A 185,481-nucleotide genomic window follows, 5' to 3' on the forward strand; every position below is an offset into this window, starting at 1 on the left:
ATCTGGAAGAGGCCCTGGACCGCATCCTGGCCGAGGAGCAGAGCGCCGGCTGAAGCGTTACGGCATGGGGCGCCGAATGCTCCGCCGTGCCGCGTGGAATCGTGCAGGAACGCTTCTGCACGGGGAGCCGAGATGCGGCAGGCTGACCTCGCTCGCTGCCGCTCGCTGCCGCTCGCTCGTCCTACCGCTTCCGGCGTCGCCCCCGGCCGCCGCGTGCCGGGAGGGGTTGTGCCCCGGCCGGTGCCGGGGTGCCCGGGCCTGTTCGGTCGGCCGAGACCACCAGGGCGGCGAGCGCGGTGGTGACCGGGACGGAGGCGACCAGGCCGATCGAGCCGACCAGGGTGCGCACGATCTCCTCGGCGACCAACTCGCTGTTGGCGACCGTGCCCACGCTGCTCTGGGCGATGGAGAAGAGCAGCAGCAGGGGCAGCGCGGCGCCGGCGTAGGCCAGGACGAGGGTGTTGACCACGGAGGCGATGTGGTCCCGGCCGATGCGGATGCCTGCTCGGTACAGTCCACGCCAGCCCATCGAGGGGTTGGCGTCGTGCAGTTCCCAGACGGCGGATGTCTGGGTCACGGTGACGTCGTCGAGGACGCCGAGGGAGCCGATGATGACGCCGGCGAGCAGGAGTCCGCTCATGTCGATCTTCGGATACAGGCCGTGGATCAGGCCGGTGCTGTCGTCGGTGTTGCCGGTGAGGGCGGCCCAGCCGATGAACTTCGAGCCGAGTATGCCGATCAGCAGCAGCGAGGCAAGGGTGCCGAGCACCGCCACCGAGGTGCGGGCCGACAGGCCGTGGCACATGTACAGGGCGATCAGCATGATGGCGCTCGATCCGACCACGGCCACGAGCAGCGGGTTCGAACCCTGCAGGATCGCCGGCAGGATGAACAGGGTCAGCACCAGGAAGCTGACGGCCAGGGCGACCAGCGCCATCACGCCGCGCAGCCTGCCGACCACCACGACGGCGAGCGCGAAGATCCCTGCCAGCAGTCCGACGGGGAGCTTCCGATTCACGTCGGTCACCGAGTACTGCAGGTCCTTCGGCGCCGAAGGTTCGTAGGCGACCACCACCTGCTCGCCCTGACGCAGTTGCCGGGTCTGGTCGGGCTGCACGATCTCGGTGAACGTACGGCCTGTGTCCTTACCGGTGCCGACCCGGACGGTCGCCTTCTTGCAGCTTCCCTTCACCTCCTGCCCTGCAGACGTGCCCTGGGCGGTGGAGGTGTCACCGGTCGGGGCGCCACCGGAGGCGTTCACCGACGTACAGCTCACCTCGACGACCCTGGTGACCGTGGCCTGCTGCGTCTGCCGGTCGAAGCCGACGCCGCTGCGCTTGTGGGACGGGGCTCCCCCGGGCCAGAGCACCACCAGGCCGACGACAACTGCCACGGTGAACGGGACCAGGATTGCGGCGATGACCTTGCGCAGGTGCTTGGAGACCGGGGCGGCGGGCCCATGGCTGTGTCCGTGTCCGTGGTCGTTCCCACGTCCGTGTCTATGGCCGTGACCATGTGCCTGACCGTGGCCATCACCGCGGCTGTCGTACCGGCCGCCTTCCCGCTCGGAGGCGTGGTCGTCGCCCGGCCCCGAGCTCGGTCGTTGGTGAGGCTCGGGAGGCCGATACGGGTACTGCTGCATCCGGGTCACCGCCTGATCATTGCAACAGCGGCAGGAGGCCCACTGTTCACCGCGCCACAAATGACGCTAGCGTGGAGGCACCTTTGCACACGCGGGAGCTCGGAGCACCGGGCTGAGAGGGCGCTGACCTCCGTACGTGCGATGTTTCACGTGGAACAAGCGACGTTCCGCGCGGAATGCCGCCAAACGGAAACCGCTGCGTCGACCGCCGAACCTGTTACCGGGTAATGCCGGCGTAGGGAGTAGGTCTCATGACCAACAAGGACGCACGCACGCCTGCCTCCGCTCAGGACGAGAAGTCCCAGGAGGCCGGGAAGTCCAGCGGCTGGCACAAGGCGTACGTCGAGGGTTCGCGCCCCGACCTGCGCGTGCCGGTCCGTCAGGTGCACCTCACCAACGGGCAGTCGGTCACGCTGTACGACACGTCGGGCCCGTACACCGATCCACTCGTCGACACCGATGTCCGTAGGGGCCTGCCGCCGTTGCGGGAGAACTGGATCATCGCCCGCGGTGACACCGAGGAGTACGCGGGCCGTCCCGTCCGTCCCGAGGACGACGGGATCAAGCACACCTCACCTCGCGGTGGACTGCGCAACCTGGACGCGGTCTTCCCCGGACGGCCGCGCCAGCCGCGGCGGGGCCGGAGCGGCGAGGCGGTGACGCAGCTCGCGTACGCCCGCCGGGGCGAGATCACCCCGGAGATGGAGTACGTGGCCATCCGGGAGAACGTTTCTCCGGAGGTGGTCCGCGAGGAGATCGCGGCAGGCCGGGCGGTGCTGCCCGCCAACGTCAACCACCCGGAGATCGAGCCGATGATCATCGGCAAGCGGTTCCTGGTGAAGGTCAACGCCAACATCGGCAACTCCGCGGTGACCTCCTCCATCGAAGAAGAGGTGGAGAAGATGACCTGGGCGACCCGTTGGGGAGCCGACACGGTCATGGACCTGTCCACCGGCCGCAACATCCACACCACCCGCGAGTGGGTGCTGCGCAACTCCCCCGTCCCCATCGGCACGGTGCCGCTCTACCAGGCCCTGGAGAAGGTCGACGGCAAGGCCGAGGAACTGACCTGGGAGATCTACAAGGACACGGTCATCGAGCAGGCCGAGCAGGGCGTGGACTACATGACCGTCCACGCGGGCGTCCGGCTGCCGTACGTGCCGCTCACCGCCAACCGCAAGACCGGCATCGTCTCGCGCGGTGGCTCGATCATGGCTGCGTGGTGCCTGGCGCACCACAAGGAGTCGTTCCTGTACGAGAACTTCGAGGAGCTGTGCGAGATCCTCGCCGCCTACGACGTCACGTACTCGCTGGGCGACGGGCTCCGGCCGGGTTCGATCGCGGACGCCAACGACGAGGCGCAATTCGCGGAGTTGAGGACGCTCGGGGAACTCAACCGGATCGCCAGGCGTTTCAACGTACAGACGATGATCGAGGGCCCGGGACACGTCCCGATGCACAAGATCAAGGAGAACATCGACCTTCAGCAGGAGATCTGTGATGAAGCTCCGTTCTATACGCTCGGCCCGCTGACCACGGACATCGCGCCGGCGTACGACCACATCACCTCCGGCATCGGCGCCGCGATGATTGCCTGGTGGGGCACGGCGATGCTCTGCTACGTCACACCCAAGGAGCACCTGGGCCTGCCCAACCGTGACGACGTCAAGACCGGCGTCATCACCTACAAGATCGCCGCGCATGCGGCCGACCTCGCCAAGGGGCACCCGGGCGCCCAGGAATGGGACGACGCACTGTCCGACGCCCGCTTCGAGTTCCGGTGGGAGGACCAGTTCAACCTCGCCCTGGACCCGGACACGGCACGGGAGTTCCACGACGAGACCCTGCCGGCCGAGCCGGCCAAGACCGCTCACTTCTGCTCCATGTGCGGGCCGAAGTTCTGCTCCATGAAGATCTCGCAGGACATCCGCCGCGAACACGGTGGCAGCCGGGCCGAGATCGAGGAGGGCATGGCCCAGAAGTCGCAGGAGTTCGCGGCGAGCGGGAACAGGGTGTACCTGCCGATCGCCGACTGACGGCTCCCCCCTGGCGGTGCTCGCCCAGGGTGCACCATGAGCACCGCCCAGGGCCGCGCCCACAGGTGTCCCGGTGCCGCCGGGCACGGCCCGCCTCGGCCGACCGGGGCGGCGGCGCACCGGTCGGCCCGGGCGGGCCCGCGTCGGCCGGGGCGAGAGCCGTGTCCGGGCTGCCGCGGGGCTACTCGGGCTGGTGCTCCGGGCCGCCGAAGTCCGGGCTCGTGTAGTCAGGGCTGGTGAAGCTCGGCCGACCGGACTGGGTGCCGTCGTCAGGGCTGCTGAAACCGGGGCGGTCGTATCCCAGACGGGGCATGCGGCCGCGCGGGGCCGGCGAGGTCGTACGGTGCACGGGGGCCGGTCCGGGCTCGGCGAGCGCCTCCCTGAGGAACGGCAGGATGCCGCGCTCCAGCAGGGCGTCCCGCCAGGCCTCTCTGGCGCTGTCCAGTTCCCGGTGTGCCGCGTCCAGTGCCTGGGCCTGCGGCGAGGTGCTGTTGCGCAGGGCAGTGAGGAGCAGTCCGACGGCGGCGACGAGGATCGTGGCCGCGGTCACCGCGCCGAACACCCACCCGGCCGTGAGCATGGTCTGGGCGAAGGTCTGTCCGGGGCTCAGCGTCTTCAGGATGTAGCCGACGAGCAGGAAGATCGCCGCGGCGGTTCCGGAAAGGACGGGAGCGAGTACGGCGATGACCGCGACGGCGCCTGCGCCGGTGCTCTCGGCCGCCTCACCGAAGGCGGGGACGAGCCCGGTCGTGGCCGAACCGGGGTCCGCGGGAGCGGAGTCACCGGAGGCCGAGGGGGTCATGACCGGCTGGCGCAGTTCCTGGCGGACCTTCACATAGTGCTGGTATTCGGCCGCGGCGGCGGCCGTTATCAGTGCGGTGGCGTTGAGCGCCATGGTGCGCAGTTGTTCGGGATTGAGCCGCTGTCCGACAGCGGCCAGTTCCGGCCGCTGTGGTGCGGAGCGCAGCGCCTCATCGAGGAGCCGCTCGAATTCCTGGCGGTCCTCGCTCTGCAGGTGCTGCGGAACGCTGTTCATGTGCATCCCCCGATGCTCCGTAGGGCTTGGGGCTCGCACGCCGGCGAGCCGTCGGGCAGAAACGGAGGGGAGCCTGCTACGGATAAGCCGATGGTAGAGCCGTTACGGCACCCGGTGACAGGGGGTTGCCGGAAATTGCCCTCCGGCCCGCGGGCACTTTGCCGGGGGAAGCCCGCCCGCAAAACGTTCAGGTGGTCAGGGGAAGTTGCCGGACCAGGAGCTTTCCGGCCATGGTCACGCCGCCGTCCATCGCGATGGCGAGCCCGTCGGCGTAGACGTGCGGTCCCTCCACGACCGGGCCGGTGCCCTCCTCGCCGTCCTCGGAGCCGACTTCGCCGAGGAGGTAGGGAATCGGGCTGTGACCGTGAACGACGCGGGTGCCGCCGTACGTATCGAGGAGGGAGCGCACGGCGTCGGCGCCGCCCTCGTCGCGGAAGGAGAAGCGCTTGGTGAACTTGCGGAACAGATCCCAGCACTCGTCCGCGTCGTTGCGGGTGAGGGTCTCGCGGACGGTGTCGTTGACCGCCTCGATGGAGTCGCCGTAGTCGAGGTAGGCGGTGGTGTCCGAGTGCACGAGCAGATAGCCGTCGACCTCCTCGACGGCGTCGAGGCGGGCCATCCACTGCAGATGGTGGTCCTGGAGACGGTCCATGTCGGTCTTCTGACCGCCGTTGAGCAGCCAGGCCGCCTGGAAGGTGGCGGTGCCCGCGCCGGAGTTGACGGGGGTGTCGCCGAACCGCTTGGCGCCGAGCAGCAGCAGTTCGTGGTTGCCCATGAGGGCCTTGCAGTAGCCGCCGGCCGCCGCGGCCTCGGCGGACAGCCGCATCACGAGGTCGATGACGCCGATGCCGTCGGGGCCGCGGTCGGTGAAGTCGCCGAGGAACCACAGCCGGGCAGTGCCTGCGCACCACTGGCCGGAGGCGTCGATCAGCCCCTGCTCGTGCAGTGCGGCCACCAGTTCGTCGAGGTACCCGTGGACGTCTCCGACGACGAACAGCGGTCCGGGCCCGGTCGCGGGCTGCGGGGCCGGGGCCGCGGGTGCCGTCTCGACGGGGACCTGGAGCGTCTCCGTCCGGTTGATGACGGGCAGGTCGCGCTGGGTGGGGGTGTAGCTCTCCGGGTACGCCTCGTCGGCGGGCGGCGCGGTGTCGCCCGGGTGGGCGGTGCGGACGTACGGACCGGTCTCGTGGACGTACGCGGGTACCCGGAAGTCGCGCAGCGTCGCCGTCCGCTCCACTTCGGGTCCCTGACCGGCCCCCTGAGTCATCAGACCCCTCCACCATCGCGCCGCATCTGCACCCCTTCGGACTGCCTGGTCGCAGCGGTCCGCGGTGTCGTGGGCCCATCATAGGAATGCGCGTCGCGCCGTGTGATGACCCAGGGGTGGTGAATCGGAACAAGACTCCAGTTCACCGCGGCTTTCGCCCCGTTTGGGCAGGTGTTCGGCCGACTGTGCGCCGACCGAACACCTGGCCCGCCGGTCGCCGGCCCGCCGAGCCCCCTCTCTCGGCCGGCGCGCGCACGGGGCGAGCGCCCCGCTTTCCGGCGCTATTTCTCGTCCGGCGTCCGCGGCGGGCTGACCGTCGTGCGCGGCGAGCGCCGCTGCGAGGAGGTGCGCACGATCAGCTCGGTCGGTATCACCTGCTCGACCGGCTGGTCCGACTCCACGCTCTCGATGGCGTCGATGAGGAGCTGGACCACCGCCGTGCCGATGCGGCGGGGCTTGAGGGAGAGCGTGGTGATGGGCGGCTCGGTGCTGGCGTACACCATGGACTCGCTGCAGCACACGAGCAGCAGGTCGTCGGGGACGCGGAGCCCGTAGCGCCGGGCGGCGGCCAGCAGGTCGGTGCCGTTGGGGTCGAACAGGCCGTAGACCGCGTCGGGCCGGTCGGGGCGGGCGAGCAGCCGGTCGGCGGCGACGGCGCCCGCGCACGGGTCGTGCGCCGGGTAGGCCTCGTAGACCGGGTCCTGGCCGACCCGCTTGCACCAGCGCAGATAGGCGGTCGTGGACAGGTGGGTGTACGTGTCCGTCGTCGTGCCCGTGAGCAGGCCGATGCGGCGGGCGCCGGCGTCGGCGAGGTGGTCGAGGATGCCGAGGACGGCGGCCTCGTGGTCGTTGTCGACCCAGGCGGTGACCGGCAGCGAGCCGGCCGGGCGGCCGTCGGAGACGACCGGCAGTCCCTGCCGGACGAGCTCGCTGACCACCGGGTCCTGGTCGGAGGGATCGATGACGACCGTGCCGTCCAGGGCGACGTTGGACCACACGTCGTGGCGGGAGGTCGCGGGCAGGATCACGAGGGCGTAGCCGCGGGCGAGCGCGGCCGAGGTGGCAGCCCGTGCCATCTCGGCGAAGTACGCGAACTCCGTGAAGGTGAAAGGTTCATCCCCGTACGTCGTCACGGTCAGGCCGATCAGACCCGACTTGCCGGTACGGAGGGTGCGGGCGGCGGCGGAGGGGCGGTATCCGAGCCGGTCGGCGACCTCGCGGACGTGGCGCCGGGTGGCATCCGGGAGCCGGCCCTTGCCGTTGAGGGCGTCGGAGACGGTCGTGATGGATACTCCGGCGGCGGCGGCCACGTCTCTGATGCCCGCCCGGCCCGGCCGGCTGCCTCGACGTGAGGTTTCCGCGCGGCTCACCTGGTGCTTCCCTGCTGCTGTCATGGCGAGCCGATAGTAGGGCTCATGTGGTGGGGTAGTGCGGACGCATATGCACACGTTGACAGGCACGTTTCTGCATGGTCGCACAGGGTCAACTGCCTTAGAAAAACAGCCAGTTGAACGATTCTTCTGTAAGACGTGACGCAGTGACGCGTATGGACCTGCCAAGTACCCGATGTCTCGAAGAGGTCTCAACTCACCTGCACGGGTGATGCGCGCCACGGCGCAAGCCACCGGCGCATAGATATATGTACGGCGCGCCCCCTGAAACGTACGCCTTCGTACGGTGATGCACCGGGATGACGCCGGAGCGGATGCGGTTCACGTTTTGCAGGGCCGCCACCTGTACGCACCGGGGCCGAATCCTCATAAGGTGAGGAGTATTGGAAGCCGGCGGCGTCGACGGTCCGCCGGTGGTCGCGAGGAGGACTGCGGTGAGTGAGACGAGCCCCAAGCTGCGTGCCGAGCTGGAGGGTATCCCCACCTACAAGCCGGGCAAGCCCGCCGCGGCCGGCGGGCCGGTCGCCTACAAGCTGTCCTCCAACGAGAACCCGTACCCGCCGCTGCCCGGCGTGATGGAGAGCGTGACGGCGGCCGCCTGCAACTTCAACCGCTACCCGGACATGGCATGCACCGGGCTGATGGCCGAGCTGTCGGAGCGCTTCGGCGTGCCGATGTCCCACCTGGCCACCGGCACCGGCTCGGTGGGCGTCGCCCAGCAGCTCATCCAGGCCACCAGCGGTCCCGGCGACGAGGTGATCTACGCCTGGAGGTCCTTCGAGGCGTACCCGATCATCACGCAGATCAGCGGCGCCCGGTCGGTGCAGGTGCCGCTCACGCCCGGCGACGTGCACGACCTGGACGCGATGGCGGACGCGATCACCGACCGGACGCGTCTGATCTTCGTCTGCAACCCCAACAACCCGACCGGCACGGTGGTGCGGCGGGCCGAGCTGGAGCGGTTCCTCGACCGGGTGCCCGGCGATGTCCTGGTGGTGCTGGACGAGGCCTACCGCGAGTTCATCCGCGACCCCGAGGTGCCCGACGGCGTCGAGCTGTACCGGAACCGGCCCAACGTCTGCGTCCTGCGTACCTTCTCCAAGGCCTACGGGCTCGCCGGGCTGCGCGTCGGTTTCGCGATCGCCCACGAGCCCGTTGCGGCGGCGCTGCGCAAGACAGCGGTGCCCTTCGGTGTCACCCAGCTCGCGCAGGAAGCGGCGATCGCCTCACTTCGGGCGGAGGACGAACTGCTCGGGCGGGTCGGCTCGCTGGTGTGCGAGCGCACGCGCGTGGTCGACGCGCTGCGCGCCCAGGGCTGGACGGTGCCGGAGACGCAGGCGAACTTCGTGTGGCTGCGGCTGGGGGAGCGTACGGTCGCGTTCGCTCAGGCCTGCGAGCAGCACGGTGTGGTGGTCCGGCCGTTCCCGGGCGAGGGTGTGCGGGTGACGGTCGGAGAGACCGAGGCGAACGACATCTTCCTGAAGGTGACGGAGGCGTTCCGCAAGGAGCTGTAGCGCCGCGAAGGCTTTACTCGTCGATCAGTTCCACACGGATGGGATCGCCGCCTCGTACGCTCGCCAGCACACCGGCGTCCCCGTCCAGGCTTCCCAGGATGTTGCACGGGCTCGCGAGGCGGCACTCGTCGCCTCGCGAGATCGGGGTGGGGCCGTAGGGGAGGGCGAGCGCGTCACCGTCCGTCCAGAAGGCCACCGTGCCCGGCTCCACGACCTGCCGGGCGTCCGTTTCACGTGAAACGGAGACACCTGTGTCGAAATAGACCTCCTCGCCCCATGTGCAGGCGCTGGAGGTGAGCGGCAGTGCCTTGGCGAGGGCCTGTGCGGTGGGGGTGTCGGTGTCGAGGGTCGCGGTGATGTTGCCCGCGGGCCAGGAAATACGTATCTGCATGGCGCGCAATTCAACAAGATGTTGAAGTCGCTGCCAAGGCCTTGACTCCGCGGCAGGAGGGCCACCCCGCCCTACCGGGCCGAAAATCGGTACGTCATAATGGCTTGTGAATGTGAACGCGTTCACAAGCGCATCCCGTTTGCCCTGTATGTATGCGACAGACGGGGCGAATCGCCGCTGTACCACGGCGTAGTAAGGAGAGTGACGACGTGGACCTGGCTCTGGCGCCGGAGACACTGGCGCGCTGGCAGTTCGGCATCACCACCGTCTACCACTTCCTGTTCGTCCCGCTGACCATCTCCCTGGCCGCTCTCACGGCCGGGCTGCAGACGGCCTGGGTGCGCACGGAGAAGGAGAAGTACCTCAGGGCGACGAAGTTCTGGGGCAAGCTCTTCCTGATCAACATCGCGATGGGCGTGGTCACGGGCATCGTGCAGGAGTTCCAGTTCGGCATGAACTGGTCGGACTACTCCCGCTTCGTCGGTGACATCTTCGGCGCCCCGCTCGCCTTCGAGGCGCTGATCGCGTTCTTCTTCGAGTCCACCTTCATCGGCCTGTGGATCTTCGGCTGGGACAAGCTCCCCAAGAAGATCCACCTGGCCTGCATCTGGATGGTCTCGATCGGCACGATCCTGTCGGCGTATTTCATCCTCTCGGCCAACTCCTGGATGCAGCACCCGGTCGGCTACAGGATCAACAAGGCGAAGGGGCGCGCCGAGCTGACCGACTTCTGGGCGGTGCTGACCCAGAACACCGCGCTCAGTCAGGCCTTCCACACGCTGTCCGCGGCCTTCCTGACCGGTGGCGCCTTCATGGTGGGCATCGCCGCCTATCACCTGGCCCGCAAGAAGCACATCCGCGAGATGAAGACCTCGCTGCGACTGGGCCTGGTGACCGTGGTCATCGCCGGTCTGCTCACCGCGATCAGCGGCGACACGCTCGGCAAGGTCATGTTCAAGCAGCAGCCGATGAAGATGGCCGCGGCCGAGGCGCTGTGGGACGGCCGGAAGCCGGCACCGTTCTCGATCTTCGCCTACGGCGATGTGGAGAAGGGCCACAACACGGTGGCCATCGAGATCCCAGGGCTGCTGTCCTTCCTCGCCGACGACTCCTTCAGCTCGTACGTCCCCGGCATCAACGATGTCAACAAGGCCGAGCAGCAGAAGTACGGACCCGGCGACTACCGGCCCAACATCCCGGTCGCCTTCTGGGGCTTCCGCTGGATGATCGGCTTCGGTATGACCTCCTTCGCCATCGGCCTGGCCGGGCTGTGGCTGACCCGCAAGAAGTTCATGCTGCCGCAGCATCTGCGGGTCGGCGAGGACGAGGTGCCGCATCTGGTGCTGTTCAAGAACAAGGCGCTCAGCCCGAAGCTCACGCACTGGTACTGGCGCATCGCGACCTGGACCCTGGCCTTCCCGCTGATCGCCAACTCCTGGGGCTGGATCTTCACTGAGATGGGCCGCCAGCCATGGGTCGTGTACGGCGTCCTGCAGACCCGGCACGCGGTCTCCCCCGGCGTCTCCCAGGGCGAGGTCCTCACCTCGATGATCGTCTTCACCTCGCTGTACGCGATCCTCGCCGTCGTCGAGGTCAAGCTGCTCGCGAAGTACGTCAAGGCCGGCCCGCCCGAGCTGACCGAGGCCGACCTCAACCCGCCCACGAAGATCGGCGGCGAAACCCGTGACGCCGACAAGCCGATGGCCTTCTCGTACTAGGCCGGGGGAACAGTCATGCAACTTCACGACGTCTGGTTCGTCCTGATCGCCGTCCTGTGGACCGGCTACTTCTTCCTGGAGGGCTTCGACTTCGGGGTCGGCATCCTCACCAAGCTGCTGGCCCGCAATCGGCCGGAGCGACGGGTGCTGATCAACACCATCGGGCCCGTCTGGGACGGCAACGAGGTGTGGCTGCTCACGGCCGGCGGCGCGACCTTCGCCGCGTTCCCCGAGTGGTACGCGACCCTCTTCTCCGGCTTCTACCTGCCGCTGCTGATCATCCTGGTCTGCCTGATCGTCCGGGGCGTTGCTTTCGAGTACCGGGCCAAGCGGCCCGAGGAGAACTGGCAGCGCAACTGGGAGACGGCGATCTTCTGGACCTCGCTGATCCCGGCGTTCCTGTGGGGCGTGGCCTTCGGGAACATCGTTCGAGGTGTGAAGATCGACCAGCACTTCGAGTACGTCGGCAGCTTCGGGGATCTGCTCAACCCTTATGCCCTGCTCGGCGGTCTGGTCACACTCACCCTGTTCACCTTCCACGGAGCGGTCTTCACCGCGCTGAAGACCGTGGGGGACATCCGGGTGCGGGCGCGGAAGCTGGCTCTGTGGGTCGGTCTCGTCGCGGCCGTCGTGGCCGTCGGCTTCCTGTTGTGGACGCAGGCCGACAGCGGTGACGGCAAGAGCCTGGTGGCGCTCGTCGTGGCGGTCGCCGCCCTGATGGCCGCGCTGGTGGCCAACCAGTTGGGGCGTGAGGGATGGGCGTTCGCGCTCTCCGGCGTCACCATCGTGGCCGCCGTGGCGATGCTCTTCCTGTCGCTCTTCCCGAACGTCATGCCGTCCACGCTCAACGGGGACTGGAGCCTGACGGTCAGTAATGCCTCGTCGAGCCCCTACACCCTGAAGATCATGACGTGGCTGGCGGCCATCGCCACGCCTCTCGTGGTGCTCTACCAGGGCTGGACCTACTGGGTCTTCCGCAAGCGGATCGGCACGCAGCACATCGCTCCCGATGCTGCGGCCGGCGCCGCGCACTGAGTCCGTCGAGGGTGTGTTTCACGTGAAACACACCCTCTGGGCCGAAGGGCATGTTTCACGTGAAACCAATCGATCCACGTCTGCTGCGCTACGCTCGAGCCACGCGTCTCTTCCTCGTGGCGGTCGTTGCTCTGGGAGCCGTCGGAGCGGGGCTGGTCATCGCCCAGGCGATGCTCATCGCCGAGGTCGTCGTCGGCGCGTTCCAGCACGGGCAGTCCGTTGCTGAACTGCGCACTCCCCTGCTGCTGTTGGCCGCCGTGGCCGTGGGCCGGTCGGTTGTCGCGTGGTTCACCGAACTCGCCGCCCATCGGGCGAGTGCGGCGGTGAAGTCCGAACTGCGTGGACGGCTTCTGGCCCGGGCGGCTGCGCTCGGTCCGGGCTGGCTGGCCGGGCAGCGCACCGGTTCGCTGGTGACTCTGGCCACGCGGGGGGTCGACGCCCTCGACGACTACTTCTCGCGCTATCTGCCGCAGCTCGGGCTCGCGGTGGTCGTGCCGGTGGCTGTGCTGGCGCGGATCGTCACCGAGGACTGGGTGTCGGCGGCCATCATCGTCGGTACCCTGCCCCTCATTCCGCTGTTCATGATGTTGATCGGCTGGGCCACGCAGGCACGGATGGACCGTCAGTGGCGGCTGTTGTCCCGGTTGTCGGGGCACTTCCTGGACGTGGTCGCCGGACTGCCCACGCTGAAGGTGTTCGGCCGGGCCAAGGCGCAGGCCGAGTCCATCCGCCGAATCACCGGCGAATACCGGCAGGCCACCCTGCGCACCCTGCGGATCGCCTTCCTCTCCTCCTTCGCGCTGGAGTTGCTCGCCACGCTGTCGGTCGCCCTCGTCGCGGTGACGATCGGCATGCGGCTCGTGCACGGTGACATGGATCTGTACGTCGGCCTGGTGATCCTCGTGCTGGCGCCCGAGGCGTACCTTCCGTTGCGGCAGGTCGGCGCGCAGTACCACGCGGCGGCGGAGGGGCTGGCTGCCGCGGAGGAGATCTTCAGCGTGCTGCAGACGCCGGTTCCGGCGTCCGGTACCGGTGCGGTGCCGCCGGGTGCCATGGTCTTCGAAGGGGTCACTGTTCGCTATCCCGGTCGGTCGTCGGATGCGGTGACGAACGTGTCGTTCAGCGTCGAGCCCGGTGAGACGGTCGCGCTGGTGGGGCCGAGCGGGGTGGGCAAGTCGACGCTGCTCAACGTGCTGCTCGGGTTCGTCTCGCCCAGCGAGGGGCGGGTCCGGGTCGGGGGAGCCGATCTTGCGGTACTCGACCTGGAGGAGTGGCGGTCGAGGATCGCCTGGCTGCCGCAGCGGCCGCATCTGTACGCCGGGACCGTCGCGGAGAACGTGCGGCTGGCGCGGCCCGGGGCGGACGACGGTGCCGTACGTCGGGCGCTGCGGGACGCGGGTGCGCTGGAGTTCGTGGACGCGTTGCCCAAGGGGGCGGAGACCGTGCTCGGGGAGGACGGGGCCGGGCTGTCGGCGGGGCAGCGGCAGCGGTTGGCTCTTGCCAGGGCCTTTCTCGCCGACCGGCCCGTGCTGTTGTTGGACGAGCCGACGGCCTCGCTGGACGGGGGGACGGAGGCGGAGGTCGTGGCGGCGGTACGCAAGCTTTCGGTGGGCCGTACGGTGCTGTTGGTGGTGCACCGGCCGGCCTTGCTGGAGGTGGCGGATCGGGTGGTGCGGCTGGAGAGCGGTGGGTTGTCGAGCGCCGACCTGTCGAGCGCCCGGACCTGCGCCCGGCCTGCCACGGGGCTCCGCCTCCTGGACCCCCGTCCTCGCCCACTCGCCACCCGACTCGGTGGGCCGGAGAGTGGTCCGTCGGTGTCTGGGCTCGGTGGTGTGGGAAGTGGACCCTCGGTGCCCGGACTCGTCGGGCTGGATGATGGTCCGCGGGCCGGTCGCCTTAGGGGGCTGGAAGGTGACCCGCACGGCTCCGGGCCCGGTCGGCTGGACGGTGGTTCGCAGGCCTCGGGGATCGGTGGGCTGGAAGGTGGGCCGGAGTGGCCTGGGCTGGGGCCGGTGGGGAGCGGCTCGCCGGCGTCTCTGCGCGGACAGTCGGAAAGTCGCTCGGTCGTGCGGGCTTCGGCGCGGTCACGGCGTGTGCTTGCGCGGGTTCGTGCGCTTGCCGGGCCGCGGCGGGGGCGGCTGGTGTTGGCGTTGGTGCTCGGGAGCCTCGCGCTCGGCAGTGCCGTTGGGCTGATGGCGACCTCGGGATGGCTCATCTCGCGGGCATCGCAGCAGCCTCCGGTGCTGTATCTGATGGTGGCCGTGACGGCCACGCGGGCCTTCGGTATCGGGCGGGCCGTGTTCCGGTACGCCGAGCGGCTGGTGTCGCACGACGCGGTACTGCGGATGCTGGCCGACACCCGGGTCGCGGTCTACCGGCGTCTGGAGCGACTGGCGCCGGCAGGGCTGCGGACCGCCCGGCGCGGCGATCTGTTGACCCGGCTGGTGGCGGACGTGGACGAACTCCAGGACTACTGGCTGCGCTGGCTGCTGCCCGCGTCGGTCGCCGTCGCCGTCTCCGTCGCGACCGTCGGCTTCACGGCATGGCTGCTCCCCGAAGCGGGTGCCGTCCTCGCCGCGGGTCTCGTGGCGGCCGGCGTCGGCGTCCCGTTCGTCACCGCGACCGCGGCCCGGCGGACCGAGCGACGGCTGGCCCCGGCCCGGGGCGCCCTCGCCACCCGTGTAACCGACCTGCTCACCGGCACCGCAGAGCTGAGCGTCGCCGGTGCGCTGCCCGCCCGTACGGACGCGGCCCGGCGAGCCGACGGCGCCCTCACCCGGATCGCCTCGCGCGCCGCCGCAGTGACCGCGCTCGGCGACGGTCTCACTGCGCTGGTCTCCGGCCTGACCGTCACGGCGGCCGCACTGTGCGGCGCCCAGGCGGTGGCCGCGGGCCGGCTCGGCGGCGTGGCGATGGCCGTGGTGGTCCTCACTCCCCTGGCGGCCTTCGAGGCCGTACTGGGGCTGCCGCTCGCCGTACGCCACCGGCAGCGAGTGCGGCGGAGCGCCGAGCGCGTCTACGAGGTGCTGGACGCTCCGGAGCCCGTCCGAGAGCCAGAACGGCCCCGGCAGGCGCCCGCCTCGCCGTTCCCCGTGGTGGTCAAGGGGCTGGCCGCGCGGTACGAGGGGCAGCGGCGGGAGGCGCTGGCCGGCTTCGATCTCACCCTGGAGGAGGGACGGCGGATCGCGGTGGTCGGGGCGTCCGGCGCCGGCAAGTCGACCCTCGCCCAGGTACTGCTGCGCTTCCTCGACCCGCAGGAGGGCTCGTACACACTCGCCGGCGTGGACGCGTACGCGCTGGCCGGTGACGACGTACGGCGGCTCGTCGGACTGTGCGCGCAGGACGCGCACCTCTTCGACAGCTCGGTGCGCGAGAACCTGTTGCTGGCCAGGAAGGACGCCACCGAGGCCGATCTGCGCAAGGCGCTGGACCGGGCCCGGCTGCTGGGCTGGGTGGACGGGTTGCCCGACGGCCTGGACACGCTGGTCGGCGAGCACGGGGCCCGGCTGTCCGGTGGTCAGCGGCAGCGGCTGGCGCTGGCCCGCGCCCTGCTGGCCGACTTCCCCGTCCTGGTGCTCGACGAGCCCGCCGAGCATCTGGACCTGCCGACGGCCGACGCGCTGACCGCCGATCTGCTGGCCGCCACTCAGGACCGTACGACGCTGCTGATCACGCACCGGCTGGCGGGACTGGAGGCGGTGGACGAGGTGGTCGTGCTCGACGCGGGCCGGGTGGTGCAGCGGGGAAGCTACGCGGACCTTCTCGCGGTGGACGGGCCGCTGCGGGCACTCGCGCGGCGGGAGGCTGAGGCGGAGTCGCTGGTCGGAGCGCGGTGACCGTCACTTCGGTCACCGGCTCTGCCGGCACAGGGGGTGTTTCAGAAGCGGTCGGCGAGCAGTTGCTCGATCACGATCGCGACGCCGTCCTCGTTGTTGGCGACCGTACGGCCCGACGCGGCGGCGATGACGTCCGGGTGGGCGTTGCCCATCGCGTACGACTGGCCGGCCCAGGTCAGCATCTCGACGTCGTTGGGCATGTCGCCGAACGCGACGACCTCCTCGTGCGAGATACCGCGCTCGGCGCAGCACAGGGCGAGTGTGCTGGCCTTGGAGACGTCGGGGCCGCTCAGTTCCAGCAGGGCGCTGGGGCTGGAGCGGGTGACGTTGGCGCGGTCGTCGATCGCGAGCCGGGCGAGGGTGAGGAAGGCGTCCGGGTCGAGGTCCGGGTGGTAGGCCAGGATCTTGAGCACGGGCTGGTCGGCGTCCGGGCCGTCGGGGGCGAGGAGGTGCTCGGCGGGCAGGAGGTTGTCCGGTATCTCCATGTGCAGCTTGGGATAGTCCGGCTCCTGGTGGAAGCCGTAGGTCTGCTCCACCGCGAACACCGTGCCGGGCGCCGCCTTGCGCAGCAGCCGTACGGCGTCCAGGGCGTTCTCGCGCGCCAACTCGCGCACCTTCACGAAGCGGTGGGCGCCGGGGCCGCCGTGCAGGTCGACCACGGCGGCACCGTTGCCGCAGATTGCCAGGCCGTGGCCGTGGACGTGGTCGCTGACGACGTCCATCCAGCGGGCCGGACGTCCGGTGACGAAGAAGACCTCGATACCCGCGTCCTCGGCGGCGGCCAGCGCGGCCACGGTCCGCGGGGAGACCGACTTGTCGTCGCGCAGCAGGGTGCCGTCGAGGTCGGTGGCGATCAACCGTGGCCGTACGGCGGCGGACGGGGTCCTGGGCTGTCTGGTCGCTGAGGTCACCCGGTCATTCTCGCGCATATGCCCGCACGACCGTGCGGAACTCCGCACAGATGAGACACAGATGACGTCCGGCCCCGCTGCGGCGCCGGTCAGTCCAGCTGGGCGGCGGCTTCCATGGCGATCTGCTCGAAGACCTTCTCGTCCGCGGCGAAGTCGGAGTCCGGGATGGGCCAGTGGATCACGATCTCGGTGAAGCCCAGCTCCCGGTGCCGACCGGCGAAGTCCACGAAGGCGTCCAGGGACTGAAGCGGCCGGGCGCGGTCCGGGGTGAAGCCCGTGAGCAGGATCTTCTCCAGGCCGGCCATGTCCCGCCCGGCGTCCGCGCAGGCTTCGGACAGCTTGGCGAGCTGTCCGCGCAGGGCCTCGACGGACTGCTCCGGGGTGCCGTTCTCGTACAGCTTCGGGTCGCCGGTGGTCACCCACGCCTGGCCGTGCCGCGCGGCGAGCCTGAGGCCGCGCGGTCCGGTGGCCGCCACCGCGAACGGCAGCCGGGGCCGCTGGACGCAGCCCGGGATGTTCCGGGCCTCGTGCGCCGCGTAGAAGCGGCCCTCGTGCGTCACCGCGTCCTCGGTGAGGAGCCGGTCCAGCAGCGGTACGAACTCGGCGAACCGGTCGGCGCGCTCGCGCGGGCTCCACGGCTCCTGGCCGAGGGCGGTGGCGTCGAAGCCGGTGCCGCCGGCGCCGATGCCGAGGGTGATCCGGCCGCCGGAGATGTCGTCGAGGGAGATCAGTTCCTTGGCGAGGGTCACCGGGTGCCGGAAGTTCGGCGAGGTCACCAGCGTGCCGAGGCGCAGCCGCTCGGTGGCGGCAGCGGCGGCGGTCAGCGTGGGGACGGCGCCGAACCACGGGCCGTCACGGAAGCTGCGCCAGGACAGATGGTCGTAGGTGTACGCGGTGTGGAAGCCGAGCTGCTCGGCCCGCACCCAGGCCGAACGGCCGCCCTCGCTCCAGCGGCGGTACGGCAGGATCACAGTGCTCAGACGCAGACTCATGCGTCCGAGGGTAAGCGGACCGACTGACAGGGGACCAAACGGTCACCTGACGCGGTTGCTCGGCCACGGGCTGAGCAGGACGATCCCGGTGTACGCCAGCACTTTCAGCGAGGGCCCGGAAACCGCAAGTAGCGCGGAGGGACGGCCTTGGTCAGCCAGACGCCGTTGGCGCTGACGTGGAAGACGTGGCCGTCGCGGTGCATGGCTCCGGCGTCGACCGTGAGTACCACGGGGCGGCCGCGCCGAGCGCCGACCCGGGTGGCGGTCTCGCGGTCGGCGGAGAGGTGGACGTCGTGCCGGCTCATGGGCCTGAGGCCGTCCGCCCGGATCGCATCGAGGTTGCGGGCCACGGTGCCGTGGTAGAGGTACGGCGGCGGGGTCGCCGGGGGCAGGCCGAGCTCGACCTCGATGCTGTGGCCCTGGCTGGCGCGGATGCGGCTGCCTTCGATCGCGAAGCGACGTTTGTCGTTGGCGGCCACCACGTGGTCCAGTTCCTCGCGTGTGAACGGGAAGCCGTGGGCGGCGGCCGCGGCGATCAGCGTGTCGATCTCGACCCAGCCGCCCTGATCCAGGGTGAGCCCGATGCGCTCCGGCTGGTGCCGCAGGTGTTTCGAGAGGTACTTCGACACCTTCACGGTGCGTCTATCGTCCATGTGTCCAGGGTGCGGGAGAGACATGGATCACGCAGGTTCTTTTCGTCCGTAGGTTTGGTCCACAAGCAAGTGGTGTTATCCACAGGGGAATTGACGAGTCTGTGGACAAGTGGTCTGTGAATTAGGGAGATCCGTGAAGTTCCTTGTAGTGAACGGTGCCTGTGACAATGCGGTCCAAGGTGCGTGATTTCACCTCGTGTTCGGCTGAAAGCGTGGTGCACTCAAGAACGCGTTTCCGGCCAACGGGCCCTTCTGTGACGCGGATCGTCCCGGTGTGGCGGGTGCCCGAGAACTCTCCTACGGGCTTCTCCGCATCCAGGTGTGTGCGCAGATGTCTGGTGGCCAACGCCGCCATGGAGGGCGCCGGTTCGGCGCCCATCGTCTGCCCGGCCGAAGGGCGCAGCCGGTGCACCGGTGAGGCAGCTTCCGACGCGTGAGCGTCAGCACGGTGACCCGAGGCGTCCAGATGGCGGGCGAAGACACACTCGGTGGTGAACTCCCGTAAACACGACATATCGTGCTTTACCCGGCCTCTCAACTCTCCCAGTTGGTGCGTGAGCACGGACAGCGGGCACCCGTGACGTGCAACTCAAAGGCCGCGGACAGCGCTTGAGGGCAAGGGAAGGGGAACACCTCACACCTTCGGCTCCACCCGAGCCAGTCCCCGCAACGCCCCCGGCAGAAAACGCGACAGCAGATGCGCGCCACGCGCCTCCGGTGTCACCGGCACCACCGCCCTGTTGCGGGTCACGGCCTCCAGGATCGCCTCGGCGACCTTCTCCGGTGGGTAGTTGCGCAGGCCGTACAGGCGGGCCGAGTTCTTCTGACGGCGGCGCTCCTCCGCCTCGTCCACACCGGCGAAGCGGGCCGTGGAGGTGATGTTCGTGTTGACGATGCCGGGGCAGATCGCGCTCACCCCGATGCCCTGACCGGCGAGTTCGGCGCGCAGGCACTCGGAGAGCATCAGCACCGCGGCCTTGGAGGTGCCGTAGGCGGGCAGGGCCCGGGAGGGCTGGAACGCCGCCGCCGAGGCGATGTTGACGATGTGGCCGCCCTGGCCGCGCTCGGTCATCCGCGCGCCGAAGAGCCGACAGCCGTGGATCACGCCCCAGAGGTTGACGTCCAGAACCCTGCGCCAGTCTTCGGTGGTGGTGGCGAAGAAGGAGCCCGACAGCCCGATGCCCGCGTTGTTGACCAGCACGTCCAGCACGCCGTACTCGCGGTGCACCTTCTCCGCGAGCTTCTCCATCGCCTGCTCGTCGGAGACGTCGGCCGTCTCCGCCCAGGCCTCGGGTGCGCCGGTGAGCCGGGACAGCTCGGCGGTGCGGGCGGCGGCCTCTGCGTCGCGGTCGACGGCCACCACGCGCGCGCCGGCCTCCGCGAACGCGAACGCCGTGGCCCGGCCGATGCCACTGCCGGCCCCGGTGACCAGGACCAACTGGCCGCCGAACCGGTCGGCGTGGCGGCCGTCGGCCTTCGGTTCGGGGCGGCCGCCGTCCACGGACATGATGAAGTCCTCGATCCAAGAGGCGAGTTGATCAGGACGGGTGCGCGGCACCCAGTGCTTGGCCGGGAGTGTGCGGCGGGTCAGTTGTGGCACCCACCGCTCCAGGTCGTCGTACAAGCGCTCCGAGAGGAACGCGTCCCCCTGGGGCGTGATGAGCTGCACGGGCGCGTGCGCGTACGCGTCCGGGCGCGGCCTGAGCAGCCGGGGGCGGACGTTGTCCCGGTACAGCCAGGCGCCGTGCGCCGCGTCGGAGGGCAGGGACGAGGTCGGGTAGTCGCCCCCCGGTACCTTCTCCACCCGCTGGAGGATCCTGGGCCAGCGCTTGCCGAGCGGGCCGCGCCAGGCCAGTTCCGGCAGGGCCGGAGTGTGCAGCAGGTACACGTACCAGGACTTGGCGCCCTGGCCGAGGAGCTGGCCCACCCTGCGGGGCGTGGGACGCCGCACGCGCGCGTTGATCCAGTGCCCGAAGTGGTCCAGGGACGGGCCGGAGATCGAGGTGAAGGAGGCGATACGGCCCTCGGTGCGGCCGACCGTGACGAACTCCCAGGACTGCACCGAACCCCAGTCGTGCCCCACCAGGTGGACCGGGCGGTCCGGGCTCACCGCGTCCACGACGGCCAGGAAGTCGTCGGTGAGCTTGGGCAGCGTGAAGCCGCCGCGCAGCGGCTGGGGCGCCGTCGAACGGCCGTGGCCCCGGACGTCGTACAGGACCACGTGGAAGCGGTCGGCCAGGCGGGCGGCCGCCTCGGACCAGACCTCCTTGCTGTCCGGGTAGCCGTGCACCAGCAGCACCGTGGGCTGCTCCGGATCGCCCAGCTCGGCCACGCACAGCTCGACCCCGCCGGTCGCCACCCGGCGCTCCCGCGCACCCTTCAGCGCCACGTTCGCCGTCGCTCCTCCCGACACGTCCGCCCTCACTTCTCCTCCGCCCAGCGCCGCACGTGCGGCAGATCGTCGTCCAGCCAGAACGCGCTCTGCTCGGGGTCCTTCGAGTCGGTGACCACGAGGATCTCCTCGAACTTCGCGCCCGTTCCCCGGAAGCCGAGGTGGGGTTCGACCGCCCACAGGCCCGGCTGCGGAGGATGGTCGGAGAAGCGGTACGGCGACCACAGCGGGGACCAGCCCTCGCGGTGGCCGTGCAGCGCGTCGGCGGCCAGGCCCTTCAGGGACTGCGTACCGAACCCGAAGAGGTGGGGAGAGAAGCGGCGCTGCTTCACGCGGTCCACCTTGTGGGCGATCACACCGAAGGGGTACGCGCGATGCCGGTTGGCATAGCCCTGGCGGACCATGAGCCGGTCCACGTCCTCGTAGATCCCGCGCAGCGGGCGCCGTTCGCGCACCTCGCGCAGGATCAGCTCGCGATGGGCTTCCAGGTCGGCCATCAGCCGGTCCTGTACCGGGTTGACGCCGAGCGAGCCCGAGTAGCCGATGTCCGCCGTGTATCCCTCGTACACCGGTGCCATGTCCAGGATGAACGGCATGCCCGGCTCCAGGGCGCGGTCGGTGGGGAAGAACTGCAGAGGTATGCGGAAGTTCACGAACGCCGTGCGGTCGCCGAACCAGGCGAAGGGCAGGTGGAACCAGTCCCGCACCCCGCGCTCGCGCAGCCACTCCCGCTGCATCCGCGCCGCCTCGCGCTCGGTCACGCCCGGCTCCAGCCGCGCCGCGACCGCCTCCGCGCACTCGTAGGCGAGGCGCTGCACCCGCCTGAACCCCCGTAGTTCCACGGAGAGTTCGCTGCTCACTGCCGTCGTCATGCCGCCCCGTCCCGTCGCGGCGTCGACTCGTCCCGTCGATGCGCCGACTCGTCTGTGGACCGCCGTACTCGTCCGTAACTTGACACTGGTGAATGTGGCAGTTGTTAGAGGCGGCGTCAATAGGAGGGGTGGCAGGCTGTGGAGAACCCGGGGTAGCCCTTAGGCGTGGCGTCCCCTAGGGCCCCGTAATACTTGGGTCTGACGCGAAGACGGCTCTGAGGTCTGACGACCGGCGTGGCCCGCATCACTACCGTCGTAGGCGTGACTGTGATCGCGACCGAAAGCCTGAGCAAGCGGTTCCCGCGGGTGACCGCGCTCGACCGGCTGTCCGTGGACATCGGGCCCGGTGTGACCGGACTCGTCGGAGCCAACGGCGCCGGCAAGTCCACCATGATCAAGATCCTGCTGGGTCTGTCCCCCGCCACGGAGGGCCGCGCCGAGGTGCTCGGCCTCGACGTCGCCACCAAGGGCGGCGCCATCCGCGAGCGCGTCGGCTACATGCCGGAGCACGACTGCCTGCCACCGGACGTCTCGGCCACCGAGTTTGTCGTCCACATGGCGCGCATGTCCGGCCTGCCGCCCACCGCCGCGCGCGAGCGCACCGCGGACACCCTGCGCCACGTGGGTCTGTACGAGGAGCGCTACCGCCCCATCGGCGGCTACTCGACGGGCATGAAACAGCGCGTCAAGCTCGCCCAGGCGCTGGTGCACGACCCGAAGTTGGTGTTCCTGGACGAGCCGACCAACGGCCTCGACCCGGTCGGCCGGGACGAGATGCTCGGCCTGATCCGCCGCATCCACACCGAGTTCGGCATCTCGGTCCTGGTCACCTCCCACCTCCTCGGTGAACTGGAGCGCACCTGCGACCACGTCGTCGTCATCGACGGTGGCAAGCTGCTGCGCTCCAGCTCCACCACCGACTTCACCCAGACCACGACCACCCTCGCGATCGAGGTCACCGACAGCGACGCCCACCCCGACGGCACCCGCGCGGTCCGCGACGCGCTCCACGCGCGCGGTGTGGAGACCGAGAACGAGGGCGCCGGACTGCCGGGCGCCGGACACATCCTGCTGCTGACCGCCCAGGGCGAGGAGACCTACGACCTGGTCCGGGACGTCGTCGCCGACCTCGGCCTCGGCCTGGTGCGCATGGAGCAGCGCCGTCACCACATCTCCGAGGTGTTCACCAGCAGCGCCGAGCACAGCGGCGACGAGCAGCGGAAGGAGGCCGTCCGCCATGGCGGTTGAGCGCCCTTTGCAGCCCCTGACCTCCGCGGGCGACCAGACCCGCATCCACGACATCGGCTATCGCGGCTACGACGGCCCCCGCCTCGGCCGCGCCTACGCCCGCCGCTCGCTGTACTCGCAGTCCCTGCGCGGCGCCTACGGCCTCGGCCGCTCGGCCAAGTCCAAGGTGCTGCCGATGCTGCTGTTCGCCGTGATGTGCGTGCCCGCGGCCATCATGGTGGCTGTCGCGGTCGCCACCAAGGCGCACGAACTGCCGGTGGCCTACACCCGCTACGCGATCATGCTGCAGGCCGTGATCAGCCTGTACGTCGCCGCGCAGGCACCCCAGGCCGTCTCCCGCGACCTGCGCTTCAAGACCGTACCGCTGTACTTCTCGCGGCCCATCGAGACCGCCGACTACGTACGCGCCAAGTTCGCCTCGCTCGCCTCGGCGATCTTCATCCTGACCGCCGCTCCCCTGCTCGTGATGTACGTGGGCGCGCTGCTGTCCAAACTGGGCTTCGCCCACCAGACGAAGGAATTCGCCGAGGGACTGGTCTCCGTGGCCCTGCTCTCCCTGCTCTTCGCCGGCATCGGCCTGGTCATCGCCGCCGTCACCCCGCGCCGCGGCTTCGGCATCGCCGCCGTGATCGCGGTGATGGTCATCTCCTACGGAGCGGTCAGCACGCTCCAGGCCATCGCCAATGTGCAGAACCACACCTCCGCCATCCCCTGGATCGGCCTGTTCTCGCCCATCACGCTCATCGACGGAGTCCAGTCGGCCTTCCTGGGCGCGACCGCCCGCAACCCGGGCGCGGTCGACCCGTCGGCCGGGCAGGGCGTGGTCTACGTCCTGGTCGTGCTCGCCCTGATCGCCGGCAGCTACGGCCTGCTGATGCGCCGCTACAAGAAGGTGGGACTGTGACCACGCTCAGCATCGACCACGTCTCGCGTTGGTTCGGCAACGTGGTCGCCGTCAACGACATCACCATGACCATCGGCCCCGGCGTCACCGGTCTGCTCGGCCCCAACGGCGCTGGAAAGTCCACCCTGATCAACATGATGGGCGGCTTCCTCGCCCCTTCCACCGGCACGGTCACCCTCGACGGACAGCCGGTGTGGCGCAACGAGCAGATCTACCGGCACATCGGCATCGTCCCCGAGAGGGAGGCGATGTACGACTTCCTCACCGGCCGCGAGTTCGTCGTCGCCAACGCCGAGCTGCACGGCCTCGGCGAGAAGGCGGCCCAACGGGCGCTCGCCACGGTGGAGATGGAGTACGCACAGGACCGGAAGATCTCCACGTACTCCAAGGGCATGCGGCAGCGCGTGAAGATGGCCAGTGCCCTGGTCCACGACCCGTCGCTGCTGCTGCTGGACGAGCCGTTCAACGGCATGGACCCGCGCCAGCGCATGCAACTGATGGACCTGTTGCGGAAGATGGGCGACGAGGGCCGCACGGTGCTGTTCTCCTCGCACATCCTCGAAGAGGTCGAGCAACTCGCCCGGCACATCGAGGTCGTCGTCGCGGGCAGGCACGCCGCCAGCGGCGACTTCCGCAAGATCCGCCGGCTGATGACCGACCGCCCGCACCGCTATCTGGTGCGCTCCAGCGACGACCGCGCCCTCGCGGCCGCGCTGATCGCCGACCCGTCGACGGCCGGCATCGAGGTCGACCTGACCGAGGGCGCGCTGCGTATCCAGGCCGTCGACTTCGGCCGCTTCACCGCCCTGCTGCCGAGGGTCGCCCGGGACCACGGCATCCGGCTCCTCACGGTCTCGCCGTCCGACGAGTCCCTGGAGTCCGTCTTCTCGTATCTGGTCGCGGCGTAGGAGGCCGAAGATGTACGACCCCACCGTCGCCCGGCTCACCTACCGAGCCCTGCTCGGCCGCCGCCGGGCCCTCATCCTCGGCGCACTGCCGCTGCTGCTGATCATCATCTCCGTGGCCGTGCGCGGCCTGACCGGAGCCGACGACCAGACCGCCTCCGACGTGCTCGGCGGCTTCGCGATCGCCACGATGGTGCCGATCATCGGAGTCATCGCGGGCACGGGCGCGATCGGACCGGAGATCGACGACGGCTCCGTCGTCTATCTGCTGTCCAAGCCGCTGAAGCGGCCGACGATCATCTGCACCAAGCTGATCGTCGCCATCGCCGTGACCATGGTCTTCTCGGCGGTGCCCACCCTGATCGCGGGCCTGATCCTCAACGGCAACGGCCAGCAGGTCGCCGTCGCCTACATGATCGCCGCGCTGGTGTCCTCCATCGCCTACTCGGCGCTGTTCCTGCTGCTCGGCACGGTCTCCCGGCACGCCGTGGTCTTCGGGCTCGTCTACGCGCTGGTCTGGGAGGCGCTGTTCGGCTCGCTGGTGCCCGGCGCGCGCACCCTCAGCGTCCAGCAGTGGTCGCTGGCCGTCGCGCACAAGGTCGTCGGCGGTGACCTGGTGACCTCGGACGTGAGCCTGCCGACGGCCACCGTGCTGCTGGTGGCGGTGACCGTGCTGGCCACCTGGTACGCCGGGCAGAAGCTGCGGACGCTGAAGCTGGCGGGCGAGGAGTAGGCACAGCGGGGCCCGGCCCGGCTCCGGCGGCCTTGACTGCGACTTCACCTCGGTCCGGGCAGACTGGACAAAACCGGATGTACGGCTAGGAGGCCGATGATGGCAGAGGAGACGCCGAGCGACGACGGGCGGGGGCGGACCGAGGGCGCCGGGGCAGACGTCTGGGACGGCCTGGTCCTGGACGAGGACTTCATACGGGGTGCCGAGACCTCCGAGCCGTCCGCCCGGGCCCGCATGCTCGCCGCCCGCTGGCGCGCCGAGGCCCCCGAGCCGCAGCCCTGGCGCTCGGACGAGGCGCCGGCCGGCTGGTTCTTCAGCAAGGCGCGCAGACGCAGGTGGCGTCGGGGGTAGCCGCGCGTCCTTTATTCGGTGGCACCCAACTCGGCGGTGAGGCACAGTGGTTGTGCCCCATCCGCCGGGATCGTCCCGGCGTCGTGAACCGGGAGTGGAGGTGGACGATGTCCATGCACGGCAGTACGTCCAGCTCCCGACAGGGCAGTCCGAGGCCGGCTCCGGTGTAGTTACCCCGCCGTAGAGCCCGAGGGACTGCCCGGGGCGGCCGCTTCGAGCACGCGATGTCGCTCTCGCGTGGGCCGCCCACCCGGAGGATTGGCCGAGTGGTAAGGCACCGGTTTGCTAAACCGTGGTCGGGCCTGGAAAGCCCGCGCACGTTCGATCCGTGCATCCTCCGCGAGACGTTGTCACTGGGACTTGGCCGGGTTGTCAGCTGAGGTTAGGTGGAGGCGCTGCCCAATGCTGTGGCCGGATGCAGTCGGCCCGCGTCGGCGGGGTGCCGCTGCGCCCACCCGTGCTGCCCCAGCGGGACGACTGCCCGCAGTGGTGGCGGTGCCGCGGAAGCCGACGGCACCGCGGTTCCCGGCGGGATGCAGCCGCTAAGCCAGCAGTCGCTCCAGCACCACCGCGATGCCGTCCTCCTCGTTGGAGGAGGTCACCTCGTCGGCCACCGCGCGGAGTTCCTCGTGGGCGTTGGCCATGGCCACGCCCCGGGACGCCCAGGCGAACATGGGGATGTCGTTGGGCATGTCGCCGAAGGCGATCGTGTCCGTCGCCTTCAGGCCAAGACGGCGGGCTGCCAGGGAGAGGCCCGTGGCCTTGGACAGGCCCAGCGGCAACAGCTCCACGATGCCCTCGCCCGCCATGGCCACGGTGACGAAGCCTCCGGCGGCCTGCCGGGCGGCGTCCGCCAGTTCGTCGTCGCCCATCGTCGGATGCTGTATGTAGATCTTGTTGAGCGGAGCCGTCCAGAGGTCGGACGCGTCAGTGAAGGGGGTCGCCGGGAGCCTGCCGGTGACCGCGTAGCCCGGACCGACCAGCACCTCGCCGTCGAGGCCGTCCCGGCTGGCCGCCAGGTACAGCGGACCCACCTCGGCCTCGATCTTGGCCAGCGCCACACCCGCCAGCTGCCGGTCCAGGGTGACCGAGGTCAGCAGGCGGTGCGCCCCGGCGTCGTAGACCTGCGCGCCCTGGCCGCAGACGGCGAGGCCCTCGTAGCCGAGGTCGTCCAGGATGTGCCGGGTCCACGGGACCGCGCGGCCGGTGACGACGATGTGGGCCGCGCCCGCCGCGGTGGCCGCGGCGAGCGCGTCTCGGGTGCGCTGCGAGACCGACTCGTCGGAGCGCAGGAGCGTTCCGTCGAGGTCGGTCGCGATCAGCAGGTAGGGGAAGCCGGTCACCTGGCGACCGGCTCCAGGACCTCCCGGCCGCCCAGGTACGGGCGCAGCACCTCGGGGACCCGGACGGAGCCGTCGGCCTGCTGATGGTTCTCCAGGATCGCCACGATCGTGCGCGGTACGGCGCACAGCGTGCCGTTGAGGGTGGCGAGCGGCTTGACCTGCTTGCCGTCGCGGACGCGGATCGACAGGCGGCGGGACTGGAACTCGGTGCAGTCCGAGGTCGAGGTCAGCTCGCGGTACTTGCCCTGGGTCGGGATCCAGGCCTCGCAGTCGAACTTGCGGGCGGCCGATGCACCGAGGTCACCGGAGGCGACGTCGATGACGCGGAAGGGCAGCTCGAGCGAGGTCAGCCACTGCTTCTCCCACTCCAGCAGCCGCTGGTGCTCGGCCTGGGAGTCCTCGGGGGCGACGTACGAGAACATCTCGACCTTGTCGAACTGGTGCACACGGAAGATGCCCCGCGTGTCCTTGCCGTGCGAGCCGGCCTCGCGGCGGAAGCAGGGCGAGAAGCCCGCGTACCGCAGCGGCAGCTTGTCGGCGTCGATGATCTCGTCCATGTGGTACGCGGCCAGCGGAACCTCGGAGGTGCCGACCAGGTACAGGTCGTCATTGTCGAGGTGGTAGACGTCCTGGGCCGCCTGGCCGAGGAAGCCGGTGCCCGCCATGGACTGCGGGCGCACCAGCGCCGGGGTGAGCATCGGCGTGAAGCCGGCCGCGGTGGCCTGCGCCATCGCCGCGTTCACCAGGGCCAGCTCGAGCAGGGCGCCGACACCGGTGAGGAAGTAGAAGCGGGAGCCGGAGACCTTGGCGCCGCGCTCGACGTCGATGGCGCCGAGCAGCTGGCCGAGCTCCAGGTGGTCCTTGGGATCGAAGCCCTCGGCGCCGAAGTCACGGATCGTGCCGTGCGTCTCCAGCGTGACGAAGTCCTCCTCGCCGCCGACGGGCACGTCGGGGTGGACGAGGTTGCCGAGCCGGAGCAGCAGCTCCTGGGTCTCGGTGTCGGCCGCGTCGCGCTCGGCGTCGGCGGCCTTGACGTCCGCGGCGAGCTGGCTCGCACGCTTCAGCAGCTCGGCCTTCTCGTCGCCGGTGGCCTTGGGGATGAGCTTGCCGAGCTGCTTCTGCTCGGCGCGCAGCTCGTCGAAGCGGACGCCGGAGGACCTGCGCCGCTCGTCGGCAGACAGGAGGGAGTCGACGAGCGCGACGTCCTCTCCACGGGCACGCTGGGACGCGCGCGCACGGTCGGGGTCCTCACGGAGCAGGCGAAGGTCAATCACGAGGCCAAGGCTACCGGTGCGGGCTTGCCGCTCACGAATCCCTATTCCACGGAGTTCGGATTCGCCGTTCTTTGTCGCTTACGTTCCGTTATGCCCTAATTGCAGAACGTGTCGGAACATATCGAAACACGTCAGAAGGCGTCGGAATGCGTCGTGACGCGCCAGAACAAGCCGTCAAGGAGGAGTGTCTCACTCCCTGGGACGGGGCAGGTTCCGGCGCCGTGTTGACCGGATTCCCTTGTGGAGGGCGGGACTTCGTGAGGCCGCTGTCCACAGGAATCCACACCCTCCGAAGAGTTATCCACAGGCTGTGTGGAAGGTCTGTGGATTTCGGAATTGATCACTCCGGATCATCGCGACGGGCTCAGGAATTCCCAGGGTAAACGCATGTCACACCCACTTTTGAGTGGAAAGGGGTCGCTCCAAAAGATGAATCAACGGAAACGAGTGGACGAAGGGTGAGGTGCGGGCTGGTGGCCGCATCGGGGGCGTGAGGGGAGATTTGTCGACCGACTCACGCACCCTTGTCGACTTGTCCCCAGGTCGAGAAGCTGACCTGTGGATAACTTCTGTGGATAACGAAGATATGCAGGTAGTACTGGCCGGAAGCAGTCTACGGGCCGCCTCAGAACCGGCCGTCCTGGCAGTGCGCCACCCAGTCCGCCGCCGCCATGAACTCCTCGTCCGACGTCCCCGGCCGGGTCCCCGGGGCCTCGCCGGGCCCGATGTCCGCACGCGGATAGGAGCCGAGGAAACGCACCTGCAGACAGATCCGCTTCAGCCCCATCAGCGCCTCCGCCATCCGCCGGTCGGAGATATGGCCTTCGGCGTCGATGCAGAAGCAGTAGTTGCCGATGCCGGCGCCGGTCGGCCGGGACTGCAGCAGCATGAGGTTGATGCCGCGCGAGGCGAACTCGCCGAGCAGGTCCCGCAGCGCACCGGGGTGGTCGTCACGCTGCCACAGCACCACCGAGGTCTTGTCGGCGCCGGTCGGCGCGGCGGGCCGGGCCGGGCGGCCGACCAGCACGAACCGGGTCTGCGCGTTCTCCGCGTCGTGGATGCCGGTCTCCAGCGCCTCGAGGCCGTACCGGGCGGCGGCGAACTCGCCCGCGAAGGCGGCGTCGTAGCGGCCCTCCTGGACCAGCCGGGCGGCGTCCGCGTTGGAGGCGGCCGACTCCCAGTGCGCGTCCGGGAGGTGCTTGCGCATCCAGTTGCGCACCTGCGGCTGGGCCGCCGGATGGGCGGAGACCGTCTTGATGTCCGTGAGTTTCGTGCCGGGCCGGACCAGCAGCGCGAAGGTGATCGACAGCAGCACCTCGCGGTAGATCATCAGCGGTTCGCCAGCGACCAGCTCGTCCAGGGTGGTGGTGATGCCGCCCTCGACGGAGTTCTCGATCGGCACGAACGCGGCCTCGGCCTCGCCGGCCCGCACCGCGTCCAGCGCGGACTGCACCGACACATAGGGGACGAGCTCCCGGGTGGCAGCTTCCGGGAGCGTCCGCAGGGCGACTTCGGTGAAGGTGCCCTCGGGGCCGAGATACGCATAGCTCGCTGGCATGTCCTCACCCTAATGGCGCCACGGCGCGCCGTCCCCTCTGTCTCACGACAGCCACTCGACCGGGTGGTTTGACGCTGGAAAGCCCAGTAAAACCGGTAAACCCCGTTACCCGTAGCTCCGTAACCCGTAGCTCCGTAACCCTGTAACCCGTCGGGCTCCGGGCTAGCCCTCCAGCAGCCGCTGCCCCACGTACTCGCCCTGCGCTGCCCCGCCCGGGACCGCGAACAGTCCGCTCGCCTCGTGCCGGATGTACTGCGACAGCGCGTCGCCCCGGTCGAGCTTGCGCTGCACCGGGACGAAGCCGCGCAGCGGGTCGGCCTGCCAGCAGACGAAGAGCAGACCGGCGTCCGGCGTGCCGTCCGTATCGAAGCCGTCGTGGTAGGAGAAGGGGCGCCGCAGCAAGGCCGCGCCGCCGTTCTTGTCGGGCCGGGTGATCCGGGCGTGGGCGTTGAGTGGGACGACGTACTCGCCCTTGGCGTCGGTCTTCTCCAGGTCCATCGGGGTCGTCTCGTCGCCCCCGGACAGCGGCGCCCCGTTGGACTTCCGGCGCCCGATGACCGCCTCCTGGGCCGACACCGACAGCTTCTCCCAGTCGTCGAGGAGCATACGGATGCGGCGTACGACGGCGTACGAGCCGTTCGCCATCCAGGCCGGTTCGCCCGAGGCGGGCACGAAGATCCGCCGGTCGAAGTCGGAGTCGGCCGGCTTCGGATTGCGGGTGCCGTCCAGCTGGCCCATGAGGTTGCGGGCGGTCATGGGGTGCGCGGTGGCGCCCGGGGTGCGGTTGAAGCCGTTCATCTGCCAGCGCAGCCGGGCCGCGCCGCCCGCGTCCTTCTGGATCGCGCGCAGGGCGTGGAAGGCGACCAGGGCGTCGTTCGCACCGATCTGCACCCACAGGTCGCCGTCGCTGCGTGCCTTGTCGAGGTGGTCGGAGGAGAAGTCCGGCAGCGGGTCCAGCGCGGCCGGCCGCTGCTTGTCCAGGCCGGTCCTGCCGAAGAAGGAGTGCCCGAAGCCGAAGGTGATCGTCAGCGTGGAGGGCCCGGCGTCGCGGGCCACATCGGTGTCGCCGTGCGGCGCGGCCTCGCCCGCCAGCAGCCGCTCGGCCGTCGTGGACCAGCGGCGCAGCAGGGCCGCGGCCTCCTTGTGTCCGGCGCCCGCCGCCAGGTCGAAGGCGGCGAGGTGGCCGCGCGCCTGGAGGCTCTCGGTGATGCCGGGCTGATGTTTCCCGTGAAACATCGCCCGGTCGGAGCCCACCGATGTCAGCGGGGTGGCCGGGGCGGGCGCGGCGGCATAGCCGACGGCCCCGCCGGTCGCGCCGAGCACGAGCCCGGTGGCGCCCGCGGTGCCGAGCAGGGCGCGCCGGGAGAGGCCCGCGCCGTCGCCGGACGTGGCTTCGCGCGCGGAGGACTCGGGCGTACGGGCCTGAGGGACGGACTGGTCGGGCATGGTGTCGTTCAGCCGATCTGCGCGTTCTTGGAGACGGTCACCTGGTCGATGTCGGAGGTCCGCACGGTGACGGCGATCTTCCAGTCGCCCGCCATGGGGATCTGCACTCCGCTCGCCGACCAGTGGCCGGTGGTGATGTGGTCGGGGGTCACGGGGAGCGGGCCGATCTTCTTCGCCTCGAGGGTGAAGGCGACCTTCACCTCGGGGATGTCGAAGGCCCGGCCGTTGGGCCGCTGGACGTACACATGCATCTCGTTGCCGCCCACGCGCGCGGGGTCGAGGTCGATGCTGACGACACCCTTGCCGTCGGCGCCGCCGGTGTCGAAGGGCATGTCCAGGGTCAGCGCGCCGTTCGAAGGCGCTGTGGCCGCACCGGAGGACGACGAGGAGGCGGCCTTGGCATCGAGTTCGGTGCGGCCCGGCTCGGTCTGGGTCAGCCAGGTGGTGACGGCGAGCAGTACGACCGCGACACCGGCCTCGGCGAGCACCGTACGGCGCAGCCCGAAGCGGTTCGCGTCGCCGTCCCGCAGCCGCTTCTGCCGGGCGGCGTCCATCGCGGCCCGCTGCCGGGCGAGCTGGGCGGCGCGCTGGGAGTCACCGGAGCCGGTGTTCCTTCCGGCCGCCTTCGCCGCGGTGACGTGCTCCTTCTCGGCTTCCCCGTCGATGTCGACAACGGCGGTGTCATCGGCCTGGTCGGCGAGCCGCCCCGTCCACCGCCGCGAAATCGAGGCGATGCCGACCAGCAGCGCCACCAGCCCGATCTTGACGAGCAGCAGCTGCCCGTAGCGGGTGTCGGTGAACGCCGACCAGGCGCCCAGTTGCCGCCAGGACTGGTAGACACCGGTGGCGACGAGCACGACGACGGAGCCGAAGGCCAGCCGGGAGAAGCGGCGGACCGCGGCGGACTCCACCGGTGTCCCGGCGGGCGCCCGGTACAGGGCGACCAGCAGGGCGGTGAGCCCGCCCAGCCAGGTGGCGACGGCGAGCAGGTGGACGACGTCGACGGGCATGGCGATGCCGGGCTGGAGCCCCACCGAGGCATGCTCGGCCATGGCCCAGCTGCTCGCGAGGCCCGCCGCGACGACCACGCCGCCGATGGCGAGCCCGAAGGTCAGATCGCGCTTCTCCGGGCCCTCCTCGCGCTTGGTGAAGGCGCCGAAGAGGACGGCGATGAACAGTGCGGCGGCGGCGAGCAGCAGCAGCCGGGAGACCAGCGCCGCGCCGGTCTTGGTCTGCAGCACCTGGCCCAGCAGTCCGAGGTCGAAGACGTCGGCGAACTTCCCGGAGGTGGTGTACGAGCCGCGCAGGAGCAGCAGCCACAGGGTGGCCGCGGTGAGCGTGAGCCAGCCGCCGACCACCAGCCGCTGCAGGGCGCGTACGCCCGCGCCGCGCTGCCAGCAGGCGAGCACGAAGGCCGCGCCGCCGGCGAGGACGATGAACCCGGCGTACGACGCGTACCGCCCGAACGCGTAGAGGCCGCCCACGGCGCCGCCGCCCGCGACCGGCCCCGTGCCGGACACCACGGTCTGCGAGGGCGCCCCGATGGAGAAGGTGTAGGCGCCGGAGACGGGGTGGCTGTCGGCCGAGACGACCTGGTAGGTCACCGTGTAGGTGCCGTCACCCAGGCCGCTCTTGAGCTTCACGGCGTACGTCGTCCCGCTCAGGTTGGCCGGTGTGCCGGTCTGGACCGGCTTGCCCCTGGGGTCGAGGACGCGCAGGGAGTCGTCGTTCATCGCCACCTTCTCGGAGAAGGTGAGCGCCACCTGGGCGGGTGCCTGCTTGACCACCACCCCCTGTGCGGGGTCGCTGCCGGTCAGCGCCGCGTGCGCGGAGGCCGGTCCGGCACCCGCGAGCAGTGCGCCCATGACGGCGAGGAGCAGCAGCACCAGGGTGCGCAGGCTGCCCCGGTGTCCCGTGGGGGTGATGGTCCGCGTCACGGTGGTCGGTTCCTCCCTCAGTGGCCGGTCGACGGGTTGTACGTGGCGGACTTCACCGGCATCTCGACGGTGAGCGGCCCGGACTTGGCGAAGATGAGCTTCACGGTGACCGTCTGGCCCTGCTCCGGCTTGCGCTTCAGCTTCTCGAACATCAGATGGTTGCCACCGCTTTTGAACACGAGTTGACCGTGGGCGGGTACGGCGAAGGAGCTCTTCTCCTGCATGGCGCCGCCCATGGTGCTGTGCATGGTGATCTGGCCGGCGACGTCACTGGTCACCGAGGTCAGCTCGTCCTCGGCCCCGCCCTTGTTGGCGATCGTCAGAAAGCCGGCGGCCATGTCGGCGGAGACCGGCTGCGGTATGTACGGCCCGCTCACCGACAGTTCGGCCTTCGAGGACCCGGACCCGGGATCGGAGCCCGAGCCGGAGCCCGAGCAGCCTGCGAGGGTCAGGGCGCCGGCGAGCGCGGCGGCCGCGGTGACGAGGGCAGAACGGCGCCTCACGGATTCGCCCCCTTGACGAGCTTGGGCAGGTCCTTGGTGTAGTCGTCGACGGTGGTGTCCTCGCCGTAGAGGACGTAACCGCCGTTCGTCTTCGGGGAGAAGGCGATGACCTGGGTGCCGTGGACGGAGACGAGCTTGCCGTTCTTGTCCTTCGTCGTCGGTTCCACGGAGATGCCGACCGAGCGGGCACCGGCCTGGATGGTGGGGAAGTCCCCGGTCAGGCCGATGAACTGCGGGTCGATGCCCTTGAGCCACTTGCCCAGCTCGGCCGGGGTGTCGCGGCCGGGGTCGGTGGTGACGAACACGACCCGCAGGTCGTTCTGCTCGGCCCTGGGCAGCGCCTTCTTGGCGACGGCGATGTTGCTCATCGTCGTCGGGCAGATGTCGGGGCAGTGGGTGTAGCCGAAGTACAGCAGGGTCGGACGGCCCTTGGTCTCCTGGCGGAGGTCGTACTTCTTGCCGTGCGTGTCGGTGAGGACCAGGTCCGGCTTCTCGAAGGGCTGGTCGAGGACCGTGCCGGCCTTGCCCGAGCCGGACTCCTCCGAGACCACGGAGACCGGCGACTTGCCGTCGTTCCCGCTGCCGCAGGCGGAGAGGGTCAGGGTGGCGGCGGCGAGCAGCGCGGCCGCGGCGAACGTCTTCTTGCGCATAGAAAAATGTCCCAGATGTGAGTAATCCGGCGCGCACCGGGGGTCGTACGACAGCCAGGACAGCGTCGCACGCGCCGCACGCCCCCCGGTGCGCGGTCCGGAAGGCCTAGGCGGTCCGGCGGCGGCCGGCGAGGACGCCGTAGGCGACGCCCGCGACGCCGACGGCGATGCCGACCACGGCGAGCACGCGCGCGGTGGTGTCGGTGTCGTGGGAGCCGGATCCGGAATCGGCGGCGGTCGTGGTCGCGGCCTTGTCGGAGGCGTCCTCCGCCGTGCCGTGGCGGTCGTCGGTCGCGGCGGACAGCTGCAGCACCGGCGCCGGGTTCTCCGGCTCGTCCTGCCCGGCCTGCGGCACCTCGATCCAGCGCACGACCTCCTTGTCGGAGTACGTCTGGAGCGCCTTGAAGACGAGCTGGTCGGTGTTCTCGGGCAGGGCGCCGAGGGAGAGCGGGAACTTCTGGAAGTAACCCGGCTGGATGCCCTTGCCGTCGACGGCGCTCCAGATGACCCTGGTGACGGCCTCGTCGATCTTCTCGCCGTGCATGGTCAGCGGCTTGGCCGGCTTGGTCTTGGTGACCTGCACGTGCCAGCCGGCGACGGGCTGGGGCATGACCGAGGCGAGCGGGTGGTCGGCCGGGAAGTCGACCTCGACCTTGGTGGTCGAGGCGTTGTCGCGCTCGTTGGGGACCTTGAAGTCGACGACCGCGTAGCCGCCCTTGGCCGCGGCGCCCTCCGGCTGTACGGAGACGTGTGCGAAGGCGGGTACGGACAGCGCCAGTACGGCCGTGCCCGCGGTGCCGGCGGCGGCCAGGGCACGGGAAGCGATACGAGAAGCCTGCATGGCAGGAGCACTCCACTCTGAGAGTTCTGGTGAGGAAGAGAGGTACGCGCACGCGCGCGTGCCGCGCGACGGCGGCAGCTCTCTCCGGATCCGTGGAGTGGTGCGCGCGTCGCGTCAGGCGGCGAGACGGAAGCCGGCGGCGGGCGGGCCGCGGCGGATCACCGTGTGCTGGAGTGCGGTGGTGTGCGGGCCGGGTGCCTCGTCCCGGGCGGTACGACGGCCGCGCGGGAGGAGCCGCGGGGCGGGTAGCAGCCCGGCGCACAGGGCGCGCGTCAGCGCGAGCGCAGCGCGCAGGGACCGTACGAGCGCCCCCTCTGTGACTCCGTGCGCCGACAGTTCGATCAGACGCAGCAGCGCCAGGTCGCCGCGCCGCAGCAGCCAGCCCGCGGCGACGGCCGCGAGGACGTGGCCGAGCAGCATCGGCAGCGAGGGCAGCAGCGCGGGGGAGGAGCCGGTGGCGTCGTACGCGTGGTGCATGCCGCCCATGACCGCAACGGGCCGGCCCGAGCGGTCGACGAGGTGGGCGGCGAGCAGCAGGTGGAAGGCGCGCCCCGGGGTCAGGGCGGTCGGGCTCGCCCCGCACAGCAGTCGCGCGGCCTGCTCGACCAGCGCGGGGTCGCTGAGCGAGGAGCCCGCCGAGCCGGTGGAGTTCATCGACTCCATCGACCCCGTCGCCATCCCACCGGTGGCCATGGCGGTCCCGTGCTGGCCGAGCCCGAACAGCGTGTGCAGGGCGGTCTGGCCGAGCGCGAGGAGTGCGGCGATGCCCGGCAGCGAGCGGGTCCGCCCGGCGAGCGGCACCACGAGCAGCAGACAGCCGAGGAAGCCCGCGCCCAGCGTCCACAGGGGCACGCCCGCGCAGGAGGCGACGGTGTGCCCGCACGCGGCCAGCGCGACGCAGACCGCGGCGAACACCGCGGCCCGCAGGATCCGGAGCCCGGCTCCGGGTTGCGCCGTGCGCGCGTGGGGGGCAGTCATGGCGGCCTCATCATCGCACTGCGCTTGCCGGCGTCCTGTGGCAGGGCCGGGGGATCGTCCCTCATACACTGATTCCTCCCTAAGCGCATCGGCTGTATGGGCGGAGTCACGTCAACTGTGTGCTTACGGTCCCCTACGGGCGGCAATACGTATCGGTATGTCGTTCCGCGGCCAGGAGGCTGGAGCATGAGCATCTGGTGGTCACTCCATCTGCGCCGCGAGGCCGCGAGCGTGCCGCTCGCCCGGCGGCTGCTGATCGGCACCATGGAGACGGCGGGCGTCGACCCGGAGATCTCCTACGACCTGTCCGTCGCCCTGACCGAGGCCTGCGCGAACGCCGTCGAGCACGGCGGGAACACGCCGCACGGCGGCACCTCGGAGGCGTACCGGGTGACCGCGTATCTCGACGGCGAGAAGTGCCGTATCGAAGTGGCCGATTCCGGGCCGGGGTTCTTCCGCGCCCAGGAGCTGCGGCCCGCCCGCCCGGACGCCGAGCACGGCCGCGGGCTCTGTCTCATCCGGGAACTCGCCGACCACGTCCACATCGGCGCCAAGCCCGGCCGCGGCGGCACGGTGGTCAGCTTCGACAAGATCCTCAAGTGGACGAAGGACCCCTCGCTGCTGACGGCATAGCCGGGGGCGCTTGGCGGCGCCGCGGACGCACGACGGACCGGCGCACGGCGCCTCGTGAGCCCCGCTCAGGCGTCCAGCACCTTCGCCAGCACCTCCAGCGCCTCCGGATACGCCCGCTCGCGGGGCGTGCCGTAGCCGACGACCAGGCCCTGCGGGCGGTGCTCGCCAGGGGCGTGCCAGTGGTCGCCGAGGGCACCCAGGGCGAGGCCCTCCGCCTCCGCGCGGCCCAGCACCTCCGCCTCGTCGGGCACGTCGATCAGCGCGTGCAGCCCCGCCGCGATCCCGCGCACGCCCCGGCCCGCGCCCAGCCGGTGCAGCAACTCGTCCCGGCGGCGCCGGTAGCGCAGTCGGCACGCGCGCACGTGCCGGTCGTACGCGTGGCTGTCGATCAGCTCGGCGAGGGCCAGCTGTCCGATGGTCTCGGTGTGGTGGTCGCTGTGCAGCTTGGCGTCGGCGACGGCGTCGACCAGGTGCGGCGGCAGCACCATCCAGCCGAGCCGGAGTGCGGGGCCGAGCGTCTTGGAGGCGGTGCCGAGATACACCACCTGGCCGGGTGCCATGCCCTGCAACGCGCCCACGGGCTGGCGGTCGTAGCGGAACTCGCCGTCGTAGTCGTCCTCGATGATCAGCCCGCCACGCGCGCGTGCCCAGTCGGCGAGCGCCCGCCGACGCTCCGGGTGCAGGGTCACCCCGGTCGGGTACTGGTGCGCCGGCGTGACCACCACGGCGGCCGCCTCGCCGAGCTCCTCGGGGCGCACCCCGCGCGCGTCGACGGGCGCCGGCAGGATCGTTCCGCCATTGCGCCGCACGACCTCCCGGTGGAACGGCAGTCCCGGGTCCTCCATGGCGACGGCGGCGCCGTCCAGCACGCGCGTGAGCAGCGCGAGGCCCTGGACGTATCCGGACGTGACGACGATCCGCTCCGGCGGCGCGAGCACTCCGCGCGCCCGGCCCAGATAGCCGGAGAGCGCCGTGCGCAGCTCGATCCGGCCGCGCGGGTCGCCGTAGTCGTACGCCAGTGAGGGTGCCGTCGCTATGGCCCGGCGCAGCGCGCGTAGCCAGGCCGCCGCCGGGAACGCGCCGACGTCCGGGCTGCCGGGGCGCAGATCGAAACGCGGGGCATGCGTGCGTGCCGCCGTGCCGGGCTCCGCCGAGGCGACGGGCGGCAGCTCGGCGACCCGGGTGCCCGAGCCCTGGCGCGCCGTCAGGTATCCCTCGGCGACGAGCTGGTCGTAGGCGGCCTTGGCGGTGCCGCGCGAGATGCCGAGCTCGGTGGCGAGCCGCCGGGTGGCCGGCAGCCGGGTCCCGGGCACGAGCCGCCCGTCCCGTACGGCGTCCCTCAGGGCCCGCTCCAGGCCGATGCGGCGCCCGTCCGCCGAATCCGGCTCCAGATGCAGATCGACACCGACACCGGACCAGAAGTCGTTCACGAGAACCTTCCCCCCAGGCACGCGAAAATGGCCGGGCACCTTCCCGGTACCCGGCCATTGAAACCCAGATCAGCCCTTCAGCGCGGCCATCCACGCCTCGACCTCGTCGGAACGGCGCGGCAGGCCCGCCGAGAGGTTCCTGTTGCCGTCCTCGGTGACGAGGATGTCGTCCTCGATCCGGACGCCGATGCCCCGGTACTCCTCCGGCACGGTCAGGTCGTCGGCCTGGAAGTACAGCCCCGGCTCGACCGTCAGCACCATGCCGGGCTCCAGGACACCCTCCACGTACGTCTCGGTCCGCGCGGCGGCGCAGTCGTGGACGTCCATGCCGAGCATGTGGCCGGTGCCGTGCAGGGTCCAGCGGCGCTGCAGGCCCAGCTCCAGGACGCGCTCCACCGGGCCCTCGACCAGGCCCCACTCGACGAGCCTCTCGGCGAGCACGCGCTGGGCGGCGTCGTGGAAGTCGCGGTACTTGGCGCCCGGCTTCACTGCCGCGACACCGGCCTCCTGGGCCTCGTACACGGCGTCGTAGATCTTCCTCTGGATCTCGCTGTACGTGCCGTTGACCGGCAGCGTGCGCGTGACGTCGGCGGTGTAGAGGGTGTGGGTCTCCACGCCCGCGTCCAGCAGGAGCAGGTCGCCGGAGCGGACCGGGCCGTCGTTGCGGACCCAGTGCAGGGTGCAGGCGTGCGGACCGGACGCGCAGATGGAGCCGTAGCCGACGTCGTTGCCCTCCACGCGCGCGCGGAGGAAGAACGTGCCCTCGATGTAGCGCTCGGAGGTGGCCTCGGCCTTGTCGAGGACCTTCACGACGTCCTCGAAGCCGCGGACGGTGGAGTCGACGGCCTTCTGCAGCTCGCCGATCTCGAACTCGTCCTTGACCAGCCGGGCCTCGGAGAGGAAGACGCGCAGCTCCTCGTCGCGCTCGGCGGTGACCTTGTCGGTCAGCGCGGCCTCGATGCCCGCGTCGTAGCCGCGCACGACGCGTACCGGGCCGGTGGCCTCGCGCAGCTTGTCGGCCAGCTCGCGCACGTCGGCGGCCGGGATGCCGTACAGCGCCTCGGACTCGGCGAGGGAATGGCGGCGGCCGACCCACAGCTCGCCCTGGCCGGAGAGCCAGAACTCGCCGTTCTCGCGGTCGGAGCGGGGCAGGAGGTAGATCGTCGCCTCGTGGCCGTCGCCCTGCGGCTCCAGGACCAGGACGCCGTCTTCGGTCTGGTTGCCGGTGAGGTACGCGTACTCGACGGACGAGCGGAAGGAGTACTCGGTGTCGTTCGAGCGGGTCTTCAGGTTGCCCGCCGGGATCACCAGGCGCTCGCCCGGGAAACGTGCGGACAGCGCGGCGCGGCGGCGGGCGGTCTCGGCGGCCTGCGGGACCGCCTGCAGATCACGCAGCTCCGTGTCGGCCCAGCCGGACTTCATGTTCTCGGCCAGTTCGTCGGAGACGCCCGGGTACAGGCCGTTCTTCCGCTGCTTGATGGGCTCCTCGGATTCGGTCTCCGGGCCCTCTGCGGTAGCAGAGTCGGGCACAGCCGGGTTGAGCTCGTCGGACACGTGATCCTCCTCGATACGCCATGTGATCTCCCCCGGGACCCGCGCGCTCCTGCTTGTGGCCGAGCGGGGGCCTCCATCATCGTACGGTCGTACCGTGGGCGGACCGGGGTCGGATGACCTGTTATGCCCGCTCATGCCAGCCCCCGGGGCGCCGGCTCAGTCGAAGCGGGCCGCCAGCAGCACCACGTCCTCCTCGCTGTCGGCCTCGTCCAGACCCTCCGGCAGGACGGTGCGCAGGACGTGGTCGGCGACGGCGCCGGGGTCGTGGCGCAGCGCGCGCGGGATGCTCGCGGCGGCCGTGTGCAGGCGGGCGAAGGCGCGGTCCGTCGGGTCGCCGGTACGGTGCAGCAGCCCGTCGGTGTAGAGCAGGACCGTCTCCCCGGCCTCGGCCTGGAACTCGACGCTCGGCGCCTCCCAGCAGGCGAGCATGCCGAGCGGCGCGGAGACGGAGGTCTCGGCGAACTCGGTGCGCCGCTCGCCGATCAGCAGCGGCGGGCTGTGTCCGGCGCCGGCCAGGGTGATCTTGCGCAGGGCGGGCTCGCAGTAGGCGAACAGCGCGGTGGCCGAGCGGGCGGGTTCGGTCAGCCGCAGCAGCAGTTCCAGGTCGGACAGGACGGCGACCGGGTCCTCGCCCTCCATCACGGCGTACGCGCGCAAGCTGGCGCGCAGTCGGCCCATCGCGGCCACGGCGCTCGGACCGGAGCCGGTGACCGAGCCGACCGACAGGCCGAGCGCGGCGTCCGGCAGCGGCAGCGCGTCGTACCAGTCGCCGCCGCCGCGCGGGCCGGTGCGGTGCCGGGCGGCGAGCTGGACGCCGGGCACGCGGGGCAGCCGGGTGGGCAGCAGTTCCTCGGTGATGGTCGCCACGCGCGCGCGGGTGCGTTCCACCTCCAGCAGGCGGGCGAGGTGCTCGGTGGCGAACCGGACGTAGAGGCCGGCGAGGTGGCGCCGGCGCTCGTGGGGTTCGGCCGGCTCGTCGTAGAGCCAGACGGCGGCGCCGAGGCGGCCGGCGGAGTCGGTGGCGAGGGGCAGGGCGTAGCTGGCGGCGTAGCCGAGGCGGGCGGCCACCTCCCGGTGCCGGGGGTCGAGGCCCTCCTCGGCGAGCAGGTCGGGGTGGACGATCTCGGTGGCCGTGCCGGTGTCGTACGGCAGCGCGCCGGGCGGGACGGTCTCGATGTGGCCGAGGTCGGCCCGGCCGAATCCGAGGCCGAGGGTGGTGCGGGGGCCGAGTCCGTCGCCGGGTTCCAGGGCGACCAGGCCGCGGCGGGCGCCGACGAGGGCGGCTCCGGCGCGCAGGAGTTCGTGGAGGGCCGGTTCCAGTGCGTTCGTGCGGGACAGGCGCTCGGTGAGTTCGTGGAGGGTCGTGAGGTCCGAGACCCACCCGGCCAGCCGGTCCTGGAGGAGGGCGCCGGGCGCGGGGGTGTTCGGGGCGGGGACGGGAGCGGTGTCCGGGGAGGGGCCGGCGCCGACGACGGGGTGAGTGGGCGCAGTGTGTGCGGGCGCCGGAACCGCTGGATCGATTCCAGCCACTTTCGGAGGGTGCGGGGCGTTCATGGCGTCCGGCCCTCAGACCGGTGCGTATTGCTGAAAAGCATCGCAAACCCCCATGTCATTCTGCGCCGCTAGCAGTGTCTCCACATGTACACGCACTCGTGAGGGGATGTCCAGCATTGTCCTGCGGGGATTCCTGGTGTCCATGAGTCGGACGAGGTTTCCCTCGAACCCCTTGCCTTACTGCCAAGTTGGCTGAAAACTGCACCAGGTATCGGTCCATTGCGGTCGACTGGCCTTGCTCCACGCAGCGTCACAGCGGTCGTGATGGGTACGTACTCGGTGAAGGCCAGGGGTGGTTGGGGACCACCCGGAACCTGGCGACGGACCCGGGCGTCATAGCCACCGACGGCCGAGCCCCATCCTCCCTGGCGGAGGCGGAGAGAAACACGCGCGACGGCAAAACGCCATACTTCGCCACCCCCGCGCCGCGACCGTGCCTTTGAAAGACGCACTATGGACGCGGACGCGGCCCATGCTCGACCCCTTGGGGTTCCCCCTGCCGTACGCAGGGGTGTGATGCGCCAACAGGTACGCACAGTGAAGTGATCGACACATGGTGTGATGTGGACCACGGTGTTGCCAGCGGTGCAACGGAAAGGAACGAGCGCTCATGCGCGAGATCCTCGGAAGGCGACGCAGGCTCCTGTCCAGGCGGAACGACGGGAGGCCTGAGCTGATCAGCGCGGCCCTGACCTTCGCGACCGAATGGCAGTGGCCCGTACTCCCGGGCGTGGCCCCGGACCCGCACGGCCGGGCCCGCTGCGGCTGCCCCGACCAGGAGTGCACGGTGCCCGGTGCGCACCCCTTCGACCCCGGTCTGCTCGCCGCCACGACCGACGCCCGCATGGTGCGCTGGTGGTGGGCCAACCGGCCGAGCGCGCCGGTCATCCTGGCCACCGGGGGCAAGGCGCCCTGCGCGGTCAGCCTGCCGGCGCTCGCCGCCTCCCGCGCCCTCGCCCTGCTCGACCGGCGGGGCATGCGCCTCGGCCCGGTGATCGCCTCGCCGACCCGCTGGGCCCTGCTGGTGAAGCCGTACTCCATGGAGCAACTGGGCGAACTGCTCTACGCCAAGGACTTCGTCCCAGGCTCCCTGCGCTTCCACGGCGAGGGCGGCTACCTCGCCCTGCCCCCGACCGAGACCGGCCAGGGCACCGTCCGCTGGGAGCGCGCTCCGCTGCCCGGTTCGTCCTCGCCCTGGGTGCCCGACGTGGAGGCCGTGGTGGACGCCGTGGTCGACGCCCTCACTCGTACGGGTGTGAGCGCGCCCGAGTTGTAGTGGTGTCGGGCGTGGGCGGGGCCGCGAGCCGCGTCGGCTCGTTATCTTCCGCACATGCTGCGAATGTCTGGGGGACATGGCCGCCGGTTCTCCGGGGGGCCATCCGGGCGGCACGGCCGCCGATCGGTGCGGGGTGCGGTGCGGTCGCCGAGGGTGGGACCGACCGCGGCGAACCTGCCGGACTCCCGGAAGCTGCGGCTGCTCGCGCTCCTGGGTGCCGTGACGGCCGCGGTCGCGCTGCCGCTCGCCGTGGCGTCCGCCGGGCAGGTGGGCGGGGCGGGCGGGCACGCGGGGACCGGGAAGGCGCGGGACGCCGTACGGGCCGCTGGGCGTGAGGGCGCTTCGGGGCGCGCCTTCGAGAACACCTCGGGGCGCGCCTCCGAGAGCGACCAGGCCGCCGGGAGCGAGCCGGGCTCCGGGCGGGGCGACGGGGGCTCCGGGCCGGAGGACGCCAAGCTGCCCTCGCTCGACCGGTCCCCCCGGCTGCTCGAACTGGGCCTGGGCACCGCCATGCGGTGCGGCCCCCAGCTCACCTCCCCCGACGGCATCGAGGCGCAGACCTGTGTCCTGTCGCAGGACACCGACACCTGGGCCCGCACCTACTACCGCAACTCCACCGGCAAGTCGCTGGACGCCGTGCTCAGCCTCATGGGTCCGGGCGGCCACAGCCTGGAGATCCACTGTGTCACAGGCGGCGACGACGAGCCCGCCACCTGCGAGACGCCCCGTGAACGCAGCCGGGGCGGCATGGACGCCTACACGGCCGTCACCGAGTTCGCCACGCGCGGGGCCCACGGCAGGCTGCTGCTGCGCTCGGGCAGCGACTCTCCGCACACCGACGGCAACTCACGTATTGATAACAAGAGTTAACGGTGGTTGACGTTCCGCGACGTGCTGTCCACGTCGTACGCGGGCATGGAAAGACCCGGTTGCTGGCGACGGGGGATGCACCAGCAACCGGGCTACTGGAACGGTAACAAGAGATCGGCGGTTCGCAAATTCCGGCTGGGGCATTCGGCCACCGATTTCCCTGTCACCAGGGGGAGTTGTGACAGGAGTCACCTGTTTCGCCGGCCGTGCGCGCGCCTTACCGACCGTTCAGTAGTCAGACGCGCGCGGCGGCGTCAGCTGAGCGTGACCTGCCGGTTGGTCAGTCCGCCACGCGCCCGGCGCTCATCCACGGTCAGCGGCTCGGTGACGGCCAGGGCGGCGGCGAGGCGCTCGGCGAACTCGGTGGCCGGCTTCTCCACGTCGTCCGCCGTGACCCCGCTCGGCAGGTCCCAGACCGGCACGGTGAGGCCGTGAGCACGGAAGGAGCCCACGAGCCGGGTGCCCTCGCCCAGACGGGAACGGCCCGCCACGTGCAGCCGCGCGAGAGCGTCCAGAAGCTGCTCCTCCGGATGCGGCATCACCCAGCGCAGATGGTTCTTCTCCGGGGTCTCGCACCAGTACGCGGCGTCCACACCGCTCAGCCTCGCCGTCGGGATGGCGGCGGCGTTGGCCCGCTCCAGGGAGGCGGTCACCTCGGGCGTGGCGTTCTCCGCGTCCGGCACCCAGAACTCGAAGCCGCTCTGCACGACCGGCTCGAACGGCGCCTGGAGGTCGAGCACGTCCTGCAGCCGCGGACCGCCGGCCGGGGCGCGGCGGCCCTGCACCGGGGTGCCGGGCTCGGCCTGGAGGGCGCGCTGGAGGGTGTCGGCGAGGTCGCGGCTGAGGTCACCGGACGCCGTGTCGTTCTGCAGGCCGAGCAGGACCGAGCCGTCTTCGCGGCGCAGCGCGGGCCAGGCCATCGGCAGCACCGTGGCCAGCGTGACCGACGGGACGCCCTCGGGCAGGCCGTCCTTGAGGGTCAGCTCGACCGTCGCGGCCGGCACCAGTTCGCGCAGCGCCACCCAGTCGCACTCGCCGGGCAGCCCCTCGAACGGGCGGTGCACCAGCTCCGTCACGGCGTGTGCCGCGGCCCGGCCGTGACACGCCTTGTAGCGCCGGCCGCTGCCGCAGGGGCAGGGCTCGCGGGCGCCGACAACCGGGACCTCCGCATCGCTGAGCTGCGGCCGCTCGGCCTTCGTCTGGGGTCGCTTCTTGGCCATCGTGGGTGTCTCCCGGTTACGGCTCTTCTCGTACGGGCGCGAGCCTAGCCGTTCAGGCCATGACCGGCTGGGACCTGTGGACAACGCACGCCCGCACGACGCCAACGGTGTGAACCTGTGGACAACTTCGGGGTGCCCTGCGGCTCGGTCATGCTCCTGCCGACGGCGGTGCTCGACCGCCGGGGCGGCTCTTGACGGCGGTTCAGTCCACGACGTTCGGTGCAGTGCACGCCCGGCCGGTGCAGCCCTCGCGCGCCGGCGTCGGCCCTTGCTCGTCGGGTGTGGGGCTGGGTCTTGGTCTGCGGGTGTGGGTCTTCGGGTGCCGTCCGCCGGTGCGGTCCTCGGGTTCCGCGCGCCGGGCCGGCTGCTGACCGCGGTCCAGATGTCCCCGGCTTCGGTGCAGTGCACGACTGGCCGGTGCAGCCCTCGCGCGCCGGTCCTGGTCTTTGTCCGTCGGCTGAGTGGATGAGCCCTCGTCTGGCGGTGCGGCTCCCGGTCTCCGTCCGTCGGTGCGGGCCCTCGGGCTCCGCCCGCCGGGCCCGGCTCCCGGTCTCCGCCAGTCGATGGGGTCCTCGGGCTCCAGCCGCAGGCCGAGGACCTCGACCGCTTCCACCGACCCGGAGTTCTCCACGGCGTGGCTCAGGCCCTGGACTGCGTCCGGCGTCGGCCCAGCTCCTCGACCGTGTGCGTCGGTGTTGCCCCTCCTGCCCCGTCCGCCGGTTCAGGTCCTCGGGCTCCAGCCGCAGGTCCAGGTCCTCGACCGCGTCCGCCGAGCCGGGGGGTTCTGGCCGCGTGGCTCAGTTCCTCGGCTACGGCCCGCATCGTCGGTCCGGTTCTCTCGAGCGTGCCCCTCGGCCCAAGCCGTCGACGGTGTTCGTCGGTCCGGGCTCTCGACCGTGTCGGCCGGTCCGGTTCCTCGACCGTGCCCCTCAGTCCAGGTCGTCGAACGCGTCCGCGAAGTCCAGGCCGGGGAGGGGCGGGAGTGCGGGGGACGTGACGCGCGTAGCGAAACCGTCCGGGCCGCACCCGGCATCGGGATCGTGGACGTCCTCGTGGACCACCACCCAGACCGTCACCTCGCCGTGGACGTCGTCGCGGACGCCCCAGTCGTCGGCGAGCGCCGTGATGATGTTCAGCCCGCGGCCGCCGTGCGCGGTCACCGACGGGGTGGCCGGCACCGGGCGGGTCGGACCGCCGCCGTCCGTCACCTCGACGATGAGCCGGCCCCGCGCGTCGACCTGCCACGCGGCGCGCACGTCGCCGTCGCCCGCCAGCGCGTCGCCCAGGGGCCGCCCGTGTTTGCAGGCATTGCTCAACAGTTCGGAAAGGATCAGTACGGCATCGTCGACGACCGATTCGGACACGCCCCCGCTGCGCAACTGCGAACGCATCCGGTGCCTCGCCTTCCCCACGCCCGCAGGGCCATGGGGTACGGCCATGCTCGACGACGTGGGCACCTCCTGTGCCACCACCAACGCCACCCCCGAGACCTCCTTTGCCCCACGCCACGGTGTGGATGCCCCATTGGCCTGTACCGGAAACCGGCCAATCCTCTTCCGGTGACGCATTCGCAACGACCCTGCACGGAGCGAACGCGCCGGAGCACTCCCTGTGACGAAGACCTTTCCTCGGGTCATTCGTATGGCTGGACTTCAGCGGCTGGATTTCAGTGGTGTGGCCGAGAGTGGAGGATTCCGGCAGTCGCAGGCGGGGTCAAGGGGGCGGACAGGGCTCCTTACCGGCCTTTTGAAGTCACGCGCGCCCCAGCTGACGCAGGACCGCGTGCGGCCGGTTGGTGATGATGGCGTCGATGCCCAGCTCCACGCAGAGATCGACGTCCTCGGGCTCGTCCACGGTCCACACGTGCACCCGGTGACCGGCGCCTTGCAGCCGCTCCACATAGGCGGGATTGTTGCGCACGATGCGGATGGAGGGCCCCGCGATCCGCACGCCCGCGGGCAGCCGTCCGTCCCGCAGCCGAGGCGTGAGGAACTGCACGAGGTAGACCGTCGGCAGCGTCGGCGCGGCGGCACGCACGCGGTGCAGCGAACGCGCCGAGAAGCTCATGACCCGGACCTGGGACTCGGCCGCCGAGGCCGGCGCGTCCAGGCCGAACCGCTTCAGCAGCGTCAGCAACCGCTCCTCGACCTGGCCGGCCCAGCGCGTGGGGTGCTTGGTCTCGATGGCGAGCTCCACCCGCCGCCCGGCGTCCGAGACCAGCTCCAGCAGCCGCTCCAGAGTGAGCACGGAGGTCTCCTCGCGGTCCTCCGGCCGGTGCTCCCAGTCGGGCTCCTCGTCCCGTCCGCGCCAGCTGTCGCGCGTCTTCCAGGAGCCGAAGTCGAGCGCGGCGAGATCGGCCAGCTCCAGCGCGGAGACGGCACCGCGGCCGTTGGAGGTACGGTTCACGCGCCGGTCGTGGACGCAGACCAGATGGCCGTCGGCGGTCAGTCGTACGTCGCACTCGAGGGCGTCGGCGCCGTCCTCGATCGCCTTCTTGTAGGCGGCCAGGGTGTGCTCGGGCGCGTCTTCGGAGGCCCCTCGGTGGGCGACGACCTGGACGGAGCGCTGTAGTGCGTGGGTCACCGCGTCATGGTGCCACCGTCCGGGGGTGTGCGGGGCGGCCGGGGCGCACCCGGTGCCCATTTATGTAACTTTTGCCAGTAAGGCCCAATGTAAGGACTGGTCCTGGACCCACAGCCACCGCTTATGGTGCTCTGACGGCTCGTGGGAAAAGCTGACTGCATACAAACGGCACAGTGAAGACTGACCACAGCACATGCACAGCTGCCGAGCGTGACCGAGTGCGACCGAGAACAACAGCCGTGGACCGAGGAGAAGAGCTGTGAGCACCGAGAACGAGGGCAACGAGGTACCCCAGGCCCCGTCCGCACCTCCCGTGCCGGTGGCCTCTCCAGCCGCTTCCCCGCAGGGCACTTCCCCTGAGGGCAACGAGCCGACGGCCACCCTCCCGCCCGTCCCCCAGGACGCCCCGGCCGCGCCCGGAACCCAGCCGGGCCGGCCCGCCACCCCGTACGCCGCCGCCCCGCACGCGTCCGGCCCCTCCGCCCCGGGTCCGGCCCCCGACGGCTCCTGGCCGCCTCCGCCCCCGGCCAACCCGCCGTACGGCGAGGGCGCGCCCCTCGGTGACGGCGCGTTCCACGGCGACGGCGGTGCCGCCGGCGGCTTCGGTGCCGGTGGTGCGGCTGGTCCGGGCGGCCCCGGCGGCTGGGGAGCGTCTTACCAGCAGCCCGCCCCCAAGCCGCGCAACGGACGCGGCGGGCTCGTCGCCGCGGTCCTGGTGGCCGCGCTGGTCGCGGGTGGCCTGGGCGGCGGCCTCGGCTACACCCTGGCCAAGAACAACGACAACAGCGGTTCCACCACCGTCTCCGCGTCCGACAGCAGCGCCGCGCAGGTCAAGCGTGCGCCCGGCACGATCGCCAACGTGGCCGCCAGGGCGCTGCCCAGCACGGTCACCATCGAGGCCGAGAGCACCAACGGCGAGGGCGGCACGGGCACCGGGTTCGTCTTCGACAAGCAGGGTCACATCGTCACCAACAACCACGTGGTGGCGGACTCGCTGGACGGCGGCAAGCTGACCGCCACGTTCCCGAACGGCAGGAAGTACGACGCCGAGGTCGTCGGCCACGCCCAGGGCTACGACGTGGCGGTCATCAAGCTCAAGAACCCCCCGTCCGACCTCAACCCCCTCCCCCTCGGTGACTCCGACAGGGTGGCCGTCGGCGACGAGACGATCGCCATCGGCGCCCCCTTCGGCCTGTCCAACACGGTGACGACCGGCATCATCAGTGCCAAGAACCGCCCGGTGGCATCCAGCGACGGCAGCTCCACCAGCAAGGCGTCGTACATGAGCGCCCTGCAGACCGACGCCTCGATCAACCCGGGCAACTCCGGCGGCCCCCTGCTGGACGCCTCCGGCGCGGTCATCGGCATCAACTCGGCGATCCAGTCGAGCAGCAGCGGCGGCTTCGGCTCCGGCCAGTCCGGCTCGATCGGCCTGGGCTTCGCCATCCCGGTCAACCAGGCAAAGTACGTCGCCCAGCAGCTGATCAGGACCGGCAAGCCGGTGTACGCCAAGATCGGCGCCTCCGTCTCGTTGGAGGAATCCACTGCCGGCGCGAAGATCACCGACCAGGGCGCGGCCGGCTCCGCCGCGGTCGAGTCGGGCGGTCCGGCCGACAAGGCGGGTCTCAAGTCGGGTGACGTCATCATCAAGCTGGACGACATGGTGATCGACAGCGGCCCGACCCTGATCGGCGAGATCTGGACCCACAAGCCCGGCGACAAGGTCACGATCACCTACAAGCGCGGCGGCCAGGAGCACACGGTCGACCTGACTCTGGGCTCCAGGGCCGGCGACAACTGACCCTGAGGGGCACGCGCGCGTGGGCTGGCCCACCGAGGAGCTTCTGTGAGGCAGCTTCTGTCGCGCGGCACAACCGGCCCACCACGGTCTTGCCCGGGCCGGTAATGTGTACCCGCGCCGCCGGACTCCGGCAGCGCGGGGAGGCGTGCCCGAGCGGCCGAAGGGAACGGTCTTGAAAACCGTCGTGGCAGCGATGTCACCGTGGGTTCAAATCCCACCGCCTCCGCACAGGTCATAGCCGGTACGGTCATAGCCGGTGCAGTCGGAAGGGGTGCCTCTCGCAGAGAGGCACCCCTTCCGTATTCAGCCCGCCACCGTCGTCATGGAGCCCGCCACGGTCGTCACGGCCGGTGGCCCGTCATCCGTGCCGCCGAGGCGATCGTCGCGCGGGCCTCGCGTTCGGACAGGCCGGTGCCCAGGGCGGCCTCGGTCAGAGGATCGGCCAGGGCGGGGCCGATGCCGTTCTCGTAGGCGCGGCAGGCTGCCCAGAAGAGGCGGGTGTTGCGCTGGCCCTCGTGCGCGGAGAGGACGAACTGGACCAGGCCGCGGCCGTGGTCGCCGGGGTCCGGAGGGTTCGGGTGCGGATGCGGGGGGCGGGGTGGCGGCACCAGCAGGCGCAGCAGGGACGGCGGGCAGGGGGCGGGGGTCAGGTGCGCGGTGCCGGGAGCGGTCGTGTACAGGCCGTGGTCGGTGCGGGAGCCGGGGCCCACCAGGTAGCCACCGGCGCCTCGGATGTCGATGCCGGGGGCGAGGCGCCCGGCGGAGTTCGGTACGACGACGTCCGGCGGGCCGGTGAGCCACAAGTGGCGCCCGCCGCTCGGGGTGCGCACGACGATCGTCTCCGGAATGGTGAACAGATGGCGCAGGGCCAGTTCGCGCAGCGCGGTCGAGGAGTTCGTGCCGGACTTGGTGTCCAGGTCGACGCCGATCAGCTGGTACGGCGGCAGCCCGCAGGCGATGCCGTAGCCGGTGGCCCAGGGCGCCGCGGCGAACAGCTCGCGGATGCGGACGGGGTCGGTCGAGGCGTCGTACACGCCGTGGCCGAAGCGGCCGCACTCGCCGTGGCAGCGGGGTCCGGCCGGGTCTGGATCGTCGCGGTGGGGGGAGCGCAGGGCCGGGAGCTTCGTCCGGGACAGAGGGATGACGGACAGGCCGCGTTCGGCGGCTGACAGGGCGTGTGCGAGGGCCAGCGTCGTGGCCTGCCGGTCGGTGTAGGCCATGCCTCCATGTTCGTACGTACGTTCGAAAAAGGGAAGGGGGGGCGGTCGTGGCGCGCCGGGGACGGGGAGATTGGCCGGATGTGTGACGGAACGATTCATCCCTTGTGTCGCTTAGTGTGTGAAAACGCCGGCTGGTCCTGCCTTGCGGGTTACGTCACGAAGGATGGAGTCAGAGGGTTTATCCACTTGTCATCACGCTTGCGTGCGAATCGGGTCTTCTGGGGTGGTTCGCCGGGGATTCGGTGGGCAACTCTGATCTCGCGACGTCGTCCACCACCGTCAGAGCGGTAGGCCAACTGCCCTGACGCAAGCCGAACTTCACGCACTTCCGGCCCTAGGGCCGCCCAGTTCTCGGTTCTGGAGGAACAACATGGCAAGCATCCGTACCGCCCGCGTTCTCGCCGCCGTCGCCGCGCTCCCGCTCGCAGCCGCCCTCTTCGGTGGCGTCGCGGCCGCAGACAACGGTGCGCTCGCGGACAACGGATCGAGCGCCAACACCGGTGTGGCGGGCATCATCGGCAGCGGAGTCGGCCACGACAACAACGGCAACTCGTCGACCACGCAGCAGAGCGCGGTCGGCAACGGTGCCTCGACCCGGAGCAACACCGCCCAGGTCAACGGCTCTGCCTGGACGGCCGTCCAGCAGGGCAACGAGGACGTGGCCATCCACTTCACCGACCTGTGGTGACCCTCGGGCGAGGTCCCTCCCGGTGAGGGCCCTCGTGGGGTGTGCTCAGGGGTCGTAACACGTCTGCGCGGCGGTACTCCGGTGCCGCCGCGCAGGCGTTTTCCGGCGCCCTGTGCCGTTCGGTTCCGGGGGTGCGACGACCGCGACGACCTTGACACCCGACCGTATCTGACGGACAGTCAGGAACCGTCCCGTCAGGTACGCGAGGCCGGGAGGGCCAGCCGTGCACCTCGCCCCCACCGAGCGGCAGCAGCGTCTGCGCGCCGAACTCCGCGCCTATTTCCGCACCGTGCTCCCGGACCCCCGCGCACACCGCGAACCGGCCGACGACCGCGCCCTGTTGCGCCGCATCGGCGCCGACGGCCGGCTGGGCCTCGGCTGGCCGGTCGAGTACGGCGGCCAGGGCCGCGGCGCGGACGAGCAGTTCGTCTTCTTCGACGAGGCGTACCGGGCCGGCGCCCCGGTCTCCATGGTCACGCTCAACACCGTGGGCCCCACCCTCATGAAGTACGGCAGCGAGCGGCAGAAGGCCTACTTCCTGCCCCGCATCCTCAGCGGGGAGGCCGTCTTCGCGATCGGCTACACCGAGCCGTCCGCCGGCACCGACCTGGCCTCCCTGCGCACGCGTGCCGTGCGCGAGGGCGAGGGCTGGCGGATCGACGGGCAGAAGGTCTTCACCTCGGGCGCCCAGCACGCCGACTGGATCTGGCTCGCCTGCCGCACCGACCCGGAGGCGCCCAGGCACCGCGGCATCTCCGTCCTCATCGTCCCGACCGACGCGCCGGGGTTCTCCTGGACGCCGATCGAGACGGTGGGCGGGCAGACGACGACGGCCACGTACTACGACGGCGTCCGCGTCCCGGGCGACAGCCTGGTCGGCGCCGAGAACGAGGGCTGGTCGCTGATCACCGGCCAGCTCAACCACGAGCGGGTCGCGCTCGCCGCGCTCGGCATGCAGGCGGAGGACTTCCTGGCCGCCGCGCTCACCGCCGCCCGTACACCCGATCCGGTGACTGGCAGGCGCCGGATTGACGAGCCGTGGGTGCGTTTTCGGGCGGCCGAAGCGCATGCCCGGCTGGCGGCATCGCGCCTGCTCAACTGGCGTTTGGTGGCGGATGCGGGGGCGGGGCGAGTGGCCCCCGGGGACGCGAGCGGGGTGAAGTTCGCGGGAACTGAATCGACTGTCGCGACGTATCGCATGTGTCAGGAGATCGCCGGGGCGGCGGGCCTGGTCCGCTCCGGTTCGCCGGGTGCGTTCGGGGACGGCGAGCTGGAGCGGCTGAACAGGGCGGCGCAGATCAACACGTTCGGGGGCGGGGTGAGCGAGGTGCAGCGGGAGATCGTCGCGACGATGCGGCTCGGGATGACGAGGGGGCGCCGATGAGTACGGCCGAGGTGGTTCCCGACCCGCTCGGCGCGCGGCTCAAGGCGTACGAGGGACGACCGGCCGCCGTCGCCGGGGCGGGCAAGGACCCGGTGAACGCGCCGATGATCCGGCACTGGTGCGAGGCCATGGGCGACACCAGCCCGGCCTACTCCGGCCCGGACGCGATCGCCCCGCCCGCCATGCTCCAGGCCTGGACGATGGGCGGCCTGTCCGGACACCAGGGTCGCACGGGTGCCTACGACGAGCTGCTGTCCCTCCTCGACGCCTCGGGCTGTACGGCCGTGGTGGCCACCGACTGCGAGCAGGAGTATCTGCGGCCCCTGCGCCCGGGTGACCGGGTCACGTTCGACTCGGTGATCGAGTCGGTCTCCGGCCGCAAGACGACGAAACTGGGCACCGGGTACTTCGTCACGACCCGCACGGACGTCCGGGTCGACGGCGACCTCGTGGGCACGCACCGCTTCCGCATCCTCAAGTACGCCCCGGCCCGCCGGAAACCCCCGGCCCCGCGCCCCCGCCCCGTGGTGGGCCGGGACAACGCCGGGTTCTGGCAGGGCGTGACCGAGCACAGACTCCTCATCCAGCGCTGCACGGACTGCGGCACCCTGCGACACCCCTGGCTGCCGGGCTGCAACGCGTGCGGCTGCCTGGACTGGGACACGGTCGAGTCGAACGGCGAGGGGACGGTCTACTCGTACGTGGTGATGCACCACCCGCCCTTCCCGGCATTCGACCCTCCCTACGCGGTCGGCCTGATCGAACTCGCCGAGGGCGTACGGATGGTGGGCAACGTGACCGGGGTGCCGTACGACAAGGTGCGCATCGGGTTGCCAGTCCAGGTGGAGTTCCGCACCTACGAGGACGCGGAGGGCGCGCAGGTCCTCCCGGTCTTCCGGGTCGTCGACGGCCACGGCGAGGGTGGGGCCTGACATGGACTTCACGCCCACCGAGGCCCAGACCGAGGCCCGTGACCTGGCCGCGCGGATCTTCGGCGACCTCGCCACCCACGAGCGCCTCAAGGCCGCCGGCACCGGCAGCGACCCCGCGCTGTGGAAGTCGCTCTGCGCGGCCGGCCTGGTCGGTGCCGTGGCGGACCTGGGCCTGCTCGGCCTGGTCCTGCTCCTGGAGGAACAGGGGCGTACGACGGCCCAGGTGCCCTATGCGGCGAGCTGTGCGTACGGCGTCCTGGCGGTCGCGGCCCACGGCAGCCCGGAGCAACGGGACCGTCTCCTCCCCGCCCTGGAGGACGGGTCGGTGGTGGTGACGGGGGCGTTCCCGGTGCAGGACGCCGTACGGGCTTCGGCGCCGGGCGATTCCGTACGGGGTTCGGCGGCTTCGGCCGTGCAGGGCGCCGTACCCGCCGCCTCGGCGCCGGGAGAGCTGACCGGCACCGTCCCCGTCGTGCCCTGGCTCCGGGACGCCACCCATGCCCTGGTCGCCGACACCGACCGCCGCCTGTGGCTGGCCCCGCTCGGCCCGGGCGCGGACATCACCCCGGTCGAACTGACGGCTCCCTGGTCGGCGGCCCGGCTCACCCTCGACCGGGCACCGGCCGAACCGCTGGGCGGCCCGGACGCCTACGCCGACGTCCTCGCCACCGCTCGCACGGCCTTCGCCGGACTCCAGGCCGGGGTGTGCGCGGGCTCCCTGGCCCGGGCCGTGGCGCACGTCGCGGACAGGGAGCAGTTCGGGCGCCCGCTCGCCACCCGGCAGGCCGTTCAACTCCGCGCCGCCGACGCCCACATGGACACCGAGGCGATACGGGTGACCGCCTATGAGGCCGCCTGGCGGCGGGACGAGGGGCTGCCGTACGCCACCCACGCGCTGACCGCCGCCTGGTGGGCGTCCGAGGCGGGGCAGAGGGTGGTGCACACCGGGCAGCACCTGCACGGCGGAGCGGGAGCAGATCTCGACCATCCGGTGCACCGGCACTTCCTGTGGGGCCGGCAGCTGGACGCCTATCTGGGCTGCGGATCCGAAGTGCTCCAGGAACTGGGGGAGTTGATCGCGAGTGGGGAGTGAACCATGAACACGGCGCCGACGACGGCACTGACGGCGGGCGCCGAACTGCCCCCGCTGGAGATCCCGGTCACGCGGACGCTGATCGTGGCCGGGGCGATCGCGTCGCGGGACTACCAGGACGTGCACCACGACGCCGAGTCGGCCAGGCAGAAGGGCTCCCCGGACGTCTTCATGAACATCCTGACGACGAACGGCCTGGTCGGCAGATACATCACGGACCACTTCGGCCCGACGGCGATACTCCGCAAGGTCGCCATCAGGCTCGGGGCGCCCAACTATCCGGGAGACACGATGGTGTTGGCGGGCACGATCGAGGCGGTCGACGGCGACACCGCCACCGTACGGGTCGTCGGCGCCAACGCCCTCGGCAGACATGTGACGGGCACGGTGACGGTGACGGTGACGGTCCCGGACGCGGAGGGCCGCTCATGAGTCCCCGGGCGCGCGACACCCTGGCCGGACGCGCCGCGATCGCCGGGATCGGGGCCACCGAGTTCTCCAAGGACTCCGGGCGCAGCGAGCTGCGGCTGGCCGTGGAGGCGGTGCGGGCCGCGCTGGACGACGCGGGGCTGGCGCCGGCGGACGTGGACGGGATGGTGACGTTCACGATGGACACCAACCCGGAGATCACGGTGGCCCAGGCCTGCGGGATGGGCGAGCTGTCCTTCTTCTCGCGGGTGCACTACGGCGGCGGTGCGGCCTGCGCGACCGTGCTCCAGGCCGCGCTCGCGGTGGCGACGGGCGTGGCGGAGGTCGTGGTCTGCTACCGCGCCTTCAACGAACGCTCGGGACGGAGGTTCGGTGCCGGTGTGCAGCACCGGGAGCCGTCGGCGGAGGGCGTGGCGCTCGGCTGGGTGCTGCCGTTCGGGCTGCTCACGCCGGCCTCCTGGGTGGCGATGGCGGCCCAGCGGTATCTGCACGCGTACGGGCTGACGCCGGAGGTGTTCGGGCATGTGGCCGTGCTGGACCGCAAGTACGCGGCGACGAACCCGGCGGCGTACTTCCACGGCCGCCCGATCACGCTCGCCGAACACGCGGCGTCCCGCTGGATCGTGGAGCCGCTGCGGCTGCTGGACTGCTGCCAGGAGACCGACGGCGGGCAGGCGCTCGTCGTCACCTCGGTGGAGCGGGCCCGGGACCTGCCGCATCCGCCGGCCGTGATCGCGGCGGCCGCCCAGGGCGCCGGCCGGGCGCAGGAGCAGATGACCAGCTTCTACCGGGACGATCTGACCGGCCTGCCGGAGATGGGCGCGGTGGCCCGCCGGCTGTGGCGTTCGTCCGGACTCGGCCCGGCCGACATCGACGTGGGGATCGTCTACGACCACTTCACACCGTTCGTGCTGATGCAGCTGGAGGAGTTCGGATTCTGCGGGAAGGGGGAGGCGGCGGACTTCGTGGCCGAGGAGCGGCTGCCGCTCAACACCCACGGGGGCCAGCTCGGGGAGGCCTATCTGCACGGGATGAACGGCATGGCGGAGGCGGTGCGCCAACTGCGGGGCACGGCGGTGAACCAGATACCGGGCGCGGCCCGGACCCTGGTGACGGCAGGCACCGGGGTACCGACCTCGGGGTTGGTCCTGACGGCGGACGGCTGACCGCGGAAGGCTGACCGGCGGACGGCCGGAACCTTCGCCGGGGTCGCCGACCGGCGTACCGGGGTCGCCGCCGGCGTACCGGAGTCGCCGACGCGAGAGCCGGTCTGGTGCCCGCCCGGACAGTCACCGGACGCCCGCCCCGGCCCGGGTGTCAGGGGCGGCTGGGCGGGCGGTGCCCGGTGGGACCGGTGCCGAGTCAGGGTCGTACCCGCAGACGGGGTGCACCCGCCGTCCACCTTCAGGAGGTGGAGTAGACCCCGCCCCTACAACCTGAGGGGGACGCCGCTTCGGGACCTGGGGGCGATCCGCCGCCGGGGCGTCCGCTCCTAGCGTGGAGCCATGACCACACCCGTCTGCACCAGCGCCTCGGCCGCCGCCGCACCAAGGCGGCAGAGCCTCCCGCACCCCCGGCACCGGCCGAGCGGGGAGGCTCCCGCATATCCGACGTTCGCGTCGTACGTGCGGGCTCGTCAGCCGGTTCTGCTGCGCACCGCGCGCTCGCTCACCGCGAACCTCTGCGACGCCGAGGACCTGTTGCAGACGGCGCTCGCGAAGACCTACGTGGCCTGGGAGCGGATCGAGGACCAGCGGGCGCTCGACGGCTATGTGCGCCGCGCGCTGCTGAACACCCGGACCTCGCAGTGGCGCAAGCGCAGGGTGGACGAGTTCACCTGCGACGAGCTGCCCGAGCCGGAGCCCGTGCCGGGCGACGACGACCCGGCCGAGCGGCAGGCACTGCACGACGCCATGTGGCGGGCGATCACGAAGCTGCCGGCGCGGCAGCGGGCGATGGTCGTCCTGCGCTACTACGAGGACCTCAGCGAGGCCCAGACCGCCGAGGTGCTCGGGGTGTCGGTGGGCACGGTGAAGTCGGCGGTGTCGCGTGCGCTGGCCAAACTGCGCGAGGATCCCGAGCTGGGACTGGTGCGCTAGCCCGGGACGTTCCCCGAGTTTCCTGCCCGGTTTTCTCGCCGAGTGACACACCCCCTAGTGACATACCGCGCGGTATGTGCGCAGAATCAGCGCAACCTCTACCACCGCGTAGGCAATGCCGCCCCGGGAGGACTCCGTGCTGAGCACCATGCAGGACGTACCGCTGACCGTCACCCGAATCCTCACGCACGGGACACTGGTGCACGGGCGGTCCCAGATCATCACCTGGACCGGAGAGGCCGAGCCCCAGCGGCGCAGTTTCGCCGAGGCCGGAGTGCGCGCGGTACAGCTGGCGAACGCCCTGCGGGACGAACTCGGCGTCCGTGGCGACGACCGGGTCGCCACCCTGATGTGGAACAACGCCGAGCACGTGGAGGCGTACTTCGCGATCCCGTCCATGGGCGCGGTGCTGCACACGCTCAATCTGCGGCTGCCCGCCGAGCAGTTGGTGTGGATCGTCAACCACGCGGCCGACAAGGTCGTCATCGTCAACGGCTCGCTCATCCCGCTGCTCGCCCCGCTGCTGCCCAAGCTGCCGACGGTCGAGCACATCGTCGTCTCCGGCCCCGGCGACCGCTCCCCGCTCCAGGGCGCGCACGCCCGGATCCACGAGTACGAGGAGCTGATCGCGGACCGGCCGACCACGTTCGACTGGCCGGAGCTGGACGAACGCCAGGCCGCCGCCATGTGCTACACCTCCGGCACGACCGGCGACCCCAAGGGCGTGGTGTACAGCCACCGTTCGATCTACCTGCACTCCATGCAGGTCAACATGACCCAGTCGATGGGCCTGACCGATGAGGACACCTCGCTGGTCGTGGTGCCCCAGTTCCACGTCAACGCCTGGGGTCTGCCGCACGCCACCTTCATGACCGGCGTGAACCTGCTGATGCCGGACCGCTTCCTCCAGCCGGCGCCGCTCGCCGAGATGATCGAACGCGAGAGGCCGACCCACGCCGCGGCCGTCCCGACCATCTGGCAGGGCCTGCTCGCCGAGCTCACCGCCCGCCCCCGCGACGTCTCCTCCCTCACCCAGGTCACCATCGGGGGCTCCGCCTGTCCGCCCTCCCTCATGGAGGCCTTCGACAAGCTCGGCATGCGCGTCTGCCACGCCTGGGGCATGACGGAGACCTCGCCGCTGGGCACGGTGGCTCGTCCCCCGGCCCACGCCGCCGGGCCCGACGAGGAGTTCGCCTACCGCCTCACCCAGGGCCGCTTCCCGGCCGGCGTCGAGGCCCGCCTCACCGGCCCCGGCGGCGAACGCCTCCCCTGGGACGGCGAGTCGGCGGGCGAGCTGGAGGTGCGCGGCCCCTGGATCGCGGGCGCCTACTACAACGGCCCCGACGCCGAACCGCTGCGCCCCGCCGACAAGTTCAGCGCGGACGGCTGGCTGAAGACGGGTGACGTCGGCACCATCTCCCCCGACGGCTACCTCACCCTCACCGACCGCGCCAAGGACGTCATCAAGTCCGGCGGCGAGTGGATCTCCTCGGTGGAGCTGGAGAACGCGCTGATGTCCCACCCGGACGTCACCGAGGCCGCGGTGGTCGCCGTACCCGACGACAAGTGGGGCGAGCGCCCGCTGGCCACGGTCGTCCTGAAGGAGGGCGCAACCGCCGACTTCGAGACCCTGCGTACCTTCCTCGCCGAGGAGGGCCGCATCGCCAGGTGGCAGCTGCCCGAGCGCTGGACGATCGTCGAGTCGGTGCCGAAGACGAGCGTGGGCAAGTTCGACAAGAAGGTGCTGCGCAGGCGGTACGCGGAGGGGGAGCTGGACGTCACCCGCCTGTGACACCCCCGAACGCGCCGGGCAGCGGGGCTTGCTGCCCGGCGCGCGTGTGCCCGGCGTCAGCCGCCGAGCACCTGTCCGAAGGAGTGGCCGTCCCGGGCGCGCCAGGTCGTACGGCCCGCCGTCCAGCGGGTCCGACGGGCGCCGTTCCGCCGGGTGCGCCAGGGGTCGTACGAGGTACGAGAGGTCCGTGAGCTAGTTGGTGCCGATCCGCGCCAGCAGGTCCACGATCCGGCTCTGCACCTCGCCGCTCGTCGACCGCTCCGCGAGGAAGAGGACCGTCTCGCCCGAGGCCAGCCGGGGCAGGTCGGCCTGGTCGACCGCTGCGGTGTAGACGACCAACGGGGTGCGGTTGAGCTGAGCGTTCGCGCGGAGCCAGTCGATGATCCCGGTGACCCCGGCCTGCCGTCGCTGCACCTGCATCAGGTCCATCACCACGAGGTTCGGCCGGAACTGCCCCGCAAGCGTCACCGCGTCGTTGTCGCTCGCGGCCCGCGCCACCTGCATCCCGCGCCGCTCCAGCGTCGCCGTCAGCGCCAGCGCGATCTCCGCGTGCTCCTCGATGAGCAGCACTCGCGGCGGATGCTGCTCGCTGTCCCGTGGCGCCAGCGCCTTCAGCAGTACGGCGGGATCGGCGCCGTACGCCGCCTCGCGCGTCGCCTGCCCGAGCCCGGCCGTGACCAGCACCGGCACCTCGGCCGCGACGGCCGCCTGGCGCAGCGACTGCAGGGCCGTACGCGTGATGGGCCCCGTCAGCGGGTCCACGAACAGCGCGGCCGGGAACGCCGCGATCTGCGCGTCGACCTCCTCACGGGAGTGCACGATCACCGGCCGGTAGCCGCGGTCGCTCAGCGCCTGCTGGGTCGTCGCGTCCGGCGCGGGCCACACCAGCAGCCGGCGCGGGTTGTCCAGCGGCTCCGGCGGCAGCTCGTCGTCCAGCGGCTGCGGTCGCGGGCTGTCCGCGATCTCGATGGCACCCCCGGGGCCGTCCAGCGGCTCGGGGCCCTCGGCGGCGTCGGCGTCCGGCGCGCCTATGGCGTACGACCGTCCGGCGCCCTCGGTACCCGGGGCGAGCCGGGCCTGCCCGGCCTGGGAGGGATGCGCGGTGGTCGGCTGTTCGGCCGGCTGATGGGGCCGGCCCGCCTGCTCCGGCTGCCTGGCCGGGTCGGGAGGCGTGCCCAGCTTGCGCCGGCGGCCCGAACCGCCCGGCGCGTGCGGCGGCGGGGTAGCCGTCGGCTGCTGCACCTGAGCGGCCTGCCGCGAGAACGGCACACCCTGACCGAGCGTGCGGACGCTGATCGCCCGTCCCTGTGTCGAGTTCGGGTCGACCGCGGCGCCCTCGGCGGGCGACCGCTGCGCGGCGCGCGGCGCCTGGACCCCGGCGTGGTCCGTGGGAAGCGGGGTGCCGGGGGCGGGCGTGCCGGTCTGCGGTACGGGCGTGCCCGCGCCGGAGGTGTCGTCGGCGCCGGGCCACTGCTGGGGCACGGGCGCCTGAACGGCGGCCGGTACCGGTCCGGCAGCGGCCGGTGGGGGCAGCGGCTGGGCGCTCGGGCTACCACCGGGCGGAGTCGGGGTCGCCGGAACCGGCCGGTCGACGGTGTCGTGCGTCGGCGCGGCGGGGTGCGGTACGGCCGCCTGGGGTACGGCCGTCTGCTGGCCGGGGGCTGAGGCACCGGCCGGGGCGCCGGGTGCCGCACCGGGCGTCTGCGCGGGCGCCGCCGCGGGACCGGCCTGGACGGGCATGCCCTGCCCGGCCGTACCCTGCGCCGGAATGCCGTGAACCGGCGTGCCCTGACCGGGAGTCGGCGTCCCCGCCGGGTGCGGTACGGCCTGCCCGGGAGCGACCGGAATCCCCTGAGGGGGAGTCACCTGTCCCGGCACGCTCGCTACGCCCGGTACGGCCTGCGCCGGAGCGGCCTGAGCCGTGGGCGTCGGAGCCGGGGCCGTGGGCGTAGGCGCCGGCTGGGCGGCATCCGCCGACTGGGCCACGGCGCGGCGGCGCCGGCCGGTCGGTGCGCTGGTCGGATGCGGCTGCGGCGGGGTGTGGTCCGCGCTCTGGTCGAGCGGTACGGCGTCGTGCCGGCCGTCGGCACCCGGTACCCCCGCGGGGGACAGCGGCAGCTGAGTGGGCACCGGCACCGGACCGGAGGCCTGAGGGGGAACGGGAAGGGGACCGGCAACCTGCCCGGCGCCCGGCACGGCACCGGCGCCCGGCACGACACCGGCGCCCGGCACGACACCGGCACCCGGCCCGACACCGGCACCCGGCCCGACGGGCACAGCCGTACCCGGAACGCCATCGGCCGCCGGAACCGTGCCCACTCCGCTCGCCGAGTCCGCGGACTGCGGGGTGCGGTCGGCCTCGGCCGGCGGCAGGGCGAAGACCGTACGCGCACCGCCCGCCTCCTGGGCGGCGGCACGTTCCGCCGCGGCGGCCAGCGCGCGCCGACGCCGCCCGGTCGGCTGCCCGCCCTCGGCCGGAACACCCTCGCCACCCGGAAGAGCCTGCGCACCCGGCGCCGGCTCGTCGCCCGCCGCCGGCAGTGCGGGCGGCAGGGCGGCCTGCGGGGCGCCGGAGGCGGGGCGGGCGCGCCGGCCCGTGGGCGCGGGCACGCCCTGTGGCGGAACGGCGGGGCCGAGGCCCGTGTTGGAGGCGGCGGCCCCCGCGGCATGCTCGGCCGCGGTCACCACCGCGCCCTCGCTCACACCCTCGCTCACACCCTCGCTCACACCCGCGCCGTCACCGGCGCCGCCCTCGGCGGACCGGCCACGGCGTCGTCCGGTACCCCCGGACGCGGCCTCTGCGGCCTCGGCCGGGACCGCGCCGGTCTCCTCGGCGGGCGCGCCGGCCCGCCTGCGCCGACGCCCGGTCGGCGCGGCCGCGTCGGCCTCACCGGCCTGCCCGGCACCGGAGACGTCACTGTCCAGGAAGGCGTCGGTGGAGGACCGCCGGGCCCGCCGCCGACCGCCACCGGCAGCCTGCTCGGCGCCACCGGCCTCGACCACGGCCACCTCACCGGCGCCGGAGCCCTGCACGCCCGCGTCCGGCGCGGCGGCCGGAAGCGCGGCGGGCACCGGCCCCGCGCCCGCGCCGTCGACGGCCCCCGCGCCACCGCCGAGCGGCACCTCCAGCACGTACGCGCTGCCGCTCATGCCCGGCACCTCGTGCGTCTGCAGCACGCCGCCGTGGGCCCGTACGATCCCGCGCACGATCGGCTCGTGCACCGGGTCTCCCCCGACGTACGGCCCGCGCACCTCGATGCGCGCGACCTCGCCGCGCTGCGCGGCGGCGACCACGACGGTGTTGTCCAGGTAACCGCCGGCGGAGACGGGCGAGTTGCCGGTGGCGTCGACACCGGCGACGTCCGCCACCAGATGGGCCAGCGCGGTGGCGAGCCGCTGCGGGTCGACCTCGGCCTCGATGGGCGGCGCGTGCACGGCGAACTGCACCCGCCCCGGACCGATCAGCTCGACGGCCCCGTCCACACCGGCGGCGACGACGGCGTCCAGCAGCACCTTCGTACGGGTGATGTCCTCGGCGCCCGCGTCCAGCCGCTGGTACCCGAGGACGTTGTCGATGAGCGTCGTGATCCGCGAATATCCGGCCGAAAGGTGATGCAGGACCTGGTTGGCCTCGGGCCACAGCTGCCCCGCGTCGTCGGCGGCCAGTGCCGCCAGCTCGCGCCGCAGCTCCTCCAGCGGGCCGCGCAGCGACTGCCCGAGCAGGGTCAGCAACTGCTCGTGCCGCCCGGCGAGGGCCTCGTACCGGTCCTTCTCCCGCTCGGCGAGCGCGGCGTACCGCTCCTCGCCGGCCCCGACCTCCTCCGCGTGCTTCTCGCGCAGCTCCTCGAGCTCGGTGACGTGCTGCTGGCGCAGTGCGGTCAGGTCGGAGGCGTGCTCCTCGGCGAGCCGCTCGACCTCCTCCGCGTGCGCCTTCTCCAGCGCGCCCTTCTCCTCGGCGATGGCCTCGTACGCCCGCCGGTCGGTGAAGGTCATCACGGCGCCGACGAGCTGGTCCCCGTCCCGTACGGGCGCGGTGGTCAGGTCGACCGAGACCCTTGCGTCCCCCTTGGACCACAGCACCTGCCCGCGCACCCGGTGCTTGCGCCCGGAGCGCAGGGTGTCGGCGAGCGGCGAGTCCTCGTACGGGAACGGCGAACCGTCGGCGCGTGAGTGCAGCACCAGCGTGTGCAGCTCCTTGCCGCCGAGTTCCCCGGCCCGGTAACCCAGTATCTGGGCGGCGGCCGGATTGACGAGCACGATCCGCCCGTCGGTGTCGGTCCCCACGACACCCTCGGAGGCGGCCCGCAGAATCATCTCGGTCTGCCGCTGCGAGCGTGCCAGCTCCGCCTCGGTGTCGACGGTCCCGGAGAGATCCCGGACGACGAGCATGAGCAGCTCGTCACCCGTGTATCCGTAACCGTCGTACGCCTGCTGCCCGTTCTCCAGGTTCGCGCTCGTGACCTCGACGGGGAACTCGGTCCCGTCGGTGCGCCGCGCGACCATCCGCGTGGGCTTGGTCCGCCCCTGCGGGTCCATGTGATCGGGCCGCCGCATGGACCCGGGGATCAGCCGCGAGTCGAACTCGGGCAGCAGATCGAGCAGCCCACGCCCCACGAGAGCCGTACCCGGCGCCTCGAATGCCTCGAGCGCGATGGTGTTGGCGTTGACGACGGTTCCGTTGGCGTTGACCAGGACCAACGCGTCCGGCAGCGCGTCGAGTATGGCTGCGAGGCGAGCAGCGCCTCGGGATGGCCTGCTGCTCACGAGACGCTTCCTCCCTGTTACCGCATCTTGCCGACCGCTCGGGCCATCTTGCCAACCGGCCCGCGACGTGTCACGCGAGGGAGTCTAAGGGCACACGTTGCGCTCGCGACGCCGGATGAGAGGGAGGTCCCACGACAAAGTGACAACGAACCGGCCACCACCCGTCACCCCGGCGCACCCCGGCCGCCGACCCCGCCCTCCGACTCCGCGAGACCTTCGCCGGACCTTTACGGGACGGGTGATTTCCCGGGAGCAGCCGGTGAGCTGGTAGGGGTGGGCTGGGTTGGGCCGGTCGGTGGGAAAGGCGGGGCGGGGCGGGGCGCTGGGTGTGGGGCAGTGAGCCGGTGGGTCGCTGGGCTGTGGAGCTGTGGGCGGGTGCGGATCGCTGGATCGGGGGATCGCCGTGACGTGGATGGGTGGGGCGGTCGGGTCGGTCGGCTGGTGGATCCCTGGGCCGGAGGGGCGGCGGGAGGGCGAACTGGCGGATCCCGGGTCGGCGGATCCTCAGGTCGCCGGGTCGCCGGGTCGCCGGGTCGCCGGGTCGCCGGGTCGCCGGGTCGCCGGGTCGCCGGGTCGCCGGGGTGCGGGTCGGTGGCCCGCTGGTTCCTGGCCGACGGATCGCTGGGCCGACGGATCGCTGGGTCTGCGGGCCGGTGGGGCCGGTGGGGCCGGTGGCCTGATGGGCGAGCAGGCCGACGCGGACGGGCGAGCGGGGTGACGGGGACGGGCCGGCGGGCTGACGGACCCGCTGACGGACGGGCCTGTGCGTCGGCGGGGTGACGGACGGGCTACGGGGCCGATCAGCCGGTGGGCCCGCGGGCTCACATCGCCGCGCCCGACTTCGGCAGCAGCGGCACCATCCGGTCCCACCGCCCGACCTCGCATCCGTTGCTGCGGTCGTAGGCGGCATCGACGCTGCGTCCGGCCCAGGTGCCGGTCACCCGGGCGGTGGCCGGTCCGCCGTAGAACATGGTGCAGAGGGTGCCGGGTGCTACCGGGGCGAAGAGGTCCCGCCCCCACTGCGCGTGCTCGTCCAGCACCCGGCAGGCCTCCGCGGCGTCCGGGTGGCTCCCGCCGGCCGGATGACAGAACAGCTCGTACGTCCCGTCCCACTCGGACCCCGCATGCCGCACGACGACGGTGAGGTGATCACCGGCCTGGTCCTCGGGCCGCACGGGCGGCGGCACGACGGGAGCGGCGACCGCGGGAACGGCGCAGAGGGCGACCAGGGCGGATACGCCGGCGAGGACGGACGTGCCACCGCCATGTACACGCCCCTGCCGAGGGACCGCGACCCCCGGATCCCGCTGTGGGGCTCTGCGCCCCTGACCCCGCTGAAGAAGAATGACCATGCCCTGCCCAACGCCGCGGCCCCCCGGACGTTGCGTCTGCGCCGCGCCGGACCGAAGCCCTTTGCCCTGCGGCCCGACTGCCTAGTACCGTGGGGGGCGATTGGTGACAGGCCGCTCGGCTGTGTCATCATCTGCACGCACCACTCGCGCGCTCGCGTGAGCGGTTGTGCTGGAGGCGTCGCCTAGTCCGGTCTATGGCGCCGCACTGCTAATGCGGTTTGGGCCTTAAAGCCCATCGAGGGTTCAAATCCCTCCGCCTCCGCACCGATCCCGAAGCCCCGGTCCCCAGGACCGGGGCTTCGGCGTTCCCATCCTCCGTCGCTCCTCAGCCCGTCTGTGAACGTTTCCGCAGGTCACAAGGGGTGTGCCAATCGGATTTCACATGTCGGCGGCAGTCATGTAATGTTCTTCCTGTCGCCGGGACGGGGCCGAAAGGGCCGAAACGGGGACAAGAACAAAAGAACAAGCACTCGTAGCTTAACGGATAGAGCATCTGACTACGGATCAGAAGGTTGCAGGTTCGAATCCTGCCGAGTGCACAACAGTTCAGAGGCCCTGTGGAGTGATCCACAGGGCCTCTGGCTTTTGCCTTGACGGCAGTGTTTGACGGCAACCGCTGATACAGGAGAGTTGCTTACTCCTGGAAGCTACGGATGACGGTGTCCGGGCCTGGGCTCATCAGCGTCTCGTGCCCGTCCTCGAAGCGGACCCGATAGGGCGGCGTCCCGTTCTCCCCGAGCACCTCGATGATCTCTGCGGTGCGATCGTGTTGCCCCACGATCCGGCCGTGAACAAGAAGCCTGTCACCCACATTCGCTTGCATGCTGGCGCCTTTCTGTCGAGCTGACCTCGCCTGCCCTACCCCGCGAGCCGCTGTCTCGGAACGGCAGGCGGTGACAGTTCGGCCTAACCAGCGACAGCGCAGCGAGGGCGGATGCGGGGCGGATCAGACGGCTGCAAGGACGCCAGCCGCGCCGTCGTCATCGTCCGGCCCCGGGTCGTCACCCCTCAGCGCATCCCCGACGCGGTCGAAGGCCGAGCGCTGGGAGTCGAGCCGTACGAAGGTGTAGATGTCCATGGTCACGCGGATGGAGCTGTGGCCCAGGACTTCCATGATCATTCGGGCGTCGGCGCCCTGTTCGTGGAGCAGGGACGCGCAGGTATGGCGTAGGTCATGGAAGCGGACCTTTCGGACTCCGGCGCGGGCGCACAGCGCGTCGAAGGACCGGTTCAGATTGCGCGGCTCGATGGGGGTTCCGTTCTTCGTGGTGAAGACGAGGCCGTGGCCCGTCCCCTTCCAGTTCGCGCCAGCGGCCTTCCGGTCGGCGATCTGCTGAGCGCGCTGGGCACGGAGCGCCGTCACGCACTCGGCCGGCAGGGCCACGCGGCGGGCTGAGCGCTGAGTCTTGGGCGCGACGATCAGCAGTTCACCGCCGACCCGCTGTAGAGCTTGCCGGACGGTGAGGACCCCTTCGTGAAGATCTACGTCCGACCAGCGCAGCCCCAGCACCTCACCCCGCCGCAGGCCGATCCGGACGGCCAGCTCGTACGTGGCCCACAGTCGGTTGTCCCGAGCAGCCGCGAGGAGCTGACGCCCCTCCTTGGCCGCGAGAGGCTCAATCTCGCGGCTCGTCCCCATGCTCAGCTCCACGTTCCGGGCGACGTTGCGGGGCAGCTCGTCCTCACGCACGGCGTGCTGGAGGGCGGCCCGCAGGATCACGAGCAGGAAGCGCACGGTCCTGTCTGAGGGGAGCTTCTTGCAGCACTTGCCGAGGGCGCAGCAGCGCCGCTTGTGCTCGGGCCGCTTCTTGTCCTTCCCCTGCGCGCAGCACTGGCAGGTGGCCGCGGTCTTGGCCAGGAAGGCCCGGATGTCGCGGGCGGTGAGCCGGGTCAGCTTCTTCTTGCCGAACTCGGGCGTGACGTAGTTGCGGACGAGGGATTCGTAATTGACGTAGGTCGTCCTGCGGACCTTGCCGTTGGCGACGTTCGCGAGCCAGTAGGTCAGGTACTGGGCGATGGTCATCTTGCTGGTGGCGACCGGGAGACCGTTGAGGGAGTCGGCCGTGGCGGGTGCTCGTTCGGCACCCCGCCGTCGTGGCTGACTTTCTGTGGCTCAGGTCCGAACCTCTTTCAACTCGACATCAGTGGGACCGGGTTGCGGCAGCGCCCCGAGTCTGAGCACGCCAACAGCCCCGGTACCATCGGCACCGGGGTCCTGATCAGGGCTTCCACGACCGGACCACCCGGAATGCTGTCCAGGCTGAGGGTGGTCCGGTCTTTGCGTGGTCGGTCTTCGCTGCGCGTTGCGTCGCCGGAGAGCACCGGCGCTTCGGGTTCAGCTCATGGCCTTACCGACCTCGTAGATCGTGGGCCTGTCTTCGGGAGCAGGGCTGAGCATGGCGTCGATCAGTTCGCCGAGCTCGCCGTTCACCAACACGGCCCGCCGCTTGCCGCTCGCGACGGCTCGTCTCTGCTCGGGGCGCGGTGCGTCGTCCGGGTACTCGACGGCCCGCCAGCCCGTGGCAGAGATGAGCAGTGAGGCGCCGAGCGCGTAGATGTCGGCTTCCTGCGTCGGCTCAGCCTCTCCGGTCGCGAGCACGCTGCGCGCGATCTCCGGCGCCTCGTAGTGGACGAGGCAGCCGCGGAAGGGGAAGTCGTACCCCCCAGGCACATGCCCGCCGCGCGCCAAGGCCAGGTCGATGAGGTGCGTCCGTTCCGGCCCGATGATGAAGTGCGCGGGCTGCACGTCGCCGTGGGCCCAGCCCTTGGCGTGCAGTTCGGCCAGCGCTTCCACGCAGCCCAGGGCCACGCTGGTGTGCGGTTCGATGCGCGAGTCCGGCTCACGGCAGGGCGCCCACAGCTGGTAGAGGTCCGGTCCTTCGCGCCACGGCTGGAAGTTCCAGGTGCCCCGTTCCCATTCGCCGTACGCGAAGTCATGGAAGCCCAGGCGGTGCAGCACGGCGCCTTCCCGTGCCGGTGCGAGCGCCGTCCAGGGCTGGGCGGGCCAGTCGGCCGTAGCCGCGATGGGATAGCCGACCTTCACGGCGTACTGCCCCCGATGGCTCTCGACCTCCCAGACCATCGAGCCCCGGCGATTGACGACCAGGCGCTGAGCTGTGGGCATGAGCGCGTCGAGCACCACGATCGGCAGTTCAGGGGGTGTCCCGGACAACGTCAGTTCTCCTTCCGGGCAACGCGGCCGACCACGCGTCGAGGCCGGCCGCGCGCTGGTGTCGTGTGGCTACGCCTGACCGTACGGGCGGCCACAGTCCGAGTCGCACTGCGCGAGGTTCGTGCCGTCCACGGTCCAGAGGCCATCGAAGACCATGAACCCGGCCGCCTTCATCGCGTGCGCGGAGGCGGCGACCTTCTCGGGGTCACGAGCCCCGCCACCCGGCATCGGGTTGTGGTGCAGGAAGCGGCCCGCGTACCGCTCGCACAGAGCGGCGTACTCCTTCGTGTGCAGGATGAGCGCGTGCAGACCGAGGTCCACGTCGTCCGACGGGACCATAGGGACGGTGGCAGTTGCTGCGGTGACCACGAAGGCCACCGCCTGGTCCGCGATCTGCTCGGCCCGCTCGCGCGTCTGCCCGTTGTGGACGACCACGAAGTGCGTGAGGCTGTCGAACAGGTCCTCACCAGCCACCGCGCGACCGGTCCTCTGATCGTTGGCCGTTGCCGTCATGCGAATACTCCTTGAGTGTCGCTGTGCTCTGGCACTTACGCCCGCATCGGTCGCCCAGGCATGGCTCAGGACAACCGGGGGGATGGAAGGCCGGCCCCGAACGGGGAAGGGGAGCCAAGGAACTGGCACCCCGTTCGGGGCGGCCGGTCTACTGGCTGATACCGAGGGCCATGCCGATCACCAGGCCACACGAACCGCTGATCATGATGATGAACAGGACCCCCGCGTACTGGCCGATGGCGCGCATCACAGGCCGTCCCGGCTGTTGCCGTTCTTGATGGCCAGGCGGGCGGTCAGTTCCTCCCGCGCAGTCGGCGCCACCACGTTGTCCGGCTTGGCGTCCCACTCGAGGCCCCCGCCGATGGGCCTTATCTGCACCCGGGCGCCGACCTCACCCATGACGACGCCGATACGTCCACTGGCTGTGTCCTTCGCCAGTTCCCTGATGCCTGGTCTGGTCTGCTGGTTGCTCGCCATGGGCACGAGCATCCTGCCGCTCATCGGGACGTCGGAACCTCCGACAAACCCCACTTCGGGACGTCCCGCGTCGGGTAGAACGTCCCTAGTGCCGTCCCCGGGTGTTAGGAGAGATTGGGATGCCGAACGAGAGATTACGTGCTGCCATGGCGGCCGGCGGCTGGACGTACTCCGCCCTCGCGGACAAGGTCGAAGTCGATCCCAAGTCCGTCGAACGATGGGTCAATCTGGACCGTACGCCTCGCCGTGCCACGGCCATGCTGGCAGCGGAAACGCTAGGAGAAGACGTGCACGCTCTATGGCCAGCGCTCCGGCAGGCACGCCCCGCCCGCGCCGTCAGCCCGGAACTTGTGGCTCTCTACGACCAACGCGCGGACATCCCCGTATCCACCTTCGTGGACATGCTGACCCAGGCTCGCGAGCAGATCGACGTGCTCGTGTATGCGGCCGTCTTCTTGCACGAGGCGTACCCGAGACTCAACGAGCTCTTGAAGGAGCGAGCGGCCGAGGGCTGCGCAGTCCGCATTGCACTCGGCGACGCGGACAGCTCAAACGTCCAGCAGCGTGGCGAGGAAGAGAAGTTCGGCCACGGGATCCAGTCCCGCTGCCGCCTCGCGCTGATGCACTATCGCCCCCTTGTCGGGGTACCTGGCATCGAGGTGCGGACCCATGCCACCACGCTCTACAACTCGATCTACCGAGCCGATGATCAGGCACTGGTCAACGCTCATGTCTGGGGCGTGAACGCCTACGGTGCCCCTGTCTGGCACCTGCGCCGAAGTGGGGAAGGCGGCATGTTCGACACGTACGCTGACAGCTTCGCTGCGGTGTGGGCGACCGCGACGCCAGTTCGAGAAGGGTGAGCATGGCACGGACCGAGTACTACGACGACCCGGCGGCACCTGAGCCGAACAGCTTGGTGGTCGCCGCGTCCGCCGTGGTTACCGACGACGAAGGGCGCATTCTCCTTCAGCGTCGACGGGACAACGATCTCTGGGCGCTCCCTGGCGGCGGCATGGAGATGACCGACTCACTCCCGGGAACGGCTGTCCGCGAGACGAAGGAGGAAACGGGTCTGGATGTAGAAATCACCGGGCTCGTGGGCACGTATACCGACCCTCGCCACGTCATTGCCTACTCGGACGGTGAGGTGCGCAGACAGTTCAACATCTGCTTCACCGCCCGTGTGGTCGGCGGCCAACTCGCGATCTCGGACGAGTCCACGGAGCTGCGGTTCATCCAGCCAGAGGAGATTGGTCAACTGCCGATGCACCACACGCAGCAGCTCCGGATCCGTCACTTCCTGGAGCACCGTGATCGGCCCTATCTCGGCTAACTTCGTAGATCGCGGTGACGACAACCCTGCCGACAACGACGGCACACACAGGCCGTTGAACACGACCATCAGCCTGGAGGAGGGGCGAGCACCTGCACCGCGGACTGGGGGTCACCTACCTGTGGGCCACTGCGGTTCCCCATGGGGCTCCTTGGGGCCTACCTACGGCGGTGGTCCGCCGCTGTAGGTCCATCGGTTCGACCCTCGTACGGGCCCTGATCGGATCGACCGGAGGTGGCCAGTATCTGGGGTACCTGCCAACGGCTCAGCGGTACGCGGCGACAGCCGCGATAGCCAGGGCTAGACAGCCCCCAGCAGCCCCGCCCCCCGTGAGCAATGCCTGTGCCATGCCGACGCCAGTACGAACGGCGATGAAGCCTGCAACGAACCCCACGTTCAGAGCAATCGACAGGGAGAGCAGGGCACTGAGCGTGAGCGCGATGGGCATGGTCACTCCTGTTACCACGGTTGACGGTCCGGAACTGCCTCGACTCTTGCTGTCCAGCGGCGTGCAACGCACCCGTTCACTCCAAACTGGACGCTGACTGGTCTGTGACCTGTGTCCTCGACGTCAGCCACGTCGTACGCTCGGGTGTGTCCAGGCACTCATCTGGACATTGGACAGAGTCGAGGGGGCCCCTTGTCCGAGCAGGAAGCCACTGGCTCTGCTGAACAGGAATTCCTGGCCGACCTTAAAGCGCTGGGAGCCCTGCACAGGGACTTACTTAAGCGAAAGCCTTCATTGCGTACTCTCGCGCGAGCGGTTGGAGTCTCGCCAACGTCTATCAGTAAGTGGCTGGAGGGTGCACAGGTTCCACAGCAGCCGGACCGGCTCATATCCGTCGTCCGCATTTTGAAGTCTTCGGCTGAATGCCAAGTTCCACTGAACTCCGATTTGGCGCGCATACTCAACAGCGACACCTGGCTCGCCTCGCACAGGCGTGTAATGCAAGAAAGAGCCGCCATCACGGCCGGAAGGGTACAAGAAAGCAACGCTAAGTCAGAGATTCTGCGGCAAACTCGCCAAGAGCGCCTCGCTGATTTAGTGGATCCTCCACGGCCGATAGCAGACTGGACTCCTGCACAACTCGGCGTTCACCCAGCTATTGCTGGAGTAGAGGGTATCTCCTCGCTGTTTGTGCTACCGAAATACGTCACCAGAGGCTATGACGAGAGACTGCGCATGCAATTGCGTGCGATCGCCAGTAATGGCGGAGTCGAGTTAATTCTCATCCGCGGTGAATCGTGTACCGGGAAGACGCGCAGCGCATACGAGGCCATACGTGAATGCTTGCCTACTTGGAAGCTGACCTTTCCTAAGGATTCGGCAAGTCTTCTCTCCGTGTGCACTTCCGGAGTTATCGAGCCTAGAACAGTTATATGGCTCAATGAAGCTCAAAACTATCTGGCAAGCGACGATAAGGAGGCGTGTGCCGCTGCGCTACGTCGAACTCTGGAACGAACTGGTCCAGTAGTCATAATTATGACCCTGTGGCCCGAGTACTACCGACTACTGATCAACGAAGGTCAGGCTCCAGCAGGTGAGGTTACACAAGTGAAATCGCTGCTTGCTCAAGCCTCTCAGTACGTAGTCCCGAATCAGCTGACCGATCCTGAACTCGCGATACTGAGCCACGAAGCATACAGGGACCCTCCCTTGGCTGCTGCCCTTAAAGCTGCGGCAAATACCGGCAGAATGACTCAAATTCTCGCAGCGGGTCCAGATTTGGTTGATCATTACGAGCACCCTTCTGCCCCATATGGATATTACGGAAAAGCGCTAATCGCGGCCGCGATGGATGCGCGCCGTTTTGGAGTAAGCGAACCTCTGCGAATCGATTTCTTGACTGCGGCTGCACCGGGCTATTTGACTGATTCTCAGCGAGCGGAAGCACCAGAAGACTGGGCAGGTCGGGCTGTTGAGTACGCCCAGCGCAGAGTTAAACATGTAACCTCAGCATTCTCCCCGGTGCCCAAGAGTAAAGGGATCGGATGCCTTCCTGGAGTAGTCGAACTGGCGGACTATCTACATCACTACGGCCGTAAGAGCAGGGCGCTTTTGTGCCCTCCGGAAACCTTCTGGGAAGCTGCGGCTCTTTGGGAGGGTGATGCGGAAAGCGTGGAGTATCTGGCGCTGGCTGCAATGCAACGCATGAGGATCGGCAACGCCACCGAACTAGCCGAAAGAGCGGCTTCAATGGGGGCATCGGGGGCGCTATGGGAACTCTCTTTTCACTGCACGGAACGGCGGGATTACGATCAAGCCGATAGGATATTGCGTCAGCTCGGTGAATCCGGAGACCCCGAAGCGTGGGTAACCCTGGCTTCAATGAAGGAAGATGTAGGGCAGATTCAAGCTGCCCACGAGTTGTACATCAAAGCAGCTGGCATGGGGCATCATAAGGGGCTGCGGGAGTGGGCTGGTGTCGAATCAATCAACGACCGAGAGGAGTCGGCGCTTTGGATTTACCGCCTGCTACTTTCTAGGGGTGACACCGAATCTTACTTTGGTATGGCGTCTCTCCTTGAGCGCTTTGGAGAACTGGAAGAAGCGGAGGGGATGTATAGGAAGGCTGCCAACTTGGGAGATTTTCAGGCAATGCAGGCTTTGGAGCGCCTGTTGGAGTCGAGTGGACGGAAAGAAGAGGCGCAAAACTACGCTGTACCTGAGTCCTTGCAAGCAGATTCGGGCACTCTATTGGAGTTGATGCTTTCTTATGAAATCGGGGGCAAGCGCAGTGAGGCGGACCAGATTTTTTGGAAGCTCATTGACAGGGGTGAAGAGGATCATGCGGCGTTCCTTGCATGGGATCGTGCCGCGAAGGGTGGTATAGCCGGCGCGGAAAGAATCGCTCATGAAGCCGCCGAGCGAGGTTTCACAGCTACCCTTAGAACTGTCGTGGTTCAGCTCATGCGAGACGGTAACGAAAAAGACACCGAACGGCTCATTGAGCGACTCGCTGAGGTAGGTGAAACCCCACTTGAATCTGACTACTCCCTCTACCTTGAGCGCAGAGGTTACAGCGAGAAGGCGGAATACATTGCTGCGAGCGATGAGCGACTCGGCTCCCATAACCTGTTACAGATTGCCAGATATCGAGCAGGACATGGAGACGTTGATTCAGCACGAAAATTGACGCTCCGACTGATCGAGAATGGTGAACCGTGGGCACTGGCATACCTGGCCGAACTGGAAGAGATGAGGGGGGACCTTGCCGAATCAGAACGGCTGGCTCGCAAAGCGGTCGACGCTGGAGAGCTGGGAGCCCTGAAAAAGCTGTCGGAGAAATACCCGGAGAACGAGGCGCTAAAGAGCCTGCTCCGAGACGGGCTGTGACGTGGCGCTAAAGCCATGGAGCCGGCCGCCCCAGCCACGACGTACCTCTTCTCTGACGTCAGGCGGCTGATTGCTGTGCGCGCGGTAGGGGCCGGCTGGGCTGGAGCGGGGCGGAGACAGGAGCGCAGGCCCGGTCGGGGGACGGGCCGCGCACGCCGCGCTTGCTCGGCGCTTGAACCCGTAGAGAACTCACAGCCGGGCTGGGCCTGAAGTTCCGCGCACGCTGGGGGTGCTCCCGAGCACTTTGGCCAGCCCGCCATCCCGTACGGCAAGCAAGCCACAGCAGAGCTGACGGCAACCCTGACGGCAACGACGGCACACAGAGACCGTTGATCACGACCATCAGCGATCAGCCGGGAGGAAGGCGCAGCCCCCGCCCAACAGCCTGCCCGATCCTACGGATCAGAAGGTTGCAGGTTCGAATCCTGCCGAGTGCACACAGGTCAAAAGCCCTTCGGGATCATCCCGGAGGGCTTTTGACATCAACGGCTGACTGTGAGGATGGCGGTGGTGCCGCCCGAGGCGGTCTGACCCTCCGTCCGCAGGCGGCCCCTCGGTCGATCAGCGCACCCGCGCGGAACGCGACGACCGCGCCGCGCTGCTCCCAGAGGCGTATCCGGGTATCTCGGCGAAGGTTGTATGCAGTGGGCGAGCCGCCGTCGCAGCCGTTCGGTCTCCAGTCATGCCCCGTTCAAAAAAATGTTCTCATCTGTACAACCGTTTCCGGCGGGCGCGAGTCTTCGCGTGCGAGTCAACAGGCTCCTCAGAACCTTTGGGCCCACCAGCGCCCCCACTACTGGTGGGCTCTCGTCCACTTGGGGAACATATATGCGCATTCGTGCCAGTCTGGCCGCCGCGGCCTTCTCCGGTGCCGCGGCCCTGACCGCCCTGGCCGTCCCGGCCGCGCACGCCGGGGAGAACCCGGCTGCCGCCAAGGCCGAGCAGTTCAAGAGCGCTCATCAGGCGCCGAGCAAGCAGCGCTCATTCGCCGCTTCGTCCGCCGCCGCGGCGGATGGCGACATCCAGGTGACCAAGGTCACCGTCAACGCCAACAAGGACGTCGTCGTCGGTCTTTCGCCGAAGTCGTTCAACGTCTACGTGACCGTGACCGACCCGTCGGGCGTCAACCCCGAGCAGCACGGCGTGGACGTCGCCCTGTGGCATGGCACCGACCCGGACCCGGAGACCGGCGACCTCGACGGTTTCCTCTGGAACGAGAACGGCGCCGAGAGCTGCGACTACTGGAGCGCGACCGCCGCCACCTGCAAGTTCACCATCACAGCCAAGCCGGGCGAGGACGACGGGCTGTGGGACAGCTCGCTGAACGGCAAGTGGAACGTCACTGTCTTCGCGTCCGCCAACGACGGCGACACGTACACGAACGACTTCTACAAGAACCACTGGATCAAGCGCGCCAGCAGCTTCAGCGGCTTCAACGCCGGTCCGGAGCCCGTCGCCAAGGGCAAGACCATCACGATCTCCGGCACCCTGAAGCGCGCCAGCTGGAGCTACATGAAGTACTACGGCTACGGCAGCCAGTACGTCGAGCTGCAGTTCAAGAAGGCGGGCACCAGCACCTACAGCACCGTCAAGACCGTGAAGACCTCCTCCAGCGGTTACGCGCAGACCACCGTCACCGCCTCCGCGGACGGCACCTGGCGCTTCCACTACGCGGGCAACAGCACCTCGTCCGTCGCGGACGCGTACGACTACGTCGACGTCAGCTGATCGGCATCCGCTGAGACAGAGGCCCCGGAGAGATCCGGGGCCTCTGGCGTTCCCGGTGGGGGTATTCCAGGGTCGCCGGGCTCAGCACTCCTCCTCCGGGTCGTTCCGGTTCAGCTTCTCCAGATACTCGTGCGCCAGGGCCGTGGCCCGGGTGAACCAGTCGGTGATGACCGCCAGTTCCTCGGCGGAGTAGTCCGAGAACAGGGCCGTCAGGCGTTCGTAGTGGCCCGCGTACACCGCCTTCACGCGGGTGACGGCATCCGGTACGGCGGCCACGCGGACCCGGCGGCGGTCCGTGGGGTCGGGGCGGCGGGTGACGTAGCCGGCGCGTTCGAGGCGGTTGAGGATGCCGGTCACCGCGCCGGTGGTCACGTGGGCGCGGGCGGCGAGGTCGCCGGCCGTCAGCAGGTCGTCGCCGGCCTCCAGGACGAAGGCGAAACAGGTCAGGTCCGTGACGTTCAGGCCCAGCCGCCGGGCCAGCTCCTGCTGTCCGATCAGGTGGGCGGCGATGAGGTGGTCCATCGCCGACAGCGCCTGGGCCGGAGTGGCGGGCGGTCGCGGCGTGCCGTGCATCTTTCGGAATCCCTTAGCTCGTGAGATATTCGGTCGAGGAAACTTCTTAGCTCGTGAGGGAATCTGGGTCTCGTTCCCGGGGGTGCTGTATGAGTCTGTACGACGAGGGGCACACGGTCGCCGGCTGGACCGGCTTCGGCATCGCGACGGTGGGCAGCGGCGTGGTGGGGCTGGGGGTGTGTGCGGCCTCGCTGCCGCTGGTCATGAGCGGGCTCGCCGTCGTGGCCGTGAGTGTTGCGGTGACGTGGGTTCTGCATCTCGCCGGCTGGGGGAAGCCACCGGGGGTGCGGCCTCGGGGGGCGTGGGGGATGCGGGTCCGGGACGCGCAGGCTCGGGAGGGGCATTCAGGGTGCGTCAGCTGCCGACTGGCGGGGCGGGGGCGCCGGGCCGTGGTGGTGGCTGCGGGGGCGGGGCGGCCGACGTCCGCCGAATCGACACCTCTGTCGCCTGTCGAGTGAATGTTCCCTCGGTGGACGGGAGTTGGTGATCGACGTCTCTGGTTTCCGGGGCGGAGGTGATGCTCGATGTACGAGCAGAACGACACTCCGTCGGAGCAGCCGACGGGGCCGAAGCAGGACGCGATCGACGGCAACGACTTTGTCTTCGCTGCCACGGGGACACGGGTGCGGAGGCTGACCACGCCGGAGGGGGAGCACTGGTTTCCGGCGGTGGACGTCGCCGCCCTTCGCACACCCCACGGCATTCCGCCGCCCGGAACCCGTTGTCAGACCCAAGCCATACCCTGACCAGTGATGGCACAGGTATGGAAGTGCTCGGGACTCCGCTGGTCGCCGGCCGGTCCCGCGCTGGTGTGGGACGGCGGGCGGCGCAGCGCGCTGCCGTGGGGGAAGCGGGTCGGCTTCGCCGTGCCGGAGGGGAGCGCCAGGCGGTGTGTGGGAGCGCGCGGGCATGCCTGCCCCACCCGTGCTGCCGTGTCGGCGCGGAGCACGGGCGCCCGGTGCGAGGAGTGCGCACGGCTGGACCGGGCGCACTCGGTGGCCGCCGACACGATCGCCGACGACCCGCGGCCGTACCGGGTGTATCTGGCGTGGTTCGGGCCCGCCATGGTGAAGGTCGGGATCACCGCGGTCGAGCGGGGCTCCGCCCGGCTGCTGGAGCAGGGTGCCGTCTGTTTCAGCTGGCTGGGCACCGGCCCGCTGATGGCCGCCCGGCGCACCGAGGAGCTGCTGCGGGCCGCGCTCCAGGTGCCGGACCGGATTCCGTACGCCGAGAAGCGGGCGGTGCGGTCGGCGTTGCCGGGGGCCGGGGAGGAGCGTGCGGCGCAGGTGCGGGAGCTGCATGCGCGGGCCGTGGGGCTCAGCGGGTGGCCCGAGTCGTTGCGGCCCGAGCCCTGTGAAGTGGTCGATCACGCGGGGGTGTTCGGGCTCGGCGGTGTTTCCGCGGCCCTCGGGGAGGTGGTGGAGCTCGTCCCGGGGGGCCGTGTGAGCGGTGAGCTGGTCGCGGCGGCCGGGCCCGATCTGCATCTGGCGGTGGGCGGGCGCGCGGTGGTCGTGCTCGACACACGGTTGATGACCGGCTGGGAGCTGGTGTCCCCGGGCGATGCGGTGGCCGCCGGACTCACCTTTCCGCTGCGGGAGTTCGCGCGACCGCAGGAGGGGCTGTTCTGAGGGCTGCGGGCCGAAGGCGGCGCAGGCAAAGACTCGGATCCCGTACGGATCCCTTTCGGCAAGGGCCATGGACACCGAACGGGCCTGCGGCCGACCGTGGTTGACATGAGCTACGAAGCCAAGACTCCTGTACAGCCTGCCTCCCTCCCCGAACCCCCTTACTACGCCGTGGTCTTCACCTCCGCCCGTACCGACGACGACCCCGACGGATACCGGCGCACCGCCGAGCAGCTCTCCCGGCTCGTCCGCGAAGTCCCCGGCTTCCTCGGTGAGGACTTCGCCCACACCCCCGGCGGACTCGCCATCTCCGTCGCCTACTTCCGGGATCTCGCCGGGATCGAGCGGTGGCGGGATCACCCGGCGCACCTCGCGGCCAAGCGACGCGGCCGGGAGCGGTGGTACGAGCGGTACGCGATCCACATCGCCAGGGTCGAGCACGCGGGCGTCTTCGCGCGGGAGTGAGCGCTTCCCAGGCGCCGCCTGAGAGACGCCTGTGTGTTTCTCAGGCAAATCACAGATTGGGGAAAGCATCTTCTCAGAGGGCCCCGACAAGGTGTGCACCATGACCACGACCTCGCCCCAGGGGCGCACCGAACTGCTGAGGCCGGACGGGAGCCCCGTCCGAGTGCTTGTGGTGGACGACGAGTTGTCGATCACCGAACTGCTGAGCATGGCTCTTCGTTACGAGGGCTGGCAGATCAGGAGTGCGGGGGACGGACAGGGCGCCGTCCAGACCGCCCGTGAGTTCCGGCCCGACGCCGTCGTGCTGGACATGATGCTGCCCGACATGGACGGGCTGACCGTCCTCGGGCGGCTGCGGCGCGAGCTGCCGGACGTGCCCGTTCTCTTCCTGACCGCCAAGGACGCGGTGGAGGACCGTATCGCCGGGCTCACCGCCGGCGGCGACGACTACGTCACCAAGCCGTTCAGCCTGGAGGAGGTCGTGGCCCGGCTGCGGGGGCTCATCCGCCGCTCCGGGGCCGCCGACCGGCGGTCCGACTCCGTGCTCGTGGTCGGAGACCTGACGCTCGACGAGGACAGCCACGAGGTGTCGCGGGCCGGGGCGTCCATCCACCTCACCGCCACCGAGTTCGAGCTGCTGCGCTTCCTCATGCGCAACCCGCGGCGGGTGCTCAGCAAGGCACAGATCCTGGACCGGGTGTGGTCGTACGACTTCGGCGGGCAGGCCAACGTCGTCGAGCTGTACATCTCCTATCTGCGGCGGAAGATCGACGCGGGGCGCGAGCCGATGATCCACACGCGGCGGGGTGCCGGTTATCTGATCAAGCCCGCCGTGTCATGAGCAGGCGACGACGGCCGGGTCCGCAGCAACGGCAGAAGCGGCAGAAGCGACGGGCTGGACAGCCGCGCACCCTGCGGACCCGGCTCGTCGTCGCGTCGGTGGTGCTGATCGCCGTGGTGTGCGCGGTGATCGGCACCGTCACCACGGTGGCGCTGCGCTCGCATCTGTACGACCAGCTCAACGGGCAGCTCCGGGAGGCCTCCGCGCGCGCGGCGGGCGGGTTCGGGCCGGTGCCGGGCGGGCTGAAGAACGGTGTCACGCCGCCGGACCGGCAGGGCGACGAGCAGGACAAGCGCCTTCCCAAGGAGACGAAGCCGGCCGACTTCGTCGCGCGGGGCCCGCAGCCCAGCGGCACCGTCGCGGCGAAGGTCGAGGACGGTGTCATCACCGACGCCAAGGTCGGCAACAAGTCCAAGGACGACAACAACGTCCCGCAGATGAGCGCCAAGTCGCTGACCGCCCCTCAGCTCAAGGCGCTCGGCTCCGTCGCCAGGGACCAGGAGATCCACAGCGCGGAGATCCCCGGGCTCGGCGACTACCAGGTGCTGTACGTCGACGGCAACAACGGCACCTATTACGTCGCCCTGCCCACCGCGGAGGCCGACGGCACCATCAACACCCTGATCCTCGTCGAGATCAGCGTCACCGCCGCCGGTCTCATCGCCGCCACCCTCGCGGGGACCGTCATCGTCGGCGTCGCCACCCGCCCCCTGCGCAAGGTCGCCGCCACCGCCACCCGGGTCTCCGAACTCCCGCTGCACACGGGTGAGGTGAACCTGAGCGAGCGGGTTCCGGAGTCCGAGTGCGACCCGCACACCGAGGTCGGCCAGGTCGGTGCCGCGCTCAACCGGATGCTCGACCATGTGCACGGCGCCCTGCACGCCCGGCAGCAGAGCGAGATGCGGGTACGGCAGTTCGTCGCCGACGCCAGTCATGAGCTGCGCACCCCGCTCGCGTCCATCCGCGGGTACGCGGAACTCACGAGACGCGGGCGGGAGCAGGTCGGGCCCGACACCCGGCACGCCCTCGGCCGGATCGAGTCCGAGGCGGGCCGGATGACCCTCCTCGTCGAGGATCTCCTCCTGCTCGCCCGCCTCGACGCGGGACGGCCGCTGCAGTTCGAGCAGACCGATCTCGTCCCGCTCGTCGTGGACACGGTCAGCGACTCGCGCGCGGCCGGCATGGACCACAACTGGCGGCTCGACCTGCCCGACGAGCCCGCCCTCGTGTCGGCGGACGCGGCACGGATCCAGCAGGTGCTGGTCAACCTGCTCGGCAACGCCCGCAAGCACACCCCGCCCGGTACGACCGTCACCGCGCGCGTGCAGCGACGCGGGCCGTGGATGTGCGTCGACGTCGAGGACAACGGGCAGGGCATCCCGCCGGACCTGTTGCCGCACGTCTTCGAGCGGTTCGCGCGCGGCGACTCCGCACGGTCCAGGGCCACCGGGTCGACGGGCCTCGGGCTCGCCATCGTCCAGGCGGTCGCGTCCGCGCACGGGGGTGCCGTCACCGTCGACAGCGTTCCGGGGCGGACCGTGTTCACCGTGCATCTGCCCGCGCTCGTCCCTGCCGCCGTGCGGCCCGCGCCCGAAACCGACTGGCAATCGCACTCACAGGCACAGCACAGTGCCACCACATGGGTGCAACAGGGGGCCTGAGTTGAGTCGGTTCCATGCGAACCGACTCTTCTCCCGGCACCCTGCCGGCGCGGGAGCACCTCCCGGCCGGAGACGCCGGTACGCCTGTCCTGGACGTAGTGATCCCCGTCTACAACGAGGAGAAGGACCTCCAGCCGTGCGTCCGCAGACTGCACGAGCACCTCACCCGCACCTTCCCGTACGCCTTCCGCATCACGGTCGCGGACAACGCGTCCACGGACACCACCCCGATGGTGGCGGCTCGGCTGGAGGCGGAGCTCCCCGAGGTCACCAACTTCCGCCTGGAACAGAAGGGCCGCGGGCGGGCCCTCAGGACCGTCTGGTCCGCGTCCGAGGCGCCGATCCTCGCCTACATGGACGTCGACCTGTCCACCGACCTCAACGCCCTGCTGCCGCTGGTGGCGCCGCTGATCTCCGGCCACTCGGACCTCGCGATCGGCTCCCGGCTCGCCCGCACCTCCCGGGTCGTGCGCGGCCCCAAGCGGGAGCTCATCAGCCGGGCCTACAACCTGATCCTGCGCGGCTCGCTGCAGGCCCGCTTCTCCGACGCCCAGTGCGGGTTCAAGGCCATCCGGCGCGATGTGGCCCAGGTGCTGCTGCCGCTGGTGGAGGACACCGGCTGGTTCTTCGACACCGAGATGCTGGTGCTCGCCGAGCGCGCGGGGCTCCGCATCCACGAGGTGCCGGTCGACTGGGTCGACGACCCCGACTCCACCGTGCACATCGTGAAGACCGCCACCGACGACCTCAAGGGCGTCTGGCGGGTCGGCAAGGCGCTGGCCACCGGTTCGCTCCCGCTGGACCGGCTCACCCGGCCCTTCGGCGACGATCCGCGCGACCGTGAACTCACCAACGTTCCCAAGGGACTCGCCCGCCAACTCGTCGGCTTCTGCGTGGTCGGCGGCCTGTCCACCCTCTTCTACCTCCTCCTCTACAGCGTGTTCCGGCAGTTCTCCGGCTCCCAGATCGCCAACGCGCTCGCCCTGCTGGTCTCCGCGGTCGCCAACACGGCCGCCAACCGCCGGCTCACCTTCGGGGTGCGCGGCCGGGGCGGCGCCGTACGCCACCAGGCGCAGGGCCTGGTCGTCTTCGGTATCGGTCTCGCGCTGACCAGCGGCTCCCTGGCCGCCCTGAACGCGGCCAGCGACCATCCGGCGCACTCCACCGAGCTGGCGGTGCTCATCGCCGCCAACCTCGCCGCGACCGTGCTCCGGTTCCTGCTCTTCCGCGCCTGGGTGTTCCCGGACCGCGACGAGTCCGGCACCGGCCCGGCGGTCGCCGCCGCCCACCCCCTCTCCTCGCCGACCTACAGCACGAGCACGACCGCTCCGCACGGCACGACCGCTCCGTACGGCACGACCGCTCCGTACGGCACGACCGCTCCGTACGCACCGCTGCCCCAGCGCCCGGTGCCGTACCAGCAGCCGTATCCGACGGCCGCCCAGGTCCGCGCCGGTGAAGCCGCGGACGGCAGCTGGAGGGACGCCACCGTGCGACTGCAGCCGGTACGCCCTCACGACACCGATCCGGGGGATCCCCGATGACCACGCACTACGACCAGCAGGCCGCCCAGCAGAGCGGTACGTCCGTGTGGGGCCCGCCCCCGACCGCTCCCCCGCGGGCCCCCGAGTCCGGCGAGCCCGGGCAGCCGATCCTCCGCAGACTGTGGCGCGGCCGGCCCGAGGATCCCCGCTGGGTGCGTCCGGCCTTCCTCGGCCTGCTGGCCGCCACCCTCCTGCTCTACCTGTACGACCTCAGCGCCTCCGGCTACGCCAACTCCTTCTACTCGGCGGCCGTAGAGGCGGGCAGCAAGTCCTGGAAGGCGTTCTTCTTCGGCTCGCTGGACGCGGGCAACGCCATCACCGTCGACAAGCCGTCGGCCTTCCTGTGGCCGATGGAACTGTCCGTGAGGATCTTCGGCCTGAACTCCTGGGCGATCCTCACCCCCGAGGTCCTCATGGGCGTCGGCACGGTGGCCGTCGTCTACGCGGCGGTACGGCGCCGGTTCAGCCCTGCGGCGGGTCTGGTCGCGGGCGCGGTGCTCGCCCTCACCCCCGTGGCCGCGCTGATGTTCCGGTTCGACAACCCGGACGCGATGCTGGCCCTGCTGATGGCAGTGGCCTGCTACTTCGTCGTACGGGCGGTGGAGGACGGCCGGACCAGGTGGCTGGTGTGGGCCGGGGCGGCGATCGGCTTCGCCTTCCTCGCCAAGACGCTGCAGGCCTTCCTGATCCTGCCGCCGCTGGCGATCGTATACGCCGTCTGCGGTCCGGTGCGGCTGCGCAGGCGCCTGGTCCAGCTGGGCCTCGCCACCGTCGCGCTCGTGGTCTCCGGCGGCTGGTGGGTCGCGATCGTCGAGCTGTGGCCGGCCTCCTCCCGCCCCTACATCGGCGGTTCGCAGAACAACAGCTTCCTGGAGCTGACCTTCGGCTACAACGGCCTCGGCCGCATCAACGGCGACGAGACCGGAAGCGTCGTGCCCGGCGGCAACGGCAACAACGGCGGTGGCGGGATGTGGGGCGCCACCGGCTGGGACCGGATGTTCAACTCCGAGATCGGCGGCCAGATCTCCTGGCTGCTCCCGGCCGCGCTGATCCTGCTGGCCGCGGGCCTGTGGGCGACCCGTAAGGCGCGCCGTACGTCCGTCACGCGGGCCTCGTTCCTGGTGTGGGGCGGCTCGCTGCTGATCACCGTGGTGGTCTTCAGCTACATGGCGGGCATCTTCCACCAGTACTACACGGTGGCGCTCGCGCCCTACCTCGCGGCCGTCGTCGGCATGGGCGCCGGGCTGCTGTGGGAACGGCGCAAGGAGACCTGGGCGTCGATCACCCTGGCCGCGTCCGTGGTGGCCGCGGCCACCTGGGGATACGTCCTGCTCAACCGCACCTCGACCTATCTCCCCTGGCTGAAGTGGCTGGTCCTGATCGGCGGTATGGCGGCCGCGCTGGGCCTGATCTTCGCCGGCCGGATCTCCCGGCGGTTGGCCCTCGGCGCGGCGGCGGTGGGCCTGGTGGCCGCCCTCGCCGGACCGACGGCGTACACCCTCGGCACGGTGGACTCCGCGCACACCGGCTCGATCCCGACGGCCGGCCCGGCGGGCGCGAGCATGATGGGCTTCGGCGGCGGCCGGGGGCCCGGTGGCGGCATGCGAGCCGGCTTCGGCGGCGGTGGCCTGCCGGGGCAGCCGGGGCAGCAGAACGGCCAGGGCCGACCGGGACAGCAGCAAGGTCGGCAGAACGGCAACGGCTTCCCGGGCGGCGGCTTCGGCGGCGGTGTGCCCGGCCGGACGGGCGAGGGCGGCATGGGCGGCGGCGGTGGCGCCGGCGGCCTGGTGAACGGCGCGGACGTCTCCTCCGCCGCCAAGGAACTCCTGGCCGAGGACGCCTCGAAGTACACCTGGGTGGCCGCTTCCGTCGGTTCGCAGAACGCGGCCGGCTACCAGCTGGCCACCGGTGACCCGGTGATGGCGATCGGCGGCTTCAACGGCACCGACCCGTCCCCGACGACGGCGCAGTTCGAGAAGTACGTGGCGGAAGGAAAGATCCACTACTTCATCGCCGGCGGAGGTATGGGCGGTGGCATGGATGGTGGCATGGGCGGCAGCAGCAGCGGTACGTCGTCCCGGATCACCTCGTGGGTCGAGAGCAACTTCAAGAAGGTGACGGTCGGTTCGGCCACCTTCTACGACCTGACACAGAAGAGGAGCGGCTGACAGGCGGAATCCGGCCGCCCGGAAAACGTGTCGTACGCCGTATAGCGATTGCTGTGCGGCGTACGACTCCCTGGTGCAGTCCGGACTGCTGCTCACCACCACGCTCGCCGTGGCCATGCAGATCTTCACGCTCGAGGAACAGCCGAGGGCGATCGGCATCTGGAGCGCGATCTTCCTGATCAACATCCCGGTCGCGGTGGCGGCCCTGGTGCCGGAGTCGAAGAGCCCGCGCGGCGACCGTCCGGACCTGCTCGGCGCGCTGTCGTCCACCATCGGCATGGCCTCGCTCGTCTTCGCGATCATCTCCGGCCCGCACCACGTCGCGCTCGGCATGGTGCTGGGTGCCGTGCTCAGCTCTTCCACGGCCTCGGGGGAGTCGTTGTCGGCCGGCCTCGGGGCTGCTTCGGCGGGCGGAGCGGAAGGTCGCCCGAGAGCTCGGGTGATATGGGTATGTGAGCGGAATCGAGGAGGGTGTGCCGGTGGTGAAGGACACAGGTCGGTCGCCGGGAGCCAGTGTGTGGCTCGCGGCCAGAGCCCGCCGGAGCGGTCGTAGCGGTGGCGGGCAGCCCTCCGGGCTCGACCGTGAGCGGATCACGACCGTGTCCGTACGACTGCTGGATGCCGAGGGGCCGGCGAAGTTCTCCATGCGGCGGCTGGCCGCGGAACTGAACGTCACCGCGATGTCCCTGTACTGGTACGTCGACACCAAGGACGACCTGCTCGAACTCACCCTGGACGCGGCCTTCGGCGAGCTGCGGCTGCCGGATCCGGACGCCGCGGACGAGGACTGGCGCGAGCAGCTGCGCGAGCTGGCCACCGAGTACCGCGCGCTGCTGGTGCGTCACCCCTGGCTGTCGCCGCTGGCGGGCCGCTATCTCAACATCGGCCCGAACTCGCTGGCGTTCTCCCGCGCGGTCCAGCGGGTCGTCCGCCGGGCGGGGCTGCCCGCGCACGGGGTGACGGGGGCGATCTCGGCCGTCTTCCAGTTCGTGTACGGCTTCGGCACGATCGAGGGCCATTTCTTCGCCCGGATCGCGGACACCGGGCTGAGCCCGGACGAGTACTACGAGCAGGCGATGGCCCAGGCGACCGAGGCCCCGGGGACCGCCGAGGTCGTCGAGGAGTCGAAGGACCTCATGGCGGCCCGCGGCGGGGACACGGTCGACGAGATGCTGGACCGCGACTTCGGCTACGCCCTGGACCTGCTGATCGCCGGCATCGAGGCGATGGTGACCCGGGGCTGACTACTGTCCCTCCACCAGCCGCGCCGGAAACCCGCCGGTGGCCACCGGGCTCCAGCGCTCCGGTGTCACCCGGATGATCGACTTGCCCTGCTTCACCATGGCCGCGCGGTACTCGTCCCAGTCCGGGTGCTCGCCGGCGATGTTGCGGTAGTACTCGACCAGCGGCTCCACGGACTCGGGTGTGTCGATGACCTCGGCCGTGCCGTCGATCTGGACCCAGGGCCCGTTCCACTCGTCGCTCAGCACGAGCACGCTCACTCGCGGGTCGCGCTTGGCGTTACGGGTCTTGACCCGCTCGGGGTAGGTGGACACGACGATCCGGCCCGAGTCGTCGACCCCGCAGGTCAGCGGGGAGGCCTGCGGCCCGCCGTCGGCGCGGTGCGTGATGAGCAGCGCGCGATGGCGGGGCCTGACGAAATCCAGCAACTCGTCCAGCGATACGCGGGTGTTGGTAGCGATGTTCGGTGCCATGCCTGCACCTTAGACCGCGGGCAGGGAATCTCCCTGCACCGCCTGGATGTCCAGTTCCACCTTCAGGGTCGTACCGATCGCCGCGATGCCCGCCTGGAGGACCTGGTTGTAGTTCATCGCGAAGTCCTCCCGCCGCAGCTCGGCCGTCGCGCGGAACGCGGCCCGCGTGCCGCCCCACGGGTCGGCGCCGGTGCCGAGGTAGGCGAGGTCCAGGTCCACCGGTCGTACCACCCCGTGCATGGACAGCTCGCCGTGGACCGTCCAGCGGTCGGAGCCCGACCGGGTCAGGTCCGTCGAGCGGTAGGTGATCTCCGGGTGCCGCTCCACGTCGAGGAAGTCCGCCGACTTCAGGTGCCCGTCGCGCATGCCGTTGCCGGTGTCGATGGACGCGGCCCCGATCACCGCTTCCACACGGGACTTGGTGACGTCGTCCGGTGCGATCTCGATCGTGCCGCCGAACTCCGTGAACCGGCCGTGCACACTGGAGATCCCGAGGTGCTGGGCGACCGCGGCGACGGAGGAGTGCACCGGGTCGATGGTCCAGGGCCCGGGCGGCGGCAGTTCGGTGCCGCCCTGCCGGGCCAGCGTGACGGTGCCGACCTCGGACCGGCCGCTCGCGGTGACGATCGCGGAGGAGGCCACGGGCGCGTACCCGACGGCCGTCACGATCACGGTGTACGCCCCCGGCGCCAGCTCGGTGGCATCCCGTACGGCCCCCTCGGTGTCCGCCTCGGCGCGCAGCACCTGCGTACCGGTCATGTCGGTCACCGTGACGACCGCGTGCGACACGGCCCACCCGTCCCGCGTGCGGATCTTCGCGGTCAGTCCCATCCCGTTTTCTCCCTGCAAAGCCTTACAAATCGGTCGTATGAAACCGGCCCGTGGCGCACACACGACGGTATGTGTGCCACGGGCCGGGAGTGAACTACTCGCCGGGGTGGGCGAGTTCGAGGTCGTGGCCGTCGACCCCGGTGCCGGCCACGGTCAGGGCCGTCGCCACCGGCGGGTAACCCGTCGCGATGACCGTGTACTCACCACTGTCCAGGTCGGTGAAGGCGTACGCCCCGTCCGAGCCGGTGGTGGCGGTGCCGACCACGTTGCCCGCCTGGTCGACGAGCGTCACGCGGGCGTCGGCCAGCGGACCGTGCGGGGCCCTGACGACACCCAGGAGGCGGGCACCGGCGTCCAGGTCGATCTCGATCCGGGTGAGGCCGGTGGCGCCGATCTCGACGGGCACGGCGCGCGGCCGGAACCCGCTCCCGTTGACCGCCAGGGTCACCGTGCCGGGCACCAGGTCGGTGAAGGCGAAGTCGCCCTGCTCGCCGGTGCCGGCGGTGGCCAGCAGGTCGCCGCGCACGTCGGTGACGATCACCATGGCGTCCTTGACCGGCAGCGCGCTTCCGGCGGCCCGGACCACACCGGTCAGCCCGCTGGTGCCGCTGAGCAGGATGTCGTACGACACCGGCTCCTCGCCCACCACGACGGTGGAGGCCTGCGGCTGGTAGCCGTCGGCGGAGGCGATCAGGACGTACGAACCCGTGCCCGGGGCGTCGACGGAGTAGGAGCCGTCGGCCTGGGCGACCGCGCGGCCCAGCTGGCGGCCGGACAGCGAGATCAGGGTGATCGCGGCCTGCGGGACCGGGGCGCTCTCGGCGCCGCGCACGAAGCCGTGCACCGGGGTGCCGCCGCCCGCGCCCGGGCCGGGCTCGGCGATGGTCGCGACGGCGGTCGCCACCGGCTGGGCGGCGGTGGCCGCGGCCGGCGCCTCGGCGGAGGTGCCGGACACGACGGGCGTGGCCCAGCCGGGCACCTTCTGCGGGGCGGGTTCCTGCACGGTGTTCTCCACGAGGTTCTCGACGGGAGCGGCGGCTTCCGCGACCGCCCCGGCCTTCTCCTGCGCGGCCTGGGCCAGCGCGCCGGTCGTGCGCAGCGGGACCTCCTTGATGAACAGCACCGTGATGAGCGCGATCAGGGCGAAGGGGGCCGCGTAGAGGAAGACGTCCGCGATGCCGTGGCCGTAGGCGCCCTCCAGCCAGTTGCGCACCGGCGTGGGCAGCTTGCCCATGTCGGGCAGGTCGCCGCCGCCCACGGCCTTGGCGGCGGCCATCCGCGCCTTCGGGCTGAGGTCGGTGATGCTGTCCTTGGCGTAGTGCGTGATCCGCTCGGACATCACCGAGCCGAGCACGCCGACGCCGACCGCACCGCCGAGGGAGCGGAAGAAGCTCACCACGGAGGAGGCGGCGCCCAGGTCCGCCGGGGCGACCTGGTTCTGCGTGGACAGGACCAGGTTCTGCATCATCATGCCGACGCCGATGCCCAGGAGCGCCATGTAGATCGACAGCTCCCAGTAGGGGGTGTCGTAGCGCATCAGGCCGAGCAGGGCCAGGCCCGCCGTGAGGGAGACGCCGCCGGCGACCAGCCAGCCCTTCCAGCGGCCGGTGTTGGTGATGAACCGGCCGGAGACCATGGACGCGACGAACAGACCGCTGATCATCGGGATGGTCATGACGCCGGACATGGTCGGCGACTTGTCGCGGGCCAGCTGGAAGTACTGCGAGAAGAAGACGGTGCCCGAGTACATGCCGACACCGACGAACAGCGAGGCCAGCGAGGCCAGCGAGATGGTGCGGTTGCGGAACAGGCGCAGCGGGATGATCGGCTCGGAGGCCCGGGTCTCGGTGAACACGAACAGCAGCGCCAGCACGATCGTGCCGCCCACCATCGTGTACGTCTGCCAGGACAGCCAGTCGTACTTGTCGTTGGCGAAGGTGACCCAGATCAGCAGCAGCGAGGCGGCGGCGGTGATGAAGAAGGCGCCGGTCCAGTCGACCTTGACCTTCCGCTTGGAGACCGGCAGGTGCAGCGTCTTCTGCAGCACGACCAGCGCGATCAGCGCGAAGGGGATACCGACGTACAGGCAGTAGCGCCAGCCCAGCCAGGAGGTGTCGGTGATGACACCGCCGAGCAGCGGGCCGCCGACGGTGGCCACGGCGAAGGTGGCGCCGGTGTAGCCCGAGTACCGGCCGCGCTCCCGGGGGGAGATCATCGCGGCCATGATGACCTGCACCAGGGCGGACAGACCGCCGGCGCCGAGGCCCTGGATGACACGCGCGCTGATCAGCATCGCCGGGTTCTGCGCGAGACCGGCGACGACCGAGCCCGCGACATAGATGACCAGGGATATCTGGACGAGGGCCTTCTTGCTGACGAGGTCGGCGAGCTTGCCCCACAGCGGCACGGAGGCCGTCATGGACAGCAGCGCCGCGGTGACGACCCAGGTGTAGGCGGACTGGCCGCCGCCGAGGTCCTTGATGATCGTCGGCAGTGCGTTGGTGACGATCGTCGAGGAGAGGATGGCGGCGAACAGGCCCAGAAGCAGGCCGGACAGCGCCTCCATGATCTGCCGGTGTGTCATGGGGGCGTGCTCCGCGGAGCCTCCCCCGTGCTTGGCGTGAGCCCGCACACCGGCTGGTGTGGTCGTTGCCATGGGCTTCCTTCTCTTACGTGCTTGCGGGTGTACGGGTGGTCTCTTCGACTACGGGAGCGGGCACGGAGGCCGGGTGCCGGAACTGGGTGGCCCGGCAGTCGCCGAAGGACTCGCGCAGGCGGGTCATCAGCCGGATCAGCTGGGCCACCTCGTCGTCGGTCCAGTCGGCGAGCCGCTCGGCCAGCAGATGCGTGGTCCGCCGGGACAGCTCGTGCAGCTGCTCCAGGCCCGCGGGCGTCAGGCGCAGGATGCGCGAGCGCTTGTCCGCGGGGTCCGGGTGCCGTTCGATCCAGCCGCGCGCGGCGACGTGCGCGACATGCCGGCTGGTGACCGACATGTCGACGGCGAGCAGCTCCGCGAGCTTGCTCATGCGCATGTCTCCGTGGCGGCCGAGCAGGGTCAGCACGGCGGCCGAGCCGGCCGGGCAGTCGGGCGGCAGCATCCGCCCCAGGTCCCGTTTCACGGCTCCGACGGCGCTGAGCTGACGCGCCAGCTCTTCGAACTGCGCCTGCTCGGCCATCACACCTCCCGAATTCGTTGCTTGAGGCAACCGTAACACCTGTTTGGTTGCTGCAGGCAAATAAACGGGGGCATGGCAGCGTAAAAACTTGGCAAATGCAAGTATTGCGACCGTAAACGTGCAGGTCGGTGCGGGTGAGGTGCCCCCGTCTGTCCCGGTGGCCCCCCACTTGGGCGGCCCGGCCCGTCTTCGCTAAGGTCTCGGGCCATGGCTAACACCCAGGGCCCCCAGGGCAACTACGACCCCGCCGGCAACACCCAGATGTTCCGCGCGTTCGTCGACGAGGCCCCCCAGGGCCGCCAGCAGCAGGCCGCAACCTCCTCCGGCCCCCGCGTCGGCCTGATCATCGGTGTCATCGTGGCCCTGGCCGTGGTGGCCGGTGTCGCCTGGCTGGCGCTGAAGTAGGACCGGCCGAAGCGGGACCGGCTCCCGGCGATCACTTCCACCGGACGGACACGTCCCGCGTCTCGATGTGCATGCCGAGCGGCACGCGCCAGGCGTCGACGCACACCGTCCAGGTGCGGTCCTCGTGCGCGCCCGGCGCGATCGGCGCGGGGAGGTCCACCGTGGAGTCGACCGTGCCCCAGTCGATACCGAGCGCGCCGATGATGTGCGTCCCGAAGGTCACCGACCCCGAACGCACCGCCGTGCCCCCCGAGTTCCTGAAACCGACGGTCACCTTCTGGCACCAGCGCTGATCCACCGGCTCTGTCGTGGGGGCGCCCCAGGAGAGGTCGGCGGGGGTGGGGGGCTTTCCCCGGCTGGGGGTGGGGCTGGGGGTCGGGCCGGGCGAGGTGGCAGGCGGCGTCGTACGACTGTCCGTGCCGTCCGTGCCGTCCGTGCCGGGGGTGGTGGGGGAGCCGTCACCGCTGGGAGTGGCGGAGGTCTGCTGCACGGTGTCCGGGCTGCCTGACGCGCCGCTGCCGACGCCGCCCGAAGTCCCGGCCCCACCAGGGGAGTTGCGGCCGCTCCCGCCTGTGCTGCCGCCTCCGTCGAGCGGCACCAGCGTCACGGACCCCGTCGGCCCGACAGGGCCCGGCCCGCGCTGTCCCGGGCCGACCGCGACATACCCGCCGCCCGGGCCATGGTCCCCGCACGCGGCCAGCACCCCGCCCAGGACGACGACGGCCGCCGACGCTGCCGTAACGGCGCCTCGGCGGCCACGTGTCCATGTCGTCGTACGAAGCATCGGGCCATGGTGGCTGACGTACCGTCAGATAGGAACCCCCGGGCGGGGGCTCCGTCCGCACGGCCCGCGGAGCGCTAGTCCGAGATCAGGCCGTCCCGCAGCTGTGCCAGCGTCCGGGTGAGCAGGCGCGAGACGTGCATCTGGGAGATGCCGACCTCCTCGCCGATCTGTGACTGGGTCATGTTGGCGAAGAAGCGGAGCATGATGATCCGGCGCTCCCGGGGCGGGAGTTTGGCCAGCAGGGGCTTGAGGGACTCGCGGTACTCCACGCCCTCCAGCGCCGTGTCCTCGTAGCCGAGCCGGTCGGCGAGCGAGCCCTCGCCGCCGTCGTCCTCGGGGGCCGGGGAGTCCAGCGAGGAGGCGGTGTAGGCGTTGCCGACCGCGAGGCCGTCGACCACGTCCTCCTCGGAGACGCCGAGCACGGCGGCCAGCTCGGTCACCGTCGGGGAGCGGTCCAGCTTCTGGGACAGCTCGTCGCTGGCCTTGGTGAGGGCCAGGCGCAGCTCCTGCAGGCGGCGCGGGACGCGGACCGACCAGGACGTGTCCCGGAAGAACCGCTTGATCTCGCCGACCACCGTCGGCATCGCGAACGTGGGGAACTCCACGCCCCGTTCGCAGTCGAAGCGGTCGATCGCCTTGATCAGGCCGATGGTGCCGACCTGGACGATGTCCTCCATCGGCTCGTTGCGGGAGCGGAAGCGCGCGGCCGCGTAGCGGACCAGCGGCAGGTTCAGCTCGATCAGGGTGTCCCGGACGTAGGCGCGCTCGGGGCTGTTCTCGTCGAGTGCGGCGAGCCGCAGGAACAGGGAACGGGACAGGGTGCGGGTGTCGATGTCTCCCGAGGCCGGCGGGGCCGGGAGGCCGGCGGCCGCCGGGGCGGGCGGGGCCGGCACGGCGTCGAGGGCCGTGACGCCCTCGATGCCGGCAAGGACGTCGAGAGCGTCGAGCTCCTTGGGCGCTGCCTCGCTCGTCGCGGGCGTCAGCACCTTCGAGCTGCCCTGTTCTGCGGACATGCCACCCCCTTTGGGTCGCGGGACGGTCGTGGCGGCGCCGTTCTTGCGAGCAGCGCAGCCTTCACCTGAATACCGGCGCCGAGGGCCCGGCAAACGCGTCTCCCGCAGAATGTCACATGTCGGCAACACGCTGTAGTGACATGTCGACATGTAAGAAGTGAATCAGCCCTGGAAAGACGGGGTCTGACGCTATTTCGGAACCCAACTGTCGGCATCTGCGCTGGTGAGCGATTCGCTCTCGGTGGTGATGCATCGATCGGGTTTGCGATGCAGGCGGTGATCCCGGGTGTGCTTCCGTGCGCCCGCTGTGCTCCGCCTCGAGCGCTTCTATGCGTCGATGCGATTCGCCGAGCGCAGCCGCTGGAAGCTGCGGGCGAGCAGGCGGGAGACGTGCATCTGGGAGACGCCGAGTTCCGCGCTGATCTGCGACTGGGTGAGATTGCTGTAGTAGCGCAGCAGAAGGATTCTCTGTTCGCGCTCGGGGAGTTGGACGAGCAGATGCCGGACCAGGTCGCGGTGTTCGACGCCGTCCAGGGCCGGGTCCTCGTAGCCGATCCGGTCCAGCAGGCCGGGCAGCCCGTCGCCCTCCTGCGCGGCCTCCAGCGAGGTGGCGTGGTACGAGCGTCCCGCCTCGATGCAGCTCAGCACCTCCTCCTCGCTGATCCTGAGCCGCTCGGCGATCTCGGCGGTGGAGGGGGAGCGGCCGTAGAGCGTGGTGAGGTCCTCGGTGGCGCTGTTGACCTGCACCCACAGCTCGTGCAGCCGGCGCGGTACGTGGACCGTGCGGACGTTGTCCCGGAAGTACCGCTTGATCTCGCCGACCACGGTCGGCATGGCGAAGGTCGGGAACTGCACACCCCGGTCCGGGTCGAACCGGTCGATGGCGTTGATCAGGCCGATGGTGCCGACCTGGACGACGTCCTCCATCGGCTCGTTGCGGGAGCGGAAGCGGGCGGCCGCGTAGCGCACGAGCGGGAGGTTCGCCTCGATCAGCGCCCCGCGCACCCGGTGGTGCTCCGGCGTGCCCGGGCTGAGCTCCTTCAGTTCGGCGAACAGCACCTGGGTGAGGGCGCGGGTGTCGGCGCCGCGCCGCTTCTCGGGGGGCACGGGAGCGGGGGCGGGAGCGGGGGCGGGCGCGGGGGCGGGCGCGGCCGACTCCTCCTGGGGCGGCGCAGTACTGGCCGACACGGTCAACGCCACCTCTTCATCGCTCAATCATCGGTCAAAAGCGGTCATAGCATCACAAGACATGTGCACGCTGTGCAAGCACCCAATAACGCCGTGTTGTGTGCAAAAATCGACAAGTTGGGGTTTAAGACGCACGAAAGCCCCCCGCCGTTGCGGCGGGGGGCTCGGGGGCGGAAGCGGTCAGAATTCGTAGTCGGCGATCACCCACGTGGCGAACTCGCGCCACAGCGCGACGCCCGCCTGATGGGCCGGGTGCTCCAGATAGCGCTTGAGGGCGTCGGTGTCCTCGACCGCCGAGTTGATCGCGAAGTCGTAGGCGATCGGCCGGTCGCTGATGTTCCAGGCGCATTCCCAGAAGCGCAGCTCCTCGATCTGGCCGCCGAGGGCCTCGAAGGCCTCCACGCCCGCCACGACCCGCGGATCGTCGCGCTCGACGCCCTCGTTGAGCTTGAGCAGGACCAGGTGGCGGATCATGGGGTGTACCTCAGCTCTTTCCTCCGTTGGCGACCCACGTCATGAAGTCGCCCACGGCTTTGGCCGCGTCCGATATGCCCTCGAAGACTATCTGGACGTAGTGGGCCGCCTTGGGCGGGTCCGTGATGATCACGTACAGCGCGAAGACCACGAGCACGTATACGGCGATCTTCTTGGCATTCACCGCCACCGCGGCCTCCCCTGTCCGTGCGCCCCTGCTGCCGGCCGCGAGTGTAACCTTCATGCCTTTTTCCGGGACCAACGGCCCGTCGCGCGGGGTCTTTTGCCGGGTCCGTACCGACACGACACGAAGGGCCCCGTCTTTCGACGGGGCCCTTCCTCGCGCGGTAGCGGAGGGATTTGAACCCTCGGTGACTTGCGCCACACTCGCTTTCGAGGCGAGCTCCTTCGGCCGCTCGGACACGCTACCGAGGGAGACCTTACAGCACGGATGGGCGTGCCCTGAAATCGGTATTCACCGGTCCCGGAAGAACTCGGTGAGGACACGGGCGCACTCCGGCGCGAGAACGCCCTCGACGACCTCGGGACGGTGATTGAGCCGCCGGTCGCGGATCACGTCCCACAGCGAGCCCGCCGCGCCCGCCTTGTCGTCACGGGCGCCGTAGACGACCCGGTCGAGGCGGGACTGGACGATCGCGCCCGCGCACATGGTGCACGGTTCCAGGGTGACCACGAGCGTGCAGCCGGCCAGCCGCCACTCCCCGAGCAGGGCGGCGGCCCGCCGGATCGCGAGGACCTCCGCGTGGGCCGTGGGATCGCCGGTGGCCTCGCGCTCGTTGTGCCCGACGGCGAGCACCGTCGCACCGTCCGGGGACAGCACGACGGCGCCGACGGGCACGTCCCCGCCCCGGACAGCCCGTTCGGCCTCGGCCAGGGCGAGCCGCATCGCGGCCCGCCAGCGGTCGCGTACCGGATCCGGTGCGGCCGCCGGGTTCTCCGCGGTCAGCGGACGGTCTCCAGCACCTCCGAGGCGCCCAGGGCCTCGGCGATCGCGCCCAGCGCGTCCTCGGCGTCCAGCGAGCGCAGCTCCTTCTCGCTGATGCCCAGGTCGTCGAGGATCTGGCTGTCGCCCACCGGGCTGTGCGGAACGGCGTCGGCGGCGGTGCCCTCCTCCTCGTCCTCGTCGGACTCGGACTCGCCGTCCTCCGTGCCGTCGAGGTCGAGGGAGTCCAGGTCGGGGCCGTCGTCGGCACCCGGCTCCCGGCCGAGCAGTTCGTCGGTGAGCAGCAGCTCGCCGTAGGCGCTGCGCTGGGCGGCGGCCGCGTCCGAGACGTAGATCCGCGGGTCGTCCTCGCCGTCCACGCGGACGACGCCGAACCACGCGTCCTCCTGCTCGATCAGCACGAGCACCGTGTCCTCCTCGGGAGAGGCTTCCCGGGCCAGGTCGGCGAGATCCGACAGGGTCTCCACATCGTCGAGCTCTGTGTCGCTCGCTTCCCACCCGTCTTCGGTGCGCGCGAGCAGTGCGGCGAAGTACACCGTGACTCTCCCACTGGTCATAGGCGTGCCGGTTGGGGGTCCCCCCGGCGGAGGTACATGGGCGGAGAGAGCTGGGCTCCGAGCCCCACCCACTCGGAATCGTGGCAGAAACAAGGCCTTCAGGGGACGTCTTCGGCGCCCTGTGTCTTGTCAGCCACCTGCGGATCGTACGCGGCTTTTCCAGGCGCTCACGCACGCCCACCTCGCAAACGCCGGTGTGTGCGCGGATCTTCCTTGCCAAGAACTTCCATACCGGGTCTTGCCCATGAGGATTCCCAAGACGATTCCCAGGGGTGTCCTCCCCTCGGTCGGTCTACCAGCGGAACGTCCGCATGCGCATCTCGTGCCGCAGCCGGGCGGCCTTGGCGCGCCGCGGCTGGACCCGGGCGCGCAACGCACGGGCCTCGGCGAGGTCGCGCAGGAACCGGGCGCGGCGGCGCCGGCGCTCGGCGTCCGTCTCCGGTACGGCGGCACCGCGTATCGCGGGCTCTGCGGCGCCCCGGGTGCCCTCGGCGTCCCCGGACGTGTTGTCAGGAAGGTCAGGCAGGTCAGGCACGTCTCACCACCCCAGTTCCGTTCCTCCCACTTTCCCTCGTACGGCCGCTTCGACGCCAGGGCCGGAAGGGGGGCCCGGCCGCGGGTACGCCGGGACGGGCGCAGGTTCGGGCGCGGGTACCGTTAGGGGCATGCGTCTCCATGTCGTCGACCACCCCCTGGTCGCCCACAAGCTCACCACGCTGCGCGACCAGCGCACCGACTCCGCGACCTTCCGCCGCCTCGCCGACGAACTGGTCACCCTGCTCGCCTACGAGGCCACACGGGACGTGCGCACCGAGGCCGTCGACATCCGCACGCCGGTCGCGCAGACCACCGGCGTCAAGCTCGCCCGCCCGCGCCCGCTGGTCGTACCGATCCTGCGCGCCGGCCTCGGCATGCTGGACGGCATGGTGCGGCTGCTGCCGACCGCCGAGGTGGGCTTCCTGGGCATGATCCGCAACGAGGAGACGCTGCAGGCCTCCACCTACGCCTCGCGCATGCCGGAGGACCTCTCGGGCCGCCAGGTGTACGTCCTGGACCCGATGCTGGCCACGGGGGGCACACTGGTCGCGGCGATCCAGGAGCTGATCAAGCGCGGTGCGGACGACGTCACCGCCGTGGTCCTTCTCGCCGCTCCCGAGGGTGTCGAGCTGATGGAGCGGGAGCTGGCGGGGACGCCGGTGACGGTGGTGACGGCGGCCGTGGACGACCACCTCAACGAGCACGGGTACATCGTGCCGGGGCTGGGGGACGCCGGGGATCGTCTCTACGGGGCTGCTGAGTAGTTCGCGCGCCTGCCGGGGTGCCGATCGACCGCCCCTCGGATCAGCACCCCTTCTTGGCGGAGGGCGCCGACGTCGGTGCGGGCGCGGTCAGTTTGGTCAGCGCCTGGCCCGCCGCCGTCGGGTTCACCAGGCCCTTGAACGCGTCGCCGAGGATCAGGTCGACGTCGGTGCCCTTGCGGGTGTCGGCGCGTTGTTCGGTGCCGGTGAGCTGGGCGGCGAGCACCGGCAGTGAGGTGTTCTGGGCGGCGGCGGGACCGAGGAGCATCCCGGCGTTCTTCACCTTCTTGTCGTACGCCCCCGGCGCGTTGCCCACGGCACCGATCCGGAAGCCCCGCTTCTTCAGCTCGTCGGCGGTGGACTTGGCGAGCCCGGTGCGCTCGGTGGCGTTGTAGACGTTCACGGTGATCTGGGCCGGCTTGGGCAGGGACTTCACCTGGGCGGCCGTATCGGCCTTGGGGTGGCAGTCGGTCTTCGGGCCGGCCGCCGTGCTCTTCTTGGCGCCGCCGGTGAAGACGTCGATGAGCTGCAGGGTGCCCCAGCCGATCAGGCCGAGCGCGGCGACGGACGCCACCACGGCGGCCACGAGCCTGGCGCGTCGGCGCGGCGGGCGCATCCGAGGGTATTTGTCCCCCGTGATCCGGTACTGGCCGCCCATGCCAGGGGGAGTCAGCATGCTCATGAGCGCAGCGTAGTGCGCCCGAGCGGCGCTGCCTATCTGATGATCAGTCGATGCCGCTCAGCGGAACCCGAAAGGGTCAAGGGCCAATGGCCGTGTCGCGCCGGGTCAGTCGAGTTCGAGCACGCGCGCGTGCAGCACCTGGCGCTGCTGGAGGGCGGCGCGGACCGCGCGGTGCAGCCCGTCTTCCAGGTAGAGATCGCCCTGCCACTTCACGACGTGCGCGAAGAGGTCGCCGTAGAACGTCGAGTCCTCGGCCAGCAGGGTCTCCAGGTCGAGCTGCCCCTTGGTCGTCACGAGCTGATCGAGGCGGACCGGGCGCGGCGCGACGTCCGCCCACTGCCGGGTGCTTTCCCGGCCGTGGTCGGGGTACGGCCGGCCGTTTCCGATGCGCTTGAAGATCACACGGAAAGCCTACCGGTCAAGACCTTCCGGGCGCAGCCATGGCGGCCGAGTGGGGCGCCTGAAAAGATGCCGCAAATGGGGCATACGTGCCGCTATCGGGATTCCAGGCGCAGGGCGTGGCGGACTTCTTCGGGGGGTGTGAGTCCGACACGGCGGATTTCCTCCGAACGGCGGAGGGCCGGCATGCGGCCCGGCGGAGGCGGAGGCCCGCCTCCGCCGGGCCCGGTTCAGTGGTCGTCCCGGTCCTCGGGCGGCCGCTGCGGCTCTTCCTTCCGTTCCGGCTCGGGCGTCGTCGCCCGCCGGGCCTCCGCGCGCAGCAGGGCGCGCAGGACGGCGTAGGGATCCATGGGCATGGCTGTGCTGCTCCTTGCTTCCGACTGACCTGTGGCCGGCCTCTGACCGGCCTTTCGCGGGGACGCGGGTCTGGTCAGCAGCGCAGGACGACCGTGCGGAGCAGGGGCGGCGCGTACGGCTCCCGCGGCGTGCCGGGGCGGGGCCGTACCGCCGGCCGGGCGGGCGCCGGGTCGGGCAGGGGCGCGGGGCGCTCGGGCAGGTCGGCGCGGTGGACGGCGGGGGCGGGCGGCCGCAGGAGCGTGTCGAGTACGTCGTGCTCGAAGGTCTCGGCGGACGCGCCCAGCGCGGGGGCCGCGTGGGCCTGCACATGGGCGCCGGGCACCCACAGGGCGAGGAGCAGCGCGAGCACCCGCAGCCAGGTACGGCTGCGGGGAAGGCTCGCGGTCCTGCTCACGTCGGGTGTGTCCCCGGGGCGGGCGGGTCATGACGCACGCCGGGCCCGAGATCCGCCCGCACGGCGTACCGGCGAGCGCCGCGGTTGACGCCGCTCACACCGTGCGGGGGACCGCCTTGGCGCGGCTCCGGATGCCGAACGCGGTGACGATCTCCCCGATCCCCACCACGACCAGCCAGATGCCGGCGACCAGGGTCAGCACGGCGACCGACCGGAACGGCGAGTCGATGAGCACGACTCCGGCGATGAAGGTGACCACCCCGAGGAAGATCTGCCAGCCCCGGGCGGGCATCCGCGAGTCGTGCAGGGCGGCCAGGGTCTGGGTGATCCCCCGGATCAGCCAGCCGATGCCGATCCACAGGGCCAGCAGCAGGATCGACTGCATGGGCCCGCGGAAGCAGAACAGGCCCAGCAGGATCGACAGGGCGCCGCTGATGAACGCCAGCACGCGCAGCGAGGTCGCCCGGTGCGTGCCGAACGCGGCGACCAGCTGGAAGACGCCGCTGATCAGGAGGTAGATCCCGAACAGGACGCCGGCGGCGACCAGGGAGGCGCTGGGCCAGACGAGCACCAGGACGCCGAGGACCAGTGAGGCGATCCCGGTGACCAGGACCACCTGCCAGGCGGCCCGGGACAGGGCGTGCAGGGGGCCCTCGAACGGCGGCTCGGGCTCACGCCGTTCGCCCGGCGGCGTGTTGGCATGCACGTTCCGGTCGTCGTACTCACGGCCCCACTCCGGACCGGTGTTCGGTGCCTCGGTCATGGTTCATGCTGTGAACGGCGGGACCGGGGCGGCCACCAGGAAGAGGCCGGTCGGGTGAAGCGTTCTACCGGCTCGCCTTGCCGGAGGGCTTCGCCGCCTTCGCCTTCGCCGCCGCCTTCATCTCCTGCTTGTGCGCCCGGACCTTGGCCAGCGACTCGGGCCCGGTGATGTCGGCGACCGACCGGAAGGACTCGCGCTCTCCGTACGCCCCCGCCGCCTCCCGCCAGCCCCTCGGTGTGACGCCGAGCTGCTTGCCGAGCAGCGCGAGGAAGATCTGGGCCTTCTGCTTGCCGAACCCGGGCAGGTCCTCCAGCCGCTTCAGCAGTTCGGGGCCGGTCGGCACGTCCCGCCAGACCGCCTCCGGGTCCCCGTCGTAGTGCTCGACGAGGTACTGGCACAGCTGCTGGATGCGCTTGGCCATCGAGCCCGGGTAGCGGTGCACGGCCGGCTTCTCGGCGAGCAGCGCGGCGAAGGCCTCCGGGTCCATGGCGGCGATGTCGTGCGCGTCGAGATCCCCGGCCGTTGCGACGCCGAGCCGGTCGGCGATGGTCCGGGGCCCCTTGAACGCCCACTCCATCGGGACCTGCTGGTCGAGCAGCATGCCGGTGAGTGCGGCGAGCGGGGACCGCCCGAGCAGCGCGTCGGCGTCGGGATCCTGGGCGAGATGCAGCGTGACGTCCATGCCTCGATGATCGCCCGGCCGCGTGCACGGCGCAGCCGGGGTGCTCACATCTCCACGTGTGCGCTGGTCGTGGCCGCGCCGAAGTAGCCCTTCACGTTCTTGACGGTGATCCCGGCGCTCTTGCCGCAGACGTCGAACGAGCCGCTCGGGACGGGACCGGAGGCCGAGCCGCGGGCGACCCAGACGCAGCCGTCGCTGTTCTCGGTGGGCGCGCCGACGACCGTCTCGGCCTTGCCGTCCCGGTTCAGGTCGGCGAGGTGCACCGCGGCCCCGAACCGGTCGCCGGTCTCCACCGCGCCGGGCACACCGGCGGTGTCCTGGGTGTAGCCGGCGGCCTTGGCGGTCGTCAGGCCGGCGGCGGAGCCGCGCAGCAGTACGGCGGTGCCGGCCAGCCGGTGGGTGCCGACCGCCTCGCCGGGCGAGCCGACGAGGACGTCCGCGTAGCCGTCGCCGTTCACGTCGCCCACGCTCAGGGACTGGCCGAACTCGTCGCCGTTCTCGGCGACGCCGGGGACGCCCGCCGTGTCCTGGTGGAACACCTGGGGGTGCTGGCCGGCGGTGATGCCGTGGGGGCCGCCGTAGAGGACCTGGATCTCACCGCCGCGGTGGGCGGCGCCTGCGGCGTTCGCGAGGGAGTCGTCCTCCGCGATGCCGGTGACCAGATCGCCGTAACCGTCGCCGTTGACGTCGCCGATCCGGCCGGCGTGGCCGTCGGCGTAGGGAAGTTCGGTGGGGGCGTTCGCGGATCCGGTGTCGTCGGCGGGGGCGCCGTTGTCGAGGTACACGGTGCCGCGCAGGTCGTCGTCGGCGGGCCCGGACAGCCAGAAGCGCTCGGCCTTCCCGTCACCGTTCACATCGCCCATCACCACCCCCCGGCCGGACGCCCGCCATTCGAGGTACCGGGAGGCGGACCCGCCGGTGCGGGTGAACGGGCCGGTGTAGGCGGAGGCTTCGCAGCCGGAGCCGACGCCCAGTTCGGGCGCGCCGTCGCCGTTCATGTCGCCGGCGGCCAGGGACATCCCGAAGCGGCAGTACGTCATCCCGTCGCCGAGGCCGGCCGGCGGTGCGATGTTCGTGCCGCCGCTCAGCCCGTTCGGCCCGCCCCAGACGACGGTCACCGAGCCGCGCGACTCCTTGCCGCCCACGCCCTCGTACGGCGTGCCCACGATCAGGTCGGCGTATCCGTCCCGGTCGAGGTCGGCACTGGTCACGGCGGTGCCGAAGCGGTCGTACTCCTCGGGGTCCCCGGGGATGCCGGCCGTCGCCTGGGTGATCACCGTCCGGCGGGCGGCGCTCACGGTGGAGGACGAGCCGTACAGCACGACCACGGCACCGGCCGCCTCGACGCCGCCGTTGGCCGCGTCCGGCGCCCCGATGACCAGGTCCCGGTATCCGTCACCGTTGAAGTCGTCCTGTACCGCGGCGGTGTTGGCCCCCTTGTAGGGCGCGGCGGCGGAAGCGGCCGGGGTGAGCGGTCCGGCGGCTGCGGCGGTTACGGCGGCGAGCACGGCTCCCGCCGTGAGGACTGTGCGCATGCCTCGGTGGACACACGGACCTCTCGGAAGGTTGTACGCCCCTGGCGCAGGGCTTCTTCGTCGGTCGCGTACGATCCTGCACTGAGACTTAGGTAAGGCTAACCTATCTATGATCCATCTTGGAGTGAAGGGGATTCCCGGGTGACCACCGAGACCTGCCGCGACGCCTGGGGCATCCCCCATCTACGGGCCTCCAGCACCCTCGAACTGGCCCGTGCCCAGGGCCGGGTCACCGCGCTGGACCGCGCCTGGCAGCTGGAGGCCGAACGCCACCGCTCCCAGGGCACCTCGGCCGCCTTCCTCGGCGCCGGCGCCCTCTCCTGGGACGTCCTGGCCCGCCGGGCCCGCCTCGAGGACACCGCCCGCCGCTGCTTCGCCGCGCTGGAACGCCGGGACCCGGAAACGGCCGACTGGGTCCGGGCGTACGTCGACGGCGTCAACGAGGGCCTGCCGGCCGGTGCCCGCCGGGCACCCGAATTCGCCCGCGCCGGTCTCACCCCCGCCCCCTGGCAGCCCTGGACCCCGCTCGGCGTCTGGCTCGCCACGCACCTCCTCTTCGCGGGCTTTCCCGCCAAGCTCTGGCGCGAACAGGCGATACGGCACCTCGGTCCCGACGCCGCCGGCCTGTTCGCGACGGACGGCCCCGGCACCGCCGGCAGCAACGGCTGGCTGGTCTCCGGCGCCCGCACCGCCACCGGGCACGCCCTGATCGCCGGCGACCCGCACCGCTTCATCGAGGACCCCGGCGTCTACCAGCAGATCCACCTCTCCTGCCCCGAGTTCGACGTCGTCGGCCTGGCCGTGCCCGGCGTCCCCGGCATCGCCCACTTCGGCCACACCGGCACGGTCGCCTGGGCCATCACCAACGCCATGGCCGACTACCAGGACCTGTACCGCGAACGCCTGCGCCGCACCGGCGCGGGCGTCCAGGCCCTGGGCCCGGACGGCCACTGGCACCGGGCCGCCCGGCACACGGAGACGGTGGAGATCGCGGGGGAGCCACCGCTGGAGATCGAGGTGATCGAGACGGAGAGGGGGCCGGTGATCGCCGGGGGCCCGGAGGGCCTGGAGGCGCGGCTCACCCCGGCACCGCCCTGCGACCCGCAGACCGCCGACGCCGAGTACACCGGCACCGCTCTGGCTCTGCGCTACCCGCCCCGCGTCACGGCAGACCTCGGATTCAGCGCGCTCCTCCCCCTCCTGAGGGCCCGCACGGTCCTGGACGTCGACCGCGCCCTGGACGCCTGGGCCGAGCCGGTCAACGTCGTACAGGCCGCCGACACCCAGGGCGGCACCCTCCACCGCGTCGCCGGCCGCGTACCGGTCCGCGCGGAATCCAACCGCCTCCACCCGGTCCCCGCCTGGCAGCCCGGCCACGACTGGCACGGCTGGCACGAGATGCCGTACGCCGCCGCCGAGGACGGCATCGCGGTGATGGCCAACCAGCGCGGCCCCGCCACCCCCCTCGGCGTCGAGTTCGCCCCGCCGCACCGCGCCGACCGCATCCGCGCCCTCCTCGACGCGCGCCGCACCTGGACCGCCGAGGGCATGCCGGCGATCCACACCGACACCCACCTCGCCTCCGCCGCCCCTCTCCTCGACCACCTCGCCGCGCTCCCCGGCCTCACCCCCGCCGCGGCCCGACTGCGCGAGCGCCTGCTCGCCTGGAACCGCCGGATGGACGCCGACAGCACCGACGCGGCCGCCTACGCGGCGGTGCGCGGCGCGGTCGTACGCCGGCTCGCCGCCCACCCGGTGTTCGCCCCGTTCACCGAGCCCCCGGCCTACCCGGAGGTCCTGCTCCCCTGGCTGGCCCTGCTCCCGCGCATCGGCTACGCCCTCGAACACCTGCTGTGCGCCAGGGAGCTGTACGGCATCGACCGCCCGGCCACGGTCCGTGCCGCCCTGGAGGAGGTGTCCGCCGAACCCCCCGCCGGCACCTGGTCCACGACCCACCGCCTGGCCCCCTGGCGCGCACTGCCGTACCCGGGAACACAGGGGGACCCGGAGCCCGGACTCGCGGGTGACCACGACTGCGTGCTGTGCACCTCCGCCGTCCCCGGTCTCACCGACCGCGCGGCCCGCGGCCCGGCCGCCCGTTACGTCTGGGACCTGGCCGACCGCGCGGCCAGCCGCTGGGTGGTCCCCTTCGGCGCCGACGGCGTCCCCGGCGCACCCCACCACCACGACCAACTCCCCCTGTGGCTCAAGGGGGAACTGGTCCCGGTCGTCACCGACTGGACCCTGCTGACCCCGCCGGACCCCACCGAGGAAACCCGATGACCGACCACACCGCCCCGTACGAACAGCACGTCGACGGCTTCGGCACCGTCCGCGTCCGCCCCCTCGACCCGGCGTCCGACGCGGATGTCGTCCACGGCTGGGCGAGCGAGGAACGCGCGGTCTTCTGGGGCATGAACGGACTCACCCGCGCCCAGGTCGCCGAGATCTACGCCCATCTGGCCGGCCTCGACACCCACCACGCCCACCTCGTCACCAAGGACGGCCTACCGGCGGCCCTGCTCCAGACGTACGAGCCGGCCGCCGACCGGGTCGGCGAGTGCTACGCCGTCCGCGCCGGCGACCTGGGCGTCCACGTCCTCCTCGGCCCGGCCGGCCCCGACGGCCCGCGCCCCGGCTGGACTTCGGCGCTGCTGACCGTGATGACGACGTACTCGCTGCGGGCCCTGGACAGGCACCGGCTCGTGGTCGACCCGGACGTACGCAACACCGGGGCGATCGCCCGCTTCGAACGCCAGGGCTTCGTGCGCGGCCCGGCGGTCGTCCTGCCCGAGGTGGACCTCCCCGACGTGTACCTGCCGGAGAAGCACGCCCAACTCGCCTTCCTGGAGCGCCGAGTAGCCTTCCCCGGGTGACGATGACGCCGGACGATCTGATCGCCCACTACAGCCTCGAACCCATCCCCCGCGAGGGCGGACTGTTCCGGCGTACCTGGGCGGGGCCCGTGCGTCCGGACGGCCGGCCCGAGGGCTCCGCCATCGTCGCCCTGCTCACCGCCGACGACTTCTGCGCCCTGCACCGCCTGCCCGCCGACGAGATCTGGCACTTCTACCTCGGCGACCCGCTCGGCCTTCTCCTGCTCGCGCCCGACGGCAGCGCCCGCACCGCCGTCCTCGGCCCCGCCCCGCTGACCGGCCAGCACCTCCAGCTGACCGTGCCGGCCGGTACCTGGATGGGCGCGCGGGTGGCACCGGGCGGCGCGTGGACGTTCTTCGGCTGCACGATGGCGCCCGGATTCACCTACGCGGACTACGAACACGGCAACGCGGCCGACCTGACGGCGCGTTATCCGACCGAGGCCGCCCGCATCACGGAACTGTGCCGCCCATGACCCCGCTGAACCTGCTCGACGGACAGACCGCCCTGGTGACCGGCGCGGGCGGCGGCATCGGCCGCGCCATCGCGCTGCGCTTCGCCGAGGAGGGCGCGGCGGTGGCCGTCCACTGCCGTACGGCGGTGGACGCGGCCGGGGAAGTGGCGGCCAGGATCCGGGAGTCGGGCGGTGAGGCCGTCGTACTCCGGGCGGACCTGACGGACGAGGACGCCTGCCACCGCCTGGTCCGGGAGGTCACGCACTGGTCCGGCGGCCGGCTCACCGCCCTCGTCAACAACGCGGCCGTCCAGCCCGTCCAGCCCCTGCCCGGCATGACGGCGGCCGAGTGGCGCACGGTCGTCGACACCGACCTCACCAGCGTCTTCGCCTGCACCCAGGCCGCCGCCGCCCATATGCGCGCGCACGGCGGCGGCACCATCACCCACATCGCCTCCATCGAGGCCGCCCAGCCCGCTCCCGGCCACGCCCACTACAGCGCGGCCAAGGCGGCGGTGGTCATGCACGCCCGCGCGGCGGCCCTGGAGTACGGCCCCGACGGCATCCGCGTCAACGCCGTCTCGCCCGGCCTGATCGACCGGGAGGGCCTGGCGGAGGCCTGGCCGGACGGCGTACACCGCTGGCTGGCCGCCGTCCCCACCGGCCGGCTGGGCCGCCCCGAGGACGTGGCCGACGCCTGCGTGTTCCTGGCCTCACCCCTCGCGAGCTGGATCACCGGCCACGACCTGACCGTGGACGGCGGCATCTCGGCCCGGCCGACCTGGTGAGCACTGCGGCCGATCGCTCGCGCGGTGAGCGCTCCGGCCGGTCTGTGCGTACCCATACGGAAGACAGGCGGCGAGGGAGGGGACGAGTGCTGCTGCGCGACCGGCGCCGATGGCCACGACGGCTGGGGCTGCTCTGCGCGGGCCTCCTCGCGCTGCTGCTGGGCACGGCGGCCCCGGCGTCCGCCCACGCGGCCCTGCGCACGACCGATCCCGCCGACGGCGGCCTCCTGCGCACGGCCCCCAGCCGCGTCACCCTGACCTTCACCGAATCGGTCGGCCTGCTCACCGACTCCTTCCGCGTCTACGACCCTGCCAACCACCGGCTGCGCACGGGCCCCGCGGAGCACGCCCCCGGCCGCCCGGACACGGCCCGCGTCTCCCTCCCCGCCAGGCTCGCCACCGGCACCTACACGGTCGCCTGGCGGGTGGTGTCCGCGGACAGCCACCCGGTCTCCGGCGCGCTCACCTTCTCGGTCGGCACCCGCACGGCGACGACCGCGAGCCCGGCCCCCGAGGACACCGAGAACCCCGCCACGGCGGCCCTGTACAACATCGCCCGCTACCTCGCCTACCTCTCCCTGGCCGTCCTCCTCGGCACGGCGGCGTTCGTGGCGTACTGCCGCCCGCCGACGGCGGCCCCGCTGCGCACCCCGGTACTGGCCGCCGCCTGGACCCTCCTCGCCACGACGGCCGCCCTGTACCTCCTGCGCACCCCCTACGAGGAGGGCACCCCACCCACGCTCTCCGTGAGCTCCCTCACCCACCCGGCCACGACCCGCCCCGGCGCCCTCCTGCTCACCCGCCTGACGCTGCTGCTCCTGGCCGGCGCCGGCATGGCACTCCTGCGGGCCCGCCGCAGAAGGCTCCCGCGCCGTACGACGCTCGCCGTGGCCGGGGCCCTCTCCCTCCCCCTGGCCCTGACCTGGACGGCGGCCGAACACGCCTCGGCGGGCATCCAGGTCCCGCCGGCGATCACCGCCGCCACGCTCCACCTGCTGGCCATGGGGACCTGGCTGGGCGGCCTGGCGGCCCTTCTGCGCACGCTGCCCCGCACCTCCCTCACCACCCTGGCCCGCTTCTCCCGCCTGGCCTTCGCCTCGGTGACGGTCCTGGTCCTGACCGGCGTCTACCAGTCCTGGCGGGGCCTCGGCTCCTGGCAGGCCCTGACGGACACGACGTACGGCCGCACCCTGCTGGCGAAACTGGCTGCGGTCACCGCGCTCCTGCTCGCGGCGGCCTGCTCCCGCGCGTGGACGACCCGTGTGACCCGAGAACCCCGGGTCGCCGTCGCCCGTGTCCCCGAACCGGCCACGGGCCCTCCGCCGCCCCCGGAACCCGCGACGCCGCCCCCGCCCCCGCCCTTCCACATCCTGCGCCGCTCGGTACTGGCGGAGGCGGCCGTCGGCGCGGTGGTCCTGGCCCTGACGACCCTGCTGACGAACACGGTGCCCGGCCGCGCGGCCGAGGAGGCGGCGGCGACCGGAACCCCGGCGAGCGGCATCCCGACGGCCTCCGTCACCACGATCCCCTTCGACGTCGGCACCCCCGGCGGCCACGGCAGGGTCCAGATCACCCTGGACCCGGGCCGCGTCGGCCGCAGCTCCGTCCAGGCGGTGGTCTACGGCCCCGACGGCGGCCTGTCCACGGTTCCCGAACTCCGCGTCACTCTCACCCTCCCCGCCCAGCACCTGGGCCCCCTGGACACCCGCATCACCGACCGCGGCGGCTACTGGTCCACCGACTCCTTCGACCTCCCCCTGCCCGGCACCTGGACGATGAAGGCGACGATCCGGACCTCGGAACTGGACCAGGTGACGGTGTCGGCACCGGTGCGGGTGACGCGGTAGGCGGGCGGGACCCACCGGGCCGGCCGGCTCGCCGACGACCGAGTGCGACGACCGAGTGCAACGCCAGAGGGCCGGGCCACTTTCGTGACCCGGCCCTCTGGGCGGCGGCGGATACGAGATGCGAACTCGTGAGGCGTTGTCGTTCAGCTGCGTTCGTGGGTGGCCCGGCTACGGCCACGTATGCCCTGGGCGGGCTCTTGTGCGTCCTCGAGCGGCAAGGTCTCGTCCTCCCCGAAGTCAGGAGCCTGGAAGGGATTGGTCGCCGGGGGCGGCGATGCCCCGGCGGAGCAGCGGGGTTGCCCTTCCAGGGCGGAGAACAGCGACGTCAGATCGATGAGGGGACTCTCTTTCGGTACAGGTCCCTGAAGGGGCCTGGTGTGCCGTGACCGGGCACAGCGGTCCTACAGCTTGGTCATCTTGGAGTACGGGCTCAAGATCCGCATTTGCGTCGAGCCGAAGTCCACGAGTGCCGCGACTCCGGCCTCGATGCCGATCACCCGGCCGAGACCGTACATGTCGTGGGTGACCTGGTCGCCCACGGCGAAGTGCTTGGGAGCCGGTGTGACCGGGGCCTTGAAGGGGCTGGTAGGCAGATGACGCTTCGGCGCAGCAGGCTTTGTCATGGCTCAGTATGAGCCTACGCGCATCCCGTTTGCTGTGGCCGTCGGCACAGATCCAGACGGGTACAACCGCTCCGTGTCGCTGACCTGGGGTTCCGAGACCTGGTGCGGCAAAAATGGACCGCGGGTCTCCTTCGCCGACCGTGCTGACACCTGACCCCGGCCGTCACCCGGGCCCCTACGCCAGAGGGCCGGACCACTTTCATGGTCCGGCCCTCTGGGCTGGCGGAGGATACGAGATTCGAACTCGTGAGGGGTTGCCCCCAACACGCTTTCCAAGCGTGCGCCCTAGGCCTCTAGGCGAATCCTCCGCCGGAAACATTACATGACCGAGGGGAGTGCTCGCGAACCCGTTCTCGCAGGCCCCCGTCGGTTGCAGCCCGCAGGCCGCGATCGGGTACTGTTGGGCACAGCCCCTCACGCGGCGCTATCTGACTGAACTCCCCCAGGGCCGGAAGGCAGCAAGGGTAGGTCGGCTCTGGCGGGTGCGTGGGGGGCCCTTGCGTTCCCGGGGGGCCGGGGTCCGCGGCCGGGACCGGTTGTCAGCGGGCGCCTATAACCTCGTATGCGTGTCGTCTCTCGCGCTGTACCGCCGCTATCGCCCGGAGACCTTTGCCGAGGTCATCGGGCAGGAGCATGTCACCGACCCGCTGCAGCAGGCGCTGCGGAACAACCGGGTCAATCACGCGTACCTGTTCAGCGGTCCGCGCGGCTGTGGCAAGACGACCAGCGCGCGGATCCTCGCCCGCTGTCTGAACTGTGAGCAAGGTCCCACTCCGACACCGTGCGGCGAGTGCCAGTCGTGCCAGGACCTCGCCAGGAACGGCCCCGGCTCGATCGACGTCATCGAGATCGACGCGGCCTCTCACGGTGGTGTGGACGACGCCCGTGAACTGCGCGAGAAGGCGTTCTTCGGCCCCGCGAGCAGCCGGTACAAGATCTACATCATCGACGAGGCCCACATGGTCACGTCGGCCGGCTTCAACGCGCTGCTGAAGGTCGTCGAGGAGCCGCCGGAGCACCTCAAGTTCATCTTCGCGACCACCGAGCCCGAGAAGGTCATCGGCACGATCCGGTCGCGCACCCATCACTACCCCTTCCGGCTCGTCCCGCCCGGCACCCTGCGGGACTACCTCGGCGAGGTGTGCCAGAAGGAGAAGATCCCGGTCGAGGAGGGCGTGCTGCCCCTCGTCGTGCGCGCCGGCGCGGGTTCCGTGCGTGACTCCATGTCCGTCATGGACCAGCTCCTCGCCGGTGCCGGCGAGGAAGGTGTGACGTATGCCATGGCCACCTCCCTCCTCGGCTACACCGACGGCTCCCTTCTCGACTCCGTCGTCGAGGCCTTCGCCACCGGTGACGGTGCCGCCGCCTTCGAGGTCGTCGACCGCGTCATCGAGGGCGGCAACGACCCGCGCCGCTTCGTCGCCGACCTGCTGGAGCGGCTCCGGGACCTGGTGATCCTCGCCGCCGTGCCGGACGCCGCGGAGAAGGGGCTCTTCGACGCCCCGGCCGACGTCCTGGAACGCATGCAGGCCCAGGCCTCCACCTTCGGCGCGGCCGAGCTGAGCCGCGCCGCCGACCTCGTCAACACGGGCCTGACGGAGATGCGCGGCGCCACCTCGCCCCGCCTCCAGCTGGAACTGATCTGCGCGCGTGTGCTGCTCCCGGCCGCCTACGGAGACGAGCGGTCCGTGATGGCCCGCCTCGACCGTCTCGAGCGCGGCGTCCACTTCGCGGGCGGCGCCGGTGCGCCCGCCATGAGCTACGTCCCCGGGCCGGAGGCCCACGGCGGCGTCCCCATGCCGCCTGCCGCCGCCTCCGTACCGCCCGGCGGCGGCCCGGCAGCGGCCCGCGCGGCCGTACGAGCCCCCAACGGGCCGGGTGCCGGTGGTCCTGGCGCCGGCGGGGTTCCGGGCGTCGGTGGCCAGGGTTCCGGTGGTGGGGGCCTCGGTCGTCCTGGTGCCGGTGGCGGTCCGGGTTCCAGTGGTCCTGGTTCCGGCGGCCCTGGTGCCGGTGGCCCCGGTGCCGGTGGTCCGGCTCCGGCCGCCCCCGCGCCCACGGAGCCCGCGCCCACGGAGCCCGCCGCTCCGACGGCCCCCGCACCGACTCCGGCAGCTGCCGCCCCGGCCGCTCAGGCGGCCCCCGCCTCCGCCGCCCAGGCTCAGGTGCCGCCCTCCGGCGCCCCTGGCCCCTCCGCACCGGCCGGTCCTCCCACCGCGGCTCCTGCCCCTGGTGCGCCCGGCGCCTGGCCCACCGCCGCAGCCGCCGGAAGCGGCCGACGCCCCGGTGGCTGGCCCACGGCAGCGGCACCGGCGGGCGGCGCGCCCCAGGGGCAGGCCCCAGGCCCCGGCCGTGCCCCGGCCCAGCAGCAGCCCCCGGCGACCCCCGCGGCTCCGGCAGTGCCCGCGGCCTCCCCCGCCGGTGGCCTCGACCCCCGCATGCTCTGGCCGAACATCCTGGAGGCAGTCAAGAACCGGCGCCGCTTCACCTGGATCCTGCTCAGCCAGAACGCGCAGGTGGCCGGCTTCGACGGCACCACGCTCCAGCTCGGCTTCGTCAACGCCGGTGCCCGCGACAACTTCGCCGGCAGCGGCAGCGAGGACGTGCTGCGGGCGGCGCTGGCCGAGCAGTTCAACGTGCAGTGGAAGATCGAGGCGGTCGTCGACCCGTCCGGCGGCGGCTCCCCAATCCCGCCCGCGGGGGGCTCGGGCTCCGGCGGCGGTTACGGCGCTCCCGCCGGTGGCGGTGGCTACGGCGCCCCGGCCGCACCCCGCCCCGCTGCTCCCCAGCCCGCTCCGCAGGCGCCCGCGACCCCGCCGTCCGGCCCCGGACCCGGATCTGCCGCGCCCGCTCCCGCCCCCCAGCCCGCCGCCGCGCCCGAGCCGCCCCCGGTCGCTCCCGAGGACGACATCCCCGAGGACGACGACCCTGACCTGGACGAGTCGGCCCTCTCCGGCCACGAACTGATCGTGCGCGAACTGGGGGCGACCGTGGTGGAGGAGTTCTCCAACGAGTAGGGCGAGCAGCCGGCGCGCGGGGGCGAGAGGGTGAGCAGGGCGTTCTCAGGTGCCTGAGCGAGCTGTCTCGGAGCCCCTTTGGAGGAAACCCCAACAAACCCGCCCCCCGGTCTTCGGCAACCTTGCCATTAGGCTGACCCCCGTGAAGGTCCTCGTCATCGGCAACGGCGCCCGCGAACACGCCCTGTGCCGCTCCCTGTCCCTCGACCCCGACGTCACCGCGCTGCACTGCGCCCCCGGCAACGCCGGCATCGCCGAGGTCGCCGAGCTGCACGCGGTCGACGCGCTCGACGGCAAGGCGGTCGCCGAGCTGGCCGTCGGCCTCGGTGCCGACCTGGTCGTCGTCGGCCCGGAGGCCCCGCTGGTCGCCGGTGTGGCCGACGCCGTCCGCGCGGCGGGCATCCCGGTGTTCGGCCCGTCCAAGGAGGCCGCGCAGCTGGAGGGCTCCAAGGCCTTCGCCAAGGACGTCATGGCGGCGGCCGGGGTGCCGACCGCCCGCTCCTACGTGTGCACGACGGCCGAGGAGGTCGCCGAGGCACTCGACGCCTTCGGCGCCCCCTACGTCGTCAAGGACGACGGGCTCGCCGCCGGCAAGGGCGTGGTCGTCACCGACGACCTGGAGGCCGCCAAGGCCCACGCCGCCGCCTGTGAGCGCGTGGTCATCGAGGAGTTCCTCGACGGCCCCGAGGTGTCCCTCTTCGCGATCACCGACGGGGAGACGGTCGTACCGCTCCAGCCCGCCCAGGACTTCAAGCGCGCCCTGGACGGCGACGAGGGCCCGAACACCGGCGGCATGGGCGCGTACTCGCCGCTGCCGTGGGCCGAGCCGAAGCTGGTCGACGAGGTGCTGGAGTCGGTGCTGCAGCCGACCGTGGACGAGCTGCACCGCCGCGGCACCCCCTTCTCCGGCCTGCTCTACGCGGGCCTGGCGATCACCAGCCGCGGTGTCCGGGTGATCGAGTTCAACGCCCGCTTCGGCGACCCCGAGACCCAGGTCGTGCTGGGCAGGCTGAAGACCCCGCTGGCCGGCCTCCTGACGGCCGCCGCCACCGGCAACCTCGCCGACCTGCCGCCCCTGCGCTGGAGCGAGGACGCGGCCGTCACCGTCGTCGTCGCCTCGCACAACTACCCCGCCACCCCCCGCACCGGAGACCCGATCACCGGTCTGGACGAGGTGGCCGCCGAGGACGCCCCGCACGCGTACGTGCTGCACGCCGGGACCAAGCGGGACGGCGACGCCGTCGTCAGCGCGGGCGGGCGGGTGCTGTCCGTCACCGCCACCGGCAAGGACCTGGCCGAGGCGCGGGAGCGGGCGTACCGGGCGGTGGGCCGGATCCGTCTGGACGGCTCCCAGCACCGCACCGACATCGCCGCGAAGGCGGCCCGGGCCGAGCAGGCGGCCCCGGCGGATCAGGCGCCGACCGCCTGATCCGCACCCTCTCCTTACGCAGGCCCCGGATCCCCGATCCGGGGCCTGATCCTTGCTGTCTGTCGCCCACCTCTGACCAAAGCCATTCCATCGAGTGAGCAATCATCCATATGGCTGACGGGGGCCGGGGCCCCAACTATGGTGCCGCGCAAGCGTTCCGGCACTTGGCCCACCGGCATTGCGATGTCAGTGGCGGGTGCCACAGTGGGGGAGTGACCACAACCAGGACAGCACGGCATCGGCAGCGAGGGGGTGAGGGCAGGACGTGACCGGAATCGGTGCGGAGGCGGGCGCGCAGGCCGCGCGCTCCCGGGCCCTCGCGGTGCTGCGGGTCCGGGGCCGGGCGCTGGCCGTGGCCCTGCTGCCCGCGGCCGCCGCGGTGATCCTGCTGACCGGCGGCTCCACCGGCCACTTCGTCGGCCGGGGCTGGGACCTGGCCCGCTGGGTCGTAGGTGTGCTCGCCGTGCTGGTGCTGCTGGCCGCCACCGGCATCGCCCTGGTCGTGGCCCGGGCCCGCCCCGCCGTCAGCCCGACGGTGCCGGTCCCGGAGGAGTCCGCCCCTGACCTGTACCGGATGGTGCGGGACCTGGCCGACCGGCTGGACGTGCCGGCGCCCTCGGCCATAGCGCTCACCCCGGACTGCGACAGCTGGCTGGAGGACCGCACGCACTCGGCCCACGGCCCGCCCCAGCGCTTCGCGCCCGGCGAGGACGAGCTGGCCGGTCCGGGCCGCCGCCGCGCGCCCGTCGCGCCGGTGCTCGTCATCGGCTCCCCGTTCCTGTGGTGGATGCGTGTCGGCGAGCTGCGCGCGGTCCTCGCCCCGGTCATCGCCGGTACGGGCACCTCGGCGCACCCCGACATAGCCGCCGCCCGGCGCTTCGTGCGCGGCTTGGACGCAGCGGTCGCCGTCGCCTCGACACCCGGCCGCTGCCCGGTGGCGCGCGGTGTGTGCGCGGCCCTCGGCTGGGTGGCCCGGCTGCTGCTGCGCGGCTGTCGTGAGCACGCGGCGCAGATGGAGCGCGGGGTCGCCGCGGCGGCGGCCGAGCGGGCCCAGGCCGTCGACTACGGCCTGCGGATCGTCGCCCAGGAGCAGGTGGGCCTGGCCTACGCCGGCTGGGACCGGCTGCTGACCAGGGTCGCGCTGCCCGCCTGGCGCATGGGCCGCTGGCCCTCGCGGCTGGACGCGGGCGTGGTGGCGGCGCTCACCGAGCTGTCCCGGCGCGACCGTCTGGCCGAGGGTTTCACCTCCCGGCTCGGCGAGCGCCCAGCGTGCGACCTGCTGGAGGAGCCGGGCGCCGTGGACGAGGCGGCGTCCCTCCTCGCCGCCCGCCTCTTCCACGGCGGCCCGGCGGAGTCCGGCCCGGACTGGGCGCCGGTGGACTGGCAGGCGTATCCGGAGGAGGTCGTGGACCGTACCTGGCGCGCCGACGCGGCCCGCCTGCACCGCGTCCTGGACTCCCTCGGTGTCCGCCCCGCCCCCGGCCCCACGGCCCCCGACCCCGGCGGCCCCACCCTGGCCCGCGTCCTGGACCACCTCACCGAACCCGCCCCGGAGGCGGCGATACGGAAATCCCCCCAGGACACCCGTCCACCGGCCGACTACGAGCGCGGCCTCCCGTCCCCGCCCACCCCGACGCCGGCCCCCCAGGCCGCCGAGGCCGTTCACGACCCCGCAGGCCCACCCACCCCGCCGGCCGCCGACGGCGAGGACGCCCCTCAGGGGCCACCCGCACCCGACGACGAAAGCCGCACGGGTGGTGTGGATGGGAGCACAGACGCCGAAGGCGAGGCCGAGGCGGACGTACCCCAGGCCGCTGAGGCGCCGCAGGCAACCCGCGAAGCCGAGGTGGGCCCCCCGGCCGAAGACCCCGGCACGGAGCGCAGCGCCGCCCTCGCCGCCGGTCTGAGCGCCGAGCTGGCCCGTGAGGAAGCCGCCGCGCCGAGGTCCGGTGCGACCGCCACCGGCCGGACCCCGGAGAGCGCCCTGTGGGACGACGGCGGCCTGCCGCTCTTCCCGCTGCAGCCCCCGCGCACCGGCCGCGACCTGCTCACCGATCACGTCACGGCGATGGTGTGCTGCGCGGCCGTCGACACCGCCGGCGCGGTCCCCGCCCTGGACTGGCTGGACGGCCCCTCCCTGTTGCTGGGCGGTGAGCGCGCCGCCGACCTGACGCCGAAGGTTCTCAGCCTCATCGAGGAGGGAGACCCGGGCCCGCTGCGGGACTGGCTGGCCGCCTCCGGGATACGCCCGGAGAAGCCCGTACGGCTCGTCTAGGAGCCGAGCCGCACGGTTCGTCAAACGGTGGCTCTGTCTTCCACTTCAGGTCAATTCGCAACGACTAGTGACCGAGCCCGTGCGTTATGTGATGTGCTGGGAGCGACCACGCACCTGGCATGAGCGTGCGACATACGACAGCACGCCCGAGGACTGCGCGTACCACCGAGCACTGAGAGCACCGCGAGCACCACCGAGACAGGACGACACGGGGGGCATGAGGGAGGGGAGCGGTCATGGCCTCGGACCACATCCGCCGCTGGGAGTCCGGAGCGCTCGCGCACGCCGTCACGGACCCCTTCGGTCAGGGCCCGGTGCCCTGGCTGCGCGGCAGTGAGACCTACTTCGACGACACCGGTCACGTCGTGCCCTGGTACGTCGACCCGAACCCCCAGCCGCTCACCGGGGTCGGTCCCGCCCCGCGCGTGCCCGGGCCCCGCGCGGCCGACGACGTGCGCCGCCAGATCAAGGGCTTCACCGCGACCGGCACGGTCTCGCCCGGCGAGGCGATCGACTTCCACATCACGGTCGACCCGCCCCAGGAGTTCGGCGTCGACATCTACCGGATCGGCCACTACGGCGGCGACGGCGCCGCGAAGATCACCACCAGCCCGCGCCTGTCCGGCATCGTCCAGCCCCCGCCGCTGGCCGCCGACCGCACGGTCTCCTGCCACCACTGGTGGCTGTCCTGGCGCCTCCAGGTGCCCGCCCACTGGCCCATCGGCGCCTATGTGGCCGTCCTGACCACCGCCGACGGCTACCGCTCCCACGTGCCCTTCACGGTCCGCGACGGCCAACCCGCCGACCTGCTCCTGCTGCTGCCGGACATCACCTGGCAGGCGTACAACCTGTACCCGGAGGACGGCCGCACCGGCGCGAGCCTCTACCACGCCTGGGACGACAGGGGGCGGCTGCTCGGCGAGGCCGACGCGGCGACCATGGTCTCCTTCGACCGCCCCTACGCGGGCGCCGGCCTGCCCCTGCACGTCGGCCACGCCTACGACTTCATCCGCTGGGCCGAGCGGTACGGCTACGACCTCGCCTATGCCGACGCCCGTGACCTGCACGCCGGCCGCGTCGACCCCGGCCGCTACCGGGGCCTGGTCTTCCCCGGCCACGACGAGTACTGGTCGGTGCCGATGCGCCGGGCCGTGGAGGAGGCCCGCGACCGGGGCACCTCGCTGGTCTTCCTCTCCGCCAACACCATGTACTGGCAGGTGGAGCTGGGCCCGTCCCCGTCCGGTGTGCCGGACCGGCTGCTGACCTGCCGCAAACGCAAGGGGCCGGGGAAGCCGGTGCTGTGGCGGGAGATCGACCGGCCCGAGCAGCAGCTGGTCGGCATCCAGTACGCGGGCCGGGTGCCCGAACCGCACCCCCTGGTCGTCCGCAACGCCGGGCACTGGCTGTGGGAGGCGACCGGTGCGCACGACGGCGACGAGATCGAGGGCCTGGTCGCCGGCGAGGCCGACCGGTACTTCCCGCGCACCCCGCTGCCGGCGCACGAGGAGCGCATCCTGCTCGCCCACTCCCCGTACACCGACAGCGACGGCGTCCTGCGCCACCAGGAGACCTCCCTGTACCGCGCCCCCTCCGGCGCCTGGGTCTTCGCCTCCGGCACCTTCGCCTGGTCGCCGGCCCTGGACCGCCCCGGCCATGTGGACCCCCGCATCCAGCGCGCCACGGCGAACCTCCTGGACCGCATCTGCAAACGCGACTGAGCGCCGACGGGCCGAGCCCGACCCCCTGGCCGAAACCGATCCCCCCGATAAGGGAGAATCGAGGCACTTGGACAGAACCACGGGGAGGAACCGTGTCCGGATTCGTAGAAAAGCCCGAGCCGATCCAGGTTCCGGGCCTGGTGCACCTGCACACCGGAAAGGTGCGCGAGCTGTACCAGAACGAGGCGGGCGACCTCGTGATGGTCGCCAGCGACCGCATGTCCGCCTACGACTGGGTGCTGCCCACGGAGATCCCCGACAAGGGCCGTGTCCTCACCCAGCTCTCCCTGTGGTGGTTCGACCAGCTGCGCGACCTGGCCCCCAACCACGTGATCAGCACCGAGGTGCCCGAGAGCGCCCCCGCCGACTGGGCGGGCCGCACGCTGGTCTGCAAGTCCCTGAAGATGGTCCCGGTGGAGTGCGTGGCCCGCGGCTACCTCACCGGCTCCGGACTCGTCGAGTACAACGAGTCCCGGACCGTCTGCGGCCTCGCCCTGCCCGAAGGCCTCGTCGACGGCTCGGAACTCCCCGCCCCGATCTTCACCCCGGCCACCAAGGCCGAGGTCGGCGAGCACGACGAGAACGTCTCCTACGAGGAGGTCGCCCGCCAGGTCGGCGCCGACACCGCCGCCCAGCTGCGCCAGGCGACCCTCGCGGTGTACTCACGGGCCCGGGACGTCGCCCGCGACCGGGGGATCATCCTGGCGGACACCAAGTTCGAGTTCGGCTTCGACGGCGACAGCCTGGTCCTCGCGGACGAGGTCCTCACCCCGGACTCCTCCCGCTTCTGGCCGGCCGACCAGTGGCAGCCGGGCCGCGCCCAGCCGTCGTACGACAAGCAGTTCGTGCGGGACTGGCTGACCTCCGCGGAGTCCGGCTGGGACAGGAAGAGCGAGCAGCCCCCGCCGGCCCTGCCCGACGCGGTCGTCCAGCAGACCCGGCAGAAGTACGTGGAGGCCTACGAGCGCCTCACCGGCCTGAGCTGGAGCTAGCAGCACGAGAAGACCCCGGTCCAGTGGACCGGGGTCTTCTTCCCGAGCGGACGACGAGGCTCGAACTCGCGACCTCAACCTTGGCAAGGTTGCGCTCTACCAACTGAGCTACGTCCGCGTTGCGCCGTGGCGCGAGAGCAACTATACCCAACCTCGCTCCCGTGCGAGACGCACTGCCGCATGGCGGTTCTCGGCGCCGAGCTTCGTGACGGCCGAGGAGAGGTAGTTCCGTACGGTTCCCGGCGACAGCGCGGCTCGCTCGGCGATCTCCGTGACCGGCGCTCCGTCGGCCGCCAGCTCCAGCACCTCGGCCTCCCGCGCGGTCAGCGGGGAGTCCCCGGCGGAGATCGCGTCGGCGGCCAACTCCGGGTCGACGTAGCGGTTTCCCGTGTGCACGGCGCGGATGATCTCGGCGAGCCGCTGGGCGCTGACGGTCTTCGGGACGAACCCGCGCACACCGGCCGCGAGCGCCCGTTTCAGATGGCCGGGGCGGCCGTGTCCGGTGACGATGAGCACCTGGCAGGAGGGCAGTTCGGCGCGCAGGGATGTGGCGACCTTCACACCGTCGGCGCCGGGCATCTGAAGATCGAGCACGGCCACATCGGGCTCATGGGCCCGCGCCATCGCCAGCGCCTCGGGGCCGCTGGCCGCCTCCGCGACGACCAGCAGATCGTCCTCCAGCGACAGCAGCGCGGCCAGGGCGCCCCGGATCAGATGCTCGTCGTCGGCGAGCAACAGCCGTACCGGAGTGCTCATGACGTGACTTCACTCACTTCCTTGCTCAGGGGCACCTCGGCCACCAGCCGGAACCGGTCCTTCCCGACCGCGCCCGCCTCCAGCGTCCCGTCGAGCACGGACAGCCGCTCCCGCAGCCCGGCGAGCCCGGAACCCCCACCCCCGTCGGGGGTTCCGGCCAGCCCGTCGTTCTCCACCGTCAGCACCACACATCCCTCCAGCACCCGCAGTGACAGCGAGCAGCGTCCCGCGTTCCCGTGCCGGAGCACGTTCGTCGTCGCCTCGCGCACCACCCAGCCCAGCGCGGACTGCACGTCGGCGGGCAGCCCCGCCGTCTCCGCGCGGACCTCGCAGTCGATCCCGGCGGCCGCCAACACGCCCTGGGCGCCCCCGAGTTCGGCCCCGAGGTCGGCCTCCCGGTAGCCGCGTACGACGGCCCGTACCTCCCGCTGGGACTCCTGCGCGACGCGCTGCACCTCGATCATCTGCTCCACGGCCTCCGGCCGTCCCCGCCGGGCCAGTTGGACGGCCAGCTCGCTCTTGAGCGCGATCACGGACAGGTTCCGCCCCAGCACGTCGTGCAGATCCCGGCCGAACCGCAGCCGCTCCTCGGCGACGGCGAGCCGGGCCTCCACCTCGCGGGCGCGTTCCGCCTCCCACAGCACGGCCAGCGTCCAGGCGCCGCACCGGCCGGCGAGCAGCGCGAAGACCACCTGGGAGGCGGTCACGGCGGCGGTCGCCATCAGGCCGACGGCGTCGCGATCGGCGAACCCGACGGCTGCCGTGAGCAGGACCGTGAGCACCGCCGCCCGGCGCAGGAGCACCCGCACCGGGACCGTGAGGCTGTAGAGCAGCGCGAAGGGCAGCACGCAGCCACCGATGGCGAACCGGACGGCCGTCGGGGTCGCCGCGTCCAGTCCGGCCAGTGCCACGATCAGCGCCAGCGCCAGCCCCAACAGGACGGCCGGGGTGCGTTGGGCGCCGGCCGGCAGCGCGGCGCGCCCCAGATAGTGGTCGAGAGAGGCCCGGGTGTGCCGGTTCGAGAAAACGCACTGCAGGATCCCGACGAGCCCGAGGAGGCCACCGAGGACGAATGCCGCGGGCCGGTGGGCGAGGCCGCCGGGCAGTGGCAGCAGCAGCCAGCAGCACATGATGAACCAGACCGTGCAGCACCAGGTGAGGACGCTGAACAGCTCGACCCGCTCGGCCTTGCTGCGCCGCCCCCAGTGCCGCTGCTGCCAGCGCCGTATGCGTGCCGTCATCCGCGCGTCCCCCGTTCCTCAGCGCCCCTCAGCGCCGCGGCTCCCACCGGAACCGCCGTCGTACAGCAAACACCGCGAGGAAGAGCCAGGCCAACGCGGTCGCGAGGGCGCCGAGCACCTCTCCCGTGCTCAACTGGCCCGTCCAGCCGCCGCGGAAGAGCCGGATCGCCGGGGACAGCGGGAGCAGTTCGCAGACGGCGGCCAGCTTCTCGGGCATGACCTCGGTCGGGAACGTGATCCCGGAGCCGATCATCGACAGGAACATCAGCGGCAGCGCGGTGACCTGGCCGCTCTCCACGGTCCTGGTGAAGGAGGCGGTGAGCGCGGCGAGTGCGGCACTGACCAGGTAACCGGCCAGCAGCCCGGGCAGGATCAGATACGGCGCCCTGGGCGCGCCGGTGTGCAGCAGGGCCGCGCACCCGGCGCACAGCACCAGTGCCTGGGCGAGTCCGATGCCGAGGGCGGGCAGGGCGGTGCCGGTGAGGATCTCGGCGTCGGAGAGTTCGCCGGTGCGCAGCCGTTTCAGTACGAGTTCCTCGCGGCGGGCGACGTAGGCGTTGACCAGGGAGGTGTACACGGCGAAGAGGAAGGAGAAGCCGATCGCGGCAGTCAGCAGGGTGGTGGCGATGGTCAGCCCCTGCTTGTGCAGATCCATCTGGTCGATGGCCGGCCGCATGCTGAACGGCAGCAGCAGCGGTACGGCCAGTGCGCTGAACACGACCCCGCGGTTACGGCCGAGCAGCGCGAGCTCCGCCCGCGCCAGCGCCCCCAACCGCCGCCCGACCGCACCCCGGCCACCCCTTCCCCCACCTCGCCCGACCACCCGCACCCCACCCACAGCAGAGGCCTCCACCTCCACGCTCGCCTGGTGTTCCCTCGTTTCAGCTCCGGCCGTGCGCACACCTCCGGCTCCGGAGCCCGCCCCGTCCCCGCCCACACCAGGGCCCTTCGCCCCCACTCCGGCCCCGCTCACCCCGTGTTCCCCCGTCTCCGCTCCGGCCGCCAGCACCGCATGCCCCGTCGCCCCCGCACCGACCCCGTTCACGCCGCCACCTCCCGCTGCCGCTCCGAGCCCGTTCACGCCGCCACCTCCCGCTGCCGCTCCGAGCCCGTTCACGCCGCCACCTCCCGCTGCCGTTCCGAGCCCGTTCACGCCGCCACCTCCCGCTCCCGCGCGATCCCCAGGAACGCCTCCTCCAGCGAGGCCGAGCGCACGTCCAGTCCGCCCAGTTCGACGCCGGACCGCTCGGCCCAGGCCAGTACGCCGGTCGCGGTGCGCTGCAGTTGGGTCGTCCGCAGGCGTACGACCCTCCCCTCGGTCTCGTGGTCGCACACGCCGAGCTCGGCCAGCGGTGGCAGGTCGCCGAGGAAGTAGCCGTCGGGCAGGGCGAAGGACATCCGGGAGGGCCGGCCGGCGGTCACCTCGGCCGGGGTGCCGGAGACGGCGATGCGGCCCTCGTGCAGGATGGCGAGCCGGTCGGCGAGGCCCTCTGCCTCCTCCAGGTAGTGCGTGGTGAGCAGCACGGTCGTACCCGCGTCCCGCAGCCGACGCACCAACTCCCAGGTGTCCCGGCGGCCTTCCGCGTCGAGCCCGGTCGTCGGCTCGTCGAGGAAGAGCACCTCGGGGTCGCCGAGCAGGGCGAGCGCCAGGTCGAGCCGGCGCCGCTCGCCGCCGGAGAGCTGTTTGACCCGGACGTCGGCCCTGCGGCTCAGCCCCACCAGTTCCAGCGCCTCCGCCTCCGCCTCCGGCCGCGCCCCGCTCGTGCAGCCCGCCCACATCCGGGCGGTCTCGGCGACGGTCAGCTCGGCCGGGAAACCGCCTTCCTGGAGCATCACACCGGTACGCGGCCGTACGGCGGTGCGTTCGCGGTACGGATCGTGGCCGAGGACCCGGACCCGGCCCGCGGCGGGTGCGGTCAGTCCCTCCAGCAGTTCGACCGTCGAGGTCTTTCCCGCGCCGTTGGTCCCCAGCAGGGCGTAGATCTCCCCGCGCGCCACGGAGAAGGAGATTCCGCGTACGGCCTCGAACCCGCCCCCGTAGACGCGCTTGAGGTCGGCGACCTCAATCACGTGTTCGTGTTCGTCGTTGTCCATGTCGCCAGCGTCCCGGCGGCCGGAGCGGTGCGGCAGTGCGCGATGTCATCGCCCGGCATGACAAATGTCAGAGCGGATCGCGGACAACGAAAAGACCCCGGCCCAGAAGGACCGGGGTCTGATTCCCGAGCGGACGACGAGGCTCGAACTCGCGACCTCAACCTTGGCAAGGTTGCGCTCTACCAACTGAGCTACGTCCGCACTGCTCCCGACCGGCTCCCACCGATCGGTGCGAGCACCAGCCTACCTGATCCACAAGAGTGGTCGTGACAAGCGGTGCCGGAGCGGGTGACAGGAATCGCACACTGCGCCTTCCCCCTGGAAGGGGGATGTTCTGCTACTGAACTACACCCGCACGCTCCTCGGGGTTTCGGCCTTTCGGTCTCGCCCCTCGGCGTGTCCCAGACATTAGCTGATCAGCAGGGGGGTTGCGCAAGTCGGCCTCCCCTGCTGCCCGGTATGCCCAAGTGCGCGGCCCCCAGGGTCCGCTGACGGACCCTGGGAACTGCCCCTTCGCGGGCTCGTACGGCCGGGCCGCTCATACGGCTCCCGGCGCGCCTCACTGCGCGGCGCTGAACGCCTCGTAGACCTTCTTGGGGATGCGTCCGCGGGCGGGGACGTCCATCTTGTTGGCCTGGGCCCAGGCGCGGACGGCCGCCGGGTCGGGGGCGACCTCCGTCTGCTTGTACGCCTTGCCGGAGCGCGACCGCTTGCGGCCGGCCTCGACGTAGGGCGCGAGCGCCTTGCGCAGTTTCTTGGCGTTGGTTTCGTTCAGGTCGATCTCATACGACTTGCCGTCGAGTCCGAAGGCGATCGTTTCCGCCGCTTCCGAGCCGTCGATGTCGTCAAAGAGCGTGACCACGACCTTTTGCGCCACGAATATCGGTCCCTTCGTGCGGCACGTCGATACAGCTCACCGGCGATGACGTGCCGAGTATCGGCTATTGCCAATTCATTTGTACAGTGCTCGGCAATGCAAAGTGAAGCCCGACTAAATCCGTCCGCGTGTCCGAAGACAATAGGTGAACGGGGCGGACTGTGGAACTTTCCCAGAACTTTTCACGGCCGTACGGCTTCGACACCCGATCGTGATGCGCCTCACGTAGTTTCCTACAACTCTACTCGCGTAGAAATTTTGTGCGGGTAGTCTGAAGGAACCTGCTCAGCACCACACACCGGGAGTGCCAGTGGCACGCGTCGTAGTCGACGTCATGCTCAAGCCGGAGATCCTCGACCCCCAGGGCCAGGCGGTCCAGCGTGCGCTGCCGCGCCTGGGTTTCGAAGGGATCTCGGACGTCCGTCAGGGAAAGCGTTTCGAACTGGAAGTTGACGGGCCGGTCGACGCGGCCGCGCTCGCCCGCATCCACGATCTCGCGGAATCCTTCCTCGCCAACACCGTGATCGAGGACTTCACCGTCAAGGTGGAAGAGGCCGCGGAAGTCGCGGAGGCGGCCAAGTGACCGCTCGTATTGGCGTCGTCACTTTCCCGGGCAGTCTCGACGATCACGACGCCCAGCGCGCGATCCGCCTCGCGGGCGCCGAACCGGTCGCCCTCTGGCACAAGGACAAGGACCTCAAGCAGGTCGACGCCGTGGTCCTTCCCGGCGGTTTCTCCTACGGCGACTATCTGCGCGCCGGCGCCATCTCCCGGTTCTCGCCGGTGATGGAGTCCGTGATCGAGCAGGCGAAGGCCGGGCTGCCGGTCCTCGGTATCTGCAACGGCTTCCAGATCCTCACCGAGGCCCACCTCCTCCCGGGCGGGATGCTCGGCAACGACCACCTCCACTTCATCTGCCGCGACCAGAAGCTGCGGGTGGAGAACGCGCAGACCGCCTGGACCAGCGACTACCGCGCCGGCCAGGAGATCCACATCCCGCTGAAGAACATGGACGGCCGGTACGTCGCCGACCAGTACACGCTGGACAAGCTGGAGGCCGAGGGCCGGGTCGCGTTCCGGTACCTCGACTTCAACCCCAACGGCTCGCTCAACGACATCGCCGGCATCACCAACGAGGCCGGGAACGTCGTGGGCCTCATGCCGCACCCCGAGCACGCCGTGGAGCCGCTGGTCGGTACGGGCCGTACCGACGGGCTCCCGTTCTTCACCTCGATCCTCAAGAAGCTGGTCAACGCATGAGCCGGACGCCTCTGGACACGGTCGAGCACGCGGCCGCGACCCCCGACGTCGAGCTGCCCTGGGCCGAACTCGGCCTGAAGAAGGACGAGTACGAGCGGGTGGTGGAGATCCTCGGCCGCCGCCCGACCGGCGCCGAGCTCGCCATGTACTCGGTCATGTGGTCCGAGCACTGCTCGTACAAGTCCTCCAAGGTCCACCTGCGCCAGTTCGGCGAGAAGGCGCCCGAGAGCGACGCCCTCCTCGTCGGCATCGGCGAGAACGCGGGCGTGGTGGACGTCGGCCAGGGTTACGCCGTGACCTTCAAGGTCGAGTCGCACAACCACCCGTCGTACGTCGAGCCCTACCAGGGCGCGGCCACGGGTGTCGGCGGCATCGTCCGCGACATCATCGCCATGGGTGCGCGGCCGGTGGCGGTCGTCGACCCGCTGCGGTTCGGCGCCGCCGACCACCCCGACACCAAGCGGGTGCTCCCGGGCGTGGTCGCGGGCATCGGCGGCTACGGCAACTGCCTGGGCCTGCCCAACATCGGCGGCGAGGTCGTCTTCGACGCCTGCTACCAGGGCAACCCGCTGGTCAACGCCGGTGCCATCGGCGTGATGCGGCACGAGGACATCCACCTCGCCAAGGCCTCCGGCGCGGGCAACAAGGTCATCCTGTACGGGGCTCGTACGGGTGGTGACGGCATCGGCGGCGCGTCGATCCTCGCGTCCGAGACCTTCGACGACGCCAAGCCGTCGAAGCGCCCGGCCGTCCAGGTCGGCGACCCCTTCCAGGAGAAGCTCCTCATCGAGTGCACCCTGGAGGCCTTCAAGGAGAAGCTGGTCGTCGGCATCCAGGACCTCGGTGCCGCCGGTCTCTCCTGTGCCACCTCCGAGCTCGCCTCCAACGGCTCCGGCGGTATGCGCGTCACCCTGGACGACGTCCCCCTGCGCGACTCGACGCTCTCTCCCGAGGAAATCCTCATGAGCGAGTCGCAGGAACGCATGTGCGCGGTCGTGGAGCCGGAGAAGGTCGACCGTTTCCTGGAGATCTGCGCCAAGTGGGACGTCATCGCCACCGTCATCGGTGAGGTGACCGACGGCGACCGGCTGGAGATCTTCTGGCACGGCGAGAAGATCGTCGACGTCGACCCGCGCACGGTCGCCCACGAGGGCCCGACGTACGAGCGCCCGTACGCCCGTCCCCACTGGCAGGACGCCCTGCAGGCCGACGACGCGAACAAGCTGCCGCGGCCCGAGACCTCGCAGGAGCTGAAGGAGCAGGTCCTGAAGCTGGTCGGGTCCCCCAACCAGGCCTCCAAGAAGTGGATCACCCAGCAGTACGACCACCTCGTGCAGGGCAACACCGTCCTCGCGCAGCCGGAGGACTCCGGCATGATCCGCGTGGACGAGGAGACCGGCCTCGGTGTCGCCATCGCGACGGACGGCAACGGCCGGTACGCCAAGCTCGACCCGTACACGGGCGCGCAGCTGGCCCTGGCCGAGGCCTACCGGAACGTGGCCACCACCGGAGCCAAGCCCCTCGCGGTCTCCGACTGCCTGAACTTCGGCTCGCCCGAGGACCCGGCCGTGATGTGGCAGTTCGCGGAGGCCGTGCGCGGTCTGGCGGACGCCTGCCGGCAGCTGGGCACCCCGGTGACCGGCGGCAACGTCTCGCTCTACAACCAGACCGGCGAGGTGGCGATCCACCCGACGCCGGTGGTCGCGGTCCTGGGCGTGATCGACGACGTGGCCCGCCGCACGCCGGTCGCCTTCCAGGAGGAGGGCCAGCTGATCTACCTCCTCGGCGACACGCGTGAGGAGTTCGGCGGCTCGGCCTGGTCCCAGGTGGTCCACGACCACCTCGGCGGCCTGCCCCCGAAGGTCGACCTGGAGCGCGAGCGGCTGCTGGGCGAGATCCTGATCTCCGCCTCCCGCGACGGCATGATCGACGCCGCGCACGACCTGTCCGACGGCGGCCTGGTGCAGGCCGTGGTCGAGTCCGCGCTGCTCGGCGGCAAGGGCGCGCGGCTGGTCGTACCGGACGGCCTGGACGCGTTCACCTTCCTGTTCTCCGAGTCGGCCGGGCGCGCGATCGTCGCGGTGCCGCGCTCGGAGGAGGTCCGCTTCAACGACATGTGCGGTGCGCGGGGCCTGCCGGCCACCCGGATCGGTGTCGTGGACGGTGCTGCGTCTGATTCAAATGCAGTGGTCGAGGTCCAGGGCGAGTTCGCGCTCACCCTGGAGGAACTGCGGAAGGCTCACGAGGAGACCGTTCCGGCGTTGCTGGCGTAGGCACCGCTGAGGTGGGGCCCCGTCCGAGGCCGGACGGGGCCCCACTCATGCGGCCACTGGCTCATGCGGCCGGCAGATCGCCGACGCGGCCGAGGCCGTCGACCGGGCGAACGGGGCGTTGGGCCTGGTCGAAAACGGCCTGAAGGGCTACGCCGGCAAGGCATAGGCTCACCGCCATGCCACCGGCCAAGAAGCGCGCCCGCAGCTACGACCCCGCCAGGACCCGCGCCGCGGTCCTCGCCCAGTTCGGAAACGTCCGGGAGGCCGTGCGCGGTCTCACTCAGGAGCAGCTCGCCCTGCCCACCCGGCTCGGCGAGTGGACCGTACGCGAACTGGTCGTGCACATCGGCATGGCGCTCACCGCGATCCACCGGGCGCTCGCCCTGCCCGAGCCGCCGAAGGCGGACGCCGTCCTGCTCGACTGGCCCTTCGCCACCGCGGCCAACGCCGCCGCCATCGACGAGTTCACCAGGAACCTCGCCGCCGAGCACCCCGGCCTGGACGCCTACCTCACGGACATCGACCGGTCCCTGCGCGCCCTGCTCGCCGAGCACCCCGGCAGCCGGATCCTGCAGACGAGCGCCGGTGCGCTGCCCCTGGACGACTACCTGGTCACCCGCACCGCCGAACTCGTCGTCCACACCGACGACCTCGCGGCCGCCGTACCGGGTCTGGAGATCCCGTACGACCGCCAGGCCCTGGCCGCCGCCACCCGGCTGCTCGCCGACGCGCTCGCCGTCAAGGCGCCCGGCGGCTCCACCGAGATGCGGGTGCCGCCGTACGCCGTGGTGCAGTGCGTCGAGGGGCCCCGGCACACCCGCGGCACCCCGCCCAACGTCGTGGAGACCGACCCGCTGACCTGGATCCGGCTCGCCACCGGCCGTCTGAGCTGGAAGGAGGCGCTGGAGGAGGCCAAGGTGAGCGCCAGCGGGGAGCGGGCGGACATCGGGGGGCTGCTGCCGCTCATGTCGTAGCGGAACCGACCCGGCCGGTCTACCGTCGAATCGCCATGAACCGGTACAAGCAGCGCATGATCCTCGCACCGGCGGCCGCCGCGCTGGCCGTCCTCACGATGGCGTGCGGCGACGGCAAGGCGGACAGTGGTGCGGTGACCGTCCAGCAGCCCGTGACCGGCGTCGACTGGCGGGTCGACAGCCTCACCGTCGGCGGTACGACCCGGCACGCACCCGCCTCCGCACGCCTGCGCATCGACACCGACGGCAAGGCGGCCGGCAACCTCGGCTGCAACCAGTTCAGCGCCCGGGCCACCGTCCACGGCGACCGGATCACCTTCGGTGACCTGCGCACGACCCGGATGGCCTGCGCCCCGGACCGGATGGACTTCGAGCGTGCGCTCGCCCGCGCGCTCACCACCGGCACGCTCGTCGCCGAGACGCACCACGCGAAACTGACGCTCACCGACGGCGACGGAGACCGCATCCACCTCAGCAGCAACGCGCCCGGATGATGTGCGACACCTCACTCACGCATCCGGCGAACCGGTCCGCAGTCGCCGCCCGCAGTGCCGCCGTCGGCCCTCAAAGTCGCCAGCACACCTCTCTGACCTGCGCAAACGCGGAAACCGACAAGGTGATCGGGAAGCGCTTGCGCGTTAAGGGCACGTATCCCCAATTCGGACCAGTGGTCGACCTCGCCTACACTCGGTGCCGTGCCACGTGGTGACGGTCGACTCAATCACGATCTGCTTCCCGGCGAGAAGGGCCCCCAGGACGCTTGCGGCGTCTTCGGTGTCTGGGCTCCGGGTGAAGAGGTCGCAAAGCTCACGTACTTCGGGCTCTACGCCCTCCAGCACCGGGGTCAGGAATCCGCGGGAATCGCGGTCAGCAACGGCTCCCAGATCCTCGTCTTCAAGGACATGGGCCTGGTCTCCCAGGTCTTCGACGAGACCTCGCTCGGTTCGCTCCAGGGTCACATCGCGGTCGGACACGCCCGCTACTCGACCACCGGCGCCTCCGTGTGGGAGAACGCCCAGCCGACGTTCCGCGCCACCGCGCACGGTTCGATCGCGCTCGGCCACAACGGCAACCTGGTCAACACGGCCCAGCTCGCCGAGATGGTCGCCGAGCTGCCGAACGAGAACAACAGCCGCTCCAGCCGGGTCGCGGCCACCAACGACACCGACCTGCTGACGGCCCTGCTGGCCGCCCAGGTCGACGAGGACGGCAAGCCGCTGACCATCGAGGAGGCCGCCCACCAGGTCCTCCCGAAGGTGCGGGGCGCCTTCTCCCTCGTCTTCATGGACGAGCACACCCTCTACACCGCCCGTGACCCGCAGGGCATCCGCCCGCTGGTCCTCGGCCGCCTGGAGCGCGGCTGGGTGGTCGCCTCCGAGAGCGCCGCCCTGGACATCTGCGGCGCGAGCTTCGTCCGCGAGATCGAGCCGGGCGAGTTCGTCGCCATCGACGAGAACGGCCTGCGCTCCTCCCGATTCGCGGAAGCGAAGCCCAAGGGCTGTGTCTTCGAGTACGTGTACCTGGCCCGCCCGGACACCGACATCGCCGGCCGGAACGTGTACCTCTCCCGGGTGGAGATGGGTCGCCGGCTCGCCAAGGAAGCACCCGTCGAGGCCGACCTGGTCATAGCGACCCCGGAGTCCGGAACCCCGGCCGCCATCGGCTACGCGGAGGCCTCCGGCATCCCCTTCGGTGCGGGTCTCGTGAAGAACGCCTACGTCGGCCGGACCTTCATCCAGCCCTCGCAGACCATCCGCCAGCTGGGCATCCGCCTGAAGCTGAACCCGCTGAAGGAAGTCATCAAGGGCAAGCGCCTGGTCGTCGTCGACGACTCCATCGTGCGCGGCAACACCCAGCGGGCCCTGGTCCGCATGCTCCGCGAGGCGGGCGCGGCCGAGGTCCACATCCGGATCTCCTCGCCGCCCGTGAAGTGGCCCTGCTTCTTCGGCATCGACTTCGCCACGCGCGCGGAGCTGATCGCCAACGGCATGACCATCGAGGAGATCGGCACCTCGCTCGGCGCCGACTCGCTCGCCTACATCTCCATCGACGGCATGATCGAGGCGACCACCATCGCCAAGCCGAACCTGTGCCGCGCCTGCTTCGACGGCGAGTACCCGATGGAGCTGCCGGACCCCGAGCTGCTCGGCAAGCAGCTCCTGGAGACCGAGCTGGCCGCCGGCCCGGCAGCCACCGCTGCCAGCGACGCGATCCGTCGCCCGTAACACCCTGCAGTACGACACGAAAGTCACAGTCATGTCTGAGACCACTGGTGCCAGCTACGCAGAGGCGGGCGTCGACATCGAGGCGGGCGACCGCGCCGTAGAACTCATGAAGGAGTGGGTGAAGAAGACCCGGCGCCCCGAGGTCCTCGGCGGCCTCGGCGGCTTCGCCGGCCTCTTCGACGCCTCCGCCCTCAAGCGCTACGAGCGCCCGCTGCTCGCCTCCGCCACGGACGGCGTCGGCACCAAGGTGGACATCGCCCGCCGTATGGGCGTCTACGACACCATCGGCCACGACCTGGTCGCCATGGTCATGGACGACATCGTGGTGTGCGGTGCCGAGCCGCTGTTCATGACCGACTACATCTGCGTCGGCAAGGTCCACCCCGAGCGCGTCGCGGCCATCGTGAAGGGCATCGCGGAGGGCTGTGTGCTCGCCGGATGTGCCCTGGTGGGCGGCGAGACGGCAGAACACCCCGGCCTGCTGGGCGAGGACGACTTCGACGTCGCCGGGGCCGGTACGGGCGTCGTGGAGGCGGACCGGCTGCTCGGCGCGGATCGCATCCGTAAGGGTGACGCGGTGATCGCCATGGCGGCCTCCGGTCTTCACTCGAACGGGTACTCCCTGGTACGCCACGTCCTGCTGAACACCGCCGGCCTGGCCCTGGAGACGGAGGTCCCGGAGCTCGGCCGCACCCTCGGCGAGGAGCTGCTGGAGCCCACCAAGATCTACTCGCTGGACTGCCTGGCGCTGACCCGCACCACGGATGTGCACGCGTTCTCGCACATCACCGGCGGCGGCCTCGCGGCCAACCTGGCCCGCGTGATCCCCGACGCGCTGCACGCGGTGGTCGACCGCTCCACCTGGACCCCGGGTGCGATCTTCGACCTGGTCGGGAAGACCGGGAACGTCGAGCGCCTGGAGCTGGAGAAGACCCTCAACATGGGCGTCGGCATGATGGCGATCGTCCCCGCCGAGTCCACCGAGGCGGCCCTCGCGACCCTGGCCGACCGCGGCGTCGAGGCCTGGGTGGCCGGCGAGATCACCGAGCGCGGCGCCAAGGAGACGGGTGCCGAGCTGGTCGGGACGTATTCAATCTAAAGGCGCCGCGGCCTGATTCCGCGGCCGGCGACCGTGCGGACAGCACAGAAACCGGTCGGTGGCTGTGCCACCGACCGGACTGGTCACTGCAAGGTCAAGCGCCGCGACGGTGCTGTTGGTGAGGATCGTTGTCGTCTTCTTCCTCGTCGTCGTCCTCGTAGAGGTCGGCGTAGCGAGAGTAGAGATCGTCCTCGTCGTTCTCATCGTCCTCGAACGGCTCGCCGTTCGGCGGCTGGCTCGAAGTCGATGCGCCCAGTTCACTGGCCAGACGTGACAGGTCAGTCCCACCGCTGTTGTACTTCAGCTGGCGGGCGACCTTTGTCTGCTTGGCCTTGGCCCGGCCGCGCCCCATGGCTCGACCCCCTCGGTGACGGGGCTCGACGGCCCCAGAGTCTGACACGCGTTCATGATCTGGAACGGACTCTCCATGGAGAGGCCGGTCCGTAGGGCTTCCACGGTACCTGAGCCCGCGCCCATACGGTACGTCGCCCGCAGCACGCGCGTGTGCACAGGACCTTCGAGGCGCCCCGTCCTCGCTGGTCAGTGGCGATTTTAACCACTTATCGGGGAACGACCCGCCGGTGGAAGTGAGAGTTCTCTCTAAGTTCCCGCCGGCGGGTACCGCTCACCTGTGCGACCGGGTCAGTGCGCAGCGTGTCCCGCGCGGGCCTCGGCCATCCGCTGCTCGGCGATCCGGTCGGCCGCCGCGGCCGGCGGAATCCCGTCTGCCTTCGCACGTGCGAATATGGCCAGCGTGGTGTCGAAGATCTTCGCGGCCTTCGCCTTGCACCGGTCGAAGTCGAACCCGTGCAGCTCGTCGGCCACCTGGATGACCCCGCCGGCGTTCACCACGTAGTCCGGCGCGTAGAGGATCCCGCGGTCCGCGAGGTCCTTCTCCACGCCCGGGTGCGCGAGCTGGTTGTTGGCCGCGCCGCACACCACCTTGGCGGTGAGCACCGGCACGCTGGCGTCGTTCAGGGCGCCGCCGAGCGCGCAGGGGGCGTAGATCTCCAGCCCCTCGACCCGGATCAGCTCCTCGGTGTCGGCGACGGCCGTCACGCCCTCCCGGTGCTGGTCGAGCATCCGCTGGACGGCGTCCGCGCGCACGTCCGTGATCACGACCTCTGCGCCCTCGTCCAGCAGGTGTTTCACCAGGTGGTGGCCGACCTTGCCGACGCCGGCGATGCCGACCTTGCGGCCGCGCAGCGAGGGGTCGCCCCACAGGTGCTGGGCGGAGGCGCGCATGCCCTGGTAGACGCCGAAGGCGGTGAGCACGGAGGAGTCTCCGGCGCCGCCGTTCTCGGGGGACCGGCCGGTGGTCCAGCGGCACTCGCGGGCCACGACGTCCATGTCGGCGACGTAGGTGCCGACGTCGCAGGCGGTGACGTAGCGCCCGCCGAGCGAGGCGACCATACGGCCGTAGGCGAGGAGCAGCTCCTCGGTCTTGTCACGCTCCGGGTCGCCGATGATCACGGCCTTGCCGCCGCCGTGGTCGAGGCCGGCCATGGCGTTCTTGTACGACATCCCGCGCGCGAGGTTGAGGGCGTCGGCGACGGCCTCGGCCTCGGTCGCGTAGGGGTAGAAGCGCGTGCCGCCGAGGGCCGGGCCCAGGGCGGTGGAGTGGATGGCGATCACGGCCTTGAGGCCGCTCGCGCGGTCCTGGCAGAGCACGACCTGCTCATGGCCGCCCTGGTCCGAGTGGAACAGGGCATGCAGGACATCAGCAGACGCGCCGGTTACGTCGGTCACTGTGGTGACTCCTGTGTACTAGCGGCGAGTGGGGCATCCGGCCCCCGTGCGGGTGGCGGGGCGCCGGCTGGCATGAGCGTAGAGCCTCGGCACGACCACCGTCCGCGCAGTGTTCAGGATCACTCTCGCGCGCCGCTCGCGCACGTATGTCCGTGGGACGATTTGCAGTGTTTCGAGCCGGGCCCGATGGGGAGGGAGCAGGCGTGCCGAAGGTGTCCTCCGTGGTCGTCCCCTATGCCGCGTACCTGCGCGTGTACGAGCCGCTGAGCGCCTTCCCGGAGCCGGAGCGCGGCCACTGGGCCCGCTACGCCCGCCGCTCCGACCGCCCCTCCTACCAGGACGAACTGCGCCGCTCCCTGGCCGACTTGCTGCCCATCCCGCCGGTCGCGGTGCCGGTGCACGAGAGCAGCGACGCCTTCGTGGCGGAGGTCGACGGGGTGGTCTGCGTGTGCCCCTGGCGGACCCGGCTGCGCGGCTGGCAGGCGCTCGGCGAGCTGGCCGAGGAGCTTCCGGCGCCGGTCCTGGACGCGGTGCTGCCCCCGGTCGTACGGCGCCAGGCCGCCCAGGACTACGAGCGCTGGCTGGCCCGCAACCCCGACGCCCGTCCGTGGATCCGTACGGCGACCTGGCAGGTTCCGCTGAACTGGTTCGTGCTCGTCTCCGACGAGGAGCGGCGCTACGAGAAGGGCACCGCCGAGGTGCCCCCGCTGCTGCGCTACCGCACGCCGATGGTGCAGGCCCGGCGGCGGGTGGCGCGGGCGCTGCGCACGCTGAGGGACACCGTCGAGGAGAGCCCGCTGATCGACGGCCTGGTGGACGTCGGCCGCTGGCTGGAGGAGTTTCACCCGCGCTCGCTGGTGGAGCTGGACTACGGCGGCCTGGTGCATGTGCTGCCGGCGGGGGAGCTGGAGGGCGACCACTCGGCTGCGGACGTGGCCGAGGGCATCCAGGCCCTGCGGCGGGGCGACGGGACGGCGGCCGGGGAGGCCTATGTGCGGCTCGTGGAGCGGTGGCGGGCGGTCCGGGACCGGCGCTCGGCGAACTGAGGTTCCCGAATCCCGCAGGAGTGACGTACGTCACGGCTCGAACGGCGTCGAACGGCGTACGGTCTAGGCCACTTGACCATGTGACGGGACGTTGGTCCCGATCTGGACTTTTGCCCCAAGGGTGATGGACGGCACTTACGCGGCCCTTGCGTCGCTTGCCACCCCTCATGCCAAAATAGGACAAGGAGTCCGGGGAGGGCTCCGTCCGTCCAACTGTGCTCCATTGTGGGCGGAATCTCGGCATTGCCTGCTTTGGGGGGTCTTGTGGCTCCTGATCGTCCTGTGACTGATCGTCACAGTGGCGTGACTGTCCGCTATGGCATGGTCCATCGGCTTCCGTCGCTGATGAACACCTGGGAGGGCAATTCCATCGGTTTGGCCGACGCGGCTGGACAGATGGTGTAGTTGTAGTGCCGAGGACAAGCCGTTCGTCCTATAACCGACTCGACTCGCGTCCGCCATTTCGGGCAACGCGGGTCAAGGTGCAGAATTTAGAGGAAAGAACCGAGAAGGTTCGGTTCTCCCGAGGAGGCCGCTCATGACCGCTCGCACCCCTGATGCCGAGCCGCTGCTGACCCCGGCTGAGGTCGCCACGATGTTCCGCGTCGACCCGAAGACGGTCACGCGGTGGGCGAAGGCCGGCAAGCTTACTTCCATCCGCACGCTCGGCGGGCACCGCCGCTACCGCGAGGCCGAGGTCCGCGCACTGCTCGCGGGCATCCCGCAGCAGCGCAGCGAGGCCTGAACAACCGAATAATCGGGCAATCCGGCAGGTCCCCCAACTGGCCGAGGCGCCCGAAACCCTAGCTCCAAGCGACGCGGGACCTGCCCCAACAGGGCCCTCGCCCAAGCCGAAGAGAACGTTGTAGGCAGCGACACAGGGTGCGTCGTAGATCGCGCTGGACTCCGCCGGGTCCAGCGCGATCTTTTTTGTGCGCTGGTCGGGGTGCGGATGGGGTCGCTGTGAGCGGCCTTGTGGGAGTCTGGGCAGGCCTGTCGTAACAACTGTGCGTGACCCCCGAGAGGGGTGCAATTGCACATATTAAATTGACCTGTTGTAGGACAGTGGTAAGTACCGCCCTTTCAAAAACTCATGCGGTGACTCCCGTCACATGGCCGGGCGGTTGTTGCCGACGGCACGGGTGCGCTAGTGGAGTAGCCGGTCTCCAGCGTCCCATGCGGGCAGGGGTGTTGGGGCCGGCACCGGTCACGCGCTGCGGGGACTTTCGTTCCCGGCTTCCTCGTCGCCCGCTTCGGGGACCCGGGTGCCCGCGTCCATCGCCAGCCGCAGCAGGCGATGGCAGATGGGGCAGTGGCGGGTGAGGTGCCGGTAGGACGAGGCGGCCGCCAGATGGGCCCTCAGCAGCGCCCGTGTCTCGTGCCTGACCGATGCCGCCATACCCCACCTCCGCGGACCGCACAGGGGAACGGGCCCTGTCTTCTGGGTACCGACGGAATGTGACGCCGTCAAGGGAGCGGGGTGGCTCCGCCGGTTCAGCCGCTCCCCAGGGGCCCCCGACCGGGCCCCCTGGGGGCTGCGCCCCCAGACCCCCGCCACGGCCCTGAAAGGGCCTTGTCCTCAATCGCCGGACGGGCTGGAAACACGGACCGGTACCGAGGGGCCGGCGGGATGCGCTGTGTCCGATTGCGGCTCCGCCGCGGGCGCGGCCTGCGTCTTGGCGGGTGGCGGGCAGCTTGGTGGTGGGTGGGGGATGGGCGAGGCTCGCGATCCGTACGGGATGCGGGCCTCACTCATATTGCGGTCCCGGTGGGTTGGCGAGTGCGCATTGGTGGTGTGGCATGCGGAAGGGCCCGCGTCCGTTGCCGGATGCGGGCCCTTCGTTGATGCGGTCCTGACGGGATTTGAACCCGCGGCCTCCACCTTGACAGGGTGGCGAGCACTCCAAACTGCTCCACAGGACCAGGTGTCGCGGCGCTCGGCTTGTGCACTGCGCTGCGAGAAGAGACTGTACAGGAGGTGAGCCCGCCTGGTCGAACTCACCCTCTGTGTCCGAACGATTACGGCACGGCCGCGTCGATCGCCTTCACGATCCGCTTGTCGGAGACGGGGTACGCGGTGCCGAGGGCGTGGGCGAAGTAGCTGACCCGCAGCTCCTCGATCATCCAGCGGATGTCCAGGACCGAGGAGGGGACCGGGCGGCCCTGGGGCAGCTGTTCCAGGAGCCAGGCGTACTCGTCCTGCATCTCGTGGACCTTCTCCATGCGCGTGGTGTCGCGCTGGACGTTCGTCGGCATCTGCTGCAGGCGCCGGTCCGCGGCCACCAGGTAGCGCATCAGGTCGGGCAGGCGCCGTATGCCCGCCCACGTGACGAATCCCGGCTTCACGAGGGCGTCCAGCTGCTTGCGTACGTCCGTCAGGTTTGCCAGCAGCGCGGGGCTGCGCACGGCCTTCAGGCGGCGCTCACAGGCCTGCCAGGCGGCCAGCACCTGCTGCACCTGGGCGACCGTACGAACCGTCGTGTCGACGATCTCCGCGCGCACCTTGTCGTACAGCTTCCGGTACGACTCCTCGTCCCAGGCCGGACCCCCGAAGTCCGCGATCAGCTTGTCGGCCGCCGCCATCGCGCAGTCGTCGAACAACGCCTGGACGGAGCCGTGCGGGTTCGCGGAGAGCGCCAGCTTCTGGGCGTTGGTCAGCTTCTCGGACGCGAACTTCGCCGGGTTCACCGGGATGTTGCGCAGGATCAGGCGCCGGGTGCCCTCCCACATGGCCTCGGCCTGCTCGGCCTCCGTGTCGAAGAGGCGGACGGAGACGGTGTCGCCGTCGTCCACGAGGGCCGGGTAGGCCTTGACCGGCTGGCCGGCCCGGCGGGTCTCGAAGACCCGGGTGAGGGTGCCGATCGTCCAGTCGGCCAGGCCCTTGCGCTCCAGGGACTCGCCGCCCTCGCGGGACGCGGTCGCCGCGGCCGCCTGGGACAGGGCCTTCCTCGCCTTCGGCTTCAGCCTGAGCTTCAGCGCCTCAAGGTCCTTGTCCTCGGCCAGCTTCCGGCGCCGCTCGTCGACGATCCGGAAGGTGATCTTGAGGTGGTCGGGGATCTTGGACCAGTCGAAGTCGTCGGCCTCGAAGGGGACGCCGACCATGCGCTTGAGCTCGCGGGCCATCGTCACCGTCAGGGGCTCCTGGAGGGGCACCGCCTTGTCCAGGAAGGTCCTGGCGTAGTTCGGCGCGGGGACGTAGTGACGGCGGATCGGCTTGGGGAGGGAGCGGATGAGTTCCGTGACCACCTCCTCGCGCAGGCCCGGGATCTGCCAGTCGAAGCCCTCGTCCGTGACCTGGTTGAGGACCTGCAGCGGGACGTGGACCGTGACGCCGTCCGCGTCCGCGCCCGGCTCGAACTGGTACGTCACCCGGAACTTCAGCGGCCCCTGCCGCCAGGAGTCCGGGTAGTCGGCCTTGGTGACCGCCTCCGCCGACTCCCGGATCAGCATCTCCCGCTCGAAGTCCAGGAAGTCCGGCTGCTCGTGCCGCCTGCGCTTCCACCAGGAGTCGAAGTGCGCGCCGGACACCACGTGTTCGGGCACCCGCTGGTCGTAGAAGTCGAAGAGCGTCTCGTCGTCGACCACGATGTCCCGGCGCCGCGCCCGGTGCTCCAGCTCCTCGACCTCGCTGAGGAGTTTGCGGTTGTCGGCGAAGAACTTGTGGTGCGTGCGCCAGTCGCCCTCCACCAGCGCGTTGCGGATGAACAGCTCCCGGCTCGTCTCCGGGTCGATGCGGCCGTAGTTCACCTTGCGCTGGGCGACGATCGGCACGCCGTACAGCGTGACCTTCTCGTACGCCATCACGGCCGCCTGGTCCTTCTCCCAGTGCGGCTCGCTGTACGTCCGCTTCAGAAGGTGCTCGGCGAGCGGTTCGACCCACTCGGGCTCGATCTTCGCGTTGACCCGCGCCCAGAGCCGGCTCGTCTCCACCAGTTCGGCCGACATCACGAACTTCGGCTGCTTCTTGAACAGCGCCGAACCCGGGAAGATCGCGAACTTGGCGTTGCGGGCGCCCAGGTACTCGTTCTTGTTGCCGTCCTTCACATCCTTCATGCCGATGTGGGAGAGGAGGCCGGCGAGGAGCGAGACGTGGATGCGGTCGGCCGGGGCGTCCTCCTCGGCGAGGTGGATGCCCATTTGCTTGGCGACCGTCCGCAGCTGGGTGTAGATGTCCTGCCATTCGCGAATGCGCAGGAAGTTCAGGTACTCCTGCTTGCACATCCGACGGAAGGAACTGGATCCGCGCTCCTTCTGCTGCTCGCGGACGTACCGCCACAGGTTGAGGTAGGCGAGGAAGTCGCTGGTCTCGTCCTTGAAGCGGGCGTGCTGCTGGTCGGCCTGGGTCTGCTTGTCGGCCGGGCGCTCGCGCGGGTCCTGGATGGACAGCGCGGCCGCGATGACCATGACCTCGCGGACACAGCCGTTCTTGTCGGCCTCCAGGACCATGCGGGCCAGGCGCGGGTCGACGGGCAGCTGGGCCAGCTTGCGGCCGGTGTCGGTGAGCCGTTTGCGCGGGTCCTTCTGCTCGGCGTCGAGCGCGCCCAGCTCCTGCAGCAGCTGCACGCCGTCGCGGATGTTGCGGTGGTCCGGCGGGTCGATGAAGGGGAACTTCTCGATGTCGCCGAGCCCGGCCGCGGTCATCTGGAGGATGACGGAGGCCAGGTTCGTACGGAGGATCTCCGCGTCCGTGAACTCCGAGCGGGCGAGGAAGTCGTCCTCGGAGTACAGACGGATGCAGATGCCGTCGCTCGTACGGCCGCAGCGGCCCTTGCGCTGGTTGGCGCTGGCCTGGGAGATCGGCTCGATGGGCAGCCGCTGGACCTTGGTGCGGTGGCTGTAGCGGCTGATCCGGGCGAAGCCGGGGTCGATGACGTACTTGATGCCGGGGACGGTGAGGGAGGTCTCGGCGACGTTGGTGGCCAGAACGATCCTGCGCCCGGTGTGCTGCTGGAAGACCCGGTGCTGCTCGGCGTGCGAGAGCCGGGCGTACAGGGGCAGGATCTCGGTGAACCGGTACTTCTTCTTCTCCAGGGCGTCCGCCGTGTCCCGGATCTCCCGCTCGCCGGAGAGGAAGACGAGGATGTCGCCCCGGCCTTCGGCCTGGAGCTCCTCGACCGCCTCACAGATGGCGGTGATCTGGTCCCGGTCGGCGTCGTCCGACTCCTCCTCCAGGAGCGGCCGGTAGCGGACCTCCACGGGATACGTCCGCCCGCTGACCTCGACGATCGGGGCGTCGCCGAAATGCCGGGAGAAACGCTCGGGGTCGATGGTCGCCGAGGTGATGACGACCTTCAGATCCGGCCGCTTGGGCAGCAGCTGGGCCAGGTAACCGAGCAGGAAGTCGATGTTGAGGGACCGCTCGTGGGCCTCGTCGATGATGATCGTGTCGTAGGCGCGCAGCTCGCGGTCGGTCTGGATCTCGGCGAGCAGGATGCCGTCCGTCATCAGCTTGATGAAGGTGGCGTCCGGGTTCACCTGGTCGGTGAAGCGCACCTTCCAGCCGACGGACTCGCCGAGCGGCGTCCTCAGCTCCTCCGCCACGCGCTCGGCGACGGTACGGGCGGCGATACGCCGGGGCTGGGTGTGCCCGATCATGCCGCGCACGCCGCGCCCCAGCTCCAGACAGATCTTCGGGATCTGCGTGGTCTTTCCGGAACCGGTCTCACCGGCCACGATGACGACCTGGTGATCGCGGATGGCCGCCGCGATCTCGTCCTTCTTCTGGCTGACCGGCAGCTGCTCCGGGTAGCCGATGGAGGGCACACGGGAGCGCCGCTCGGCCATCCGGACCTCGGCCTTGCCGACCTCCGCCTCGATCTCGGCGAGGACGGCGGCGCGGGCCTCCGGCTTACGGATCTTGCGCGCGCCCTCGAGCCGCCGGCCGAGCCGATGCGCGTCGCGCAGCGACAACTCGGTCAGACGGGGGGCGAGGGTGCCGAGAACGGGGGCGGGATGCGTAGACATACGCGGTCCAGGATCTCACCCCGCCCGAAAAACACGCGAACGATTTGCCCGCGCTGTTCAGAGGGTGCGCTGGGCCGGCGGTGCGGCGGCCGACGCTGCCGGGGTCCGGGGTGTCGCGGCCGGCGTACCACTGTGCTGCCCGAGCGCGATCGACCTCGCCGTGCTGGAGACGGCCTTGGTGCCCAGGTAGGCGGTGGTCATGCTGCTGACCGCGGTGCCCGGACTCATCGTCCCCCACCTCGCAGCTCGGCGATCCGCGCATCCACCTGCGTACGGTCGTAGCCGCGCCGGGCGATGTCGAAAGCGGGTGGCGCCTCCGGTGCCGTACCCGCGGCCAGGTCGGCCAGATAGGCGTCCACCTGGGCGCGGTCGTAACCACGCCGAGCGATGTCGAAACCCTGGAAATCCAGGAAACCCTGGAAGTCGTCTGCCACGTATGCCCCCCTACGACGAAGGCCCCGTTCACTGAACGGGGCCTTCTGGCGGTGGCTGGGGCCGGGTTCGAACCGGCGACCTTCCGCTTTTCAGGCCGCGTCCTGGCGGGGCGTCGCCTGATCATAGGGGGCGGACGCGTCGGGAGAGAGACGCCCTTGTGCGCTGCTGTTGGCGTACCGGTCGGCGTACGACGGCACCAACGACGACTAGCGCGACGTGGTCGGGTATGGAGTCGTCCCCGTGCGGCAGCGGAGGCCAACCGGCAGGGTGGTCCTCGGCGATGCCGACCCGGCGACTTTGCAAAGTCTTGTGTGGTTGTTCCGCATGCGTTTCCTGGCCGGTCCCAGGGCCACTTCCTGATCGGTCCTACGATCGGGCGGCCGCGGGCGGGGAACAGAATTTCGGGACGTGATGGTCCCGAACCGGTTGGCGCTATCCACGAGCCGCCGTCGGTCGGCGGCTTTCTCCCTGTCCGCGTGCGAGAAACCATCTTTCACCGACGGGAGATCTGAGTGTCCTCTGCCCACAGGGCCAGCGGGGGCGTAAGACGCAGGCGACGGGCGCGGAGAGTCGTTCCCGCTGCCGTAGCGCTTGCCGCCGCCCTTGCCGGCGTCTTCTCTTTGGCGTCCGCCCACGCTTCCCCCGCTGCCGTTCCCACTCCCGCCCCGGCGAAGGCCACGGTCGCCTCGCAGGCGCAGTTGACGGCTCGTGTGAAGGGGGCACTGCGGACCGACCACGCCTCGCAGACGCGGTCCAAGCCGTCCGCGACCGCCGCGACGCCGAGCACCGCGACGCCGACCGCCACGCCCTCGACCTCCGCGACGTCCACCGTCGACCCGAAGATCATCGGTGGTACGGAGACCACGATCGCCAAGGCTCCGTGGATGGCGCAGCTCTGGTACTACGACGACAAGGGCACCAGCGACACTTCGGACGACATCGGCTTCTTCTGCGGCGGCTCGGTCGTGTCCCCGACGAAGATCCTCACCGCCGCGCACTGCGTCAAGGGTTACAACTGGCACGCCAACGGCACCATCGTCACCGGCACGGACCAGCTGCCGACCGACAACAGCGACGGCTCGGTCGACCTGCACGGAGGCACCGTCTCCGGCGTATGGCGGCAGTGGAACCACCCGTCGTTCAACGCGACCACGATCGACAACGACATCGCGGTCCTGACGCTGCCGAACCCGGTCAGCGTCAAGCCCATCAACATCACCACGTCGAACGACACCTCGTCCTACGGGGCGGGCACCAGCGCAACCCTGTACGGCTGGGGACGCACGAGCTCCACCAGCGGCGACATAGCGCAGACGCTGCGCACCGCGACGCTGCCCATGGTCTCGGACGCCACCTGCTCCAGCACCTACACCACCGACTTCGTCGCGGGCCACATGGTCTGCGCAGGTACCCCGGCCACCGGATCGGACAGCGGCACCGTCGCGGCCTGCAACGGTGACTCGGGCGGCCCCTTGATCGTCGGCGGCAAGATCGTCGGCGTGGTCTCCTGGGGCGTCCAGGACTGCGTGGCCTCCGGCTCGTACAGCGTCTTCACGAAGGTGAGCACGTACGTCGGCGCGACGTACCCGCGCATCGACGACACCAACCTGAGTGGCGACGCCAATGCCGACCTGTTCGTGCGCCGCGCGTCCGACAACACCGGCTACGAGTACGACTCCAAGGGCACGTCCTTCGCCACCCGGATCTCCTGGGGCTCCTACAGCGACAAGAACGTCGTCCTGCAGACCGACCTCAACCGGGACGGCTACCAGGACCAGATCATCCGGCGTGCCTCCACCGGCGCCGTCTACTGGCGGCACTACATCCCCGCGAGCAACAGCTGGGCCACCACCCTGGTCTTCGGCAACTGGTCCACCCGTACGAAGATCGTCGCACCCGGCGATGTCACCGGCGACGCCCTGCCCGACCTGCTGTCGGTGACGGCGAGCGGGATCCTCTACGTCTACCCGGGCCTCGGCGACGGCACGTTCGGCTCGCCGGTCGCGGTCGGCAGCGGCTGGAACCAGTACAACGTGCTGCTCGGCCACGGCGACTTCACCGGCGACGGTAAGGCCGACCTGCTCGCCCGCAGCAGCAGCAACTCCGCCGTCTACCTCTACCCGGGTACCGGCAAGTCCGGTTCGGGGGCGTTCGGCGCCCGGATCCAGGTCCGTACGTGGGGCCAGTTCAACGCGTTCGACGCTGTCGGCGACATCACCGGGGACGGCAGGGCCGACCTCGTCGCTCGCACCCCGGCCGGCACGCTCTATCTGTACCCGGGCACGGGTAAGGCCACGTCCGACATCTTCGGCACGCCTGTGACGATCGGCACCGGTTGGCAGCAGTACAACCTGTTCGGCTGAGGCGGACCGTCGCAGAGCGGCCCCCGGCGTGTCTTCGAGACACGCCGGGGGCCGCGTCACACCGACCGGTGGGGTGCCATCCGCGCAACCGGCCGCTGGTACAGGGCGCCGGAGCGGCGGTGGGCGAGGTCCACGGTCCTGACGTGCGTGAAGCCCTGTGTCACGTAGTACCGCCCAAGGTCGGGATTCGTCTTCCAGGCGTCGACTCGAAGCCACGACTTACCCGACTTCGCGGCTTTTTGGGAAGCCCGGTCGAGCATGGAGGCACCCAACGAGATTCGCCCGGCTCATCGGCTGCCTGGAACCGTCCGTCCCCGTCCCCACACCGTTCCTCACCGGACCGCAGGGGGCGGGCAAGTCCACCGGCGGCCGGATGCTGGTGCGGATCATCGAAGGGATGAGTGGCGACCTGCGCCGGGCGCCGAAGGACGAGGAGAACATGATCACGGCTGTCGCCGCCGGATCGGTCACCGCCCTGGACAACCTCTCCCACCTGCCCCCCGACCTGTCCGACCTCATGTGCTGCATCGTCACCGGCGCCGAAAGCATCAAGCGCGCGCTCTTCACCGACGGCGACGTCGTCCGCTCCCGCTACCGGCGCCCCATGCTCCTGACCGGCATCGACGTCGGCGTCATCCGCCCCGACCTCGCCGAACGCCTCCTCCCGCTCCGTCTCGTACGCCCCCGGGTACGGCGGACCGAGGCGGAGCTGTGGGCAAAGTACGCGGAGATCCTGCCGGTCGTTCCACGCCGTCCTGCGTAGCGCACTCCAAAACGCAGTACGAGAAGAGCTGATCGTGCGGAACGCCGCACAGCTCGTGCAGGCCCCCACGTCCACCTACGACACCGGGAAGGGGCGCTCAGCGTCGCCGATGCCCGGCTCTTGCTCCGGGCGTCCGCAGAGGACCGGCTGCACGCGCTCTACGTGCTCGCCCTGGTCCTGGGGATGCGGCGCGGTGAGCTGCTGGGGCTCCGCTGGGACGCGATCGACCTGGAGCGCGAGACGCTGACCATCGAACGCGCGCTACAGCGCGTCGAGGGAGAGCTGCGGCTGGTCAAGCCCAAGACCAAGGCATCGGTCCGCACCGTTCCGCTCCCGCCCCTCGTGGTGAGGGCGCTCACCGAGCACGGAGAGCGGCAGGCCCAGGAGGCGCGCCGCCGCCGGCATGGGATGGAAGGAAGGGGGCTGGTCTTTCACGTCCCGTATCGGCACCCCGCTGGAGCCGGACAACCTCCGGCGGAGCTGGGACCCGCTCCGGAAGCGTCTCGGGCTGGAGATCCGGTTTCACGATCTCCGGCACTCAGCCGTCTCGTTTCTGCTCGATCTGGGTGTTCCGCCTCACATCGTCCGGCAGATCGTGGGACACAGCGACATCGGGGTGACGATGAAGGTTTACGCGCACACGTCCCTGGACGAGCAGCGAAAGGCGCTCCGGAAGCTGGGCGACACCCTCCCCTGAGAGCTGTTGGCGTACTGGTTGGCGTAGGCGACACGAAAGAGCCCCTCTCCAGTGATGATGGAGAGGGGCTCAAGCCCTGATGAGGGCGGCGGTGGCTGGGGCCGGGGTCGAACCGGCGACCTTCCGCTTTTCAGGCGGACGCTCGTACCAACTGAGCTACCCAGCCATGGCGTTTCACGTGAAACACCAGCGGTCCTGACGGGATTTGAACCCGCGGCCTCCACCTTGACAGGGTGGCGAGCACTCCAAACTGCTCCACAGGACCAAGCGTGCGTGCAACAGTGTCGCACACGGTATTGCGTGCCCCCAACGGGATTCGAACCCGTGCTACCGCCTTGAAAGGGCGGCGTCCTAGGCCGCTAGACGATGAGGGCTATCGGCCCGCCTGGGCGCTTCTCAGCGCGTCGGGGACGTGAGAAGCATATGGGATGGCGGGGAGGATCGCCAAAACGGTTTACGGGGAGGTGGGGGAAGAGGGGCTCGGGGTGCCCGGAGAAGGGGTGCTCTTCGGCCGGTTCTCGTCCGCCAGATGGCGGCTGACCTCGGCCGTCGCCTCGCCCAGCCCGCCCAGTTTGATCGAGTCCCAGGCCTGGAGACGGTGGCTGTCGCGGTCGAAGTAGAGGATCGAGGCCTCGATGGGCGCGGGGTACTTGCGCTCCACCGCCCGCAGCCCGCTCCCGCCCGTTGAACCCTCCATGCGCAGCCGGGTGCCGTAGGGCAGCATCTCGTCCCCCTCGTGGTGCAGATGGCCGCACAGCACCAGCGGCACCTGGCCGTCCGTCTCGCGGGCCGCGGACGGCTCGTGGGCGATCGCGACATCGACCGGGGTGCCGGCCGCCTGCTGGTCGCGCAGGGCGCTGGCCAGCCTGTCTCCCGCCAGCCGCTCGGCCGCGTCCCCGCCGGGCACCACCGAGCGGTCGGGGGTGAACTGCGGGTCGCCGATGCCCGCGAAACGCAGCCCCGCGACCGTCTGCGCCCGGCCGCCGTCCAGGACGTGCACGTTCTTCATGCGCTCCAGATAGCGCTGGGTGGTCCGGGAGTCGTGGTTGCCCCGCACCCAGACGTACGGCGCGCCCAGGTCCCGGACCGGGTCCAGGAAGCCGTTCTCCGGCGCCGTGCCGTGGTCCATCGTGTCGCCGGAGTCGACGATCACGTTCACCTTGTACTGCTCCACCAGCGAGGCGATGATCTTCCAGCTCGCCGGGTTGAGGTGGATGTCCGACACGTGCAGGACCCGGATGGTGGAGGGGTCCGGCTGATAGGCCGGGAGCGTGGAGGTGACGTCGTAGAGCTTCGTCACGTTCGTCACCAGACGGGCCAGTTCCTTCTGGTAGACGTCGAAGTCGGTGACGATGCTGCGCGCGTTGCCGACCACCGCCGGTGCCGAGGAGAGCAGCCCGGAGAACTTCGGCTCGAGGATCGACTTCGGGTTCCAGGTGGCGTAGGCGCTCGCCCCGGACGCGGCCAGCAGGGTCAGGGCGAGGCCGCCGGCGGCCAGGGCGGGGCGGGGGCTGCGGTAGACGGCGAGGCCGAGGGCCGTGGCACCGGCGACCACGGCGACACAGGAGCGCACGGCCAGGTCCAGCGTGCCGTGCTCGACGTCCCTGGCGACCTCGTCCTGGAGGCCGGAGATCCGCTCGGGGTGGTCCACCAGGGCCTGGGCGCGGAGCGGGTCCAGCTGGTCCACGTTGACGTCCAGGCGGACCGGTGCCACATGGCTGTCCAGGGTGAGCGCGCCCAGCGGTGAGACGTTGATCTTCGTGCCGCCGGTGAGTGACGGGCGCAGCGCCATCGTCGTGTTCACCGGGCCGACCGGGGCCCGTACGTTGCCGACGACCAGCAGGCCCAGCCAGGCGCCGGCGAGGACGACGGCCGTCAGACCGAGGGCGCGGAGCCAGGGGCGGGGGCGGGCGGCGAGTTCCAGGGCGGGGAGCGGGCGGGCGCCGCGACGGGCGGGGTGCTTGCGGTTCGTCGCGGGGTGCAGGCGGTTGGTCATCGTGCGGAGGGCTGCGACGGGGACGCGGACCATTGGTGCCGTATGCCCAAGTACCGGGGTGGATATGCGGTAGTACCGGGGTGGATATGCCGTGCCGCACCGCTCCCGTTCGGGCCGTCGTACCGGACAATGACCATGTGCTGGAGATGACGCGCGAGGAGTTCGAGGAACTGGTCGCGGAGGCGCTCGACCGGATCCCGCCGGAACTGATGCGGCTGATGGACAACGTGGCGGTGTTCGTGGAGGACGAACCGCCTGCCGGCGACCCCGAGCTGCTCGGACTGTACGAGGGCACGCCGCTGACCGACCGGGGCGAGTGGTACGCGGGCGTGCTGCCCGACCGGATCACCGTCTACCGCGGGCCGACGCTGCGGATGTGCGACTCCCGCGAGGACGTCGTCGCGGAGACCGAGGTGACCGTGGTGCACGAGATCGCCCATCACTTCGGCATCGACGACGCCCGGCTGCACACCCTCGGCTATGGGTGAGCGCCCTGGTGCCGTGGGTGAGCGCCGGTGCGGGCGCGGCGCGTGTCCTCTTGCGGGCGGCGGGAGTTGGGGAGGTTGACTCCTTTCCTCGCCTCCGGAGGTGGCCGCCGTGCGCCCCTTGCCCGTACCCGTCCGGCTCACCGTCACGGTGCTGGCCCTCGCCGCTGCCGCCGGTTGTGTGAACGTGGGTGACGACGCGGGCCCGGCCCGGCCCTCGCACTCGGCGGGGCGGCACGGCGGCGAGGCGCCCGACGGCGGCCCGGTGCACGGCGCCGGGGGTTTCGGCGGGCACGACGGCGCGGCCGACGACGGCAAGCACGAGCACGGCGGCAAGAAGAAGCCGGGGGAGGAGTCGGCCTCCCCGTCGGCCACCACCCCGTCCGGCGGGAGCAGCTCGCCCGCGGCCCCCGCCAAGCCCGGCGGGCCCGGCAGGACCGTCGACCCCGGGGGCCCGGCGCCGACCAATGCCCCGCCGACACCGCCGGCCACCTCCGCCCCGCCCCAGCCGCCCGCCTCCAGCCCGCCGCCGGCGACCTCCGAGCCCCCGTCGGCCGAGCCGTCCTCATCGGCCCACGGGGCGACGGGAACCCAGCTCGTCCAGCGCGAACCGGCACCGGAGCCCGGGGCGGGTGTCGGGTCGTGATCTCCGGGGCGCGAGAGGCGGCTCACCTGCGGGAACGAGGCCGGTTTGCCTTCAGGGGGGGTGGGTGCGTATGGTGGTAGATCGTTTGATCCCATTTGCCCGGCGCCACCACAGAGCGCGCCGTGTGGCGCGTACTCTCCCTTGCCGTGGCGGACCGCATTGAGGCGGTCGTGAGCGAATCACGGAGTTGACGGGCGCGTGCCGAAGAGACTCCGGAAGGTTTCGCATTCGCATGTCCGTGTCCAGTACTGATCAGTTCGTCGTGTCCGAGAACGAGTTCAACGAGCTCAACGAGCTCGACCAGGAGCTCTCCGACGCGACGTCCGAGGTCACCGAGGCCCCCGAGGCCGCTGACACCACCCCCCAGACCACCTTTGCCGACCTCGGCCTGCCCGAGGGCGTCGTGCGCAAGCTCGCGCAGAACGGCGTGACGACCCCCTTCCCGATCCAGGCCGCGACCATCCCGGACGCCCTGGTCGGCAAGGACATCCTCGGCCGTGGCCGCACCGGCTCCGGCAAGACCCTCTCCTTCGGTCTGCCGACCCTGGCCCAGCTGGCCGGCGGCCGCACCGAGAAGAAGCGGCCCCGCGCCGTCATCCTCACCCCGACCCGCGAGCTGGCCATGCAGGTCGCCGACGCCCTCCAGCCGTACGGCGACGTCGTCGGCCTGAAGATGAAGGTCGTCTGCGGCGGCACCTCCATGGGCAACCAGATCTACGCCCTGGAGCGCGGCGTCGACATCCTCGTCGCCACCCCGGGCCGCCTGCGCGACATCATCAACCGCGGCGCCTGCTCCCTCCAGGACGTGCAGATCGCCGTCCTGGACGAGGCCGACCAGATGTCCGACCTGGGCTTCCTGCCCGAGGTCACCGAGCTGCTCGACCAGGTCCCGGCCGGCGGCCAGCGCATGCTCTTCTCCGCCACGATGGAGAACGAGATCCAGACCCTGGTCGACCGCTACCTGAACAGCCCCGTCTCGCACGAGGTGGACGCGGCCCAGGGCGCGGTGACGACCATGTCGCACCACATCCTCATCGTGAAGCCCAAGGACAAGGCGCCGGTCACCGCCGCGATCGCCTCCCGCAAGGGCCGCACGATCATCTTCGTCCGCACCCAGCTGGGCGCCGACCGCGTCGCCGAGCAGCTGCGCGAGGCCGGTGTGAAGGCCGACGCGCTGCACGGCGGCATGACCCAGGGCGCCCGCACCCGCACCCTGGCCGACTTCAAGGACGGCTACGTCAACGTCCTGGTCGCCACCGACGTCGCCGCCCGCGGCATCCACGTCGACGGCATCGACCTGGTCCTGAACGTGGACCCGGCCGGCGACCACAAGGACTACCTGCACCGCGCCGGCCGTACGGCGCGTGCGGGCCGTACCGGCACGGTCGTGTCGCTCTCCCTCCCGCACCAGCGGCGCCAGATCTTCCGCCTCATGGAGGACGCCGGCGTCGACGCGGCCCGCCACATCATCCAGGGCGCCGGCGCCTTCGACCCGGAGGTCGCCGAGATCACCGGCGCCCGCTCCATGACCGAGGTCCAGGCCGAGTCCGCCGCCAACGCCGCCCAGCAGGCCGAGCGCGAGGTCGCCCAGCTCACCAAGCAGCTGGACCGCGCCCAGCGCCGTGCGACGGAGCTGCGCGAGGAGTCCGACCGGCTGGTCGCCCGAGTCGCCCGCGAGCGCGGCGAGGACCCCGAGGCCGCGGTGGCCGAGGCCCAGGCGACGGCGGCGCAGGAGCTCGCCGTCGTGGCCGAGGAGCCGGCGGAGCGGGAGACCGAGCGTGAGGAGCGTCCGGCGGCTTCGGCGCCGTACGAGCGCCGGGAGCGGCGCGGCCACGACCGCGACCGCGGTGGTTACGACCGTGGTGACCGCGGTGGGCGTGGCTTCGAGCGTCGTGACGACCGCCGTGACGAGCGCCGTCCGTTCGACCGTGACCGTGGTGAGCGTGGCTTCGAGCGCCGTGAGGAGCGGGGCGACCGTGGTGGGCGTGGCTTCGAGCGCCGCGACGACCGTCGGCCGTTCGACCGTGACCGCCGTGACGACCGCGGTGGCCGTTCCTTCGACCGTGACCGCGGTGACCGCGGTGACCGCGCCGGCCGCGGCTTCGAGCGTCGTGACGACCGCCGTGACGACCGCCGTGACGACCGTCGCACGTTCGACCGCGACCGTGGTGACCGGGGCTTCGAGCGTCGTGACGACCGCGGTGGCCGTTCCTTCGACCGGGACCGTGGCGAGCGTGGCGGCTTCCGCCGGGACGAGCGCGGCGGGCACCGGGGCAGCGACCGCCCGTTCAACCGCGACCGCCGCGACGACCGCCCGGGCTTCCGCTCCGGCGGCCACGAGCGCCCCTACGGCCGCCGTGACGACCACCGCGGCAACGGCTCCATCGGCCGCCGCGAGGACAAGCCGCGCTGGAAGCGCAACGGCTGAGCCCCCGCCACCTGAGGGTGACGGCTGACGCCGAGTGACCTGAGAAGGGCCCGTACGACCACGTCGTACGGGCCCTTTTTGGTCACCGAGTGACGCATGTCACGCCCCCGGTGAGGGAATTGCTGGGGGCATGACAGATGATGCGAGAGTGAGCGGGCAGCAGGAAACGTCCGGCCCGTACGGCCTGTCGGACGAGGAACGGCTGGCCCAGCTCGGTTACACCCAGGTCCTCGCCCGCCGGATGTCGGCCTTCTCGAACTACGCCGTCTCCTTCACGATCATCTCGGTCCTGTCCGGCTGCCTGACCCTCTACCTCTTCGGCATGACCACCGGCGGTCCCGCGGTGATCACCTGGGGCTGGGTGGTGGTGGGCCTGATGACCCTGTTCGTCGGCCTGTCGATGGCCGAGATCTGCTCGGCGTACCCGACCTCGGCCGGGCTGTACTTCTGGGCCCACCGCCTGGCGCCACCGCGTTCGGCGGCGGCCTGGGCCTGGTTCACCGGCTGGTTCAACGTGCTGGGCCAGGTCGCGGTGACGGCGGGCATCGACTTCGGCGCGGCCTCCTTCCTCGGCGCGTACCTGAACCTGCAGTTCGACTTCGAGGTGACCCCGGGCCGCACGGTCCTCCTCTTCGCGGCGATCCTGATCCTCCACGGCCTGCTGAACACCTTCGGCGTACGGATCGTCGCGTTCCTGAACGACGTGAGCGTGTGGTGGCACGTACTGGGCGTGGCGGTGATCGTCGGCGCGCTCGCCTTCGTGCCCGACCACCACCAGTCGGCGACGTTCGTGTTCACGAAGTTCGTCAACGAGACGGGCTGGGGCAGCGGCACGTACGTCGTCCTGCTCGGCCTCCTGATGGCCCAGTACACCTTCACCGGCTACGACGCCTCCGCCCACATGACCGAGGAGACCCACGACGCGGCCACGGCGGGCCCGAAGGGCATCGTCCGCTCGATCTGGACGTCCTGGATCGCCGGCTTCGTGCTGCTGCTCGGCTTCACGTTCGCGATCCAGTCGTACGACAGGGAACTGACGTCCCCGACGGGCGCGCCCCCCGCCCAGATCCTCCTGGACGCGCTGGGAGCGACGACGGGGAAGCTGTTGCTGCTGGTGGTGATCGGCGCCCAGCTCTTCTGCGGCATGGCCTCGGTGACCGCCAACAGCCGCATGATCTACGCCTTTTCGCGCGACGGCGCGCTGCCCTTCTCCCGCCTCTGGCACACGGTCAGCCCGCGCACCCGCACCCCCGTGGCGGCGGTCTGGCTGGCCGCGCTGGCCGCCCTGGCCCTCGGCCTGCCCTACCTGATCAACTCGACGGCGTACGCGGCGGTGACCTCGATCGCCGTCATCGGCCTCTACATCGCGTATGTCATCCCGACCTTCCTGCGCATCCGCAGGGGCCCCGCCTTCGAACGCGGGCCCTGGCACCTGGGCCGCTGGTCGGGCGTGATCGGCGTGGTCTCGGTGCTGTGGGTCGTCGCGATCACCATCCTCTTCATGCTCCCGCAGATCTCCCCGGTCACCTCGAAGACCTTCAACTACGCCCCCGTCGCCGTCCTGGTCGTCCTCGGCTTCGCCGCGACCTGGTGGCTGGCCTCGGCCCGGCACTGGTTCCTCAGCGGGGAGCGGGCCGCCACGGCCCCCAACCCGGTCGAAAAGTGACCATCCGAAGCCTTGGTCCCTCCGCGACGCGGCCGGGTCACCGATACCCGATCGGAGACACGGCCTCGTCCGGCTATGCTCGGACAGGCAACATCGCCTGGGCCCTTAGCTCAATTGGCAGAGCAGTGGACTTTTAATCCATTGGTTGTGGGTTCGAGTCCCACAGGGCCTACGGCTGCGGGCGAGGGGTTACCCCCTCTGACCTGCTAGGCAGCGTCCGCGTCGGCTTCGGCCGACTCGGGCGCTGTCTCTGTTTCGGGGGTAGGTGTTTGCCTACCCCAGAAGTAGGTTTCGGCCCATGGCACTTGCCGGCTCCCTCGCAGCAGCATGATCTCAAGGCCGCAGCGCGTGGCCTGGATGACGAGACGGGGGCGGATATGTGGCCGTTTCCAGTGGACGGGGCGGCGCCCTGGCCGGGGGGCGTGCTCGTGGCGTTGACCGCGGCCTGCGTCGTGCTGGCCTTCAGGGCGGAGCAGGCGCGGGACCGGCCGGGGCGCATCGCGCGACCGGCTGGGCGGATCGGGTGGCCGGTCGTGGCGGGGCTGGCGGGTACGGCGGCGTACGGCAGCGTGCCGACCCTGCTGTTCGCCCTGCACAACTCCGCCGGATCGGGCGGCTACGTCGTCACCGTGCCGGATCTGCAACCCGACGGGCTTCTCCCGGCGGCGCTGCTGATGGCCGGCCTGCTGGGTACCACGCTGCTCACCTCGGCGAGCGTGCCCAGGCGGTGGGTGCTGCCCGTGGTCGCGGCGGTGACCGGCGAACTGCTGGAATGGACGTACTGGCTCACGCATTCCTCTGCCGGCTATGGGCAGACGCTGCTGAACGTCCTGGTGGGCTGTGTGAGCGTCCCGGTGCTCGCCGCCCTCGCCGGTGCGGCTCTGCTCCGGCCGGCGAGCGGCAGGCCCGCGCGTCTGGCCGGAGCCGGCGCGCCGAGGTCCGCGCGCTGGGCCCTGCTGCTGCCCGCCGTCGTGGTGATGACCGGTGACCTGCTCGGTCTCGATCTGTGGCAGTTCGCGTCACCGGGCACAGGGATCGGGCCGGCGGTGGTGGGCTACCTGGGGGGACTGGCACTGCTGACGGCCGTCGTGGCCGGGCTGGTGCGGTGGCCCGGGGCGGCGGCGAACGTGGCTGTCCTGGGGCTGGTGGGGATCGGGGCGTATGACGTCGCCCAGAGCGGGTTCGGACAACACCTGGTGGTGGTGCGGAGGTTCGGCTCCCCGCCCGGGCCGGCGCCGTCCCTCCCCATCGAGACCGCTCACCATGCGTCGGTCCTGGGCGGCATCCAGGGGGCGGTGCTGCTGGCCCTCGGGCTCTGGCTGCTGCCCAGAACCGTGCTGGCGGATGCCGGCCGGCTGCTCGGGAGGGGGCCCGATCCGGCGCTGGCCCGGCGGGTGCGGGAGCTGACCGAGACGCGGGCCGAGGCGGTCGGCTCCGCGGCCGCGGAGCTGCGCAGGATCGAGCGGGACCTGCACGACGGCGCGCAGGGACGGCTGGTCACCATCGGGATGAACCTCAGGGTGGCCGAGGAGATGATCCACAGCGATCCGCACGAGGCCGCAGCACTGGTCGTGGAGGCCCGCGTCGCCTCGGCGGCGGCACTGGAGGAACTGCGCGGCCTGATCAGGGGGATGCACCCGCCGATGCTGGCCGACCGGGGCCTGGGGGAGGCGGTCCGGGCGCTCGCGCTGGACCTGCCCCTGCCCTGTGAGACCGAGATCGATCTGTCCGAGCGGCTCGACGCGCCGCTGGAGTCGGCCTGCTACTTCGCCGTCGCCGAGGTGGTCACCAACGCCGTCCGGCACGCCTCGGCGCAGGGCGTCCGGATCCGCATGGCCCGGACGGACGGGCTGCTGCGCATCGAGGTGGTCGACGACGGGGTGGGCGGCGCGGATCCCGCCCGGGGCACCGGGCTGGCCGGGGTGGAGCGACGGCTGGCGGCCTTCGACGGCATCCTGGCGGTCAGCAGCCCGCCCGGAGGGCCGACGATCGTGGTCATGGAGGTGCCGTGCGCGTAGTCGTCGCGGAGGATCTCTTCCTGCTGCGGGAAGGGCTGGTCAGGCTCCTCAAGGCACGCGGGTTCGAGATCGTGGCGGCCACCGACAGCGCGCCGGGCCTGCTCGGCGCGCTGCTGGAGCTCCGGCCGGACCTCGCGATCGTGGACATCAGGCTGCCGCCCACCCACACCGATGACGGACTCCGTGCGGCGCTGTCCGCCCGGGAACGGATACCCGGGCTGCCGGTCCTGCTGCTCTCGCAGTACGTCGAGCAGATCTACGCCCAGGAACTGCTCGCCGACCGGGCCGGAGGGGTCGGTTACCTGCTCAAGGACCGGGTGTTCAGCGACGACCAGTTCGTCGACGCGATCCGTACGGTCGCCGCGGGCGGCACGGTCATGGACCCCGAAGTGGTCACCAAGCTGCTCGGCCGCCGCAGCCGCGGCGAACGCGGGTCCCTGGCCAGGCTCACCGAGCGAGAACGTCAGGTGCTCGAGCTCATGGCCGAGGGACGCTCCAACAGCGCCATCGCGAACCGGCTCTTCATCAGCGAGAAGGCCGTGTCCAAGCACAGCACCGGCATCTTCACCAAGCTGGAGCTCGCCCCCTCCGACGACGACAACCGCCGTGTGCTGGCCGTGCTCGCCCATCTCATGTCCGCGCCACGTGAAGGCCGCGTTCCACCGAACCACTGAGCTGATCAGGACCGGAACACCGCCCGGCCCGGGCCGACGGCCCAGGGGCCGGGCGTGGCCCGGTGCTGCCCAAAAACCCAGGGAGGGTCCGTGACAACCACGCCGTTCATGAACCGAGAGGGCATGACACGCCGCCGCATGCTCGGAGCCGCGCTGGCGGCCGGGGCCACCGTACCGATAGGCGCCGCACGCCAGGCGTGGGCGGCTTCGGCCGGCCCGGGTCCGGTGCAGCTCACCCTGCCCGTGCCCACCGGACCGTACCCGGTGGGCACGGTGCCCCTGCACCTCGTCGACACTTCACGGCCGGACCCCTTGGCCGGCCCCGGGCATCACCGCGAGCTGATGGCCGCCGTCTGGTACCCCGCCCGGGGCGTCGAGCGGTATCCACGGGCCCGCTGGACGTCCCCCGCAGTGGCGCGGGCACTCCTCGCGTCGGCGGGCTTTCCGGCCGATGTCGCGGTGGCGCCGCTCACGGCCGGCCACGAGGGCGCACCGGTGCTGCGAACGGGCCGACGACTGCCCGTCGTCGTCTTCTCGCACGGCGCGCACGATCACCGGGCGGACACCACCATCGTGGTGCAGGAGCTCGCCGGCCATGGGTATGTGGTGGTCACGGTGGACCACACGTACGACGCCTTCAGCGTGTTCCCCGGCGGCCGGCTGACCATTCCGCTCGACCAACCCGCCCTGACACCACGGGACTTCGCGGCCGACATCCGGTTCGTGCTCGACGGTGTCGAGGACCTCGCGGCCGGGCGCAACCCCGACGCCGAGCACCGGCCGCTGCCGGACGGTCTGCTCGGCGCCCTCGATCCGCGGCGCATCGGCATGTTCGGCTGGTCGAAAGGCGCGACAGCGACGGCCTTCGTGATGAGCGAGGACCGTCGCGTGCGGGCCGGGCTGAGCTTCGACGGGCCGATGCAGCCGACGGTCACCACCGACCTGGACCGGCCGTTCATGCTGATGACCGCCGAGTTCCCCCGGGCCACGGAGCCGAGCGTGGCCGAGTTCTGGTCGCACCTGCGCGGCTGGCGGCTCAACATCCAGGCGGAGGGTGCCGTGCACTCGTCGTACTGCGACGTCCAGTTCCTGGTCCCGCAGCTGGCACAGGCCGTCGGGATGAGCGACGCGGACCTCCAGGGCTGGATCGGCACCCTCGATCCCGCCCGGGCGGTGCGGATCCAGCAGGCGTACCCGCTCGCCTTCTTCGACCTGCACCTGCGGCACCGGGGGCAGGGGCACCTGCTCGACGGTCCGTGCCCGGCCTTCCCTGAGGTGAAGTTCATGGGCGGTGAGCCGGACGGAACCCGGGGACGGGTTTCGCTGTCTTCCAGGCCGACCGCCTCGCCGCGTCAGAGGCCGCGGGCGTCCATCAGGTGAGGATGGCTTACACCCACCGGGGACGGGCGCCCTCGCGATTGACGTGAGCACAACAACTCCAAGGTAGTGCCATGATCACCAGCCCCCCTCCACTCGGCCTCCCCGGACCCGTTACGGGTCAGCGGCGGCACCGCGCGGCCGACCTCGGCGTCCGCATCCGGCGAAAGTCCGGTGCCTGATGCCGACCGCCGTACGCGCACAGGAGTCGGGCACCGCCACCGCTGAGTCGCCGCGCGTCGAGCGACGGTGGGACTGGCCCGTGCTGGTGGTCTGCGCCGTGTCCGCACTCGTGGTGGGCCTGCTGTCGCCCGCCGACACCTCGCAGGAGGCATGGGGCCTGGCGGCCGCGCTGGGTTACGGCTGTGCCGCACTGGTCGCGGCGAGGTCGTCCGCAGCGTGGGCGCCGGCCCCCGCCGTGGTCGCGGTCGTCGGCGCGGTCGCCGTGCCCCTGCTGTACCTCACGGTGATCGGCAAGGAGCAGATGGAGGTCGGCGTCGTGGAACGGGCGGCCGACCTGCTGTTCACCACCGGAAACCCGTACCACCCCGCACCGCACGCGGTGCGGGACTTCAATCCCTACCTCCCCGGCATGACGCTCTTCGGCATACCGCACATGCTGTTCGGCGACGCCCCGTTCACCAGCGCCCGGTTGTGGTTCCTCGCCGGTTTCCTGGCGGCCGTAGCGGGCGCGATACGGGTGCCGGCCAACGGCCGGGACGCGGACGCCGGCCGGTTCAGCACCCCGCGCGGGGTCACCGGCACGACGGGCGTGTTGTGGCTGTCCGCCTGTCCCGTCGTCGCGCTGCCGCTCACCATCGGCGGCGTGGACCCGCCGGTCATCGGGTTGATGTGCCTGGCCCTGGCCTTCGCGCAGCGGGGCGATGCCGGACGGGCCGGGCTGGCCCTGGGCGCGGCGGCCGCGCTGAAGTGGACCGCCTGGCCGGCCATCCCGGTGCTCGTCGCCGTGCTGGCGGTGCGCGGCGGGCGGCGTGCCGCGGGCAGGTGCGCGGCGGGAGCCGTGGGCATCGCCCTGCTCGCCGTCCTGCCCGTGGCCCTGGCGGACAGCGGTGCCTTCTACCGCAACGTCGTCCTCTACCCGTTGGGGCTCGGTCCCACGGCGTCGTCCGCGCAGAGCCCCTTGCTGGGGCACTTGATCGCCGTGCTGGTCCCGCACGGCGACGCGGTCACGATGGCACTCATCGCGCTGAGCGCCGCGGGTGTGGGCCTCTCGCTCGTCATCCGCCCGCCGTCGAGCGCCGTGGCCGGTGCCGACCGGCTGGCACTCGGTCTGATCCTGGCGATCGTGCTGTCCCCGGCGACCCGCATCGGCTACGCCATCTACCCGATCGTCCTGCTGGCCTGGCCCCGCTTCGCCGCCGCGCTGTCGGCGGGGCCGGTCGGCGAGCCCGCCGCGCGCCGAACTCCAGGAGCCCGTACGGGAGTCGGTCAAGCAGGATGAGGCGCGCCTTTCGCGATGCGCCCGCTGCCGTGGCTACCGCTGACCATCCCGCCGCAGCCCCCGACCCGACACACCCACGTCCACTCGGCCCCCCGACGTCCTGTGCCAGGTACTCCGGGGGCTTCCTCGAAGAACTCGCCGGGACGTGGCGGTGACACCGCGGTGAGCCGGCTCACGCCTCCGGCTTGGTGGCGCGGACGATCGCCGAGTGCATGCCGTCCGCGACCGGGTGTGTCGGGGTGATGTCCACGGCCGTGAAGCCCGCGGCCTCCAGGTCCTCCCGGTATTCGGTGAAGGACGACGCGCCCGCGATGCAGCCGACGAAGTCGCCGCGCCGGGCCCGCTGTTCGCGGCTGAGGGTGTCGTCGGCGACGACGTCCGTGACGCCGAAACGGCCGCCGGGCCGCAGGACGCGGAAGGCCTCGGCGAACACGGCGGGCTTGTCGACGGACAGGCTGATGACGCAGTTGGAGATGACCACGTCGATCGTGTCCGGGGGCAGCGGGATCGCCTCGATGGTGCCCTTGAGGAACTCCACGTTCGTCGCACCCGCCCGCGCCGCGTTGGCCAGGGCGAGGGAGAGCATCTCCTCGGTCATGTCCAGGCCGTACGCCTTCCCCGTCGGCCCCACGCGGCGGGCGGAGAGCAGGACGTCGGCTCCGCCGCCGGAGCCGAGGTCCAACACGCTCTCGCCCTCACGGAGTTCGACGACCGTGGTGGGGTTGCCGCAGCCGAGGGAGGCGGCGACGGCCTCGGCGGGCAGGGCGGCGCGCTCGTCGGCGGCGTAGAGGGCGGCGCCGAAGTCCTCGTCGGCCTCGACCGGCTGGGGGCCACAGCAGGCGGTGCCGCCCTCGGTGACCTTCACGGCTGCCGCCGCGTACCGCAGGCGGACGGCTTCACGCAGATCGATGGACTGTTCACTCATGGCTTTACCTGCCTGTATCGATATCCATTGATACAATCTTGTGCCCGTGTGTCGAAGGATGTCAATATAGAAGAATGTCGAAACAAGTAGCTGTGGCGCTGGGTCGGGACGCGGCCGGCGGCTGCTGCGCCGGACTCGCGTCCGCACCGCTGGCGGACGAGCGGGCGGCGGCGCTGGCGAAGGCGTTCAAGGCCCTCGGGGACCCGGTCCGGCTGCGGCTGCTGTCGATGATCGCCTCCCGCGAGGGCGGCGAGGTCTGCGTGTGCGAGCTGACGCCGGCCTTCGAACTGTCCCAGCCGACGATCTCCCACCACCTCAAGCTCCTGCGCCAGGCCGGTCTGATCGACTGCGAGCGCCGTGGGACCTGGGTGTACTACTGGGTGCTGCCCGGCGCCCTGGACGAGCTGGCCGCGTTCCTGGCGACGCCGCGAGCCGAGGCGCAAGCCGTGCCACGAGCCGAGGCGAAGGACGCGCCGCACGCCGCCGGAGTCACCGCATGACCGCGTCCCTCGGCCGCCGTGTCGCCGCCGAGGCGTTGGGGACCGGGCTGCTGGTGGCCGTCGTCGTGGGCTCCGGCATCCAGGCGACCGAGCTGTCGCACGACGTCGGCGTGCAGTTGCTGGCCAACTCCCTGGCCACCGTCTTCGGTCTGGGCGTGCTGATCACACTGCTCGGGCCGGTCTCGGGCGCGCACTTCAACCCCGCCGTCACCCTCGCCACCTGGTTCACCGGCCGCCGCACCGGCTCCGGGCCGAGCCTGCGGGAGGTCGCCGCGTACGTGCCCGCGCAGATCGCCGGGGCGATCGGCGGCGCGGTGCTGGCCGACGCGATGTTCGCCGAGCCGCTGGTGAGGTTCTCCGCCCACGACCGGTCCGCCGGCCACCTCTGGCTGGGCGAGGTCGTCGCCACGGGCGGGCTCATCCTGCTCGTCCTCGGCCTGGAGCGCACCGGCCGCGCCCCCCTGGCCCCGGCGGCCGTGGCCTCCTACATCGGCGCCGCCTACTGGTTCACCTCCTCCACCTCCTTCGCGAACCCCGCCGTCACCGTCGGCCGTGCCTTCACCGACACCTTCGCCGGAATCGCCCCCGCCTCGGTCGCCCCGTTCGTCGGGGCGCAACTGCTGGGCGCCGTACTCGGGTCGGCCGCCGTGGCGGTCGTATACGGGTACGGGCGTCACGCGCGCCCGGCGGACGACGACGGCGCCGTACCGCACGCCGAGCCCGAACCCGCCGTCTCCTGACCGCCCTTCCGCCCGCAGGGACAGCCGCGAGGACAACTGCCAAGACACCAGACACCTGCCCAGACACCTGCAAGGACACCCATGAGCTCCGCCGCCCCGCGCCCCTCCGTCCTCTTCGTCTGCGTCCACAACGCCGGCCGTTCCCAGATGGGCGCCGCCTTCCTCACCCGCCTCGGCGGCGACCGGGTCGAGGTCCGCTCGGCCGGTTCCGCGCCCGCCGACGCGGTCAACCCCGCCGTGGTCGAGGCCATGGCGGAGGTCGGCATCGACATCTCCGCCGAGACGCCGAAGGTCCTCACCACCGAGGCGGTGCGGTCCTCGGACGTGGTCATCACGATGGGCTGCGGCGACGCCTGCCCGGTCTTCCCCGGCAAGCGCTACCTGGACTGGCAACTGGACGACCCCGCCGGGCAGGGGGTCGAGGCGGTCCGCCCGATCCGGGACGCCATCGAGGGACGGGTGCGGGTCCTGCTCGCCGACCTCGGAATCACACGGACTTCCTGACCCTGGAACAAGACGTACGGTCGATCGTACGTAATTGTCCGGTGTTGTGGCACGATGGCCGGGATGGAAGGCGAACGGCAGGCTGCGGTGCACGGCAGCGGGTCGCCCGGCACGCCGTCGACATCGCCTCGCTGGAAGGCTCGAAGGGCTCAGCATCGGCCGCCTGGCCGCCGACCTCGGTCGATCTGAGCGCGCTGACGGAGGCCGAGCTGAAGGCGGTCCGCTACTGGCGACCGCAGACGCTGGGCGAGCCGCTGTTCAAGTGCTGGAACTGAGGCCCACGACGCCTCCGGCTCACCGGCCCGCCCCCGGCGCGCATGGTCACGCCGCCACGGTGACGGGCGTCGGCAGGTGCGGTGATCGGCGCTTCAGTTCCCTGTGCCGCGGTCCGGCCGAACCGCCGGGCTCAGCCCACGCTCAGCTCGGCCAGCGGCAGCGTGTGCCGGGTCTGGAGGACCTTCGCGCGCAGGTAGCGGACATTGTGGGCGGTGGTGAAGACACCGGTGGGCACCCGGTCCCGTACGACCACGCCCAGTGCCCGCAGCTGCTCGGCCTTGTCGGGGTTGTTGGACAGCAGGTCCAGCTCCCCGATGCCGAGGGCGGCGAGCATCTGCGCGGCGGCCGTGTAGTCGCGGGCGTCCTCCGGCAGGCCGAGCGCGGCGTTCGCCTCGTAGGTGTCCAGGCCCTGGTCCTGGAGGGCGTAGGCGTCGAGCTTGTTGTAGAGGCCGATGCCGCGGCCCTCCTGGCGCAGGTAGAGCAGCACTCCGCCGCGGTCGGCGATGCGCTCGACCGCCTCGCGCAGCTGGGGTCCGCAGTCGCAGCGGGCCGAAGCGAAGACGTCGCCGGTCAGGCACTCGGAGTGCAGGCGCACCAGCGGGGCGGTGCCGGGTGCGGGGTCGCCGAGGACGACGGCTACGTGCTCCTGGCCGTCGGCCAGGCCGTGGAAGGTGACGAGTTCGGCGTCGACGCTGTAGCCGTCGTGGAAGCGCAGCGGTACCCGGACGCGGGAGCGCGGCGTGGCGGCGGGGGTGTCGGGCATGCGGGTCCCTCCGGGTGCGGGCAGTGCTTCAGATTTGAAGCAGCGGTACGCACGGGACCCTACCTCATGCTTAAAACTTAAAGCAATCAGGAATCACGAACAGGACGAACGGCGCCGCCAGGGCACGTCCTCCGCCCCGGATTCGGCATCGCCGCCCTGCAACCCGCGCGCGATCCCCGTGCAGATCTCCTCCAGCTGCCGCACCTGCTCCGGTGTGAGCCGGTCGAACAGGGTGGCGCGCACGGTCTCCACGTGCCCGGGCGCCGTACGCTCCAGTGCGGCCATCCCCTCGTCCGTCAGTACGGCGATGCTGCTGCGCTTGTCCCAGCGGCAGTCCTCCCGCCGTACCAGCCCGTTCCGCTCGAGCCGGGTCACCGCGTACGTCAGCCTGCTGCGCGTGATCTTCAACGACTCGGCGAGGTCCGTCATCCGCAGCCGCCGCTCGGGCGCCTCGGACAGGTTGGCCAGCACGGAGTAGAACAGGTGTGGCATGCCGGCGTCCTGCTGGAGCTGTCGGTCGATCGCGTCCTCCAGGAGGTGCGTCGCGGCCATGTACGCGCGCCAGGCGCGCTGCTCCTCGGGGCTGAGCCAGCGGGTCGTCATGCCGCCAGTGTAAGTTTGTTTCAAACTTGAACCAAGACTCGCCTCGCAGGGAGACCGCGCCGATGTCGTACCCGTACGTGCTGCTGTCCGCCGCCGTCTCCCTCGACGGCTACCTGGACGACACCGGCCCCGACCGGCTCCTGCTGTCCAGCCCGGCCGACTTCGACCGGGTCGACGCGGTACGGGCCTCCGTCGACGCCATCCTGATCGGCGCCGGCACGATCCGCGCCGACAACCCGCGGCTTCTGGTCAACTCCGCCGAGCGCCGCGCGGCACGGGTGCGCGAGGGTCGACCGGAGTACCCGCTGAAGGTGACCGTCACCGCCACCGGCGACCTCGATCCCGACGCCAACTTCTGGCACACCGGCGGCGACAAGCTCGTCTGCACGACCGACGAGGGCGCCGAGCGGGCCGCGCGCCGCGTCGGTGACACCGCCGACGTCGTCGCGCTGGGCCCCGGCCTCGACTGGCGGTCCCTGCTGTCCCACCTGCACGACGTGCGCGGGGTCCGGCGGCTGATGGTCGAGGGCGGCGGCACGGTCCACACCCAGCTGCTGCAGCTGGGCCTCGCCGACGAGCTCCAGCTGGTCCTCGCGCCGCTGTTCGTCGGTGACCCGGCAGCGCCCCGCCTGTTCGGCCCCGGCGGCTACCAGGCCGGCCGGCTGCGCCTGACCGAGACCCGCCGGATCGAGGACGTGGTCCTCATGCGCTACGAGCCCACGGCCCCCGGCGCGGGTGCGGTCGCCACCGCCGCCGACCGTCACTGGCTGCGCACCGCCTGCGAACTGGCCGCGCTGTGTCCGCCCTCGCGGACCGCGTTCAGTGTGGGGGCGGTGGTGGTCGCGGCCGACGGCACGGAGCTCGCGCGAGGTCACTCGCGCGAGGGGGACGACCCCGTGGTCCATGCGGAGGAGGCCGCCCTCGCGAAGGTCGACCCGGCGGATGAGCGGTTGGCCGGCGCCACGGTGTACAGCAGCCTGGAGCCCTGCGCCCGGCGGGCCTCGAGGCCCGCGCCCTGTGCCGAGCTGATCCTTCGGGCGGGGGTGCGGAGGGTGGTCACGGCCTGGCGGGAGCCCGACACGTTCGTGGATGCGGCCGACGGGAGCGGAGTCCTGGCGAAGGCCGGCGCGGAGGTGGTCGTCCTGCCCGAGCTGGAGGGACGCGCCAAGGCGCCGAACGGACATCTGCTGGGGTGAGCCGGCCCCGGCCCGCCCCGTGCGGGGGCTGAAAGCACTCAGGGCCGGAATCCAATGGATTCCGGCCCTGAGTTTTGAGTAGCGGGGACAGGATTTGAACCTGCGACCTCTGGGTTATGAGCCCAGCGAGCTACCGAGCTGCTCCACCCCGCGTCGTTGTGTCTCTACTGTACACCACTCGGTGGGTCGTCCGGCGCCACCTGATCGTTTTCACCCAGGGTGACCGGACGACCGCCCTCCGAATAACACCTGAGTCACCATCAAAAACGCCCAGGCTCCTGAGTGGCGGTCAACTCGCCCGGATTTGCTGCACTCCCGGCCGGTAAGTTCCGCTCGGAAAAGGTTAATGATCAAGCCGAACGGCTTGGAAAGTGACTCTCAGGTCTATTAACGTTCGATAACGCAGCGCGGTCGTCCCAGCCGTCACAAGAGGCGGCTCCGTGCGCACGCGCCTAATCCCGCAAGGGAGCCGGGGAACCACCATCTTGGGGTGAATCACGCGGATACCGGCTGGTATACGCGCGTAGGAGACCTTCCTGCTCCGAACCCGTCAGCTAACCCGGTAGGCGGAGGAAGGAAAGGAGTACGCCCGAGTGGCGTCCAACCGGCCCGCCCCAGAAGCCCCGTACGTGCCCGCGCAAGCCCAGCCGGAGACCTTCGGCTACGGCGCCTACCGCGCCGAGGAGGGGCCCTGGGAGGAGTGGAACCCCACCGAGGACTCCGTCACCCCGGTCCGTGGCCGGCACCGCGTCGCCAAGCAACGCGGCGGCTTCGCGCGCAGCTCCACCGTCCTCGGCGTCGGCGTGATGGCCGCGGTCGGCGCGGGCGGCATCGCCAGCGCCAACACCGGCAAGCCGCCGGTCTCCATATCCCTGCCGGACCTGGACTCCGTCGAGCACATCTTCGGCGACTCCTCCGATGCGCCCCAGGCCACTGCGACCGGCCTCAGCAAGGTCGGCGTGACCACCGACAGCGCCGGCAGCGGCAATGCCGGCGAGGCCCTGCGCAACCGGATCATGGCCCAGGCCGAGCAGCAGCAGAGCAAGGCCGACAGCAAGGCCACCGCCGCCGCGATCGCCGCGGCCGACAAGCAGACCGCCGCCGCGGCCGCCACGGCGGAGCAGGCCGCCGCGGCCAAGGCCGCCGCCGCCAAGGAGAAGGCGGAGGCCGACGCCAAGAAGGCCGCCGAGGCCAAGCGGCTGGCCGAGCTGGCCAAGGAGTACACGCTGCCGGTCGTCTCGTACACGATCACCGGTACCTTCGGGCAGCCCGGCGCGATGTGGTCCTCCGGCTACCACACCGGCCTCGACTTCGCCGCCCCCACCGGCACCCTCATCAAGGCCGTCCACGGCGGCACGGTCACCCAGGCCGGCTGGGCGGGCGCCTACGGCTACCGCACCGTCATCACCCTGGACGACGGCACCGAGCTGTGGTTCTGCCACCAGTCCTCGATCAACGTCTCCGTCGGGCAGAAGGTCTCCACCGGCCAGGTCATCGGCCGTGTCGGCGCCACCGGCAACGTCACCGGCCCGCACCTGCACCTGGAGGTCCACCCGAACGGCCAGGCCACCGCCATCGACCCGGCGCCGTGGCTGCGGGAGAAGGGCCTCACCCCCTGACGCGTCCTTCCGGGCGTTCTTGACGCCGGCGGTGGAATGCGATCATCCACCGTCGGCGTTGACATAGGGCATGACCTCTCTGCGCACACTCGGTTCATCCGACCTCCAGGTCTTCCCGCTCTGCCTCGGCGGCAACGTCTTCGGCTGGACCGCCGACGAGGAGACCTCCTTCGCCGTCCTCGACGCCTACACGGCGGCCGGCGGCAACTTCATCGACACCGCCGACTCCTACACGGCGTGGATCGAGGGCCACAAGGGCGGCGAGTCCGAGACGATCATCGGCAAGTGGGTCAAGGCCCGTGGCAACCGCGACCGCGTCGTCATCGCCACCAAGGTCAGCCAGCACCCGGAGTTCCAGGGTCTGTCCGCCGTCAACATCAAGGCCGCCGCCGACGCCTCCCTGCGCCGCCTGGACACCGACTACATCGACCTCTACTACACCCACTTCGACAAGCCCGAGATCCCGGTCGAGGAGATCATCGGCGCGCTGGACGAGCTGGTGAAGGCGGGCAAGGTCCGCCACGTCGCCGCCTCCAACATCAGCCCCGAGCGCCTGAAGGCCTCGCTCGACTTCTCCGACCGCGAGGGCCTGGCCCGCTATGTGGCCCTCCAGCCCCACTACAACCTCGTCTCCCGCGACACCTACGAGGGCCCGCTGCAGGACCTGGCCGCCAAGGAGGGCCTGTCCGCCGTGCCGTACTTCTCCCTGGCCGCGGGCTTCCTGACCGGCAAGTACCGCCCCGGCACCAAGGTCGACAGCGCCCGTGCGGGCCGGGCCCAGGAGCACGCGGAGACCGAGCGCGGCCAGAAGGTCCTCGCGGCCCTGGACGAGATCGCCGCCGCCCATGACGCCCCCGTCGCCACGGTCGCCCTCGCCTGGCTCGCGGCCCAGCCGACGATCACGGCCCCGATCGCCTCGGCCCGCACGCCGGACCAGCTCCCGGCCCTCCTGGACGTGGCGGACCTGCAGCTGACGGAGGAGGAGCTGGCGAGTCTGACGGCAGCGTCTGCCTGACCTTCCTGCCGGCCTGATGCTTCCGCCGCAACGGTGCTCAGCCACGACGGCGGATTCCGGCGGTGCCGAATCCTCCGCAACCCGATGGGTTACGACTGATACGGGTTGTAGGAAGAGTAGGGCGCCGCCGGATAGCCGTACCCCGGCCGATACGCCGTAGGCATCGGCACCGGTGCCGCGTACATCTGCCGAACCGGCGGAGCCACCCGCATCGCGTACTCCAACGCCGGCCGCGCCGCATTCCGCCGCTTCCACAGCTCGTCCAGCAACTCCCGCTCCCGTACGACGAAGTCGGCCCCGGCCTTGCCCTGCCGCCCCCGGCGCCGCAGAAACGCGAGTGAGGTGGCGTACGCCTCGTAGCGTGCCACCTCCCGTGCCACCGGCTTGCCGCCGTGGTGCCGGGCGTAGTCACGGGCCGTCCGCCGGGCCCGCATCGACCCGAGCGCGAACGGCTCGGCCGGCCCCAGCCACCCGGCCAGCACATACGCCGGCAGCTCCTCCCGCACGGTCCGCAGCTCCCGCTGCCTCGTCCAGATCGCGAGCCAGGTCAGCAACCCGAACACGGGCATCATGAATCCGCCGTAGACGGCGAAGAACCCGAACTCGCCGAAGGTGGAGGAGCCGTTCCAGAAGGCGTGCATGCTCATCGCGAGCAGCAGACCGCACACCGGCAGCAGCATCCGCCGGGCGCGCTGCCGCTCGGCGGAGAGCGCGGCGAAGCCGAAGCCGAGGCCGGTCATGGTGGTGAACAGGGGGTGCGCGAACGGGGACATCACGATGCGCACGAAGAAGGTGGCGGCGGTGACGGAGGCGATACCGCTGCCGCCGCTGACCTGGTCGGCTCCGAAGGCCGTACCCAGGTAGAGGATGTTCTCGGTGAACGCGAACCCGGTGGCGGTGATGCCCGCTATCACCACCCCGTCGACGATCCCCGTGAAGTGACGTCTGCGGAAGAGGAAGACCAGCAGGACGGCCGCGGCCTTGGCGGACTCCTCCACGATGGGCGCGATCACGGTGGCGCCGAGGGTGTCGGCACTGGCCGGATCGGCCGTGGCGGTGGCTATCCACTTCGTCGCGAAGCTGTTGGCGACGATGGCTATCAGCGCCGCCGCGCAGGCCCCCCAGGCGAAGGCGAAGACCAGGTTCCGCCAGGGGCCGGGTTCTACGCGGTCCAGCCACCGGAAGGCGGCTATGAGCCACGGCACGGGCAGCACGGCGAGACCGAGCCCGACGAGAAACCCCTCGGTACCGGTCTGTCGACGCACCAGCGCGAGGATGACGAGTCCGGACAGCGCGAGCAGTGTGATCAGTGCCCCGTACCGCACCCACCTGTGCTGCCACCAGTGCGGGTGGCGGAGCGGCACGGGGCCGTGGGGGCCCGGCGGATACGTCGGAAACGGAGGACTGGTGGCCACGGCATCGACCCTAACGGTGACGGGACGAGGGGCTGGAGCGGATTATCGGTCCTGGTGCGGTACGCGACGGAAGAGCAGATCGTTCACCACGTGTCCCTTGTCCAGTCCCTGCCCCTCGAAACGGGTCAGCGGACGGTACTCGGGGCGCGCTGCGAAGCCGCCGTCCGCCTGCGTGTTCTCGAAGTCGGGGTGCGCGGTGAGCACCTCGAGCATCTGCTCGGCGTACGGCTCCCAGTCGGTCGCGCAGTGCACGAGCGCGCCGGGCTTCAGCCGGGTCGCGGCGAGCGTCAGGAACTCGGGCTGGATGAGCCGCCGCTTGTGGTGCCGCTTCTTGGGCCAGGGGTCCGGGAAGTACACACGCAGCCCGTCGAGCGAGTCGGGGGTGAGCATCTCCCGGAGCAGGATGATCGCGTCCCCGTTGCCGACGCGGACGTTGGACAGCCCGTTGCGGTCGGCGAGACCCAGCAGATTGCCCTGCCCCGGGGTGTGCACGTCGACGGCGAGGATGTTGGTGTCCGGGTCGGTGGCGGCCATCTGCGCGGTGGCCTCGCCCATCCCGAACCCGATCTCCAGGACGACGGGCCCGTCGTTCCCGAACAGCTCGGGGAGGTCGATGACCCGCTGCCCGTCGATGTCCAGCCCCCACTTGGGCCACAGCCGCTGCAGCGCGTCCGCCTGCCCGGCGGTCACCCGGCTGCGCCGCGGCTGGAAACTCCGGATCCGCCGCTCGAAGTGCGATCCGGCGGGATCGGCCTTGGGGCCGTCCGGAAACCGCGGCTCCCCCTTGGCCCGGGTATGCCGGACGGACGCGCCGGGGGTGTGGGGGGCCGGCGAGGGGGCTTCGGGGGCGTTGAGGAAGTCAGACACAGTGCTTCCGAGTCTACGGCGCTCTTCCAGGGCGCCCTCCCGGCCGACCGGGACGGGTGGTCGGAAGGGCAAGCGGGGGTTCCAGGGGGCGGATCCCCGGGTACGGCGCTACAGCGAACCGAGCATGTCCAGCACCCGCCGCCCGACTTCCCGCCCGATCGGCAAGGAAGCGGTGGCCGCTGGCGAGGGCGCGTTCAGCACGTGCACGGCACGAGCCCCCTCCTTGATCAGGAAGTCGTCCACCAGCGTCCCGTCGCGCAACACCGCCTGCGCCCGCACTCCGGCAGGGGCCCGCACCAGGTCGTCCGCCTCCGCCCCGGGCAGCAATCTGCGCACCGCCTCCAGGAACGCCCCCTTCGACAGCGAGCGGTGCAGTTCCCCCGCGCCGTATCTCCAGTGCCGCCGGGCGATCGCCCATGACCCCGGCCAGGCCACGGTCCCGGCCAGCTCCCGGGGCCGTACGACCCGCCAGCCGTACCCCTCCCGGGCCAGGGCCGGCACCGCGTTGGGGCCGATGTGCACACCGCCGTCGATGCCCCGGGTCAGATGGACGCCGAGGAACGGAAAGGCCGGGTCCGGCACCGGATACACCAGGCCGCGCACCAGCTCCGGCCGCGCCAGCTCGTAGTACTCCCCGCGGAACGGCACGATCCGCACCGGGGGCTCGTCCCCGGTCAGCCGCGCGATCTCGTCGCAGTACAGCCCGGCACAGTTCACCAGCACACGCGCGCGTACGACGTCTCCGCCCGAGGTGAGCACGGCCACGCCCCGCTCCGGCCGCCGGTCGATCCGTACGACCCGGGTGCCGTACCGGATCTCGGCCCCGGAGGCCCGCGCCAGCTGCCGGGCGACGCCGACGAAGTCGCACACGCCGGTGGTCCCGACGTGTATGGCGGCCAGCCCCCTCACCTCGGGCTCGTACTCACCGATCTGTGCGGCGCCCAGTTCCCGCACCGGAATCCCGTTCTCCCGCCCCCGTTGCACGAGTGCGTGCAGCCGGGGCAGCTCCTCCCGCTCGGTGGCGACGATCAGCTTGCCGGTGACGGCGTGCGCGATGCCGTACTCGGCGCAGAACTTCACCATCTCGGCGGCGCCCCGCACCGCGTACCGCGCCTTGAGGGAGCCCGGCCGGTAGTAGATCCCGCTGTGGATGACCCCGCTGTTGCGTCCCGTCTGGTGCCGGGCCGGCCCCGGCTCCTTCTCCAGCACGGTGACCGCCGTGCCCGGCGCGGCCCGTGTGATCGCATACGCGGTGGACAGCCCGACGATCCCCCCACCGACCACGAGCACGTCACAGTCGTACGCCCCGACCGGCACCTGCACCACCTCCCACCTCGATAGTGCACTGCGCCACTGACAACACCTTCAAACGCGGGTGTGACGGTTCTCAGGCCGAAGTCATCAACAGCGGGCGCGCCCGCTCCCGCAGCTCCATCACCCTCGGCTCGTCCCCGTACGGCTCCAGCCGGTGCAGAAGGTCCTTCACGTACTCGGTCGTGCGCGCCGACGAGATCCGGCCGGCCACCTCCACTGCCCGCACCCCCTGCTCGCAGGCGGCGTCGAGGTTCCCGGACTCCAGCTCGGCGACGGCTGAGACGACCAGCCGCAGGCCGTGCGACCGCACGAACTCCTCGGTCGGCTTCGACAAGGCCTGTTCCGTGAACCTCCGCACCTGCCGGGGGGCCTTCAGGTCCCGGTAGCATTCGGCGGCATCTGCAGCAAAACGGTCATATCCATAGAAACCAAGCCAAGAAGGATCGTTGTCCCCCTCCCGGGACCGCTCCAGCCATCCCTCGGCCGCCTTCAGCGCCGCACCCGCCGCCTGCGCGTCCCCCGCACGCGCGTGTGCCCGCGCCTCCACCAGCCGGAAGAAACTCATCGTGCGCGCGGTCGCCAGCCCGCGGTTCCGCTCCAGCGCGGCCTGCGCCAGATCGACCCCCTCGTCGCCGAAGCCGCGATATGTCGCCTGCAACGACATGGAGGCCAGCACATAGCCCCCCAGCGGGACGTCGGCCGCCGCGCGCGCGAGCCGCAGCGCCTGAATGTAGTACCGCTGTGCCGCCTCCTGCTGGCCGGTGTCGAAGGCCATCCACCCGGCGAGCCGGGTGAGTTCGGCGGACGCCCCGAAGAGGGCGCGGCCCACTTCGTCGGAGTAGGCGCCGAGCAGCAGTGGTGCCGCCTCCACCCGCAGGCACTCCGGTACCATCGACGAACGCCAGTCCCCACCCCCGTACTTGGAGTCCCAGCGCCGCGCGTCCTCGGCGGCCTCCCGCAGCTTGCGCACATCGCTGTGGCCGACTTTGATCGGTGCGCCGGAGCCCTCGGTGGAGCCCGCCTCCCGCGCGACCGAGCTGTCGGCGGGGGTTATCAGCCAGCGCGAGGCGGGCGTTGCGTATGCGCTCACTGCGAACGATCCGGCGAGCGACTGCCAGATGCCGCCGGAGCCGGCCCGGCGCCCGGCGAGGTCGAGACGGTACAGCTCCGTCGCCGACTTCACCGCCTGTCCGACGTCTCTGGGGAAGGCGAGGCCCACTTCGGGCGCGGGATCCGCGTCCGCCAGGCCGATCTCGTGGAGCGGCACCGGGCGGCCGAGCTTCTGGCCGATGGCGGCCGCGATGAGGTGCGGAGCCGCGCCCTGCGGCACCATCCCCTTCGACACCCAGCGCGCCACCGAGGTCTTGTCGTAGCGAAGAGTCAACCCGCGTTGCGCCCCAAGGTCGTTGACGCGCCTGGCGAGTCCTGCGTTGCTGATTCCCGCGAGGGCGAGAACGGTGCCGAGCTTTTCGTTCGGCCCGCGTTGCTCCCTGGACATGCGCCACCCCTCGACACAGACGGCTGCCGCGCTGGCATAACCATGCGGCATTCGTAAACCCAGCGTAGTTCGCCGCATCCCAAGCGTTAAGGGGCATTGTTCCGGATGGCGGGATTGTTGTCCGTACGGAAGTGCGGTCCTGTACGCACCGTGCACAGCCTGTCGCCTCGTGCCCCCGCGCGTGTGGCCATGCGCCCGTCCGTGCGCTCTTCTCCGGCCATCCGGGGAGCGGTTCCATGGCTCTTGCGTGGGTCGGCCCGCTGTACTGGATCCAGTGGGCTGGGGGACACCGCCACCTTCATCCCCGCGGGTGGCGGACCGGTCCGGGAGGCGATGCCCGCCTCCCGGACTGTGCGCATGTTCGCGCCGCCGCACGCTCCGCAGGCCTGTACGGAGCGTGCTCAAGTCCCGGTTCGTTCAGCATATTTGGCTGAAAATCATCCCTGCCTGTCGCGGGTCGACATGTGCCCCGACCATGCAACTTGAGGGCGCGAACGGCGATTTGGGGGAGCGTACAGGGGGCGCATTCGAGTCGCCCCCGTCTCATGCCCACTGGGCATTTCCCTCGATCGAAGCCGGTGCCGCCGCACTTCCACAACGCGCCTCTCATGGCAGCATGGGGGTCCGGTTCATACGGTGCACTGTTGTCCACAGCCTGTGGAGGCGTCGATGCGGTGGTTGGTGGGTTGGAGCAGCACCGCCGCGGGCGTCGCCGGGATCGGTTCCGCGGGCGCCACCGGTTACGACGGCGAGACCCTGCACCCGGTCGGCTCCCAACTCCTGTGGGGGGATCCGGACCCCCTGTGGGCCGTGGGCGACTGGCGCCCCGACGAACTGCGCGTGGTGAAGGCCGACGCGGACAACCGCATCGCCGTCCTCGGCATCTGCGGCGCCTCCGACGAGGAGCTGCGGCGCGGCCTGTTCACCGCGCGCGGGGGCGCACTGCGCCATCTGACCGCCTGGCCGGGCAGTTACACGGCCGTCGTCAAGGTCGGCCGCCGCATCACCGTCTGCGGCGATCTCGCGGGCGCCCGCCCGGTGTTCCACACCCCCTGGGCCGGCGGCACCGCCTACGCCACCGCCGCGCTGCCCCTCGCCGACCTCATCGAGGCCAACCTCGACTTCGGCCACCTGGCCGCCCTGCTCGCCGCCCCGGACGTGCCGGCCGCGCTGCGCGACACCACCCCGTACGAGGGCGTACGGCGCGTTCCGCCGGGGCACGCGCTCGTGCTGCGCGCCGGGATGCGCGAGATCGCCGGGTACGAGCCGGTCGCCTCCCTCGCCGTGGCCGCGTCCCCGGCCGACCCCGACCGCGCCGTGGACGCCGTACGGGACGCCCTGGTGGAGGCGGTCCGCACCCGGCTGTCGGCGCCCCGGCACGTGCCCGACCTCGACCCCGGCCCGGTGCCCGGCATGGGCCCCGCCGAGCGGCGGGCCCGGCGCGGGATGCCCGTGCCCGGCATCGGCGCCGACCTCTCCGGCGGCCCCGCATCCGGCACCCTCGCGCTGCTGGCCGCCGGGCTTCCCGGCAGACCCGGCACGCTCCTCGGCCACGGCACGGGCGCGGGCGAACGGCTCCTCGCCGTCACCTTCAACGACCTGGCCGTGGGCGGCCACGAGGCCGAACTGGAGCGCGCCGGCGCCCTCGCCGCCAACCCGCGCCTGCACCACGTCGTCGTGACCGGCGCCGAGGAGACCCTGCCGTACGCCGACCTCGACGGCCCCCTCACCGACGAACCCGGACCCTCGCTGGTGACCGCCGTCCGGCACCGCGCCCGCCTCGCCGCCGGCAGCGCCGACCACTTCACCGGCCACGGCGCCCGCCAGGTCCTGGACGCCCACCCCGCCCGCCTCGCCGACCTCCTGATGGACCGCAAACGGCGCCATCTGGTGCGCCCGGTCGCCGCGCTCGCCAAGGCCGACGGCTCGGTGATGGTCCCCGCGCGCGTGTACGGCGCCGCCCGCCGGCTCGCCCGCACGCCCTACCGGACCGGCCTGGAGGTGCTGGCCGAACGGCTGATGCGGCGCCACTTCGACGAGCCCGGGGGAGCGGTCGGTGCGTCCCTCGCCGCGCTGACCTGGGCCAGACCCGGGCCGGCGGCCCGCTGGCTGACGGGGGAGGCGCTGGCCGAAGTATCGGTTCTGCTGCAGGCGGAGGCGGACCGTTCGGCAACCGGCGTCCAGCGTCCCGGTGAGTACCGCGCGCGTGCCGCCCTCGCCCGCCAGGCCGCCGACCTGCGCGTCCTGGAACAGGCCGCCGAGATCCGCTCCCAGCGCCTGCACGCGCCGTTCCTCGACAACCAGGTCGTGCGCGCCTGCCGCGTCCTCCCGGAGGCCCTGCGCGTCCAACCCGGGGCTCGTTCCTCGATCCTCCGTACGGTCCTGGAGGGCGCCGGCGTCACCGACCTCCCGCCCGGCTGGGGCGCCCCCTCCCACGCCTCCTCGGCGGCGGCCGCACGCGCGGGCCTGCGCGTGGCGGCGGCCCCCCTCCAGGATCTCTTCGCCACCCCATTGCTGGCCGACGCCGGCCTGGTGGAAGCCCGCGTCATCCGCGAGGCCCTGCGCGGGGCTGCCGCCGGCGACCCCCTCCCCCTCGACGGCCTCGCCGACCTCGTCTCCCTCGAACTCTGGCTCCACCGCCTGCTCTCCCGACGGGGAACGTGCTGGACGGGGACACCGGCACGCGCGCGTGCGGTGCCGTCCGGGATCCAGCCGAGAAGGGGAGCCTTGGCCTCCGGCGCTTGACGGCTGAGGAGGCCTGATGGCCGAGGGCCCTGATGGCTGAGGGCGCCTGCCCCTGCCCTGCCGGGGGCTGCCACCCTCAGGCCCCCCGCGCGAGGTGGCTCCTGCCGTATGCCGACTGCGGTCCGTCGTGGCTGGTCGCGCAGTTCCCCGCGCCCCTTGCGGGGCGCCCCCGCCGTAGCCTGCGGGCAGTCGTGCCGCTGGGGTGGCCCGGGTGGGACGCGGCGGCGCCTCTCAGCGAGCGGCGCCCGGCCCCTGCCCGGCCGCGGCACCGGGTACGCGATCGAGCGCCGCCGACGAAACCCCGTGCCCCACCCCGCGCCCCCCGCGACAATGACCAGGTGCGGTACAGAATCCTGGGCGTGGCCCAAGCAGCGGACGACCAGGGCACCCCCGTACCCATCGGCGGCCCACGCCTGCGCACACTCCTCACCGCCCTGGCCCTCCGCCCGGGTCGCACCGCCACCCCCGAAACCCTCATCGACGAGATCTGGGCCGGCGACCACCCGAGCGACGCCCCCGCCGCCCTGCAAGCCCTCGTCGGCCGCCTCCGCCGCACCCTCGGCCACCACACCGTCGCCTCCACCCCGGGCGGTTACCGCCTAGAAGCGACCGAGGACGACGTCGACCTGTACGTCTTCGAGCGCCTCGTCCACACGGGCACCAGGACCCTCACCACCGGCGACCCCGCCACCGCCCACCGCACTCTCACCGAGGCCCTTGCCCTCTGGCACGGCCCCGCCCTCGCCGACCTCGCCGACCGCACCGCCGCCACCCGCCCGGAGGCCCTGCGCCTGGAGGCCACCCGCGGGCGTGCCGCCGCCGCCCTCGACCTCGGCCGCGCCCCGGACGTCGTACCGGAGCTGACGGAACTCACCACGGCGCACCCGTTGGACGAGCCCCTGCGCGCCCTGCTCATCCGCGCCCTGCGCGACAGCGGCCGCACCGCCGACGCACTCGCCGCGTACGAGTCCGCCCGCCGCACCCTCGCCGACACCCTCGGCACCGATCCGGGCCCGGAACTCAGAACGCTGTACGCGTCGTTGCTCAAGCAGCAGCAACCGCAGCAGCAACCGCAGCAGCAACCGCAGCAGCAACCGCAGCAGCAACCGCAGCAGCAACCGCAGCAGCAACCGCAGCCGCAACCGCAGCCGCAACCGCAGCCGCAGCCGTCGACCCAACCGACCCGATCGAACGCACCGGCCCCCGCTCAACCCCCTGAGCGGACCGGCAACCTCCGGCCCCGCCTGACGTCCTTCGTCGGGCGGGAACCAGAACTCGAGGCCATTCGTTCCGACTTGCACAGGGCCCGCCTGGTCACGCTCACCGGACCGGGCGGCTCGGGAAAGACCCGCCTCGCCGAGGAGGCCGCCGCAGGGCTCCCCCAGGCATGGCTGGTCGAGCTGGCCCCGCTCGACCATCCGGAGGCGGTGCCCGGCGCCGTGGTCAGCGCGCTCGGCCTGCGCGAGACCGTGCTGCTGACCAACGAGCTGGCGACCCCACAGGCCGACCCCGCCGCCCTGCTGATCGAGTACTGCGCCCCGCGCAGCCAACTCCTGATCCTTGACAACTGCGAACATGTCATCGGCGCGGCCGCCGCCCTCGCCGAGACCCTCCTCACCCACTGCCCGGGGCTCACGGTCCTCGCGACCAGCCGTGAACCCCTGGGCGTCCCCGGTGAGTCGGTGCGCCCGGTCGAGCCCCTCGTCCCGGAGCAGGCGCACCGCCTGTTCGCCGAGCGCGCGAAGGCTGTCCGTCCCGACGCCGACGTCGTGCTCGCCGACACCGGGGCCGTGGCGGAGATCTGCCGCCGCCTGGACGGGCTGCCGCTCGCCATCGAGCTGGCCGCCGCCCGGCTCAGGCTGCTGACCCCACGGCAGATCGCCGACCGGCTCGACGACCGCTTCCGCCTGCTCACCTCCGGAAGCCGCACGGTCCTGCCCCGCCAGCAGACCCTGCGCGCAGTCGTCGACTGGTCCTGGGACCTGCTGGACGAGCGGGAGCGTACGGTGCTGCGCGAGGTGTCCGTCTTCGCCGGCGGCTGGGACCTCGCGGCGGCCGAGGCCGTCTGCACCGGTCCGGCGGCCGACCTGATCGGCGCCCTCGTCGACAAGTCCCTCCTCGTGGCCGCGCCCAGCGGCCCCGACGGCTCCGGCGGCATGCGCTACCGCATGCTGGAGACCATCCACGAGTACGCCATCGAGCGCGCGGCCGAGGTCCCCGGACTGCGCGCCACGGCCGAGCGCCGGCATCGCGCGTGGGTGCGGGCGCTGGTCGAGGAGGCCGAGCCACGCCTGCGGTCGGCGGACCAACTGCCGTGGATTTCCCGCCTGGAGACCGAGCTGGACAACATCCGGGCGGCCCTGGACCGCTCCGTGCGCGCCGGCGACGAGCCGGAGGCCGGCGCGATCGTCCTGGCCATCGGCTGGTTCTGGTGGCTACGCAACCACCGTCAGGAAGCGATCGCCTGGGTCCGCCTGGTCCTCCGCCTGGGCGTGGCCCTGGACACCCTGGCAAAGCCGGAGCCGCCGATTCTCTCGGCGTCCCGGCGCGCTTCGGCGACCGGGGACCCCGTCGGTGCCGCCCCCGACCTGATGTCCCTGGTGGAGTCGGCCGACCCGGTGGGCGCCTTCCTCACCGTGCCCGACGGCGAGGCCGGGCATCCGCGGCGGGAGCCGCGGATGGACCTGCGGATGCTCGACCTGTTCCTGACCTCCGAATCGAGCACCGAGCACCACGCGGCCGACCCACGCGCCCCGGAGTACGTCGCGCGCGTCCGTGCCGCCTACGAGCGCGGCGGTCCCCACGCCGCCCGGCTCCCGGGCATCGTGTGGCCGCTGACTTCCTACTACCTGGGCGGCCCGGCGGACGTCGGCCCGGACATGGCCGCGGCCGTGGCCAACTGCCGTGCGCACGGCGGTGACTGGGAGATCGGCGTCTCCCTGATGTACCGCACCCATGTGACCGTCGACTCCCCGGGCAACCTGCGGGGCGTCGACGAGGACCTGGCCGAGCTGCGGACGCTCAGCCGGCGCGTCGGGGACCGCTGGATGCGGGCCCAGGTGTGCAGCGCCGCCGGCGAGGCGGCCATGGCCCGCGGCAGGTTCGCCGAGGCGCGCGGTGAGTACGACGAGGCACTGCGCCTGGCCTACGAGGTGGGGGCCTACGCCGAGTCGCCGTTCCTGATGGCCCGGCTCGCCGAGATCTCCTACCGCTCCGGCGACCGGAAGACCGCGCTGTCCGCCCTGGAGGAGGCGGGAGCGGCCGCCGACCGGTACGCGGTGCCGGAGTCGCGTGCCTTCGTGCTGCTGCTGCGCGCCCACATCGCCCTGCACGACGGGCAGCTCGCCCGTGCCCGCGAGCTGTATGAGGCGACCCGCGCCCTGGCCCGCGGCGGCACCCCGCCACCGCAGTTCGAGGCGGCCCTGCGCAGCGTCGAGGCGCTCCTCGCCGCCGATGAGTCGGGCCCCGCGCACGGGCTGCCGATCGCCGCCGAGGCGCTGCGCGTGGCCGTGGCCCAGCGGTGCGCCGAGTCGATCACGGCGGGGCTGGTGGACATCGCGGCCGGCCTGCGGGCCCGGTGCGGCGATCTGGCCGGTGCGGTCCGGCTGTTCGCCGCCGCGGACCACTGGCGCGACGGCAATCCGCGTCCCGAGCCGGAGTGCAGCGAGGCCATCCGGGTGCAGGCCGACGCCCGCGCGACTCTGCCACCGGAGCGGTACGCGGCCGAGCGCGCCCGGGGCTCGTCCCTCGGTGTGGCCGACGTACTGCAGGAGCTCGGCGCGGCGGAGGCGCCCGCCGAACGCGGCCGGTGAGGATCACCACCGTTCTCCCGGCGCCTTCCCGTCTCCCGTCCTTCCGCCTACCGGCCTATCGGCAGGTGAACCGGGACTCCGCCCAGTCCGCGAGTGCCGCCTGGTCGAAGACGTTGCTGTGCGGCCGTACGACGAGCCGCACGGTCCTGCGCCCGGTGAGGTCCACGTGGACGGGCACGGCGCGGTCGTGTCCCTTGACCATCCCGGACTGCCACAGCCGCACCCCGTCGGCCCAGACGGAGAAGGACACCTTGCCGAGGCCGAGCGTCATGTCGTCCACACCGGCCAGTGCGTCGTAGGCGGTGCACTGCCGGTTGAGGGCGACGGTGACCGAGGACTCGCCGTGCACGGTCACCCCGCGCGCGTACTGCTTGCCGCCGATCGACATGCCGTGGCGCTGCCACACCCAGCTGCTCTCGGCGAGCCGGATCTCGGGCTTGGCGCCGTCGCCGTCGACGTCGTAACTGAGGTCGCTCAGCTCGTACACGGTGGGCGCGGGCGGCGGAGTGGGCGTCGGGGTCGGCGTGGGTGTCGGCGTCGGCGTGGGTGTGCGTGTGGGCGTCGGGGTGGGCCTGGGAGTCGGCTTGGAAGTCGGCGTCGGCGTCGGCGTCGGCGTGGGGGTGGGGGTCGGCTCGGGCGCGAGCACCACGGGCTCCGGCGAGGGCTTCTTCCTCGGCGGGGCCGGCGTCGGCGCCGGGGGCCGTACGGCCGGCGCGGACGGCGACGGCTCGGCTGCCTCCCTCGCCGGCCGATGGCCGTCGTTCACCAGCGCCAGTGCCACCGCGGCAGCAGCCACCGCGACCACACCCGCCGCCATGCCCGCCTTCACCGGCGCTCCGAGCCCCTCCGAGGCCGCGGCACCGCCCGTACCGCCGGCCCCGCCGGACGACGACCCGGTGGCCGCCGCGACGGCACCCGCCGCCCCCGCCCCGGCGCTTCCCGCGATGATGCCGAGCGCCTTGGCGTACCCGGCGGCCCCGAACCAGCCGATGACCGCGACCGGGACGACACCGGGGATACCGCTCGCGACCTCTTCGATCTGCGCGGCCGCCAGCCGGCACTTGGCACATTGCTCCAGGTGCTTGCGCAGACCCCGCTCGGCGCGGATACGCAGTTTGCGGCGGGCGTAGGTGCCGAGCTGGTCGGCGTAGCGGGCGCACTCCTCGTCACCGGCGAGGGTGGCGCTCACGTGGGCCTGCAGGTAGGCCTGCTTCAGCCCCTCGCGGGCGCGGCTCGCCAGCACGCGGGTGCCGTTGGCGTCCAGCCCGAACAGCACGGCCACTTGGCTCGGGGACTCGTCCTCCACCTCGGTGTGCCACAGCACGGCCTGCCAGCGCTCGGGCAGCGAACGGAAGGCCTGCATCGCCAGGGACTGCTCGGCCTCGTGCATCGCGCGCACATCGGCGCCGAGGTCCAGTGTGTCGTCGTCGGACACTTCGGAGGCGCGCGAGGACTGCTGGGCGAAGACGGCGAAGTCGTCCACGAGCTGCTCGCGCCGGGCGGACTTGGTCCAGTGCGCGGCGACGCGCCGCAAGGAGGTGAGCAGATAGGCCCGTACGGCGTGCTCGGGCCCCGATCCCCCGCGCACCGCCTGCAGCATCCGGGCGAAGACCTCGGCCGTGAGGTCGTCGGCGGTGTGCCCGTCCCGGCAGCAGGTGCGCGCATACCGCCGTACGGAGTCCGCGTGCCGCCGGTAGAGCTCCGCGTAGGCGGAGTCGTCACCGCCGCGCATCCGCTCGATCAGCTCGCCGTCGTCGGGCGGCGTCTCCCGGGTCGGCGGCAGCACGCTGCCCTCGCGCTGGGCCGGCACGCTCATCTCGTTCCGCCCGCCGGAGGGCTTCTTGCTCCGCCCGCCGGTGGAAGCCGGACGCCCGCCCTGTTTCGGCACCTGGGGCGGGGTCAGGCCCGCAGCGGCCTCCGCGCCCGCGTCGTCATCGCGTGACTCGTCCCACCCGTCAACGCCCATCGCGGAAAGCCCCCGACACCGGCCCAGCCCAACCCGTCACCGGCTCAGAGTGCCACATTGTCCTTTATTCAAGGACCTCATGTTCACGGCATCCACTCATCCGAGGGCCCTTGTCAGCACAGACCTACGGCCGCCACTCGAACGAAGGAATCGCGGCGAAGGCTGCCATTGGTCAGGGGCGCCGGTGGGGCAGGCAGCACGGCAACCCCCAGAGGGGCGCGGGGAACTGCGCGACCAGTCCCCACGCACCCGCAGCCCGACGACTCCACGCACCGCCCACCCCGAACCGTCCACATGGGCACCCACCCGCAGCCGCCGGCGGCGGGGACCCCTGCACGAGACGCGACCGCAATACCCCTATGCGGGACGCGACCGCAACCCCTCCAGCAAAATGTCCAGCAGCCGTGCCGAGGCCGCCGCCTGCTGCGCGGGATCCGGCAGGGACGGCGCCGCCGTGGCGATCACCAGCAGCACATCCCCCACGGACACGTCCGCCCGCAGCTCACCAGCCGCCCGAGCCCGGTCCACCAGCTGCCCGACCACATCGAGCAACGCCCCGACCCCGCTGTCATCAGCGGCCCCGGCGGACTCCCCGGGCACCAGCCGAAGCTCACCGGACCCCGGCTGCACCCGCTGCTGAGGCACCCGAGCCTCCTCGGCGGACGCCACGCCAGAACCACCCGACTCGGTCGAACCGGCGGAGCCCTGCGCGGAGCCGACCCGCAGGACCTGCGGCGGCAGCAACCGGCCCGCCCCCGACGCCACGGACGTCCGCAGGAACCGGGACAGCGCCGACCACGGCTCGTCCTCCTGCCCGAGCGCGGCCCGCGCCTGCTCGGTCAGCCGCGCGGTCTCCTCCTCGGCTATCCGCCGGACCAGCACGTCCTTGCTGGGAAAGCGCCGGTACACGGTGCCGACACCCACCCGGGCCCGCCGGGCCACGTCCTCCATCGGCGCGCCGTAACCCGACTCGCCGAAGACCTCACGCGCCGCACGCAGCACGTGCTCCAGATTGCGCTGTGCGTCCACCCGCAGCGGTGCCGTACGCGCCCCGTCCGCGCGTCCGTTGCCCACCGCCGCGCTCATCGCCCCGCCACCCGGTGCGAGGGTGGCTGCGGATGACCAATGCGTGTCCTGAACATGCATGTGTTTCCCCCGGTAATGACGTCTCCCCCCGGAGACTCCCCGCCAGTGTTCCGAAGTGCGTGGAACTGACGTCGTTCTCGACCGGGTCCGCCCGTCGCGGCACCCGTTCGACCACATTCCCTACACCCCGTCGACACACGAACATAGTTGAGAGAGAGTCAATTCAGAAGGGGCAGGTTCCGCACAGTGCGCCCCCCGATCGGAGTACGGGTCTCGTACGTCCCGTTTCCACACCTTCGCTCCCCATCGCCCGCACCCGCTGACCTGCCCCCTTTCGTCCCGCCCCGACACCGCGCCTGCCTATGCGCACACCCGGCCGCCGGTCACACAAATTGCCGGGGCTGTGGACAAACAACAGCGCCGGGTGCGTCATGGGATGGTGAAGGAACGTGCGCGCATTCTGGTTGTCGGCGGCGGCTACGTCGGGATGTACACGGCACTGCGGCTGCAGCGGAGGCTGAAGGCCGAGCTCAGGCGGGGTGAGGTCGACATCACCGTCGTCACTCCCGACCCCTACATGACGTACCAGCCGTTCCTTCCCGAAGCGGCCGCCGGTTCGATTTCCCCTCGCCATGTCGTCGTACCGCTGCGTCGCGTCCTGGACCAGTGCCATGTCGTCGTCGGCGAGGTGACGTCCATCGACCACGCGATGCGCACCGCCGTCGTCACCACGCTCGCCACCGCCGAGGAGGGAAAACCGGCCGAACTCCTCGGTTACGACGAGCTCGTGCTGGCCCCCGGCTCGATCTCCCGCACCCTGCCCATCCCCGGCCTCGCCGAGTACGGCATCGGGTTCAAGACCGTCGAAGAGGCCATCGGCCTGCGCAACCACGTCATCGAGCAGATGGACATCGCCTCCTCCACCCGCGACCCCGCGATCCGCGACGCCGCCCTCACCTTCGTCTTCGTCGGCGGCGGCTACGCGGGCGTGGAGGCGCTCGCCGAACTGGAGGACATGGCCCGCTACGCCGCGCGCTCCTACCACAACGTCCGCCCCGAGGACATGAAGTGGATCCTCGTGGAGGCCTCCGACCGCATCCTTCCCGAGGTCGGCGAGGAGATGGGCCGCTACACCGTCACCCAGCTGCGCCGCCGCAACATCCAGGTCCTGCTCGAAACCCGCCTGGACTCCTGCGCCGACCGCGTCGCCGTCCTCAGCGACGGCCAGCGCTTCCCGACCCGCACGGTCGTGTGGACCGCCGGCGTCAAGCCCAGCCCGCTGCTCGCCGCCTCCGACCTGCCGCTCACCGCACGCGGTCGGCTGAAGTGCACCGCCCAGCTGACCGTCGACGGCACGGAGCACGCCTGGGCGGCCGGGGACGCTGCCGCCGTACCCGACGTCACCGCCGCCGAACCCGGCACCGAGACCGCCCCCAACGCCCAGCACGCCGTCCGTCAGGCCCGGACCCTCGGCGACAACATCGCCCACGCGCTGCGCGGCGAGCCCCTGGAGACGTACGGCCACAAGTACGTCGGCTCGGTCGCCTCCCTCGGCCTGCACAAGGGCGTCGCGCAGATCTACGGGCGCAGGCTGAAGGGCTACCCTGCCTGGTTCATGCACCGCGTGTACCACCTCAGCAGGGTGCCCACCTTCAACCGAAAGGCCCGTGTGCTGGCGGAATGGACCCTCGCCGGACTCTTCAAACGGGAGATCGTCTCGCTCGGTTCGCTCGAACATCCGCGAGCGGAGTTCGAACTCGCTGCCGGTGGAAAGCCTCATCACAGCCCCTCGGACGACCCGAAGGGGTCGTCCTGACCGGAGCAAGGAACTCCCCGGCCCGCCCAGGCGTCTGACCGATGTCGCCGCGGCGCGCCCCCTGCCAGACTGCCCCATGTCCTCTGACGAGCCACCCGCCCGCCCTCAGCACCCACGAGGCTTCTTCCCAAGTGAACTTCACGCGCTGGAGCGCCCGGCTCCCCGGAACGCAGCGCCGCGCCGCCGCGCGGAACGAGACCACGGTCTCCCCGGACCGGCGGGGGGAAGGCTCCGTGCCCGCGGCCCGTGCCGGAAAGCCGGTCGACGGCACGGCCCCGGTGCCCGCCGTCGACGAACTGCCCGCGCGCGACGTCCTCGACCGCGTCCCGGCCCTGGTCGCCCTCGTACACGGCCCCGACCACCGCATCGCGTACGTCAACGACGCCTACGTGGCGGCCTTCGGCGTACGGCCCATGGGCACACCCGCCCGCGAGGCGCTGCCCGAACTCGCCGAACTCGGCCTGCTCCCGCTCCTCGACCAGGTGCTGCGCAGCGGCAAGCCCCGCACCCTGAAGTCCCGCAAGGCCGTGGACGGCCGCTCCTACACGTTCACCTGCACCCCGGTCGACGAGGACGGCGACCGCGACGGAGGCGTGCTCGTCTTCGCCACCGACGTCACCGACCACGCCGAGGCCGCCGAGCGGCTGCGCGCCAGCGAGCGCCGCCAGCGCGAGACGGCGGTGACCCTCCAGCGCTCCCTGTTGCCGCAGGAACTGGAACAGCCCGACGACCTGCGCATCGCCGCCACCTACCACCCCGGCGGCACCGAGGCCGCGGTCGGCGGTGACTGGTACGACGTGATCACCCTCGGCGGCGGCCGCACGGCCCTGGTGATCGGCGACGTCATGGGCCGGGGTGTGCGAGCAGCGGCGGTCATGGGCCAACTGCGTACGGCCGTCCGGGCCTACGCCCGCCTGGACCTCCCCCCGCACGAGGTGCTCCAACTGCTGGACGGCCTCGCCACCGAGATCGACGCCAACCAGATCGCCACCTGCGTCTACGCCGTCCACGACCCCAACGAGGGAAGGCTCGTGTACGCCTCCGCCGGGCACCTGCCGATCCTGGTCCGCGACGAGAACGGCACCGTCTCCCGCGCCGACGAGCCCACCGGCCCGCCGCTCGGCACCGGCGGCTGGATGCACGCGTCGGGCTCCATCGCGCTCGGCCCGGGCTCCACGGCCGTCCTCTACACCGACGGCCTGGTCGAACGCCGCGACGAGGACCTGGACGAGGGCATCGCGGCCCTCGAAGGCGCCCTCGCCGGCGCCACCGGCTCCCCGCAGGTCGTCTGCGACCGCCTGGTCCGCTCGGCCGGCGTCACCGCCGACCACGACGACGACGTCGCCGTCCTGGTCCTCCAGCACCCCGCCCGTACGGGCCCCGACGGCGATCTCTTCCGCAACGCGGCCCTGGAACTCCTCGGCGGCGTCGAGGCGGCCCCCCGCGCCCGCGCGTTCGCCTCCGGCGTGCTGACGAGTTGGCGCTTCCCGGTCGAGCTGCACGATCTCGGTGTGCTCGCCGCGAGCGAGCTGGTCGCCAACTCCCTCCAGCACGGCACCCCGCCCATGCGGCTCCGGCTCCGCCGCACCGACCGCCGCCTGATCATCGAGGTGACGGACGGGGACGATCACCTTCCTCGACGCCGGCGCGCGGAACCGGGCGACGAGTCGGGCCGGGGCATCGCCATCGTGGCGACGATCGCGTCCAACTGGGGCTGCCGCCGGACGCCTGGCGGCGGCAAGGCGGTGTGGTGCGAGTTCGTACTCCCGAAGGGCTAGGCGCCGTGGGGGGCCTTGGCCGAGCCGGGTGTGGGTGCGGGTGGGCGGGGGCCTGGTCGCGCAGGCGTGCCGACGTAGCTGCGGGCCGTCGTGGCGCTTGGGGCGGCACGGGTGGGCGCAGCGGCACCTCTCGGCGAGCAGCGCCCCCAAACGTGCCCAGCAACGGCACCGGGGGCCTCACGCCTCCGCGGCCACCGGCTCCGCAGGCGCACCACCCCGGGCAACCACCCGGGTCCCGCGAGCCAGCCAAGGCTGGTCCTGGACGGGGGTGAGCCTCCGCCCGAGCCGCAGCGCAAGCACCGTGATCCCCAGCGAGAACAGCAGGAACGTCACGATGTACGGCGCGTGCAGCGAGGCACCCAGCGGCCCGCCCACCGCCGGACCGACGGCCAGCGCCAGCTGCTTGACCAGTGCAAACGCAGAGTTGTACTGCCCGGCCATCCCCTCGGGAGCCAAGTCGGCGACCAGCGGAGCGACCGTCGGCGACAGCATCGCCTCACCCAGCCCGAACAGCGCGTACGTCGAGACGAACGCGGCCGTCGCCATCTCCTGGCTGCCGTGCCCCAGCCCCGCGTACCCGGCGGCCAGCCACGCCACGGCCCAGATCAGTCCGACACCGGCGATGACCCGGGACCGCCGGCCGCGCTCCACGAACCTCAGCACGGCGAACTGGGCGACCACGATCATCAGCGTGTTCGCGGCCAGGGCCGTCCCCAGCGCGGAGGTGGATATCCCGGCGGCCTCGACGCCGTACGCGCTCAGCCCGGACTCGAACTGGCCGTAGCAGGCGAAGAACAGCACGAAGCCCAGCACACACAGCTGCACCATCGCCGGGTTCCCGAGCAGCCGCTTCCGGCTGCCCTTCGCCGACCGGGCCGGCGCGTCCTCGATCCGCGGCGAGTGCGGCATCCGCACGGTCGCCATCACCCCGACCAGCAGCAGGAACACCGCCGCCTCGATCGCGAACAGCAGCGTGAAGGACGACACGCGTGTGGTGTCGACGAGATGACCGCCGATGAGGCCGCCTATACCGAGTCCCAGGTTCTGCAGGAAGAACTGCATCGCGAACGCCCGTGACCGCGTGTCGGCGGTGGAGCAGTCCACGATCATCGTCGCGAGCGCCGGCTGCATCACGGCCTGCCCGGCACCGAGCGCCGCGGCCGACAGCAGTACGGCGGCGGCGTTGCCCGCGAGTCCCAGGCTCAGCGCGCCGAGCGCCGCGGTGACCAGGGCGGCGAGCAGGACCGGCAGCGGGCCGCGCCGCACGATCGCCCTGCCGGCGAACGGCAGCACGATCAGCGCGGCCACGGCGAAGACGGCGAGCACGAGTCCCGCCGTCATGGCTCCCAGCCCCCGCACCTGCGCCACGTAGACGTACAGGTAGGGGACGGTGAAGCCGAGCCCGAACGCGCTGAGTGCGTTGCCCACGTGGATCCGACGCATCGCTGCGCCCATCGCCCTGGTCACGTTCACCTCTCTCACTAGTTACACCTGAAGACTTCAAAGCTAAAGTTCGAAGCTAAAGACTACACAGAGAAGGACTTCAACGCAAAGCAACCGCGTGCGATACTGCGGCCATGGCCGACACCGCCCCCGACGTCGCGGAACCGACGCTCGAAGAGCAGATCGCCGCTTACCAGCGCGAGTTCCAGGGCCTCGATCCGCAGGTCGAGAAGATCGTCTCGGCGCTCTCCCGGCTCAACCGCCGCATGAACGTCGCCTACGGCCGCCAGACCGCCGGCCTCGGCATCAGCAACGCCGAGTGGGAGGTGCTCAAGGCACTGGTCCTCTCCGGTGCCCCCTACCGCCTGGGCCCCAGCGACCTCGCCAAGCGCCTCGGCCTCACGCCGGCCGCGATGACCCACCGGATCGACCGCATGGTGGCCGAGGGACTCGTCACCCGGGAGCGTGACGAGTCCAACCGCGTCCGCGTGATCGTGGAGCTGACCCCCGAGGGCCGTGAGAAGTGGCTGGAGGCCATGCGCCTCGCGACCGTCTTCGAGGAGGACCTGCTCCAGGACCTCACGCCGGCGGAGCGCGCGGTGCTCGGCGAGGTCCTGACCAGGCTCCTGCGCAGGGTGGAGGACGCCCAGCCGGACGCCGGCGGCCGGCTCAGCGACCTCGACTGAGGCCGCCGTAAAAAATCTTGACAAGGGGTGTTGACACGCCCCTGGCCGATCCGTAAAGTTCTTCGGGTTGCCACGGAGCCGTAACGGATCCTCGGTAGCGCATCGCCGCCTCGAGCGGCACCCCTCACATCATCAGCTCGATCTCCCGGACGGGTTGTATTCGGCGTGCCCGAATTCAATTCGAATGGAGCCCGGCGGCCCGATTGGGAATCGCCGAGCGGATCCGCTAAGGTTTGAGACGTCGGAACGGCCCAAGGGCCGGGAAGACAAGCCCCCCTGACTGGGAGTCAGACGCCGAAAGGATCTGATAGAGTCGGAACCGCCGGAAAGGGAAACGCGGAGCGAAAGCGAAGCGGGAACCTGGAAAGCACCGAGGAAATCGGATCGAGAAAAGATCTGATAGAGTCGGAAACACCGAAGGGAAGCCCGGAGGAAAGCCCGAGAGGGTGAGTACGAAGGAAGCGACCGTTCCTTGAGAACTCAACAGCGTGCCAAAAATCAACGCCAGATATGTTGATACCCCGTCTCCGGTCATCACGATCGGGACGAGGTTCCTTTGAAAAACACAGCGAGGACGCTGTGTGCGAGGGGACTATTCCTCCTCTCGCACCGCTCTCGTGGTGTTCATCCCGATTACGGGA

The 185,481-nt window shown here is 71.2% G+C and carries 155 protein-coding genes, 15 tRNA genes, 1 other RNA gene, 3 pseudogenes and 1 riboswitch (1 of these 175 cut by a window edge); of the genes and pseudogenes, 87 read left to right on the forward strand and 87 right to left on the reverse strand.

Translation table 11 applies throughout. The features are described 5' to 3' along the window. A protein-coding gene (locus tag ACWGJ5_RS08720; protein ID WP_228621692.1) for an SsgA family sporulation/cell division regulator crosses the window boundary here: on the forward strand, nt 1-53 show its final stretch. It extends 385 nt beyond the left edge of the window; 53 of the gene's 438 nt are visible here — the last part of the coding sequence; its start codon lies off the left edge, out of view; its stop codon occupies nt 51-53. A gap of 128 nt (nt 54-181) precedes the next feature. Here the strand turns inward: ACWGJ5_RS08720 and ACWGJ5_RS08725 are convergent, their stop codons facing one another. After that, nucleotides 182-1,651 carry a YibE/F family protein gene (locus tag ACWGJ5_RS08725; RefSeq protein WP_453309026.1) on the reverse strand — a complete coding sequence of 490 codons (1,470 nt, stop codon included), beginning with the start codon at nt 1,649-1,651 and terminating at the stop codon, nt 182-184. A gap of 242 nt (nt 1,652-1,893) precedes the next feature. On the opposite strand from ACWGJ5_RS08725, the gene thiC reads away from it, so the two are divergent. Then, a complete protein-coding gene (thiC, locus tag ACWGJ5_RS08730) occupies nt 1,894-3,678 on the forward strand; it encodes a phosphomethylpyrimidine synthase ThiC (protein ID WP_453309027.1) in 1,785 nt (594 codons plus the stop codon). Nucleotides 3,679-3,859: 181 nt separating this feature from the next. Here the strand turns inward: thiC and ACWGJ5_RS08735 are convergent, their stop codons facing one another. From ACWGJ5_RS08735 to ACWGJ5_RS08745, 3 genes are all read right to left on the reverse strand, one after another. Further along, a complete protein-coding gene (locus ACWGJ5_RS08735; protein ID WP_453309028.1) occupies nt 3,860-4,720 on the reverse strand; it encodes a hypothetical protein in 861 nt (286 codons plus the stop codon). Nucleotides 4,721-4,901: 181 nt separating this feature from the next. Beyond that, nucleotides 4,902-5,981 (reverse strand): metallophosphoesterase, encoded by a 1,080-nt coding sequence (locus ACWGJ5_RS08740; RefSeq protein ID WP_453309029.1) that lies wholly within the window; start codon nt 5,979-5,981, stop codon nt 4,902-4,904. A gap of 281 nt (nt 5,982-6,262) precedes the next feature. After that, nucleotides 6,263-7,375, reverse strand: a complete 1,113-nt coding sequence (locus tag ACWGJ5_RS08745; RefSeq protein WP_453309030.1) for a LacI family DNA-binding transcriptional regulator — start codon at nt 7,373-7,375, stop codon at nt 6,263-6,265. Nucleotides 7,376-7,806: 431 nt separating this feature from the next. Between ACWGJ5_RS08745 and hisC the strand changes: the two genes are divergently transcribed. After that, nucleotides 7,807-8,886 carry a histidinol-phosphate transaminase gene (gene hisC, locus ACWGJ5_RS08750; RefSeq protein WP_228624282.1) on the forward strand — a complete coding sequence of 360 codons (1,080 nt, stop codon included), beginning with the start codon at nt 7,807-7,809 and terminating at the stop codon, nt 8,884-8,886. Nucleotides 8,887-8,899: 13 nt separating this feature from the next. Here the strand turns inward: hisC and ACWGJ5_RS08755 are convergent, their stop codons facing one another. Further along, nucleotides 8,900-9,277, reverse strand: a complete 378-nt coding sequence (locus tag ACWGJ5_RS08755) for a cyclophilin-like fold protein (RefSeq protein ID WP_453309031.1) — start codon at nt 9,275-9,277, stop codon at nt 8,900-8,902. Nucleotides 9,278-9,486: 209 nt separating this feature from the next. Between ACWGJ5_RS08755 and ACWGJ5_RS08760 the strand changes: the two genes are divergently transcribed. Genes ACWGJ5_RS08760 through cydD form a run of 3 tightly spaced genes read left to right on the forward strand, consistent with a single transcriptional unit; the run spans nt 9,487 to nt 15,866 of the window. Then, on the forward strand, nt 9,487-10,995 hold the full coding sequence (locus ACWGJ5_RS08760) for a cytochrome ubiquinol oxidase subunit I (protein ID WP_453309032.1): 1,509 nt from the start codon (nt 9,487-9,489) through the stop codon (nt 10,993-10,995). Nucleotides 10,996-11,010: 15 nt separating this feature from the next. Next, on the forward strand, nt 11,011-12,030 hold the full coding sequence (gene cydB, locus ACWGJ5_RS08765) for a cytochrome d ubiquinol oxidase subunit II (RefSeq protein ID WP_453309033.1): 1,020 nt from the start codon (nt 11,011-11,013) through the stop codon (nt 12,028-12,030). Nucleotides 12,031-12,089: 59 nt separating this feature from the next. Continuing rightward, a complete protein-coding gene (cydD, locus tag ACWGJ5_RS08770; protein WP_453309034.1) occupies nt 12,090-15,866 on the forward strand; it encodes a thiol reductant ABC exporter subunit CydD in 3,777 nt (1,258 codons plus the stop codon). Between the two features lie 41 nt (nt 15,867-15,907). On the opposite strand, the gene ACWGJ5_RS08775 is transcribed toward cydD, so the two are convergent. From ACWGJ5_RS08775 to ACWGJ5_RS08795, 5 genes are all read right to left on the reverse strand, one after another. Next, nucleotides 15,908-16,795: an HAD-IIB family hydrolase gene (locus tag ACWGJ5_RS08775; RefSeq protein ID WP_453309035.1), complete on the reverse strand. Its 888-nt coding sequence runs from the start codon at nt 16,793-16,795 to the stop codon at nt 15,908-15,910. Nucleotides 16,796-16,866: 71 nt separating this feature from the next. Next, entirely contained in the window at nt 16,867-17,769 is a 903-nt protein-coding gene (locus ACWGJ5_RS08780; protein WP_453309036.1) for an LLM class flavin-dependent oxidoreductase, read from the reverse strand. Nucleotides 17,770-17,873: 104 nt separating this feature from the next. After that, on the reverse strand, nt 17,874-18,422 hold the full coding sequence (locus ACWGJ5_RS08785) for an RNA 2'-phosphotransferase (protein ID WP_453309037.1): 549 nt from the start codon (nt 18,420-18,422) through the stop codon (nt 17,874-17,876). Nucleotides 18,423-19,056: 634 nt separating this feature from the next. After that, on the reverse strand, nt 19,057-20,811 hold the full coding sequence (locus ACWGJ5_RS08790) for an SDR family oxidoreductase (RefSeq protein WP_453309174.1): 1,755 nt from the start codon (nt 20,809-20,811) through the stop codon (nt 19,057-19,059). A 32-nt stretch (nt 20,812-20,843) separates the two neighbouring features. Next, the gene (locus ACWGJ5_RS08795; protein WP_453309038.1) at nt 20,844-21,686 is read right to left on the reverse strand and encodes a M24 family metallopeptidase; all 843 of its coding nucleotides are present in this window, start codon (nt 21,684-21,686) and stop codon (nt 20,844-20,846) included. Nucleotides 21,687-21,953: 267 nt separating this feature from the next. Between ACWGJ5_RS08795 and ACWGJ5_RS08800 the strand changes: the two genes are divergently transcribed. The 6 genes from ACWGJ5_RS08800 to ACWGJ5_RS08825 all read left to right on the forward strand — a co-directional run bounded on the left by ACWGJ5_RS08800 (nt 21,954) and on the right by ACWGJ5_RS08825 (nt 26,167). Next, nucleotides 21,954-22,934 carry an ABC transporter ATP-binding protein gene (locus ACWGJ5_RS08800; RefSeq protein WP_453309175.1) on the forward strand — a complete coding sequence of 327 codons (981 nt, stop codon included), beginning with the start codon at nt 21,954-21,956 and terminating at the stop codon, nt 22,932-22,934. Then, on the forward strand, nt 22,924-23,838 hold the full coding sequence (locus ACWGJ5_RS08805) for an ABC transporter permease subunit (RefSeq protein WP_453309039.1): 915 nt from the start codon (nt 22,924-22,926) through the stop codon (nt 23,836-23,838). Before ACWGJ5_RS08800 ends, ACWGJ5_RS08805 begins: the two co-directional genes overlap by 11 nt. Continuing rightward, nucleotides 23,835-24,746, forward strand: coding sequence for an ABC transporter ATP-binding protein (locus ACWGJ5_RS08810; RefSeq protein ID WP_453309040.1), 912 nt, complete (start codon nt 23,835-23,837; stop codon nt 24,744-24,746). Before ACWGJ5_RS08805 ends, ACWGJ5_RS08810 begins: the two co-directional genes overlap by 4 nt. A gap of 10 nt (nt 24,747-24,756) precedes the next feature. After that, nucleotides 24,757-25,476: an ABC transporter permease subunit gene (locus tag ACWGJ5_RS08815; protein WP_453309041.1), complete on the forward strand. Its 720-nt coding sequence runs from the start codon at nt 24,757-24,759 to the stop codon at nt 25,474-25,476. Between the two features lie 99 nt (nt 25,477-25,575). Next, nucleotides 25,576-25,827, forward strand: a complete 252-nt coding sequence (locus ACWGJ5_RS08820) for an SGM_3592 family protein (RefSeq protein ID WP_453309042.1) — start codon at nt 25,576-25,578, stop codon at nt 25,825-25,827. A 252-nt stretch (nt 25,828-26,079) separates the two neighbouring features. Further along, a tRNA-Ser gene (locus ACWGJ5_RS08825) sits at nt 26,080-26,167 on the forward strand. Between the two features lie 202 nt (nt 26,168-26,369). Here the strand turns inward: ACWGJ5_RS08825 and ACWGJ5_RS08830 are convergent. The 9 genes from ACWGJ5_RS08830 to ACWGJ5_RS08870 form a co-directional block, all read right to left on the reverse strand. Further along, nucleotides 26,370-27,170 carry an HAD family hydrolase gene (locus tag ACWGJ5_RS08830; protein ID WP_453309043.1) on the reverse strand — a complete coding sequence of 267 codons (801 nt, stop codon included), beginning with the start codon at nt 27,168-27,170 and terminating at the stop codon, nt 26,370-26,372. Next, the gene (gene serS, locus ACWGJ5_RS08835; protein WP_453309044.1) at nt 27,167-28,444 is read right to left on the reverse strand and encodes a serine--tRNA ligase; all 1,278 of its coding nucleotides are present in this window, start codon (nt 28,442-28,444) and stop codon (nt 27,167-27,169) included. Before serS ends, ACWGJ5_RS08830 begins: the two co-directional genes overlap by 4 nt. Nucleotides 28,445-29,069: 625 nt before the next feature. Continuing rightward, a complete protein-coding gene (pheA, locus tag ACWGJ5_RS08840) occupies nt 29,070-30,002 on the reverse strand; it encodes a prephenate dehydratase (RefSeq protein WP_453309045.1) in 933 nt (310 codons plus the stop codon). A 162-nt stretch (nt 30,003-30,164) separates the two neighbouring features. Then, the gene (gene efeB, locus ACWGJ5_RS08845) at nt 30,165-31,448 is read right to left on the reverse strand and encodes an iron uptake transporter deferrochelatase/peroxidase subunit (RefSeq protein ID WP_453309046.1); all 1,284 of its coding nucleotides are present in this window, start codon (nt 31,446-31,448) and stop codon (nt 30,165-30,167) included. Nucleotides 31,449-31,456: 8 nt separating this feature from the next. Next, complete coding sequence (locus ACWGJ5_RS08850; RefSeq protein ID WP_453309047.1) at nt 31,457-33,385, reverse strand: copper resistance CopC/CopD family protein; 1,929 nt, start codon at nt 33,383-33,385, stop codon at nt 31,457-31,459. A gap of 17 nt (nt 33,386-33,402) precedes the next feature. Continuing rightward, nucleotides 33,403-33,888, reverse strand: coding sequence for a copper chaperone PCu(A)C (locus tag ACWGJ5_RS08855; RefSeq protein ID WP_453309048.1), 486 nt, complete (start codon nt 33,886-33,888; stop codon nt 33,403-33,405). Then, nucleotides 33,885-34,538 (reverse strand): SCO family protein, encoded by a 654-nt coding sequence (locus ACWGJ5_RS08860; RefSeq protein WP_453309049.1) that lies wholly within the window; start codon nt 34,536-34,538, stop codon nt 33,885-33,887. Before ACWGJ5_RS08860 ends, ACWGJ5_RS08855 begins: the two co-directional genes overlap by 4 nt. A gap of 106 nt (nt 34,539-34,644) precedes the next feature. Then, nucleotides 34,645-35,379 carry a YcnI family copper-binding membrane protein gene (locus tag ACWGJ5_RS08865; protein ID WP_453309050.1) on the reverse strand — a complete coding sequence of 245 codons (735 nt, stop codon included), beginning with the start codon at nt 35,377-35,379 and terminating at the stop codon, nt 34,645-34,647. Between the two features lie 114 nt (nt 35,380-35,493). Further along, a complete protein-coding gene (locus ACWGJ5_RS08870; protein ID WP_453309051.1) occupies nt 35,494-36,357 on the reverse strand; it encodes a hypothetical protein in 864 nt (287 codons plus the stop codon). Nucleotides 36,358-36,543: 186 nt separating this feature from the next. On the opposite strand from ACWGJ5_RS08870, the gene ACWGJ5_RS08875 reads away from it, so the two are divergent. Further along, nucleotides 36,544-36,990, forward strand: a complete 447-nt coding sequence (locus ACWGJ5_RS08875; RefSeq protein ID WP_453309052.1) for an ATP-binding protein — start codon at nt 36,544-36,546, stop codon at nt 36,988-36,990. Nucleotides 36,991-37,055: 65 nt separating this feature from the next. Here ACWGJ5_RS08875 and pdxR read toward each other — a convergent pair whose 3' ends face one another. The 3 genes from pdxR to ACWGJ5_RS08890 all read right to left on the reverse strand — a co-directional run bounded on the left by pdxR (nt 37,056) and on the right by ACWGJ5_RS08890 (nt 41,528). Next, a complete protein-coding gene (gene pdxR, locus ACWGJ5_RS08880; protein WP_453309053.1) occupies nt 37,056-38,420 on the reverse strand; it encodes a MocR-like pyridoxine biosynthesis transcription factor PdxR in 1,365 nt (454 codons plus the stop codon). A gap of 69 nt (nt 38,421-38,489) precedes the next feature. Continuing rightward, nucleotides 38,490-39,974 carry an aminopeptidase P family protein gene (locus tag ACWGJ5_RS08885; RefSeq protein ID WP_453309054.1) on the reverse strand — a complete coding sequence of 495 codons (1,485 nt, stop codon included), beginning with the start codon at nt 39,972-39,974 and terminating at the stop codon, nt 38,490-38,492. 156 nt (nt 39,975-40,130) lie between these two features. After that, entirely contained in the window at nt 40,131-41,528 is a 1,398-nt protein-coding gene (locus tag ACWGJ5_RS08890; RefSeq protein ID WP_453309055.1) for a PP2C family protein-serine/threonine phosphatase, read from the reverse strand. Nucleotides 41,529-42,138: 610 nt separating this feature from the next. Here ACWGJ5_RS08890 and ACWGJ5_RS08895 point away from each other — a divergent pair. Both ACWGJ5_RS08895 and ACWGJ5_RS08900 read left to right on the forward strand, forming a co-directional pair. Beyond that, on the forward strand, nt 42,139-42,804 hold the full coding sequence (locus ACWGJ5_RS08895) for a bifunctional DNA primase/polymerase (RefSeq protein WP_453309056.1): 666 nt from the start codon (nt 42,139-42,141) through the stop codon (nt 42,802-42,804). 153 nt (nt 42,805-42,957) lie between these two features. Continuing rightward, on the forward strand, nt 42,958-43,674 hold the full coding sequence (locus ACWGJ5_RS08900) for a hypothetical protein (RefSeq protein WP_453309057.1): 717 nt from the start codon (nt 42,958-42,960) through the stop codon (nt 43,672-43,674). 254 nt (nt 43,675-43,928) lie between these two features. Here the strand turns inward: ACWGJ5_RS08900 and ACWGJ5_RS08905 are convergent, their stop codons facing one another. The 3 genes from ACWGJ5_RS08905 to ACWGJ5_RS08915 form a co-directional block, all read right to left on the reverse strand. Continuing rightward, the gene (locus ACWGJ5_RS08905) at nt 43,929-44,894 is read right to left on the reverse strand and encodes a DUF5926 family protein (protein WP_453309058.1); all 966 of its coding nucleotides are present in this window, start codon (nt 44,892-44,894) and stop codon (nt 43,929-43,931) included. Nucleotides 44,895-45,823: 929 nt separating this feature from the next. Further along, complete coding sequence (locus ACWGJ5_RS08910) at nt 45,824-46,462, reverse strand: ATP-binding protein (RefSeq protein WP_453309059.1); 639 nt, start codon at nt 46,460-46,462, stop codon at nt 45,824-45,826. 184 nt (nt 46,463-46,646) lie between these two features. Beyond that, nucleotides 46,647-47,477 (reverse strand): glycerophosphodiester phosphodiesterase, encoded by an 831-nt coding sequence (locus tag ACWGJ5_RS08915; protein WP_453309060.1) that lies wholly within the window; start codon nt 47,475-47,477, stop codon nt 46,647-46,649. Between the two features lie 259 nt (nt 47,478-47,736). Here ACWGJ5_RS08915 and ACWGJ5_RS08920 point away from each other — a divergent pair, with 259 nt between their 5' ends. Then, on the forward strand, nt 47,737-49,278 hold the full coding sequence (locus tag ACWGJ5_RS08920) for a trypsin-like peptidase domain-containing protein (RefSeq protein WP_453309061.1): 1,542 nt from the start codon (nt 47,737-47,739) through the stop codon (nt 49,276-49,278). Between the two features lie 139 nt (nt 49,279-49,417). Beyond that, a tRNA-Ser gene (locus ACWGJ5_RS08925) sits at nt 49,418-49,504 on the forward strand. A gap of 115 nt (nt 49,505-49,619) precedes the next feature. Here ACWGJ5_RS08925 and ACWGJ5_RS08930 read toward each other — a convergent pair. After that, nucleotides 49,620-50,498 (reverse strand): bifunctional DNA primase/polymerase, encoded by an 879-nt coding sequence (locus ACWGJ5_RS08930; protein WP_453309062.1) that lies wholly within the window; start codon nt 50,496-50,498, stop codon nt 49,620-49,622. A 370-nt stretch (nt 50,499-50,868) separates the two neighbouring features. Here ACWGJ5_RS08930 and ACWGJ5_RS08935 point away from each other — a divergent pair, with 370 nt between their 5' ends. The 8 genes from ACWGJ5_RS08935 (at nt 50,869) to ACWGJ5_RS08970 (ending at nt 58,915) form a co-directional block, all read left to right on the forward strand. After that, a complete protein-coding gene (locus ACWGJ5_RS08935; protein WP_453309063.1) occupies nt 50,869-51,186 on the forward strand; it encodes a hypothetical protein in 318 nt (105 codons plus the stop codon). Between the two features lie 223 nt (nt 51,187-51,409). Then, nucleotides 51,410-52,570, forward strand: coding sequence for an acyl-CoA dehydrogenase family protein (locus ACWGJ5_RS08940; protein ID WP_453309064.1), 1,161 nt, complete (start codon nt 51,410-51,412; stop codon nt 52,568-52,570). Further along, a complete protein-coding gene (locus ACWGJ5_RS08945; RefSeq protein WP_453309065.1) occupies nt 52,567-53,502 on the forward strand; it encodes a bifunctional MaoC family dehydratase N-terminal/OB-fold nucleic acid binding domain-containing protein in 936 nt (311 codons plus the stop codon). Before ACWGJ5_RS08940 ends, ACWGJ5_RS08945 begins: the two co-directional genes overlap by 4 nt. Before the next feature lies 1 nt (nt 53,503). Next, a complete protein-coding gene (locus ACWGJ5_RS08950) occupies nt 53,504-54,595 on the forward strand; it encodes an acyl-CoA dehydrogenase family protein (protein WP_453309066.1) in 1,092 nt (363 codons plus the stop codon). Between the two features lie 27 nt (nt 54,596-54,622). Beyond that, the gene (locus tag ACWGJ5_RS08955) at nt 54,623-55,027 is read left to right on the forward strand and encodes a MaoC family dehydratase (protein WP_453309176.1); all 405 of its coding nucleotides are present in this window, start codon (nt 54,623-54,625) and stop codon (nt 55,025-55,027) included. Then, a complete protein-coding gene (locus tag ACWGJ5_RS08960) occupies nt 55,024-56,190 on the forward strand; it encodes a lipid-transfer protein (protein ID WP_453309067.1) in 1,167 nt (388 codons plus the stop codon). Before ACWGJ5_RS08955 ends, ACWGJ5_RS08960 begins: the two co-directional genes overlap by 4 nt. Nucleotides 56,191-56,529: 339 nt before the next feature. Continuing rightward, nucleotides 56,530-57,123 (forward strand): SigE family RNA polymerase sigma factor, encoded by a 594-nt coding sequence (locus ACWGJ5_RS08965; RefSeq protein WP_228624320.1) that lies wholly within the window; start codon nt 56,530-56,532, stop codon nt 57,121-57,123. Between the two features lie 115 nt (nt 57,124-57,238). Beyond that, complete coding sequence (locus tag ACWGJ5_RS08970) at nt 57,239-58,915, forward strand: long-chain fatty acid--CoA ligase (RefSeq protein ID WP_453309068.1); 1,677 nt, start codon at nt 57,239-57,241, stop codon at nt 58,913-58,915. A 192-nt stretch (nt 58,916-59,107) separates the two neighbouring features. Here the strand turns inward: ACWGJ5_RS08970 and ACWGJ5_RS08975 are convergent, their stop codons facing one another. Further along, complete coding sequence (locus tag ACWGJ5_RS08975; RefSeq protein ID WP_453309069.1) at nt 59,108-63,679, reverse strand: PAS domain-containing protein; 4,572 nt, start codon at nt 63,677-63,679, stop codon at nt 59,108-59,110. Nucleotides 63,680-64,500: 821 nt separating this feature from the next. Beyond that, nucleotides 64,501-64,866, reverse strand: coding sequence for an SSI family serine proteinase inhibitor (locus ACWGJ5_RS08980; protein WP_453309070.1), 366 nt, complete (start codon nt 64,864-64,866; stop codon nt 64,501-64,503). A 336-nt stretch (nt 64,867-65,202) separates the two neighbouring features. Between ACWGJ5_RS08980 and ACWGJ5_RS08985 the strand changes: the two genes are divergently transcribed. After that, nucleotides 65,203-65,293: transfer RNA gene (locus tag ACWGJ5_RS08985), tRNA-Ser, on the forward strand. Nucleotides 65,294-65,497: 204 nt separating this feature from the next. Next, nucleotides 65,498-65,570: transfer RNA gene (locus ACWGJ5_RS08990), tRNA-Arg, on the forward strand. 95 nt (nt 65,571-65,665) lie between these two features. On the opposite strand, the gene ACWGJ5_RS08995 is transcribed toward ACWGJ5_RS08990, so the two are convergent. The 5 genes from ACWGJ5_RS08995 to ACWGJ5_RS09015 all read right to left on the reverse strand — a co-directional run bounded on the left by ACWGJ5_RS08995 (nt 65,666) and on the right by ACWGJ5_RS09015 (nt 69,193). Continuing rightward, entirely contained in the window at nt 65,666-65,854 is a 189-nt protein-coding gene (locus ACWGJ5_RS08995; protein ID WP_453309071.1) for a DUF1918 domain-containing protein, read from the reverse strand. A gap of 123 nt (nt 65,855-65,977) precedes the next feature. Then, nucleotides 65,978-67,054, reverse strand: coding sequence for a site-specific integrase (locus ACWGJ5_RS09000; protein WP_453309072.1), 1,077 nt, complete (start codon nt 67,052-67,054; stop codon nt 65,978-65,980). A 312-nt stretch (nt 67,055-67,366) separates the two neighbouring features. Next, nucleotides 67,367-68,203 carry a protein kinase gene (locus ACWGJ5_RS09005; protein ID WP_453309073.1) on the reverse strand — a complete coding sequence of 279 codons (837 nt, stop codon included), beginning with the start codon at nt 68,201-68,203 and terminating at the stop codon, nt 67,367-67,369. Between the two features lie 69 nt (nt 68,204-68,272). Next, nucleotides 68,273-68,716, reverse strand: a complete 444-nt coding sequence (locus ACWGJ5_RS09010) for a glycine-rich domain-containing protein (RefSeq protein ID WP_453309074.1) — start codon at nt 68,714-68,716, stop codon at nt 68,273-68,275. A 246-nt stretch (nt 68,717-68,962) separates the two neighbouring features. Continuing rightward, nucleotides 68,963-69,193 (reverse strand): hypothetical protein, encoded by a 231-nt coding sequence (locus tag ACWGJ5_RS09015; protein WP_453309075.1) that lies wholly within the window; start codon nt 69,191-69,193, stop codon nt 68,963-68,965. Nucleotides 69,194-69,312: 119 nt separating this feature from the next. On the opposite strand from ACWGJ5_RS09015, the gene ACWGJ5_RS09020 reads away from it, so the two are divergent. Further along, a complete protein-coding gene (locus ACWGJ5_RS09020; RefSeq protein ID WP_453309076.1) occupies nt 69,313-70,056 on the forward strand; it encodes an XRE family transcriptional regulator in 744 nt (247 codons plus the stop codon). A gap of 2 nt (nt 70,057-70,058) precedes the next feature. Then, nucleotides 70,059-70,529, forward strand: a complete 471-nt coding sequence (locus ACWGJ5_RS09025) for an NUDIX domain-containing protein (RefSeq protein ID WP_453309077.1) — start codon at nt 70,059-70,061, stop codon at nt 70,527-70,529. A 265-nt stretch (nt 70,530-70,794) separates the two neighbouring features. Here the strand turns inward: ACWGJ5_RS09025 and ACWGJ5_RS09030 are convergent, their stop codons facing one another. Next, the gene (locus tag ACWGJ5_RS09030; protein WP_453309078.1) at nt 70,795-70,977 is read right to left on the reverse strand and encodes a hypothetical protein; all 183 of its coding nucleotides are present in this window, start codon (nt 70,975-70,977) and stop codon (nt 70,795-70,797) included. Between the two features lie 192 nt (nt 70,978-71,169). Here ACWGJ5_RS09030 and ACWGJ5_RS09035 point away from each other — a divergent pair, with 192 nt between their 5' ends. After that, entirely contained in the window at nt 71,170-73,866 is a 2,697-nt protein-coding gene (locus ACWGJ5_RS09035; protein WP_453309079.1) for a hypothetical protein, read from the forward strand. Nucleotides 73,867-74,694: 828 nt separating this feature from the next. Then, a complete protein-coding gene (locus tag ACWGJ5_RS09040) occupies nt 74,695-75,594 on the forward strand; it encodes a calcium-binding protein (RefSeq protein WP_453309080.1) in 900 nt (299 codons plus the stop codon). Between the two features lie 81 nt (nt 75,595-75,675). Here the strand turns inward: ACWGJ5_RS09040 and ACWGJ5_RS09045 are convergent, their stop codons facing one another. Further along, nucleotides 75,676-76,167 carry a MarR family winged helix-turn-helix transcriptional regulator gene (locus ACWGJ5_RS09045; protein WP_453309081.1) on the reverse strand — a complete coding sequence of 164 codons (492 nt, stop codon included), beginning with the start codon at nt 76,165-76,167 and terminating at the stop codon, nt 75,676-75,678. An 89-nt stretch (nt 76,168-76,256) separates the two neighbouring features. Here ACWGJ5_RS09045 and ACWGJ5_RS09050 point away from each other — a divergent pair, with 89 nt between their 5' ends. The 10 genes and pseudogenes from ACWGJ5_RS09050 to ACWGJ5_RS09095 all read left to right on the forward strand — a co-directional run bounded on the left by ACWGJ5_RS09050 (nt 76,257) and on the right by ACWGJ5_RS09095 (nt 85,715). Continuing rightward, nucleotides 76,257-76,625, forward strand: a complete 369-nt coding sequence (locus tag ACWGJ5_RS09050; protein ID WP_453309082.1) for an HGxxPAAW family protein — start codon at nt 76,257-76,259, stop codon at nt 76,623-76,625. A gap of 66 nt (nt 76,626-76,691) precedes the next feature. Then, nucleotides 76,692-76,844 (forward strand): annotated as a pseudogene (locus tag ACWGJ5_RS09055) (BRO-N domain-containing protein); the annotation flags it as partial. Nucleotides 76,845-76,919: 75 nt separating this feature from the next. After that, nucleotides 76,920-77,795 carry a DUF2797 domain-containing protein gene (locus ACWGJ5_RS09060; protein ID WP_453309083.1) on the forward strand — a complete coding sequence of 292 codons (876 nt, stop codon included), beginning with the start codon at nt 76,920-76,922 and terminating at the stop codon, nt 77,793-77,795. 105 nt (nt 77,796-77,900) lie between these two features. Further along, nucleotides 77,901-78,257: an antibiotic biosynthesis monooxygenase family protein gene (locus ACWGJ5_RS09065; RefSeq protein ID WP_453309084.1), complete on the forward strand. Its 357-nt coding sequence runs from the start codon at nt 77,901-77,903 to the stop codon at nt 78,255-78,257. A gap of 100 nt (nt 78,258-78,357) precedes the next feature. Then, nucleotides 78,358-79,098 carry a response regulator transcription factor gene (locus ACWGJ5_RS09070; RefSeq protein ID WP_453309085.1) on the forward strand — a complete coding sequence of 247 codons (741 nt, stop codon included), beginning with the start codon at nt 78,358-78,360 and terminating at the stop codon, nt 79,096-79,098. Next, nucleotides 79,095-80,759 carry an ATP-binding protein gene (locus ACWGJ5_RS09075; RefSeq protein WP_453309086.1) on the forward strand — a complete coding sequence of 555 codons (1,665 nt, stop codon included), beginning with the start codon at nt 79,095-79,097 and terminating at the stop codon, nt 80,757-80,759. The genes ACWGJ5_RS09070 and ACWGJ5_RS09075 overlap by 4 nt, the downstream gene beginning before the upstream one ends. Nucleotides 80,760-80,773: 14 nt before the next feature. After that, on the forward strand, nt 80,774-82,303 hold the full coding sequence (locus tag ACWGJ5_RS09080; protein WP_453309087.1) for a glycosyltransferase: 1,530 nt from the start codon (nt 80,774-80,776) through the stop codon (nt 82,301-82,303). Next, the gene (locus ACWGJ5_RS09085; protein WP_453309088.1) at nt 82,300-84,471 is read left to right on the forward strand and encodes a glycosyltransferase family 39 protein; all 2,172 of its coding nucleotides are present in this window, start codon (nt 82,300-82,302) and stop codon (nt 84,469-84,471) included. Before ACWGJ5_RS09080 ends, ACWGJ5_RS09085 begins: the two co-directional genes overlap by 4 nt. 73 nt (nt 84,472-84,544) lie before the next feature. Continuing rightward, a pseudogene (locus ACWGJ5_RS09090) lies at nt 84,545-84,886 on the forward strand (hypothetical protein); the annotation flags it as partial. A 100-nt stretch (nt 84,887-84,986) separates the two neighbouring features. Next, complete coding sequence (locus tag ACWGJ5_RS09095) at nt 84,987-85,715, forward strand: TetR/AcrR family transcriptional regulator (RefSeq protein WP_453309089.1); 729 nt, start codon at nt 84,987-84,989, stop codon at nt 85,713-85,715. Here ACWGJ5_RS09095 and ACWGJ5_RS09100 read toward each other — a convergent pair whose 3' ends face one another. From ACWGJ5_RS09100 to ACWGJ5_RS09115, 4 genes are all read right to left on the reverse strand, one after another. After that, the gene (locus tag ACWGJ5_RS09100; RefSeq protein ID WP_453309090.1) at nt 85,716-86,186 is read right to left on the reverse strand and encodes a PPOX class F420-dependent oxidoreductase; all 471 of its coding nucleotides are present in this window, start codon (nt 86,184-86,186) and stop codon (nt 85,716-85,718) included. 9 nt (nt 86,187-86,195) lie between these two features. Further along, nucleotides 86,196-87,017, reverse strand: coding sequence for a YceI family protein (locus ACWGJ5_RS09105; protein ID WP_453309091.1), 822 nt, complete (start codon nt 87,015-87,017; stop codon nt 86,196-86,198). Between the two features lie 94 nt (nt 87,018-87,111). Beyond that, complete coding sequence (locus tag ACWGJ5_RS09110; RefSeq protein WP_453309092.1) at nt 87,112-89,673, reverse strand: MFS transporter; 2,562 nt, start codon at nt 89,671-89,673, stop codon at nt 87,112-87,114. 13 nt (nt 89,674-89,686) lie between these two features. Next, complete coding sequence (locus tag ACWGJ5_RS09115; RefSeq protein ID WP_453309093.1) at nt 89,687-90,193, reverse strand: MarR family winged helix-turn-helix transcriptional regulator; 507 nt, start codon at nt 90,191-90,193, stop codon at nt 89,687-89,689. Nucleotides 90,194-90,400: 207 nt separating this feature from the next. Between ACWGJ5_RS09115 and ACWGJ5_RS09120 the strand changes: the two genes are divergently transcribed. After that, a complete protein-coding gene (locus ACWGJ5_RS09120; protein WP_453309094.1) occupies nt 90,401-90,598 on the forward strand; it encodes a hypothetical protein in 198 nt (65 codons plus the stop codon). Between the two features lie 31 nt (nt 90,599-90,629). On the opposite strand, the gene ACWGJ5_RS09125 is transcribed toward ACWGJ5_RS09120, so the two are convergent. From ACWGJ5_RS09125 to ACWGJ5_RS09165, 9 genes are all read right to left on the reverse strand, one after another. Beyond that, nucleotides 90,630-91,088: a hypothetical protein gene (locus ACWGJ5_RS09125; protein ID WP_453309095.1), complete on the reverse strand. Its 459-nt coding sequence runs from the start codon at nt 91,086-91,088 to the stop codon at nt 90,630-90,632. A gap of 368 nt (nt 91,089-91,456) precedes the next feature. Next, nucleotides 91,457-92,395 carry an RNA polymerase sigma factor SigF gene (locus ACWGJ5_RS09130; RefSeq protein WP_453309096.1) on the reverse strand — a complete coding sequence of 313 codons (939 nt, stop codon included), beginning with the start codon at nt 92,393-92,395 and terminating at the stop codon, nt 91,457-91,459. A gap of 327 nt (nt 92,396-92,722) precedes the next feature. Next, complete coding sequence (locus ACWGJ5_RS09135) at nt 92,723-93,589, reverse strand: RNA polymerase sigma factor SigF (protein WP_453309177.1); 867 nt, start codon at nt 93,587-93,589, stop codon at nt 92,723-92,725. 174 nt (nt 93,590-93,763) lie between these two features. After that, nucleotides 93,764-94,057 carry a Dabb family protein gene (locus ACWGJ5_RS09140; RefSeq protein WP_453309097.1) on the reverse strand — a complete coding sequence of 98 codons (294 nt, stop codon included), beginning with the start codon at nt 94,055-94,057 and terminating at the stop codon, nt 93,764-93,766. Nucleotides 94,058-94,067: 10 nt separating this feature from the next. Further along, nucleotides 94,068-94,247, reverse strand: coding sequence for a hypothetical protein (locus tag ACWGJ5_RS09145; RefSeq protein WP_055708362.1), 180 nt, complete (start codon nt 94,245-94,247; stop codon nt 94,068-94,070). A 155-nt stretch (nt 94,248-94,402) separates the two neighbouring features. Then, a tRNA-Ser gene (locus tag ACWGJ5_RS09150) sits at nt 94,403-94,487 on the reverse strand. 45 nt (nt 94,488-94,532) lie between these two features. Beyond that, entirely contained in the window at nt 94,533-94,964 is a 432-nt protein-coding gene (gene tadA / locus ACWGJ5_RS09155) for a tRNA adenosine(34) deaminase TadA (protein WP_453309098.1), read from the reverse strand. 56 nt (nt 94,965-95,020) lie between these two features. Then, the gene (locus ACWGJ5_RS09160; protein ID WP_453309178.1) at nt 95,021-95,557 is read right to left on the reverse strand and encodes a tRNA adenosine deaminase-associated protein; all 537 of its coding nucleotides are present in this window, start codon (nt 95,555-95,557) and stop codon (nt 95,021-95,023) included. A 313-nt stretch (nt 95,558-95,870) separates the two neighbouring features. Continuing rightward, nucleotides 95,871-96,113 carry a hypothetical protein gene (locus ACWGJ5_RS09165; protein ID WP_453309099.1) on the reverse strand — a complete coding sequence of 81 codons (243 nt, stop codon included), beginning with the start codon at nt 96,111-96,113 and terminating at the stop codon, nt 95,871-95,873. A gap of 130 nt (nt 96,114-96,243) precedes the next feature. Between ACWGJ5_RS09165 and upp the strand changes: the two genes are divergently transcribed. Next, the gene (gene upp, locus ACWGJ5_RS09170) at nt 96,244-96,879 is read left to right on the forward strand and encodes a uracil phosphoribosyltransferase (protein ID WP_228624343.1); all 636 of its coding nucleotides are present in this window, start codon (nt 96,244-96,246) and stop codon (nt 96,877-96,879) included. Nucleotides 96,880-96,919: 40 nt separating this feature from the next. Here upp and ACWGJ5_RS09175 read toward each other — a convergent pair whose 3' ends face one another. The 7 genes from ACWGJ5_RS09175 to ACWGJ5_RS09205 all read right to left on the reverse strand — a co-directional run bounded on the left by ACWGJ5_RS09175 (nt 96,920) and on the right by ACWGJ5_RS09205 (nt 101,688). Next, nucleotides 96,920-97,558: a LytR C-terminal domain-containing protein gene (locus ACWGJ5_RS09175; RefSeq protein WP_453309100.1), complete on the reverse strand. Its 639-nt coding sequence runs from the start codon at nt 97,556-97,558 to the stop codon at nt 96,920-96,922. A gap of 105 nt (nt 97,559-97,663) precedes the next feature. After that, nucleotides 97,664-97,960: a type II toxin-antitoxin system VapB family antitoxin gene (locus ACWGJ5_RS09180; protein WP_003999914.1), complete on the reverse strand. Its 297-nt coding sequence runs from the start codon at nt 97,958-97,960 to the stop codon at nt 97,664-97,666. Between the two features lie 227 nt (nt 97,961-98,187). Continuing rightward, nucleotides 98,188-98,313: a hypothetical protein gene (locus ACWGJ5_RS09185; protein WP_453309101.1), complete on the reverse strand. Its 126-nt coding sequence runs from the start codon at nt 98,311-98,313 to the stop codon at nt 98,188-98,190. A gap of 74 nt (nt 98,314-98,387) precedes the next feature. After that, nucleotides 98,388-98,708: a hypothetical protein gene (locus ACWGJ5_RS09190; RefSeq protein WP_453309102.1), complete on the reverse strand. Its 321-nt coding sequence runs from the start codon at nt 98,706-98,708 to the stop codon at nt 98,388-98,390. A 94-nt stretch (nt 98,709-98,802) separates the two neighbouring features. After that, nucleotides 98,803-99,471, reverse strand: coding sequence for an HdeD family acid-resistance protein (locus tag ACWGJ5_RS09195; protein ID WP_453309103.1), 669 nt, complete (start codon nt 99,469-99,471; stop codon nt 98,803-98,805). 64 nt (nt 99,472-99,535) lie between these two features. Continuing rightward, on the reverse strand, nt 99,536-100,153 hold the full coding sequence (locus ACWGJ5_RS09200; protein ID WP_453309104.1) for an HhH-GPD-type base excision DNA repair protein: 618 nt from the start codon (nt 100,151-100,153) through the stop codon (nt 99,536-99,538). Nucleotides 100,154-100,197: 44 nt separating this feature from the next. Next, nucleotides 100,198-101,688 (reverse strand): hypothetical protein, encoded by a 1,491-nt coding sequence (locus ACWGJ5_RS09205; protein ID WP_453309105.1) that lies wholly within the window; start codon nt 101,686-101,688, stop codon nt 100,198-100,200. Between the two features lie 141 nt (nt 101,689-101,829). Between ACWGJ5_RS09205 and ACWGJ5_RS09210 the strand changes: the two genes are divergently transcribed. From ACWGJ5_RS09210 to ACWGJ5_RS09230, 5 genes are all read left to right on the forward strand, one after another. After that, nucleotides 101,830-103,971: a penicillin acylase family protein gene (locus tag ACWGJ5_RS09210; RefSeq protein WP_453309106.1), complete on the forward strand. Its 2,142-nt coding sequence runs from the start codon at nt 101,830-101,832 to the stop codon at nt 103,969-103,971. Beyond that, nucleotides 103,968-104,564, forward strand: a complete 597-nt coding sequence (locus tag ACWGJ5_RS09215) for a GNAT family N-acetyltransferase (RefSeq protein ID WP_453309107.1) — start codon at nt 103,968-103,970, stop codon at nt 104,562-104,564. Before ACWGJ5_RS09210 ends, ACWGJ5_RS09215 begins: the two co-directional genes overlap by 4 nt. 2 nt (nt 104,565-104,566) lie before the next feature. Beyond that, a complete protein-coding gene (locus tag ACWGJ5_RS09220) occupies nt 104,567-105,040 on the forward strand; it encodes a cupin domain-containing protein (RefSeq protein WP_453309179.1) in 474 nt (157 codons plus the stop codon). Further along, the gene (locus ACWGJ5_RS09225) at nt 105,037-105,807 is read left to right on the forward strand and encodes an SDR family NAD(P)-dependent oxidoreductase (RefSeq protein WP_453309108.1); all 771 of its coding nucleotides are present in this window, start codon (nt 105,037-105,039) and stop codon (nt 105,805-105,807) included. The genes ACWGJ5_RS09220 and ACWGJ5_RS09225 overlap by 4 nt, the downstream gene beginning before the upstream one ends. Nucleotides 105,808-105,893: 86 nt before the next feature. After that, complete coding sequence (locus ACWGJ5_RS09230; protein ID WP_453309109.1) at nt 105,894-107,654, forward strand: copper resistance CopC/CopD family protein; 1,761 nt, start codon at nt 105,894-105,896, stop codon at nt 107,652-107,654. 401 nt (nt 107,655-108,055) lie between these two features. Here the strand turns inward: ACWGJ5_RS09230 and ACWGJ5_RS09235 are convergent, their stop codons facing one another. Then, complete coding sequence (locus ACWGJ5_RS09235; protein WP_228624353.1) at nt 108,056-108,277, reverse strand: CarD family transcriptional regulator; 222 nt, start codon at nt 108,275-108,277, stop codon at nt 108,056-108,058. A 220-nt stretch (nt 108,278-108,497) separates the two neighbouring features. Further along, nucleotides 108,498-108,585: transfer RNA gene (locus ACWGJ5_RS09240), tRNA-Ser, on the reverse strand. A gap of 97 nt (nt 108,586-108,682) precedes the next feature. Between ACWGJ5_RS09240 and ffs the strand changes: the two genes are divergently transcribed. From ffs to ACWGJ5_RS09270, 6 genes are all read left to right on the forward strand, one after another. Further along, nucleotides 108,683-108,779, forward strand: an RNA gene (gene ffs / locus ACWGJ5_RS09245) — signal recognition particle sRNA small type. Nucleotides 108,780-108,843: 64 nt separating this feature from the next. Beyond that, a complete protein-coding gene (locus tag ACWGJ5_RS09250; protein ID WP_453309110.1) occupies nt 108,844-111,291 on the forward strand; it encodes a DNA polymerase III subunit gamma and tau in 2,448 nt (815 codons plus the stop codon). A 142-nt stretch (nt 111,292-111,433) separates the two neighbouring features. Then, entirely contained in the window at nt 111,434-112,720 is a 1,287-nt protein-coding gene (gene purD, locus ACWGJ5_RS09255; RefSeq protein WP_453309111.1) for a phosphoribosylamine--glycine ligase, read from the forward strand. Between the two features lie 265 nt (nt 112,721-112,985). Further along, a complete protein-coding gene (locus tag ACWGJ5_RS09260) occupies nt 112,986-114,995 on the forward strand; it encodes a hypothetical protein (RefSeq protein ID WP_453309112.1) in 2,010 nt (669 codons plus the stop codon). A 236-nt stretch (nt 114,996-115,231) separates the two neighbouring features. Beyond that, nucleotides 115,232-116,713, forward strand: a complete 1,482-nt coding sequence (locus ACWGJ5_RS09265) for a N,N-dimethylformamidase beta subunit family domain-containing protein (protein ID WP_453309113.1) — start codon at nt 115,232-115,234, stop codon at nt 116,711-116,713. A gap of 92 nt (nt 116,714-116,805) precedes the next feature. After that, entirely contained in the window at nt 116,806-117,705 is a 900-nt protein-coding gene (locus tag ACWGJ5_RS09270; protein WP_453309114.1) for a phosphoribosylaminoimidazolesuccinocarboxamide synthase, read from the forward strand. A gap of 45 nt (nt 117,706-117,750) precedes the next feature. On the opposite strand, the gene ACWGJ5_RS09275 is transcribed toward ACWGJ5_RS09270, so the two are convergent. From ACWGJ5_RS09275 to ACWGJ5_RS09310, 8 genes are all read right to left on the reverse strand, one after another. Then, nucleotides 117,751-117,823, reverse strand: a tRNA-Gly gene (locus ACWGJ5_RS09275). A gap of 23 nt (nt 117,824-117,846) precedes the next feature. Beyond that, a complete protein-coding gene (locus tag ACWGJ5_RS09280) occupies nt 117,847-118,461 on the reverse strand; it encodes a response regulator (RefSeq protein WP_453309115.1) in 615 nt (204 codons plus the stop codon). After that, the gene (locus ACWGJ5_RS09285; RefSeq protein ID WP_453309116.1) at nt 118,458-119,702 is read right to left on the reverse strand and encodes a sensor histidine kinase; all 1,245 of its coding nucleotides are present in this window, start codon (nt 119,700-119,702) and stop codon (nt 118,458-118,460) included. Before ACWGJ5_RS09285 ends, ACWGJ5_RS09280 begins: the two co-directional genes overlap by 4 nt. A gap of 28 nt (nt 119,703-119,730) precedes the next feature. Further along, nucleotides 119,731-120,531: an ABC transporter permease gene (locus ACWGJ5_RS09290; RefSeq protein WP_453309180.1), complete on the reverse strand. Its 801-nt coding sequence runs from the start codon at nt 120,529-120,531 to the stop codon at nt 119,731-119,733. A 320-nt stretch (nt 120,532-120,851) separates the two neighbouring features. Beyond that, the gene (locus tag ACWGJ5_RS09295; protein ID WP_453309117.1) at nt 120,852-121,796 is read right to left on the reverse strand and encodes an ABC transporter ATP-binding protein; all 945 of its coding nucleotides are present in this window, start codon (nt 121,794-121,796) and stop codon (nt 120,852-120,854) included. Between the two features lie 128 nt (nt 121,797-121,924). Beyond that, nucleotides 121,925-121,997: transfer RNA gene (locus ACWGJ5_RS09300), tRNA-Gly, on the reverse strand. Nucleotides 121,998-122,079: 82 nt separating this feature from the next. Beyond that, nucleotides 122,080-122,151: transfer RNA gene (locus ACWGJ5_RS09305), tRNA-Gly, on the reverse strand. A gap of 204 nt (nt 122,152-122,355) precedes the next feature. After that, the gene (locus tag ACWGJ5_RS09310) at nt 122,356-122,673 is read right to left on the reverse strand and encodes a histone-like nucleoid-structuring protein Lsr2 (RefSeq protein ID WP_031164632.1); all 318 of its coding nucleotides are present in this window, start codon (nt 122,671-122,673) and stop codon (nt 122,356-122,358) included. A 310-nt stretch (nt 122,674-122,983) separates the two neighbouring features. Here ACWGJ5_RS09310 and purS point away from each other — a divergent pair, with 310 nt between their 5' ends. The 7 genes from purS (at nt 122,984) to purM (ending at nt 130,504) form a co-directional block, all read left to right on the forward strand. Further along, complete coding sequence (gene purS, locus ACWGJ5_RS09315; RefSeq protein WP_453309118.1) at nt 122,984-123,256, forward strand: phosphoribosylformylglycinamidine synthase subunit PurS; 273 nt, start codon at nt 122,984-122,986, stop codon at nt 123,254-123,256. Next, a complete protein-coding gene (gene purQ / locus ACWGJ5_RS09320) occupies nt 123,253-123,933 on the forward strand; it encodes a phosphoribosylformylglycinamidine synthase subunit PurQ (RefSeq protein ID WP_453309119.1) in 681 nt (226 codons plus the stop codon). The genes purS and purQ overlap by 4 nt, the downstream gene beginning before the upstream one ends. Further along, complete coding sequence (purL, locus tag ACWGJ5_RS09325) at nt 123,930-126,206, forward strand: phosphoribosylformylglycinamidine synthase subunit PurL (RefSeq protein ID WP_453309120.1); 2,277 nt, start codon at nt 123,930-123,932, stop codon at nt 126,204-126,206. Before purQ ends, purL begins: the two co-directional genes overlap by 4 nt. A 176-nt stretch (nt 126,207-126,382) precedes the next feature. Next, nucleotides 126,383-127,180: a sterol carrier family protein gene (locus ACWGJ5_RS09330; protein ID WP_453309121.1), complete on the forward strand. Its 798-nt coding sequence runs from the start codon at nt 126,383-126,385 to the stop codon at nt 127,178-127,180. A gap of 35 nt (nt 127,181-127,215) precedes the next feature. After that, nucleotides 127,216-127,674, forward strand: a complete 459-nt coding sequence (locus ACWGJ5_RS09335) for an META domain-containing protein (RefSeq protein ID WP_453309122.1) — start codon at nt 127,216-127,218, stop codon at nt 127,672-127,674. Nucleotides 127,675-127,875: 201 nt separating this feature from the next. Then, nucleotides 127,876-129,405: an amidophosphoribosyltransferase gene (gene purF, locus ACWGJ5_RS09340; protein ID WP_453309123.1), complete on the forward strand. Its 1,530-nt coding sequence runs from the start codon at nt 127,876-127,878 to the stop codon at nt 129,403-129,405. 31 nt (nt 129,406-129,436) lie between these two features. Further along, complete coding sequence (gene purM, locus ACWGJ5_RS09345; protein ID WP_453309124.1) at nt 129,437-130,504, forward strand: phosphoribosylformylglycinamidine cyclo-ligase; 1,068 nt, start codon at nt 129,437-129,439, stop codon at nt 130,502-130,504. 94 nt (nt 130,505-130,598) lie between these two features. On the opposite strand, the gene ACWGJ5_RS09350 is transcribed toward purM, so the two are convergent. Beyond that, a complete protein-coding gene (locus tag ACWGJ5_RS09350) occupies nt 130,599-130,856 on the reverse strand; it encodes a DUF3073 domain-containing protein (RefSeq protein WP_071380680.1) in 258 nt (85 codons plus the stop codon). A gap of 290 nt (nt 130,857-131,146) precedes the next feature. Beyond that, nucleotides 131,147-132,253 carry a Leu/Phe/Val dehydrogenase gene (locus ACWGJ5_RS09355; protein ID WP_453309125.1) on the reverse strand — a complete coding sequence of 369 codons (1,107 nt, stop codon included), beginning with the start codon at nt 132,251-132,253 and terminating at the stop codon, nt 131,147-131,149. 203 nt (nt 132,254-132,456) lie between these two features. Between ACWGJ5_RS09355 and ACWGJ5_RS09360 the strand changes: the two genes are divergently transcribed. Both ACWGJ5_RS09360 and bldC read left to right on the forward strand, forming a co-directional pair. Beyond that, nucleotides 132,457-133,299, forward strand: coding sequence for a hypothetical protein (locus tag ACWGJ5_RS09360; protein WP_453309126.1), 843 nt, complete (start codon nt 132,457-132,459; stop codon nt 133,297-133,299). Nucleotides 133,300-133,837: 538 nt separating this feature from the next. Continuing rightward, nucleotides 133,838-134,044: a developmental transcriptional regulator BldC gene (gene bldC, locus ACWGJ5_RS09365; RefSeq protein WP_003949541.1), complete on the forward strand. Its 207-nt coding sequence runs from the start codon at nt 133,838-133,840 to the stop codon at nt 134,042-134,044. A 462-nt stretch (nt 134,045-134,506) separates the two neighbouring features. Here the strand turns inward: bldC and ACWGJ5_RS09370 are convergent, their stop codons facing one another. The 5 genes from ACWGJ5_RS09370 to ACWGJ5_RS09390 form a co-directional block, all read right to left on the reverse strand. Then, nucleotides 134,507-134,698 carry a DUF6274 family protein gene (locus tag ACWGJ5_RS09370; RefSeq protein WP_453309127.1) on the reverse strand — a complete coding sequence of 64 codons (192 nt, stop codon included), beginning with the start codon at nt 134,696-134,698 and terminating at the stop codon, nt 134,507-134,509. A gap of 449 nt (nt 134,699-135,147) precedes the next feature. Next, nucleotides 135,148-135,222, reverse strand: a tRNA-Asp gene (locus ACWGJ5_RS09375). Between the two features lie 96 nt (nt 135,223-135,318). Next, entirely contained in the window at nt 135,319-139,263 is a 3,945-nt protein-coding gene (gene hrpA, locus ACWGJ5_RS09380; RefSeq protein ID WP_453309128.1) for an ATP-dependent RNA helicase HrpA, read from the reverse strand. Between the two features lie 57 nt (nt 139,264-139,320). Then, nucleotides 139,321-139,491, reverse strand: a complete 171-nt coding sequence (locus tag ACWGJ5_RS09385; protein WP_453309129.1) for a hypothetical protein — start codon at nt 139,489-139,491, stop codon at nt 139,321-139,323. Continuing rightward, the gene (locus tag ACWGJ5_RS09390) at nt 139,488-139,697 is read right to left on the reverse strand and encodes a DivIVA domain-containing protein (protein ID WP_453309130.1); all 210 of its coding nucleotides are present in this window, start codon (nt 139,695-139,697) and stop codon (nt 139,488-139,490) included. The genes ACWGJ5_RS09385 and ACWGJ5_RS09390 overlap by 4 nt, the downstream gene beginning before the upstream one ends. A 513-nt stretch (nt 139,698-140,210) precedes the next feature. Between ACWGJ5_RS09390 and ACWGJ5_RS09395 the strand changes: the two genes are divergently transcribed. The 3 genes and pseudogenes from ACWGJ5_RS09395 (at nt 140,211) to ACWGJ5_RS09405 (ending at nt 143,521) form a co-directional block, all read left to right on the forward strand. Then, nucleotides 140,211-142,061: a trypsin-like serine protease gene (locus tag ACWGJ5_RS09395; protein ID WP_453309131.1), complete on the forward strand. Its 1,851-nt coding sequence runs from the start codon at nt 140,211-140,213 to the stop codon at nt 142,059-142,061. Between the two features lie 280 nt (nt 142,062-142,341). Then, nucleotides 142,342-142,806: pseudogene (locus tag ACWGJ5_RS09400) on the forward strand (ATP-binding protein); the annotation flags it as partial. Between the two features lie 421 nt (nt 142,807-143,227). Continuing rightward, nucleotides 143,228-143,521 (forward strand): tyrosine-type recombinase/integrase, encoded by a 294-nt coding sequence (locus ACWGJ5_RS09405; protein WP_453309132.1) that lies wholly within the window; start codon nt 143,228-143,230, stop codon nt 143,519-143,521. A gap of 92 nt (nt 143,522-143,613) precedes the next feature. On the opposite strand, the gene ACWGJ5_RS09410 is transcribed toward ACWGJ5_RS09405, so the two are convergent. The 4 genes from ACWGJ5_RS09410 to ACWGJ5_RS09425 all read right to left on the reverse strand — a co-directional run bounded on the left by ACWGJ5_RS09410 (nt 143,614) and on the right by ACWGJ5_RS09425 (nt 145,517). Continuing rightward, nucleotides 143,614-143,687, reverse strand: a tRNA-Phe gene (locus tag ACWGJ5_RS09410). 24 nt (nt 143,688-143,711) lie between these two features. Further along, nucleotides 143,712-143,786, reverse strand: a tRNA-Asp gene (locus tag ACWGJ5_RS09415). A gap of 36 nt (nt 143,787-143,822) precedes the next feature. Beyond that, nucleotides 143,823-143,895, reverse strand: a tRNA-Glu gene (locus ACWGJ5_RS09420). Between the two features lie 80 nt (nt 143,896-143,975). Beyond that, entirely contained in the window at nt 143,976-145,517 is a 1,542-nt protein-coding gene (locus tag ACWGJ5_RS09425) for a metallophosphoesterase family protein (protein ID WP_453309133.1), read from the reverse strand. Between the two features lie 137 nt (nt 145,518-145,654). Between ACWGJ5_RS09425 and ACWGJ5_RS09430 the strand changes: the two genes are divergently transcribed. The 9 genes from ACWGJ5_RS09430 (at nt 145,655) to ACWGJ5_RS09470 (ending at nt 156,273) form a co-directional block, all read left to right on the forward strand. Next, complete coding sequence (locus tag ACWGJ5_RS09430; protein WP_453309134.1) at nt 145,655-146,005, forward strand: metallopeptidase family protein; 351 nt, start codon at nt 145,655-145,657, stop codon at nt 146,003-146,005. Between the two features lie 109 nt (nt 146,006-146,114). Continuing rightward, the gene (locus ACWGJ5_RS09435) at nt 146,115-146,648 is read left to right on the forward strand and encodes a hypothetical protein (protein WP_453309135.1); all 534 of its coding nucleotides are present in this window, start codon (nt 146,115-146,117) and stop codon (nt 146,646-146,648) included. A 232-nt stretch (nt 146,649-146,880) separates the two neighbouring features. Then, nucleotides 146,881-149,076 (forward strand): DEAD/DEAH box helicase, encoded by a 2,196-nt coding sequence (locus ACWGJ5_RS09440; protein WP_453309136.1) that lies wholly within the window; start codon nt 146,881-146,883, stop codon nt 149,074-149,076. 130 nt (nt 149,077-149,206) lie between these two features. Beyond that, entirely contained in the window at nt 149,207-150,742 is a 1,536-nt protein-coding gene (locus ACWGJ5_RS09445; RefSeq protein ID WP_453309137.1) for an amino acid permease, read from the forward strand. A gap of 99 nt (nt 150,743-150,841) precedes the next feature. Beyond that, nucleotides 150,842-150,914: transfer RNA gene (locus ACWGJ5_RS09450), tRNA-Lys, on the forward strand. Nucleotides 150,915-151,170: 256 nt separating this feature from the next. Then, nucleotides 151,171-152,760: a sensor histidine kinase gene (locus ACWGJ5_RS09455; protein ID WP_453309138.1), complete on the forward strand. Its 1,590-nt coding sequence runs from the start codon at nt 151,171-151,173 to the stop codon at nt 152,758-152,760. Continuing rightward, complete coding sequence (locus ACWGJ5_RS09460; protein ID WP_453309139.1) at nt 152,751-153,434, forward strand: LuxR C-terminal-related transcriptional regulator; 684 nt, start codon at nt 152,751-152,753, stop codon at nt 153,432-153,434. Before ACWGJ5_RS09455 ends, ACWGJ5_RS09460 begins: the two co-directional genes overlap by 10 nt. A gap of 90 nt (nt 153,435-153,524) precedes the next feature. Continuing rightward, on the forward strand, nt 153,525-154,814 hold the full coding sequence (locus tag ACWGJ5_RS09465; RefSeq protein ID WP_453309140.1) for an alpha/beta hydrolase family protein: 1,290 nt from the start codon (nt 153,525-153,527) through the stop codon (nt 154,812-154,814). Nucleotides 154,815-154,992: 178 nt separating this feature from the next. Continuing rightward, nucleotides 154,993-156,273 (forward strand): glycosyltransferase 87 family protein, encoded by a 1,281-nt coding sequence (locus ACWGJ5_RS09470; RefSeq protein WP_453309141.1) that lies wholly within the window; start codon nt 154,993-154,995, stop codon nt 156,271-156,273. A gap of 172 nt (nt 156,274-156,445) precedes the next feature. Here the strand turns inward: ACWGJ5_RS09470 and arsM are convergent, their stop codons facing one another. Then, nucleotides 156,446-157,198, reverse strand: a complete 753-nt coding sequence (gene arsM / locus ACWGJ5_RS09475) for an arsenite methyltransferase (protein ID WP_453309142.1) — start codon at nt 157,196-157,198, stop codon at nt 156,446-156,448. A 74-nt stretch (nt 157,199-157,272) separates the two neighbouring features. Between arsM and ACWGJ5_RS09480 the strand changes: the two genes are divergently transcribed. The 4 genes from ACWGJ5_RS09480 to ACWGJ5_RS09495 all read left to right on the forward strand — a co-directional run bounded on the left by ACWGJ5_RS09480 (nt 157,273) and on the right by ACWGJ5_RS09495 (nt 159,217). After that, nucleotides 157,273-157,698 carry an ArsR/SmtB family transcription factor gene (locus tag ACWGJ5_RS09480; RefSeq protein ID WP_453309143.1) on the forward strand — a complete coding sequence of 142 codons (426 nt, stop codon included), beginning with the start codon at nt 157,273-157,275 and terminating at the stop codon, nt 157,696-157,698. After that, nucleotides 157,695-158,438, forward strand: a complete 744-nt coding sequence (locus ACWGJ5_RS09485) for an aquaporin (RefSeq protein ID WP_453309144.1) — start codon at nt 157,695-157,697, stop codon at nt 158,436-158,438. The genes ACWGJ5_RS09480 and ACWGJ5_RS09485 overlap by 4 nt, the downstream gene beginning before the upstream one ends. Before the next feature lie 81 nt (nt 158,439-158,519). Then, the gene (locus tag ACWGJ5_RS09490) at nt 158,520-158,942 is read left to right on the forward strand and encodes an arsenate reductase ArsC (protein ID WP_453309145.1); all 423 of its coding nucleotides are present in this window, start codon (nt 158,520-158,522) and stop codon (nt 158,940-158,942) included. A gap of 41 nt (nt 158,943-158,983) precedes the next feature. Next, nucleotides 158,984-159,217: a hypothetical protein gene (locus ACWGJ5_RS09495; RefSeq protein ID WP_453309146.1), complete on the forward strand. Its 234-nt coding sequence runs from the start codon at nt 158,984-158,986 to the stop codon at nt 159,215-159,217. A 131-nt stretch (nt 159,218-159,348) separates the two neighbouring features. Here the strand turns inward: ACWGJ5_RS09495 and ACWGJ5_RS09500 are convergent, their stop codons facing one another. Then, on the reverse strand, nt 159,349-159,981 hold the full coding sequence (locus ACWGJ5_RS09500) for a GTP cyclohydrolase II (protein WP_453309147.1): 633 nt from the start codon (nt 159,979-159,981) through the stop codon (nt 159,349-159,351). 93 nt (nt 159,982-160,074) lie between these two features. Continuing rightward, on the reverse strand, nt 160,075-160,584 hold the full coding sequence (locus ACWGJ5_RS09505; RefSeq protein ID WP_453309148.1) for a MarR family winged helix-turn-helix transcriptional regulator: 510 nt from the start codon (nt 160,582-160,584) through the stop codon (nt 160,075-160,077). Nucleotides 160,585-160,646: 62 nt separating this feature from the next. On the opposite strand from ACWGJ5_RS09505, the gene ACWGJ5_RS09510 reads away from it, so the two are divergent. Further along, nucleotides 160,647-161,780, forward strand: coding sequence for a dihydrofolate reductase family protein (locus ACWGJ5_RS09510; protein WP_453309149.1), 1,134 nt, complete (start codon nt 160,647-160,649; stop codon nt 161,778-161,780). A gap of 79 nt (nt 161,781-161,859) precedes the next feature. Here the strand turns inward: ACWGJ5_RS09510 and ACWGJ5_RS09515 are convergent. Continuing rightward, nucleotides 161,860-161,933: transfer RNA gene (locus tag ACWGJ5_RS09515), tRNA-Met, on the reverse strand. Nucleotides 161,934-162,219: 286 nt separating this feature from the next. After that, nucleotides 162,220-162,364, forward strand: a riboswitch (cyclic di-AMP (ydaO/yuaA leader). Nucleotides 162,365-162,373: 9 nt separating this feature from the next. Here ACWGJ5_RS09515 and ACWGJ5_RS09520 point away from each other — a divergent pair. Together ACWGJ5_RS09520 and ACWGJ5_RS09525 are read left to right on the forward strand one after the other, a co-directional pair. Then, on the forward strand, nt 162,374-163,399 hold the full coding sequence (locus tag ACWGJ5_RS09520; protein WP_453309150.1) for a M23 family metallopeptidase: 1,026 nt from the start codon (nt 162,374-162,376) through the stop codon (nt 163,397-163,399). Nucleotides 163,400-163,469: 70 nt separating this feature from the next. After that, nucleotides 163,470-164,414, forward strand: coding sequence for an aldo/keto reductase (locus tag ACWGJ5_RS09525; protein WP_453309151.1), 945 nt, complete (start codon nt 163,470-163,472; stop codon nt 164,412-164,414). An 89-nt stretch (nt 164,415-164,503) separates the two neighbouring features. Here the strand turns inward: ACWGJ5_RS09525 and ACWGJ5_RS09530 are convergent, their stop codons facing one another. The 4 genes from ACWGJ5_RS09530 to ACWGJ5_RS09545 form a co-directional block, all read right to left on the reverse strand. Further along, on the reverse strand, nt 164,504-165,829 hold the full coding sequence (locus ACWGJ5_RS09530; RefSeq protein WP_453309152.1) for a PrsW family intramembrane metalloprotease: 1,326 nt from the start codon (nt 165,827-165,829) through the stop codon (nt 164,504-164,506). A gap of 42 nt (nt 165,830-165,871) precedes the next feature. After that, nucleotides 165,872-166,696, reverse strand: a complete 825-nt coding sequence (gene trmB, locus ACWGJ5_RS09535; RefSeq protein WP_453309153.1) for a tRNA (guanosine(46)-N7)-methyltransferase TrmB — start codon at nt 166,694-166,696, stop codon at nt 165,872-165,874. Between the two features lie 108 nt (nt 166,697-166,804). Next, nucleotides 166,805-168,022 carry an L-2-hydroxyglutarate oxidase gene (gene lhgO / locus ACWGJ5_RS09540; RefSeq protein ID WP_453309154.1) on the reverse strand — a complete coding sequence of 406 codons (1,218 nt, stop codon included), beginning with the start codon at nt 168,020-168,022 and terminating at the stop codon, nt 166,805-166,807. A gap of 61 nt (nt 168,023-168,083) precedes the next feature. Next, nucleotides 168,084-169,508 (reverse strand): MFS transporter, encoded by a 1,425-nt coding sequence (locus tag ACWGJ5_RS09545; protein ID WP_453309155.1) that lies wholly within the window; start codon nt 169,506-169,508, stop codon nt 168,084-168,086. 669 nt (nt 169,509-170,177) lie between these two features. Here ACWGJ5_RS09545 and ACWGJ5_RS09550 point away from each other — a divergent pair. Next, nucleotides 170,178-172,253, forward strand: coding sequence for an asparagine synthase-related protein (locus ACWGJ5_RS09550; RefSeq protein WP_453309156.1), 2,076 nt, complete (start codon nt 170,178-170,180; stop codon nt 172,251-172,253). A gap of 338 nt (nt 172,254-172,591) precedes the next feature. After that, nucleotides 172,592-176,065, forward strand: coding sequence for an AfsR/SARP family transcriptional regulator (locus ACWGJ5_RS09555; RefSeq protein WP_453309157.1), 3,474 nt, complete (start codon nt 172,592-172,594; stop codon nt 176,063-176,065). A gap of 55 nt (nt 176,066-176,120) precedes the next feature. Here ACWGJ5_RS09555 and ACWGJ5_RS09560 read toward each other — a convergent pair whose 3' ends face one another. Then, the gene (locus ACWGJ5_RS09560) at nt 176,121-178,031 is read right to left on the reverse strand and encodes a sigma-70 family RNA polymerase sigma factor (protein WP_453309158.1); all 1,911 of its coding nucleotides are present in this window, start codon (nt 178,029-178,031) and stop codon (nt 176,121-176,123) included. 357 nt (nt 178,032-178,388) lie between these two features. Further along, nucleotides 178,389-179,177 (reverse strand): TetR/AcrR family transcriptional regulator, encoded by a 789-nt coding sequence (locus ACWGJ5_RS09565; RefSeq protein ID WP_453309159.1) that lies wholly within the window; start codon nt 179,175-179,177, stop codon nt 178,389-178,391. Between the two features lie 376 nt (nt 179,178-179,553). On the opposite strand from ACWGJ5_RS09565, the gene ACWGJ5_RS09570 reads away from it, so the two are divergent. Both ACWGJ5_RS09570 and ACWGJ5_RS09575 read left to right on the forward strand, forming a co-directional pair. Beyond that, on the forward strand, nt 179,554-180,933 hold the full coding sequence (locus tag ACWGJ5_RS09570) for an NAD(P)/FAD-dependent oxidoreductase (RefSeq protein WP_453309160.1): 1,380 nt from the start codon (nt 179,554-179,556) through the stop codon (nt 180,931-180,933). Between the two features lie 131 nt (nt 180,934-181,064). Continuing rightward, nucleotides 181,065-182,711 carry an ATP-binding SpoIIE family protein phosphatase gene (locus ACWGJ5_RS09575; protein WP_453309161.1) on the forward strand — a complete coding sequence of 549 codons (1,647 nt, stop codon included), beginning with the start codon at nt 181,065-181,067 and terminating at the stop codon, nt 182,709-182,711. Between the two features lie 177 nt (nt 182,712-182,888). Here ACWGJ5_RS09575 and ACWGJ5_RS09580 read toward each other — a convergent pair whose 3' ends face one another. Further along, nucleotides 182,889-184,154, reverse strand: a complete 1,266-nt coding sequence (locus ACWGJ5_RS09580; RefSeq protein ID WP_453309181.1) for an MFS transporter — start codon at nt 184,152-184,154, stop codon at nt 182,889-182,891. 134 nt (nt 184,155-184,288) lie between these two features. On the opposite strand from ACWGJ5_RS09580, the gene ACWGJ5_RS09585 reads away from it, so the two are divergent. Then, nucleotides 184,289-184,840 (forward strand): MarR family winged helix-turn-helix transcriptional regulator, encoded by a 552-nt coding sequence (locus ACWGJ5_RS09585; RefSeq protein WP_228624403.1) that lies wholly within the window; start codon nt 184,289-184,291, stop codon nt 184,838-184,840. The last annotated feature ends 641 nt before the right edge of the window (nt 184,841-185,481 follow it).

Source organism: Streptomyces sp. NPDC054783 (assembly GCF_053611725.1).

Excerpts from the sequence above, each read along its gene's own strand:
- thiC (WP_453309027.1), top strand. The coding sequence starts at position 1,894 with ATGACCAACAAGGACGCACGCACGCCTGCCTCCGCTCAGGACGAGAAG.
- ACWGJ5_RS08735 (WP_453309028.1), bottom strand. The coding sequence starts at position 4,720 with ATGCACATGAACAGCGTTCCGCAGCACCTGCAGAGCGAGGACCGCCAG.
- ACWGJ5_RS08740 (WP_453309029.1), bottom strand. The coding sequence starts at position 5,981 with ATGACTCAGGGGGCCGGTCAGGGACCCGAAGTGGAGCGGACGGCGACG.
- ACWGJ5_RS08745 (WP_453309030.1), bottom strand. The coding sequence starts at position 7,375 with ATGACAGCAGCAGGGAAGCACCAGGTGAGCCGCGCGGAAACCTCACGT.
- ACWGJ5_RS08755 (WP_453309031.1), bottom strand. The coding sequence starts at position 9,277 with ATGCAGATACGTATTTCCTGGCCCGCGGGCAACATCACCGCGACCCTC.
- cydB (WP_453309033.1), top strand. The coding sequence starts at position 11,011 with ATGCAACTTCACGACGTCTGGTTCGTCCTGATCGCCGTCCTGTGGACC.
- ACWGJ5_RS08775 (WP_453309035.1), bottom strand. The coding sequence starts at position 16,795 with ATGCGCGAGAATGACCGGGTGACCTCAGCGACCAGACAGCCCAGGACC.
- ACWGJ5_RS08780 (WP_453309036.1), bottom strand. The coding sequence starts at position 17,769 with ATGAGTCTGCGTCTGAGCACTGTGATCCTGCCGTACCGCCGCTGGAGC.
- ACWGJ5_RS08785 (WP_453309037.1), bottom strand. The coding sequence starts at position 18,422 with ATGGACGATAGACGCACCGTGAAGGTGTCGAAGTACCTCTCGAAACAC.
- ACWGJ5_RS08795 (WP_453309038.1), bottom strand. The coding sequence starts at position 21,686 with ATGACGACGGCAGTGAGCAGCGAACTCTCCGTGGAACTACGGGGGTTC.
- ACWGJ5_RS08805 (WP_453309039.1), top strand. The coding sequence starts at position 22,924 with ATGGCGGTTGAGCGCCCTTTGCAGCCCCTGACCTCCGCGGGCGACCAG.
- ACWGJ5_RS08815 (WP_453309041.1), top strand. The coding sequence starts at position 24,757 with ATGTACGACCCCACCGTCGCCCGGCTCACCTACCGAGCCCTGCTCGGC.
- ACWGJ5_RS08820 (WP_453309042.1), top strand. The coding sequence starts at position 25,576 with ATGGCAGAGGAGACGCCGAGCGACGACGGGCGGGGGCGGACCGAGGGC.
- pheA (WP_453309045.1), bottom strand. The coding sequence starts at position 30,002 with ATGCCAGCGAGCTATGCGTATCTCGGCCCCGAGGGCACCTTCACCGAA.
- efeB (WP_453309046.1), bottom strand. The coding sequence starts at position 31,448 with ATGCCCGACCAGTCCGTCCCTCAGGCCCGTACGCCCGAGTCCTCCGCG.
- ACWGJ5_RS08860 (WP_453309049.1), bottom strand. The coding sequence starts at position 34,538 with ATGCGCAAGAAGACGTTCGCCGCGGCCGCGCTGCTCGCCGCCGCCACC.
- ACWGJ5_RS08865 (WP_453309050.1), bottom strand. The coding sequence starts at position 35,379 with ATGCAGGCTTCTCGTATCGCTTCCCGTGCCCTGGCCGCCGCCGGCACC.
- ACWGJ5_RS08870 (WP_453309051.1), bottom strand. The coding sequence starts at position 36,357 with ATGACTGCCCCCCACGCGCGCACGGCGCAACCCGGAGCCGGGCTCCGG.
- ACWGJ5_RS08875 (WP_453309052.1), top strand. The coding sequence starts at position 36,544 with ATGAGCATCTGGTGGTCACTCCATCTGCGCCGCGAGGCCGCGAGCGTG.
- ACWGJ5_RS08890 (WP_453309055.1), bottom strand. The coding sequence starts at position 41,528 with ATGAACGCCCCGCACCCTCCGAAAGTGGCTGGAATCGATCCAGCGGTT.
- ACWGJ5_RS08895 (WP_453309056.1), top strand. The coding sequence starts at position 42,139 with ATGCGCGAGATCCTCGGAAGGCGACGCAGGCTCCTGTCCAGGCGGAAC.
- ACWGJ5_RS08905 (WP_453309058.1), bottom strand. The coding sequence starts at position 44,894 with ATGGCCAAGAAGCGACCCCAGACGAAGGCCGAGCGGCCGCAGCTCAGC.
- ACWGJ5_RS08910 (WP_453309059.1), bottom strand. The coding sequence starts at position 46,462 with ATGCGTCACCGGAAGAGGATTGGCCGGTTTCCGGTACAGGCCAATGGG.
- ACWGJ5_RS08930 (WP_453309062.1), bottom strand. The coding sequence starts at position 50,498 with ATGGCCTACACCGACCGGCAGGCCACGACGCTGGCCCTCGCACACGCC.
- ACWGJ5_RS08935 (WP_453309063.1), top strand. The coding sequence starts at position 50,869 with ATGGCAAGCATCCGTACCGCCCGCGTTCTCGCCGCCGTCGCCGCGCTC.
- ACWGJ5_RS08945 (WP_453309065.1), top strand. The coding sequence starts at position 52,567 with ATGAGTACGGCCGAGGTGGTTCCCGACCCGCTCGGCGCGCGGCTCAAG.
- ACWGJ5_RS08950 (WP_453309066.1), top strand. The coding sequence starts at position 53,504 with ATGGACTTCACGCCCACCGAGGCCCAGACCGAGGCCCGTGACCTGGCC.
- ACWGJ5_RS08960 (WP_453309067.1), top strand. The coding sequence starts at position 55,024 with ATGAGTCCCCGGGCGCGCGACACCCTGGCCGGACGCGCCGCGATCGCC.
- ACWGJ5_RS08965 (WP_228624320.1), top strand. The coding sequence starts at position 56,530 with ATGACCACACCCGTCTGCACCAGCGCCTCGGCCGCCGCCGCACCAAGG.
- ACWGJ5_RS08970 (WP_453309068.1), top strand. The coding sequence starts at position 57,239 with ATGCCGCCCCGGGAGGACTCCGTGCTGAGCACCATGCAGGACGTACCG.
- ACWGJ5_RS08995 (WP_453309071.1), bottom strand. The coding sequence starts at position 65,854 with ATGCAAGCGAATGTGGGTGACAGGCTTCTTGTTCACGGCCGGATCGTG.
- ACWGJ5_RS09000 (WP_453309072.1), bottom strand. The coding sequence starts at position 67,054 with ATGACCATCGCCCAGTACCTGACCTACTGGCTCGCGAACGTCGCCAAC.
- ACWGJ5_RS09010 (WP_453309074.1), bottom strand. The coding sequence starts at position 68,716 with ATGACGGCAACGGCCAACGATCAGAGGACCGGTCGCGCGGTGGCTGGT.
- ACWGJ5_RS09015 (WP_453309075.1), bottom strand. The coding sequence starts at position 69,193 with ATGGCGAGCAACCAGCAGACCAGACCAGGCATCAGGGAACTGGCGAAG.
- ACWGJ5_RS09020 (WP_453309076.1), top strand. The coding sequence starts at position 69,313 with ATGCCGAACGAGAGATTACGTGCTGCCATGGCGGCCGGCGGCTGGACG.
- ACWGJ5_RS09025 (WP_453309077.1), top strand. The coding sequence starts at position 70,059 with ATGGCACGGACCGAGTACTACGACGACCCGGCGGCACCTGAGCCGAAC.
- ACWGJ5_RS09030 (WP_453309078.1), bottom strand. The coding sequence starts at position 70,977 with ATGCCCATCGCGCTCACGCTCAGTGCCCTGCTCTCCCTGTCGATTGCT.
- ACWGJ5_RS09040 (WP_453309080.1), top strand. The coding sequence starts at position 74,695 with ATGCGCATTCGTGCCAGTCTGGCCGCCGCGGCCTTCTCCGGTGCCGCG.
- ACWGJ5_RS09045 (WP_453309081.1), bottom strand. The coding sequence starts at position 76,167 with ATGCACGGCACGCCGCGACCGCCCGCCACTCCGGCCCAGGCGCTGTCG.
- ACWGJ5_RS09050 (WP_453309082.1), top strand. The coding sequence starts at position 76,257 with ATGAGTCTGTACGACGAGGGGCACACGGTCGCCGGCTGGACCGGCTTC.
- ACWGJ5_RS09060 (WP_453309083.1), top strand. The coding sequence starts at position 76,920 with ATGGCACAGGTATGGAAGTGCTCGGGACTCCGCTGGTCGCCGGCCGGT.
- ACWGJ5_RS09065 (WP_453309084.1), top strand. The coding sequence starts at position 77,901 with ATGAGCTACGAAGCCAAGACTCCTGTACAGCCTGCCTCCCTCCCCGAA.
- ACWGJ5_RS09070 (WP_453309085.1), top strand. The coding sequence starts at position 78,358 with ATGACCACGACCTCGCCCCAGGGGCGCACCGAACTGCTGAGGCCGGAC.
- ACWGJ5_RS09075 (WP_453309086.1), top strand. The coding sequence starts at position 79,095 with ATGAGCAGGCGACGACGGCCGGGTCCGCAGCAACGGCAGAAGCGGCAG.
- ACWGJ5_RS09080 (WP_453309087.1), top strand. The coding sequence starts at position 80,774 with ATGCGAACCGACTCTTCTCCCGGCACCCTGCCGGCGCGGGAGCACCTC.
- ACWGJ5_RS09085 (WP_453309088.1), top strand. The coding sequence starts at position 82,300 with ATGACCACGCACTACGACCAGCAGGCCGCCCAGCAGAGCGGTACGTCC.
- ACWGJ5_RS09100 (WP_453309090.1), bottom strand. The coding sequence starts at position 86,186 with ATGGCACCGAACATCGCTACCAACACCCGCGTATCGCTGGACGAGTTG.
- ACWGJ5_RS09105 (WP_453309091.1), bottom strand. The coding sequence starts at position 87,017 with ATGGGACTGACCGCGAAGATCCGCACGCGGGACGGGTGGGCCGTGTCG.
- ACWGJ5_RS09110 (WP_453309092.1), bottom strand. The coding sequence starts at position 89,673 with ATGGCAACGACCACACCAGCCGGTGTGCGGGCTCACGCCAAGCACGGG.
- ACWGJ5_RS09115 (WP_453309093.1), bottom strand. The coding sequence starts at position 90,193 with ATGGCCGAGCAGGCGCAGTTCGAAGAGCTGGCGCGTCAGCTCAGCGCC.
- ACWGJ5_RS09120 (WP_453309094.1), top strand. The coding sequence starts at position 90,401 with ATGGCTAACACCCAGGGCCCCCAGGGCAACTACGACCCCGCCGGCAAC.
- ACWGJ5_RS09130 (WP_453309096.1), bottom strand. The coding sequence starts at position 92,395 with ATGTCCGCAGAACAGGGCAGCTCGAAGGTGCTGACGCCCGCGACGAGC.
- ACWGJ5_RS09140 (WP_453309097.1), bottom strand. The coding sequence starts at position 94,057 with ATGATCCGCCACCTGGTCCTGCTCAAGCTCAACGAGGGCGTCGAGCGC.
- tadA (WP_453309098.1), bottom strand. The coding sequence starts at position 94,964 with ATGCGGCTCGCCCTGGCCGAGGCCGAACGGGCTGTCCGGGGCGGGGAC.
- upp (WP_228624343.1), top strand. The coding sequence starts at position 96,244 with ATGCGTCTCCATGTCGTCGACCACCCCCTGGTCGCCCACAAGCTCACC.
- ACWGJ5_RS09175 (WP_453309100.1), bottom strand. The coding sequence starts at position 97,558 with ATGAGCATGCTGACTCCCCCTGGCATGGGCGGCCAGTACCGGATCACG.
- ACWGJ5_RS09185 (WP_453309101.1), bottom strand. The coding sequence starts at position 98,313 with ATGCCCATGGATCCCTACGCCGTCCTGCGCGCCCTGCTGCGCGCGGAG.
- ACWGJ5_RS09195 (WP_453309103.1), bottom strand. The coding sequence starts at position 99,471 with ATGACCGAGGCACCGAACACCGGTCCGGAGTGGGGCCGTGAGTACGAC.
- ACWGJ5_RS09200 (WP_453309104.1), bottom strand. The coding sequence starts at position 100,153 with ATGGACGTCACGCTGCATCTCGCCCAGGATCCCGACGCCGACGCGCTG.
- ACWGJ5_RS09205 (WP_453309105.1), bottom strand. The coding sequence starts at position 101,688 with ATGCGCACAGTCCTCACGGCGGGAGCCGTGCTCGCCGCCGTAACCGCC.
- ACWGJ5_RS09215 (WP_453309107.1), top strand. The coding sequence starts at position 103,968 with ATGACCGACCACACCGCCCCGTACGAACAGCACGTCGACGGCTTCGGC.
- ACWGJ5_RS09220 (WP_453309179.1), top strand. The coding sequence starts at position 104,567 with ATGACGCCGGACGATCTGATCGCCCACTACAGCCTCGAACCCATCCCC.
- ACWGJ5_RS09225 (WP_453309108.1), top strand. The coding sequence starts at position 105,037 with ATGACCCCGCTGAACCTGCTCGACGGACAGACCGCCCTGGTGACCGGC.
- ACWGJ5_RS09235 (WP_228624353.1), bottom strand. The coding sequence starts at position 108,277 with ATGACAAAGCCTGCTGCGCCGAAGCGTCATCTGCCTACCAGCCCCTTC.
- ACWGJ5_RS09265 (WP_453309113.1), top strand. The coding sequence starts at position 115,232 with ATGGCCTCGGACCACATCCGCCGCTGGGAGTCCGGAGCGCTCGCGCAC.
- ACWGJ5_RS09280 (WP_453309115.1), bottom strand. The coding sequence starts at position 118,461 with ATGAGCACTCCGGTACGGCTGTTGCTCGCCGACGACGAGCATCTGATC.
- ACWGJ5_RS09285 (WP_453309116.1), bottom strand. The coding sequence starts at position 119,702 with ATGACGGCACGCATACGGCGCTGGCAGCAGCGGCACTGGGGGCGGCGC.
- ACWGJ5_RS09295 (WP_453309117.1), bottom strand. The coding sequence starts at position 121,796 with ATGGACAACGACGAACACGAACACGTGATTGAGGTCGCCGACCTCAAG.
- purL (WP_453309120.1), top strand. The coding sequence starts at position 123,930 with ATGAGCCGGACGCCTCTGGACACGGTCGAGCACGCGGCCGCGACCCCC.
- ACWGJ5_RS09330 (WP_453309121.1), top strand. The coding sequence starts at position 126,383 with ATGCCACCGGCCAAGAAGCGCGCCCGCAGCTACGACCCCGCCAGGACC.
- ACWGJ5_RS09335 (WP_453309122.1), top strand. The coding sequence starts at position 127,216 with ATGAACCGGTACAAGCAGCGCATGATCCTCGCACCGGCGGCCGCCGCG.
- purM (WP_453309124.1), top strand. The coding sequence starts at position 129,437 with ATGTCTGAGACCACTGGTGCCAGCTACGCAGAGGCGGGCGTCGACATC.
- ACWGJ5_RS09350 (WP_071380680.1), bottom strand. The coding sequence starts at position 130,856 with ATGGGGCGCGGCCGGGCCAAGGCCAAGCAGACAAAGGTCGCCCGCCAG.
- bldC (WP_003949541.1), top strand. The coding sequence starts at position 133,838 with ATGACCGCTCGCACCCCTGATGCCGAGCCGCTGCTGACCCCGGCTGAG.
- ACWGJ5_RS09370 (WP_453309127.1), bottom strand. The coding sequence starts at position 134,698 with ATGGCGGCATCGGTCAGGCACGAGACACGGGCGCTGCTGAGGGCCCAT.
- hrpA (WP_453309128.1), bottom strand. The coding sequence starts at position 139,263 with ATGTCTACGCATCCCGCCCCCGTTCTCGGCACCCTCGCCCCCCGTCTG.
- ACWGJ5_RS09385 (WP_453309129.1), bottom strand. The coding sequence starts at position 139,491 with ATGAGTCCGGGCACCGCGGTCAGCAGCATGACCACCGCCTACCTGGGC.
- ACWGJ5_RS09405 (WP_453309132.1), top strand. The coding sequence starts at position 143,228 with ATGGGATGGAAGGAAGGGGGCTGGTCTTTCACGTCCCGTATCGGCACC.
- ACWGJ5_RS09425 (WP_453309133.1), bottom strand. The coding sequence starts at position 145,517 with ATGACCAACCGCCTGCACCCCGCGACGAACCGCAAGCACCCCGCCCGT.
- ACWGJ5_RS09440 (WP_453309136.1), top strand. The coding sequence starts at position 146,881 with ATGTCCGTGTCCAGTACTGATCAGTTCGTCGTGTCCGAGAACGAGTTC.
- ACWGJ5_RS09445 (WP_453309137.1), top strand. The coding sequence starts at position 149,207 with ATGACAGATGATGCGAGAGTGAGCGGGCAGCAGGAAACGTCCGGCCCG.
- ACWGJ5_RS09470 (WP_453309141.1), top strand. The coding sequence starts at position 154,993 with ATGCCGACCGCCGTACGCGCACAGGAGTCGGGCACCGCCACCGCTGAG.
- arsM (WP_453309142.1), bottom strand. The coding sequence starts at position 157,198 with ATGAGTGAACAGTCCATCGATCTGCGTGAAGCCGTCCGCCTGCGGTAC.
- ACWGJ5_RS09480 (WP_453309143.1), top strand. The coding sequence starts at position 157,273 with ATGTCGAAACAAGTAGCTGTGGCGCTGGGTCGGGACGCGGCCGGCGGC.
- ACWGJ5_RS09485 (WP_453309144.1), top strand. The coding sequence starts at position 157,695 with ATGACCGCGTCCCTCGGCCGCCGTGTCGCCGCCGAGGCGTTGGGGACC.
- ACWGJ5_RS09490 (WP_453309145.1), top strand. The coding sequence starts at position 158,520 with ATGAGCTCCGCCGCCCCGCGCCCCTCCGTCCTCTTCGTCTGCGTCCAC.
- ACWGJ5_RS09500 (WP_453309147.1), bottom strand. The coding sequence starts at position 159,981 with ATGCCCGACACCCCCGCCGCCACGCCGCGCTCCCGCGTCCGGGTACCG.
- ACWGJ5_RS09505 (WP_453309148.1), bottom strand. The coding sequence starts at position 160,584 with ATGACGACCCGCTGGCTCAGCCCCGAGGAGCAGCGCGCCTGGCGCGCG.
- ACWGJ5_RS09510 (WP_453309149.1), top strand. The coding sequence starts at position 160,647 with ATGTCGTACCCGTACGTGCTGCTGTCCGCCGCCGTCTCCCTCGACGGC.
- ACWGJ5_RS09525 (WP_453309151.1), top strand. The coding sequence starts at position 163,470 with ATGACCTCTCTGCGCACACTCGGTTCATCCGACCTCCAGGTCTTCCCG.
- ACWGJ5_RS09545 (WP_453309155.1), bottom strand. The coding sequence starts at position 169,508 with ATGTCCAGGGAGCAACGCGGGCCGAACGAAAAGCTCGGCACCGTTCTC.
- ACWGJ5_RS09550 (WP_453309156.1), top strand. The coding sequence starts at position 170,178 with ATGCGGTGGTTGGTGGGTTGGAGCAGCACCGCCGCGGGCGTCGCCGGG.
- ACWGJ5_RS09560 (WP_453309158.1), bottom strand. The coding sequence starts at position 178,031 with ATGGGCGTTGACGGGTGGGACGAGTCACGCGATGACGACGCGGGCGCG.
- ACWGJ5_RS09565 (WP_453309159.1), bottom strand. The coding sequence starts at position 179,177 with ATGCATGTTCAGGACACGCATTGGTCATCCGCAGCCACCCTCGCACCG.
- ACWGJ5_RS09570 (WP_453309160.1), top strand. The coding sequence starts at position 179,554 with ATGGTGAAGGAACGTGCGCGCATTCTGGTTGTCGGCGGCGGCTACGTC.
- ACWGJ5_RS09580 (WP_453309181.1), bottom strand. The coding sequence starts at position 184,154 with ATGCGTCGGATCCACGTGGGCAACGCACTCAGCGCGTTCGGGCTCGGC.
- ACWGJ5_RS09585 (WP_228624403.1), top strand. The coding sequence starts at position 184,289 with ATGGCCGACACCGCCCCCGACGTCGCGGAACCGACGCTCGAAGAGCAG.